The organism is Dyadobacter sp. CY312, assembly GCF_021390535.1.
GTDB lineage: Bacteria > Bacteroidota > Bacteroidia > Cytophagales > Spirosomataceae > Dyadobacter.
In genome coordinates, this window is sequence record NZ_JAJUXG010000004.1 from 1 (window position 1) to 221,562 (window position 221,562).

Annotated in this window: 164 protein-coding genes, 1 rRNA gene and 1 pseudogene; 92 read left to right on the plus strand and 74 right to left on the minus strand. The window is 43.3% G+C overall.

Translation table 11 applies throughout. From position 1 onward, the window contains the following. The first annotated feature begins 188 nt into the window (after positions 1 to 188). Positions 189 to 300: ribosomal RNA gene (gene rrf, locus LZG71_RS06850) — 5S ribosomal RNA — on the plus strand. A gap of 674 nt (positions 301 to 974) precedes the next feature. Continuing rightward, a complete protein-coding gene (locus LZG71_RS06855) occupies positions 975 to 1,400 on the plus strand; it encodes a response regulator (RefSeq protein WP_233818368.1) in 426 nt (141 codons plus the stop codon). Between the two features lie 127 nt (positions 1,401 to 1,527). Here LZG71_RS06855 and LZG71_RS06860 read toward each other — a convergent pair whose 3' ends face one another. Beyond that, positions 1,528 to 2,439 (minus strand): CPBP family intramembrane glutamic endopeptidase, encoded by a 912-nt coding sequence (locus LZG71_RS06860; RefSeq protein ID WP_233818370.1) that lies wholly within the window; start codon positions 2,437 to 2,439, stop codon positions 1,528 to 1,530. 494 nt (positions 2,440 to 2,933) lie between these two features. Between LZG71_RS06860 and LZG71_RS06865 the strand changes: the two genes are divergently transcribed. Both LZG71_RS06865 and LZG71_RS06870 read left to right on the plus strand, forming a co-directional pair. Continuing rightward, positions 2,934 to 3,977 carry an NAD(P)-dependent alcohol dehydrogenase gene (locus LZG71_RS06865; protein WP_233818372.1) on the plus strand — a complete coding sequence of 348 codons (1,044 nt, stop codon included), beginning with the start codon at positions 2,934 to 2,936 and terminating at the stop codon, positions 3,975 to 3,977. Between the two features lie 251 nt (positions 3,978 to 4,228). Continuing rightward, complete coding sequence (locus LZG71_RS06870) at positions 4,229 to 5,035, plus strand: TSUP family transporter (RefSeq protein WP_233818374.1); 807 nt, start codon at positions 4,229 to 4,231, stop codon at positions 5,033 to 5,035. Between the two features lie 177 nt (positions 5,036 to 5,212). On the opposite strand, the gene LZG71_RS06875 is transcribed toward LZG71_RS06870, so the two are convergent. From LZG71_RS06875 to LZG71_RS06890, 4 genes are all read right to left on the minus strand, one after another. Next, positions 5,213 to 6,805: a RagB/SusD family nutrient uptake outer membrane protein gene (locus LZG71_RS06875; RefSeq protein ID WP_233818376.1), complete on the minus strand. Its 1,593-nt coding sequence runs from the start codon at positions 6,803 to 6,805 to the stop codon at positions 5,213 to 5,215. 38 nt (positions 6,806 to 6,843) lie between these two features. Next, the gene (locus LZG71_RS06880) at positions 6,844 to 10,257 is read right to left on the minus strand and encodes a TonB-dependent receptor (protein WP_233818378.1); all 3,414 of its coding nucleotides are present in this window, start codon (positions 10,255 to 10,257) and stop codon (positions 6,844 to 6,846) included. 187 nt (positions 10,258 to 10,444) lie between these two features. Beyond that, positions 10,445 to 11,500: a FecR family protein gene (locus LZG71_RS06885; protein WP_233818381.1), complete on the minus strand. Its 1,056-nt coding sequence runs from the start codon at positions 11,498 to 11,500 to the stop codon at positions 10,445 to 10,447. 200 nt (positions 11,501 to 11,700) lie between these two features. Next, on the minus strand, positions 11,701 to 12,282 hold the full coding sequence (locus LZG71_RS06890; protein WP_233818383.1) for an RNA polymerase sigma factor: 582 nt from the start codon (positions 12,280 to 12,282) through the stop codon (positions 11,701 to 11,703). Between the two features lie 500 nt (positions 12,283 to 12,782). On the opposite strand from LZG71_RS06890, the gene LZG71_RS06895 reads away from it, so the two are divergent. Together LZG71_RS06895 and LZG71_RS06900 are read left to right on the plus strand one after the other, a co-directional pair. Beyond that, positions 12,783 to 13,076: an HU family DNA-binding protein gene (locus tag LZG71_RS06895; RefSeq protein WP_233818385.1), complete on the plus strand. Its 294-nt coding sequence runs from the start codon at positions 12,783 to 12,785 to the stop codon at positions 13,074 to 13,076. 33 nt (positions 13,077 to 13,109) lie between these two features. Then, positions 13,110 to 13,412: a hypothetical protein gene (locus tag LZG71_RS06900; protein ID WP_233818387.1), complete on the plus strand. Its 303-nt coding sequence runs from the start codon at positions 13,110 to 13,112 to the stop codon at positions 13,410 to 13,412. Between the two features lie 134 nt (positions 13,413 to 13,546). On the opposite strand, the gene LZG71_RS06905 is transcribed toward LZG71_RS06900, so the two are convergent. Then, entirely contained in the window at positions 13,547 to 14,920 is a 1,374-nt protein-coding gene (locus LZG71_RS06905) for a hypothetical protein (protein ID WP_233818389.1), read from the minus strand. Positions 14,921 to 15,309: 389 nt separating this feature from the next. Here LZG71_RS06905 and LZG71_RS06910 point away from each other — a divergent pair. Together LZG71_RS06910 and LZG71_RS06915 are read left to right on the plus strand one after the other, a co-directional pair. After that, positions 15,310 to 16,280 (plus strand): annotated as a pseudogene (locus LZG71_RS06910) (aldo/keto reductase). Between the two features lie 150 nt (positions 16,281 to 16,430). Further along, complete coding sequence (locus LZG71_RS06915) at positions 16,431 to 16,700, plus strand: helix-turn-helix transcriptional regulator (protein ID WP_233818391.1); 270 nt, start codon at positions 16,431 to 16,433, stop codon at positions 16,698 to 16,700. Between the two features lie 338 nt (positions 16,701 to 17,038). Here LZG71_RS06915 and LZG71_RS06920 read toward each other — a convergent pair whose 3' ends face one another. Further along, positions 17,039 to 18,382: a hypothetical protein gene (locus LZG71_RS06920; protein ID WP_233818393.1), complete on the minus strand. Its 1,344-nt coding sequence runs from the start codon at positions 18,380 to 18,382 to the stop codon at positions 17,039 to 17,041. A gap of 306 nt (positions 18,383 to 18,688) precedes the next feature. On the opposite strand from LZG71_RS06920, the gene LZG71_RS06925 reads away from it, so the two are divergent. Further along, positions 18,689 to 19,144 carry a (2Fe-2S)-binding protein gene (locus LZG71_RS06925; protein ID WP_233818394.1) on the plus strand — a complete coding sequence of 152 codons (456 nt, stop codon included), beginning with the start codon at positions 18,689 to 18,691 and terminating at the stop codon, positions 19,142 to 19,144. Positions 19,145 to 19,175: 31 nt separating this feature from the next. Then, positions 19,176 to 21,431 (plus strand): xanthine dehydrogenase family protein molybdopterin-binding subunit, encoded by a 2,256-nt coding sequence (locus LZG71_RS06930; protein WP_233818396.1) that lies wholly within the window; start codon positions 19,176 to 19,178, stop codon positions 21,429 to 21,431. Positions 21,432 to 21,538: 107 nt separating this feature from the next. Here LZG71_RS06930 and LZG71_RS06935 read toward each other — a convergent pair whose 3' ends face one another. The 3 genes from LZG71_RS06935 to LZG71_RS06945 all read right to left on the minus strand — a co-directional run bounded on the left by LZG71_RS06935 (position 21,539) and on the right by LZG71_RS06945 (position 28,367). After that, positions 21,539 to 22,789, minus strand: coding sequence for a PQQ-dependent sugar dehydrogenase (locus tag LZG71_RS06935; RefSeq protein WP_233818399.1), 1,251 nt, complete (start codon positions 22,787 to 22,789; stop codon positions 21,539 to 21,541). A gap of 349 nt (positions 22,790 to 23,138) precedes the next feature. Beyond that, positions 23,139 to 24,185, minus strand: coding sequence for a ScyD/ScyE family protein (locus LZG71_RS06940; protein ID WP_233818401.1), 1,047 nt, complete (start codon positions 24,183 to 24,185; stop codon positions 23,139 to 23,141). A 234-nt stretch (positions 24,186 to 24,419) separates the two neighbouring features. Further along, on the minus strand, positions 24,420 to 28,367 hold the full coding sequence (locus LZG71_RS06945) for a hybrid sensor histidine kinase/response regulator transcription factor (protein WP_233818402.1): 3,948 nt from the start codon (positions 28,365 to 28,367) through the stop codon (positions 24,420 to 24,422). Between the two features lie 1,041 nt (positions 28,368 to 29,408). Here LZG71_RS06945 and LZG71_RS06950 point away from each other — a divergent pair. The 20 genes from LZG71_RS06950 to LZG71_RS07045 all read left to right on the plus strand — a co-directional run bounded on the left by LZG71_RS06950 (position 29,409) and on the right by LZG71_RS07045 (position 55,158). Further along, positions 29,409 to 31,052, plus strand: a complete 1,644-nt coding sequence (locus LZG71_RS06950) for a TldD/PmbA family protein (protein WP_233818404.1) — start codon at positions 29,409 to 29,411, stop codon at positions 31,050 to 31,052. A gap of 51 nt (positions 31,053 to 31,103) precedes the next feature. Continuing rightward, positions 31,104 to 32,450 carry a TldD/PmbA family protein gene (locus tag LZG71_RS06955; RefSeq protein ID WP_233818406.1) on the plus strand — a complete coding sequence of 449 codons (1,347 nt, stop codon included), beginning with the start codon at positions 31,104 to 31,106 and terminating at the stop codon, positions 32,448 to 32,450. A gap of 55 nt (positions 32,451 to 32,505) precedes the next feature. Beyond that, the gene (locus LZG71_RS06960) at positions 32,506 to 34,143 is read left to right on the plus strand and encodes a TldD/PmbA family protein (protein ID WP_233818408.1); all 1,638 of its coding nucleotides are present in this window, start codon (positions 32,506 to 32,508) and stop codon (positions 34,141 to 34,143) included. A gap of 12 nt (positions 34,144 to 34,155) precedes the next feature. Continuing rightward, on the plus strand, positions 34,156 to 35,493 hold the full coding sequence (locus LZG71_RS06965; RefSeq protein ID WP_233818410.1) for a TldD/PmbA family protein: 1,338 nt from the start codon (positions 34,156 to 34,158) through the stop codon (positions 35,491 to 35,493). A 144-nt stretch (positions 35,494 to 35,637) separates the two neighbouring features. Next, entirely contained in the window at positions 35,638 to 36,255 is a 618-nt protein-coding gene (locus LZG71_RS06970) for a DUF4159 domain-containing protein (RefSeq protein WP_233818412.1), read from the plus strand. 160 nt (positions 36,256 to 36,415) lie between these two features. Continuing rightward, positions 36,416 to 37,408 (plus strand): MoxR family ATPase, encoded by a 993-nt coding sequence (locus tag LZG71_RS06975; protein WP_233818414.1) that lies wholly within the window; start codon positions 36,416 to 36,418, stop codon positions 37,406 to 37,408. A 341-nt stretch (positions 37,409 to 37,749) separates the two neighbouring features. Further along, on the plus strand, positions 37,750 to 38,646 hold the full coding sequence (locus LZG71_RS06980) for a DUF58 domain-containing protein (protein ID WP_233818416.1): 897 nt from the start codon (positions 37,750 to 37,752) through the stop codon (positions 38,644 to 38,646). Continuing rightward, positions 38,646 to 39,848 carry a BatA domain-containing protein gene (locus LZG71_RS06985; RefSeq protein WP_233818418.1) on the plus strand — a complete coding sequence of 401 codons (1,203 nt, stop codon included), beginning with the start codon at positions 38,646 to 38,648 and terminating at the stop codon, positions 39,846 to 39,848. The genes LZG71_RS06980 and LZG71_RS06985 overlap by 1 nt, the downstream gene beginning before the upstream one ends. Further along, positions 39,841 to 42,069: a DUF4175 family protein gene (locus LZG71_RS06990; RefSeq protein WP_233818420.1), complete on the plus strand. Its 2,229-nt coding sequence runs from the start codon at positions 39,841 to 39,843 to the stop codon at positions 42,067 to 42,069. Before LZG71_RS06985 ends, LZG71_RS06990 begins: the two co-directional genes overlap by 8 nt. 84 nt (positions 42,070 to 42,153) lie before the next feature. After that, complete coding sequence (locus LZG71_RS06995; RefSeq protein WP_233818422.1) at positions 42,154 to 43,821, plus strand: hypothetical protein; 1,668 nt, start codon at positions 42,154 to 42,156, stop codon at positions 43,819 to 43,821. Positions 43,822 to 44,057: 236 nt separating this feature from the next. Next, positions 44,058 to 44,672 (plus strand): TetR/AcrR family transcriptional regulator, encoded by a 615-nt coding sequence (locus tag LZG71_RS07000; protein ID WP_233818424.1) that lies wholly within the window; start codon positions 44,058 to 44,060, stop codon positions 44,670 to 44,672. 75 nt (positions 44,673 to 44,747) lie between these two features. After that, positions 44,748 to 45,779 (plus strand): efflux RND transporter periplasmic adaptor subunit, encoded by a 1,032-nt coding sequence (locus LZG71_RS07005; RefSeq protein WP_233818426.1) that lies wholly within the window; start codon positions 44,748 to 44,750, stop codon positions 45,777 to 45,779. A gap of 117 nt (positions 45,780 to 45,896) precedes the next feature. Next, positions 45,897 to 49,025 (plus strand): efflux RND transporter permease subunit, encoded by a 3,129-nt coding sequence (locus LZG71_RS07010; protein WP_233818428.1) that lies wholly within the window; start codon positions 45,897 to 45,899, stop codon positions 49,023 to 49,025. Between the two features lie 15 nt (positions 49,026 to 49,040). Beyond that, positions 49,041 to 50,318 carry a TolC family protein gene (locus LZG71_RS07015; protein WP_233818430.1) on the plus strand — a complete coding sequence of 426 codons (1,278 nt, stop codon included), beginning with the start codon at positions 49,041 to 49,043 and terminating at the stop codon, positions 50,316 to 50,318. A gap of 464 nt (positions 50,319 to 50,782) precedes the next feature. Next, entirely contained in the window at positions 50,783 to 51,022 is a 240-nt protein-coding gene (locus LZG71_RS07020) for a hypothetical protein (protein ID WP_233818432.1), read from the plus strand. Further along, the gene (locus LZG71_RS07025) at positions 51,006 to 51,617 is read left to right on the plus strand and encodes a TetR/AcrR family transcriptional regulator (RefSeq protein ID WP_233818434.1); all 612 of its coding nucleotides are present in this window, start codon (positions 51,006 to 51,008) and stop codon (positions 51,615 to 51,617) included. Before LZG71_RS07020 ends, LZG71_RS07025 begins: the two co-directional genes overlap by 17 nt. A gap of 124 nt (positions 51,618 to 51,741) precedes the next feature. Then, positions 51,742 to 52,134 carry an ester cyclase gene (locus LZG71_RS07030; RefSeq protein ID WP_233818436.1) on the plus strand — a complete coding sequence of 131 codons (393 nt, stop codon included), beginning with the start codon at positions 51,742 to 51,744 and terminating at the stop codon, positions 52,132 to 52,134. A gap of 708 nt (positions 52,135 to 52,842) precedes the next feature. Further along, positions 52,843 to 53,634: a glycosyltransferase family 2 protein gene (locus LZG71_RS07035; RefSeq protein WP_233818438.1), complete on the plus strand. Its 792-nt coding sequence runs from the start codon at positions 52,843 to 52,845 to the stop codon at positions 53,632 to 53,634. Further along, the gene (locus LZG71_RS07040) at positions 53,621 to 54,451 is read left to right on the plus strand and encodes a glycosyltransferase family 2 protein (protein ID WP_233818440.1); all 831 of its coding nucleotides are present in this window, start codon (positions 53,621 to 53,623) and stop codon (positions 54,449 to 54,451) included. Before LZG71_RS07035 ends, LZG71_RS07040 begins: the two co-directional genes overlap by 14 nt. Before the next feature lie 14 nt (positions 54,452 to 54,465). After that, on the plus strand, positions 54,466 to 55,158 hold the full coding sequence (locus LZG71_RS07045; protein ID WP_233818442.1) for a glycosyltransferase: 693 nt from the start codon (positions 54,466 to 54,468) through the stop codon (positions 55,156 to 55,158). A gap of 1 nt (position 55,159) precedes the next feature. Here the strand turns inward: LZG71_RS07045 and LZG71_RS07050 are convergent, their stop codons facing one another. The 9 genes from LZG71_RS07050 to LZG71_RS07090 form a co-directional block, all read right to left on the minus strand. After that, a complete protein-coding gene (locus tag LZG71_RS07050) occupies positions 55,160 to 56,029 on the minus strand; it encodes a glycosyltransferase family 2 protein (protein WP_233818444.1) in 870 nt (289 codons plus the stop codon). A 12-nt stretch (positions 56,030 to 56,041) separates the two neighbouring features. Next, a complete protein-coding gene (locus LZG71_RS07055; RefSeq protein WP_233818446.1) occupies positions 56,042 to 56,836 on the minus strand; it encodes a TIGR04325 family methyltransferase in 795 nt (264 codons plus the stop codon). 21 nt (positions 56,837 to 56,857) lie between these two features. Beyond that, positions 56,858 to 57,844, minus strand: coding sequence for a glycosyl transferase (locus tag LZG71_RS07060; protein WP_233818448.1), 987 nt, complete (start codon positions 57,842 to 57,844; stop codon positions 56,858 to 56,860). A gap of 114 nt (positions 57,845 to 57,958) precedes the next feature. Continuing rightward, positions 57,959 to 58,177 carry a hypothetical protein gene (locus LZG71_RS07065; protein ID WP_233818450.1) on the minus strand — a complete coding sequence of 73 codons (219 nt, stop codon included), beginning with the start codon at positions 58,175 to 58,177 and terminating at the stop codon, positions 57,959 to 57,961. 240 nt (positions 58,178 to 58,417) lie between these two features. Beyond that, positions 58,418 to 59,956, minus strand: coding sequence for a SusD/RagB family nutrient-binding outer membrane lipoprotein (locus LZG71_RS07070; RefSeq protein WP_233818452.1), 1,539 nt, complete (start codon positions 59,954 to 59,956; stop codon positions 58,418 to 58,420). Between the two features lie 32 nt (positions 59,957 to 59,988). Continuing rightward, positions 59,989 to 63,405 carry a SusC/RagA family TonB-linked outer membrane protein gene (locus LZG71_RS07075; RefSeq protein WP_233818454.1) on the minus strand — a complete coding sequence of 1,139 codons (3,417 nt, stop codon included), beginning with the start codon at positions 63,403 to 63,405 and terminating at the stop codon, positions 59,989 to 59,991. A 174-nt stretch (positions 63,406 to 63,579) separates the two neighbouring features. After that, a complete protein-coding gene (locus LZG71_RS07080; RefSeq protein ID WP_233818456.1) occupies positions 63,580 to 64,785 on the minus strand; it encodes a FecR family protein in 1,206 nt (401 codons plus the stop codon). Between the two features lie 100 nt (positions 64,786 to 64,885). Further along, positions 64,886 to 65,485, minus strand: coding sequence for an RNA polymerase sigma factor (locus tag LZG71_RS07085; protein ID WP_233818459.1), 600 nt, complete (start codon positions 65,483 to 65,485; stop codon positions 64,886 to 64,888). A gap of 504 nt (positions 65,486 to 65,989) precedes the next feature. Next, positions 65,990 to 67,108 carry a glycosyltransferase gene (locus LZG71_RS07090; protein ID WP_233818460.1) on the minus strand — a complete coding sequence of 373 codons (1,119 nt, stop codon included), beginning with the start codon at positions 67,106 to 67,108 and terminating at the stop codon, positions 65,990 to 65,992. 382 nt (positions 67,109 to 67,490) lie between these two features. On the opposite strand from LZG71_RS07090, the gene LZG71_RS07095 reads away from it, so the two are divergent. Next, positions 67,491 to 70,532 (plus strand): sensor histidine kinase, encoded by a 3,042-nt coding sequence (locus LZG71_RS07095; protein ID WP_233818462.1) that lies wholly within the window; start codon positions 67,491 to 67,493, stop codon positions 70,530 to 70,532. A gap of 106 nt (positions 70,533 to 70,638) precedes the next feature. Here the strand turns inward: LZG71_RS07095 and LZG71_RS07100 are convergent, their stop codons facing one another. Further along, positions 70,639 to 71,121: a DUF4199 domain-containing protein gene (locus tag LZG71_RS07100; RefSeq protein WP_233818464.1), complete on the minus strand. Its 483-nt coding sequence runs from the start codon at positions 71,119 to 71,121 to the stop codon at positions 70,639 to 70,641. 211 nt (positions 71,122 to 71,332) lie between these two features. On the opposite strand from LZG71_RS07100, the gene LZG71_RS07105 reads away from it, so the two are divergent. Next, positions 71,333 to 72,106, plus strand: a complete 774-nt coding sequence (locus tag LZG71_RS07105) for a carboxylesterase (RefSeq protein WP_233818466.1) — start codon at positions 71,333 to 71,335, stop codon at positions 72,104 to 72,106. Between the two features lie 158 nt (positions 72,107 to 72,264). Here LZG71_RS07105 and LZG71_RS07110 read toward each other — a convergent pair whose 3' ends face one another. The 13 genes from LZG71_RS07110 to LZG71_RS07170 all read right to left on the minus strand — a co-directional run bounded on the left by LZG71_RS07110 (position 72,265) and on the right by LZG71_RS07170 (position 82,714). After that, entirely contained in the window at positions 72,265 to 72,759 is a 495-nt protein-coding gene (locus LZG71_RS07110; RefSeq protein WP_233818468.1) for an SRPBCC domain-containing protein, read from the minus strand. Next, entirely contained in the window at positions 72,756 to 73,076 is a 321-nt protein-coding gene (locus LZG71_RS07115; protein WP_233818471.1) for a helix-turn-helix transcriptional regulator, read from the minus strand. Before LZG71_RS07115 ends, LZG71_RS07110 begins: the two co-directional genes overlap by 4 nt. 226 nt (positions 73,077 to 73,302) lie before the next feature. Then, a complete protein-coding gene (locus tag LZG71_RS07120; protein ID WP_233818473.1) occupies positions 73,303 to 73,956 on the minus strand; it encodes an NAD-dependent epimerase/dehydratase family protein in 654 nt (217 codons plus the stop codon). Between the two features lie 350 nt (positions 73,957 to 74,306). Further along, complete coding sequence (locus LZG71_RS07125; RefSeq protein WP_233818475.1) at positions 74,307 to 77,078, minus strand: hypothetical protein; 2,772 nt, start codon at positions 77,076 to 77,078, stop codon at positions 74,307 to 74,309. Between the two features lie 113 nt (positions 77,079 to 77,191). Next, a complete protein-coding gene (locus LZG71_RS07130) occupies positions 77,192 to 77,737 on the minus strand; it encodes a 2OG-Fe(II) oxygenase (protein ID WP_233818477.1) in 546 nt (181 codons plus the stop codon). 165 nt (positions 77,738 to 77,902) lie between these two features. Beyond that, positions 77,903 to 78,460: a hypothetical protein gene (locus LZG71_RS07135; protein WP_233818480.1), complete on the minus strand. Its 558-nt coding sequence runs from the start codon at positions 78,458 to 78,460 to the stop codon at positions 77,903 to 77,905. 76 nt (positions 78,461 to 78,536) lie between these two features. Then, positions 78,537 to 79,343 (minus strand): ankyrin repeat domain-containing protein, encoded by an 807-nt coding sequence (locus LZG71_RS07140; protein WP_233818482.1) that lies wholly within the window; start codon positions 79,341 to 79,343, stop codon positions 78,537 to 78,539. A 136-nt stretch (positions 79,344 to 79,479) separates the two neighbouring features. Continuing rightward, a complete protein-coding gene (locus LZG71_RS07145; RefSeq protein WP_233818485.1) occupies positions 79,480 to 79,977 on the minus strand; it encodes a hypothetical protein in 498 nt (165 codons plus the stop codon). A gap of 4 nt (positions 79,978 to 79,981) precedes the next feature. After that, positions 79,982 to 80,458: a hypothetical protein gene (locus LZG71_RS07150; protein ID WP_233818487.1), complete on the minus strand. Its 477-nt coding sequence runs from the start codon at positions 80,456 to 80,458 to the stop codon at positions 79,982 to 79,984. A 77-nt stretch (positions 80,459 to 80,535) separates the two neighbouring features. Beyond that, positions 80,536 to 81,024: a hypothetical protein gene (locus tag LZG71_RS07155; RefSeq protein WP_233818489.1), complete on the minus strand. Its 489-nt coding sequence runs from the start codon at positions 81,022 to 81,024 to the stop codon at positions 80,536 to 80,538. After that, positions 81,021 to 81,500, minus strand: a complete 480-nt coding sequence (locus LZG71_RS07160; RefSeq protein WP_233818491.1) for a hypothetical protein — start codon at positions 81,498 to 81,500, stop codon at positions 81,021 to 81,023. The genes LZG71_RS07155 and LZG71_RS07160 overlap by 4 nt, the downstream gene beginning before the upstream one ends. A 500-nt stretch (positions 81,501 to 82,000) precedes the next feature. After that, entirely contained in the window at positions 82,001 to 82,324 is a 324-nt protein-coding gene (locus tag LZG71_RS07165) for a hypothetical protein (protein WP_233818493.1), read from the minus strand. A gap of 54 nt (positions 82,325 to 82,378) precedes the next feature. Further along, the gene (locus tag LZG71_RS07170) at positions 82,379 to 82,714 is read right to left on the minus strand and encodes a zinc-ribbon domain-containing protein (protein WP_233818495.1); all 336 of its coding nucleotides are present in this window, start codon (positions 82,712 to 82,714) and stop codon (positions 82,379 to 82,381) included. A 273-nt stretch (positions 82,715 to 82,987) separates the two neighbouring features. On the opposite strand from LZG71_RS07170, the gene LZG71_RS07175 reads away from it, so the two are divergent. Both LZG71_RS07175 and LZG71_RS07180 read left to right on the plus strand, forming a co-directional pair. Beyond that, a complete protein-coding gene (locus LZG71_RS07175; protein WP_233818498.1) occupies positions 82,988 to 83,605 on the plus strand; it encodes a hypothetical protein in 618 nt (205 codons plus the stop codon). Between the two features lie 152 nt (positions 83,606 to 83,757). Next, on the plus strand, positions 83,758 to 85,614 hold the full coding sequence (locus tag LZG71_RS07180) for a hypothetical protein (RefSeq protein ID WP_233818500.1): 1,857 nt from the start codon (positions 83,758 to 83,760) through the stop codon (positions 85,612 to 85,614). A gap of 29 nt (positions 85,615 to 85,643) precedes the next feature. Here the strand turns inward: LZG71_RS07180 and LZG71_RS07185 are convergent, their stop codons facing one another. Beyond that, positions 85,644 to 85,988, minus strand: a complete 345-nt coding sequence (locus LZG71_RS07185; RefSeq protein WP_233818502.1) for a TfoX/Sxy family protein — start codon at positions 85,986 to 85,988, stop codon at positions 85,644 to 85,646. Between the two features lie 576 nt (positions 85,989 to 86,564). Between LZG71_RS07185 and LZG71_RS07190 the strand changes: the two genes are divergently transcribed. From LZG71_RS07190 to LZG71_RS07220, 7 genes are all read left to right on the plus strand, one after another. Further along, positions 86,565 to 90,017 (plus strand): TonB-dependent receptor, encoded by a 3,453-nt coding sequence (locus tag LZG71_RS07190; protein WP_233818504.1) that lies wholly within the window; start codon positions 86,565 to 86,567, stop codon positions 90,015 to 90,017. Between the two features lie 19 nt (positions 90,018 to 90,036). Beyond that, positions 90,037 to 92,292, plus strand: coding sequence for a RagB/SusD family nutrient uptake outer membrane protein (locus tag LZG71_RS07195; RefSeq protein WP_233818506.1), 2,256 nt, complete (start codon positions 90,037 to 90,039; stop codon positions 92,290 to 92,292). 174 nt (positions 92,293 to 92,466) lie between these two features. Continuing rightward, positions 92,467 to 93,834 (plus strand): arylsulfatase, encoded by a 1,368-nt coding sequence (locus LZG71_RS07200; RefSeq protein WP_233818508.1) that lies wholly within the window; start codon positions 92,467 to 92,469, stop codon positions 93,832 to 93,834. Positions 93,835 to 94,036: 202 nt separating this feature from the next. After that, positions 94,037 to 94,330 carry a type II toxin-antitoxin system HigB family toxin gene (locus LZG71_RS07205; protein WP_233818510.1) on the plus strand — a complete coding sequence of 98 codons (294 nt, stop codon included), beginning with the start codon at positions 94,037 to 94,039 and terminating at the stop codon, positions 94,328 to 94,330. Continuing rightward, positions 94,327 to 94,710 (plus strand): type II toxin-antitoxin system HigA family antitoxin, encoded by a 384-nt coding sequence (locus tag LZG71_RS07210; RefSeq protein ID WP_233818511.1) that lies wholly within the window; start codon positions 94,327 to 94,329, stop codon positions 94,708 to 94,710. The genes LZG71_RS07205 and LZG71_RS07210 overlap by 4 nt, the downstream gene beginning before the upstream one ends. A gap of 913 nt (positions 94,711 to 95,623) precedes the next feature. Next, positions 95,624 to 98,752 carry a TonB-dependent receptor gene (locus LZG71_RS07215; RefSeq protein WP_233818513.1) on the plus strand — a complete coding sequence of 1,043 codons (3,129 nt, stop codon included), beginning with the start codon at positions 95,624 to 95,626 and terminating at the stop codon, positions 98,750 to 98,752. 30 nt (positions 98,753 to 98,782) lie between these two features. Continuing rightward, positions 98,783 to 100,225, plus strand: coding sequence for a RagB/SusD family nutrient uptake outer membrane protein (locus LZG71_RS07220; protein ID WP_233818515.1), 1,443 nt, complete (start codon positions 98,783 to 98,785; stop codon positions 100,223 to 100,225). A 78-nt stretch (positions 100,226 to 100,303) separates the two neighbouring features. Here LZG71_RS07220 and LZG71_RS07225 read toward each other — a convergent pair whose 3' ends face one another. Both LZG71_RS07225 and LZG71_RS07230 read right to left on the minus strand, forming a co-directional pair. Then, positions 100,304 to 100,723: a VOC family protein gene (locus LZG71_RS07225; protein WP_233818517.1), complete on the minus strand. Its 420-nt coding sequence runs from the start codon at positions 100,721 to 100,723 to the stop codon at positions 100,304 to 100,306. A gap of 52 nt (positions 100,724 to 100,775) precedes the next feature. Further along, positions 100,776 to 101,195 carry a VOC family protein gene (locus tag LZG71_RS07230; protein ID WP_233818519.1) on the minus strand — a complete coding sequence of 140 codons (420 nt, stop codon included), beginning with the start codon at positions 101,193 to 101,195 and terminating at the stop codon, positions 100,776 to 100,778. 205 nt (positions 101,196 to 101,400) lie between these two features. Between LZG71_RS07230 and LZG71_RS07235 the strand changes: the two genes are divergently transcribed. From LZG71_RS07235 to LZG71_RS07250, 4 genes are all read left to right on the plus strand, one after another. Further along, positions 101,401 to 101,781, plus strand: a complete 381-nt coding sequence (locus tag LZG71_RS07235; RefSeq protein WP_233818521.1) for an AraC family transcriptional regulator — start codon at positions 101,401 to 101,403, stop codon at positions 101,779 to 101,781. 152 nt (positions 101,782 to 101,933) lie between these two features. Next, the gene (locus LZG71_RS07240; protein ID WP_233818523.1) at positions 101,934 to 102,464 is read left to right on the plus strand and encodes a trans-aconitate 2-methyltransferase; all 531 of its coding nucleotides are present in this window, start codon (positions 101,934 to 101,936) and stop codon (positions 102,462 to 102,464) included. Positions 102,465 to 102,484: 20 nt separating this feature from the next. Next, on the plus strand, positions 102,485 to 104,092 hold the full coding sequence (locus LZG71_RS07245) for a Na+/H+ antiporter (protein WP_233818525.1): 1,608 nt from the start codon (positions 102,485 to 102,487) through the stop codon (positions 104,090 to 104,092). A gap of 103 nt (positions 104,093 to 104,195) precedes the next feature. Next, entirely contained in the window at positions 104,196 to 105,200 is a 1,005-nt protein-coding gene (locus tag LZG71_RS07250) for a bestrophin family protein (protein ID WP_233818527.1), read from the plus strand. Between the two features lie 122 nt (positions 105,201 to 105,322). Here the strand turns inward: LZG71_RS07250 and LZG71_RS07255 are convergent, their stop codons facing one another. The 6 genes from LZG71_RS07255 to LZG71_RS07280 form a co-directional block, all read right to left on the minus strand. Then, positions 105,323 to 106,333 carry a DUF5627 domain-containing protein gene (locus tag LZG71_RS07255; RefSeq protein ID WP_233818529.1) on the minus strand — a complete coding sequence of 337 codons (1,011 nt, stop codon included), beginning with the start codon at positions 106,331 to 106,333 and terminating at the stop codon, positions 105,323 to 105,325. Positions 106,334 to 106,356: 23 nt separating this feature from the next. After that, positions 106,357 to 108,111 (minus strand): RagB/SusD family nutrient uptake outer membrane protein, encoded by a 1,755-nt coding sequence (locus LZG71_RS07260; protein ID WP_233818531.1) that lies wholly within the window; start codon positions 108,109 to 108,111, stop codon positions 106,357 to 106,359. Positions 108,112 to 108,123: 12 nt separating this feature from the next. Further along, a complete protein-coding gene (locus tag LZG71_RS07265) occupies positions 108,124 to 110,961 on the minus strand; it encodes a SusC/RagA family TonB-linked outer membrane protein (protein WP_233818533.1) in 2,838 nt (945 codons plus the stop codon). 30 nt (positions 110,962 to 110,991) lie between these two features. Then, entirely contained in the window at positions 110,992 to 112,800 is a 1,809-nt protein-coding gene (locus LZG71_RS07270) for a RagB/SusD family nutrient uptake outer membrane protein (protein WP_233818535.1), read from the minus strand. 13 nt (positions 112,801 to 112,813) lie between these two features. Further along, positions 112,814 to 116,197 carry a TonB-dependent receptor gene (locus tag LZG71_RS07275; protein WP_233818537.1) on the minus strand — a complete coding sequence of 1,128 codons (3,384 nt, stop codon included), beginning with the start codon at positions 116,195 to 116,197 and terminating at the stop codon, positions 112,814 to 112,816. A gap of 580 nt (positions 116,198 to 116,777) precedes the next feature. Continuing rightward, positions 116,778 to 117,317 carry a hypothetical protein gene (locus LZG71_RS07280; protein ID WP_233818539.1) on the minus strand — a complete coding sequence of 180 codons (540 nt, stop codon included), beginning with the start codon at positions 117,315 to 117,317 and terminating at the stop codon, positions 116,778 to 116,780. A 453-nt stretch (positions 117,318 to 117,770) separates the two neighbouring features. Between LZG71_RS07280 and LZG71_RS07285 the strand changes: the two genes are divergently transcribed. The 6 genes from LZG71_RS07285 (at position 117,771) to LZG71_RS07310 (ending at position 129,173) form a co-directional block, all read left to right on the plus strand. Further along, positions 117,771 to 118,988, plus strand: a complete 1,218-nt coding sequence (locus LZG71_RS07285) for an inositol-3-phosphate synthase (protein WP_233818541.1) — start codon at positions 117,771 to 117,773, stop codon at positions 118,986 to 118,988. 429 nt (positions 118,989 to 119,417) lie between these two features. Further along, positions 119,418 to 120,392, plus strand: a complete 975-nt coding sequence (locus LZG71_RS07290; RefSeq protein ID WP_233818543.1) for a ribonucleotide-diphosphate reductase subunit beta — start codon at positions 119,418 to 119,420, stop codon at positions 120,390 to 120,392. A gap of 57 nt (positions 120,393 to 120,449) precedes the next feature. Continuing rightward, positions 120,450 to 122,147, plus strand: coding sequence for a ribonucleoside-diphosphate reductase subunit alpha (locus tag LZG71_RS07295; RefSeq protein ID WP_233818545.1), 1,698 nt, complete (start codon positions 120,450 to 120,452; stop codon positions 122,145 to 122,147). Between the two features lie 718 nt (positions 122,148 to 122,865). Then, a complete protein-coding gene (locus LZG71_RS07300) occupies positions 122,866 to 126,057 on the plus strand; it encodes a SusC/RagA family TonB-linked outer membrane protein (RefSeq protein ID WP_233818547.1) in 3,192 nt (1,063 codons plus the stop codon). Positions 126,058 to 126,070: 13 nt separating this feature from the next. Beyond that, complete coding sequence (locus LZG71_RS07305) at positions 126,071 to 127,909, plus strand: RagB/SusD family nutrient uptake outer membrane protein (RefSeq protein ID WP_233818549.1); 1,839 nt, start codon at positions 126,071 to 126,073, stop codon at positions 127,907 to 127,909. A gap of 364 nt (positions 127,910 to 128,273) precedes the next feature. Beyond that, the gene (locus tag LZG71_RS07310) at positions 128,274 to 129,173 is read left to right on the plus strand and encodes a sugar phosphate isomerase/epimerase family protein (protein WP_409013604.1); all 900 of its coding nucleotides are present in this window, start codon (positions 128,274 to 128,276) and stop codon (positions 129,171 to 129,173) included. A gap of 62 nt (positions 129,174 to 129,235) precedes the next feature. On the opposite strand, the gene LZG71_RS07315 is transcribed toward LZG71_RS07310, so the two are convergent. Beyond that, on the minus strand, positions 129,236 to 129,571 hold the full coding sequence (locus LZG71_RS07315; protein ID WP_233818553.1) for a type II toxin-antitoxin system RelE/ParE family toxin: 336 nt from the start codon (positions 129,569 to 129,571) through the stop codon (positions 129,236 to 129,238). A 256-nt stretch (positions 129,572 to 129,827) separates the two neighbouring features. Here LZG71_RS07315 and LZG71_RS07320 point away from each other — a divergent pair, with 256 nt between their 5' ends. Further along, entirely contained in the window at positions 129,828 to 131,195 is a 1,368-nt protein-coding gene (locus tag LZG71_RS07320) for a DUF1080 domain-containing protein (RefSeq protein ID WP_233818555.1), read from the plus strand. On the opposite strand, the gene LZG71_RS07325 is transcribed toward LZG71_RS07320, so the two are convergent. After that, the gene (locus LZG71_RS07325; RefSeq protein WP_233818557.1) at positions 131,163 to 131,405 is read right to left on the minus strand and encodes a hypothetical protein; all 243 of its coding nucleotides are present in this window, start codon (positions 131,403 to 131,405) and stop codon (positions 131,163 to 131,165) included. The two genes, LZG71_RS07320 and LZG71_RS07325, sit on opposite strands and share 33 nt — an antisense overlap. A gap of 39 nt (positions 131,406 to 131,444) precedes the next feature. On the opposite strand from LZG71_RS07325, the gene LZG71_RS07330 reads away from it, so the two are divergent. The 11 genes from LZG71_RS07330 (at position 131,445) to LZG71_RS07380 (ending at position 152,146) form a co-directional block, all read left to right on the plus strand. Next, complete coding sequence (locus LZG71_RS07330) at positions 131,445 to 132,785, plus strand: Gfo/Idh/MocA family protein (protein ID WP_233818558.1); 1,341 nt, start codon at positions 131,445 to 131,447, stop codon at positions 132,783 to 132,785. A 148-nt stretch (positions 132,786 to 132,933) separates the two neighbouring features. Further along, positions 132,934 to 133,929 (plus strand): PmoA family protein, encoded by a 996-nt coding sequence (locus LZG71_RS07335; protein ID WP_233818694.1) that lies wholly within the window; start codon positions 132,934 to 132,936, stop codon positions 133,927 to 133,929. Between the two features lie 132 nt (positions 133,930 to 134,061). Further along, entirely contained in the window at positions 134,062 to 138,195 is a 4,134-nt protein-coding gene (locus tag LZG71_RS07340; RefSeq protein ID WP_233818560.1) for a two-component regulator propeller domain-containing protein, read from the plus strand. Between the two features lie 380 nt (positions 138,196 to 138,575). Further along, positions 138,576 to 141,737 (plus strand): TonB-dependent receptor, encoded by a 3,162-nt coding sequence (locus LZG71_RS07345; RefSeq protein ID WP_233818562.1) that lies wholly within the window; start codon positions 138,576 to 138,578, stop codon positions 141,735 to 141,737. Positions 141,738 to 141,786: 49 nt separating this feature from the next. Continuing rightward, positions 141,787 to 143,412 carry a RagB/SusD family nutrient uptake outer membrane protein gene (locus tag LZG71_RS07350; RefSeq protein ID WP_233818564.1) on the plus strand — a complete coding sequence of 542 codons (1,626 nt, stop codon included), beginning with the start codon at positions 141,787 to 141,789 and terminating at the stop codon, positions 143,410 to 143,412. A 19-nt stretch (positions 143,413 to 143,431) separates the two neighbouring features. Next, the gene (locus LZG71_RS07355) at positions 143,432 to 144,601 is read left to right on the plus strand and encodes a glycan-binding surface protein (protein WP_233818566.1); all 1,170 of its coding nucleotides are present in this window, start codon (positions 143,432 to 143,434) and stop codon (positions 144,599 to 144,601) included. Positions 144,602 to 144,718: 117 nt separating this feature from the next. Then, positions 144,719 to 146,626 (plus strand): glycoside hydrolase family 44 protein, encoded by a 1,908-nt coding sequence (locus LZG71_RS07360; RefSeq protein WP_233818568.1) that lies wholly within the window; start codon positions 144,719 to 144,721, stop codon positions 146,624 to 146,626. A 30-nt stretch (positions 146,627 to 146,656) separates the two neighbouring features. Further along, positions 146,657 to 149,041: an alpha-xylosidase gene (locus LZG71_RS07365; RefSeq protein ID WP_233818570.1), complete on the plus strand. Its 2,385-nt coding sequence runs from the start codon at positions 146,657 to 146,659 to the stop codon at positions 149,039 to 149,041. 78 nt (positions 149,042 to 149,119) lie between these two features. After that, a complete protein-coding gene (locus LZG71_RS07370) occupies positions 149,120 to 149,671 on the plus strand; it encodes a DUF1697 domain-containing protein (RefSeq protein ID WP_233818572.1) in 552 nt (183 codons plus the stop codon). A gap of 129 nt (positions 149,672 to 149,800) precedes the next feature. Then, positions 149,801 to 150,211, plus strand: a complete 411-nt coding sequence (locus tag LZG71_RS07375) for a Dabb family protein (protein WP_233818574.1) — start codon at positions 149,801 to 149,803, stop codon at positions 150,209 to 150,211. A gap of 189 nt (positions 150,212 to 150,400) precedes the next feature. After that, entirely contained in the window at positions 150,401 to 152,146 is a 1,746-nt protein-coding gene (locus LZG71_RS07380) for a glycoside hydrolase family 9 protein (RefSeq protein ID WP_233818576.1), read from the plus strand. 17 nt (positions 152,147 to 152,163) lie between these two features. Here LZG71_RS07380 and LZG71_RS07385 read toward each other — a convergent pair whose 3' ends face one another. Further along, positions 152,164 to 152,379 (minus strand): hypothetical protein, encoded by a 216-nt coding sequence (locus LZG71_RS07385; protein ID WP_233818578.1) that lies wholly within the window; start codon positions 152,377 to 152,379, stop codon positions 152,164 to 152,166. Between the two features lie 188 nt (positions 152,380 to 152,567). Between LZG71_RS07385 and LZG71_RS07390 the strand changes: the two genes are divergently transcribed. From LZG71_RS07390 to LZG71_RS07400, 3 genes are all read left to right on the plus strand, one after another. After that, entirely contained in the window at positions 152,568 to 153,053 is a 486-nt protein-coding gene (locus LZG71_RS07390; RefSeq protein WP_233818580.1) for a hypothetical protein, read from the plus strand. 242 nt (positions 153,054 to 153,295) lie between these two features. After that, the gene (locus LZG71_RS07395) at positions 153,296 to 153,952 is read left to right on the plus strand and encodes an NAD(P)H-binding protein (RefSeq protein WP_233818582.1); all 657 of its coding nucleotides are present in this window, start codon (positions 153,296 to 153,298) and stop codon (positions 153,950 to 153,952) included. Between the two features lie 4 nt (positions 153,953 to 153,956). Further along, a complete protein-coding gene (locus tag LZG71_RS07400) occupies positions 153,957 to 154,409 on the plus strand; it encodes a GNAT family N-acetyltransferase (RefSeq protein ID WP_233818584.1) in 453 nt (150 codons plus the stop codon). Positions 154,410 to 154,467: 58 nt separating this feature from the next. Here the strand turns inward: LZG71_RS07400 and LZG71_RS07405 are convergent, their stop codons facing one another. Beyond that, the gene (locus tag LZG71_RS07405; RefSeq protein WP_233818587.1) at positions 154,468 to 154,872 is read right to left on the minus strand and encodes a hypothetical protein; all 405 of its coding nucleotides are present in this window, start codon (positions 154,870 to 154,872) and stop codon (positions 154,468 to 154,470) included. 280 nt (positions 154,873 to 155,152) lie between these two features. Further along, a complete protein-coding gene (locus tag LZG71_RS07410) occupies positions 155,153 to 155,890 on the minus strand; it encodes a 1-acyl-sn-glycerol-3-phosphate acyltransferase (RefSeq protein ID WP_233818589.1) in 738 nt (245 codons plus the stop codon). 145 nt (positions 155,891 to 156,035) lie between these two features. Here LZG71_RS07410 and LZG71_RS07415 point away from each other — a divergent pair, with 145 nt between their 5' ends. Next, a complete protein-coding gene (locus LZG71_RS07415; RefSeq protein WP_233818591.1) occupies positions 156,036 to 157,019 on the plus strand; it encodes an acyl-ACP desaturase in 984 nt (327 codons plus the stop codon). A gap of 61 nt (positions 157,020 to 157,080) precedes the next feature. Here LZG71_RS07415 and LZG71_RS07420 read toward each other — a convergent pair whose 3' ends face one another. Then, positions 157,081 to 157,719, minus strand: a complete 639-nt coding sequence (locus tag LZG71_RS07420; RefSeq protein WP_233818593.1) for a carbonic anhydrase — start codon at positions 157,717 to 157,719, stop codon at positions 157,081 to 157,083. Between the two features lie 144 nt (positions 157,720 to 157,863). Then, positions 157,864 to 159,852, minus strand: a complete 1,989-nt coding sequence (locus tag LZG71_RS07425; RefSeq protein WP_233818595.1) for a gliding motility-associated C-terminal domain-containing protein — start codon at positions 159,850 to 159,852, stop codon at positions 157,864 to 157,866. 485 nt (positions 159,853 to 160,337) lie between these two features. Between LZG71_RS07425 and LZG71_RS07430 the strand changes: the two genes are divergently transcribed. The 3 genes from LZG71_RS07430 to LZG71_RS07440 are packed head-to-tail and all read left to right on the plus strand — an operon-like array spanning position 160,338 to position 165,581. Beyond that, positions 160,338 to 160,928, plus strand: coding sequence for a peptidylprolyl isomerase (locus LZG71_RS07430; RefSeq protein WP_233818597.1), 591 nt, complete (start codon positions 160,338 to 160,340; stop codon positions 160,926 to 160,928). A gap of 38 nt (positions 160,929 to 160,966) precedes the next feature. Further along, positions 160,967 to 164,131, plus strand: coding sequence for a SusC/RagA family TonB-linked outer membrane protein (locus tag LZG71_RS07435; protein ID WP_233818599.1), 3,165 nt, complete (start codon positions 160,967 to 160,969; stop codon positions 164,129 to 164,131). A gap of 37 nt (positions 164,132 to 164,168) precedes the next feature. Next, a complete protein-coding gene (locus LZG71_RS07440; protein WP_233818601.1) occupies positions 164,169 to 165,581 on the plus strand; it encodes a SusD/RagB family nutrient-binding outer membrane lipoprotein in 1,413 nt (470 codons plus the stop codon). Between the two features lie 57 nt (positions 165,582 to 165,638). On the opposite strand, the gene LZG71_RS07445 is transcribed toward LZG71_RS07440, so the two are convergent. Further along, positions 165,639 to 167,078, minus strand: a complete 1,440-nt coding sequence (locus LZG71_RS07445; protein ID WP_233818603.1) for a S41 family peptidase — start codon at positions 167,076 to 167,078, stop codon at positions 165,639 to 165,641. A 339-nt stretch (positions 167,079 to 167,417) separates the two neighbouring features. Between LZG71_RS07445 and LZG71_RS07450 the strand changes: the two genes are divergently transcribed. Then, on the plus strand, positions 167,418 to 167,702 hold the full coding sequence (locus tag LZG71_RS07450) for a hypothetical protein (RefSeq protein ID WP_233818605.1): 285 nt from the start codon (positions 167,418 to 167,420) through the stop codon (positions 167,700 to 167,702). A gap of 60 nt (positions 167,703 to 167,762) precedes the next feature. Here the strand turns inward: LZG71_RS07450 and iolE are convergent, their stop codons facing one another. From iolE to iolB, 8 genes are all read right to left on the minus strand, one after another. Beyond that, the gene (iolE, locus tag LZG71_RS07455; protein WP_233818607.1) at positions 167,763 to 168,665 is read right to left on the minus strand and encodes a myo-inosose-2 dehydratase; all 903 of its coding nucleotides are present in this window, start codon (positions 168,663 to 168,665) and stop codon (positions 167,763 to 167,765) included. A gap of 145 nt (positions 168,666 to 168,810) precedes the next feature. Further along, the gene (gene iolD / locus LZG71_RS07460; RefSeq protein ID WP_233818610.1) at positions 168,811 to 170,679 is read right to left on the minus strand and encodes a 3D-(3,5/4)-trihydroxycyclohexane-1,2-dione acylhydrolase (decyclizing); all 1,869 of its coding nucleotides are present in this window, start codon (positions 170,677 to 170,679) and stop codon (positions 168,811 to 168,813) included. Between the two features lie 144 nt (positions 170,680 to 170,823). After that, positions 170,824 to 171,768, minus strand: coding sequence for a class II fructose-bisphosphate aldolase (locus LZG71_RS07465; protein WP_233818612.1), 945 nt, complete (start codon positions 171,766 to 171,768; stop codon positions 170,824 to 170,826). 247 nt (positions 171,769 to 172,015) lie between these two features. Next, a complete protein-coding gene (locus tag LZG71_RS07470; protein WP_233818614.1) occupies positions 172,016 to 173,629 on the minus strand; it encodes a sodium/sugar symporter in 1,614 nt (537 codons plus the stop codon). 103 nt (positions 173,630 to 173,732) lie between these two features. Beyond that, the gene (gene iolG / locus LZG71_RS07475; protein WP_233818616.1) at positions 173,733 to 174,761 is read right to left on the minus strand and encodes an inositol 2-dehydrogenase; all 1,029 of its coding nucleotides are present in this window, start codon (positions 174,759 to 174,761) and stop codon (positions 173,733 to 173,735) included. 106 nt (positions 174,762 to 174,867) lie between these two features. Then, on the minus strand, positions 174,868 to 176,334 hold the full coding sequence (locus LZG71_RS07480; RefSeq protein WP_233818619.1) for a CoA-acylating methylmalonate-semialdehyde dehydrogenase: 1,467 nt from the start codon (positions 176,332 to 176,334) through the stop codon (positions 174,868 to 174,870). A 295-nt stretch (positions 176,335 to 176,629) separates the two neighbouring features. Beyond that, on the minus strand, positions 176,630 to 177,643 hold the full coding sequence (gene iolC / locus LZG71_RS07485; RefSeq protein WP_233818621.1) for a 5-dehydro-2-deoxygluconokinase: 1,014 nt from the start codon (positions 177,641 to 177,643) through the stop codon (positions 176,630 to 176,632). Positions 177,644 to 177,756: 113 nt separating this feature from the next. Then, the gene (gene iolB, locus LZG71_RS07490; RefSeq protein ID WP_233818623.1) at positions 177,757 to 178,623 is read right to left on the minus strand and encodes a 5-deoxy-glucuronate isomerase; all 867 of its coding nucleotides are present in this window, start codon (positions 178,621 to 178,623) and stop codon (positions 177,757 to 177,759) included. A 126-nt stretch (positions 178,624 to 178,749) separates the two neighbouring features. Here iolB and LZG71_RS07495 point away from each other — a divergent pair, with 126 nt between their 5' ends. From LZG71_RS07495 to LZG71_RS07520, 6 genes are all read left to right on the plus strand, one after another. Then, the gene (locus LZG71_RS07495; protein WP_233818625.1) at positions 178,750 to 179,781 is read left to right on the plus strand and encodes a LacI family DNA-binding transcriptional regulator; all 1,032 of its coding nucleotides are present in this window, start codon (positions 178,750 to 178,752) and stop codon (positions 179,779 to 179,781) included. Between the two features lie 88 nt (positions 179,782 to 179,869). Beyond that, complete coding sequence (locus LZG71_RS07500; RefSeq protein WP_233818627.1) at positions 179,870 to 180,760, plus strand: diiron oxygenase; 891 nt, start codon at positions 179,870 to 179,872, stop codon at positions 180,758 to 180,760. Next, on the plus strand, positions 180,757 to 181,749 hold the full coding sequence (locus LZG71_RS07505; RefSeq protein ID WP_233818629.1) for a 3-oxoacyl-ACP synthase III family protein: 993 nt from the start codon (positions 180,757 to 180,759) through the stop codon (positions 181,747 to 181,749). Before LZG71_RS07500 ends, LZG71_RS07505 begins: the two co-directional genes overlap by 4 nt. A gap of 1 nt (position 181,750) precedes the next feature. Then, a complete protein-coding gene (locus LZG71_RS07510) occupies positions 181,751 to 183,280 on the plus strand; it encodes a class I adenylate-forming enzyme family protein (RefSeq protein WP_233818630.1) in 1,530 nt (509 codons plus the stop codon). Continuing rightward, positions 183,277 to 184,200 carry an NAD(P)-dependent oxidoreductase gene (locus tag LZG71_RS07515; protein WP_233818632.1) on the plus strand — a complete coding sequence of 308 codons (924 nt, stop codon included), beginning with the start codon at positions 183,277 to 183,279 and terminating at the stop codon, positions 184,198 to 184,200. The genes LZG71_RS07510 and LZG71_RS07515 overlap by 4 nt, the downstream gene beginning before the upstream one ends. A gap of 99 nt (positions 184,201 to 184,299) precedes the next feature. Next, positions 184,300 to 184,878 (plus strand): O-methyltransferase, encoded by a 579-nt coding sequence (locus tag LZG71_RS07520; protein WP_233818634.1) that lies wholly within the window; start codon positions 184,300 to 184,302, stop codon positions 184,876 to 184,878. Between the two features lie 171 nt (positions 184,879 to 185,049). On the opposite strand, the gene LZG71_RS07525 is transcribed toward LZG71_RS07520, so the two are convergent. The 4 genes from LZG71_RS07525 to LZG71_RS07540 all read right to left on the minus strand — a co-directional run bounded on the left by LZG71_RS07525 (position 185,050) and on the right by LZG71_RS07540 (position 193,631). Further along, positions 185,050 to 186,744, minus strand: a complete 1,695-nt coding sequence (locus tag LZG71_RS07525; RefSeq protein WP_233818636.1) for a RagB/SusD family nutrient uptake outer membrane protein — start codon at positions 186,742 to 186,744, stop codon at positions 185,050 to 185,052. A 10-nt stretch (positions 186,745 to 186,754) separates the two neighbouring features. Continuing rightward, on the minus strand, positions 186,755 to 189,691 hold the full coding sequence (locus tag LZG71_RS07530) for a TonB-dependent receptor (protein WP_233818695.1): 2,937 nt from the start codon (positions 189,689 to 189,691) through the stop codon (positions 186,755 to 186,757). Between the two features lie 668 nt (positions 189,692 to 190,359). Further along, the gene (locus tag LZG71_RS07535) at positions 190,360 to 192,903 is read right to left on the minus strand and encodes an ABC transporter permease (RefSeq protein WP_233818638.1); all 2,544 of its coding nucleotides are present in this window, start codon (positions 192,901 to 192,903) and stop codon (positions 190,360 to 190,362) included. A gap of 32 nt (positions 192,904 to 192,935) precedes the next feature. Then, complete coding sequence (locus LZG71_RS07540; protein WP_233818640.1) at positions 192,936 to 193,631, minus strand: ABC transporter ATP-binding protein; 696 nt, start codon at positions 193,629 to 193,631, stop codon at positions 192,936 to 192,938. A gap of 207 nt (positions 193,632 to 193,838) precedes the next feature. Between LZG71_RS07540 and LZG71_RS07545 the strand changes: the two genes are divergently transcribed. Then, entirely contained in the window at positions 193,839 to 194,543 is a 705-nt protein-coding gene (locus LZG71_RS07545) for an arylesterase (RefSeq protein WP_233818642.1), read from the plus strand. A 192-nt stretch (positions 194,544 to 194,735) separates the two neighbouring features. On the opposite strand, the gene LZG71_RS07550 is transcribed toward LZG71_RS07545, so the two are convergent. Together LZG71_RS07550 and LZG71_RS07555 are read right to left on the minus strand one after the other, a co-directional pair. Then, positions 194,736 to 195,020 (minus strand): hypothetical protein, encoded by a 285-nt coding sequence (locus tag LZG71_RS07550; protein ID WP_233818644.1) that lies wholly within the window; start codon positions 195,018 to 195,020, stop codon positions 194,736 to 194,738. A gap of 68 nt (positions 195,021 to 195,088) precedes the next feature. Beyond that, positions 195,089 to 195,253, minus strand: a complete 165-nt coding sequence (locus LZG71_RS07555; RefSeq protein WP_233818646.1) for a lmo0937 family membrane protein — start codon at positions 195,251 to 195,253, stop codon at positions 195,089 to 195,091. Between the two features lie 290 nt (positions 195,254 to 195,543). Between LZG71_RS07555 and LZG71_RS07560 the strand changes: the two genes are divergently transcribed. The 10 genes from LZG71_RS07560 (at position 195,544) to LZG71_RS07605 (ending at position 207,735) form a co-directional block, all read left to right on the plus strand. Then, positions 195,544 to 196,371, plus strand: a complete 828-nt coding sequence (locus LZG71_RS07560) for an alpha/beta hydrolase family protein (RefSeq protein ID WP_233818648.1) — start codon at positions 195,544 to 195,546, stop codon at positions 196,369 to 196,371. Between the two features lie 24 nt (positions 196,372 to 196,395). Next, positions 196,396 to 197,154, plus strand: a complete 759-nt coding sequence (locus LZG71_RS07565; RefSeq protein ID WP_233818650.1) for an SGNH/GDSL hydrolase family protein — start codon at positions 196,396 to 196,398, stop codon at positions 197,152 to 197,154. A 114-nt stretch (positions 197,155 to 197,268) separates the two neighbouring features. Continuing rightward, on the plus strand, positions 197,269 to 199,068 hold the full coding sequence (locus LZG71_RS07570; RefSeq protein WP_233818652.1) for a hypothetical protein: 1,800 nt from the start codon (positions 197,269 to 197,271) through the stop codon (positions 199,066 to 199,068). 258 nt (positions 199,069 to 199,326) lie between these two features. Further along, on the plus strand, positions 199,327 to 200,577 hold the full coding sequence (fucP, locus tag LZG71_RS07575; RefSeq protein ID WP_233818654.1) for an L-fucose:H+ symporter permease: 1,251 nt from the start codon (positions 199,327 to 199,329) through the stop codon (positions 200,575 to 200,577). A 336-nt stretch (positions 200,578 to 200,913) separates the two neighbouring features. Beyond that, positions 200,914 to 201,813: an ROK family protein gene (locus LZG71_RS07580; RefSeq protein ID WP_233818656.1), complete on the plus strand. Its 900-nt coding sequence runs from the start codon at positions 200,914 to 200,916 to the stop codon at positions 201,811 to 201,813. A 162-nt stretch (positions 201,814 to 201,975) separates the two neighbouring features. Beyond that, positions 201,976 to 202,548, plus strand: a complete 573-nt coding sequence (locus LZG71_RS07585; protein ID WP_233818658.1) for a YceI family protein — start codon at positions 201,976 to 201,978, stop codon at positions 202,546 to 202,548. A gap of 243 nt (positions 202,549 to 202,791) precedes the next feature. Next, positions 202,792 to 203,361 (plus strand): NADPH-dependent FMN reductase, encoded by a 570-nt coding sequence (locus tag LZG71_RS07590; RefSeq protein ID WP_233818660.1) that lies wholly within the window; start codon positions 202,792 to 202,794, stop codon positions 203,359 to 203,361. A 278-nt stretch (positions 203,362 to 203,639) separates the two neighbouring features. Next, positions 203,640 to 205,124, plus strand: coding sequence for a hypothetical protein (locus LZG71_RS07595; protein WP_233818662.1), 1,485 nt, complete (start codon positions 203,640 to 203,642; stop codon positions 205,122 to 205,124). Positions 205,125 to 205,322: 198 nt separating this feature from the next. Beyond that, positions 205,323 to 206,516 carry a DUF1624 domain-containing protein gene (locus LZG71_RS07600; RefSeq protein WP_233818664.1) on the plus strand — a complete coding sequence of 398 codons (1,194 nt, stop codon included), beginning with the start codon at positions 205,323 to 205,325 and terminating at the stop codon, positions 206,514 to 206,516. Positions 206,517 to 206,598: 82 nt separating this feature from the next. Continuing rightward, positions 206,599 to 207,735 carry a BamA/TamA family outer membrane protein gene (locus LZG71_RS07605; protein WP_233818666.1) on the plus strand — a complete coding sequence of 379 codons (1,137 nt, stop codon included), beginning with the start codon at positions 206,599 to 206,601 and terminating at the stop codon, positions 207,733 to 207,735. A gap of 27 nt (positions 207,736 to 207,762) precedes the next feature. On the opposite strand, the gene LZG71_RS07610 is transcribed toward LZG71_RS07605, so the two are convergent. Continuing rightward, entirely contained in the window at positions 207,763 to 208,923 is a 1,161-nt protein-coding gene (locus LZG71_RS07610) for an MFS transporter (protein ID WP_233818668.1), read from the minus strand. A gap of 70 nt (positions 208,924 to 208,993) precedes the next feature. Here LZG71_RS07610 and LZG71_RS07615 point away from each other — a divergent pair, with 70 nt between their 5' ends. Continuing rightward, positions 208,994 to 209,743: a DeoR/GlpR family DNA-binding transcription regulator gene (locus LZG71_RS07615; protein ID WP_233818670.1), complete on the plus strand. Its 750-nt coding sequence runs from the start codon at positions 208,994 to 208,996 to the stop codon at positions 209,741 to 209,743. 148 nt (positions 209,744 to 209,891) lie between these two features. On the opposite strand, the gene LZG71_RS07620 is transcribed toward LZG71_RS07615, so the two are convergent. The 9 genes from LZG71_RS07620 to LZG71_RS07660 form a co-directional block, all read right to left on the minus strand. Next, positions 209,892 to 211,607, minus strand: a complete 1,716-nt coding sequence (locus LZG71_RS07620; RefSeq protein ID WP_233818672.1) for a GMC oxidoreductase — start codon at positions 211,605 to 211,607, stop codon at positions 209,892 to 209,894. Between the two features lie 53 nt (positions 211,608 to 211,660). Next, positions 211,661 to 212,191 (minus strand): gluconate 2-dehydrogenase subunit 3 family protein, encoded by a 531-nt coding sequence (locus LZG71_RS07625; RefSeq protein ID WP_233818674.1) that lies wholly within the window; start codon positions 212,189 to 212,191, stop codon positions 211,661 to 211,663. Positions 212,192 to 212,486: 295 nt separating this feature from the next. Further along, entirely contained in the window at positions 212,487 to 212,765 is a 279-nt protein-coding gene (locus tag LZG71_RS07630) for a hypothetical protein (RefSeq protein WP_233818677.1), read from the minus strand. Between the two features lie 40 nt (positions 212,766 to 212,805). Next, positions 212,806 to 213,183 (minus strand): DoxX family membrane protein, encoded by a 378-nt coding sequence (locus LZG71_RS07635; RefSeq protein ID WP_233818680.1) that lies wholly within the window; start codon positions 213,181 to 213,183, stop codon positions 212,806 to 212,808. Positions 213,184 to 213,240: 57 nt separating this feature from the next. After that, entirely contained in the window at positions 213,241 to 213,771 is a 531-nt protein-coding gene (locus LZG71_RS07640; RefSeq protein ID WP_233818682.1) for an SRPBCC family protein, read from the minus strand. Positions 213,772 to 213,889: 118 nt separating this feature from the next. Beyond that, positions 213,890 to 214,300, minus strand: coding sequence for a hypothetical protein (locus LZG71_RS07645; protein ID WP_233818684.1), 411 nt, complete (start codon positions 214,298 to 214,300; stop codon positions 213,890 to 213,892). Between the two features lie 219 nt (positions 214,301 to 214,519). Next, positions 214,520 to 215,380 carry an SRPBCC domain-containing protein gene (locus tag LZG71_RS07650; RefSeq protein WP_233818686.1) on the minus strand — a complete coding sequence of 287 codons (861 nt, stop codon included), beginning with the start codon at positions 215,378 to 215,380 and terminating at the stop codon, positions 214,520 to 214,522. A 53-nt stretch (positions 215,381 to 215,433) separates the two neighbouring features. Then, a complete protein-coding gene (locus tag LZG71_RS07655) occupies positions 215,434 to 215,853 on the minus strand; it encodes a DUF1801 domain-containing protein (protein ID WP_233818688.1) in 420 nt (139 codons plus the stop codon). A gap of 216 nt (positions 215,854 to 216,069) precedes the next feature. Then, positions 216,070 to 218,475: a TonB-dependent receptor domain-containing protein gene (locus LZG71_RS07660; protein ID WP_233818690.1), complete on the minus strand. Its 2,406-nt coding sequence runs from the start codon at positions 218,473 to 218,475 to the stop codon at positions 216,070 to 216,072. A gap of 282 nt (positions 218,476 to 218,757) precedes the next feature. On the opposite strand from LZG71_RS07660, the gene LZG71_RS07665 reads away from it, so the two are divergent. The 3 genes from LZG71_RS07665 (at position 218,758) to LZG71_RS07675 (ending at position 221,479) form a co-directional block, all read left to right on the plus strand. Beyond that, on the plus strand, positions 218,758 to 220,128 hold the full coding sequence (locus LZG71_RS07665; RefSeq protein ID WP_233818691.1) for a DUF6055 domain-containing protein: 1,371 nt from the start codon (positions 218,758 to 218,760) through the stop codon (positions 220,126 to 220,128). 173 nt (positions 220,129 to 220,301) lie between these two features. Beyond that, positions 220,302 to 220,649, plus strand: a complete 348-nt coding sequence (locus tag LZG71_RS07670; protein ID WP_233818692.1) for a YciI family protein — start codon at positions 220,302 to 220,304, stop codon at positions 220,647 to 220,649. A gap of 77 nt (positions 220,650 to 220,726) precedes the next feature. Next, positions 220,727 to 221,479: an SDR family oxidoreductase gene (locus tag LZG71_RS07675; protein ID WP_233818693.1), complete on the plus strand. Its 753-nt coding sequence runs from the start codon at positions 220,727 to 220,729 to the stop codon at positions 221,477 to 221,479. The last annotated feature ends 83 nt before the right edge of the window (positions 221,480 to 221,562 follow it).

Genomic DNA, 221,562 nt, shown 5'->3' on the forward strand with positions numbered 1-221,562 from the left:
TTACATAATATAAATTAACTCTTACTGATCTCTTCTACTTCCAATATGACATGAAATTCAATGTTGATCATTGAATAACTCAAAGATCTTGTTGGTGGCTATTGGCCTGGACGGTGCGACGATTCGCCGAGACGCGAAGTCTTCACCTGTTTCCATTCCAATGTCACAAATAAACCAACGAAAATCTTGTTGGTGGCTATTGGCCCGGTGTTCACCTCTTCCCATCCCGAACAGAGAAGTTAAGCCCGGAACCGCCGATGATACTTGGATCAAACCTGGTAAAGTAGGTAGCCGCCACAATACTATAATCAAAAGCCTCACAGAAATGTGAGGCTTTTTTGCGTTTAAGCCGCGCCACGTAGGCCGGACCGCGCAGGTCGGGCCGCGCAGGCTATTGGCCTGGATGTTCACCTCTTCCCAGGCTGCGCGCCCCGTCCCGGCTGCGCGCCGCGGAACAGAGAAGTTAAGCGGGGCTGCCCAAGCGCGGCTGGCCAAGCCGGGGGCGCCAAGCTTGAACGCAAGTCCGGCCGGAACCGCCGATGGTACCGCGCCGCGCAGGCTTGGCCTGCGCGGCCCCGGTCAAACCTGGGCGGTCCGACCTGGTAAAGTAGGGGGCACGCCTAGTGGCGGGACGCGCAGTCTAGTCGCCACAATACTATTACAAAAAAATCCCATCTTCACAAGAGATGGGATTTTTTGCGTTTTTGGTCTATTGGATGTTGCTAACGCTATCATCTAGCTGCCTTTAAACTACCGTCATTACTATATCATATTGTAAGTTTACCGCCTTGGTCGGAAAGTGGAATAAATACTTGTGCAAATTCATATTTTTTGAAGTATTTTATCATAAAATTCTAGATCACAAGGAATTACGCCATCCGAAAGATGGGCCTGTAAGGCTTATACTTCCCGAAAGTCCACCAGACATAATCGGATTTATTGCTGATATTTGTAGACAATAAATATGGAAACTTATGTCACTGACGGGTCCGATAATTCTGATTGATGATGATTTAGATGATCAATTCGTGATCAAATCTATGCTTGAAGATCTTGCTCTCCCCAATCCGCTGCGCCTTTTTCAAAACGGTCAGGAGGGGCATCAATATTTATTGACTACTATAGAAACGCCGTTCCTGATACTGTGTGATGTAAATATGCCGGTAATGAATGGTTTGGAACTTCGCAAGGAGATAGATGCTGATCCATATCTGAAAAATAAGGCAATTCCTTTTGTGTTCCTGAGCACATCCGCTAATAAAGAGACAGTTGAAAATGCTTATAAAGGTACAATACAAGGCTATTTCAAGAAGCGTGAAAGGTATGACGACGGAAAAGAAAACCTGGCTATGATTATTAAGTACTGGAAATCTTGTCTGCATCCCAATAGTTTTAAATAGCTGTGCTACTTGTGGGTTCATCCCTGATTGTTCTGTGAACGGCTTTTGTATCTGGCCGAAAAATGATCGCAACCTTTTCCGTACAGAGGTATAGTTACCGGTAACGGATTCTTATGTAGAAAGTACCTCAGTCAGTGGTGCCAGAGTGTTTTGCCTGACTTAAATTCTGTTTCCGAAAATGATACAGAAGTATCACAGAAAGTGCGAAAGAGATGATAAATGACATGCTGCTGTCAGTAATGACTTCGAGGTTTTTGTATGATGAGGGCCATTTTTGTTTTGTAAATGCAGTGAGTACGAAAAATGAGTTGTTAATAACGTGGGCTAAAATGGGCATCCAAATGTTGCCAGACCATAAAAAGAGATAGCCGAATAATGCCCCTAAAAGCAAACGGGGAAAAAAGCCGTAAAACTGGAAATGAATCAGACTGAAAACCGTTGCGGCAACCCAAATGCTTTTAACGGGAGTCAACCCCCAGTCATTTAGTTTTGTCTGAAGCACGCCACGGAAAAAAACTTCCTCTCCAACCGGACCAATGATGCCGAACACAAGCATGGCAACCAGTAGTTTGGAGCGTGATTCCATCTGCAAAAGGCCTTGCGTCAGTGAAATTTTCTCCTGTTCCTTAGCGCGCATCCAGTCTTCAACTGCTTTAAAAGCATCAGGGAGCTGTATATTTTGGTTCCAATCAATGATTTGGTGATTAACAGAGATCAAAGCAAACGCCACCACTATTGTTATCCATGCAGATGAAACCCGGCTTAGCTGCAATCGGGAAAAGCCTTTTCTTGTCTTATTTTCGAAAATGCGCCAAAAAACAATCGCAGGAATTAAAAAAGTGAAAGCATGTCCGAGTCCTTGTACCAACATGCTGAGATACCAATGCTCTACTTCTTTCGGAGGAAACTGCTGATTGATGTCATTGACCAAAGGTGTAAGCTCAAAAAAATGAGCAATAAGTAAACTAATGCCAATGCCAAGGGCCATGCTTATTAGTAAAGTTCCTAATAGGAGCAACACCGAACTACTTTTTTGCATCAGGAAGGTTATCGGAAAGTGCAAGAAAAGATTTCATTTGCCACAAAAGTCGCAATTTTGCGGGCAAAGTCAATTGGCAGAATGCGCTATTCCCGATCCGCTACATCAGATGGTTTTAATTCAGACTTTACATTAAAGAAATGCAAGACGGACGAGACTTAATATATCCAGTGACACGGTAGCCAGTCGGATCCAAAATCTGGAATGTTTTTTCTTTTCCATATTTGTAGTAATTTTTTCTGAAAAATATACAATAAACACTGTGCCACAAAGAGATATATGACGAGTGGTATACAGATCATTCTGCTGACTTGGTGTTTTACGATACAATTGGGAAGTCTTTTAGAAGCGCAGCAGAAGTAGCAATTATATACGCAAATAAGATCAATGGTGGATTAAGTTGATGTATTGGCTGTGATTAATTGTAATTAATTGCTGATTATTGCATTTCGAAATTTAAACCTCTTCCTGCCGAATTTTAACCAGTTTTAGAAATGATAAAAACAAAATCATACGCTGCCCAGAGCCCTAACGAAAACCTGGCACCCTGGACGTTTGAGCGCAGGGAAGTTGGCTCGCACGACGTTCAGTTTGATATTTTATACTGCGGTGTATGCCATTCGGACCTGCATCAGGTCAATAACGACTGGTTTCCGGGCATATTTCCGATGGTACCAGGACATGAAATCGTTGGCCGTGTGGTCAGAGTTGGCGATCATGTAAAGAAATTCAAAGTGGGTGACCTTGCAGGAACGGGCTGCATGGTTGATTCGTGCCAGGAGTGCGAAAATTGCAAAAAAGATCTGGAACAGTATTGTCTGGAAGGCAATACCCAAACTTACAACGGCCTGGAACGTGATGGAAAAACACCGACTTATGGAGGCTATTCGAACACGATTGTGGTCCGGGAGGAATTTGTACTGCATGTTTCAGAGAAACTGGATCTTGCTGCGGTATCGCCCTTGTTGTGCGCAGGTATTACCACCTACTCGCCCCTCAGACATTGGAAAGTAGGGAAGGGGCATAAGCTGGCGGTTCTGGGTCTTGGCGGCTTGGGCCACATGGGTGTTAAATTTGGTGTAGCTTTTGGTGCGGAAGTAACTGTATTAAGTACGTCACCCAAAAAAGAAGAAGATGCTAAAAGACTGGGTGCACATCATTTTGTTGTTACAAGCGATGAAGCGCAGGTAAAGGCAGCTTTGGGGACATTTGACTTTATTCTGGATACCGTTTCTGCCGAACATGACTTCAATATGTACCTTTCATTGTTGCGGACAGACGGCACGATGATCTGTGTAGGCGTCCCTCCCAAACCGGCCGAAATAGCGGCATTTAGTTTACTAGGCGGAAGAAAAAGTATTGCGGGTTCAGGCATAGGCGGTATTGCGGAGACGCAGGAAATGCTTGATTTCTGTGCTGAACACAACATCGTTTCTGACATTGAACTCATTGACATCAAGGATATTCAGACAGCCTATCAGCGAATGGAAAAAGGTGATGTTCGTTACAGGTTTGTGATCGATATGGCAACCTTATAATTGCTGATTTAACAGTAAAGGCTTGTCTGATTAGCATGTATATCGGTGGGGTTTTGTGTGAATTGTTTCGCACCAGCTAGGCTGTTCAATAAAGCATTATTGGAGATAGTCCGTCTTCAATAATGCTTTTCTGACATTCATATGTCGTACTGGCTTATTTGATGTTTCGTAGAGTTATACCAGTCAAATGAGGTGCCGTACGTATATCGAGCGATCAGCTCTGAATCGGTTTTTTAACATATGCATCCGGAATGGATTTTAGTTCTTTTAGTACAGATTATCCTCTGATCTTACTCTTATCGTTGAGTACGCTTGCTTTCATTGCGGGATTTATCGATGCCGTAGTAGGAGGTGGCGGCCTGATCCAAATACCTGCGTTGCTTATCGCATTTCCGGATAAGGCTGTGGCTACGCTTTTTGGCACAAATAAAATCGCCGCCATTTCCGGAACATCCGTGGCGGCATATCAGTATAGCAAACGCATCAAATTTGATTACCGGCTCCTCATTGCCGTAAGTGTGACGGCTTTTGTAGCATCGTTTTTAGGGGCGAAAGCGGTAAGTATGGTAAGGGCGGATATACTCAGACCCATTATCCTTGTTATCCTGATCTTTATGTTAGTTTATGTGTATACTAACAAAAATCTGGGAGCGGTTCAAGCCAGAATTTTACCGTTCGCGAGGCAGTTGCTGCTTGGGTCGCTGATAGGTTTGGTGGTTGGTTTCTACGATGGCTTTTTTGGACCGGGAACTGGTAGCTTTCTTATCCTGGGGTTTGTTGTTTTGCTCAGATTTGATTTTTTAACCGCTTCGGGTTATGCAAAACTGATTAACTGTGTTACAAACATCTCTGCGTTATCGGTTTTTATCCGGCATGGCAATTTCCTTTTGGGGATTGGCTTGATGATGGCGGCCTTTAACATTGCCGGCAACATCATCGGTAGCAGAATGGCCTTGCGGCAAGGAAATGGATTTGTCCGAAAGATATTTCTGGTCGTTGTTTCACTGATGATCCTGAGGTATGGTTATGATGTTTTTACAGGTTATTATACTTTTTAGATCGGCAGTATTACACATTTGCAGGCCTTTAAGGTGTAATAACTACAATGGCCTTGCTGATAACGAGATTGCCACACCGGAGAGAACCTGGTTGTCCTTTCTATCTCACACTACAAAACAAAACAGGGATCTCAGCATTGGTCTGACATCCCTGTTTCAATCAAATTCGCATTAAAATTAATAACCCGGATTCTGTGTTAAACCCCAGGTCTGTACTTCGTTCAGAGGAATTGGAAGCACAGGAACAGGATTCACACTTCCAGGAAACGAGTGTTGCTGAGCACGTGTTCTGATATCGCCCGAAAGTGAGTTCATATAAGTCCCTGTACGCACCTGATCCCAGAAACGGAGCTGCTCCATGCCAAGCTCCACGCGCCGTTCGTGCATGATCGCCTGTTTGAGCGCTGCACCAGTAACGGTCGTTGCAACGTCTGGCAGTGCTGTTGCCGGGATGTTGGTTGGGGCGTAAGTCATCGTTCCCAAAATAGAGCCCAGCGGCTGGGTAGAGGCTTTTGCTCTTCTGCGGATTGTGTTCAATGCTGTGCGTGCTTCGGCCTCGTTTCCTAGTTCAGCAGCTGCTTCTGCTCTCATCAACAGGATTTCAGCATAACGCATTTTGCGGATATTCTGTCCAGAAGCCGAAGCCTGTGCAGGCTGAACAATCGCGGCTTTACGGTTCAAAAATCCGGTCATGTTTTCGTCAGGAAAACTCACAACCTGTCTTACTCCGAACAAAATGTATCCGTTTCCATACAAGGTCATTGCCTTACGCGGATCGTTTTCTTCAAATTCTTCCGCCAGATCGGTGGTAGGATTGTTGAAGCCCCATCCCCATGTTGCGCGGTTGTTTTGAATGACATTGTTGGTCGTGCCGGTTTTAATTGGTCCCCAGGTTTGCCCTGATTCCGCTACCTGAATCTCGAAAAGTGACTCTGTGTTGTTTTCGCTAACCTCGTCAAAAATGGTGGCATAGTTAACGGTAAGTCCATATTGTCCCGACTGCGCAAGAGCAGTCGTCAGGTCAAATACCTCCTGCCAGGTGTGGTTGTTACCATTGTCTGTGCCAAGCTGATACATGATGGCACGGGCCAGATATCCGCGCGCTGCACCTTTGGTTGCACGTCCGAGGTCAGAAGTTGCATACCCGTTTTTCTCAGGAAGCAATGCAATGGCTTGGCGCAAATCAGCCTCTACAAATGCATAAGTTTCTGAAATTGAAGACCGCGCGGTGGTAGAATATTCAGTGGTTTTTACAGGCTCCGAAAATAAAGGCATACCACCAAAAAGACGTACAAGATAAAAGTAGTAGTAGGCACGCAGGAAGTGCGCTTCACCCTTAATACGGTTTTTCAGCGTTTCACTGATCGGCGCATTTTCGATATTCTGCAATACCCAGTTGGAGCGGTAGATCCCGATCCATTGATTACCCCAAACGCCGCTTATTGGTCCATTGACCGGTAAAGCGCGCCATTCTTTCAGGTGTTGAATATCAATAAAATCACTGGCCGTACTGCCTTTTTCGGCATCGTCTGACAACACATCACCAAACATCCACTCGTAGTTATGAGGCAGGTAATTGCCTAATCCGTCATTTCCTTCGTCATAAGATGCTGCATCGTAGACGGCATTAATGGCTAGTATGGTGTTGGTAGAATCCGAAAAGTAATTCGTATCCGTTTCACGACCGAGCGGCTCTTTCTCCAAAAAATCACTGCATCCCTGAGCAAGCATACCTGCTATTACAAGGCTTAATAAGCTATATTTTTTCATTTTTATCAATACAATTAAATTCTAAATGAACCCTGTCCTTAAAAGTTTACGCTCAATCCGATCCGGGCTACGCGTGGTTGCGGATATGCACCACGGTCCACTCCGAAGTTCAGCGGATTGCCATCAAACTCACCAATTTCCGGATCCATTCCTTTGTATTTGGTAAAGGTCAGCAGGTTGTCGGCTGCCACGTACACACGCAGGTTGCTCATCCCGATTTTGCCGGTTACGGTTGCAGGCAATGTATAGCCCAATGTCAGGTTGCGAAGGCGCATGTAGCTTCCGTTGCTCACAAAACGGTCGCTGAACTGATCGTTGTTGTTCGGATTAAGCTGCGTCATTCTTGGCTGATCCGTATCTGTGTTTTCGGGAGTCCAGCGGTCAAATCGTTCGGCTACGGAGTTGAACATCCCGTTGGCATTGTTCATCCAGTGTCCCAATCCGTTCACGAGCTCAACGCCGGTAACTCCCTGCAGGAAGAAACTCAGGTCAAAACCTTTGTAACCCAGGTTCGCGTTGAAACCAAAAGAAAGATTTGGAGTAGCACTTCCAAGATATGTCCGGTCATCGTTGTCGATCACACCGTCGTTGTTCAGGTCAACAAACTTCACGTCACCAACTTTAGCATTTGGCTGTATGGCAACACCTTCTCTTGTGTAAGCGTCCAGATCAGCCTGTGTTCTGAAAATACCGTTTGTTTTAAGTCCGTAATAATAAGCGATTTCACGGCCCACTTCTGTACGGGTAGTCTGCCCAAACCCGTTAATGTCACCACCTGCAATAGGTTCTCCGCCTCCGAGGTCGGTCACATTGTTCAGGATCTTGCTGCCATTGATGCCGATCTCATAGTTGAAATCCCTGATCGAATTTCTGTATGTCAAAGCAAGTTCTATACCCTTGTTGCTCATGCTTCCGGCGTTTACATACGGAGGGCCTACACCTGCAAATACCGGAATAGGGACGCGGACGATCATATCCGATGTATTTTTAATAAAATAATCAGCAGTTAAAGAAAGACTGTTTCCGAAAAATCCTGCATCAATACCAAAGTTGGAGCTCGTCGTTGTTTCCCATTTCAGGTTCGGGTTACTCGCTACAGTAGGGGCGAAGCCTTGCACAGCGGTGTTGCCAAAAACGTACATGTTGTTACCCGAAACGGTGGTTACATAACCATAATTGGCAGCACTGTTCTGATTACCAACCTGTCCCCAGCCTGCACGCAGTTTCAACTGGCTTATGGCAGGAATTGATTTGATAAAGGATTCCTCTGCGAGGTTGTAACCCACAGCGAATGACGGGAAGGTTCCCCAACGGTTGTCAGCAAGGAACCTGGAAGAACCATCGCGGCGTAAGGTTGCTGTCAGCAATAGCTTTTCGTTAAAATTGTAGTTCAAACGACCAAAGAAGGATTGTAACGACTCGTCAGACTGACCCGTTTCCAGTAAGTAATCTGTGCTTTTTGTTGCCGACAAATACCATTGTGACTGATCGTTGGGTACATCCAAAACCGTCAGCCTCATATCACTGAAAGTAGTCCGCTGATTTTCGATACCAGCCATTGCCGTAAAGTTGTGTTTACCTATTTCCTTCGTGTAAGTCAGGTAATTGGTCCAAACCCAGCCTAAGGTTTCTCCTCTGCCTTCACGCAGACTGCTTTGCTGGCGCTGGTCGTCATTGGCAAGAAAATATTGAGGTAAATAGCGCTTGTCCTGTGCATTCAGCCAGTTTACACCAAATTGGGTGCGGAAACTCAATCCTTTTGCAATCTTGGCATCTGCGAAGAAATTCGCGTTGATTAGTTTCTGATATACCTTGTTGTTTTTGTAATCGTCCACAATGCGTGCAGGATTGGCGGCATTACCCTCAGCCACAGGACGTCTGCCCCAGAAATTGGTCGCCGGGTCCCAGGCTTTAGCCAGCGGAGAAACGGAAAGCGCGCTGGTAAGGATCCCACCGTATTGATCCCCGAAATACTGTGTTTTGTCCGTATCGGCGTAAGCAGCAGAAATTCCCGCATCCAGCCATTTTGTTACGTAAAAATCATTGTTGAAACGCAGGAAAAGCTTTTTTACAGGCGAGTTTTTTACAATTCCTTCCTGATCAAAATACGTTCCCGTGAGGCTGTAACGGTGTTTTTCATTGCCACCCATTACGTTCAGACTGTAATTTTGCATAATACCTGTCTGCATTACCTCATCCTGCCAGTTGGTGCCCGGATCAGTGCTGTGACGGAAAGCATTCAGTGTTTGATAAAGCGCTCCGTCAGGAGGAAGTACCGTGCCATCGTTTGTATATGATTCCAGTCTCAATGTAGCATACTGGCTCGCGTTGAGCATATCCACTTTGTTGCCGGCTTTCTGTACACCCGCGTAAGCATCGAATGAAATTTTCGGTGCGCCACTTTTTCCTCTTTTTGTTGAGATCAAAATAACGCCGTTTGCACCGCGTGAACCGTAAATTGCGGTTGCAGATGCATCTTTCAAAATTTCCATGGAGGCAATGTCGCCGGGAGCCAGAAAGCTGATGTCATTGGTCTGAAAACCATCTACCACATACAGCGGATCGCTGTTGTTGATCGTACCTACACCACGGATCCGCACCCGTACAGGAGCACCTGGCTCGCCCGACTGACTTACAATATTGACACCCGGAACACGGCCCTGAATTCCCTGCAACGGGTTGACGGTAGCGATCTTGGTGATCTGCTCAGCCTTCACCGATGCTACCGCACCAGTAATGTCGCTTTTTCTGGTAGTTCCATAACCTACCACCACCACTTCATCCAGTGCTTTTGTATCTTGTTTTAACGTAACCTGAAGAGAGGTTTGCGATCCGGGTACAATTTCCTGTGCGTTGTAGCCGACAAAGGAAAAAACGAGTGTTACCTCATCGTTTGGAATGGACAACGAAAATCGTCCTTCCACATCGGTGGAAGTACCGGATGTGGTTCCTTTGATTGCGATGTTGACCCCCGGCAGAGCCCCGCCAGTTTCATCCTGCACAGTGCCATTTATAGTCCGTTCAGCCAGCTCTCCGGTCGATGTCAGATTGTTGTTTAGCTCCCCGGCGCTGGTCTCCTTATTATCAGGGCTAACCTTTTTTATAATGACTTTATTTCTGATGAGCTTGTATGAAATATTGTCTGGTGAAAACATGGTTTCCAGAACATCATCCAATCTCTTGTTATCAATTTTAAGCGTTACTTTACGGTTTACAGGTAGTAACTGTAAGCTATATACGAACTTTAAATTGGTGCTGGATTCGAGCGAAGATAAAACTTCTCTAATCTCTTTTTGGTGTACCTGAATGGATACCCGTTGCGTCAATAACTCCTGGGCGTTGGAATTATGCGCATATCCATAGGCAGTTGCTATGCATAATAACAATAATTGTACAGTTGACACCTTCATAATTGTCCATACCGGATTTATGATTTTAAGTCTTTTTTTCATTGATTTGTAATTGTTAGATCTCTTAACATGATGATTTACAACTCCCACCGCCGATTTTCCAGAGAGGCGGCCAACATGAAACATGCTGGGTGGGGAAAGGTCGAAGCATGTTTCCAGCATCTTCGGCCTTTTTTAGCATTTGAATGATAGTTTATAGCATATACGGGAACGGGTTAAAGGGTAAAAATTATTTTGATATATCGCATCCTTTTCCGGACAACATGACGGAATCATTGATTAACAGATATTTTGCATCAATACTTTCACAAAGAATTTCAAGTTGAGTGAAGAGCGTGTTTTCCTGAGATAAATCTGCGGTAATAATGCAGTTCCGAAGTCTGTCATTGGACAAGTTGATCTTAACTCCGTATGCTTCTTCCAAAATTGGCACAATGTCGGCAAGTGGTTTTTCCAGATAATTAAAATTCAGCTTGGCAACTCCGGATATTTGTGTTGTTATGATCTTGGGTTGTTCAACAATACCGGTAACCAGTTTTTCATCCTGTGGATAAAATGTCACTTTCTTATTTTGGGTAAGAACCACCTTTTTATCTGCAGGTTCCGGTTTGTCATCTTCATCAGACTGCTGCACTTCTACGACTCCTGTCAGCACGGCCACCTCAATACTGTTCTTTTGCTTATTTTCTCTGATCGTAAAACTGGTGCCCAAAACCTTTGTAACGATGTTGTTGGCATGAACGTAAAATGGACGTGAAGTGTCGTGGGCTATTTCAAAAAAAACATCTCCTGACAAATACACCCTGCGCTCACGATCCGCGAATACTTCTGGATAGAACAATTTGGCACCGGGTTCAAGAGTTACCTTGCTTCCATCCGGCAGATCGAAGATTTTCTGTTCCGATGTTTCATTGGTAATTTGATTCATATTTTCAACAACCTCATTCTTAACTCCTGCAATAATTGAGGTGTTATTCAACGTATACTGGTATCCGATAAAAACACCAAGAAAGAGTACACAGGCAGCTGCGAGTCTCAGATAAAAATTTCGCTTCCAAAACGGGAGAGGCAAGGTGATGCCATCGGCAGCATCCGGTTCCATTCCCTTGTTGATTGCCGTCCACATCAGCTTACCGGCCTGCTCATCGTCCAGATGATCTTTTTTGGTTTCAGTATGGTCAATGGAATCATACCATATGTCCAATACCTTGGTCTCCTCCTGATTCAGGCGCCTTTTCTGATAGCGATCCAGCAGTCGCAAAAAAGCTTTAAGATTCTTTATCATTATTTAAACGTTTTTGTCAGCGCTCCACCTTCATGGCCTTTGAATAAGCTTGCTTCTAAGCGCTGTTTACATCGGTGATATGTCCCACCATATAGTAAGTAGATCATATCCTGATTCACCGCAAATCATTTCATAAATTCTTTGAAAATTTACAAAAAATGGGCTCTTTTGATAGGAAAATATTGGAATTGTTATTTCTGTCAGAGCAGATGTGTGACGCTGAGGAGCAACGCAATTATGTAGTCTTTAAGATTTGTCCGCAAGGATTTCAGACCCTGGGTAATATGATATTCAACCGTGCGCAAAGGGATATCCAGCATCTGAGAAATCTCATCGGCTGTCTGACATTGTATTCTGTTCAGCTCAAATATGACCCTGGTTTTTTCGGGAAGTTTTTCAATGCAGGAAAAGATGGATTGCGAAAGCTCATTGTATGCCAGCACTTCTTCCGTATCTGATGATTCGTCCAGGCTGTTTAATTTGACTGATTCAGCATACAGTTTTCTCTGCACCTCTTTTTTGTAAAAATCAAGAACTTTATACTTCACAGCCGTGTAGAGATAGCGTTCCAGGTCCTCAATTTGCACTAACTCGCGACGTTGCCACAGGTCCAGGAAAATTTCCTGCACAATCTCCATCGCGTTCTCGTCGGTTCTTACTTTGCTTAGCGCTGTCCGGTATAACCTGGACCGAAACTGATGGTAAATTTCTTCAAACGCAGCCTTGTCCCCCTGTCGCAAAAGTTGCAGTAGTTCGGCTTCATTTGTTAAAATCCCCTCCATAATTACTTATAGCTGTAAGCTTTTGTACGTAGATATCTGAACAAATATCTGTTTTTTTTTACTATATACACAAATACTACCATTTTAAATATGGTTTAGTAAGCCTTTGAAATATGTTGTAGATGGCAGGTTTTAGAGGTGTAATCTGAGGGATTTCCGGGAGCTCCTGAGCAGCAAAATACGTTCGTAATGAAAGTCTCAGCGGGTTATATGCGCAAAGAAATATTCCAAATGAAAAACATTCTGGTTGGGAGTAACTTCGATCACAGTCCGTTATGGTGTTGTGCAGTTAGTAGGTTGGAAATATTTGGTTGTCGATCAGGAACGACCAGATCCATTCATATCTGCCTCACCAGGTCGTCAATTATTATGTCACGCAGGCAGTCTAAAACGGTTACATATGAGCATTGACTTCAAAAAATATCGACATCTTCTTTAATTTAATCCTTGATAATTAGCTCATTACTGCTAAATTTGCGTTTCAAATTACCGTGCAGAATATGACAAAGGCAGACGTAGTATCAAAAATTATCAGTAAAACAGGAGTCAGCAAAGAAGATGCTGAAAAAGTGCTTGAATCTTTTTACGTTACAATAAAGGATTCACTGGCAGAAGGCGAAAATGTTTATTTTCGGGGTTTTGGAAGTTTTATAACCAAACAAAGAGCAGCAAAAACGGCACGAAATATTTCAACCAATACCAGTGTTATTGTGCCTGCGCACACGATACCTTTTTTCAAACCATCTCCGGAATTTTCCACTCAGGTAAAAGAATCGCAGCTGGCGGAAGCATAAGTAAACAGTAAAGATATTTTAATCCCTGGCTGAATGGCCGGGGATTTTTATTTACAACACATTGAGCTGTGGTCTGAGAAAATCAAAGTTATGGAACAAGAGTTTGAACTGCCGGTTGAATACAGAGGACAAGAGCTGAACTTCGCAGGACGTATTGTTACCGTTGGTTATGTTTATAAATTATACATCCTGATCCATGATGAGGAGTTTGTTTTTGAGAGGGATGATGATGGTAAATACCGGGTATTAACCGAAGGCGTGACCTATGAAACACCCGTCGACAGGGGGTTACTGGAAGCTGTGATAGCGGTGCTGGATGAATTGTCGGAAGCTTAAGCAACGGATTTAAAAAAAGGTTGTAAACTCCCGACATCCGGGATGTTACAACCTTTTTTAATACTTGTTTCGGCGCAATTGTCACATGCGGAATTTGGCTGTGAAGCCGTTACGCAGTCATTATAATACCTTTTTTACAGAGTGCCTGCTTTCATTTTTGTCAATGCGGATTCGATATCGGGGGATAGTTGTTTGGCGGCTTTACCTGCTTCAACGGCTTTGGTTTGCCATTCAATCGCTTCTTCTTTTCGCCCAAGCTTATACAATAAATGTGCATAGGTGTCCAAAAACGCCGGATTCCCAAGCCGCATCGGGTGGTTTCGGCCTTTATTTAACTCATCAAACCATTCCAATGATCGTTTGGACCAGATGAGCGCTCTTTCAAGTTCTCCCTTTTTATCAGACATTTCATAAACATGCCAGGCATGTTCGTTGAGCTCTACGTTGAAATAATGAGAAGGAGGAGGGAAACCAACACCATTTGGTACGATTTTCTCGTTTGAAGAATCGTTTACCTTACTCATTTTTTTGAAATAAGCTTCGTCCATTCGTCTCAGCGAGTCGGAGGAAATCACAAGATGGTTGTAATTGAGCAATGAGCTGGCTTGTTGTATGTAGGACATTGTGTCTTTAACGGCATAGTTATACTGAAGCATTTTCCTCTGCTGTGCAAGATTAGCCATTTCATGGTCTGGCAAGTGGCTTCGGTAAGTGAAATTACTCACCAGGTATGCCAGTTTCTGATCTTTTGTCTGAACCGCTTTGTGAAATGAGTTACTAATAATTCCATTATTGATTGCCATCGCTTCGCGGTAGGAAACAGACTTGTACAAGCTGTCGATCATTTTCGCCGGTGCAACGACCTGCACCGCCTTGTAAATTCTGCTATCTAGCGTAGGACCGGACTCGTATATGAACTTGATCGTCTCATAATTAGTCAGAGAATCAATGCTCAGCTTGCCCGCATATTCATCCAGCAGCTTGTCAACCGGATTACCTAACTCACGACGCCTTTGTATATAGTTCCTCAAAAATTTGGCTGATCTTTCTCCGGATTCGTATTCTTTATCGAGCGTTTCAAGTGGCTTCCTGCTCATCCTGTTAAGCGCCAGGTCCGCATTCTGCAAATAGATCTCGCTGTTGCTCGTAGAACCATTAAACCTGTTTAAAACGTTGCCGTCGGCGGTCAGGAAGAGGGAGACGAGCGGATGAGAAAGACCGAATTTGTTTGCCAGATTCGCTCCGTTTTTGGACTCGATGCGCACCTTGGATGATACAAAACTTTTATCAAATCGCTCCTTCAAAATCGGCGAGCTGAAACCTTTTGCTGCAACCTCATTACATTGCTCACAGCCCTCTCCTTCAATGTGTAAAAAAATAAGTTTTTTCTCTTTTTTGGCTTGCCTGGAAAGCTGCTCCCAGGTCAGGGAAGAGTCAACAAAGGTGATTTGAGCGAGGCATTGTGCCGATATTAACAACGGTAATGCGAATAAAAGACGTTTTAGCATTGATATCATGGATAGGTTTGTTCAAAGCTAGAATATTTTTTGTGTCCGTTTGTTTCCTAAACATGATTTTTGCTTTCAGGCAGTTGGGATCACAATCAATCAAAGCTTGAATCGGTCTGAATGCACCTGATACAAACTTTTTCATATCAAATCTGAACAGTACCAAACATAGAATTTGCTCAGCCGGGAAAGAACGTACAGGTAATATTGGTAGCAAAAACGGGAATCTGTATACCACTTGTGCCATTGAAAGAATGGACCTTTGCATTGTCGATTGTTTTCATGAAATAGTCAAAAGAGCAACCGGGTTGAAGCCCGCTTTGAATATGTTTTTAGAAAAACAGTCAGACAATGAGAGGGTATAATTAACCACTTCGAATTTTAAAACAATGGAAAAAAGACAATTAGGAAATACTGGGCTGGAAGTATCAGCACTTGGTCTGGGTTGTATGGGACTGAGCTTTGGATATGGTCCGGCGACAGATAAAACCGCAGGAATTGCGTTGATAAGAGCAGCCTTTGAACGTGGTGTTACATTTTTCGATACCGCCGAAGCATACGGCCCGTTTGTAAACGAAGAGCTGTTGGGCGAAGCACTTGAACCATTTCGTGATCAGGTCGTGATCGCTACAAAATTTGGTTTTGATGGCGGCGATTCCAAGGCCGGACTGAACAGCAAACCAGACAACATTAAAGCGTTTGTGGAAGCGTCGCTGAAACGATTGAGAACGGATCGTATTGACCTTTTGTACCAACACCGCGTTGATCCTCAGGTACCGATCGAAGAAGTTGCGGGAACAGTAAAAGAGTTGATCGAGGCAGGAAAAGTCAAACACTTTGGTTTATCAGAAGCGGGTGCACAAACCATCCGAAGGGCACACGCCGTCCAACCGGTTGCGGCACTGCAAAGTGAATATTCCTTATGGTGGCGGGAGCCAGAAATTGAGATCATATCAACGCTGGAAGAACTGGGGATTGGTTTTGTGCCGTTCAGTCCGCTGGGTAAGGGCTTTCTGACAGGCAAGATTGACGAGAACACAACATTTGATAAAACCGATTTCCGGAATATCGTGCCACGTTTCACGGCGGAAACCAGGCGATGGTGGATTTACTCGGCCGAATTGCTACGGAAAAAAATGCTTCGGCTGCCCAAATTGCACTTGCCTGGTTGCTGGCACAAAAGCCATGGATTGTCCCTATTCCGGGCACAACCAAACTGCACCGTCTGGAAGAAAACCTGGGTGGAGCCGCCATTGAGCTAACCGCTCAGGATTTAAGCGAAATCCATGCTGCTGCGTCTGAAATCACAGTCGAAGGAGCCCGTTATCCGGAAGCTTTGCAGAAGCGAGTTGGAAATTGATTTGCTGATATTTGTTGGCCCGGATGCAGGTGTAGAGCTGTGTCCGGGATTTTTTGGGTTTTGAATTTTCTCAAAATGTAAGATTTTATGGGTTTGGCAACAACGTTTTGGTAGTATGGAATATTATACTGATTTTGTGATGCATAGATTTTGAAAAACCATGCAGACAAGAGAAGATATATTGCAGAAATTAGAATCAGTCACTGTACTGATTCCAGTAAATGGAAAGAGCGGGTTGCCAGAAAATCCGACAATACGAAAGCCCTGGAAAAGTCAAGGGTTATTGCAATCAATATATTGAGCCAGTTGCGAAAACTTGGGATGAGCCAAAAGGATTTGGTAGAGAAATTGCAGGTAACCCCACAAACCGTAAATTCCTGGGTCAAAGGAAATAGCAATTTCACAATTGAGACGATGTAAGAATTGAGGAAGTATTAGGGGTTGAGTTGATTGGGGTTAGTGTGGGTTAAATTTGGTATAGCGGTTGACCTTTAATTTTACGTTCACAAAATTAGAAGTTTAGTAAAAACCTACATGATTCCCCGCTTCAAGAACAATTGGACCCGAGAAGACGACAAAAGGTCTTAGCGGATCCTCTGGTCAACCTACCGAATCTGTTAAGGATTAATTTGGTGTTTTTCCGACTGCCAGAGTTTCGAGGTTTTTATGAGGCGTTTCGTAACAGTCCTGTGAAGACACATGCCAGGGTTGCGGGTTGCAGTTATCATAACCGTTTTTATTCTTATTAACCGTAAAAGTCACTTGGTGACTTTTACGGTAGATTTTGTTACTCCATGATCGACGACAATGGAGTAAGTATAATTTTCGGGAAGCAATAATTTTTGTTGTTTGATATCATTTAGAGGATATTGTAAAAAAGGAACAGCCTGATTACTATACTTTTCCACCTCATTTTTGATATACACCTGTAACAAATCACCCACTTTACAGCTGGTTTTAGTTAGGTTTACTTTAATTTCTTTTTTGTAACCTTCTGAAAGCCAGTCAGAATATCCATTAGTGTATTTTGTTCTCGGAAAAACAATTTGCAAGTCTATTTGTTCTTGACTGTAATTCCTTAGAAATACCTCCTTGGTTTCGTTGTTGAGTATTACGGATGGTACTATGATGTTATATTTTTCCATAGCAGCTTTGTAAAACTTGTTTTCATATTCTGCAGAGGATCTTTCAGCCATACCTACAAGGTCGATCGATAATGGGTTAATACCTGAAATATTTTTGAATTGTTCTGCCATTTTGATCCATCCATCATCAGACTTTTTAATGATATGTGCATATCCAGCTGCTACCAGTATCTTAGCATTAGGATTTGTTTTAATAAAATTGAAAATATTTTCTGCTGCAACCTTTTCTCTTTGATTGTTGCAAACAAATGGCTCGGTAGAATTGCAGGTAGTAGTGTCATTGTCATAAGAAGCAATTGTAAAACCAAGATTTTTTGCTTCTCTAAGCATTTGCCCAAAAGCGGGTTCTTTTGTATAGGAACCTGTTTTTTGGAGTGGATAACCTCTATCATTTAATAAGGAATCTTCATTTTCAAAATAAGCTTCAACAAGTAATGTGCGAAAACCTAAACTGTAAAAGTCCTTTAATAAACTACGTATGAAGGCTCGGTGTTGTGGACGATGGTGCGCTTCATTGAACATGACTACCTGTTTATTTGCACTTAGGTTCATTATTACGGTACTCGCTGGTGTAGCCATAAAATTTTCAGGAAATGAGTAATCTTCCGTTTGTTTGTTAGGGCTTAGCTGTGATTCATATTTTAGGGCTGCTTTTGTATCTCCCTTATATGATTGATAAGTCATCATGACCTGGTTAAACATGCCTTTTTCCATTGGGTCACTGTAATACTTTTCATAATTCGTAAGAAATTCAACAGCTTTCTTATACCCATGCATCTTGATTAGAGAGTCCGCAATAGTAAATAATTCGTAAGCCTTTGGCACACGGACTGAGTCGTTATGGATCTGATAATTTGAGTTATTTTTTTCAAATGGAAAATTATGTTTTGCAAGAGAACAATGGCTAAACATAGCAAAGAGAATAACTGCCAGATAAAATTTTATTGATATATACATGTAATTGATATATTTAAGTAAAACTTAAATATACGCTATTTACAAAAACTAACTATTGTCATAGTTGAAATTATCAATACTTGTCTAAAGTCAAAGATTTACTTTCTCAGTCAATAATTCTCTAACATCAGGAATATTGGTAGCAAAATCAGGAATCTGTATACACGTCATCTGTGCTAAAAACCAGAACTTCGCGATTGCCGGAACTTCGGCGGGTGTGGGTTTGAAATTGCAATTCGCTCTTTTATACTGCTTTTAGATTTGTTATCTTGGCTTTTGTCTATTCATTATCAAAATACTACCATCGTGACTGCATTTAGTTTAAAGATCAATGGGAAGATCAAAAAGGTGGATGTTGATCCATCTACACCTGTCCTGTGGGTTTTGCGTGATCACCTGGATTTGCGTGGGACCAAATTTGGCTGTGGTGTTGCCGCCTGTGGTGCCTGTACGGTTCATCTGGATGGTAATGCAGTCCGTTCCTGCCAGCTGCCCGTGTCGGCGGTAGGCAAGTCGGCAGTTACCACGATTGAAGGGTTGTCTGAAAAAGGGGAGCACCCGGTTCAGAAAGCCTGGCTGGAACATGACGTGGCGCAATGCGGCTACTGCCAGTCGGGACAGATTATGAGTGCGGCTGCATTGCTGAAAGCGAATCCAAACCCTTCGGATCAGGATATTGAAGCACACATGAGCGGAAATATTTGCCGGTGCGGCACTTACTTGCGTATCAAGGAAGCTGTCAAATCGGCGGCGAAGAAATAAGACTTTTCAACAGGAAACCAGAAACTTCACCATGGACAATAGTAAAACGACATATAACAGGCGGTCATTTCTGAAAGCTTCCGCACTTTCGGGAGGTGGCATGCTGCTTACAGTAAGCTGGTTATCCAGCTTTAAGTCCGCCGATAAAATGCAGGAGCTGCCCGAGCAATGGGCCACGCTGAATGGTTACATCCACATCCTGCCCGACAATAAGGTTAAACTCATTTGTCCCAACCCCGAATTTGGACAAAACGTAATGACTTCTTTGCCCATGATGCTGGCCGAGGAGCTGGACGTGGACTGGAAGAATGTAACGGTTGAGATGGGACCGCATGACAATGCCAAATTGGGTGCACAATTTACAGGCGGGAGCAATTCGGTGCGCATGTACTGGAAACCACTGCGTGAAGCCGGAGCAGCCGCAAGGCAAATGCTGCGTGAGGCTACTGCCCAAACCTGGAATGTGCCAGTGAACGAGGTGACCACAAAGGCAGGTGTGCTGTCCCATTCAAGTGGAAAATCGGCAAAATATGGCGATATGGCCAGCAAAGCGGCCGTAGTGCCGGTACCAAAAGATTTGAAGCTGAAATCACCGAAAGATTTTACGATTGTAAGAAAACCTACAAAAAATGTAGAAGGGCATAAGATTGTGACAGGCAAGCCATTATTCGGGCTGGATTATCACATGGACGGTATGCTGATCGCCATGATTCAGCATCCGCCGGCATTTGGAATGAAACTCAAATCCTTCGATGCAGTCCAGACGCTGAAAATGCCGGGAATCAAAGATGTATTTAGCATTAAATTGTATGAAGACGGCTTTGAACAAGGCGGTTTCGATACCCGTACTTTCAACGAGTTACTGGTGGTAGTTGGCAAAACGACCTGGGAAGTAATGAATGCCCGTAAAAAGCTGATCGCCAATTGGGAGCCTGCCGGTGATGTGAAAGACACGATGTCGGGTAGGGGAGGAAAACGGGAGGTGATCGTTCCCAGTGAACTCGAAACGACAAGTAAACAATTGGAAAAAATGCAGGAATATGCCAAAAAACCTGCGCAACAATTGAGGAAAGACGGCGATCCTGAAACGGCTTTTAAGAATGCCGCGCAGGTTATCGAGCGGACATACAATGCGCCGTTTTTGGCACACAACTGTATGGAACCGATGAATTTCTTCGCCCATGTTACCGACGAAAAGGCGGTTTTGGCAGGACCGTTGCAGGCACCGGGCTGGACGGAACCTACGCTCATGAAATTACTGAATCTGCCTGCGGACAAAATTGAAATACAAATGACCCGGATGGGCGGTGGCTTTGGTCGCAGGGCTTACGGACATTATCTGTCAGAAGCTGCCTTGATTTCCAGGAAGGTTAAAGCGCCTGTAAAACTGATGTATACCCGTGAGGATGATATGACTTATGGAATTTACCGTCCGATGTATACAGCCACTTACAGGGCGGCGCTGGATGCAGACAAAAACCTGATTGCTTTTCACGTAAAAGGTGGGGGAATACCCGAGCATGCGATTCATGCGAACCGTTTTCCTGCCGGAGCCGTGGATAATTACCTGGCCGAAGGCTGGCAAATTGCTTCCAATATCACCATCGGTGCTTTCAGGGCACCACGTTCCAATTTCAACGCCGCTGCCGAACAGTCGTTTCTGGATGAAGTAGCTGAGGCCGCTGGCAAAGATCCGATCGAATTCAGGCTTGAACTTTTGAAAAAGGCAAAGGAAAATCCGGTGGGCAAAAACAACGAGTATGATGCCGACCGCTATGCCGGCGTGCTGAAACTGCTCCGTGAAAAATCCAATTGGGGTAAGCCGGGCAATGAGAAGTATAACCGTGGTGTGGCAGCTTATTTCTGTCACAATTCCTATGCAGCGCATGTGGTCGATATCGTTACACGTGACGGAGAACCTTATGTGGAGCGTGTGTTCAGTGCGATGGATTGCGGTATTGTTGTGAATCCCGATGCTGCCACCAATATGGTGCAGGGAGCAGTGGTGGATGGAATTGGTAATGCTTTTTACGGACAGCTGACACATAAGGATGGCGTGGCGCAGCAAAACAATTTCAGTAATTACCGCATGATCCGCATCAACGAAGCGCCCAAAAGTATTGAAGTGCACTTTGTAGAAAACGATCTGGATCCGACCGGACTTGGAGAACCTCCGTTCCCGCCGGTATTTGGCGCGGTAGCTAACGCGTTGTACAAAAACAAAGGAAGAAGATTTTATAACCAGCCTTTTCAACCGGATTTCAAGAATAGTCCGAGAGAGTCTTAGACTGTTTGGTTGAGAGCTGTACGCCCAATTCCCGTCATATTCAGAAATCAAAACCCCTGCCAGAGCGTTCGTTCGGGCAGGGGTTATTTATTTTAGCTACTTGATAACTAACGTTTGAAGATCCGGTAGAGCCTGCCTGCGTCTGTTACAGCATACAATGCTCCGTCATTTCCTTGTGTGATATCTCTGAAACGTTGGTTCTCAGAAGCAAGCAAACGTTCTTCGCCAGTAACTTTGTTATCCGTGATAACGAGCCTTACGATATGCTGGCCACTCAAACTTCCGATAAACAGGTTGTTTTTCCATTCGGGAATGCTGTCACTGCTGTAAAAGGTAATCCCGCTGGGAGACACGACCGGATCCCAATAATAGGCGGGCTGTTCCATACCGTCACGGCGTTGTATGGCTGTTCCCACAGCCGCTCCGGAATATTCCAGCCCGTAGGTAATTGTTGGCCAGCCATAATTTTTTCCTGCTTCAACCCGATTTAATTCGTCACCTCCTCTGGGTCCGTGCTCGGTTTGCCACAAATCACCAGTTACGGGGTGGATGGCCAGCCCTTGCGGATTTCTGTGCCCGAGAGAATATACTTCCGGTCGCGCATCCGCTTGTCCGGCGAACGGGTTTCCTGCTACTGGCTGCCCTTCTTTGCTGATCCGCACAATTTTACCTAGTCCCGAATTTAATGACTGCGCCTGTGTCCTGACTGCATTGTCGGACCGCTCTCCCGTACTCACCAGGAGGTTCCCGTTCCGGTCGAATAAGATCCGGCCTCCATAATGCAACGTTCCTCTGTAAGCAGGCAGTGCACGGTAGATTACAATGGCGTTTTCAATGCGGGTCTCGTCTTCAGTTAATCTTCCTTTGGCCACAGACGTTAAATTACCGTCAGCTGTTGACTCCGAAAATATCCAGTAAATCATCCTGTTCGCTGAAAAAGAAGGATCCACCCGTACGCCAAGCAAACCACCCTGCCCGGCAGAATTCACAGCTGGCAGACCTGTGATCGGCTGACTCAGGGCACCGGCAGTTGTAGCAATACGCATCGTTCCGCCCTTTTGTGTAATGAGCAGCCGTCCATCTGGTAATGTCGTTATTCCCCATGGACTGCTGAGGTTGCTTGTTAATATACGTCCTTCGAAAGCAGTCGCCGATTTAACGCCGGCGATTCTGGTTTGTCCTGCAAATGAAGGTGTGTACGAACTATTGGCACGGTTGGTTTCAACCGGAAGAATCGAGCCCGGGATGGTTGTTGTGTCCACAGCGACCGGGTCCGTGCCAGTGTCTGAGTCATTGTTTTTGCATGATATAACAGCAAAGGCAGAAACTACCAGGAATGTCAAAATTTTTGTCGTCATAATTCCTCGTTTGTTAGTTGAAGTCAGGAACTTTCACCAGCGGTCTATTTCCGTACCAGACGTTTAATTTGGGTACGCAAATCAGCCTCGTTTTGTGAAACGAACATCACTTTTCTATACAAACGACCGGGAATCTGCATTGTTTCCTTTTTTTCGGTCGAATTTATTGCAGCAGAAAGGCGCCCACTGGTTGATTTCAGAGGACGCCTTTCTGCTTTCTTAATGCATTTGGTGTTTAAGCAAATTCCCGTAAATGATTTTGCCGTCTTTTAATTTGCCATAAGCACGGCAATGTAAATTGTGTTCGTTAAAATAATAAAGGAGGATTACGTGATGTCCGTATGGGTTTTTATTTACTTGCAGTCAGCTTCATGATCAGTCCGGGACCGTAATAAAGCGCGTAATAAGTGTCGGCAGAGCTGGTACTCAACAATAGGTCAACCGGTGTGATGGCTGGTGCAAGCAGGCTGATCGTGGCGTCTTCTCCACTGGCGATTCGTCCGCCGGCTGGTGAAAATCCAAACTCAGTCACGATTAGCTTGCCATTCGGTGAAAAGATAATGTCAGTAATTTCTGAAAACCCGGACTTGTAAACCTCAGGTTTAACAGGCGTTTTTTTGGTGTCAATCTTATAGATATTGGAAAGGCCAGCCGGAAAAGGAAAACCTACGAGCGTGGTAACGAAAAGATTGGTTCCGTCAAATACAATTCCGGTGGGAACGGCATCAATGGTTGGAGGACCTGCCAGCGGTTTTGTCGGATTGGGCACATCAGGCAGCACGGCATATATGCTCAGCTCCCTGGAATTCTTGTTACGACGTACCACGGCATTTCCTCCCGCATCAACTATAAACAGGTCTCCATCCGGTCCGAATGTCATGTTATAGGGATTGGAATCCTTATCATCCGGTGCGTTTGGGTGTTCATCTCTTACAAACTTGCCTATATCTTCACCCGTCAGACTGCTCGCTTTCATGGGCTCTGTTACACCGGGAACAAATTTGGATACGTCAGCGATGTAAAGCATATCATCCACGCCATGCAGGATGTATAAACTTCCATCATGATAAAGAAGGTGATTAAGTCCTTCGGGAGAATTCTCAGGGCTCATTTTAGACAGGAATCCGGTAATTACAGGATATTTTTTTCCATCGGGTGTGATGAGTGTAACCTGTCCGTCGTTGCCTTCGCCACTTCCCGCCTCAGTAACCCATATGTTCCCTTTTGTGTCATCTGCCAGTCCAAGAGGCGATTTAAGGCCTGTTACAAATGGAGCGGCATCCGGAACGAAACCTTCCGGTCCTCCGATTTTGTGATCCTGCATGCAGCTTGTTACACTAAATAGAAAGCCGCAAATAATGAGGACTGCGTTAAGTAAAGTCTGTTTCTTCATCATAGTAGTTTGAAAGGGTTGGTTTGTAACCAGATTTAATCTTGAAGTTTTTCGTAAATAATCGGGTACTTTTTTGTCAGGACAAAAGTAGGCAGGTCTTGCTTCGGTACGCTGCGAAAATTTGGACAAAAACTATCAATTTTAAGACAAGCGGTTCTATTTTGGGCCGTGAGGGCACATTTACTGAACGCTCATTTTCAAAAAGCCAAAACGCAAGGGTGCCAGATTTTAGATATTTCAGATCGTATTGTCCTGTGCTCTGGTTGCAAATGCACTCGGTGTAATGCCATATTGTTCTTTAAAACATTGTGAAAAATATGAGGGACTTTCGAAACCAATCTGGTATGCAACTTGTGTTACGGGATCCCCCTGTGAGAGAAGAACGGCCGCTTTTTGCAGACGATATCTCCGTATAAGCTCTCCCGGTGTAATGTCAAGCAAAGCTTTAAGTTTTCTGCTAAGCGAGCGGGGGCTCAGATTGACCGAGTCTGCAAGGATTTGAACGTCTGCATTGGAATCATATATGAGCTTATCGAGCTGCATGTAGAGATTACTGATAAAAGGATCGCCCGGTTTAGTGGATTGAACGGAAGGAACCGCAGGCAATATTTCAAGTTGCAGATGTTTCCTGATCCGGTCACGTTGTGAAAGTCGTGTAGTGATTGTTTGTTCGAGTTCCGCCAAATGAAATGGTTTGGAAAGATAGTCATCTGCACCGGCAAGCAAGCCGTCTAAACGGCTGTTCTGAGAAGCTTTGGCTGTAAGCAGTAAAATAGGAATGTGGTTGATCCGCTCATCTGACTTTATTTTTTCACACAATTCATAACCACTGATTCCCGGCATCATCACGTCACTGACGATCATATCCGGCATTTCTTCAAAAATCATCTGCATCGCTTCTTTGCCATCGGATGCCGCAATGATGCGCCAGTTGTCATGGAGACTTTCAATCAGAAACTGTCTTAGTTCCTCATTGTCTTCCACCAACAGCAGCAGGGGAGCTTCATTAACCAAAGTGGTATTGTGCGTTTTGAATCCGGCTTCGTTTGTGTTTTTACCCGGACTGTCAGCGGTAATTTCAGTTATGCTGCCAGCAACTGTTAACGGAATTGTTACCTTAAATTCTGAGCCTTTATCAACTTCGCTGCTGACCTCTACCTGACCATACATCAACTCCACGAGTTCTTTAACTAACGATAAACCGATGCCAGTTCCGGGCTGCGTTCCGCTATCGTTGGCCATGTAGAACCGCTCGAAAATGTGTGGTAAGTTTTCCGGGCTGATGCCCATACCCGTATCCCTGACAAGCAGATTGATTTGCTCTGTATTTTCGTCTAAGATTCTTGAACTTACCAACACTTGTACCGTACCACCGGCAGGTGTGAACTTGATCGCATTTCCCAGCAAATTAAAAATGATCTTCCCCCATTTGTCCGAATCGAAATGGTATAGCTTCGGCTCTTGCAGGACGTTGATTTCTAATCGGATACCCTTTCGCTCAGCCTCCTGATCAAAAGCTTCTACACACTGTAAACTGTATTCGAAAAGGTTGCCCACAGCCAGGTTGGTCTGCATCTTGCCCGATTCAATTTTCGAAACATCCAGCATCTGGTTAATGGCATCCAGCAATCGGTTGGCATTTTCCCGGATTCGACCAATGTTTTTTAAACTCGCCGGCGATAGCTCCGGTTGTTTGATAAGCCTGTCAAGAGGAGTGAGAATGAGTGTGAGCGGTGTACGCAACTCGTGGGTTATGTTATCGAAAAAGCGTGTTTTTACAGAATTGAGCTCTTGTAAATGATGCGCTTTGGCCTGTTCAACAATGACTTCGTTGCGCAGTCGCAGCTGATTTTCTCTGAATTTCCAATAGATCCTTAAAACTGCCAAAAATAGCAGGACATAGAGCACGTAAGCCCACCAGGTTGCCCAGAAGGGAGGGGTTATTCGTATTATAACCTTTTTTATAAGCGGACTCCATTTTCCCGAGGTATTGGCAGTATTCACAGCGAATGTGTAGGTTCCGGGAGGTAATCCGGTATAAGTAGCAGTGGTAGCATTGCCATTGAAATTCCACTCTTTATCATAACCTTCCAGCATGTAGCGATAGGTGAGCTTGCCCGGATTGCCAAACGCAATGCCGGCATAGGAAAGCGATAGGTAATTTTGGTCGTAGGGTAAGGTTATGGATTTCAGTTCGTTGAGCGGTAACGCTATCCAGGGAGACTTGCCAAAAAGCTGTGGTTTGTTCTTTATGGAGAGCCCTGTCAGGGCAGTTTTTGGACTGCTGTTATCGGGGGAAAAAAGCTTTGGATTAAAGACCACATAGCCTTCGACGCCCCCAAATGCAATTCTTCCGTCACCGAACCCAAATACGTGGTAACGGTTGAATTCGTCGCCAGGCAATCCGTCGGGTTTTTGAAAAGAGTATACCTTCCTTTGGTCCGGACTGATCATGGAAAGCCCTTTGTTGGTACCAATCCAGACACGTTTGTCCTGATCGGTTGTCATGGTGTAAATGACAGCACTTGGTAAGCCATCTTTTTCGTTCAATACCTTTTGAAAGCCCTTGTCGATGTGCCAGTCGATGAGTCCGTCTCCCATGGTACCCACCCAGAAACGCTTTTTGTCGGTCGCATTAGGAGTTATGCCGGTGAAATAACGCACAATAAAAGGCATGGTACTTTTATCAGGATCGTTGGCTTTGTACCACTTTTCCAACACCTGATTACGGAATTTGAAAATACCTTCGCGTTGCGTCAGCACCAGTAGTGTGTTTCCATCAGTGGCCAAACCAATGACTGCGGGCATGGCAATCTGTTTGTTTAGTTGTACAAATTTGGGTAGTTGGTCCGGTTTTTCCCAGGTCCATAAGCCTCCTGCATAATCAACTGCGTAAATGCTTTCTCCTACGCTGGTCAGGCCCGTAATGTCGGCGAATTTACCGGCAGGTAAAGGCAAGGTGGTCCATTTTCCGTGTTCGTATTTAAGTATGACGGGATTGAGATTGTCCTCAGGTCCTTTTCCCAAGGTGCATATCAGCGCCCCGCTTTGGGTGTAATGGTAGCGGAAGCCATAAGACCATTTTTCATTCAGCCATCGCGCCGGTACTACGCCCGAAAACCCTGGCAGGAGGCGTAATACATCGCTGTGGAAATTATGGTGGTAGGCGGAAGCGAAGAGGGGCAGGGTTTCAAGATTAATTTTGTAGACACCATTTGCGTTGGTGCCGACCCATAGAACGTTGGTGCTGTCTATAAAAAAACTAACGACTTCCTTTGACTCTCCGAAGCTGTCCGGGACTTTCCATACCAGTTCGAATGCACCGGAAACCTGCCAACGGTACACACTGCCGCCGGCTACAAAGTATAATTTCCCGTCGGGACCCACTGCCAGCATGGGTTTTTTTGTTGAGATGTTCTCGGAACCAGGAATTATTGTTGCGGAAATTTTTTTTGATTCCGGGTCGAAAACAATCAGTCTGTTCCGATCAGTTGTCACCAGGCGTCCGTCGGGTAAAGCACAAGCTTTAAAGGTGTTCGATCCGTCGACGGAAAAAGGAAAATGGATTGGCTCCGTGGCAAAACGATGGCGAACAGAGTCATATTTAGATATCCCTTTGTGATTGAAGGCCCAAATGTCTCCATTTTTATCTTCTACTAAATTTTTGATATTCTCTTCGGGTAAATTATTTAGCGCCCTGCTGAAACGGATGATCCTTTTGCTTTCCGGAAGAGCCAGTGCCCAATTTGCGTACATATCCTGAGTCCATAGCCGTCCGTGCCTGTCGGTCATTTCGAGGCGCAGCTTTTCTGATTTTAACCATCTGATCACATCCCTGGAAACCACACGCTGCCCGAGCGGATCGAAGATTTCTCTGTCCCAATTTTCATAACCAATAAAAAAATTTTTGCCGGGTCCTTCTCTTACGGACACAATCACGCTGGATAATACGCTGTTGGAATCTGCCGCGTTGGGCAGGAAGTAGAGGAAGTTTTTGCCGTCGTATCGGGCAAGTCCGCCCAGGGTACCAAACCATACAAACCCATCTACATCCTGAATGATGCTGCTTACATAGCTTTGCGGTAAGCCATCATCTACTTTGTAGTGAACCTGGCTGTTGAATAATGGGATCTGCGCCTGCAACCGGACGCAAGCCAGTAGGAGCAATAATGTAAGAATTTTCAAAACGTGAGGGAGGTGTTATCTGGTAAAAATGTCAGTCAGGATTTCTGGGCGTTGTATAAAACAAACGATCGCAGAAACGAACCGGCATCGTATCAAATATACGTGAAATGTCTAAAAAATTGATAGTTTTTGTCCAAATTTGGCGACTGTGACATGTGAACTATTCCTATAATTATAGTATGAGTATCAACTTGTTCTACCCGGTAATGGATACTACAATTCTACAAATAACCTTCCTTGTTATAACATCCCTGACGGGATTCAGGTTTATCATTGACCGCGATGTTTTTACCAATGTTACATCGCTACGCGATTTTCTTTTGAACCTTGTAGTCGGTTTCAAGTGCTGTTAAATTCTTCCTTACATCACGCTGAATATCTTTGGGCAATAAACATCGGTAGCCCATGTTCAGGTTGTTTTCTTTAAAATGCCTCTTGGCATGTAACTTATCCTGGTTGGAACTGACTTTGAAATCTTGGATGCGGCTACATGATTAAAGTCAGATTGGAATACGTTTGAATCGCAGTTGCCAACGGCATGAAACAACAGCGGCTGCGGCGCAGAACAGTGCTTTTTGTAGTAATCTTCTTTTTGTATCACTTATAAATACAATATTAATATTTATTGAAAAATCTAAATAAATATTAATAATTGCTAAATCTAAACTAATATATGGCAACACAATTGAACTCCGGTTTATTATATTTATAACTTACAAATAATCGAAATAATCTTCTTTGGAGATTAACTTGAAGGATTGACTGGTTATCCTATGTTACTGTCGTTGACAAATTGTTGATAATCATCGGATTGATCAGGAAGACGCAAGGTAATTGATATTTGGATTATATGGAGATGTGTAAAATTAGTTAGCTGTAAATCGAACTAATACATGGTTTAAATTTTGGAAGAATTGCCATACTAATATTTGTTGATTACATTGTGACGGAAATCAGGCTTGATATTGGAAACATACAAATCCTGATTTTAAAACAACTTAACCTTCATCCTTCACTCGTTTAAGGACTAAACTAAAACAAATGAAAAGAAGAGATTTTATGCAAATGTCGGGTATGGGGCTGGGTGCTTTAATGTTTCCGTCTGTGCCTCTGATAGGTAACCCGGTATCTGCCGAACATTTAATGGAGCCCTGGCTGGATGCCGCCGCCAAAAAGCAATTATCGGAAACCGCGCTGAACGCGGCAAAAAGTAAGGGTGCTACTTACACGGATGTGCGCATTGGCAGGTATTTGCAACAGTACGTTTTCACAAGAGAAAAGCAGGTACAGAACATTGTAAATGCAGAGTCTTACGGAATCGGCATTCGAGTGATAGTGAATGGCACTTGGGGTTTTTCTGCAACGAGCGATGTGACGCCCGACGGAATTGCAAAATGCGCAGCAACAGCGGCAGCTATTGCGAAAGCAAACTCAAAATTTCAGAAAGAACCGGTTGTACTTGCAGAACAAAAGGGTGTAGGAGATAAAACCTGGAAAACACCCACTGTTAAGAATGCTTTTGAAATACCGGTAAAGGAAAAAATAGATTTGTTGATGAACGTCAACGGTGCGGCCATGGATAATGGTGCAGGTTTCGTAACATCAAACTTGTTTTTCGTTAATGAACAAAAATACTTCGCTTCATCCGACGGGTCATTTATAGATCAGGATATTCACCGCATATGGCCGACTTTTACCGTAACGGTGATTGATAAGGCGGCGGGAAAATTTAAAACCCGGGATGCCATCAGCTCTCCGATGGGGATGGGTTTTGAATACCTGGATGGCGTAACTTCTGAAAAAATTCCCGGCCCGAATGGTCTGGTTGGTTATCGTAATTCATACGATATGGTTGAAGATGCCATTGCAGCGGCAAAGCAGGCCAAAGAGAAGATAACTGCGAAATCGGTGATGGCGGGTAAATATGACCTTGTTCTGGATCCGAACCACCTTGGGCTGACGATTCACGAATCTGTGGGACACCCGACGGAACTGGATCGTGTGCTGGGTTATGAAGCCAACTATGCCGGAACCAGCTTTGCAACATTGGATAAATGGGAGTCTAAAAACTTCAATTATGGAAGTAAGCTGGTCAACATTGTTGCCGATAAAACACAGCCGCATTCGCTTGGAGCAGTAGGTTATGATGATGAAGGTGTGCCCTGCAAAGAGTGGGATATCATCAAGGATGGCGTTTTGGTTAATTACCAGGCTACACGTGATCAGGTGAGTATATTGGGTGAAAAAGAATCGCACGGCTGCTGTTATGCCGACAACTGGAACTCTGTTCAGTTTCAGCGTATGCCGAATATTTCGCTCAAACCAGGCACTGAAAAAAGAAGCGTACTGGATATGATCAAAGGTGTAGAGAAAGGTATTTACATCATTGGTCGTGGTTCGTATTCTATTGATCAGCAGCGATATAATTTCCAGTTTGGCGGTCAGGTTTTCTACGAAATTAAAAATGGACAGCTTGCCGGTATGCTCGACGACGTCGCCTACCAATCCAATACCCAGGAATTCTGGAACTCTTGTTCTCAGATTTGCGACAAGGATGATTACCGTACTTTCGGTTCTTTCTTTGACGGAAAGGGACAGCCGTCGCAGGTGAGTGCAGTTTCTCATGGCAGTGCAACCACCCGCTTTGATGGCGTGAACGTGATCAATACCGGAAGAAAGATCTGATCCAACGGAAATATCTAACAGTTAAAAATTAAACGCATTAACCTTTTTCAAATGGCAATTTTAACTAAAGAAGAAGCTAAAAAAATTATAGATAAAGTGTTGGCTTATTCGAAGGCTGACGAAATGAGTGTTGGATTGTCCGGATCGCGCACAGGAAATATCCGCTATGCAAGAAATTCGGTATCAACCAGCGGTGAAACGACCAATTTGTCCCTGGCCGTTACAGCGGTTTTTGGTAAAAAATCAGGAACATCTACCATTAATGAATTTGATGACGCTTCGCTTGAAAAAACAGTAAGGCGGGCTGAGGAAATAGCCAAACTGGCACCGGACAATCCGGAATATGTACCGATGCTTGGGCCTCAAAAATACCTCGATATCAATTCTTTTTCAGAAAGCACAGCAGGAATTACCCCGGATTACCGCGCTCAGGCGGCTTTCGACAGCATCGATCCTTGTGTGAAAAAGAACCTTACAGCAGCTGGATATCTGGAAGATACGACCGGGTTTTCTGCAATTGGAAACAGTAAAGGTTTGTTCGGATATAATAAATCGACTTCTATTGATTTTTCTATAACTGTTCGTACCGCGGATGGAAAAGGATCAGGATATGCAGCCCGTGATTTCAACGACGCATCTAAACTTAGTGCCAAGTCGGCCACGGAAGTAGCCATGCAAAAAGCACTGGCATCTTCGGAAGCGAAGGCATTGGAGCCTGGGAAGTACACCGTCATTCTGGAACCAACAGCTGCGGTGGATTTGCTACAAAATATGATGGGTAGTATGGATGCCCGTAATGCCGAAGAAGGCAGGAGTTTTCTTGGCAAAAAAGGAGGTGGAACAAGATTGGGCGAAAAACTTTTCGATGAGCGTGTAACCATCTATTCCGATCCTCAGAATCTTGAAATACCAGGCTCACCTTTTGGTGGCGGCGGTGGCCGTTTTGGTGGTGGAGGCAGTGATGGCCGTCCGCAGGAAAAAGTAGTTTGGGTGGAAAAGGGTGTTGTTAAAAACATGTATTACTCCCGCTACTGGGCTGAGAAAAAAGGGGTGAAAGCAATAGCGCCACCTTCCGGTTTTATTTTCGAAGGCGGAACGCAGTCTCTTGCAGACCTTATCAAAGGCACCGAAAAGGGAATTCTGGTAACAAGGTTGTGGTACATCCGTGCGGTAGATCCACAGACATTGTTATACACAGGATTAACACGTGATGGTACTTTTTACATCGAAAATGGCAAGATCAAACACCCTGTTAAAAACTTCCGCTTTAACGAAAGTCCGGTGATTATGCTCAATAACCTGGAAGCAATGGGCAAGCCGATGCGTGCCAGCGGAAACCTGGTACCGCCATTGAAAATCAGAGACTTTACATTCACCAGCTTGTCTGATGCTGTATAGAATTGTTTAATATTTTTAGGATAATCATTCATCGTACTAAGCAAACAGAATTATTTTGAAACGTAGAGATTTTATACAATTAGCCGGACTTGGAACAGGAGCGTTCATGTTACCGGGACTGGCAATGGGAAGAAACGTAGCACCGGAAGCTCTTTTGGCGCCGGGATTGGATGTGGCAGTTAAAAAACGACTTGCTGATGCAGCCCTGAATGCAGCGAAAGCGAAGGGTGCTTCTTATGCCGATGTTCGCATTGGCCGCTACCTTAATCAGTTTGTAGTAACCCGTGAAAATAAAGTTCAGAATATCGTTAATACCGAATCATATGGTGTAGGTGTACGTGTAATCGCGAATGGATGCTGGGGATTTGCAGCAGTTGTAGATGCCAAAAATGAAGCGCAAATGGCAAAAGCAGCAGAAGACGCAGTGGCTATTGCCAAAGCGAATTCCAAACTGATGAAAGAACCGGTTCAACTGGCTCCGCAAAAAGGATTTGGCGAGGTAAGCTGGAAAGCACCTATCAAGAAAAATGCTTTTGAGGTTCCGATTCAGGAAAAAGTTGATTTGCTATTGGCAGTAAACAACGCAGCCATGACCAACGGCGCCAATTATGTAAACTCGGTCATGTTCCAGGTGAATGAGCAGAAATACTTTGCTTCAACGGACGGATCTTACATTGATCAGGATATTCATAGAATTTTCCCTCAGTTCAACGTTACGGCGATTGATCCTAAATCAGGAAAATTCCAAACCAGAAATGCGCTGAGCGCACCTATGGGAATGGGTTATGATTATTTGCAGACCAATCCTTCGGATAAAGTAACAGGTATTACAACACGTTATAACAAAGGTTATGACATGTTGGAAGATGCTACTTCGGCAGCTCAACAGGCGAAAGAAAAGCTGACTGCAAAATCGGTTGAAGCAGGTAAATATGACCTGATCCTTGATCCTTCTCACCTTTGGCTGACGATTCACGAATCGGTGGGTCACCCGTTGGAGCTTGACCGTGTACTTGGATATGAGGCCAACTTTGCAGGAACCTCTTTCGCTACTCTGGACAAATGGCAATCGAAAAATTTCCAATACGGAAGCAAAGAAGTAAACCTTGTTGCAGACAAATTGCAGGTAGGGTCACTTGGTGCTGTCGGTTGGGATGACGAAGGAGTGAATACCAAGAAATGGGATCTGGTGAAAGACGGCGTACTGGTAAATTACCAGGCAACACGTGATCAGGCGCATATCATTGGCGAAAAGGAATCACACGGATGTAGCTATGCAGATAGCTGGAGTTCTGTTCAGTTCCAGCGCATGCCGAACGTTTCTCTGGCAGCAGGTAAAACGCCTTTGTCGGTAGAAGATATGATCAAAGATGTGAAAAAAGGTATTTACATCATTGGCGATGGTTCGTTCTCAATTGATCAGCAGCGTTACAATTTCCAGTTTGGCGGACAATTGTTTTATGAAGTAAAAGACGGAAAAATTGTTGGTATGCTGAACGACGTAGCATATCAGTCCAATACACAGGAGTTCTGGAATTCCTGCTCACAGGTTTGTGATGATCGCGATTACCGTTTGGGAGGTTCGTTCTTCGATGGAAAAGGCCAGCCTTCACAATCCAGTGCCGTTTCACACGGTAGTTCTACCACCCGTTTCAACGGTGTTAATGTCATCAACACAGCTAGAAAAATATAAAGAAACAGAGCCATGTCAGTCATATTAACCGAATCAGAAGCGAAAGCACTTTTGCAAAAAGTACTAAGCTATTCAAAGGCGGACGAATGCGAGATCAATCTTTCCGGTGAGCTCAGGGGAAACCTGCGCTACGCACGGAATGAAGTGTCAACAAGCGGGTCTTTGATCAATCAGAATTTACAGGTTCAATCCGCATTTGGTAAAAAGGTAGGGGTTGCAACCATCGACGAATTCAGTGAGGAATCTCTTGAAAAAGTAGTGAGAAGAGCAGAGGAACTGGCGCGACTTGCTCCGGAAAACCCAGAATATGTAGGTGTTCTGGAACCTCAGAAATATGTCACTACCAAAGGTTTTTTTGAATCGACTTCCAATGCAAGTCCGGAAACACGTGCTACGGCAGTACTGAAAAGTCTGGAATTGACACGAACTCAAAAGCTTACCGCAGCAGGTTTTTTGGAGAATCAAAGTGGTTATTCTGCCATGATGAACTCAAAAGGTTTGTTTGCCTATTACCCGAGCACAAGCGTCAATTTTTCTCTGACCGTCAGAACCGAAGATGGTACCGGTTCAGGATATGTAGCAAAAGGATACAGCGACATCAGCAAGCTGGATACAGCTGCTGCAACCAAAATCGCCATTCAGAAATCGCTTGGTTCGGTAGGAGCAAAGGCGTTGGAACCAGGTAAATACACCGTGATCCTTGAACCGACTGCTGCGGCTGTTTTACTGGAAAATATCTTCTTCCGCATGGATGCCCGAAGTGCTGATGAAGGCCGATCGTTCCTGAGCAAACAAGGTGGAAAAACGAAAATGGGTGAGAAAATCATGGATGAAAGGGTTAACTTTTATTCTGATCCAACCAACCCTGATTTGCCATCTTCTCCCTGGTCTGGTGACGGACAACCTCAGGAAAAGCGCTATTGGATTGAAAAAGGTTCTGTGAAGAACATGCACTATTCAAGATACTGGGCTCAAAAAAACAATGTTAAACCTGTTCCATTCCCGGGCAATATGATCATGGATGGTGGCACGGCTACTTTGGATGAAATGATCAAATCCACCAAACAGGGGATTTTGGTTACCAAACTTTGGTACATCCGTACAGTGGATCCGCAAACATTGTTACTCACAGGCTTAACCCGTGACGGTACTTTTTACATCGAAAACGGAAAAATAAAACATCCGATTAAAAACTTCCGTTTTAACGAAAGTCCCGTGATCATGCTTAATAACCTGGAAACGCTGGGTAAGCCGGAACGTGTTGTAAGTACTGAATCGGATCAGAACTATCTTATACCTCCGATGAAGATCAGAGAATTTACTTTTTCATCTCTATCCGACGCAGTATAGGGGTGTTTCAAACGCAGGGTATCATGGAGTAGAATGAGAGCTAATGGTTTACAGATTCTGTTTAAATAGAGTCTTGGACTTCTGATGACAAAATCTCCGTGAATCTCTTGTTAGCTCTGTGATTCTCTGTGTAACAAAATTTTAATGAAACCATTCTTTTTTACACGTATTCAATACACTTCCGGCAATTGGGATACCGATCAGCGCATGCCATCCAACTTGCTGCATTCACTGGTTGAATACACCACAATTCCGGTTGATGAAAAAGAGAAGGTGGTTCAGCTCAACAGTAACGAAATATTCAAAAGTCCGTTTTGTTATTTGAGTGGACATAAGCTAGTTGAATTTTCAAGTCAGGAGCGGGATCATTTTCGCAGATATGTGCAGAACGGTGGTTTCGTTTTTGTGGACGATTGTAATCATGATATTGACGGACTTTTTGCCAAATCCTTTGAACAGGAAATGGAGCGGACTTTCGGAGCGAAAGCCTTACAGAAGATTCCCAACAACCACCCGATTTATAGTAGCTTCTTCAAGTTTGAAGACGGTCCGCCTACCACATCGTTCGAACTGAATGGCTGGGGTGATGACCTCGTGCACGACTATTTAAAAGCAGTTACGATAAACGGTCGGATCGGCGTTTTGTACAGCAATAAAGATTACGGTTGCGAATGGGATTACGACTTCCGCAATAAGAGATTTTTGGCAGTCGATAATACGCGTTTCGGTGTCAATATCGTGATGTATGCTTTAACCGCATAAGCCAGAACACCCGGTCTGAACGGATAAATACTACACTGTTCAAAGCGCTTTTCTGCGGTCTGAATAATAAACAGAATACAGGGCCTTGCCTAAAACAATCCTCGTTCAGTCCGCCACGGCGTACAGACCGGAGTATTTAGAAAACATAAAATCTTAACGATTGGAGACTCAGGATTTAACCCATTATAAGGCATTGGTGGCCAAGCTGCCACTTCTTAAAAAGGAAATTGCAAAAGTCATTGTCGGTCAGCAGGAAGCAATTGATGAGATATTAATTTCCTTGCTTGCTGGTGGACATTGTTTGTTGGAAGGGGTGCCTGGTTTGGCAAAAACGCTGATGGTAAAAACCATGTCGGAAGCTTTGCACATGAGTTTTAAACGGGTACAGTTTACGCCGGATCTGATGCCCGGTGATATTATTGGAACTGAAATTCTGGAAGAGGATCACGAAACCGGGAAGAAGTTTTTCAAGTTTAATCAGGGACCTATTTTTGCAAACGTGGTGCTGGCCGATGAGATTAACCGGACGCCACCCAAAACCCAGGCTGCGTTGCTGGAAGCGATGCAGGAAAAGAGTGTAACCTACGGTGGTGAAAATTACGCTTTGCCAGCCCCATTTCTGATTATAGCAACCCAAAATCCAATTGAACAGGCGGGAACATATCCTTTACCCGAGGCTCAGCTTGACAGGTTTTTGTTGTACATCAAATTGAACTACCCCAGTGAGCAGGAAGAACTGGATGTACTGAAAGGAACAACTGGTTCATTCAAACCACAGATCAATCGGATATTGAGCGATGTGGATATTATCGAATTGCAAAAATTGACCAGACAGGTTCACATCAGTGAAGAACTTATTGTGTGGATTAATAAACTGGTGCGTTCAACGCGCCCTGACGGTACCCCTTCTGAGTTCGTAAAAGAATGGTGCGACTGGGGAGCTGGTCCGCGTGCAGGTCAGGCGTTGGTATTGTGTGCAAAAGCGAGGGCTGTTCTCAACGAAAGATTTTCAGTAATTCCGGAAGATATTCAAACACTTGCTTACCCCATTTTTCGTCACCGAATCGCCATGAATTTCAGGGCGGAGGCGGAGAATATTACCTCTGACGCTGCGATTAGTGAATTGCTTAAAACAGTAAAACCGGCGAAATAAAAGAACCAGGCATTGTTGTTACATCCCTACGGGATTTCACAATTGTGCGGATATTTTGGCTACCGATATTGCATCGCTATGCGATTTATCATTGGAATGCGTTGTCGAAGAGGCCGGAGAAATTGAATTAACCAAGGCTGTTAGGTATAAAAAATTGGTAGAAAGAAGTTGGAGGGATACGAAATGGCATCACGTATAAAATAATGGCGCGAAGGTTAACTTACGAGATATTTTTTAAATGCCTTTAGGCATGAAATATTGGTAGAAAGAAAATGTTGCAGAACATAAAATGCCGTCAGGCATGAAACAACGATTAAAATCGTTTTTGAATACATTAAAAAATGGTAAAAAGTACCGGTTTACTGGCTTCCGATCTCATCAAGCTCAAAAATCTGCAACTGACGGGCAAACTCGTCAGTGAAGAATTGATGCTGGGAATTCATGCCAGTAAAAGATCCGGAATTGGAACAGAATTTGAACAATACCGACACTATGAACCGGGAGATGATCCGAAAAGAATAGACTGGAAACTGTTCGCCCGAACCGATAAACATCTTGTTAGGGAGTCATCAACAGAAAGCGACCACCAGGTGCGTTTTGTTCTGGATCTTTCAGGATCAATGAATTACGAAGAAAATGGCATAAGCAGATTGAACTATGGGCGCATTTTACTGGCTTCGCTGGCTTACCTGTGCTACATACAAAACGACCAGATGAGCCTGTATACTTTGCAAAATGGTGCTGTTCAAACCATTACGGCAAACGGAGCATCTGCATCGGGAAAACAGGCTTTTCAAAAAATATTGGTCGGGCTTGAAAAGACAGAAGCCGGTGGCGAATGGCCAAAAGAACATGTACTCAAATTTCCGGAGTTTCAGCAAAGGGGCAAGGAGCAGCTCATATTTGTCACAGACTTTTTGCAGGCAGGTGAAGAGTGGATGAGATTGATCAAATCGCTGGCGAATCCGAGACGGGAAATTGTGATTTTTCAAATTCTGGGTGATCAGGAAATGGATTTTAATCTAAAAGGATTTTATCGGTTTAAGGATCTGGAAACTGGCAAAGAAATAGAACTGGACGCGGAATCGGTACGGGAGAAATTTGTAGAATCTGCAACTGCTTATTTACAAAAAGTGAAGGCTGAATTACAAATTCCATACGTGCACCTCGTTCGGACAAAACTCAGCGATCCGATTGGCATGGTGTTGAAGGCATTTTTAACTAAAAGAAAAGGATAATGGCATTTTTGCAACCAGTCATGTTTTGGGGCGCATTGGCCATCGTGATACCCATCGTCATCCATTTCTGGTATCAGAAAAAGGGAAAAACAATTGCCTGGGCTGCAACACAATGGCTTACCGATAAAACTAATCTGCAACACAGAGGCATTCGTCTGGACGAAATACCGTTGCTGCTCATTCGCTGCTTACTCATCATTCTGCTTGCTTTGCTGCTTGCTAAACCTGTTGCCGACTGGTTGAAAGGAAATGAGGCAAATGCGGTTACACATGTTGTTGAAACAAATAGCCAGGTGGTTGGTAATTACCGGTTTGAAATTGAAGAAGCTCTGAGAAAAGGAGAGAAGGTATACTGGATTTCTCCTGGAACAGAGGAATTAAAAGACGTTTCTATTATTCCTGATTACGGTGCCCAGGTTTTAAATTTGCAGGAAAGCGTGTCACAGGCTGCCAAAAACGGAGCAAGAATTCATGTATATATCCGGAATAAGGCCGGTTTGGCAAGATTACCAAAAATCGTCATTCCTACCCCTTTTAAGATTTTTTCCACTATTGATTCTACAAAAAGAGCAACGCAACCTTTCATAAACGGAACCGAAGGTAAAGTAATTTCTGCTGATGCTCGTACTGGTTTGCTTACAACCGACACAGATAAAAACAACCTTGCTTCGGAGCCTGTTAATAAAGGAGATATTAAGGTTTTGCTTGATTATAAGAACGCCAATGAAATGCAAACTGTACAGGCCGCTTTGCTGGCTTTGCAGGATGTCTATTCCATTCCTTTTGTAATTGATAAAGAAAAAAAGGCGGTTTCAAATTACGATTGGGTATTTACCGACCAACAGATTGTAAATCCTGAACCTTATATTTTTTACATTACGTCAGGGAAAACTACGAGTGGGTTTTTGCCAGAAAACGTAATTGAAGTTCCGGACTCCATGCGTCTGGCGACATCTGATCTTGTGAAAAATGGCCGATTGCCCGAATGGTTGGGAAATAAATTGGTGGATTTTTACGGATTGAAGAAAAACGAAAATCCATTGAGTCAATCGCAGTTGAATGCTTTGTTTGTGCAATCTGACGTTACGTCCGGACAGAAGTCGGACTTGCTCTACCAATGGTTATTACTTGCTTTTGTGTTGACCTTATTATTGGAACGCTGGATTGCGATCAACAAAAACGTTAGCAGGAATTATGCTTGAATTAAAGAAACTGATCAATTCTGTCACCAATCAGCTCTACGCCAGCGCCGTGCTTCGTTGCATTTTGCTTGCACTTACCGGATGGCTTTTGATGTCCGCCGTTGAAAGTGCGCCGATTGCTTTGCGCTTTTTGGCAGCGGTTGTCGGGCTTGGTATCGGGATCTGGCAAACAGGAATTTATAAAAGCAAAAGGTCAAAAGCAGTCACACTGATTCATTCGCATGTTGGAGAAGCGGAATATAGTCTTCATTTGCTTGAAAAAGAGGAACTGAATCTGGCTGAACAATTGCAGCTCGAACGCCTGGGTGAGATTGCCCGTGACCTGCGTTTTCCATTTTCCAAGCTTTATTCCGGATTAGGCCTGTACATTGGGTTGCTGATGTTTTCGCTCGTGTTCTATTTCATTTACCCCAAAATAAACAGCTCAGCAGATGAAACGGAATCTGTGATTTCATCTGTCAATAATAAGCCTTCCAAGCAGAATGTGCTTGTAGCGCCTGTTTTCGAGAAAGCCAGTGTAACGGTAAATCCACCGGCTTACACGCAGCTTCCGGAGAAAACGGGTTCGGATATGAACATCAGTGCTATTGCTGGATCGGTGGTGCGCTGGAACATTCATTTCAGTCATAGCGATCAGTTATCTGTGAAGTTGGCAAACAGTCGGGGAGAAGAGGTTGCTTTTAAAAACAATGGCACTTCATTTCAGTATAGCGATCGCCTGACCGGCTCGGGATTATATGCTTTTAAGGCCTATTGGAAAGATTCTGTTGTATATCAGTCCGACTTTTACAGGTTGGAAGCACTTCCTGATTTTGCACCAAAAATTGAGCCGGTATCCAAAGAGCTATATAAATACCATTTTTTGAAGGAAGCAAAAACGCTTAAAGTCTCGGCAAAGATGTCCGATGATTTTAGGGTTAAGCAGGCTTTCATTGTTGCAACTGTGGCACGTGGAAGTGGTGAAAATGTCAAGTTCAGGGAAATGAAATTTCCACTGAGCCCTTCGGATTTTAAGGAAGCCAATCTTCAAAAAACGATTGATCTTAATGCGCTCAATTTTACGCCCGGTGATGAATTGTATTACTATTGGGCGGCGGTTGATAACAAACAGCCGGAGGCGAATTTTACCAAATCGGATACTTATTTTTTGGTCTATAAAGACACAGCCCAGGTGGAAGAAGCAGAGCTGGCAACGATGGCAGTTAACATTATGCCGGAATATTTCCGAAGCCAGCGGCAGATTATCATTGATACTGAAAAGCTGATTGCGAGAAAGAAAAAGCTGGATAAGAAGGAGTTTAATTCTATATCGAACGAAATAGGTTTTGACCAAAAAGTGCTGCGGTTGAGGTACGGACAATATTTGGGGGAAGAGTTTGAAACGAGTCTGGGCGGAGATGGTGGACCTCCTCATGGTGGAGAAGAGCCAGCATCAGGCAATATTCTGGATGCGTTTACACACAAGTCAGATGGAGAAGGCGAGGCTGCTGAAAGGCGCGCTTCCGAACCAGATCACAAACATGAACACGATCACGGCGGAGGAACAGATGCAGGTGAGCCCAAAGATGCACTTGCAGCCCTGATGGAGCAGTATGTACATACGCATGACGATGCAGAAACCAATACCTTTTACGAGCAATCGACCCGTAGTTTGCTGAAAATGGCGCTGGAAAATATGTGGCAATCGGAGTTACATCTGCGCATGTACGAACCTGAAAAAGCAATACCATTTGAAAACAAAGCACTGGAATTTCTAAAATCAGCGCAGCATAAAGCGCGCACTTTCGTGAAAAAAAGTGGTTATGATCCACCTCCGATTAAAGAAAAGGAAAAGCGGCTCACAGGTGAATTGAAGGATATGAGTACGGATTTTTCTTCGGAAAAAATTTACGATCAGAAACGTACCGGAGCATTGGCATCGCAGGTGCTGGGTTATCTGGATTACGGGAGGCTGAACAAATCACAGCAGGCCAAACTTCAAATGGCGGGTTCAGCATTATCCGACCGACTGATTAACAGCGGGCCGTTGAATGGCGGATTGCAGAATTGGGCAGGTATTGCTTCATTACAGAAACTCGTGAGTGGTAAATCACTAACAGAAAAGGAGAAACAGCAGTTAAAAGATGCGCTGTATAAGATTGCAGATCAGACGATATTGAACAGTAGAAGTTATTCCAGCGATAAAAAACTGGAAGAGGTTTTCTGGAAAAAAATGAGGTAGGTCTCAATGTGGAAATCAAATAAGAAAAATTAAAAGCGCTCGCACTTTTGTGAGGGAAGTGGGTTTTGGAAAGGCAATAGAAATATGATCCAATTTAGTTTCGACTGGGGAAGTGTATTAAATCAGATTATACTTGCATTTGCTGTTTTGCTTTTGCCGGTGCAGCTTTGGCTACTGGTGTTTCGCGGCAAGCCGGGCTTTTCAGGAAGACTTGCAGTCCGTACAGGACTTAATTTAATCTTGTGGATGGCGGTTCTTGCATTTATACTGCAACCATTCATCAGAAGGGAGCAAGCTTCAGGTGTTGGTCTTTTGGTAGGAGATGATGTGTCTTCTTCATTTAAAGAAAAACTTACAGACAGTCTGGCTAAGGCTGAAATGCTGGATTTGTCAGAAACGAATGATGTCGAAAATCTGTCGGTGATTGATACATTTTTGATTGCAGGGCAGGATTTTAAACCAGGTGTATTTCAGTCCTTGCTGACCTCGGAACATCGTCCTGTTTTGAAATGGATTCCCTTTTACAATGAAAACAAGGCCAGGAGTTTATCCTGGAAGGGCATTTTGAGAAAAGGTGAAATGCAGGTTTTACGTGGCGAAATCAGCTCTCGAAAAGATCAGATTTTGAGTGTTCGTTATGGCGCGCAGGTATTGGATAGTATCAAACTGAGTACTGGCGGGAATTCTTTTAAATTCTCTTTCCCTGTATTTACAGAAGGACGAGCTGCAATAACTCTGAATCTTGCTGGCACCACACTGGACACAATCCGTTATTTTTCACGCCCGGCAGAGTCGCTTACCTTCCGGTTTATTCAGGATAATCCTGATTTTGAAAGTAGAAATCTCGCTACCTGGCTCGGCAAAAATGGACATTCGGTATTGTATACCACCACACTGTCAAAAGATATTCAAAGCCAGCAGCTGATAAACAAAGCCAAAGATCCGGACATAGTGGTGACCGACCCTGGTAATGCTTCACACGCTGTTGTGAAAAAAGCACAGGCCGCGGGTAAGAGTGTTCTTTTTATAAATCTCACCAATCCGGTTACCGAAATTTCCAGAATTAATATGGCTATGGGCACCAAACTGGCGGTTCGTAAAACGTCTTCGCAAGAGACAGTTTCGGTTCTGCCAGGGTTAAGTGCATTGCCATATCAGTTTGCGGAATCAGGTCAATACATGTCGGTTGACAAATATCCGGTGGCGGTGGAACGCATGAAGGGAAGTATAGGTGTAAGTATGCTGAGTGAAACTTTTCCGCTGATGCTCGCAGGTGATAGTGTGACGTATCAGAACGTATGGAGTCGCATAATCGCAGCAGTTCGCCCGGCTTCGGGAGATAATCTGGAAGTGGTATCACCAATATATCAGGATGTTCAAAGCGAACTTAAACTGAATAATTTTTCCAAAAAACCGGAGATAATGTTAATGGGAGGGGACACCATTTTTCTGAACCATTCGGCCTTGAATGCGTCCTCATCCGTAGCGAATTTCCGGGCCACACAGGTAGGTTGGCTTACGCTCTCCGATTCTCTGAACAGCGAAATGTATATAGAAAAGGCATCTTCCGGTCTGAATGCTGCCAGAATGAAAGACTTCGTTCGGTCGTACACATTTGCACAGGATCAATCACGCCACTCCGTAACGGACACAGTTGTAAGTCAGGGTGTGAAAAAAAAGTTGCCAGATTGGGCATGGCTGGTCATTTTGGTATTTTGTTTTACAGCGGTCTGGATTGAGAACAAGCTGTAAAGTCAATTTTAATACAAAGAAATATTGAGCTTCTGATTTGCGAATCAGGAGCTTTTTTGTTTCGCTCCGCGAAGAAACGTGAAGCGGGCGGGTTTGGGTCATGACAATCGATAATTTGTCACCTTTCCAATAAATACTATGAAAAGGTCGGTATTGAAAATTTAAAATTCTCATTTCTGTTGTTTTAAAATATTTACTCCCTTACTTTTGGACTATATTATATAATTGGTCGAAAAATGAGAGTTAAAGCGAAGGATGAAATATTGAGAGAAAGAATATTGTCAGGGGCCGATAAGCTTTTTCAAAAGTATGGACTTGCGAAAACGACCATGGAAGATATAGCCAGGGAAGCTGGCAAGGGAAAGAGCACACTCTATTACTATTTCAAAAGCAAGGAGGAAATTGTGGATGCCATTATATACGATGAATCCGACAGGCTTTTTGCTGCAATACAAAGTGCTGTTGCAGAGGCGCCCACAGCAAAGGACAAAATGAAAGCATTAATTGTGACCCGGTTCAACCGGCTCAGGAATCTGACAAATCTGTACAATGCGCTGGTACAGGAAGTGAGGGAGGCTTTGGCTGAGCAATGTGTGAATGAGTTTTCAATCAGATACCGGAAACAATATGACTTAAAGGAGGCCGGTATTATCAAAAGTATACTGCAATACGGTATTGTAACAGGTGAGTTCCGGATTTTTTCCGAGAAGGAGCTTGAAATGATGTCTTTCATTTTTATGAGTTCTCAGCGGGGCCTGGAACTTGACCTGATCATTCATAACAAACTTGATGAAATACTACTTCGCCTGAATTTTCTGATTGAGATCATGCTTAGCGGAATCAGGAAGTAGTTATTTTTTTTGTCATTTGTTAGACTATAATACACAAATGTTCTATAATTCTATATATTTTACACCAACCGAAAAATGAAAATGTTTTTAAGAAGAGGTACTCTGGTACTGCTCGTATCCGGAGCATTGGTAGCTTGTAGCAAAAAAGAAGAGGATAAACCTCAGGCCCCAGTTCCAACAAAGGTTACCGTGCAGGAAATAACATCGGGCAACCAGGCCGAGGTTTTGCGCTATTCAGGTACGGTGGAGGCTGAAAATACGGTTCAGATAGGTTTTTCTGTTCCGGGCACAGTGTCGTCTGTATTGGTAAATGAAGGTCAGATTGTGCATGCTGGCCAGTTGCTGGCCAGTATTGATCCTACCGAGTACGACAATGCGTTGCTCATCGCAGGTGCGGGGCTGGAACAGGCGGAAGATATGTATACCCGGTTGAACGGTTTGTACGAGAAGGGAAGCCTTCCGGCAAAGGATTACATCGACATCAAGTCGAAACTTGCTCAGGCGAAGGCTAACAAGAACATGGCTGCAAAGCGTGTGAAAGATACGAAGTTATACGCTCCAATGTCTGGAATCATAACCGCGAAGCTTGTTGAAAAAGGGGCAATGGCAGCTCCCGGCGCACCGTCGTTTGCCATCATCAATACTTCGAAAGTATATGCGAGGGTGTCTGTGCCTGAAAGTGAAATCGGTAAAATAAGTAAAGGTCAAACTGCAAATGTTTCGATTTCAACGATTAACCAGCAGTTGACTGGCAAAATAGCGATCATCAATCCGATGGCCGACGCTGCTACAAAATCGTATAGCGTGAAGATACAACTTGCCAATGGTCAGGGGAAAATACTTCCGGGTATGATCGCTGACGCGGAGATTTCTACCGGCCAGAGCGTTGGCGCCATCACCGTTCCAACCAAAGCGGTTATCCGCGATGCAGACGACATCACTTACGTTTACGTGGCAAGTGGTGATAATAAAGTGGTTCGTAAAAGAATTACAGCCAGTGGACTGAAAGGCGATGACGTGGTGATCAGCGGTGGCCTTCAAAGTGGCGACCGTGTAGTGATCACCGGTCAGACAAAACTGAAAGACGGCGCGGCGATCAGCCTGTAAGCTACTTCTGTTTACAGGATTATAATAATTTGATAATCAATATAAATGATGGTAATGGCTCGCCCTTTTCCCGGAGAGAGCTCATGCCCAGTAGCTAACAGCTAATCGCTTCTTAAAATGAAAAAACGTACATTAAACTTTATAGAAGCCGCTATGAAGTATAAGCAGGTGACTCTTGTGGTAACCGGTCTGCTTGTGCTTTTAGGGGTGAACGCCTTGCTGACTATGCCGCGCAGCGAGGATCCGAAAATAGACATGCCGGTGGGGCTGGTGATGGCTTTTTATCCTGGTACAGATGAGGTTCAGATGGAGAAACAGGTAACCAACAAGATTGAGCAATATCTGTTTTCTTTTGAAGAGGTTCGTAAAGACAAAACCAAATCGGAAACGAAAGACGGTCAGGTTTTTATCACCGTAGAACTGCACACCACAGTAAAAGACCGGAAAAAATTCTGGAGTTCTTTGCAGCATGGTCTGAACATGAACATGGCCGGTGTGCTTCCAAAAGGCGTAATCGGGCCGATTGTGAACAGCAACTTCGGTGATGTGGTAGCACAAATGATCACCGTTTCTTCACCAAAAAGAAGTTATGCGGAGATTGAAAAGTATCTTGATAATCTGGAAGACGGTCTTAAAACGATTCCGACAGTTTCCAAAATCAATCGCTCCGGTGGGCAAAAACAGCAGATTTACGTAACCGTTGACGATCAGAAAATGCGTCAGTATGGTTTTGATATTTCCGCTATTGTAGGTGCACTGCAAACACAGAATGTGACGGGTTATACAGGCGAACTCACCGTTGCAAATAACAATGTGCCGGTATTTGCCAGTACAAGATATAATACGGAGGCTGACGTTGCCAACCAGATTATATACACCAATCCGAACGGTACGGTGGTGAGATTAAAAGACGTGGCGAACATAGAAAGACGCTATGAGGAAACATCGTCGTATATACGGGTAGGTGACGACAAAGTGATGATGCTTACCGTTGAAATGCAGCCTGGAAATAACATCGTAGAGTTTGGCCAGGAAGTGGAAGCCAAAATGGCGCAGGTGCAAAACACTTTTCCAGACGATGTGAAAGTAGAAGCGATCGTGAACCAGCCTGAAGTTGTAGGAAAAAGTATCAGTCATTTCATGGTTGAATTTGGCATCGCCATTGCTACGGTACTGGTTGTGATTATGTTGCTGATGCCATTCCGTATCGCCGCAATTGCTTCGCTTGCAGCGCCTATTTCCATTGCGATCACTTTTGGTATCATCAATCTGATGGGGATTGAACTACATCAGGTAACGCTCGTAGCGCTTATCATCGTGATGGGTATGGTGGTTGATAATGCAATTGTTGTTGTTGATAATTACATTGAAAAACTGGATGAAGGCATTACGCCATGGACAGCGGCATGGCAGGCGGCAACCCAGCTTTCGTTACCGATTTTCACTGCTACATTGGCAATTATTTTCGCTTTTGCTCCCCTGGCATTTTTCATGAATGGCATCGCCAAAGACTTTATCGCCGCATTGCCTGTCACGGTTGCGGTAGCCTTGGTCGCATCCATGGCGGTGGCATTGCTGGTGACACCGTACACTTGTTATTTGTTCATCAAGAACGGGTTGAAACACAAAGTATCTGATCGTCCTCCGAAACTGACAATTCTTGACAGGCTTCAAAATGGCTTTAATAAGGTGGTTGAGTTATGTTTCCGCCGCCCTAAATCCACCATTGCTGTGGCGGTTGTATCGGTCGTGATGGCATTGATTGTGGCAGGAAATGTAGATCAGGAGTTCTTCCCGACAGCGGAGCGGAACCAGTTTAACATGGAAGTGTGGCTGCCGAGCGGAACTTCATTACCAGTTACCGAAGATGCGGTTAAAAGGCTTGAAAAAATGCTGAAAGAAGACAAACGCGTGGTAAGCGTCGCCAGCTTTGTGGGAGGAAGTTCACCTCGTTTCCACATTACCTATGCACCGGAAGTGCCAAGAAGAAATTTTGCCCAGATATTCATTACCACCGTTGACGATGACGCGACCAACGAAATGGCAAAAGATTATCTCAAAAAACTGGATGGCTTTTTGCCGGATGGGGAAATAAAGATCAGGCAGCTGAGTATGCAGGCTACTTCTCCGATTGAGGTGCGCGTGATTGGTGATAACCTGCACGATCAGAAAAGGGTAGCTGCGCAGGTGGAAGAAATATTGAAAGGAGAGCCGGGTGCCAATTTCATTCGCAATGATTACGATACGGATAATTTCGGTGTAACTGTTAAAATAAAAGATGATGTAGCCAGCCGTTTAGGCGTTTCCAAACAGGCAATTACGCAAACATTGGGCGCTCAGCTGAAAGGTTTCAGCGCATCTACATTGTGGGAGGGCGACAAACCGGTTGACATATTCCTGAGATTGGATGCAAACAGCCGGAAGGATTTCAATGATCTTTCTGATCTGTACATCAGCACGCAATTTGGTGGAAAAGTACCTTTGAAAGAAGTTGCTGAACTGGTACCGGGATGGCACACGGGTAAAATAGCGCACCGAAACGGACTTCGTACACTTACGATCACTTCTGAAGCACAGAACGGAATTCGGGCCTCGAAAGTACAAGCCAACATCGAACCTAAAATTGCGGCATTGGATCTTCCCGACGGAATCCGGATCCAATATGGCGGTGAGCTTGAAAACAGTGGTGAAAATGCGCCGGGAATGGGCACATCGCTGGGTGTAAGTTTGATCCTCATATTCCTAACGCTTTTGTTTCAGTTTAAGAATTTCAAGAAAACACTCATCATTCTTGCCACTTTCCCGCTGAGTTTGCTGGGAGCATTTCTTGGTCTGTATCTGACAGGTAACCCAATGGGAATGACCGCGTTCATGGGGATTATTTCGCTGATCGGGATTGTAGTACGGAACGGTATTATCCTGGTCGACTATGCGGACGAGCTGGTACATGACCATGGTTATACGATCAAAGCAGCTGCATTGGCGGCGGCAAAACGCAGGATGCGTCCGATCTTCCTCACTTCATCTGCGGCAGCGGTGGGCGTAATCCCGATGATCATTGGTAAATCTCCAATGTGGGGACCATTGGCCAGCGTGCTTGCATTCGGACTCATGGTTTCGATGGTGTTGACGCTGTTTGTGGTGCCTGTTCTGTATTACATGTTTGTGAAACCAGAACCGGAAGAAGAGGAACTGGTACAGCCGGACGCCGACGAACACATCCAATACCGACCATCTCACGCATAAAAAAGGAAATTAATCATGAAGGCATATATAAAATACAGCTTTGCGGCGGCAGTGATCCTGCTTTCGCAGAGCACCATGGCACAACAAGTGCTTACGCTCGAAGAGGCCAGAAAGATGGCTCTTGAACAAAACAAGAAGATAAAACATGCGCAGTATAACATCGATGCTGCAAGGGCTGTGCAGGATGGAACGGAAGGACTCAACAAGCCAGCCATTGATGGTTCCGTTGCTGCTTTTCATGTCGGCAAGCCGCTCAGCAATCTCTTGCCCTCGGTAGGCGTAAGTCCATCTCTGACGGTAACGCAGCCTATTTATGCCGGAGGGAAAATAAGGCTCGGGCAGTCTGCGGCGGCGAAGGGTGTGGAGATTCAGGAAAAACAAAAAGCGCTGACGGAAACCGAAGTTTTGCTGAATGTGGACAAAGCCTATTGGCAGATTGTGAATGTGAATGAGAAGATCAAACTGGCGAACAAGTTCAAGGCGTTGTTGGAGTCGCTTGATAAAGAGCTCACCAATTCTTTTGACGCAGGTATGATCTACAAAAATGACCTGTTACGGGTTCAGGTTCAACGCAATGAAACAGAATTGAATATTGTAAAGGCCAGCGACGGGTTATTTCTTGCCAAAATGAATCTGGCTCAGATCATCGGCGCGCCAGCTGATTCGGACCTGACGCCAGGTGATTCGGTTATCGGTTCTTTCGAATCGCTTCCTTCGCAATCTTTTGAATCTGCTGTTGAAACACGTCCTGAGATTGAGCTGTTGAAAAACGTACTTCAAGCACAGGAGTTACAGAAGAAAATGCTTCAGGCAGATTTCAAACCAACCGTTGGTGTGCTTGCAGGTGGATTTGTTGGTTTTGGTAAAAAAATGAACATCGAAACTGGTGGCAATACCATGGCATCTTATTTTGGGATGCTGAGTGTGAACATTCCGATCTGGGACTGGGGACAAAAAGCGAGCAAGGTAAAGGAGCAGGGTTTTAAAATCCGTGCGCAGCAGGTTCAGATGGAAGAAACGAAAGAATTGCTTTCGCTTGAAATCCGGAATGCCTATCTGCAACTGAATCAGGCGGCAAAAAGAATTCAGCTGTCGGGTGCATCACTGCAACAGGCTGAGGAGAATCTTCGTTTGAGCAACGACCGTTTCAAGGCCGGAACTGTTACAGGTCAGGATGTACTGGAAGCGCAAACCCTCTGGGCTCAGGCGAATAGTAACATCATCGACGCGCAGATCGAATACAAAGTGAGTGAAGCGGTTTATAAAAAAGCGATTGGCGAGAATAAGCGTTGATAGGAGAAGAACGCAGCGCTTGTTTAATGCTAAGTGAAAGTGTCAATTTAATTGTCACCCTGAGCCTGTCGAAGGGCGCATTTCGAGGCTTCAACACGTGGTTATTGAGAAATTTCAACTGATTGATTGGTCGCAATTTGCACTTGGTTTCTCGGACTTCGACCGCATCGGCGGTTCGATCTGCTGCCATTGACACATTTGTAAAGTATTGATTGTCAATGATGAAAATTGGTTGCCCGCACTTCGACAGGGCTCAGTGTGACACACATTTTAGATAATTCAAGTCGGGTCGCCGGTGCGATAGTATTCATGTCATTTTCAACCGGGTCGCCGGAGCGACAGCTTGTTGCTCCAAAATAGTTACTCAGCATGACAACCACTTTGAGCGTCACCTATTGTTTTGATACAGCATATTAACATTGGGTTTCGGAGAAAGCGATTTTTCCGAACCCAATCATCAACAAATGAATGATAAATTAGTAGAACTGATGTTTTATACTTCGGGCCTGCCTGCTTCTGCAATGGTTGCGCATGCCTGCCTGGAAGAAGATCTTGGATTTGATAAGGCGAAAATGTCCGGGCTCGCAGACAAAATAAATGCGGAATTTAAGGTAAGCATTCCCGAGCAGGTTTGGTCGGTTTTCGAGAGAGTTGGTGATATAGATGATTATTTGAAAAAAGTAAAAAATGGCCATAACAACTGATGAGCGGATCGTGAGGAAGTCGTTGGAATTGTTCACCCGCTTTGGTATCAATTCTGTACGGACAGACGACATTTCCATGGAATTGGGTATATCCAAGAAGACTTTTTACAAGCATTTTATTAGTAAGGAGGAGTTAGTCGTATCTGTCACTGAGCGGCTGATTACTGATGCGCTGACAGAGATTGACAAACCTGTAAAAACATGTTCCAATTCTATTGTTCAGGCAAGTGAAATTTGGGACACTCTGATTGGTTTCCGGAAGAAAAATAATCCCAATTTCCTGATGGACATGAAGCGTTATTATGCACGGGCATGGAATCTGGTCGAAACGTTCAGAACCGAATATCTCACATCGGTACTTACCCGTAACCTGGAACGTGGTGTACGCCAAAGTTTGTACAGGGCAGATATGAACGAAAAGGTAATGGCACTGTTGTGGTTGGATTTAAGCCAGATGCAGTACAATGAAGATCCTTCGGACGTTGAAATAAAACACCATTTCATAAGGGGTTTGCTCACGCTCGAAGGGTTTAAAAATTACACGCAGACCTTCTGTAACAAATCGGATAAGCGTGACCTGCAAACAGTTGAATAGGTTTCTTGGGCTGATTAGCGTCTAACAATTGTTTCTTATGTCAAAATATTTTCTGATTTTTAATAGAAGTATATAAATGGATTGTTTCAGGAAGGGCTGAAATAACCGCGTTGACTCTTAGATTATGGAACAGATAAACAGAGCATGTGCCATTGGTTTTATTGAAAATATATGGAATCAGAGCCGGTTCGATATGCTTTCTGATTTTCTGCATCCGGGTTTCCGCGATTTCTCCCAGCCGTTTTTTGCTGTTCAGAACATCTCCGGTTTACGGCTCTATCTCAAAGAAATTGGTAAGGTTTTCATTCACAAAACAACGATTCAGGATTTGACCTGTGAGGGAGAAATGGTCCGCCTGAAAATAAAAATCGATTTTGCCCTTATTGAGATCCCGGATTTAATTGAAGCAGGTCAGCATGTTACTTCTCTGGCAGGATACCGTTACTTCAAAATGTCGGAAGGTAAAATTCTGGATCACTGGGAAGATCTGAAAGTGCCGGACCACGTTCTATCCTGATTTTTTTTCTAAATTTTCAGTAACCTCCCGGTTCATTTTTTTAGATCTGAGTTAGCCTTTGGCAACCAAACCAGGACCACTGGATTTTGGTCTGCTGGTGGTAGTAAACCTTCTACACGAGCAATGGTAATAAGCGATCTGCTTCATTATCAGGATGCCCGCCCATTCTTACCATCATCTCATATTTATTTGTTTGCATCCCCAAAAATTGTAACTACCGGGTAATTGAATTCTGTTTTTGTTAACCATTTTTTAACGCCTGAGGTTTAGATAATTAAGCGTGTTTCAAAAAAAAATTGTGCGATGTACAACATTGCTAAAAAATGCTATATTTGTCCAAATTAATGAAAACGGACACATACTTTACATAGCTTAAAGGTACTGGTTGAAACTAACTTAAATTCTATAACAGAACGACCTGATGCGGATGGGGAACGTTTGATTTCCCGCACAAATTCCAAGCGGATTTAGCAAGGTCAAAGCCACAACGGCGACTCACCCAACGTAAACGTCCAGTTTGCAAACCTTCCCAAGATCCTTAGGCTATATGCCTGTTTTACATTAACTTTTAAATCCCCTCTAAATGTACGTATACCTTATTTCGTACCTTTTGATCGACTCGTGAAATTCCCGAAAGACCGAAAGTGCACCCGGCATATACTGTATGCTGAGTAATAACCTGTATTTGATTTATTAGAATACAAAGCAATGTCATCCCCTAACACATCATTAATAATATCTACGTATAACTGGCCGGAGGCCCTTTATACTTGTCTGCTAAGCGTAGCAAGGCAGAAAGTTCTACCGGACGAAATCATCATTGCCGACGATGGTTCCCGGGAAGAAACGAGCGCTCTTATAAAAGCTATGAAGAGTGTCATCTCTGTTCCGATCGTTCATGTCTGGCATGAGGATCTTGGATTCAGAAAGGCTGAAATTTTGAATAAAGCTGTTCAGAAAAGTGCTGGTAAATACCTGATCCAGATCGATGGGGACGTGATCCTGCATCCATGTTTCGTTAAGGACCATTTGCTCGCTGCTGAGCAAGGTGCTTTTGTTCGGGGAACCAGAGCCCGGCTAACGCCTTCAAAAACTTCCGAATTGCTGGTAAGTGGTGATCTTGATCTTCATTTTTATTCTCTTGGAGTTTACAACCGGCTGAATGCGCTTAGGCTGCCATTGCTGAAATCATTCGGTGAACGTAAGGAAATGAAAAGCCGGAATGTGAGAGGAAGCAATCTTGCTTTCTGGAAGGCAGATTTCGTTCGTGTGAATGGTTACAATAATGACTTGCAAGGTTGGGGTCACGAAGACGAAGAACTTGCGGCCCGTTTTGTCAATAACGCTATTATCAAGAAAATTGTCAAGCTGAGCGCGGTTCAGTATCATTTGCATCACGACGAGTTGAAAAGGGAAAACGAGCCTTTTCATGCAAGCGCGGTACAAGATGCCATTATCAACAACCTTAAAACCTGTTACAATGGATATGGCCGCAGCTAGTTTGAACAGTAAACCAAAAACCAGCCTCATCATATCCACATACAATTGGCCCGAAGCGCTCAATCTTTGCTTGCAGAGCGTATGTAGTCAATCGGTATTGCCAGATGAGGTAATCATCGCGGACGATGGGTCGACGATCGAAACTTTCGATATGATTGAGGAAATGAAACGCAGGTTTCCCGTTCCGCTCGTTCATGTATGGCAGGAAGATGATGGATTTCAATTGGCTAAAATCCGGAACAAGGCAATCGCACGTGCCTCTCATGAGTATATCGTTCAGGTGGATGGAGATCTGATCCTTCATGAGAATTTCATAGAAGATCATCTGGAACTCAGCAAGCCGGGTACCTTCATAGCAGGTAGCAGGGTGATCATGAGCAAGGAATTGTCTGAAAAACTGCTGTTTTCAAAAGAGACCAGAATGGGATTTTTTGTTTCAGGTATGAGCAATATCATGAACCGGTTTTGGATCAAATCGCTCAGGAATTACTTCGCCGATCACTATAAACCACATGATATCAGAAAACTGCGGGGTTGCAACATGGCTTTTTGGCGGCAAGATCTGATACGTGTGAATGGATACAACGAAGATTTTTTCGGGTGGGGGAGAGAGGACAATGAAATTGCGGCGAGGCTGATAAATATTGGTGTTTATAAAAGAGCCATGAAGTTTGGCGGCATCGTTTTTCACTTGTACCATCCTGAAAAATGCAGGGAACGTTGCATCGAAAATGAACAACGTCTGGCTCAAACCGTTACTAATAAAATTATTTACTGCAACAGAGGCGTAAATCAATATGAATACGTAACTGTTTAATGGATCGGTCCGGATTGATATCGATCATATTGGTTACCCGCAATGCTGAAAAATACTTACAGAAATGTCTGGACAGTATTTTTCAGCAACGGTATCCATATATTGAAATTATTGTGATGGATGGATTAAGTACAGATGGAACCGCCGCCATTTTACAGTTCAATTCTGCCAAAATCGGTTTTTGGAAAAGCGAAGCGGATCACGGTATTTACGATGCTATGAACAAAGCCCTGGATCAGGTGAAGGGGCAATGGGTTTATTTTATTGGTGCGGACGATGAACTCACTCCTGAGTTTTCGGATCTGGCAGTTGAACTGGACAATCCGCAAAATATCTACTACGGAAGTGTTTGGAAAGAGAACAAAAAGTATCTGGGAAGAGTCTCGCCTTACAGGCATGCCAAAACTGGGATTAATCACCAGGCCATGATTTATCCGGCGAGTGTGTTTAATAAATATAGATTCGATCTCACTTACAAAATTTCTGCCGATCACATCCTGAACATGTGGTGCTGGAAAGACCCCAGCTACCATTTTGAATTCCGGGATTATGTCATAGCTACCTTCAGTCACACAGGAATTTCATCCGTGCAAAAGGACCGGTTGTTTGAGGAAAACAAGGCTAATTTTATCCTTAAAAATTATGGAATGATTATCTGGCTTAGATTCTTGTTCAAAAGACTTAAAGCAGGAAAAGCTGATTTCTAAGTTATCGTTTGCTGAATATCATTCCTTTGTGTCGATCGAATATGATCTTTTTCGGTAGTTTCAAAAGCTTGATTCTGATTCTGTCTCGCCATTTTTTTATAGGAATCAAACTGCTCAGTTTTAGTGCTGATTTGCAATACAGAAGATAGGCTTTACCTTCTTCCAATTTCAATTCGCGGTTAAGCACCGTTTTCATTTCCTGTATGTATTGATTCCGCAGATCAAGGCTCTTCTGGTTTTCAGTACGTAAGCGAAAACCTCCAAGGATGTATGATGTTGTATATAGTTCATCTTTTCTGAAAAAACGGGACCAGAGTTCAAAATCAGCTGCCAGCGCATAGTTTTTATCGATATAGCTGCCTGTTTCAATCCATAGATCACGCTTCCAAAAAACAGACTCCTGCTGAATGTAATTTCCGTCATTTAAATACATCCGCCACTTTGAACAGCGTTGCTGGTACGCATCATTTTCATACAAAAAAGAATTTCCTTGTTCATCATAAAAAGTATTACTTCCCATTAGCCAGCGCACCTTGCTGAAACGTTCGAAAATATCAGCTACCAGAAATAGAGACTTTCTATGATACATATCATCAGAATTGATCCAGGCCATAATTTCTCCCGTCGACTTTTCAAAGCCCTTTTGCAGAGCATCGTATAGGCCGGCGTCTCTCTCACTCACCCAGAATGCTATTTTGGATTCGTATTTTTTGATAATGTCGACTGAGCCGTCAGTACTGCCGCCGTCAATTATAATGTATTCAAGATTTGGATAACCCTGACTAATTACCGACAGTATGGTGCTTTCAAGATATGCCGCCTGGTTGAATGAAGGCGTAACGATAGAGATTTTAGGAAAATAGGGAGGCATAAGTAACCTTGATTAAGAGTTTTTTAGCAGGAAAAAACCTTTTTCATAACCTACTGGCTGATGATCAATTTCCATAATTGCCTCACCTTCCACGTAGGTCCCAAATTCACCTTTAACCTCATAATTTTCTTCGAAGTGGCTGAGAAATCCTGATTCGCTGAAAAACCAGGCTGGATAAGACGCTTCATAGATGTTGGGCCAAACTTTTTGTATGGTTATCCTGTCTTTTGTATCCCTTACAAAAGCCGTCCGGTCAAAAAGAATGGCTTTGAACCCGTAAGAAGCCAGTTTTTTCAGGAAGATATGCGGGTCGGGCAGGTACTGTACAACACTTGAAAGTATGACTAAATTGATAGGGTAGTGTGACTGACATTCTTCAATGGAATGAAAAAAATGGAGCACATCGTCTTCGAAAAACTGCTTTCCGCAATCGTTGTAATGAGCTTGTTCAACAATGTTCCAACTGGAACAAACGCCTGGCGTGAGAAACTCTTTTACCTGAAAATAAGTGCTGCCCAGCGACCCGCCAAAATCAAGAATATGCAATGGAGATTTATTGCTCAAAGCGGTATGTAGCAGAAATGAAATCAGTGGGAAAGGGTATTCTTTTTTATCAAACAGTACCGAATCTCTTTCATACACAGCCCCTCCATTTTTCACTTTGAGCAACGCTTCTTTGGTTATTTCAAGAATGTTGGCTTGGTCGTACCCCTGAGTAACCGCAGACGCTTCCTCCCAGGAGTTATAATTGCCAAACCAGCCATAATCTGGTTTTTTATTCTTGGTTTTAAATAGACGATTTAGCATAGAGAATTGAGGGACAGCGGGCTAGCGAAATTTGGACTGCTTATAATAGTTTTTGTAAAAGCCTTTGATTGAAAAAGTTAACTTCCGTCCAAAATTGGTTTTTACCCAGCTTAAAGAATGTAATGGTTCATGAAAAACGATCTTCTGATCCACACGCTTTATGGTGCTTTCAGCCTGGGATAAAGCCTGAACATATGGTTTGTAAACCAGTGAAACCGCATCTGAATTCAATTTGTATTGCTCATCGGTGAGGCGGAAAACCTGATCCAAGCAATATCGGAAGTCGTGAAAATGGAAGAAAACAAGTGATTGTTCCTGTATGGATGTTTTTACAATTACCTGATTTCCTGATTTTTGGAATGAATACTGTGTGCTGTTCCATGGCGCAACACCTCCACCGGTATGTTGGAGCACATGTATAGATTCAAAGCGCGTTGTCCAGTCATCCAGATATTTCTGGTCGCCAAATTTCCCATCTTCAAATCGTCGGTAGCACCATTCTATGCATGCTTTTCTCCACCAATCCAGCGCGAGAAGTCCGGCAGTTGTGTTTTTAAAAGTAATAAACTGAACGCAGTAGATTCCGCTCAATGCAGATTGATCATATTCCGGACTGTACCGATGTTCGGTGATTAGCACGGAGTTTTCTCCCATTTCATCCGTTAAAACCTTCGGATCCGAAAAAAATAACAGATCGGCGTCCACGTAAGTGCAGTGATCCAAGCCAAAAGTATGAATGCAATACCAGATACTTGAAGAGGTGCAGGTCCAGCAATATTCTCCTGCGGTACGATCTTTTTTGACACGCAGCAGTTCTTCATCTTCAAAATTTTCAAGAGAAATAATTGTTGCGTGTTTCAGGTTTAATTGTCGCAGAACTGACTGGGAGCTGTCGTCAAACGAAATGACATAAAGGTGGAAATCGGTACAGTGTTTTTCCAGAGAATAGTACATCGCCAAGCCACGGGAAAGGTAATTGGAATCAAACAAAGTACAGAAATACTGCATTATGTAAACGTAAAAAAATGTTCAGGTTGAGAGACATTCCAAGGTAGTGTATAAAATCATTACTTGGAATTAATCGCTAAAAATAATGGGTTTGGAATCGCCGGCTATGTTGAATTAATGTTTTCTTAATTTCTTCAAAACATCATTTACAACCACCCGAAAGTCATTTTGGCTTTTTATCTGCTCAAAACCCGGGAATTTCATTGCTTCCGGTATATCATCAGCAAGATCAAGAAGCGTTTGGTTTTGGCAAAACAGTAATCCTTTGTCAAGCAGTCTTTTTCCCAGATATTCCTGCTCGGTTTGTCCGGCACAGAACAGAGCGAGTTTCAAAATTCATATGCATAGCTATCTCGTCGTAAATGCAGGAAAGTGGTTAATCTCTTCCGGATTTCTTTCTTTTGATTTTCGATGCATCTCACTACTTTTCAGTGTATGGGAGTCTGGATGAGAAAATCTGGAGGAAAAGGAGTACGAAAAACTGCTGCGAGGAGAAGGATAAATACTCAATATATAGAAAATGCCTGCAAGACTTTCGTCCGGCAGGCATTTTGCTTTTAAAAAACCATCAGATTATTCTTTTAGTAGCCACATCACACCATTGGTGTTGTCATTTCCTGCAAACTGGCTTGTGACCGCCGCCGACATATTTTCTCCGTTATAGTTGATTTCGTTTGATGGATACAGCCAGCGAACCGGAAATTGCGTATTTGGTGTGTTCAGGTTGGTTGATGAATTAAGAATGAATTTGGGATAACCGGTCCGGCGATTGTCAAACCAAGCACTATAATTTGTACTGTGCATAAATCCTGCAATGTACTTCTGGCTCAAAATCTGTTGAATCCTTGCTTCATCTGTACCTTTCAATGCCACAGTTGGAAGATAAGCCGCTATGTAGCTATCTGTAATCGGCATCTCGTGATTGTATTTCGGATTGTTCGGTGTTTTTGTTGCAATAAAATTCATAGAAGAACTGATACCAGCCTCGTAGAATGTTTTTGCAGATTCACTGATCCAGCCTCTTACAGCAGCTTCCGCCATTGTAAATTGCAGATCCCAAAATGTATAAAGGCCAACTGGCTCGGCATTGAAAAGGTCCGCGTACCGATCATTCAAATCCGTGAAGTCCTTGGACGCGCGCATGGCTTGCAAGGAAGCAAAAGCTGCGGAAGCCTCTGCAGCAGGATAGGCATCCCAATCTGAAACCTTTTTACCTGCTGTGATTTGAACTGATGAGGGCTTGGCGAAATAAAACAGGCGCCGGTCCTTCATGTCCTTTAATGGATTTAGCAGATTGGCTGTCAGCATAGGGTAAATAACCGATGGGTTAGAACTGTTGATGTTAACCCAAGGGTATTTTTGTCCATCTAAATCCGAAAATGTAAGGGCAAAGTTGTCATTTGCATCCCGCATCAAAGGCCGTGTTGCAACAATTTTGAATTTTTCGATGATATTCAAATCCTTATCAGCGCTTTTCTTAGACAGGTTGATAAGTACATACAACTGAAAACTATTTGCAAGCCTTTGCCATTGATCGATATCCCCATTATAAATCGGATCGCCACCAAAATCATTTCCTTTTGCAAAAAGCTCATTGGCGAGGTCTAGCTCATTCAATATCCCCTGAAAGACTTGTTTTTGCGTGTTATATTTTGGTTTGATGACTCCTTCGGTTTCTCCCAATATTGCCTCTGAATAAGGGATATCTCCAAGTTGCATCGTTGTCAGGAAAAATTGCCATGCACGTATAAAGTGTCCCAATGCAGTGTAAGAATTTGCTAATTTCTCGGTTTCTGCATATCCGATCATTGGTTTGATATTGCTAAGAAGTTCCAGTCTTTCAAAACTTGCACGCGGGAGACGGTTATATTGAAAAGACTCCTGCCCCCCTTCCTGCCATGTAATGTATTTGCCCAGGATGAATGGCTGTAAGAAAGTCTTCTGATTCGAAATCGAACTCCTGGTGATTGCCAGGATCATATTGGATGCCAGCATTTGAGAGGTAACCTGAGTCGTTGCATTCGGATTCGTATTGATTTCGTCGAAGTCAGAACAGCTGGTGCCAGTCAGAATCAGAATCGCAATAATGTATTTCAAAATATGTCTTTTCATGTCAATTAACTTTAAGGTAAATTGTTGGTTTGTCAAAATCCAAGTCTAATATTCATCCCAACCATACGTTGAGACGGTGCATTCAGATTTTCTGAGAATACGTCAGGATCTGAAAACTTAAATTTGGTTATCAGCAACACATTTTGAGCGGTAAGCGAGATAGAAGCATTTTTTATTCCTTTTCCAAGAATGCCAGATGGAATTTTATAGCCCACGGAAATCTCACGTATTTTAAAAAAGCCTTGTTTTTGAACGGATTGTTCACCACCACTCATCCACTGTGTATAATCCTGGTATCCAACTTCAACATTATTTACAGAATATTCTCGGGAGTCGCTTGTAATGGTACCGTATTTATCAAATTCGACGGTTCCTCCCTCCAAATTCACGCCTTTTCCAACATAGTTTGTCAAACCATTTACGACCTGGTCATAACGATATTGGTTGTCGGTTTCAGGATTTGAGCCTGTGTCGAACATTTTGTCCCAAATGTTATTGAACATCAAGCCACCAAAGCGACCGTCCATGGCGAGATTAAATGAGAAGTTTTTATAGGTAAGTGAATTAATGAAACCTAGTGAAAAATTGTAGTCTCCGTATCCAATTTTGGACTTATAGTCACTTTGCATGGGCAACCCGTTATTATGAATGATATTTCCCTCTTTATCGCGAAGCCATTGATAGACCGTGTAATAATCGGTTCTTTCGCCTTTTTTTGTCCATGGGTTGTCCGAAGAATACACGGGATCAAGGTCAACATAATATCTGTGGCTAAATGAATAATTGATTGCAGAGTGCCATTCTAAGTCGTTATTTTTAACAACGGATCCATCCAGTGTGATTTCAAGACCGCGTCTGGCAATCGTTTCTTTCGTATTCACCAGCGTAGTAGCGAAGCCGGATGCACTTGATATGGATTGTTTAACTTGCTGGTTGAAGAAATATTTATTAAAGTAAGCCACATCCAGATGAACTCTTTTTCCAAATGCAAATACTCCGGTGCCAATTTCCCAGGTTCTTTGTGAATTTGGCAACAAATTTGTACCCAGCAGCGAATTTGGATAGCTTGCTGAATTAAGCGTTCCCCATACCGCAGGACTAACTCCGTAAGTACGGTTGCTTTCGTACACGCCCAAAGGGGACTTGTCTACGGCAAAAGAGGCCCGGACTTTCCATAGATCTACCGCATTAGGCATTTTTAAAAATTCTGACAGGAGCACACTTGTAGCAACTGATGGATAAAAGTAAGACCTCGTTGCAGCAGGCTGCGTTGAGCTCCAATCGTTTCTACCAGTGATGTCAACGAATATAGCATCTCGCCAGGAAATGGAAGCTTTCCCGAAAACACTGTTGATTTGCCTTTTTTTAAATGATTCAGAAGCGATTACATTTCCCAAAGAAGCACCCAATGAATACCAGCCCGGAACACTCAATCCGTTTTGTGTGCCAGCTCCCAAATTTCTATCCTGATAATAGTAGACTGTTCCACCTACCAGTCCATCAAATCCCCAGTCTTTGACTTTCTTGTTGTACATGAGCAGGAGGTCATTATTTGTACTCAGCCCCCAGTTTTTGTTAATTCCGTATGTTCCAAGGGAGTTGAATGGCAGATTCTTGCTTCCTATGTAAAAGCCACTTCGGGTTGAGTTGATTCCGATCGGGTTTCTCATGGTCTCAATGTCACTGTAAAAGTCATATCCTGATCTGAAAAGTAGTTTCAAATCCTTGGTAAAGTTGTAGGTGGCGGACAAACTCGCGTTAAGCTTATTCTGATTGATACCGTTCAGCTTTTCGTGAGCGATCAGATATGGATTGTCGTACCAGCTATCGTAAAGCCAGTTTTGGCTCTCATTTGGGGTGACCCAATAATCCTTGTATTGACGAATGTCATAATCAACACCGGTCCACATCAATATTTGATACAAATATCCCTGGTTCCCATACCCACTTCCCCAGATCTGCGGGGCAGTTTTACGGGTGTAGCCCGTGTGTGCTTCTATGGTGAATTTATCACCAACACGTAACTCACCAGCTGTTGTAAAGCTGGTCATGTTCAGTTTTGAATTCGGGAACTGACCTTTGTTGAAAATGTGATTGACTCCAACCCTGAAAAACCCGTTTTCGCCTGATTGCGTCACGTTGATGTTGTTGTTGGAGATCATACCTGTTTGCAAAAAATTTTTCAGGTTATTTTTCCCACTTGATACAAGCGGCATTTCTTCATATTGCTTGGTTATCGGATTCCATTGTTCAGCAGTCTGACCTATGTCAAGCTTTGGTCCCCAAACATAGTCATTTGCAATTTTTCCGTTAATCCCATGCCCGTAAGAAGTCTGAACTTTTGGAATTGCTATATAACCGAGAGTTGCCATAGTATTGACATTCACATCAACAGACAAACCCTTCCCCTTTCCTTTTTTTGTAGTAATGATCACCGCTCCACTTCCACCACGTGAGCCGTACAATGCCGACGCAGTTGCACCTTTCAAAATATCCATGGTTTCAATGTCATCAGTGGGAACGTCACGCAGTGTCATATTTCCATAGGGAACACCATCGATCACCAGAAGTGGATTTTCTCCCCGAAGTTCGATGGTTGGTCTTGTGTTAAATTCCGTCGAGTTTAATATCACCATACCTGCGACACGACCAGTAAGGGAAGTTGCAATGTCTACACCCTTCACAGTTTGCAGTTCCTTACCTGCAACTTTTTGAACCGCGTAACCAAGTGATTTTTCCTCCCTTTTGATACCTAAGGCAGTGACAACAACCTCGTCCAAAACTCTGGAATCCGGGGTCATTGAAATTGTAAACTCTGATTTAGTACCGACTGGTATTTCCTGAGAATCGTATCCAATATACGACAGGATCAGAACTGAGCGTTCGTCCGCCACGGTTAGGCGGAACTTGCCATCAATGTCTGTTGATGTTCCGTTTGAGGTACCTTTTTCAAGCACATTCACACCGGGAAGCCCGTGTCCCTTTTCATCTGTGATTGTACCACCAATCTGTGTTTGGATTTCCCGGGACTTATCGGAATTTGCAGGGGAAAACACTCCCTTTTTTATTTCCTTTGCTTTAACAACCACAGTCTTACCCACAATCGTATAGGTAAGGTCTTGATTTGCAAAACATTTCTCCAAAGCGTCTTCCAGGCTAACATTCTTCACATTGAGGTCAACAGGCTTGGAAGATCTTAATTGTGCCTCATCGAAGAAGAAGGTATATCCTGACTGCTTTTTAAGTGATTTGAAAACTTTTTCCAACGAGGCATTCTTTTCGCTAACCGAAACTTTTTGGGAATAGCCAAATCCAGAAGCACATAGGTTGACGGAAACAAAGAAGATCATCGTCAGCCTTAAAATTCTTGAGATACGGATAGGCGATAAGCCAGAATGATGCCTGATATGCCGAAGGCTAGCGGGCGGGGCTGGTACATTTCGAGTCATAGTTTGAATTGATTGAGTGTGAATTATAGGGAACTGAATTAAGTTTGCTGAAAATGTGCTCGTACACGAATTGTACTTCTTGGAAAGAAATTTATGCTGCTCGACTGGTTTACATGTCTTACAGAGTTATGATTTAGGAATAGTCAGCCTTCTTCAATCAAGTCATTGGAATAATCACGGCAGTACCACTATTTTTCTTCCCTCCAGTCGAAAATGTATTTTACTGATTTCCAGTATTTTCAAAACATCTTTGAGGTCCGAGTCTCGGGAAATTTCGCCACCGAACTGTCTCGGCAGTATTTTGCCCTCGTAGGTGACGTCAATATCATACCAGCGCATGATTTGGCGCATTACCTCAGGAAGAGGCGTGCCGCTGAATTGAAAAGATCCGTTTTTCCATGCTATGGCTTTTTCTAAATCGGCCTTTTGTATACGTACAGGCTCATTGCTTGTGATAACAGCCTCTTCGCCAGGTTTTATCAAGGAGGATTCCTTCCCTGAACTTATTTTTACTGACCCCTCAAGCAAAGTTGTTTTTAATGATGGCTCATCCGAATATGCGTTTATATTGAAATTTGTTCCTAAAACCTCTATTTCAGATCCATTAGATTTTACTTTGAAGGTTAAGCGGGAATGTTTGGCGACCTCAAAATAGCCCTCTCCGGTAAGTTCGACGACACGTTCCGAGCCGTCGAATCGGGTAGGGTATCTCAATGACGATGCGGCGTTAAGCCATACTTGTGTACCATCGGCCAGCTTTATTTGATATTGTCCGCCGCGCGGAACTGAAATGGTGTTGAATGTAGCAGCCAGTTCATCGCCTTTGTTGGCTTTATAAATCAATTGTCCATCTTCGGGCTTCTCGATTTTCGTATCTCCGTACGTTGATATGTGTCCGTTTTGGATTTGGTCAAGATTTATTATCGAACCATCACCTAATGTCAAAGTCGCCTTGTTGCTGCCCGGTCTTATTTCAGTTTGTTGATTTTGAACGACTTGCTGCTGAGCTGGCACCTGCATGTTTTTACCAAAAAAGTAATAAATGCTCAATCCCAGCGTAATGAAAACTGTGGCAGCAACGCTCCACCAGTTTTGCGACCACCAGTTTGGTGCTATAATGTGATCATCTCTCTCAAGTTCTACCTCGGAAATCTCACCTTGTGGCCTGTCAAAAACGTTAGTTAAAATTTTGCTGCTAACCTCTTTCGAAAAAACTTCCTGATCTGCTGAAAAAGTCGTCCACGCTTCCTCCATGAGTGTTTGTATCTGCTCCCTGCTTTCTTCAAGGGAGAGTAAGCGAGTTAATTCCTGCTGATCTTCGTGGGAAGCAGTACCGTCAAAGTATCTATAAAATAGAAATGTAATTCTTGAATCAGACATAAGGCAAAACTGAAAACACAGGAGAAATGGAATTGTAACCCGGATCTGGTACTAAAGACACAGCTGGGTATTTTGAGGGTCAACGGATTTATAAAAATTTTTAAGATTTTATTAAAAAAAAGATCAGTGCAACGCCCATTCTTTCTGCATTTGTACGGACGTATTTTGTTATTGAGCTTAATGACAGGCTAATATGGCGCTTTACAGTTTCTCTCGACAACTGCATGTTTTCGGCGATCTGCTCATGTTTCAGACCATCCTTTCTGCTCAGAAGATATGCCTTTTGCTGCTGTGGAGGCAATAGTGCAACTGCTTGCTCAATGAGAACGTAATATTGTTCCATTTCTGGCTGTGATGCGGAATCTTCATGATGGTTTGTGAGCTTTTCGGGGTCAAGTTCCGTGTGCAGACCGTGAATTCGTGCCTCGTTTCTGAGTACATTGTAGGTATGGTTCCTGGCCATAATAAACAGGTAGGAATTGAAGTCATTTATCTCGTTCAGGTTTTCGCGTCTGAGCCAAATTTTTACAAAAACATCCTGTACAATTTCTTCTGCATGACGGTTTGACTTTGTCAATTTCAAAATATACGCTCCAAGTTCCTGATGGTAGGCATAGAATATCTCCGTAAAAGCCTTTTCGTCGCCTTCCGAAACCCTCAATAGCAGGTCTTGTTCATTATGGAGTTTCTTTAATTTCAAATTTGCGTTTCATCGGGTGGTTTAGTCAAATGTATCTATTTTGCCATTAAATAGAAATTATGTTTGGTTGTAATATCTAATGGTAATATAAAATATGGTTACTAGTTGAAGCGATAGAGCAAATTAAATATTTGTACTACGATACCTTTACTCGGAGTGATTCCTGCTGGTTGGAACGGATATCTTAATTGTTGGCATTATCAAATCCACAAATTAACTCAAATATGGAAAAGGATCCGCAACATATAATTGTCGCAGAACTGACAGGGAGCTGTCGTCAAATGAAATGACATAAAGGTGGAAATCGGTACAGTGTTTTTCCAGAGAATAGTACATTGCCAAGCCTCGGGAAAGGTAATTGGAATCAAACAAAGTACAGAAATACTGCATTATGTAAACGTAAAAAAAAGTTCGGGTTGAGAGACATTCCAAGGTAGTGTATAAAATCATTACTTGGAATTAATCGCTAAAAATAATGGGCTTGGAATCACCGGCTGTGGTGGATTAATGTATTCTTAGTTGATTCAAAACATCATTTACAACCACCCGAAAGTTATTTTGACTTTCTATCTGCTTAAAACCCGGGAATTTCAATGCTTCCGGTATATCATCAGCAAGGTTAAGAAGCGTTTGGTTTTGGCAAAACAGCAACCCTTTATCAAGCAGTCTTTTTCCTAGATATTCCTGTTCGGTTTGTCCCGGAGTTGGTATAACTAATGCCTTTTTGTTCATCATCACCAAATCCATCAGCGTGGAATAACCACTTCTGCAAATCACCAGCGATGCTTTTTGCATGAGCTCGTTGATCTTCTCTGCATTCAAATGAGTATAGTAAGTGACATGATCCGGGAGTTTGTCGGGTACTGAACCTGTTGGATTCCCTGCCACAAGATTGAAATGATATTCTGTGGCTGTTTTTAGTTGTGTAAGAATTTGTTGCTCCAAAATACTACGCATCGGTTCAGGGCCGGAAAGCAATACCAGTATCTCTTTTTGATCAGATTTATTTGCAGTACTCATTTGATCCAGCTGCGAGAGTAAACCAATGTACTTCGCGTTTGAAGGGATTTCAGCTGGATGAGACAAACTGCCTCCGAGGTTATTAATGCCTTCGTTATCAACGACCCAGCATGCGTCAAACTTTTCAAGAATACGATAATGCAGCCATTTCAGCATCTGGTCGGAGAGCGTTCCGGTTCCTGACTGTATTTGAAGCTGGTGCGTCATTATTACGGACGGTAATCTCTTGATTTTTAAGCCGTAGCGGTTGTCGGATATGACAAGATCGAAGTGATGCTGTGTCTGAATCTGTTTCAGCCATCGCTTTTCTGCTTTTATGGCCCGAATAATTTTGGGGATCTGAACCAGAATTTTAGGCACAAAACCAGAAGCAGTATTGCTGTAACTGATGCGATAGCCTGGTAAAGGCAGTATTTCAAGGTCCGGGAAATTGCTTTTTAAAAGCTGCGCAACTGCACCTTCACCTGCAAGTACCACTTTACAATTACTTTGGATAAGATGCCTGATAACGGGAATACAACGCGTGGCATGCCCCAAGCCCCAGTCAAGCGGTGCTATAAGTATTTTCAAATCAGCTTTGGGATCAATCTGATCAGTTTGCACAGGGTTGGGTTTAAAATAGCTGCTTATTGGTAATCAATTTGAACGGTCATAGAGTAGCCGGGTCATGTTATTTGAAAGCAACGAATTTACAGATTTCTTACTGCTGGTTATCGACAAATCATTATCTGACCAAAACTCAATACTAACCTTCAAAGTTACACCTCATATGTCTTTGAACACATCCAAAACTCACCTTTTTAAGTTTAAGTATGCGCACTTGCTGACGATTTTCTTTTCACAATCATGCGGAGCAAACAGGTTAATTATTGATTAAACGGTGCAAGTTGCTACTTTCCAATTGTTTATATTGTCTTTTCAGTATAATGGAGATCAATCGCGATTTTAATCATCAGGGACAGCTGTTTTTAATTCATCAACAAATATGAATCGTTTCATTTGGATTGTCTTAAACCTGTTGCCCTTTTTTAGTTTCGGTCAGCAGGCTCATCAAACGGTGGGATCTTCAACAAGCCAACTCGTTTTCGAACATTATTCCCAGGGAGACGGATTGTCTCAGGGAAGCGGCTATGCATCTGCACATTTCGACGGATTCATGTGGCTCGGAACCCAGGATGGGCTTAATCGTTTTGATCAGAATGAATTCAAAGTGTATAAGGATGGAGCCTTGAATTCTAACTACATCCAAACGCTTTTGAATGACCAGCAGGGGCACCTGTGGATAGGCACCAGTCGGGGACTTGCAATTTGCAATCAGTCTACTTTCAGGATTCAGAAGTTTAGTGATTTTTTTGGTAAAACAAGTCCGCTTGACTACGCATCAGTGAGGCAGCTATATCGTTGCAGGGATGGTTCTGTATGGATTCTTACCGATGGAAATGGCCTTCATCGATACAATCCGAAGGGAAAAAGTACTGAATCTTTTCCTCATTTCTCAAATAAGTTAAGTGACATCACCGAGGGTAAGGGTGGGGAAATTTACATAGCAACAGATGACGATGTGTTTAGATTTGAGTCGAAGACAAGGAGGTTTTCGTCTTTACATATCAAATCAACCAGCTGGTTTCCGGAGTCTTCGACCATACGTGCTGTTCTGGCGACAGAAGGAAACAGGCTGTGGGTAGGAACCTATGAGCATGGTTTGTATTTGTGTACACAGGTTGCAGGTTCGCTCAGTTTGGTCAGCCATTTCCAGGAAGGATCAGCAGAAACCGATATCAGCAGCAACGAGATCACACGGCTGATGCAAGATTCGAAAGGGAAGGTTTGGGTTGGTACAAGGACAGGCGGAGTGTCTTTGTATAGCCCTGTCAACAAGGGATTTCTGCATTTAACACATACGGGAGAAAATCCTAATAGTCTTGCAGAAAACTATGTGCTCTCATTTGCAGAGGATGTTCAAAACAACATTTGGGTCGGGCTGAGTGGTGGTGGTTTCGATAAGTTCGATCCGGGTAGATATCAGTTTGGACTTATCAGGAAAAACGATGCCAAACCGACTGCATCGTTGTCGGACAATATGGTTTTTAAAATATATGGATTTGGTAATTACCTTTATTTTGGAACTCAGACGGGCGGACTTACAAGATATGACCCGGTTAGTAAAGTTTTCAAGGTTTACAAAAATGAGCCTGGGAACCCGGGAAGTTTGCCGCATAACGAGGTGTATGACATAACCTCCGATGAAAGTGGAAAGCTATGGCTGGCGCTAGGCAAAGGGCTTTGTCGTTTTGATCCGGTAACGCAACGATTTGAATCATTTTTTCAGTCCAGGGAATCGGGGTCGGTTTACCTCTATGCCTCGCAAGTGATCAAGAGCAGAAACGAGGTGTGGGCAGGTGGACAAAGGGGATTGAACCGATTCGATATTCAGACAAAAAAGTGGCTTTCCTGGGACGATCTGCCCGCAATGAAGCCTATCTCGAAATATGTGATCCGGTTAATTTACGAAGATTCGGAATCCAACATATGGCTCGGAACGACCGGACAGGGGCTCTTCAGATACTCATTCAAAACAGGAATACTTACGCACGTAAACAAAGCTTTTGGCCTTGATTGTGCAAATATTCGCAGCATTTTTGAGGATGATAGCTCTTTCTGGATCGGGACGGATTGCGGCGTGTATGTTTTTGATCAAAAGTTAAAATTGAAAGATCGGCTCGACAGCAGAGACGGGTTGCCTAACAATGTGGTGTATGGAATCTTAAAAAGCGCGGACGGGCATTATTGGTTATCAACCAATGAAGGTATTACTTACTGGAGTTCGAGCGAAAGAATATGCAAAACCTTTCGGATTTCTGACGGCTTGCAGAGTAATGAATTTAATACCAATTGCATGTACAAGGCGCAGGATGGTACCATGTATTTCGGTGGAGTAAATGGAATTTCCTATTTTAAACCCAGGGCATTGCAACCCAATACTTTTGTGCCTCCTGTGCGTATAACCAAAATCACTGTACAAGACAGCGTTTTCGCTCCCGAGGTCCGGGAAATGAATCTTTTTCACCATCAGAATTTTATAAACTTTGAGTTTGTTGCGCTCAATTTTTCCGATCATCAGAAAAATGAATACCGTTACAGAATGGAAGGGATTGATGCGAAATGGATAAATGCAGGTACAAAACGTGCTGCAAACTATACGAATCTGCCACCCGGCAACTATGTTTTCAGGGTTACAGGCAGTAACAACGACGGACTTTGGAATAAAGAAGGAGCCATGGTGAAAATCTACATTCAGCCACCATGGTGGGGTACGGGGTGGTTTCGTCTGTCGCTTATTTTGTTATTGATAAGCGGTATTTATGGCTTGCTCAGATATCGACTGACAATCAGGTTGCGGCAACGGGAGGCAGAAATTAAGGCATCGTTGATGACTCAGGAAGCTGAGCGGCAGCGTTTTTCAAGAGAACTCCACGATGGCGTTGGTGCAAATCTGTCGCTTTTGAAGATGTACCTGTCATCCTTTGGCAATGAGCAAATTCCCATGACCGAGCTCAAAGAGCGTTCGCAAAAACTTCTTGCTACATCCATGGATGAGATACGCCGGCTGATTCAGGATATGCATCCACAAAATCTTAAACAGCTTGGCCTGGAATGTGCGATAGATGACATGGTGACTGTCCTTAATCTGGGCGTGAGATTTACTGTTACTTTTAAGCCGGTAAATATTCCTGCAAGGTTACCCGAAACGGTTGAAATTAATGTTTTCCGGATTATTCAGGAACTCCTGCACAATGCTGTGAAACACGCTAACGCCCTTCATGTCGTGTTGGATCTGAGATATCATCAGCAGCGACTCACTTTAATTTATACTGACGATGGAACCGGATTTGATACCACTAAATTTGCCGGTGGTAATGGGTTACTGAATATCCGTAACCGAGCGGCACTTCTGAAAGGAGATGTTCAGGTACGGTCGGTTCCGGGAACAGGTACTACCATAAGGGTTGATGTCGGGCTTGGTTGACAAGTGAGAAGAAAGTAGAAAGAAGTGAAATGTAAAAAGTAAAATGACCGGGAGGCTGTATGACATATATGGGCCGTTCATTTCACTTCTCACTTTTACTAAAAAATCACCTTTTACTCTTCACAAAAAAGGCTACAACGAGCGACGTAACGATGCCCATTCCAATTGCTCCGACGAGTCCTTGTTTAGCGTAATTTTCAAAATTGAAAAAAGCTTCGGCTTCTGCACGGGTTTTATGATATCCGGTTTTTAGCGAATATTCGATCACATTAGGGAAAAACTCAGGTGTGATCACATACGTAGTGATCCACTGTGTAAGCGGACTGAATAGGGCCACAATCACGGAGATGATGAGGCCCGAAATAAAACCCTGTTTAAAAGTCATTCTGCCGCGGTAGTCTTTCTTCTTTTTGTCTTTCAGAGCCAGAACATAAATCCAGATTGCAGGCACCATAAATCCCATGGTGAGGTATTGCTGCTTGTCAATGTGGTTGGAATGCAGACCAGTTACTTTTTCGAGTACCATCCATAGTAACGATGTCACAATGAAAATGAAAGCCCATTTGATTTCAGTGTAGTATTTTTCCATGTTCCGCTATGGTTAGAGGTGAGTTGCTTTTGATGCTAATATTGGTATGAATTTACGGATATATTCCCGTATTGAGATAACACTATACGTTATTTTAATATACCTCTGTAATTAAAAAAATATCTTTCAGGAAATTCGATTTTAACCCAGGTTAAACTTATTGATGGAATGGCTATGCACCTTTGTATCATCAATTTAAAACAACAAGAAAATGAAAAATTCAAAAACCATCGTCCTTATTCATGGCCTGTTTGTAAATAACAAAAGCTGGGCTGCCTGGAAACAATATTTTGAAGCAAAAGGATATACCGTACACACACCTGCCAATCCTGGTCACGAAGGAAATCCATCGGATTTAAGAACAAATATTCACCCACAATTAACCCAAACAGGCTTTGAAGATGTGGTAAACAACATTGTGAAACTGATCGATACTTTGCCTGAAAAACCAATTGTGGTTGGTCATTCGCTGGCTGGACTGGTGGTTTTGAAATTAATTGAAATGGGCAAAGCTGTTGCCGGAGTTAGTATAGATGGTGCTCCTCCAAAAAATGTGCTGGCTCCATTCTCCACTGTCAAAATCGTGTATCCGGTTGTAGATTTTTTCAAAGGGAATTCGCCATTTTTGGGAAGCAGGGATTGGTACAAAAGAGCATTTTTTAATAACATGAGCCAGGCCGATGCCGACAAAGCATATGACGAAGTAGCTGTACCGGAAAGCAGAAAAATTGCGAGAGACACGCTATTGAAATCTTTTGCCAAAGTGGATTTTAGCAAACCGCATCAACCGTTGCTATTCATCGCTGGAGAGCAGGATACCATTTTTTCTCCCGAGCTTATCAGAAAAATCGCCGGTCGCTATAAAGACGCCAACAGTGTTGTTGATTACAAGGAGTTTGAGGGCAGAAGTCATTTCATAGCTGGTCAGAAGGGCTGGGAGGAAGTAGCAGAGTATGTTGCGAATTGGATTGAAGAACGGAATTAGAATAGTTGGTCGGTGCGGTTAAAAATGAATTAAAATTGGTGTATGGGGAATTGGCACTGTAAAAGAAAGACGCCGATGTTTGTTGGGATACATACATCGGCGTTGTTTTATGGTTCGGTTCTAAAACCTGTCAAAACATTATTCAGTTTTCGAACTACTTAGGATGCAAAAATTTCGTCGAGACCTTCCATAGCAGATGTGAAGCCTTCTTTAAAGCCCATTTCGATAATTGCTTCCAAATCTGAAAGATTTTGGTGACTGATGGAGATATTGACAATCGTATTTTCTCCTGCCTCCGTAAAATCCAGATTCCAGTCAGAGCTGGGGAATTCCTGATTTACGTTGCCGTCACTGTCGCAAAAGGCGTCGTGGTATTTAAAATTGCTTTCTGGGGTAATGGCGGTGTAGTTGGCCTTAGCCCAATGTTCTTCTCCTTCCGGTCCCACCATGGCGTACATCCAGCTGCCGCCTACTTTAAAATCCATAGATTTTGTCCGAGCTTTCCATGGGCGTGGCGCCCACCATTTATCCAGCAATTCCGACTGTGTCCATGCCGCCCAAACGTCGGAGCGTGACGCTGCAAATTCTCTTTTTACCTTTACAGTACTGGTTTCCTTGTCTACGGAAAAATCCATTAATAGGTTGGTTCTCATTTTTTCTCAGCTTTAATGGTTGATAATAAATTGTCTAACTCACTGAAACGATCCTCCCAGATTTGTCTGAACTGGTCGAGCCATTTGTCAACTTCCTTCATTTTCTTTAATTCTAACTGATAATAAATTTCTCTGCCAAGCTGCTGCTGGGTAACCAGTTCACATTCGGTTAAAATTTTCAGGTGCTTGGAAACTGCTTGTCTTGAAGTGTCAAAATGTTCAGCAATAGCATTTGGTGTCAATGCCTGAAGTGCGATCAGGCCAATTATCGCTCTGCGAGTCGGATCCGCAATTGCCTGAAATACATCTCTTCTCATCACATAAAAATTTATTATGAAACTATATGGTTGCAAATATATGTGCAACTGTTCGGTTTCGCAAATTTTCAGAAAAAAAAGTTTGATGGAATTTCTAAAATATATCCCGTGCGATTGTTGCGATTTGAGATTCTTCTGCTGAATTGTTTTGCCGGGATAGCTTGGAGTCCCAAAAGTATTGGGATTTTGTGTGCTGATTACTGGGGATAAGTAACCAGCACCTTCTTTAATATTTTCCTTTCGCTACCTCCCTGATATCTGCAATTTCCAGAACCTGTTTGGGATAAGGTTTTGATACCAGATTAATCATAGCCTGCCCAACCTCGTTTAATGTTAATGATTGCTTTGGGAAAAATATAGGATAAATGGCAATGACCGGCTTGGAAAACCACTTTACATTTTTTTGCCCTTTTACAGGTTCCATAAAGCCCGGACGGAAATTATATTGTCCCCGAAACCCCAGTTTCATCAGATCATTTTCTGTTTTTCCTTTAACCCGGGCCCACATTACCTTGCCTTGCTCAGTACTGTCGCTGCTGGCACCTGTAACAAAGGTGAATACCATCTCCCTGTTGATACCGGCTAAAACTTTGGCAAAGTGAAGGGTGGTATCGTAAGTGATTCTTGTGTAGTCATCTTCATTCATTCCTACCGAACTCACGCCCGCACAGAAGAAACAGGCATCATAACTCTTCAAGCTTTCGGCAAAAGTTTCGATTTTCAAAAAGTCCGGGGCAAGTAATTCTTTTAGTTTAGGATGGCTGATATCCACATGTTTTCGGTTGACAATCAATACTTCCGACACAGCGGAATTTTGAAGACATTCCAGCAACACGCCTTCACCAACCATTCCCGTAGCGCCTGTAATGATGATTTTCATAGTGGTAATGTTGTTGATATTTGTTTAACAAATGTAGCTAATTAAACGAGTATCAACCTGGTAGGGAAGGTGGCGGCAGGCAAATTTCACACAAAGGTTTGAAGTTTGAGGAAAGAGCATAAAAGTCTTCTTCCCGTCTTTGGGCATTTAACTTACCTGCTTTGCGTGAAGCGTTAGCAGTTTAAAGGTTTCACGCAAAAGTTTGAAGTTTCAGCAAAGAGCGCAAAAAGAGTCTTAGCGTCCTTTGCTGATTTACTTTTTGCTTTGCGTGAAATGTAGCAGTTCAAAAAGAGTCTTGGCGTTCTTTGCCATTTTACTTTTCTGCTTTGCGTGAGACCTATTAGATATGATTATTCCACCAATCGCTCCAACGCCTTCCGTATTCCAAACTTCACGATCGCCACCTCTATATTTTCGTCGTTTATTGCATTAGTCCAGGCGAATTTGGGCGTCATGTCGTTGTTGAAATATTCCAGATTCAGATCGTAATCCCTGGTGCCCTCAGCGCAGAGTATTGTTGCTGAAATGTACTTATCGCCGTAAATCATCCGGCCTGTTTGCTGGTACCAGACACCGTCGTATTCGTAGCGTTTTATCCAACAGCATTCCAACGCATTTTCATCCCGCCATTCCAGGTAATTATTGGCGGTAAAGGAAGGATGTACCATGAGTTGTTCTACCGAAGACTCGAAAATCTCCTGAAAATCGACGTGTGTAAAGCTTGCTTTTTTACTTTCGTCGATAAAGGATTTCCCTTCGAGCAAATAATCCAAAGCACTGTCTTCATCTTTTTCTTCATATAATTCCTGCTGGCCGTAAGGTGTTCTGAAATACAGATTGTCATACACTATATCCGAAAGCTGGCAGGTGGGAAGTACATATTCCTCTGAAAAAACGGGTGTCTCGTCTTCGTCTGTCAGCGAACAATAAAGCTTAATTTGATCGCCTACGATGCCCGCTACGTTCCCGAAACCGCCGAAATGGAGCATCATGTCGTTTTCGTAGATGAGAGCAGCATAAGCGTTGCCTTTCACAAATAATTCACCGTGGTTGTATTCTCCCCATATCACTTCGCTGTGAACATCGCCGCCAATAAAGTGCACATTTCCAAAAAGGTGCAAATGACTGGCTTTCAAATCTCCAAGGACGATAAGTGCTGGCGAATTGTCGGTATCATAGGCCATGATATACTTTTCGGCAGTCAGGTTTTTTAGGAAAATAAAGCCAAGAATGAAGATATCGGGATGCTCCCCGGTACTGTATTCCAATTCCAGTTTTTCGACCTTCACATCTTCTTCGGCCAAAAGGAAAAAACTGTTTGGCTCTTCCGGAAACCGCCAGGTGTTCTCATAAACATCATAGATTTTCTCGCCCTGAAAATCGGTCAGATTGCCGATGATCTCCTGAGCCTGATTTCGACTAATAAGCTTGAATGCTGTACCAGCAAACTGTATTTCTGGAAAGGGAACAGTTTCAGGTGTTGCCTTTTGTAAAGCCTTTTTTTTCTGGCGTTCTGTTTCTTCTAGCTTTTCTTCGAGGTAACTTTTGTTTTCCTGCTCAAATGCAGGCTCTACTTTGGCATACCATTCCAACGCCTCTCTGTACAATTTCCAATCGTAAAGATATACCTTGTAAATATCACCGTAGCCCGAGTACCTGTCAGTGGTGTTGTCTTCCTGGCTTGGAGAATAGTATAACTCGGAAAACGTCGGGTTTTCGAGGCGGTCGGGACGAAAGAAATACTTACGCATGTCAAACTCGTCACCTTTTATTTCTTTGCCCACATCAACGCTACCTTCCAGCCCTTGTACACCATGTATCCTTGCAGAAATACTGTAATTGCCATACCAGAAGCCTTTTTTGTCCGAGTCCCAATAGTCGTTGTATTTTTCCTGCACCACGGGCAACGATAAATACCGGAGCAAATCAGCGGGTTTTACTTTTGCCAGAAACTGGTTGTGGACGTAAAAACCGATTTCTGCTCTGGTGAGCAAATCCGTCCAGAAATGCTGAAAGGTCTCGAAATTTTGCGAAGAAATTTCCTGTCTGAAAATACCCTTGAAATCTTCACTGGTATTATTCCGGGACATGGCATATAGCTCTTCGACTTGCACGCTCTTGCCAAATATTTTTTTTAAGCCGGTCGCAGGCTCTTCCCATTCATTGATCTGTACATAAAACTGCAGACCCGATGGGTGTTTTGCCATTACATAGTCATTCTTTTCCGGTGATTTGTAATGGACGCGCACTGCAAATCCGTTCCACTCGTAAAACTGATCACATTCGGCATGGGATCTGGCAATGTCCATCAGCTTTTTAAAATTGCCTATCTGGCTGATAAATCCTGCTTCGTCTGCGAAAAACTTGTTTTCAAACTGGCGGGGAATTGATTTTTGAAATTCGATTTCCTTTTCTGCCGGGGAAAGTATCTTAATTTCTTTCAGGACGATGGGTTCATTTGCAGCCAGTCGCTCAACGGCTGCATATCGTAGCAGCCAGCTTGCCCAGGAAAAAACATCATCCGGTTCCACTTCACTTTCGTCTTCCAATAGCTCGGGCACAAAAATGGATTCAACCACGGATCTATCAAAGGTGCCATCCTCGTCATCATCATCGCACAGAAAATGTTGCGCACGGGTTCGCTCTTTGTTGTAATCGTAGTGATACTCTTCGGTAGCCACAAAAACGCGTGCGTCCGTTTGCCCTTCCACGATCAGATCGCCGTGATTGTAATGTCCCCAGAAACAGTCCGTCACTTTGAGGTCGCCCGTGATATACACATCCTGTCCGCCCACGACCATGTTTTGCACAAGCACGTCACCGAGCACTACTAGCCCGGTGGAGCCGTCGGTTTCATCATTGTAAATATTTTGAGCCCTGAGATTTCCTTCAATCAGGATGGTCATGCAAGTCTCCTGTTGAAGATAGGTTTCGTAATTGCCGAAACGGTCTTTGAACGAAACAAATGGTGCATCCAGATCCAGGTTTTCTGTTTCAAAGTCACCTTCCAGATAAAGTATATTTTCTTCCTCAAACTCCCCATTGTTGCTTTCGTTTCGTGAATACATCCAGCTTTTCTCTGGGAACTTGTGTTTGATGTCTTTGAATTTCAGGTATTTCATGCTGATGAATTTTGTAATTTTATTTCAGGGCCAGTTGTCGACTTTCTAAATTTCATGCAAAAGTTAGAAGGTATACACCAGGAACGCAATAGTCGAGTGCCTTTTCATATCAGCTACTTTATTCGATACATCACATCCGATCGCAGCGCATATTTTATACCACTCGTTACTGGGCAGCCCTCATGTTTTTGCTCATGTATAAAACACAGGGCATCACCGGTTGCGGGCACGATGGTAACGTTATCAAAAGCAGTTTCACCACCCTCAAACTCGTCATTCAGATATATCATAAAAGTAATGCGGCTTTCTTCCTGATCGTTTCGTTTGTACCGACCATCCACATGTCTTTTAAATCGTTGGTCCAGTTCGTATTTGTAAAACCGGAACTGCTCATTCAGCCCAACTGCGTGATAATCGTCCATTTCCGAGGGGCAAAATTCCCTGAGCTTATCCCAAAGTCTATTGGCAAGCCTTTCATCTTCATGTAACACCCGGTAATTGTTACGGATGTTTTTAGCCATTCTGGCTCCGGACGAGAAGCCGACCTCAGCTTCATTGTAGCCTATGTTTTCACTCAACAAGATTAACTCCTCACATTGGTGGGCGGAAAGGAAATTTTTAATTGTCCAGATTGTTTCACTGTGATATATCGCTTCCATATTTTTTTCTTGTGATATGTTTTTCTGTAAGTGTTGTTTTCTTATCCCCCTGCGTCTTTGTATGTTTTCGAGGTTTCTGTCTTCTTTATAATTTAAGTGTCACCTTTTTTGTGATTGATTCCGGACGAAGTAAACACAGAAGGAAGTAAATTTCAGGGTACTCCATCACGGCATATTAATCGTCTTGTATTCCACACCATGTTTTTCGGCATAGGGAATCAGCAGATCCATCATTTCAGTATACAGCTTGCCCAGTTCAGCGCCTTTTGTCGTATCCAGTTGCTCAATAGCAGCGTCTATTTCCTGGTCGGTCTTACCGTCGTCTATCATTTTAGCAATGATTGGAAAGTCTTTTTTGTAGACTTCGTCGGCATATTCAAATGTCTTTAATCCGGCAGCGACAATAGGTTTAGCTTCATCGGTAACTTTCAGTTTTTTAATATTTTCAATGTCGGCATCAAACGTCTGTTTGTAGGCAAAATCCATGTATTCTACACAGGTTGCATTCTTCATGGTTTTGTTGTCTTCGGCCACAATTTGCAGTACACCATTGGCTTTTCGCTGCCGTATCTCTCTGAAATGTCTTTGAAAATCGTGGGGGATTTTGTTGCCATTCAACCCAATGGTTTCAAATATTTTTGCCGGACTGTCATACATCAAATCGCAGGATGTCAGAATTGTTAATGCGCAGATTAATAGGTAGATGGTTGATTTTGTTTTCATGTTTTGTTTGTTGGGTTAAAAATATTTCACGTAAAGGTTTGAAAATGAGAGTAATGGAATGCTTTCGGTCGAAATTTTAGCCAGCATTTATAAGTTTTTCAATTTCCGTTTGATTTGTCGCAATAGCTCTGTCTAATGGGCTTCCATCGTAAGCCATCATTTTCCCTTTGAATTTTACTTTTGTTTTAAAGTCCACATTTAGCCCCAACAAAAGTTTTACTATTTCTTTGTGTCCCAATCCACAAATCCAAAATAGCAATTCGGATTTTGGTGTTGTCTCACTTTTATAGTCAGTTCCGCAATCCAATAAATACGTTGCTATCTCTGGGTTGTTTCGCCAACAAGCCCACTTAAAAGCCGTTGAGAAATATTTTTTGTCGATGCCGTTTTCAACCAGTGTTTTAGTGGCTTCTATATTTCCTCCGTGCAGATTTGTAGTAAAGTCAAGCAACGAACTTCTAAGACTGTCAACTATGTTAATATCAATGCCTTTTGATAATAATAGTTCTATAATTTTCCTACTCCCGCTTACACAAGCAAAATGAATTGGCTGTAAATTATTTGGACCTTTGGAATGGATGTCAGCGCCAATGTCTATTAAATATTTAGCAATGTCGTGCTGGTTGTTTGAAACAGCAATTGATAAAGGCGATTGTCGGCCAACATCTTTAATTTCTTTGTCCGCACCTGCTTCAATTAAAAGTTTTACGATTTCAAGATTACCATGCTTACATGCAATTTGCAAGGGTGTCCCTTGAATTGGGCTTGAATAGTCTGCAAGCTTCTTATTGAGTATGGTCGGCTTGATGTCAGCCAAAAACTGTTGCACCAACTTGATGTCTTGGTTGTAACAAGCTGAATGTAAGCCTTCTTTTTCGGTCATTTTATTAAATGTTAGTGGCTGACGTTTGGTGAATTTGTGTTCGAACGTGCGTCGAATCGGTCGAAACCGTATAAAAGAACCCTCTCTGTACCTTTAACTTTCCCTGCTTTGCGTGAAACCGGAGCAGGAAGATATATTACACACCCTTCCCCACGAATTCCAGTATAGGGTTCAATATTTGCTCCACATATTCCTCTTCCCGTTGCTGACTTTTCTTGCCATTGTCGAAAGAATCGCTGATGGAATAATTCCGGACGAATTGGTTCTTCTTTTTCCCGATGGCGTATTCTATGTCACCGCATTCCGAAGTATTAATTATCGTCATTTCATCGAAAGACATCAGTCGCTTTTTGAAAAAAGGAGGGGTGATCCGGTAAATAGCACTGGTCTTTCTGTCGAAAAGGAATTTTACATTGAGTTTAAACAAAAATTCATAAATCCCGACAAGTACAATTACAGCACCGATGGCATAGGCCGTGGAGCGAACTTCGTAACTCAATGCTCTTAAAAAAGGCACAATGCAGAAGATCAAAAAAGCCAGTAATGCGTAGATCAAGAGTTTGCCTTTGTAAGCAAAATAGGGTTTGATCGTAAGATTTTCGGCTGTTATGGTCAGTTTGTATTTGTCTTTCATAAGCTTACAGACCCGATTCTACTCCCATAATTTCACTGGCCTCATTAATGGCTCGCTGTGCAGGTTTGGCTGTAAACATGGTGGTCACCAGCGTGACATGTTGCTCTTTCCCATTTTTATCAAAAATGATGGAGCCCATACAATTGCTTTTAATGAAACTTACATAATAGGTAGCCATGTAAAAGCGCTGAAAATCATCGAAGCTGTACGTTTTTTCACTGGTAAAAGCATTGTGTTTGTCTGTAACAGTACGTGAAGATGTGTCAATAGTGAGCTTTTTCGTTGTTTTCAATAGCATGAGAAGCCCTAGAATAATGAAAAAGATAGCGAAGTAAAGTCCAAATTTGTCTTCTTTGGTAGTGAAATAAAGAAAAAATAACGCAATGGCAAACCAGGTGCCGACTCCTGAATACAGCGCAATTTTATCGGTTTTAAATTGGAACTGACTCCCTTGCTGTTCAAAATATTTGTATTGTGCCATTGTTTGTGATTGAAGTATTTGGTAGAATTAAAATGTAAGTAGTAAAAAGTGAAGTATAAATGTATCGGCGATGTGATTCAAAGCCGGGGGGCCGGTTGTTTCAAAAAACACTCAATTACCGGCAATGTGTCCTGTTCGTAAAACACTTGTTTCCGCTTGTTTGCGTAAAACGGGCTGATTGCGTAACCATCTCCATAAGGGTTATTCCTGTCTACAAGAGCATAGTAAGTCCTGCCATTCCGGGATCTTGCAGCAATGAGTACATCATCAAAAGGTAGACTCTTTCTTTCAATCAGCCCGCTCATCAGGTAATGTACCTTTCTTGTTTCACGAGAAAAAGTAGCTTTTGTGGACGCCTGAAAATGCATGAATACCGCAAAAAAGAGTAGCCCAAGTGCGATTGCAAGCGGCAATTGCCAGAAATCGCCCATTTTTAACCAACAGAAAACAGCCAGCAGCAAAAAGGGTATACCTGAAATACTTAAAATTAGACTCAATCTTTTCTGATGCACATAAGGTTTGACGATCAGAGTGCCACCTTCCAGAGCATAAATGGGTTCGTTCATGCAGCGGTATTTTGAGCCGGGTGAAATCCTATGATCTCTTCTGTTTCCAACAGTAGCTTCTCCATCGGTTTTGGAGTCATCAGGCTCTGGCCGATCCGGAGGTGATGCTCTTTGGAGCCATCATGAATAACGATAAAGGCTCGTGCGTTGAGCACCAGTGCATATATACGCGTAGATAAAAACAGATTGGATACCTGGCTGAGCGGGAATGTTTTCTGTTCTGAGAAAAGTGATGGCTTGTACAAAATCACCTTCCGGTCCAGGTCCACGCTTACTTTACTGAACATCCGTGGCAGATAACTTAACCCGATAACCAAACAAACCCCGGCACAGGCGTAACCGAAATTATCCGGTCTGCGATAGGCGATAATCGCTCCCGCCAGCACAAAAAGCAGGCATATCAGCGCGTACAGGCCTTTTTGCGGAATTCTGTGGTAATTGTTTTTGTCTGTGGTGTAATGGAGGTATGACGTCATAGCCATCGTTTGTGATTGAAGTGGATGTTTTAGGATATTTGGTACAAAGTAAAATATAAATGTGAAAAATAAAGAGTAAAAAATAAAATGTATCGGTGATGTGATTCAGTGCCAGGATTCCGGTTGTTTCAAAAAAGGTATAATTACTGGTAATACTTCCTTTTAGTAAAACACTTTTTTTCCTATTTCTTGAAAATGGACTGATTGCGTAATCATCGCCATAAGAACTAGTCCTGTCTACAAGAGCATAGTAAATCCTGCCATTCCGGGATCTTGCAGGGCGGATGCCTGAAAGTGAATAAAGAGTGGCAACGGCCAGAAATCGCCCAATTTTAACAAACAGAAACCTGCAAACAACAGAAACGACACAGGGAATACCTAATATCCAACTCAATCTTTTCTGGTGCATATAGGGTCTGATCGTCAGTGTTGTCCGTTATTCAAATTGGGTTGTAATTATGGCTTCGCACCTAAGCGTAACAATATGCAAAAGGCGCTCATTAGCCGATAAAAGGGAACTGATTTTCAAATGTTTTACCGATAATGGGTAGAGGTTTTTTTATCTCATTCGAGGCGTTAATGGCGCCCAATATCAGGAGAATGAGAATTCCGAAACTTGCAAAGCTGAGGAATGATAATGCCGGTGCAATCGCAATAACGATGTTTAGGGCAATGCCCAATACGAATCCGATAATGAGTAAACCGAGTGATTGTCTAAGGTGATATTTAAGCAGATCATCGGCTTTTTCTTTTCCGGAAAAATAAGCAACAAGCCAACCGATAAGGGTAATGTAAGAGACGATGGAAAGTGTTTTGTTAGTCATAATTGTGTTTTGTTAAAATGAATTATTGATTGGAAAAGTAAAGGCTAATAGCTATCAGCTATTTAAAAGACTAGAAATGGTTAAGAGTGCGACAATGGCAGCACCTACCAGCAACCAGGAAAATGTCCAGATGGGTGTTTTTGCGATTTTGACAGCTTCTGTTTTGGCCTGTTTCAGCTCATCGTCAAATTCATTGTTAGTCAATACCTGTTTACAATGGGTACATTGAGAAGCAGCTGATTTCCAAAGTGGAAAGGCGGGAATCCAGAAAATATGAAAATAATGGCGATAGATGTAAAGCCAAACCGACTCATTGGTATGGCAGTGCCTGCATTGGAGCTGAGAATTTAACGAGGCGATCGTAGTGGAGCGTAAACCGAAAATAACCATGGGTGCTTGGTTTGGATGTTTGAAAAATTGATGACACAAAATTCAGTCACAGGTTTTTCCAATGCTAAATTTTGCAGTCTACAAACCAACTACTATGATTTTTCGCAGCGTCTACAAAGTGTCTACAAGAGTAGTTAACATTTTGATTATCAGTATTTAATTTGAATTGTATAAAGCGAATTACTTGCTTATGCACAGTTATGATTCCGGAACTTTGACCTATTTTTACGAAAGAGAATTGATTTGGAATGCAAAAAGAAACGGATTTTTAGAATGAGCTTGATACAGGATTATAATGATGATATCTGGACCAGGGGCTGGCGAATGTTTACCACTTCGAAAAAGGAATTGGAGAATATGTTTGTTGGAACCGGAACGATGCAGATTATTGAAAACAATATCGTCATTCGTGATTACCCATTCGAACCGTCCAGAGCATATCACGAGCAAATATTTAAGTTATCGGACATCAATAACATATCCGTTACGTCTAGGCCATTTAGCATACAAGTTCAGGGTGAACTGATATTTGTATCCACTGAAAACAAAAGTGAGCTTTTGACTTTCGCCCACAAGAACCATATTCCATTGGTTGGCAGGTCTTATGTGTGGAGTTGGATATTGGAGCCGTTTTTGGATACTGACTACAGCACTGAAACAGATGAGCGACTGACGCTCTTGCTCGCCAAAGCGGGTTTGTCGGAAGAGAGGATTTTTGAATTGAGGCAGGAAGTGAAGACTCAAATGTTGAAATACAATTTTGACACCATGCTTTGGGAATGGGTGAATCTTGATGTTTTCGATGTATTGCGTGCGATGCGCACCAATTACGATAAGGAGCAATTCTCTGATTTTTACAAAAGAGCCATGGCTATAGCTTTGATGGATTAGCAACATGAACTTAATCAGGTGCGCTTCCAGATTACTTAAAATTTCTACCGTATATATGTAAACGAGTAATACGGTTGTGTCTTGGTTGCGAAAGCGTTTGACTAAGGGACGCAATCATTTAGTGGTCATCAACAATAATGAATTTTCAATATATGAAGCGTTTGATATTTCTTTCGCTGGGTTTGCTTTTATTGCTTACTACAACCTCATCCGCTCAAAACCGCTATATCGATGGTCTGGAACAAAGGCTTAGGACGAAAAACATCGCGGTAGACGAAGTAGTGGCACTTCACCAGCAACTTGCTGACTGGTACCGTACCAACGAGCAATATCCTTTGGCGACGCAACACGCTGAAAACAGCCTGAAACTCACTAAATCCGGCAAGAATATGGAGCTTTCGAAAACGAAGGCTTATGTCCTTTTGTCGAACATCGCTGTGAATCAGGAAGAGTACGAGCAGGCGCGTAACCACATCGATACTGCGTTTACCGTGGCACGTACAGGGCATGATTCGCGGGCGTTGGGATATGCATTTTATGCAGAAGCGACTCTGAATGAGACACTTTACGAGAACGAAAAAACGGTTAAAAATTTACAGGCTGCATTAAGGCAAATAAAGGATCTTAAAGCGGAAGCGTTACTTGTTTCCCGAATCTATTACCGTCTCTATTCGATATACAGCGAGCAAAACGACCTGAAAAACTCTTCCAATTATGCCAACAAGGCAGTTGAGTATGCAATTATTTCTGGCAATAAAAATCAGCTGAGTAATTGCTATCTGGCTCAGGCAGTTGTATATACCTATAGATACGACACTTCGAAACATAAGGCCGATCTGGATTCGGTGATCAATCTTGCGGAAAAAGCTGCTGCGGTATATCACAAATATCCGGAGCAGGTAGCGTTCAATACCTATTGTATAGCTCGGGTGAACAAGGCGAATTATTACCTCAAGTATTATCCGGCCACGGATCTTAAAATAAAGCAGGCGATCAGAGACAACCTTAATGAAGCACTTGCAGTAGCCAAACATGTATCGAGCAGTCCGCCGGTGGTTGCGAGCTGTTACGGGATTTTGAGCGAGCTGGCTCTGCGAGACAACGATCTGAAAGGTGCCGAAAAATACCTTTTACAAGCCTACACGCTCATGCAGGTGCAGAAAGTGCCATATTATCATACACTGATTAATGTAGTAAACGGTCTGGCCAGTGTGTATGCCGAAAGTGGCGATTATAAAAAAGCATTTTCTTTTCAGCAAAAAGTGAATGAATACAGCGGTCTGCTTTTTGACGAGAGCCAGGCGCAGCATACCAAGCGGCTGGAAGCGCAATACCAGGCCGATAAGAGAAGTCGGGAACTGGTGGTGCTAACCGAAAATGCAAAATCGCTTCAAAGAGAGAAATGGTTGTATATCGGGTTGGGTATCATCGCGCTTGTCGGTGCTTTTTTTATGTTTCGGTCTTACGACTACCGGCTCAAATATTCACTCGCCAGGGAAGGTAAACTCAAAATAGAAAAGCAGGAAGCTGAGTTGCAGACAAAACTTCACAAGGAAGAACAGGAGCGATTGAAGGCCGAACAACAGTTGCTTACCTTTCAGCAACAGCAACTGCAAAAAGAAGCTATGGCTGGTGCATTACATATCGAACACAAAAACGAGGTGCTGCAAAACTTAAAGAATAGGCTGGCAGAAAATGAAACCGTAAATATCCATAAGATCCTGCGAGAGGAAAACCTGCTGGATGCAGACTTTGAAAAAGCGATTTACAGGATCAAGGAAATTAACCCCGGTTTCTTTAAAACACTCAATGAAAAAGCACAGCAAAAACTAACTCCGCTGGATCTGAAATACTGTACCTACATACATCTGGACATGGATACAAAACAAATTGCAACGCTTCTTAGTGTAGAGCCCAAAAGCGTGCGCATGACCAAATATCGTTTGAAACAAAAACTGAATCTGGATAAAGATGAGGAGTTGGGAGATTATTTGCGGAGGATGGGGTAAGTGGGATACAGGTTTATCGAAATCAGTTTCTATTTTTTCTTTGACACTTTCGCCCTATCATTAAACGCCAGACATATATCCACCCAAAATCTGAAATCTTTTCTTGATTTGAAGCCATCGGCGTTTACATAACAGTATCCTTTCAATTCCCGTCCTTTCATGATCATCGTTTCGTAGCCGTTTCGCTCGGCTACTTCTTCCTGTAAATCCGGATCGAAGCGGCACATGAGACCATCATCCGTTACATTCACGCACATTTTCCCGTTCACCATAAAGGCGAGGCCGCTGAACATCTTCTTTTCTTCAATTTTTAGGTTGGTAAACTCAGCAAGATATTCCCGGACCCGTTCAGCAAGTTTGGTATCGTATGGCATGATAGGTAGTGTCTGTATGAGAATGGGAAATTAGGAAATAATCGTAAATGTTGCCGTCACTTTTACTTGGCAATGCATTATTTAATACTTCGGAGTTTTAGTATCTATTTTGTCTTATGCCAAGAATTAAAAGTCTGATTTGCTAAGACAACCATGAAGCCAATTATGTGATTTCTAGCTGCACAAAGCCAATTTCTGCCCAATTGCTTGTCTAGATAGTACATTTTTAATAATAAGTGTGAAGAATACATTTAATATTAATTTTATATAGTCTATCGGATTTGTAGCCTAAATAAAAAATATATCTTTGCCGGAAGTGAAGTCAGCGCGCAGAGCAAGTAGAGCCTTGTCTGATACCGAACGAAGTGTTGAATACGTCCGGTAGATAAGGGTGTTTTAATTAAAATAATAAGATTTTTAACCTCAATAACATGAGACTTCAGATGTGTTGTTAATGCAAAAATGAAAAGCCTCCCTGCTGGTGACAAGGAGGCCGATTAAATGTTTCACAACGGCGCCAACCGCTGTGAAACGTGTTTCAAACAATTTCGGATATCACTCAAAACTTTTAAAATTATGACTTTTTCTTCATTTTATGTAGAAAATAAGAGGCTTTGTGCCAAATGGGATCTCAAACAGAAACGAAAGGTTTTTTATTCCCATCTCAAAACCATCTCTCCTGGTATCGCAATGGCAGCTCTTGCACTTGCTCCCTCCACTGCTTTTTCCGGCTCGTTTTATGAAAGTGGATCGAGAGCAAAATCTAAAACAGCACAATTTTCTGTTTTGGGCCAACCCAAAAACCTTTCAGGACCTGAAACTTATTTCAAACTGAATGAGCGCCGCATTCGTGGTGTGGTGGCAGATGAGGCAGGAGAGGGGCTTCCGGGCGTTAACGTCGTGATCAAAGGGACAAACACGGGAACAAGTACCGATGTAAGTGGAAAATTTGACCTACTTATTCCTGATAATCAGAGTGTGCTGGTGTTCAGTTTTGTGGGTTATGTTACACAGGAAGTTCAGATAACAAGTCAGTCAGAATTGGCGGTAACACTTCCGGCAGACAATCGCTCACTGAATGAGGTGATGGTGGTAGGTTACGGGACCCAAAAGAAAAGCGATATAACAGGTGCTATTTCCAGGCTTGGTGAAGAGCAGATCCGGGAACGACCGGTTCAGAACGTGGTGCAGGCTTTGCAGGGGAAAGCTTCCGGTGTGGATATCACTACCAACCAGCGTCCCGGCGAAGTGGGGCGGATCAGGATCAGGGGTAACCGTTCTATAAATGCTTCAAACGAACCACTTTATGTAATCGACGGAATTCCGCTATCGGCAAGTGAAGTGACGGCGATCAATCCGAACGACATTGCATCCATCGAAGTTTTAAAAGACGCATCTGCAACGGCAATTTACGGTTCACGAGGTGCGAACGGGGTAATTCTGATCACTTATAAAGAAGGGAAAAAAGGAAAGACATCTATTAATTACGACGTTAGTTACGCGTCAGGGAAGATACATTCTACCACCGATTGGATGAATGCGGGTGAGCTGCTGAATTGGCAGAGACAGTCGCACATCAACGGCGGAACTTACACAGGGAATTACGGCACGGCCCCGGATCCCAACTTTGACGTACAGACTTTCGGAGGCGGAGAGGAGTATGGCATCAACAGTATCAGAAGAGCTTACGAATGGAATGAAGACGGAACAGTGAGAATGCGGAATGCAACGGCTGAGGAAATAGCCGGCGGCTACGCAGCGAGCGTTCCTGTATACAGTGCAGCGAATGTATTCGACCAGAAATGGGGCGATTTGGTTACCCGCACAGGCCGGACACAGAATCACCAGTTGTCGCTTTCATCCGGATCTGAAACGTCTCGGTTGTATCTGTCGCTGGGTTATCTTAATCAGGAAGGGACCATGGTTGATCAGGATTTTAACCGTTATTCGCTCAACCTGAAAGGAGATGTCACTCCAAGAAAATGGCTGACCGTTGGGCTGGCGCTGAATGGTGCTTATTCCTTACAAAATTATGGGACTTCGGAAAACTCATCGAACAGCGGTGCCAAAGATTCGTACGGACAAGCGCTCGCACTGATGCCTTACGCTCCTGCTTATGATGAAAACGGTGCTATCCTGAATACGAATAAAGTTGGTCTCTCAACGCATAACGTTTTGTTAAACATTGACAATTCGACCAACGAACATAAACTGGCCTCGATATTGTCGAACATCACCACCGAAATCCGGTTTGCCCCCTGGCTGAAATACAATCTTAAATTCGGGGCGCAGTACAGTGACAATGAGTATGGTTCGTTTTTTGGACCAAACTATACCAATCCTTTTAGTGCGGTGGGAACTGCTCCGCTTATTGGTTTTAACCGGCATGGCAAACGTTTCGGCTGGACAATGGAAAACCTTTTGTTTTTTGATAAACAATTTGGCGTTCACATTTTGGGAGTTACGGCGTTGCAGTCTATGCAACAGAATACCAACAATGGTATCAATATCCGTGCTCAGGGAATTACTTTCCCTTCTTCGCAATGGTACAACCTTTCTGCAAACGATTTTGGATTGCCAATGTCGTACGGTACATCATACTCCCGGTCGGCATTGATGTCTTACATGGGTCGCGTGAATTATTCGTTGCTGGATAAGTTTCTGGTGACTTTAACTGGTCGCTGGGATGGAGCATCAGTTTTGGCTGATGGTTATAAATGGGAATTTTTCCCTTCCGCGGCAGTTGGCTACAAACTGGAAGAAGAGGATTTTGTAAAACAAATAGACTGGATCAGCCAGCTGAAACTGAGATACAGCTGGGGGCGCACAGGGAACTCCTCCGTGAGTGCTTATTCAACAGGAGGTTCTATCACCGGTGCAGCTTATGTTTTTAATGAAACACAATTTTCGGGGTACAAGTCGGAATCCATGCCGAACAGAAATCTGAGATGGGAAAAAACAGTTCAGCAAAACTTAGGTATTGATTTCGCATTATTCAGAAACCTAATAACCGGTTCGGCGGAGGTGTATCAGGCACGAACCAGCGATCTGCTGATGTCGAGGTCCATTCCACCGGTTTTAGGATTTACCAGTATTCTGAGCAACGTAGGTCTTACGCAAAATCGCGGAGTAGAAATTACGGTTTCCTCGGTCAATGTTGACAACAAAAATTTTACCTGGAAAACCGATTTCAACTGGTCGGCAAACAGAGAAAAAATACTGGAACTTACAGACGGGAAAGTGGATGATACCGGAAACGGCTGGTACATCGGTCAGCCGATATCGGTTTTCAGAGATTACAAGTATGAAAGATTGTGGCAGAATACGGAGGAAGACGCCCGTCTTATTGAGTTGTACCGAAAAATCGGAAACATTACTGCGATTCCGGGTCAGGTGAAGGTTAGAGATCAGGATCTGGTATTGGTGAGTGAAAGCACGGAAAACGCCAAATCGGTAACGTTGAACAGTGGTGAAACTGTAACCTACCTTGACAACGGATTTGGAACGATCAACGACGACGACAGGGTAATTCTTGGAAGCAACCGTCCCGACTGGGTTGCTGGTCTTACGAACACATTAAGCTACCGCAATTTCGATTTTAGTTTCTTCTTGCAGGCGAGGGTAAACAACCTGTATTACGGTGGTTTGCAAACTTTGGGACGCCGAGTGGAAAACGACACATGGAGCCCAACCAACCCGGGTGCGGAATATCCACAGCCTACTACTGCAACTTTTACCAACTACAATGCTGCCCGCAATTACATAAACGGGACACTTGTCGCTTTGAGAAGCGTGTCGCTTACTTACAATCTGGATAAGCGCTTTTTGAAAAAACTGAACATTGGCAATGCCCAAATCTACACCCAGGTTCTGAACCCATTTATTTGGGGTGGAGAGGCTGTTAGAATTGGTTTGAATACGGAGGATACCACCGGTTGGGACACAGCCTCATCGGCTCAGTCGGGCGGCCAAACGAACAATACAATCCTGAACCGAAGCCTTGTTTTCGGTCTTAGAATTACGCTATAAATTACAAATACGATTTGCAATGAAAAAATATCTTACACTTATCCTGTTGGCGTTACCCCTGGTTTCGTGCGAGGATTTTCTTGAAGAAAAAATGGTCTCCACCATTACGCAGGACTATTTTGAATCTGAAAAAGGACTTGAAGAACTTGTCGTTGGAACATACAATACGTTGCGCTGGAAATATGGTTTTATGGAAGGGCCGTATATGTTTGAAACGGGAAACGACATTGCCGAGCCTACCGACAACAACTGGGCGACGATCAGCCCCGCTACATGGGCGCCTTCGGGCGAAGCGGGCAGTTATGCCAACAACCTCATGGGTTATTACGCGACGCAGCTACTTGGTGGTTATCCCATCATCAACGACTGCAACAAGGCAATTGAAATTATAAAAGAAAAAGCACCTGGGAAGTTTGGTGCCAATGCGGCTTATTCGAATACCCGTCTTTCGGAGGTGTATTTCCTGCGTGCCTGGACGTACTACATGCTGGTAACACAGTTGGGCGACGTACCCATGCCTCTGAAAAGCAACAATTCGCTGCCCGCAGCATTCAACTTTCCAAAGTCGACCTCGGCACAAATTTATTCGCAGATTATTTCTGATCTGAGATTTGCACACGATCATTTGCCTTTGCCGGGAACAACCGAAAGAGGGCGTATTACCAAATATGCAGCTGCGCATTTTTTGTCAAAATTATATCTTCAAAGAGAACAGGGTAAGGCATTTCAGACGCACCGCAATGAGGACGGAACCATAAACCCAAACAATCCGGACGCTTACCTTGGATTACTTTACAAAGGAAGAGGAGCCAATGACCTGGATTCTGCAAGAATATTCTCAACCGAAGTGATTGATGCCTATGCTTCAAAAAACGGCGGTGCTTATCAGGGCCTTGCAAATGACTTTTGGGATCTTTTCAAAACTGCAAGAGGTGACTGGAGTAATGAGGAAAACGCTGAAATAATTTTGCAGGCCTCTTACGGTAACAACCTGGCCAATGGACGTTACGGAATGCGTACCACGGCAGCTTTCACCAATGATTATACCAATGCCGCCTGGAATATTCCTTCCAAGACCTGGGCTTACGGGCTAAGAAAGGGAACGGGATTTCTTCCGACGGACTGGGGATATGACGTTTTTACAGATAAAATAAATGACTCCCGTTTCGAGAAAAGTTTTCAGATTGAATACGAAAGTGCTTCTTTTGACAACACTTCATTGACAGACGGACCTGGCTTGCCATACAACCACGTCAGCAACAGATCCCTTACCTGGACGGCAGATGAGGCTGCGTATTTTAACGCAAACATCCAGCCGGAATATGACCGCGCTTCGTGGGCAGGGCGCAAGGCTGTAACCGGCCAGCGGAAAATAGGGCAGGGAGATTTGGGACTTGTGTTCCTGGAAAATACCAAAGAAACTGCGATTGATATACAGGAAGCATTGGCTCAGCCTTACGTACTGTATCCAAGGTGGGTGAAAAAAGGAAGTGAGTACTATTACAGAAAAACTGGTGCAGACAGACTTGTTTCCAATACCGGTTTGCTTTTGGGTCGTACGCTGAGACCGTCTTCACGCAAGTTTGTAGATCCGAACCGTAGTACCGTTGACAACCATTTTGGAACAAGAGACGTCGCTATTTTCAGACTGGCCGAAACCTATTTGATACGGGCTGAGGTATACGGCAGACAGGGCGATTATGGTAAAGCAATCGCTGATATCAACGTGTTGCGGGCTCGTGCTGCTTATAAAGTTGGCGAAAAACGTGCCGAAGTTTTGGCAAGAATTTATCCTGGTTCGGATAAATTGCTCAAAACGGAACGCAGTTATCCGTATAGCTCGGCTGAAAATACCTACGATAAAATCCGTGTGGATGCATCGTATTGGGATGGCGGTTCTAAAAAATCACTGGCTGAAAATTACCCACCGGAAGCGAATACGACAGAGAAACGTTTTGTACATTTCATTTACAATGAGTTGTCTCGTGAGTTCAATTTTGAGCAGATTGTGTACGAAGGCATTCACCACGCCGGTATTCAGTTGGAGCGGGTATTGCACCACAATCAATTGGCATCTTCCAAAGTTGGAAACTGGCCGACGTCAGATAATCCTGTTGGTAACAACGGACAGAATGGTAATGGCAAAGGCGTTTTCTCTGCAAGAAATACCTTTAAACCTTTCCCACAATCCTTCATGAATATGCTGACGGACGAAAAGGGTGTACCACTGACGTCCGGAGACCAGATCAGGAATTACCAGAATCCGGGGTATTGATGGGTAGGAAATAAGAAGTTAAGAAGTTAGCCGGGGTCGCGGGCGACAATTAGGAGTTAAGAATGGGAGACACATGAATTAACCATTAACACTTAACATTCAAAAATTAAAAACAGGTAGGGAAGGAGATGTTCAGCCTTACAGGGAAATGTTGAATGTGTAATTTGATAAAATATGAATAAAATAAAATTATTAATTGGTGCGCTTTTGATTTCGGCAACTGCCTGGGCTCAGCAGACACCTAATATTGTTTTTATCCTGGCTGATGATCTTGGTTATGGCGATTTGGGAGTTTACGGACAGAAATTGATACGTACACCAAACATTGATCAGCTCGCAAAAGAAGGCGTGAAGTTTACCGATTTTTATGCCGGTGCACCTGTCTGCTCTCCTTCACGGAGCGTGTTGATGACCGGGCAGCATACAGGGCATACGACCATTCGGGGAAACATGACCAAACAGGGTGGCAAGCCTGGAAATAAGGGAAATAAAACCATTTACAGGGCTAATCTGGCTGTGAACGATTTTACGATTGGAAACTTGCTCAGAGAGTCTGGCTATACAACAGCAATGGCTGGTAAATGGCATTTGGACGGTTATGACAGCCTGGCAACGCCTATTCACCGGGGTTTCGATTATTTCTCTGGTTGGTTGATCAGTTATCCAGAAACTTATGCAAACGGCTATTGGCCTACGCAACGTTATGTGAATGGAACGACTGTGAGTATTGATAAGAACAAAAACGAAGCAAAGGGCTATTATGCTGATGCCATCACAACGGACGAAGCTCTGGACTTTTTAACAAAACAGAAAAATACAAAAAAGCCATTTATGCTGATGGTCAATTACAACAATCCGCACTCACCGCTGGATGCTCCCGACAACTCAGCTTACGCAGATAAAGAATGGCCGGAAAGCATGAAAACATACGCTTCGATGGTGCACAATCTGGATCAGAATGTAGGAAAAATTAAAAAGTACCTGGTTGATCATGATCTGAAAAATACCATAGTTTTCTTCTGTTCAGACAATGGAGCAAGATCCGAAGGAACGAAAAAGTTGACTGAGGTGGCGGAATTTTTCAACTCCGGCGGAGAACTAAAAGGTTACAAACGTGACATGTACGACGGCGGAATTCGGATCCCTATGATCGTCTGGGCGCCTGGATTACTGCCAGCAGGAAAAGTGGATCACATACCGGGTTACTTTGCCGACATCATGCCCACCTTCGCCGGTATTGCAAAATCCAAAGTGAAATACCAATCCGATGGAACCAACATTCTGTCTTTTGCGGGAGCCAAAAAGGAGCCGGCAAAACCAAGATTTTTGTATTGGGAATTTTTTGAAAACGGTTTCGAACAAGCCGTTCGATATGGAGACTGGAAAGCAGTGAAACGAGCTGGCAAACTGGAACTTTACAATATTTCGAAAGATATAGGTGAAAAGAATGATGTTGCTGCCCAAAATCCAGCGGTGGTTAAAACCATAGAAACCTACCTGACAACAAGCCGGACCGAATCACCGTTCTGGCCATTGAATTAGCGAGGGGTATTTGGTCCTGGTAACATTATTGAAGCGCCTGTCAACTTTAGTTGGCGGGTGTTTTTTTGTGGTACGCCTGTATAAATATGTAGAAGTCGCGTTCCAACTTGTATAAGACTTATAATTGAAATTTAGATTTTAATAATTTAATTAAGAAATTCTGAATTTAATTGTTAATTTTATTCGTTCATCAACAAATATCATGATTATATTCAGTTACAAAACGATCAGAGATTTCTGTGACATATATGCTGAAACCTCTGATGCTCTGAACAATTGGTACACCATTGTTTCAAAGGCTAATTTTTCGAATTTTAATGATTTGCGACTTATGTTTAACTCTGTTGATGCCGTGGGAAATGATTTATATGTTTTTAATATTAAGGGAAACCATTATCGCCTAATAGCAAGAATTCATTTCAATGTCAGGACAGTATACATCAAATTCGTAGGAACTCACAAACAATATGACAAACTTGATTTGACTAAATTATGAAAATGAATAAAACCAAATACGTGATTACTTCCGAAGAACAGCATGCAGAAATGCTTTTAAAAATTGATGCATTGATGAGGAAAGGAGAAAAGAATGTGACAGAGGAGGAGTCAGAAGAAATAAGAGCCATCGGAACCGCGTTGCAAAAATACGAACAGGGAATTTACACAATCCCTACTCCTGCAACGTTGGAAGGAATGATTGAGCTACGTATGTATGAAATGCGCCTCAAACAAAAGGATCTTGCAGAAACTCTTGGGGTGTCTCCCGTGAAATTATCTATGATTCTCCGTGGCAAGCAAAAACCCGATATTCCTTTTATCAAAGCCCTTCATACCAAATTGAAGGTGCCCGCTGATTTTATATTGGAGCACATCTGAAATACATTCCAACACGTGAGCCTTTTCATTTAGTCTTAGTGCCGTAGTTGCATGAGCTTACATGCCTACGGCACTTATTTTTAGCGTCAATATTCCGGTTGATTCTAATCTAACAAATCCGTTTTGTCATTATAGTTGTTGGTAAGCCAAATCTGTTCATTACAACGTACTACAACTTATTTATGGAAACGTGACATTCCGGCACCGACTTTTCCTTGCTCTAAGTCTTCTTTTTCAGAATTATGTATTGTTGCCTCTCTATGCTCGAATACTTATATTGGTAAATGTGAAAAATCTGATATTTTATTCTACACTATTTCGGAATAGTAATATATATGCTTGTTATTGTTAATTGTTGCCGAATAATACTTTATTGTTGTTAAAATTGCTTGGGTTTAGGTTAATATCGGTAAAGAATCCATATTGTAATGTCCTTAATATTGTGATAGCGAATCCGGAAGCGCCTTTTGCAGAGTCATTTAATCAAGAGGTTTGTGCTCTTCATAATTTTAGTTTAGTGTAGGATAAAAATTGTTTAAAGTATCTATGTAGCCAGGAAACAAAGTTTCGGTTCACATTGCTTCGTTGCGTATATACCTGTACGATCAGCGTTTGCTGCAATGTATTTTTACTGCGAAAGGATAACGTCATGCGGAATGGCTGGATGTTGTTCATTGATCATTTAGATTGATTCGTTTGCAAAACATGGGTTTGCTTCGGGGATGGCTGGTGTCTTCCTGACGAAGTCCTCATGTCCGTGAATAGCTGTTTACCTTGAATTATTAAGAATTTTTGTTTGCCACTTATCAAAGGGAAACGGGACGCTGGCTTTGCGTGCCCTGTTCGCGGTTGTGTATTGCGTCTATTGCTTGCCAAAAAGTTTAAATGTTGAGTCTTAACCTATAAATACAGTATGAGAAAGTATCTTTATCTGATGTGCTGTTTGCTGCTGACACAGGTCGCGCTGGCACAAACAAAATCGATCACGGGAACGGTGATCGGCAAAAATGACAATAAGCCCATTCCGGGAGCTACCATTCGGGTGGAAGGAACTTCGTCGGGAACACAAACAAACGCGGAAGGGGTATTTAGTTTACAGGTGCCGGAGAAAAGTGTGCTTACAATATCTTTTATAGGTTATGTAAAAGAGACGGTTCAGACAGACAATAGAAAAGACTATCAGATTTCCTTAGCCGAGGATGCCACAGCTTTGCAGGAGGTTGTGATTAATGCCGCCTATGGAACCTCCGATAAAAAAGCATTTACAGGTTCTGCCACTGTGGTAGGCAGCGAACGGATCATGTCCACGCAGCCAACAAACCTGTCTCAGTCGTTACAGGGAACGAGTCCGGGTGTGCAGGTGCTTAACACAAACGGTGCTCCTGGTAGCGATGCAACCATCGTGATTCGTGGTTTAAGTTCTGTTGGAGGTGGAAACAGTCCGCTTTACATACTGGACGGTATGCCTTACGATGGTAACCTGAACTCGATCAACCCGAATGATATTGCCAGCATGACCGTGTTGAAAGATGCGGCTGCAACTACGCTTTACGGTTCACGTGCTGCTAATGGTGTTTTGGTGATCACAACCAAAAAAGGAACATCTTCCAAACCCACAATTAATGTGAGAAGCAACTGGGGCTATTCTGATATGGCCGTTGCCTATCCGGATAAATTACAACCACAGCAGCTTCTTGAAATTGCCTGGGAAGCGCTGCGAAATGGTAGAATGGACAGGGGAATCGCTGCCGATGTAGCGGCTCAATATGCTACGGACAATGTGGTGCAGGAGTATTTTCAAAACCGTGAAAGAAACGTTTACAACACGGCAACGCCGATCGGCCTGGATGGAAAATTGAAAGCGGATGCAGTACAACTTTATTCGGGCGACTGGCTGAGCGAGTATTTCAAGCCGCGATTGAGACAGGAATACAGCCTCGATATCAGTGGAGCTACGGGTGAAAACAATAAGACATCCTACTTTATTTCCGGTTCGTATCTGAATGATAAAGGTAGTTTTAAAGTGCAGGAATTCAGTCGTTTCTCCGGTCGTGCCAATGTCAATTCGCAGGTGAATAAATGGCTGAATCTTGGAACGAATATTTCTTACGGTCATTCGAAACAACAAAATCCAAATGTACAGGCTCGATTTACACGTGTGATGCCGTCGGTGTATCCGGTGTACGAATGGGATTACACCAACGGAGGCTATAAGCGCGATCCTTACGGAAACCTGATGCCAGATTATGGCGATGCAACCCGTACCGAATGGAGAGGCTGGAACCCGGGTTTTGTGGGTGATTATAAAAACCCTTATGACTGGAATTTCGATTACAACCAAACGGACAACCTTTCTACAAGAAACTTTGCAGAAGTACAGATACTTCCAAGTCTTAAATTCAGAAGTGGAATCAGTACCGATTTTCAGCTGTATTCTGCTCACGCATATCAGTCGTCAACGCTTACTTCTACTGCTGGTTACGGTGGTTGGGGATCAAGGTCTTCCGATCGCAGGTTTTCCTATACCTTCAATAACCTGATGACTTACGATAAGGATTTCGGTCTACACAATGTAAACCTTTTGGCAGGACAGGAAATATACCGTGCCCGTTACAATTACCTGAATGCCGGTAAACAGCGTTTTGCTTTGGGTGGTTTATATGAATTGGGTGCAGCAGCTGAAATGTCCTCATCAAGTTCTTCGGAAGACAATTATCGTTTGATGAGCTATTTGTCCCGTTTTGAGTACAACTACAATCAAAAATATTATCTATCGGCCAGTTTCCGTAAGGATGGTTCTTCAAGATTTTCGCCAGACAATCGATGGGGTAACTTCTGGTCCGTTGGTGGAGCCTGGATCATTTCAGCAGAAAACTTCCTGAAAGGTGCAGGATGGATCGATAATCTGAAAATTCGTGCCAGCCATGGTGTGGTTGGTAACGACCGGGTTGCAGCAGGATATTATGCATACCAGGGACTTTACGCAACCGGAAGTAACGACTACAACGATCCGGGAGTAATTCTTTCAAAATTGCCAACGCCAAATCTGGTTTGGGAAAGTAATGAGCAAACTGACCTTGGTGTTGATTTTCAGCTGTTCGGTCGCAGGTTACACGGAACATTGGATTTGTTCAGTCGTAAATCGAAGGATTTGATTTTCAACAGACCATTGGCTCCGTCTGTTGGTTTGAGCAGCATTTCAGAAAACATTGGTGATATTAAAAATGATGGTATCGAATTGGAATTGGGTACGTACATTTTCAAGAATAAAGATTTCGCCTGGAATATTGATCTGAATGCATCTCACTACAAAAATGTAATTACCCGCTTGCCACAGAAAGAGATCATCGACGGTCGTTTTAAAATGATGGAAGGCAAATCCCGCTATGAGTTTTTCCTGGTAGACTGGGCTGGTGTAAATCCTGAAACCGGAAACAATACCTGGTACAAATACAACGCCGACGGAAGCCGTACAGTTACGGAACTGTATACCGAAGTGAATAACAACGATCAGAAAAGATTTCAGGGTAGCTCATTGCCGGATCTGTTCGGTGCACTTACCAACTCATTCAATTACAAAGGTTTTGATCTTTCCGTAATGCTTTATTACAGTGTTGGTGGCAAACTTTATGATGCTGATTATGCAGAAGGTGTAAGGTACAGAAGAGGTTTCAATATGAGTACAGATATTCTGGATCGCTGGACACCGGAAAATACCGACACACGCATTCCACGTATTTCAGAATTTACACAAACAAACGTAGGTTCAGCCTCATCCCAGTACTTGTTTGACAACAGCTTCCTGAGACTTCGCAACGTTTCTCTTGGTTATTCATTGCCAAAAAATGTGGTTCAGAAACTGAGAGTTGGTAACATCAAATTGTTCGCTCAGGGCACCAACCTATTCACCTGGGGTGAAGCTGCAAAAAGAGGTACTGATCCTGAAACCGGTCTGAACGGAACGGTTGCCAACGGAACAAATGGCGATGGTGCCGGTTCAATCAGAAAAAGCTGGTCATTCGGCTTACAGGCTACTTTGTAATCAAGTCATCAAAGCAAAATCATCAAAGACATGAAGTTTAAAAAGATATTAATATACAGTTTGACCGCCCTGCTGGCTTTTTCATCCACAGGATGTGAAAAAGATTTCCTGGAAACCGGTCCTTCCACCGCCATTTCGGATGAACTTTTGTTCAAAACAGTAAGCGGTGCACAGAATGCAATGAACGGCGTTTACAATTACATGCGTCTGCGTAGTCAGGATATTGAATTTGGAACCATCATGCAGTTTAACAACGGATTCGACATCATGGGGCAAGACCTGATCGTGAGAAATTCAATGGGGCAAATGCAGGTTTACTATGCGCATAACACCAATCCTACCAGAGCCGATGGTGCGATGAGCTTTCAGGTTTGGACGTACTTCTACACGATCATCAACAATGTCAATATCATTCTTGACAACATCGACAGATCGGAAGGAAATGCGGCACAGAAAAGTGCAATCAAAGGACAGGCCATGGCGATCCGGGGCTGGGCATATTTTTATCTGGTTCGTTTTTATCAGCAATCCTACAACGTAGCCAAGGATATGCCCGGTGTTCCATATTACGACAAAGGTGCAACTACCGAAGGCAAGCCGCGCGAAAAGGTTTCAGTTATTTACGCCAATGTGGTTAATGACCTGAAAGGTGCGATTGACTTGTTGGGACCTTACAGCAGAGCCTACAAAAGTCAGATCAACCAACCGGTAGCGCAGGGAATATTGGCAGAGGTATATTTGACAATGGAGGATTGGGCTAATGCAGAGGCAATGGCAAAAGCTGCCAAGACCAACTTCCCGCTTATGAGTGGGACAGAGTTCCAGGCAGGTTTCAACGACTGGGCCAATGCGGAATGGATGTGGGGTGTACACCAGTCTTCGACCCAGAATTTCGGAAACGGATCACCTTTTACACTTTGGGCAAACCAGACGAGGGGAACACGCTGGACATTTGATTTTCTTTATGTAAATGACAAGTTTAAGGATCTGTTTGAGAAAGATGATGTACGTAACCAGTTTTGGTTCAGAACCGACCACGGGCATTGGACGTCCAACAAATTCAGAGAAGCGCAGGACGATTTTTATGGTGATGTGGTACTGATGCGTTCTGCGGAAATGTATCTGATCGAAGCCGAATCGCTGGCACGACAAGGTAAAGACGTGGAAGCAAAGGACGTATTGTGGATGTTGCAGGATATAAGAAAAGCAACCCGCTCTGTTACAACAGGAAACGCGCTGATCGAAGACATTTTGCTGGAACGCAGAAAAGAACTGTATTCGGAAGGTGTAGCCTGGTTCGATCTGATCAGAACGGGAAAACCAGTGAAACGCAGCGGCGACCATCCTGCTATGGTTGAAATTCCTGCCCGGTCATGGAGATTTATTTTACAATTGCCGGTGAACGAATTCAATAGTAACAATAGCCTGGTTAGCAGCGACCAGAATCCCTACGACGGCGTATATCAACCCTGATTATTCCTGAATTCTTAATATGAAAACGGCTTCATGATCAGTTCACGAAGCCGTTTTCTTTAAATATTAAACAGCTTTTCAGTGCGAGGCAGTGTTGTAATTGATCATCCAGAGAATACCGAATTTATCTTTCAGTGAGCCAAAATAATCGCCCCAGAACATGTCATCCATTGGCATTTCAATTTCTCCGCCATCGGCCAATGCATTAAAAATACGGTCTGCTTCTTCTCTGGAATCAGGGCTCAGAGAAATGTAAGAATAGTTGCCGGGGATGAGCTTGTGACCCATTGATTCCACACAGTCGGATGCCATCAGTATGTCGTTTCCAATGGGCAGCGAAACGTGCATGGCCAGGTTTTTCTCTGATTCCGAAAAATTCTCCGATCCCGGTGCGTTTCCCATTTTCTGTATAGATATTTCACCGCCAAATATGGATTGGTAAAAATTGAATGCAGCTTCTGCGGTTCCGTTGAAGTTTAAATAGGTGTTAATTTTCATTGTTGTTAATTGTTTAGTTTTAAGATGGTTATTTAATATTGATTTGGCTAAATTACTGTTGAGGCATCTTGCTCATGTCCATGTGCAGCATGGCCCAGCGATGTCCGTCCAGGTCTTCAAAACCCATTACATACATCCAGCCTTCTGCTTCACCTGGTTCCGCAAAAATTTTTCCGCCTGCATTTCTTGCCGTTTCAGCCATGGCGTCCACTTCTTCCCGGCTTTCAGCGTCGATGTTGATCAGCATTTCTTTTCCCTTTGCCGTATCCGATAAAGGATTGTGAACGATGTGAGCAAATGCGGCTTCCGGAAATAACATCAGTACAAAGTCTTTTTCGCCAATGAAAAAACTTCCCACATGCGGATTTTGCTCATGCATTGGGTTGCTCCGGAATCCGATGGCTTTAAAGAACTCCTTTGACTTTTGCAGATCCTTCACCGGAATATTCAGCCACGCCTGTTTAACGCTCATGATGTATATCGTTTTAATTGTGATGTAAAAGTCCTTTACTGTTAACCATTTGAATAGCACAAATATCAGAATATCTTGTGTTTAAAAAACGGTGGGAAAGCGACAATTAAGGGGGGCGAATGTGACAAACCGTGAGGAGGGGTTTTGCATGCACCTACCCAAACTTTTAAATAATTTCAGATATTTGTAGTTTGAAATTGACAAGATGCCGGATAACAAAAAACACACTATAAAACGAAGCGAAGAAATTACCTCAACGTATTTTGCATTTCTGGACAACCACCTGAGCGACATCGTTGCCGGGGATGTGACCAGAATGTTGGAATTGAATGAGATTGCGGATGAAATGAATATTTCGCACACACATCTTACCGATACCGTACAGCAGACCACCGGCAATCACCCCTGTTATTTTTACGATCATAAAATCTTGAATATTGCCAAGGTATTGCTGAAAGACCAGACACTGTCTATTGCCGAAATAGCTCGTATACTGACTTACGATCCGTCTAATTTTTCTAAGTTTTTTAAGAAGTTCGTTTCCATGACACCGGGAGAGTTTCGGAAAACCTTACAGGAAGTTTAAAGCCGCTATTATCGGTAAGTATATCTGATCGGGAAAATGAATTTCCGAAAAGTTCACCATACTGTATTTCTCATATTATGCGAATTTTACGGAATGCTATATTGTATAGCAATTGGTGAGGATCTATTAAAAGGGTAAGTTAAGAGAGATAAATGAAGATTCAAGAAGCAACAGCACTGCTGAGCAAAGCAGGTTTTAATACTTCTGCTCCACAAACATGGCTGGATCTTGGTTGTGGAAGCGGCACTTTTACCTACGCGCTGGGCAATTTGCTGCCAGATGGAAGTAAAATATACGGCATGGATCAACACCCCCAGAAGCTGGAATCACTTGCAGGAAATCATGTGCGTATTGAGTTCAAATTGTCAGACTTTGAGACAGTGGAGTTTGCTGTAAATGAAAAGCCGAACGGAGTTATGATGGGTAATTCCCTTCATTATGTCAGAGATAAAAAAGCATTTCTTGACAGGCTAATGAATCGATTTTCATCAATCAGTCAAATGATTATCATCGAATATGATACGCAAAGAGCAAATCAATGGGTTCCGTATCCGATTACTTTTTTACAGTTGCAACGTTTGCTGCGAGATACAGGATTTACACAAATACAAAAGATCGCCGAAAGGCCTTCAATTTACGGGCAGGGTAATATGTATGTAGCTGATATCCAGAACACAAAATGATTTTACACTAAAATAACTATATGCACCACACTTTACTTCTGATTCTTGGTTTGCTCTTTCTCATGTTTCTGCTTGTGATGCTGGCGCAGCGGATCCGTATTGCCTATCCCATTTTTTTAGTCATAGCCGGTCTGGCCATGAGTTTTATTCCGGGCGTTCCGCAATTGCATCTGGATCCCGAATTAATATTCCTGATTTTCCTGCCGCCACTTTTGTACGAAGCCGCCTGGTATACTTCCTGGAACGATTTCTGGAAATGGAAAAGACCTATTGCCCTGCTTGCTTTCGGACTGGTATTTTTCACTTCGATGGTTGTCGCTTATACTTCTGTCGCCATCATTCCTGGTTTCACACTAGCATTGGGCTTTTTGCTTGGAGGAATTGTTTCGCCTCCCGACGCTGTTGCTGCGGCCACGGTTCTGAAAGGAATAAAAGTTCCTAAAAGGCTGATCACGATTCTGGAAGGTGAAAGTCTTGTCAACGACGCATCTTCACTGATTGTATTCAAATTTGCCCTTGCGGCAGTTTTAACAGGAGCTTTTTCAATGCAGGAAGCCACAGGTCAGTTTTTTCTGGTTGCCAGTATGGGTATCGTTGTCGGACTTGCAGGGGCGCACATCATGTATGTCGTTCACCGGTTTTTACCCACAACGCCTGCTATTGATGCCGCGCTCACGGTAATGACACCCTACATTCTGTTTCTGGCTGCCGAGCATTTTCACTTTTCGGGTGTGATGGCTGTTGTAAGCGGCGGTTTGTTTATGTCGTATCGTTCGCATGAAGTGTTCCAAACCGGAAGCACAAGGCTGAATATGCTTGGCGTATGGATCACCATGATTTTCGTAATGAACGCACTGGTATTCATCTTAATCGGCTTGTCACTTCCTGAAATTGTGCAGGGGTTAGGTGAATATTCTATTGCAGATGGCATCAGGTATGGCGTCATCGTCAGCGCTATTATTATTGTGCTTAGATTTCTTTGGGTGTATCCGGCAGCACACGTACCGCGATGGCTGAGTGCGAAAGTCAGGCAGGATCCTTCGCCGGGTTGGAAGGGACCCGTAATCATTAGTTGGGCAGGGATGAGAGGAGTGGTTTCCCTGGCAACGGCTTTGTCTATTCCATTAATGATGGGTGATGGCGTGGCTTTTCCACAGCGTAATCTTATCATTTTTATCACATTCGTAGTTATTTTCATTACTCTTGTATTCCAGGGACTTACGTTACCCATTGTGATCAGGCTGATTAAATTGGAAGAAATAGACAAAATGATGCCCGAAGATGAGCAACGTGCCGGAATACAGTTGCGTTTGGATTCCATTGCCCTGCAATTATTGACGGACAAGTACAGCAGCGAGGTTTCGGGAAATGAGCTGGTTGGTCAGATGAAAAACTATGTTGAAAGCGAAATCGACGCATTGCAGGAAAGGCTTTCTTCTTTGGAAAGCATTCACATGAAGCACGCGGAAATAGCAGAATATCACCATGTATTGCTCGGTATTTACGCAGCACAACGCAAGGAGTTATTTCAGCTAAGAAAGGAGAAATTTTTCAGCGACGAGGAGATCCGGAAGGCTGAACTTCAACTGGACCTCAATGAGCTTAAAGTAACAGGCGGAGGGCATTAGCAGGAGTTTTCTGTCGACTGCTGATAGCCGAAAACAAAATTGTCATACACTATAATTCGTGATAAGGTATAATTTGTAAAAAACGTAATTAACAAACGCAACGATGTATATAGGAATTAGGTATAAACTTGTTCATTTCATCCCGTGGACCAGGAAGAAAATTTATAAAATGCTGTTGATCAGTGTCATTCCAACACTGCTGTTTTATTTTTTTGGCTGGACCTGGTTGGCTATTCCGTGGGTTCCGGTTGCTTTGCTGGGAACGGCCACAGCTTTTATATCAGGCTTTAACAATACACAGACATACAACAGACTGTGGGAAGCCAGGCAAATTTACGGCGCGATTATCAACACGAGCCGGGCGCTTGGTATGATGGTAAAGGACTTCGTGAGAACGGACGACAAGTCGCAGGAAAGATTATTACATAAAGAGATTTTTTACCGGCATTTTGCCTGGCTTACTGCCCTTCGTTTTCAGCTAAGGGAGAGCAAAGCCTGGGAGAATGTGAAGACCAAAAGTTATAACCGCGAATATCTTCAATATTACACCGTACCAGAGTGGGAGAGCAGCCTGGACGAAGAGCTGAAACTATACCTTGCTGAGGACGAGCGGCAGTTTATCTTATCTAAAAAAAACAAGGCGGTTCAGATCATCGCTGCGCAGACAGATCAGTTGCGGAAGCTCAATGAAGCCGGTGCCATTTCCGATTTCAATTATGTTGCCTTGGAAAATCAGTTTAAAGACCTGTATGACCAGCAGGGTAAATGTGAGCGTATTAAAAACTTCCCGTATCCAAGGCAGTTCGCGACCATCAATATATTTTTTACCAATGCTTTTGTAATGCTTTTGCCGTTCGGTTTTTTAAATGAATTTTCCAAAATCGGAGAAAACTACATCTGGTTCACGATTCCTTTCAGCGTGCTTACAGGCTGGGTGTTTCTGGTGTTGCAGCAAATCGGGGAGAGTACCGAAAATCCGTTCGAGGGAAATGCAAACGATGTATCCATCACACAGATCAGCCGGAATATAGAAATAGACCTGCGCGACATGTTGGGAGAAAAAGACCTGCCGGCTCCTATGGCGCCAGTGAATGATATTTTGATGTAAGAGAGTTTTTTTCTTACAGCATCCTTTTTAAGCATGCTTTGTGATAAAGCCAAGCCGGTAGGCTAAACCAGCCTCTGACCAACTGGTCAGAGGCTGGTTTAGCAATGCGAAGCATAGTTTTTTTAAAATACCCTCGGAGCATAAACTTCCATCACCACACCGCGGTCACGGGCAACCAGGGTTTCTTTGGCCTGATAGGTATTTTTTCCTTTTACAACGGTATAATTCAGCTCAATGCCGTTTCTGGCTTTGTTTCCCCACTCAAAAGCACCAGTTTTGAATTCGCCGGTTCCGGTGACTGTATAATCCGGACTGGCTGATGTTACTGTACATTTTCCATTGGTGAAGTTGAGCAGGAGCCTGAGTTGTCCGCTTAGTTTGTCGGATTGAAAAGAGGTGTTATAGGCAACCTGATTTCTTCCGCTGGTGGTGAGCAGGATCACACCATTTTGTTCAACATATTGCGCTTTGTAAACCTTCTGTTCAATGAGGGCACCCGTTGAATCTGTTACGCTGGTTTCACCATGGAAAAAGTAATTTCCATGAAACTCATTGATGTATTTGATGGCAAACATGGTAAAGTTTTTTGGAGCTACTGTCCAGTTTCCGGCAACGCGTGGATCGGCATTCGGGTTGGTAGTTCTTCCGGATACGATGGAATCCACATCGGGTGAGCCTACGAGTTTTAAAGGAACTACATAGCCCAGTTTAATTGCCTTTGGGTCATTGAAAAATGCGTCCGTCAACTGTACCTCAATTCCACCGTTGAATTTCCCTTTCGGAATTACGAGGGAATTGGTCGAGCTCAGTGTGTAGTAATTACGGGGTAGCGGCCGAATGGTATCTCCGTTTGCATTAAATAAAATATTCCGGCAAAGCGTTTCATCTACCGCAATTTCGAAGTTGCGATCTTTCCCATTTTCATACACGCCACCCATGGCTGCCGATATGACAAACTTATGTGCGTTGTCATTGGAGTTGTCATAAATATCGTCTCCCAAAATGAGCGTCCTGACAGGATACTGATAAGGAAAATATCCTGCTGTGTAGTCGAAGTCAGGATGTACTATATCGGCATTTTTGCAGGAAAACATGCCGGTAAGCAACGCAAGGTATAAACAGATCCTTTTCATGGATTTATAGTTAATGTTTTTTATTAATTCCAACCCTGGTTTTGAACAAAACCAAACTTGATGATCTCTCTCTCCGGAATAGGTCCGTAATGCATGTAGGCGTTGTCGTATACCCGGTTTTCAACATTAAAATAATTGAACTCCCCGGAGTTGCTGATACGCACTCCCTTCGCAGGTTCGGCCAGATTCTCTTTCCAGCGACGCATATCCCAGAAGCGGAAACCTTCAAAACACAATTCCAGTCTGCGTTCATTTCTGATGAGCGTTCGCATGGCTTCCTTGCTGGTCACAGACACCAGGTAAGAATCCGGCTGAACAATTCCTGCACGTTTTCTGATCAGCCCGATAATATCTTTTGCTGAATAGGCGTTAGGTCCTGTTCCTTCCGGTCCCCAGGCTTCATTTGCAGCTTCGGCATAATTCAGGTACAATTCCGTGTACCTGATATGTGTGTTGAAATGCTTCTGGTTAGAAGCAGAGGCGGGGTTTACGTTTACGTCTTCACGCAGCAGTTTTTTTAGATAATACCCTGTTCGCGTGGAGTTGGGAACTGCTTCAATGGCGTTGTCACCTCCGCCTTCGGCTGTTGTGATCACCGTGTTTCTCAGCCTGCTGCCGTTGTAAACGATATACAATGAAAGACGCGGGTCGCGGTTTTCGTATGGTTTGGCAGGATTGTATAGCGACTTTGGATCTGAAATGGGGTAGCCATTTGCAGCCGGAAAAGCGTCGACCAGGTTCTGGGTTGGGTTTATCCTTCCCGTGCCGTATAGTGATGGAGGAAAGTTACTGGTTTCCCGTACCCGGTCGGTGTAAATCGGGCGTCTCCACATAATTTCCTTGCTGTCAAGCTTATCACCTGTCGTGATGTCTGCCTCATCCACCTGTTCTTTCAGATAAAAAATATGACCTTTTGGATCAATACCCGCAATCCCCCCGATGTCATTAAGCAACTGAGCTGTATTGTTGGCAGCCGTTTGCCACAATGTGGTGTTGTTGGTTAGGTTAAAAGCCGGGCTGGCTGCCAGGAGCGCTGCACGTGCTTTTATGGCAAGGGCATGTCTGCCACTCATTCTTTGCTGGCTGTAATCACCAAAAACCTCATTGTAGTCAGCTACATCGACGGACTCGAAACCAACCGGAACTGCTGCACGGTTGCCATAGTCCATAGGGACGTATTTTAAAGCCTCTGCAATATCCGCATTGATACTTGCCATTGACTCTTCAAAAGTGGGACGTGGAGCCGCAAAATCTTCTTGAGTTTCCAGGAATTTGTCGTAAACAGGCGTTCCAAGAAGTGTCCCGTTAGCACCGACACCGCCATGGTTGCGAAGCAAAAAATATTTGAGCATAGCTCTCAGGGCGTAGGATTCTCCTTTGAATTTACGGATATACAAATCCTTCACTTTGAGGTTGGTCCATTTCCAGGGCACATTGTCAACCACGGTTAAAAACTGGTTGATATACAGAATCCCTCTGTTGGCTGTCGTCCACAATTCCTGCGGATTGAGCCTTGGAGACCATTCCCCGTTCGCGATCCGGAGGTATTCGCTCAGGCGGTCGTTGGTAACTGCGTCGTCTGTCGCTACCTCGTCGTAACGATAATCGTTTGTGGGGATCTGTGTATATGCGGTTATGAGTAATCCTTCTGCAAAAGCCGGGTCGCGGTATACACGGTCCAGCGTGTTGTGGTTGTCGTCTTCCGGTTCCAGCATGGTGCATGATGGATTCAGGAAAAGGACAAACAATGTCAGTAAAAAACAAGTATATGATTTCATACAATTATCATTTTAAAAGTTAGCTCTCACACCCAGAGAAAAGGTCCGGTACAAAGGTTCACTTCCTGCTCGCACATATTTTTCTCTTGGATTTTTTGCCATTTGAAAAAGATCAGAAGCATTCGCGAAAATATCTGTCCCGCTCATCAGCAGCTTTTTAGAGAGTACTTCGGGAAGGCTGTATGTAAGCTGCACTCTACGGATCTGGAAGTAATCCTGCTTAAACTGCCAGAAGTCGGAACGGCGGAAATTGTTTGTGCTGGTTTGTGAACTCAGGCGGGGGTACGTAGCAGTTCCGGCTGTTTCAGGCGTCCAGCTGCCCAGCACCACTTCCGAATATTTCCTGTTTCCATCGATACGAAAATAGTTACTTTCTGTAAAACCGGTAGATCCTGCACTTCCTTCTCCAAGTACATAAAGACTTAGATTTTTATAACCGACTCTTGCCTGAATCCCGCCTGAGAAAGGAGATTGCCACCGACCCAGATAGACTTCATCATTTGCGTTGATGATACCATCGTTGTTCTGATCCTGGTATTTAAGATCTCCGGGCCGTACAGTTCCAAATGAGTGAATGGGTGAGTTGTCTACATCCGCCTGATCTTTAAAATAACCCAGAGATTTAAGGCCAAAATAGGCATCACGTGGTCGCCCCGCCCGGTTTTGGTAATCATTATCCCAGATCTCATTCACGACATCACGTTTAGAGGTGATGTAAAGCGCATTAACACCGGCCATGAAAGTCCAGTTGCCGATACTTTTGTTGTAGGTGATACCCAACTCAGCACCGGTATACTTGTCGGCTTCAAAGTTTTCATATCCAACAAAATTGTCGTAAAAGCTTGGATACTCTACATTTGGCCTCACAACCAGATTGTTGTAATAATTGTAAAATACATTTGCCTGCACTTCAATCGTCTTGTTGAAAAAAAGTCCGTCCAGTCCGAGATTGATCTCGTTTCGGCGTGCAAAATCCAGCTGATCATTGTTACTCCAGCCGGATACTACGCCGCTGCGGCTTCTTGTACCTTCATACCAGTTGTATGAACCGGAAGTATTGTAACGATTGTCGTAAAGGAAGAAATTGCTGATCGGAATATCTGATTTCAGAATTCCGGCAGAAACACGCAGTTTCAGATAATCAATGGCAGAAACCGAGGAAAGGAAGGCTTCTTTGTTCAGCATCCACGACAAACCTACTGACGGCGAAAAACCTCTGCGGTTATTTTCCGAAAGCTTCACTGAATTGGCATAATTGGCGCTGAAATCAATAATGTATTTGCTGGCATAAGTGTAGGCAGCCTGGAAGCCCAGATGCGTATTTTTTACACCCTGAAAAACAGATATGTCGCCACTTTCTTTAAAGGAGCTTCCAAAACCGATCAGGCTTGCTGTGACCCGGTGATTGTTGGCAAAGGTACGATCGTACTTAAACTGACCGTAGAAACCCACTCTCCTTCGGTAGGCAGAACCACCCACAACCTGTGTGCCCGGACGTGTGTCACGGCCATGTTGCGTAAGCGAGATGATTTTGTCTTCTGTAGCTGACCATGTTGGTGCATACACCGAGTATTCATTCGCAACAGTCTGCGTATAGCCGGTCAGGTAGTCGAAACTGATGTTGGAGTGAGCCGACAATCCTGGTGTAACGGAAGCAAGGTCGAAATCAATCCGGTTGTTAAATGTGAATTTTCTGTAAATGGTCTGTATGTTTCCGGCGGCATAAGAATCTCCGAAAGGCGTGGTTACAAAGCTGGTATTTCCTCCCAAAAGATATTCACCATTCACGTCGTTTTTACGCGATCCTAACAAGGGGTTTTCGGGATCAATCAGACTGATCGGTAATAGAGGTGTATATTCATGTGGCCTGATAACCAGTGCCCGTTCCCAGTAATTGCCTCTTTGTGACTGATTACTACCGTAAAACGCAGCAGCATCTATCGACGTTTTGATCATTCTGTTCACTTTCAGATCCACATTCCCACGTACATTGAACTGGTTGTTTCTGGCGTTTTTACCTTCCCCAAAATTTAGCAGTCCACCTGTGGAATTCCAGCCTACGTTGGTGTAGAATTTAGCGTTGTCGTCGCCTCCCGAAAATTCCGTTACGATGTCATGATATGTTTTGAAAGGTCTCAGGAATTCATCAGAATAGTAATCCGTGCTTGGGTAGCGGTATGGGTTTCCTGATCTGTGGTTTTCAATTACCGCATCTGTGAATTGAGGGGTAAGGCCGTCGTTCACACGTGCTCTGTTGAAGTAAGTCATATAGTCTGCCGAGTTCAGGAATTTTGGCAGTTCTCTCGGCTTCGACAAACCATAGTTGAGGATCACATTGGATGTTGGCCGGTTGGCTTTACCCCGTTTGGTCGTAATCAGTACCACACCATTTACGGCTGCGCTTCCATACAAAATGGCTGAATTGATGTCTTTCAAAATGGTGATTGACTCAACTTCCGACAGGCGTAACCCTTCAATATCCCGCGGCAAACCATCTACAACGAACATGGCATTTCCTGAAAACAAACCGCTTCCGGTAATATCTCCCACTTCGATTCCAATCCCTACACCCCTGATACTGTTATTGCCAATCATACCGAGGGTACGTCCGGCAAGTGCGTTACTGACCCAGATGTTGTTATCGTATTTATTGATCGAAACCGCGTCCAGTACTGTAATCGCACCGGTGATGTTTTCGATCTGTGTTTTTTTGAAAGCTACGTTAACACCTTCGGATGGATTGTTGAGTACAACCACATTGTTCAGTGTCGTATCGGTCTGCGCTTTCAATTTTGCTGGGCTTATTAGCAGGAAGCCGCAGCAGAATAGTAAAACGAGTATGTTTCTCATTTGATAAGTTTTTTTAGATAAGTAAGGTGACTACCAACCCGGGTTTTGAGGGAAGTCTTTATACATCCTCGTGAATGACACCTGTATGGGAAGCCAGTTGTGCTTCTTTTCAACACTTCTGCGCACCACAAGCCTCTCGACAATGTTGATGGGTTTTCCATTGGCACCACGATTGAAGTCCAGGGCCGTTTTGTCGAGATAACGTGGATCTCCATTGCGATTCCAGCGGCGCAGGTCACAAAAACGGGCACCTTCGAAAGCAAGCTCAACGGCCCTTTCCCGAACTATTTCCTCAAAAAAAACATCTTTAGAAGTTGCGAATTTAGGATCCAGGTCAGGAAGCTGTGCTCGGTTGCGAACGGTATTCAGCGCTTTTTCGGCAGTCATCGTATAGTTGGATGAGGTTGCTTTCGGACCTCCGCCGGTTGCGAAGTTTACCGCTTCCGCATACATGAGGTATATATCCGCCATTCTCAGGTAGGGCTGATACGCCTGCAAGGCGTTAGCAAGTGTTGCCGTAAAAGCAGGACCGATGGGAGAGTAACGTTTGTAGTAATAACCGGTAACACTGGGCGGGTTGATCTGATTTCTGTGGAAACCGCCATTGTAAAGCTGGGCGAATTTGTCCGAACCGGCAGCACTGTGAATCTGGTCACCATCCACAACGATGTCCTTGTAGAAACGTGGCTCTCTTCCCGTCCATGGATCGTTTGGATTAAATCCCGATTTCGGATCGTCAATGGGCAGACCGTTTGCCATACCATAGTTTTTAGTGAAACTGTGTGCGGGTACGTCGGCATCTGAACCACTGTTCATGGCAAAAGAAGAGGGAACCGTAGCACCCATGGCCGACCAGCGTACACGGTCTCTCTGGAAAATGGTAGGCATCATAATCGCCTCAGTTCCGCCGGGACGCTCCCAGTTCCAGCGCCAGAAAATGTCTGTCCATGAGGCCCATGGCTGCAATTTGTATTGCCCTGTTTCATCTGCCAGTTTCAGGAACTCACCAAAAGCATCCGCAGCCTGCTTGGCTAGTACAGGGTCAAAAGCATTCACACCCTGTGCTTCTTCATTGATCATCGGGCTTGCCGCATACAACAGCGATTTACCCAGATAACCCAGCGCATGAAACTTGTTGATACGGTCGCGGTTTTGCCCCAATGTTGCTTGTCCGGGTTGTGATTTATCCCAATGTACGGGAAGCAAGTCCGCAGCAGCACGAAAATCGGCAGCCATTTTCTTTGCAGTTTCCTGAAAATTCAGTCTTTTGAACTCCTCGGTTGTCATCTCTTCCGAAGGGTTCAGGGCACGGTTGATGTAGGGCATTCCACCCCAGTAGCGGCATATCTCGAAATAAAACCAGCCACGAAAGAACAAGGCCTGGCCTCGCAGGTGGTCTTTTTCTTCCTGAGTTCCCTGAAACAAACCTTCCTGATCCAGCTTTTCAAGGGCTATATTTGCTTTGCGGATTCCGTACCAGGCATATTCCCACACCCTTTTTGTACGTGAATTGTTGTCGGTGGTATTAACCGTTTGTCCATAAAAGTAGGCTTCGTTACCCCAATAGTTACCGTTGTCGAATGCATAAGGGTAGTTATTGAGCGTTTCGTCGGCGAACAGGTACTTGTTCCATGCACCACCTTTGTTGGGATCCATGATACAGTTGTACATTTCCTCAATAAATCCCTGGAAGCTTATAAAGTTACCAAAAGCAACTTTTTCGGTAATGTCTGCCTCGGGAGCCTTGTCCAGATAACTCTCACAGGAAACCAGAAGGAGAGCTGAAAGCAACACCTTTGCCGACAGCATTTTGGTATATCTAAATGTAATATTTTTCATAATTTAAGAATAGCTAGAAAGAAAAATCAATGCCCAGGTTAAACCTTCTCATGGTTGGGTAAGCACCTTGGGTAGCACTTCCGCCCTCGTAGGTCGACTCCCTGTCGTCTGGTAATTTCGACCACAAAAACAGGTTGGTGCCGTTGGCAAAAATTCTCATGTTGCTCAGGCCTATTCTTTTCACCAAATTGCTCTTGTCGAAGTTATAGGCGATTTCAGCTGTTCTCAGTCTCAGGAAGGAGGCATCATAGAGATAATAATTGCCAATATTTTCGGCCTGTGTTTTCCAGCGTGGGAGAAAAGAAGTGGCGTTCTGATTGTCCTTCGACCAATAATCCCGAACGTGGCCAAATACGATATCGACGTCACTGAGGTAGTTGTTGAAATCGATACGTCTATTCACATTGTTAGCTCCATAGAATTGAACCATAACTGTAAAACCTTTGTAATCGCCACCTAAACCGAGAGTTCCTGTATTTTGAGGAACACCCGTATAGCCGACCGGAGGAGTATCTTCATTATTTTTGATGACGCCATCCGCGTTGAAATCTACCAGGTTGTAGTACCCGGGCAGTTTTTGCAGATCATTGGTTTCTGTCGGAACGCTGGCGTATACCTCATCCCAGTTGTTATAGAATCCGGCACTGAGCAAACTTCTGTTTTGTCCGATTGAATAACCAGCCTGTTTAAGATAATCCAATTGCAACGGAGCATCGTCGCGCGCAATGATCTTATTCTGGTTGTGGGAGTAGGAGAGGTTGGCCCACACGCTCAGGTTTGGATTCACCCTTTTGTTGAACTTAAGCTCCACTTCATAACCATGTGATTTTACCTGACCCAAATTCGCACTCGGCGGTGTCGTTCCAAAAAACGGTGGTACATTTCGGCTCCCTCCACTCATTAAGATGTTGGTCCGGTTTTCGTTGAAAATGTCCACATTGAGACCAATCATGCTTTCGAAAAAGCCCATTTCGACTCCGAAGTTGGATTTCACTGCCGTTTCCCAGTGAATATTCGGATTCCCTACCACGGTTTCACGGTAGAATGTATATGGACTCGCTGCTGCACTGTTTTCATTCAAGCGGGCAGCGCCACCGAAACCTAGCTGAGAAGCATATAACCATCGACTTCCGCTGATATTGTCATCACCAACTTTTCCGACACTGTATCGGAATTTGAGCAGATCCATGAACTTATTCTTGAAAAACTTCTCATTGGAAACCACATATCCAAGTCCGATAGATGGGAAGAAATCGAATCGATAAGCCGGACCAAACTGCTCAGAGCCATTGTAAGCACCATTCACCTCAAACAGGTAGGTTGTATTATAGTCGTAAGTTGCACGGAAAACCCAGTCTTCACGATAATTTTTAAACATGCTTCCCTTTGCAAATTCTTCCCTTTTCACCAAACCCATAGCCGTTACATTGTGCTTTTTGAACTCCCGGGCGTAATTAAGCTGGAACTGGTACATGAGCCTCCTCTCAATAGGAATGGTATTGTCCCAGTTGGCAGCCTGGATAGCTTCCGGACGAATGCTCCATGGGCGAACGATCCAGTCGTACTCTTCATCGCTGATCGGTAGGTAAGCGGTGTATTCGCTTGGATCCTGGTCAGAGCCTTTATATAAGAGCGGGTAAATCTGCTTGTAGATAACGTTGGTTCCGGCTTCGGCGGGTCTCACGTGGTTATTTACATCATAAATTCCACCTTCTGAACGAACATTATTATCGTAAAACAAAGACCCTGTGGCTTTGAGCCCCTTGGTTAGGAAGCTCAGATCCTGTTCTATTGTGAAGTCGGAGTTTAGCTGGGTGGCGCGCGTTTGGCGAATACCCATGTTGTAAACTACAGCAAGTGGGTTCACGGTGTTGTTACCGCCTTCCTGATAAGCTCCCCAACGTCCGTCGCTGTAACGCGGTAGAAATAAATTCGGAGCCATAAAATAAGCAGCTCCCCACATCCACTGATCTGCCCTGCCTGTACTTCCCTCGTTATTATAATTGGTGTTTTTCTGACTGTAATAACCTGCGAAATTCAGTTTCAGCTTGGTGGTTTTAGTCAGCCTTACATCAATGTTGTTTCGAAAATTGAAACGGTTAAAGTTATAGTTGGGCTTATAACCTTTGTCGTTGTCATAGTCGCGGAACATATCACCTTCGTTCAGATAGGCGAGAGACCCAAAATACTGAACCGCCTTGCTTCCTCCGCTTGCACTCAGCGTTGCCCTATGCGAAAAACCTACATCCTTGAACATTGCCTTGGCCCAATCTACATCAGGATAAATTTCAGCATATTCTGCTGACTGCGGCCCTCTGTATCTTTGAACAATGTCATAAGGTACGTAGGCATTCCAGGAAGGCTGGTTAAGTACGCCTTCTCTTTCAATGATCTCATTTTTTGCCATCATGGCATCATAGGAGTTCAACTTATCTGGCTGGCGTGAGACTGCCTTTGCAGTTGTTGTATAGTTAAAGTTAAGCTTGGTTTTTCCCTGTTCACCTCGTTTGGTAGTGATCAGTATGACCCCGTTTGCACCTTTTACTCCAAAAACGGCCGTTGCCGAGGCATCTTTAAGAACCGATATGCTGGCAACTTCATTTGGGTCGATGTTACTCATACTTCGCTCCACGTTGTCAACAAGAACGAGTGGTTGTCCGCCGTTCCAGGTATTTTGTCCGCGAATAAATATATTCGTTGCGCTTTCCCCGGTTGTGATCCCACCTGGCTCTCCTGATGATGTAAGTGAAACAATACCAGGAAGTTGTCCTGCCAGTGCTTCCTTTAAATCGGTTACATTACCATTTCGTTTTATCACTTCGTCGGACATCTGTACAATAGACCCGACAACACTTTGCTTTTTCTGCTGCCCAAATCCGACCACAACCACCTCGTCCAGTACCTGGTAATCTTCTTCCATTACAATTGAAATAACAGCTTTGCCGGCAACCGGTACACTTTGGGCCTTGTATCCGATAAATGAAACTTTCAGCGTGGAGTTCATTCCCACATTTTCGAGTGAGAAATTTCCGCCTACGTCCGTCACAGTTCCTTTTGAGGTGCCTGCCACCATCACGGTTACACCGATAAGCTCATCAGACTTGATGTCGACAATCCGCCCTTTGATGTTCAGGGTTGTGTCTTTGGCGGAAATCCTCTTTCCCGTGGTTTCCAGACCAGCGGCACTTACACCAGCTTTACGCGATAAGTCGGTTGCGCGGGCTAATAAAAGATAAGGATTTGTTGTTTTTGAATCATCCTTTTCGGATACCCGCGGGAGATTCTGACTTTGTTCAGGAGGGTCGGGAAGCCGCTGAAAGGAGGCTTGCCTTGCCAGTGCGGAGAGTTCCGGGAACGTTGCCAGAAAGAGCAAAACTACCGTAAATCTTTTTTTCATAAATTAAGGAATTTAGGTGAATTGGTAAAAGGACTTGAATGGATGCATCAGGCAGGTATTATATCAAAACATGACATGCAGAATAACAAATCGGAGCGGAAATGACACCTTTCGCTGATTCTGATTTATACTATAAAAATTCTGAGAATATCTATGACTTAATACATGCATTTTCTTGACGCACAAAGCCGTATTTCACACTTACAGGAAATTTTGAAAAAAATGGCGGGGAGACAGCGTTAACAGAAACACAGTCTGATGGTTATATAATTTTTAATCTTATTTTAATCTGATAATTTATTCATTATCAGTGGGTTAATTTTTTATAGAATTGGATAAAAATAATGTGTAGATAATGTAGAATTAGTATAAAAAAATTCAATTTTCTGCACTAATTCTACAAATAAATTCTTGGGAGGAGTGCATGTAAGCGTCAGAAGCTTGTGTGTATCTGCCTGAAACAGGTCAAGTTAATGGTCTCTAATGCTCGAAAGAACATCTATTTGGCAAAAATTAGGGCCAAGATGGGGCGACTCATAATCTTTTCGGGTTGAGAGGAAGCGCATTTTATAACGGCTGTCTATGGCCGCCAATCCACTTCCTGATCTTCCGGGCTTTTCCGCAGGGTTTTCATTTGTTCAATGTAATTGTCTGTGACCTTGATCGTCTTGTAAGCTGAGCCATTTTCAAGGATGACGTAAAAGCTGGTTTTATTCGGCAGTCGTAGTTCCTTGGCACTGATGATCTTATACTTTTTATAGGTTTGGTAAATGTTTCTCAATACTTCCTCAGGTAGCTGTTTGGCGGTGTAATTGGTCAGGGAATAAGAAAACGTGCTGTCAGGCATGTAAAAGGCTTTTGTGGTTAATCCATCCAGGGTAAAAACCGCCTTGCGGGAATTTTCTGTGGTAGTCCATTTCACATTCCGGGCCATCGGGAATTCTCTGAGCAGGCCCGAAGGTTTTTCTCTGTTTACATGTTTAATCGCACCAGTGGCGGGGAAAGCTATACGCGTGTTTGCTACACCTGAATAATAGGCAGAGCGGTCGGATTGCTGCCCGAGGGCTGGGAGGGAGGTCATCAAAAGCAAAGCTTTTGTGATATAATGTGAAGTTTTCATAACGAATTTTTGAGGGTTGGTCGGTATCAAATTGTGGTCATAAAGCTAGTAGAGGGCTGTGTAACGGACTATCAATTTTGGGACAAAGACTATCACATTTATGACGTTTTTATTAAGCGGTCAGAAGAAACAGGTGACCCATTTGCTTTTTTGTCTTCGTTTTGATCTTCGCGTTTGCTTGGACGGGACCTATTTTTCTGATGGTAATCTTTTACAGGATTGCTATTCCTCAGAGGTAGGAACAGGGATCTGTCCGGCTCAAAATAATTGCTACTTAATTTGCATAAATCTAATATTTGTAACGAATTTTGGAGTATTGCAAACGTTTGCATTAAATTTGGCGTTGGATTAAACGTATAACAGACTTTCTGCTGATTTTTAATAAAAAGATCAGTCTGGAGGTGTCTGAATGATCCATTTACAAGCCACAATATTTCAAATTCAGTATTATCCATGTATAATCAACGGGGAAAAATTAAGGTTGCCATTTTAGGCGTAGGGAACTGTGCGAGTTCGCTGGTTCAGGGTGTAGAATATTACACTGCATTTTCTGATAAAACTTCCGGCCTGATGGCGGATGACATTGGCGGTTACAAGGCCGAAAGTATTGAGTTCGTTTGCGGGTTCGATGTGGATGAAAGAAAAATTGGTCTGCCATTAAGGGAGGCCATTTTTGCCAAACCAAATTGCACCATTGTCTTAAATGACAACATCACTTCTAACGCGCCGGTTTATCGTTCGCCGGTGATTGACGGTGTATCTCCTCAAATGGCGGCTTACCCGGAAGTAAACAGGTTTGTTGTAAAAAATGAACTTGCGGAAACCGATCTGTTAGCCAATCCGGCTGCCTATAATCCGAAGCTCGTTGCAGCGCTTCGGGAGGAGATTGTAGGTCATTTGCAGGAACATAAGGCGGAGGTTCTGATCAATTATTTGCCGGTTGGTTCGCAGCTGGCAACGGAATTTTATGCCGAAATATGCCTTGAACTGGGTATTTCCCTGGTTAATTGTATCCCGGTATTTATAGCTTCCGATCCGGTTTGGGAACAGAAGTTCATTGATGCAGGTATTCCAATCATCGGTGACGATATGCGCAGCCAGTTTGGTGCCAGCATCCTTTCTCAGATGTTGCAGGAGCTTGCATTTGAACGCGGTCACCATGTAAAAGCGCACATTCAGCGGAATGTGGGTGGTAATACCGACTTCCTGAACATGGAAGATAAAAACCGTTTGAAATCCAAAAAGATCTCCAAGGAAAATGTGATCCGTGCGCAGAACGATATTCGCGGGATTTCAACGACCGACAGTTTTTTACATGCCGGTCCGTCGGAGTACATTGCTTTTTATGGGGATAATAAGGTTGCCAATTTTAGGCTGGAGCTGGAAGGTTTTATGGGTGCGCCTGTGATATTGGACGCGCAGCTTTCTGTTCAGGATTCTCCAAATTCGGCCGGCGTTGTGATTGATGCGATCAGATATGTATATGTTGCCCGCGAGCTGGGATTGGTTGGTGCTTTAAGAGGGCCATCCGCTTCAACTCAAAAAACGCCTCCACAGCAAATGATGTTCAGTGATGCGATTTACGAATGCCATGCCTTGGCAAAGCGTCAGCTTACGGAGTCGACCAGAAAACAGCTGAGAAAAGTTGAAATGATTTCGGAAACGGAGTAGGATTTTAGGAATTTTTGCAACCATCCGGATTTAGTCCAATCCGCAGAAGCAACAGGAGATATTCCAGTGTTTCTGCGGATTTTTATTTGGTCAAATTTTCTTCATAAGTCATTGTGGTTAATTATCAAATAAAAATTTTATATTTTTCATTGGAGAAAAAATGTTTACAAATATTTATGGTTAACTAATTGATAATAAAATATTTAATGTTTTTATAAAATTAAAAAGTTAACAAATAAATAATATAGTTTGTAGATTTGTCGTCACGAAACAGTCAGAAAATTTAGAGGTTAGCTCGGGAAAATCGCAGTGGACTGTATATCAATCAGTAACGAGATTGAAACAAAATATTGAATGGTGGAGACCGAAACGATCCCTTATCTAATCGAGAAAAATAGAAATTAAAATATATAATTACCGCTATACGACATGAGCATTTTTGATAAACGTCTGCAATACAAGCCTTTCGAATACCCTGAAATTTTACAGTTTACCGAAGCGATCAACAAAGCATATTGGGTGCATTCAGAGGTTGACTTTACAGCCGATACACAGGATTTTCATTCTCATTTGAATCATGCGGAAAGAAATGCGGTAAAAAACAGCCTGCTTGCCATTGCGCAGATTGAAGTAGCCGTGAAATCGTTTTGGGGGAATTTGTTTCATCACCTCCCAAAACCTGAGTTTAACGGTTTGGGAAGTACGTTTGCTGAATGCGAATTCCGTCACTCGGAAGCATATTCCCGTTTGCTGGAAGTACTGGGCTACACCAATCAATTTGAGTCGCTGGTTGAAATTCCTGTGATTCGGGAGCGGATCAATTATTTGTCGGAAGCACTCGGAAACGCCAAATCAACGGACAGAAAAGAGTACGCTTTTTCACTGATCTTGTTTTCGATTCTGATCGAAAACGTGAGTTTATTCAGCCAGTTCGCCATCATTTTGTCATTTGCCCGTTTTAAAGGATTGATGAAAAATGTGAGCAATATCATCGCCTGGACGTCTATTGACGAGCAGATTCACGCGAATGCTGGCATCTATCTGGTTAACAAAATGAAGGAAGAATTTCCGGACATGTTCGACGATGCGACCGTTGCTGAAATTGCAAGACTGGTACGTTCATCCATCGAAGTTGAGTCCCGTATCATCGACTGGATTTTCAGCGAAGGAGAAATTGACAGCATCAATAAGGAAGATCTGATCAACTTTATGAAATACCGTGCAGACGATTCGCTTCAAAAAATCGGAATGCCACGTCAGTACAACCTGCCACTTTCTGAGATTAAACTTCTGCAATGGTTCGAGGAAGAAGTGTTTGCAAATAGCTTGGACGATTTCTTCGCAAAACGCCCGGTTGACTACACCAAACACGACAAGAGTATCTCGGCTTTCGATCTTTTCTGACCGGAGGTTTTAGAAAGTCATTTATAAAATATCAACGAAATTTAATTATAAAGTCAAATGAATACTCCCGAACTTGATTTGTTGGATGGCGTAGGTGTGCGCTACGAAATGGAAAAACTTTGGTGGAAAAACACTGAAAGTGAGCAGGTACTGAACCGGGGATACCTGTTGAAAGGTGAGACGGTTGAAGGAGCAATAGAGCGCGTTTGTGCTGCGGCAGCGAAACGCTTGTACCGTCCGGAATTGAAAGAGGCTTTCATGGAAATGGTGGAGCGCGGCTGGATGAGCCTCAGTTCTCCCATTTGGGCCAACATGGGAACCGAGCGCGGATTACCGATTTCCTGTTTCAATGTACACGTTCCCGACAACATCGAGGGCATCACGCACAAGCTCGGTGAGGTGATTATGCAAACCAAAATAGGAGGCGGGACTTCTGCTTACTTTGGTGATTTGCGTGCCCGTGGAAGTGCTGTTACCGACAATGGAAAAAGCAGCGGTGCAGTGAGCTTCATGCGGTTGTTCGATACTGCGATGGATACCATTTCACAAGGCGGCGTTCGTCGTGGTGCTTTTGCAGCCTACATGGATATCGACCACGAGGATATCGAAGAGTTCTTGCAGATTAAAGACATAGGTCATCCGATCCAGAATCTGTTTTCGGGTGTTTGCGTGCCCGACTACTGGATGCAGGAAATGATTGATGGCGATATGGATAAACGTGAGATTTGGGCCAAAATCCTTCAAAGTCGTCAACAAAAGGGGTTGCCTTACATCTTCTTCTCCGACAATGTGAACCAGAACAAACCTCAGGTTTACAAGGACAAAAATCTGAGAATCAACGCAAGTAATTTGTGTTCGGAGATTATGCTGCCATCATCAGAGGACGAGTCGTTTATCTGTTGTCTGTCGTCGATGAACCTCGAACTTTATGACGAATGGAAAGACACAGATGCGGTACGTCTGGCGATTTTCTTCCTTGATGCCGTATTGCAGGAATTTATTGAGAAAACAGAAGGAAATCACTTCCTGGCAAGCGCGAACCGTTTTGCAAAACGCCACAGAGCACTTGGACTTGGTGTGTTGGGATGGCATTCGTATTTGCAACGCAATATGATCCCGTTTGAAGGATTGCAGGCAAAGCAGCTGACGGTGAAAATTTTCCAGGAAATTCAGAATAAATCAGAAAAAGCAACGCAGGAACTTGCATTGATATACGGTGAACCTGAATTGCTGAAAGGATACGGACGCCGCAATACCACATTACTTGCAATTGCGCCAACGACTTCTTCATCGGCAATTTTGGGACAAACCTCACCAGGAATTGAGCCGTTTAGCAGCAACTATTACAAAGCCGGACTTGCGAAAGGAAATTTCATGCGCAAGAATAAATACCTGAAAGACCTGCTGGCTGTGAAGGGAATAGACAATGAGGAAACCTGGCGCACGATCATGCTTAACCACGGCAGCGTGCAACATCTCGACATCCTGACCAGCGAAGAAAAAGATGTGTTTAAAACATTTAAAGAGATTAGTCAGCTGGAAATTATTCAGCAGGCTTCCATCCGTCAAAAATACGTGGATCAGTCCCAAAGCCTGAACCTGAATATTCCTTCCAACCTGCCGGTGAAGGAAGTGAACAAACTGTTGATCGAAGCATGGAAGCTGGGTGTGAAAACTTTATACTACCAACGCAGTCAAAGCGTATCGAAAGAGCTGGTGACAAGTCTTGTAAGTTGCCAATCCTGTGAGTCGTAAGAAGTAATATTGATAAACTAAAAAACGGTCTGTCCGGCATTTGCCAGGCAGACCGTTTTTTAGTTTGGCGCTAGATGTAATTGCAGTAATAAGGATAGGGTTCAGTCATGTCAGTATCTCCCGAGTGGTTTTATTACAGTGCGCTGCACCTGATGGGAAATCTTTGTTGATGGCTTTTCCTACAAACATTACGCTGCACCTCAAAGTCTCTTTGTGACCTTTGTTTCTATTGTGGTAAAAATAAAACCCTGAATTTGTGATTAAAACGTTGACTGGGAGAAAGCGGAAGAGGTGCGGAGCACCGCAATAATTGTAGAGAAGAATGTCGTCCAACGAAATCGGGAAGGTGCAGCGCACCGAAATAACAACACTTTCAGAGGAACTGCCATCCAAAATATGCTCCAATTCATTTAAGTTTTTATTCTTCAAAAAAATATAACTTAACTTTTCAACATTGGTTGTCGCATCATTTGCATTTGTAATGATATACGTGATAGTCTGCGCTACGAGATATTAATAAATTTTCACAGAATATTTTTATAGTTATAATCATATAGATGTCACTGTATGAGCACATTCATCTTTATTTTTGATATTTCAATATAATTCTGAATTATTCTTTGTAGGGGGAGCTGTCGTAACGATTCGTCGGGATGAGTAATGTAATCGATTGCAATGTGATTCGATTGCAGATTTTCAACCTAAATCCTATAAAAAAATGAACAAAGGATCTACTCCTTTTGCCAGGCAACTGATTAAAGGCTGTATGCTCACAGCCCTTTTTTTGCCCGTGTCACTAGCAAAGGCACATGTTCCCGAACCACTTAATGTTCCCGGAGCACTTGTTAACATTGACAGAACCGTAACAGGGAAGGTTTTAGCAAGAGAAGACAACACACCAATACCAGGTGTAACCGTGGTGGTTAAAGGTACCACAACCGGTACGACAACGGATGTGGATGGGAAATACCAGATTGAGATTAAAGGGAATAGCGATGTTCTGGTGTTCTCAGCTGTTGGTTTTTTAACGCAGGAAAAGGAAGTTGGTAACGCTAGTAACATGGACATTGTCCTGAATACAGATCAGAAAACGCTGGATGAAGTAGTTGTTGTTGGTTATGGTACCTTGAAAAAAAGGGATTTAACGGGAGCTGTGTCACAAATTAGTGCTACCAAACTAGAAAATGAAAACCCGCAAAACGTACAGGACGTTTTAAGAGGCAATATTCCGGGTATGAATGTAGGTTTTTCAGCTTCGGCTAAGGGCGGAGGAAACCTGGCAGTTCGGGGAACGAATTCTCTGGCCGCTGGCACGAGTCCCTTAGTAGTGTTGGATGGCACAATCTATTACGGAGGACTTGAAGATATCAACCCCAACGACATTGAGACAATTGACGTATTGAAGGATGCCAGTTCTGCGGCGGTGTTTGGTGCCAAAGCGGCGAGTGGCGTCATTCTTGTTACTACCAAGAAGGGTAAGGAGGGGAAGACGATCATAAACCTGAATACTAACTTTGGTATGGCAGAGGTTGCCAAAAATCAGCCAGTGTTAGGACCGTACGAGTTTATTGGTTGGAGGCAAGAAGTAATGCGTAATATCAATGCTTCTGCACAGCAGTATCGGTTTACAGATCCATCAAAATTACCTTCGAATATATCACTAAGTGATTGGTTAGCATACGATAACTCAACCGGAGATCCGACAACGGTTTGGTTACAGCGTTTAAATATGCAATCGGTGGAAATTCAAAATTATAAAGATGGAAGGTCTGTTGACTGGTATTCAAAAATATTCCAGCGGGCTTTTCGTCAGGATCATACATTAAGCTTATCTGGAAAGAGTGATAAGGTTTCTTATTACATGTCTCTGGGCTATTTGAGCAATGAGGGGATTGTTGTTGGAGATAAATTTAGTACGGTGAGGGCAAGACTTAATCTGGAAGGAAAAGTGAATAAATTCCTTTCCGTGGGAATGAATACCCAATTTGCAAATAGGGACGAAAGTCAAATTCCGGTGGATTATCGTCTTGCGCCTAATTTGTCGCCATGGGGTTCAGAATTTAATGCGGATGGAACCTACAAATGGAGACCAAACGAAGAGGCCAGCGGAGGAAATCATCCATACTATGCTCCCAGTTTTACAACCAGGGATAAAGGATCTATTACTCTCAATTCAGTAATATTTGCCAAAGTGAACCTGCCTTTTGGTATTACTTATCAGGCAAATTTTACACCCCGTTATGAATTTTACCATCGTTATAATGCGGAATCTTCAAAACATGCGGAGTGGGCTGCTGAAGGAGGACGTGCCTCAAGAAGGGAAAATACATTCCTGAACTGGCAGATTGATAACATTCTGAAATGGAACAAGACTTTTGCTGAAAAACACAACTTTGATGTCACTTTACTGGTGAATGCAGAAAAATACAGAAGTTGGGAAGACAGTACCTCTAACAAAGGCTTTGCACCAAATGATAACTTAGGTTATCACAATATGCAGGCAGGTAGCGCACCTATCATGTGGAGCAGAGATGAAGTGAGTAGTGGTGATGCATTAATGACTCGCTTGTTCTATTCGTTTAAAGACCGATACATGGTTACGTTGTCGGCGCGTAGGGATGGATATTCTGCATTCGGTCAGAAAAATCCCCGTGCAGTGTTTACCTCGGCAGCATTGGGATGGGTGTTTACCGATGAGCCATTTTTTAAAGTGAACTGGTTAACCTACGGGAAATTGAGGGTATCCTATGGGAACAATGGTAACCGGGATATAGGAAGATATGATGCACTTTCAAATCTGGCTACAGGCAAATACCTTCATGTGAATTCCGGGGGAACAGTATATCAGGTAAGTCAACTATATGTGGATCGAATGGCTAATCCTAACCTTAAATGGGAAATTACTAATTCTCTCAATTTTGGGTTAGACTTCTCTTTGCTAAACGGTATTGTTGATGGTAGCTTGGAATTGTACAAATCCTCAACTAAGGACTTGCTCGTAAAACGCGCACTGCCAAATGTTTTAGGTTTCGATTTTGTACTTGATAATCTGGGACAGGTAGATAATAAGGGATTGGAATTGAGCCTGAACTCTAATAACATGAAAAGAGAAAATTTTTCATGGAGAACCACTTTTAACCTTCAGATGAACAGGAATAAAATCGTGAGTCTATATGGCAATATGATCCCTGAAACGGATGCCGCAGGAAATGTAATCGGGCAACGCGAGGCGGATGATATAACCAACAAATGGTTTATCGGGCACGCAATTGATGAGCTATGGAATTATAAAGTATTGGGGGTGTGGCAGAAAGAGGAAGTGGAAGAAGCGAAGAAATATGGCGTCAAACCGGGGGACCATAAGATATTGGATGTTAATGGTGATGGCAAGTTTACTAATGAGGATAAAGTGTTCCAAGGATACAAAACTCCTCGTGCGAGACTGACTCTCAGGAATGAGTTTAAACTATTCAAAAATTTCGATGTAGCATTTATGCTGTATTCTTATCTGGGGCAGAAGAATGAGTTTAATGAGATGAAAAACAGGCCTGGATTCCCTGATCGTAGTAGTTCCTATGTATTCCCATACTGGACAGAGGAAAATCGCAACAACGAATGGGCACGTCTTTATTCAAGCGAAGGATCTGCAACAGGTTATGCAGTTTACAGAAGCAAGTCATTTGTCCGTTTCGAAAGCCTTTCTTTAGCATATACCATACCTAAAACGTTGGTGCAGAAAATTAATATACAGAATCTTCGCGTTTACGGAAATGTTCGCAACATAGGTTATATTTCTAAATGGAAATTCTGGGATCCGGAAAGCGGTACGAATGGTGACACCAATCAAGATCTGAATGTTTCGGTGCCGAGTCCGCGAATTATCACTGTTGGTCTGGATATCACTTTATAACATTTTCAATTACATGGAATCGATATTTAATAAATTCAAATATATAATGATCCTTTCGCCGCTTATCGCCGGCGTGATGCTAACAAGTTGCAAGGAGAGTTGGCTTAGTCCTGAACCCTTGTCTTTTTATGATCCTGACAAGACGTTTAACGACGTGGGTGGGTTGAAAGCTGCGATAATTGCATGTGAGAGGAACCTGAGATTGGAATGGTATGGAGATGCAGCTCCTATGATTACCGAATCCATTTTTTCTGATATTGCTGTGGATGGTACAACGGATAAGTCGGGACCTGCTCAAGACTTGAATCTGTTGATTACACCGGATGCTCAGTTGAACCACACCGACTATAATAAAATTGGATGGTACTGGCTGGAAGGCTTTAAGGGTATTAAATATGCTAATGTGGTCGTTTCTCGAATTGATCAGCCCCAGAATTATAAGGATGAAGCCGAGAAGAATTCGATTCTTGGCGCAGCTTATTTTCATAGAGCTGCAAGATATTACCGGTTAACTCAACAATTTGGCGATGTACCCCTGATTTTAGACGAGGTAATCGGGCCAAAACTTGATTTTAGTACCACAAAACGTGAGGTTATTCTTGCCAAAATGAAGCAAGACCTAGAATTTGCTGAGCAATGGGTTCCAGCAATAACAGACAAGGGATCAGTTAATAAAGGTTCCGTAAGTCATTTGCTTACCAAAGTAAATCTGGCTCTTGGACTATTCGATGACGCAATTAAGTCAGCAAGTAATGTAATTAACGGAAGTCCTCACCGGCTCATGACAGCCCGTTTCGGTGTCGATGCAAGTAATGCTTCTAGAAATGTAATCTGGGATCTTCATCGTCCTGCAAATAAAGCTGTGTCCACAAATACAGAAGGACTGATGTTGGTGATTGACAGGTTAAATGTTGAAGGAAATGTTGTCGATGGTATTCAGTTGATGCGTAACGCCGTACCTTTCTGGCACAACAATATCAATACACCAGCAGGCAATCGCGGAACTATTGATACATACAACATCGAGATTGATCAAATTACTAAGATTGGACGAGGAATTGGTCGGTTGCGTCCAACTTACTATTCTCAGGAAGGCGTTTGGGATGACACGAAGGACTTGAGACATGCCCCGGGTAACTGGATGCGGATGGAAGATTTGGTTTATAATAATCCATCCATCAAGGCCACTGATCCTTACTACGGAAAGAATCTTCAGTTTCGTAATGCGGCTGGGGGATTGCTAACGATTGATACGATTCGTTGCTGGTTTGATTGGCCGGCGTATAAGTTATTTGTTGAGGACCCTCAAAGAGTGCAGCCGGCGGGTGGAAATACGGATTGGTATGTGTTCAGATTGGCGGAAACGTATCTGTTGCGAGCGGAGGCATACGCCTGGAAAGGTGATTTAGTCAATGCCGCCGCAGATATCAATGCTGTCAGAACAAGAGCGAACTGTAGTCCTGTCACGCCTGCTAGCGTCAACATCGGAACCATACTAGATGAGCGTGCTCGTGAGCTATATTTTGAGGAGCCTCGCAAGACGGAACTAACCAGAGTTGCTTATATTTTTGCCATGACGGGAAAGCCCGCCCCCAATGGAAAAACATATAGCCTGGATCGATTTTCTGACGAAAACTATTTTTATGATCGTGTGATGCAAAAAAGTGACTTTTATAACAAAGGTGTACGAACCCGCCATGCGGATGAATACACCATGAGTCCTTATCATGTGCTATGGCCTGTTCCTCAGTCTGCAATTGATGGTAATGTGCAGGGGGTAATCAATCAAAATAAAGGTTATAATGGATATGAGCGCAATATTCCGCCGCTAACGGAAATTCCTGCGAAATAAAAGTAGGTTGGGAATTTGTTAGGTGGTGAAAGGTAATTAGTGAATTCGACGGTCTGTCCGGCATTTGCCAGGCAGACCGTTTTCTAGTTTGGCGTTAGATGTAATAGTCTTTTATTACGGTGCGCTGCACCTGATGGGAAATCTTTGTTGATGGCTTTTCTACAAATATTATCGGTGCGCTGCACCTTGGAGTTTGTTTGTGAACTTTGTGTCTTTTTTGTGGTGAAAACAATGCGGCAGAAATTTCTATTGTTTCCATCCGTCCAAAGCCCAACTTGTTTTACGGGGAGGTTGGTGCTTTTATTCGTCTTGTCATAAATAAGTTACCACATTCCTGACCTTAATTCAAAACAAGATGAACAACATGGACCGTAGGATCTTTCTGCGTAATATTTCCCTTGCTTCCGGGGCACTGCTCACATCTGTTGCCTGGGCAGAAACATTTGCAAAAAAGGGAGCTTTTAAAATTGGCTATTCTTCAATTACCTGGGGAGGTAAAGATTTGCAGGCCATAGAAGATTTGGCTTCGCTAGGGTATAAGGGTATTCAATTAAGGGCCAACACGTTTGCTCCATACCGTACCAAAGTTTCAGAATTGAAGGATGCATTGGTGAAACATGATTTGCAGCTGGCTATGTTTTCAAGCGGGAATGTGGAGGTGGATCCCGCAAAGTTTCAAAGTACGGTAGACACCCATGTTGCGCATGCCAGTTTTGTAAAAGCACTTGGCGGAAATGCTTTGCAGGTCACAAACAGTCTGCGAAAAAATAACCAGGCGCCTACCACAGAAGAGCTCAAAAAACTTACCGAAGTGATGAATGAGATTGGGAAGCAAACTGCCGACCTCGGTGTACAGACGGTTTATCACAACCACATGAACCAATGGGGAGAGACACCGGAAGAAGTGGATGTGATTGTTCAGGCTATGAACCCGAAATATGTGAAGTTGTTGCTGGACATTGCACATTACAAGCAGGGTGGAGGCGAGCCGCAGGAAGCTGTTGTCAAATACAAGGACATCATTCATGCCTTGCACCTCAAAGATACCAAAGCGGTTGAATCGAAAAGCGGATATAAATTCGTGGAGCTTGGTCAGGGAAGGGTGGACGTACCGGCTGTGTTTGCGGCATTAAATAAGGTAAAGTTCAAAGGCTGGGCAGTTGTGGAGCTCGACGGTGTTCCTGATCCTGACAAAACGCCGATCCAGTGTGCGGAGATAAATAAAAAATATATTACGGAGACTTTGAAGTGTTCGCTAAGTTGAAAAGAAGTGATTCAACGAAGTGTGCTGTATAATGTTTACTTCGTTGGATCACCTATCCAATGTTATAGTAAATGATGATCTTTCAGAAGCTGAGTCAAGATTTTGTCAGCAATATCGCTCTGTACGGATTTGTCATATATTGACACAAGTGTAATGCGATCATCACTAATTTTGATACATGCAATTACCCTGGCACCTCCGGATTTGCCTCGGTTTTTTGAAGAGATAGCCATTCTGATTTTGTAGCAATCCTTTCCAAGACTATCTCCCTGGAACGAGTTGTCAACAAGATTTTTCAGAAAAAGCCGAAAATCTGAGCCAATTGAAGGATACTTTTTGATATTGTAGACATAAGCAGGTCCACAGTCATCGCCCTGGCTATGAATCTGAGTCGACAATCCTGCACTTGGGTAGCACACTGCCTGGGGTTGATCATTTTATCAATTTCAGCCTTCACCGCATCAATGGAACTGGAAAGGTTTGTAACCGTTTTGTGGCATTTATAACTTAAAATTTCATTAGTTAAATACCTTCTCTGTACTTTGTAAGGGTATATACCCGTTATTTTCGTTTATAGCTATTGAAGGATAATTCGAGCCTCAGTGCTAAATTATATTTGTTAATTACCAACAACCCCGCTTGCCGTTTTCTAATATGAAGAGATCAAGGATCTACGCCGCAGTATTACTCACAATACTTGTTGTATCAACCACATATGCCCAGAAATCCAAAGACGGATGGCAGAGCTTGTTTAATGGAAAAGACCTTTCTGGCTGGAAACAGCTGAATGGAAAAGCCACTTACGAAGTAAAGGACGGAGCCATCGTGGGCACATCTGTCATGGATACGCCCAATTCTTTCCTGACAACAGAGAAAGATTATGGCGATTTTATATTTGAGTGTGAACTGAAAGTTGACAACAAACTGAATTCCGGAATTCAGATCCGCAGCCTTTCCAAGCCGGATTATATGAATGGTCGTGTACATGGCTATCAGGTGGAGATAGACCCGAGTGACCGTGCCTATTCCGGTGGGATTTATGATGAAGCCCGTCGAGGCTGGCTTTACCCTTTGGATATTAATCCGGCAGGTAAAAAAGCATTTAAGAAAGATCAGTGGAACAAATACCGCATTGAAGCAATCGGAAACACAATCCGCACATTCGTAAATGATGTGCCTGTTGCCTATCTGGTTGATGACGTTACGCCAGTCGGATTTATTTGTTTGCAGGTACATTCGATCGGAAAGGATCAGAGCCGTGAGGGAACTCAGGTGAGCTGGAAAAATATCCGCATTAAAACTACTAACCTGAAACCAAGTCCTGCAAGTGACATTCGTATCGTGAATATGATTCCGAATTCGATCACGGATACAGAGAAAAAAGCGGGCTGGAAACAGCTTTATGATGGTAAAACAGTAGATCAGTGGAGAGCATACGGCGGCACTGAATTTCCATCTAAAAGATGGAGCTACAACGACGGTACCATTACGATCTCAAAATCGGACGGATCAGAAACCGGGAATGACATCGTAACCAAGCAGCTTTACGGTCCTGCATTTGAGTTTCAATTTGAATTTAAACTGACAGAAGGAGCAAACAGCGGAGTCAAATACTTTGTTGATCAGAAGTTCAATTCAAAAGGGAAATCCGGAATAGGTTGTGAGTTCCAGGTACTAGACGATGCCAAACATCCGGATGCTAAAATGGGCAAAAATGGAAACCGTACCATCGCTTCATTATATGATGTGATCACTTCTGAAAAACCAGCTAATGCCATCAAGAAGATCGGAGAGTGGAACCAGGGACGAATTGTGGTTAAAAAGGATGGAACCGTTCAGCATTTCTTAAATAATTATAAAGTTGTTGAGTATGTTAGAGGATCCCAGGCTTTTAAGGACTTGGTAGCCGGCTCGAAGTTTAAAGACTTTGACGGATTCGGGATGTCAGAAAAAGGAAATCTTCTTCTTCAGGATCACGGGGATAATGTTTCATTCCGGAGTTTGAAGATTAAGGAGCAGTAGGGAAGTGAGAAGTAAAAAGTGAAAAGTCCGGTCTGAATGATTCTTGTCGGGCCGCGCAGGTCGGTCTGAACGGAAGTTAGGTGCAGTAAGGAAGTAAGAAGTGAAAAGTCCTGTCTGAACGATTTTTATCGGGTCGCGCAGTTCGGTCTGAACGGAAGTTAGGAGCAGAACGGAGGTTATTGTCACCCATGCCCCAAGCTCCTTGCCCATTAACAATTAACTATTAAAAATTAACAATTAAAATATATCATGACAACCAGAAGAGATTTCATAAAAAGTGCGGCTCTCGCTTCTGCCGGAGTAGCTGTTGGTACAAGCGCTTTCAGTGCTTCCAGTTACCGTCGTATTTTAGGTGCAAATGACAGAGTTCGTGTGGGGATTATCGGTTTTTCTGATCGTTTCCGCAGCTCATTGGCGCCAAGTTTTGCTGACCATGCCAAGGAATTGAACTTCGAGTTTATGGGTGTTTCCGATATATGGAACCGCCGCCGCGATGAAGCTGAAAAGTTTATGAAAGACAAAGGCTGGGCAACGAATGACTTTGTAAAGGCTCGTAATAACGAAGAATTGTTAGGTCGTAAAGACGTTGATGCGGTAATTATCAGTACTGCCGATTTCCAGCACGCATTACATTGCGCAGAAGCTGTGAAGTCCGGACGTGATGTATATGTTGAAAAACCTTTTGCTGAATCTTTGGAAGATGCAAGAGCGGTAATGAAAGCGGTTGATGCTTCCAAGCAGATCGTTCAGGTTGGATCGCAGCGCCGCAGTGCACCCAACTACCATGCTGCCCACGACTATATCAAATCAGGTAAATTCGGAGACATCACTACGGTAGAAATGACCTGGAATGTAAACCAGCCCGGACGTTGGAGAAGGAAAGAGCTTGTAGAGCAGATCAGAAAAGAGGATACAGACTGGGATCGCTTCCTGATGAACCGTCCGAAAGTTGCCTGGAATCCTCGTTTCTACCTTGAATTCCGTTTGTTCTATCCATATTCATCCGGTATTCCGGGACAATGGATGGCTCACCAGATTGACACCGTTCACTGGTTCTCAGGACTGGATGCTCCGCGTAACGTAGTTGCCAATGGTGGTATTTACACATGGAAAGACGGAAGAACCAATGCTGATACGTTCAGCGCCACATTCGAGTACGGTCCGGAAGATGACAAGTCGAAAGGTTTTCAGGTAATTTATTCATCACGTTTCAACAACGAAGCGGGTGGGGTTAAAGAATACTATTTCTCAAATGGAGGGATGATCAATCTGGACACCAACAAGATCACTTCCGAGGGTGGTTTGAAAGAGAAAGATGCGAAAGGCATGGGACTCAAAGCAAACCTGCTGACTGAAACTTCGCTTAAAGCGGGAGACAAAATTGCAACGGATGCCAATACAGGAGGAGACCCGATGACATCGCTTCACATGCGTAACTGGATGGAGTGTATCCGTAGCCGCAAGGAAACGAATGCACCTGCAAGAGTTGGGTTCAACCACTCGGTAGCAAACATCATGGCAACTCAGGCGCTTCATACTGGCAAAAGAGTTACGTGGGATACCAAGAAAAAGGATATCGTGTTAAGCTAAGAAATTCATTTACCCGGAGTTATCAGGACGTTATGCAGTATTCGCTGTGAATCAATCTGATAACTCTGTGTTTTTATAACCATAAATTGATAATCAGGTGAATCTCAAAAATACGAGTTTGGCATTGGCAACACTTTCACTGGCAGCAATGACCGGTTTGGCACAAGCCCAAAAGGTGGATTTGGTTAATAATGAAAAAGACAAAAAAGTAGAGGTAAGTATTGATGGAAAACCTTTTACTTCTTATTTCTACCCGGGAGAGGACGTTTTGAAAAAAGCGGTTTTGTATCCGGTAAGAACGGCGAAGGGAACGTTGGTTACGCGCGGCTGGCCGCTGGACCCGCGTAGCAGTGAGCGTGTTGACCACCCACATCATGTTGGGGTCTGGCTCAATTACGAAGATGTGAACGGTAATGATTACTGGAACAACTCTGATGCCGTAAATCATGAGAAACGCGCCTACGGAACCATTAAACACACTGGAATTACTTCAATAAAAAGTGGCAAGGATAAGGGTGAACTCATCGTTACTGCCGACTGGGTCGATAAGGATGGAAAGCTTACATTAAAAGAAGTTACGACTTATACTTTCAGTGGCAAAGGAGATACCAGAGTGGTTGACCGCGCAACGAAACTGACGGCGGTAAATGGAGATGTGGCGATGCCTGATATCAAAGACGGGATGTTTGCAATTCGCGTGGCGCGTGAGCTGGAATTGCCTTCCAACAAGCCGGAGATATTTACCGATGCTGCCGGAATTGCCACAAAGGTTCCTGTAATGAACAATGAAGGAATTACAGGTAACTACCGAAACAGCAATGGTATTGAAGGTGAAGAGGTTTGGGGAAAACGTGCGATCTGGTGTAACCTTACCGGTAAAATCAAAGATGAAAACATTTCCATCGCGATTATTGACCATCCTAAAAATGTGGGCTATCCTGCATATTGGCATGCAAGAGGTTACGGTTTGTTTGCTGTGAATCCTTTGGGACAAAAACAGTTGAGTAACGGGAAAGATGTATTGAATTTTAAAATCAAAAACGGTGAATCGACTACATTCCGCTATCGGATGGTGGTTGCTTCGGAGCACCTGAAAGATGCTGCACTGAACGCTATGGCGGCAGACTATGCGAAGGTGAAATAAGAAGAATTTTATTGCAGTTTTGAAACCACGGCGTCGTCCGTGGTTTTTTGCATTTAATTCCCTGATAAGTAAAATTATTTTGTCGCCGTACAGTTATTCTGTAAATTCAAAAAAAGGAATATATTTCATTCAATGCAAAATTGGTTTTTCAGCCTTTGTTTAGTTTTAAGCTTCCTGCTCGGAAATAGCAAAAATGGTGCTGCCCAGTCGGCCGAGTACCAGTTTGCCCGATACAGCACGGAAAAAGGGTTGTCCCACAATCAGGTTAATTGTTTTCTCAAAGATCGTCAGGGTTTTATTTGGGTTGGTACTGCCGATGGTCTCAATCGGTTTGATGGTTATTCTTTCAAGATATTCAAGCATGATCCTGCCGACTCAACCACCATTGTCGACCATCACATCAACGAGCTCTTCGAAGACCCTGAAGGCTTCATTTGGATAAAAACCCCGAAGGGTTATAATGTTTATGATCCGAGGACGGAAAGTGTGGATCGTAATGCTAATAAGGCTGCAATGCGTCTGGGAATTCCGGACGCAGATTTTACCAAAATCATCAAATCCGAAACCGGCGATTACTGGATAAGCCATAACCGGCTTGGCCTTTTAAAATATCTGGGAAAAAGTAAAAAAGTGTTGCGTATCAGGTATAATCCAAAGGACAAAGCCGGAAAATCATTCGTCATTTCCGATTTGAACGAGGATCCTGATGGCAATATCTGGATCGTGTATACCAACGGATTTCTTGCCGGGGTTGATGGTAAAAAGTACTCGGTGTTGTATCAGAGCGAGTTGTTAAGTGCTCGAAATCAAGGAAATTCTGTTAACCACCGCGTTTTTGTGGATCAGGATGGGGAACCCTGGGTGTATACGGTTAAGGCTGTTCGGGGCATTTCGTATTTCGATATTAGAAACAATCGGTTGGTAGAAGGAAGCACAACTTCATCTGCCCTCAGGCTAAGCAACAACATTGTGAGTGCGGTAACCAGTGGTCCTGATGGGCGCCCATGGATTGGCACGGACCATGGGGGAATTAATATTGTAGACAAAAAAACAGGCGTGGTTTCTGTTTTGAGCTACAATCCGAACGATTCCAAAACCATTAGCCAGAACAGTGTAATGGCGCTTTACAAAGACAATACCGGCATGATCTGGGCAGGGACGTTCAAAAAGGGCTTTTGTAATTATCATAAAAATATTTTCAAATTCTCATTTATCCGTCACCTTCCAACAGTTGGCAGCAGTTTGCCTTTTGATGATGTTAGTGTATTTGCAGAAGATAAAAAAGGAAACGTGTGGGTCGGTTCAAATGGGGGCGGTCTGATCTATTATGACCGGGCCAGAAACAGTTTTAAACAGTACCAGAATATACCTGGCGATCCGACAAGTTTGAGTAACAATGTGATTGTCAGTCTTTTTCTAGATTCCAATGATGTCCTTTGGATCGGGACCTATTTCGGCGGACTTAATAGTTTCGATGGAAAAGGCTTTAAGAGATACCTTCACAATCCTGCCGATTCCACCAGTCTTATCGATGACAGGGTGTGGGAAATTTTTGAAGATTCTCAAAAGCGGCTTTGGATAGGAACACTGGGCGACGGACTGGATCTTTTTGACAGGCAAAAAAATGTATTTAAACATTTCAGACCCAATACACCCAATTCCATCAGCTCCGATTACATCGCTGCCATTATGGAAGACAGGGAAGGGAATATCTGGATCGGTACAGCTTTTGGAATGGACGTCCTGATGAAAGCGACCGGTAAATTTGTTCATTATCAGCACGATCCGAATAAGGAGGGAAGTCTGAGCAGTGATGCTGTTACGGCCATCATGCAGGACGGTCTGGGAAATATATGGATAGGTTCGCTGGAAGGGCTCAACCTGTTCGATAAAAAAACGGATCAGTTTAAACATTATAACATAAAAGATGGCCTGCCCGATAATTCGGTATTGAGCCTGGTGGCCGATAACCAGCAAAATCTCTGGATAGGTACACCTAAGGGGCTGGTTAATTTCAGGGTAACCACAAGAAAAGGAATAGTGCCCGAAATGATCAGCGTGCGCACCTATAATGAAGTAGACGGCTTGCAGGGAAGAAGTTTTAATGAAAATGCAGGTCTTCGGCTGCGGTCCGGCGAGCTTATTTTTGGAGGTGCAAGCGGATTTACTATTTTTTCTCCTCAAAAAATAGAGGACGAAAGCGGAAGTGCGCATGTGGAACTAACAGATTTTCAAATATTTAACAAAAGTATCAAGCCTGGTGAGCTGCTGGACGGCAAACCGGTATTGGAAGCGTCCATTTCTCATACAGATAAAATTAAGCTGAAACACAGCCAGAACGCTTTTACGATTGAATTTGCAGCACTTAACTTTTTGCATGCAGATAAAAATCACTACATGTACACATTGGAAGGTTTCAACGATCAATGGTTTGAGGCAGACAACAATACCCGAAAAGTAACTTACACCAATCTTGATCCGGGAGAATACACTTTTAAGGTAACAATGCGTAATGGCAATCTCATGTCAAAGGAGCGTGTTTTAAAAATTGAAATTCTGCCTCCGTTCTGGAAAACGCCGCTTGCCTATATCCTGTATTTTATAGCCATTATTGGAGCATTGGCTGCTTCACGCTGGATTTTGCTGGAACGTGAAAGAATGAATTTCCGTCTGGAACAGGAGCGCAGAGAAGCGCAGCAGCTGCACGAACTGGATCTGATGAAAATCAAGTTTTTTACCAATGTTAGCCACGAATTCCGGACACCGCTGACACTCATGCTCACGCCACTCGAAGGGTTGCTGAATAACATGCAGTCCGATTCAGGGATCAAGAACCAGATCTCTTTAATTCACCGGAATGCCAAACGGTTGCTTAATCTGGTAACTCAGCTCCTTGATTTCAAAAAAATGGAGGTTGAGGAAACGGAGTACACACCTGAGCGAGGTGATATAGTCCAGTTTATCAGGGAGATTACGCATACTTTTTCAGACTTGTCGGAACGGAAACACATCGCTTTTTCTTTCAGGTCCGACGTGGAAACCCGCTATACACTTTTTGATCAGGAAAAATTATCGCGGATCATGTATAATCTCCTTTCAAATGCTTTCAAGTTTACGCCAGAGCAGGGCAGGATCGGGGTCGAGTTAAAAGTTGTTATGGAGGATGATAAGCCATTGCTGGAAATTCGGGTATCGGACTCGGGTATTGGCATACCGGCAGAAGACCAGCCGAAAGTATTCGACAGGTTTTTTCAGCACAACTTACCAACCCACATTGTGAACGGTGGCAGCGGAATAGGTCTTTCCATTACGAAAGAGTTTGTGAAATTGCACAAGGGAACCATTCATCTCGAAAGTGAGGTTGGCGTTGGCAGCACTTTTATTATTCTGATGCCATTGCTGGAGACACAAGGCGGTTTGGATACACAGGAAGTAGCCACAACCTATTTCCCTGGCGCAGAAGAGGAAAAGCAGACCGAACCGATCAGTGAAGACAGAAACAAACCTGTGCTGCTGCTTGTGGAGGACAATGACGAGTTCAGGGAATACATGCGGGAAATGCTTCAAAAGGACTACCAGGTACATGAAGCACCAAATGGAAGAATCGGGCTGGAAATAACGCTGGAAATAATTCCGGACCTGATTGTGAGTGATGTTATGATGCCTGAAATGGACGGAATGGAACTTTGCAGGATTGTGAAAACCGACAACCGTATTTCTCACATTCCGGTAATATTGCTGACAGCCCGCGCTGAGGACGAGCAGCAGCTGCAAGGCTACGAAACAGGAGCGGATGCCTACGTTACCAAGCCGTTCCGGCTGGACATACTTTTGGTGCGGATACGTAATCTGATCAAAAGAAGGGAGCTTGGACAAAAACAGTTCCAGCAGCATATCAAGGTGCAACCCAGTGAGATTGTGATACGGTCTATGGATGAAGAGTTCATCACCAAAGCTGTGAAAGTGGTCGAGGATCACATTGCCAACCCGGATTTCACAGTGGAAGAACTGAGTTCCGAAATGGCCATGAGCCGGATGTATCTGTATAAAAAGTTATTGTCGCTGACGGGTAAAACGCCGGTTGAATTTATCCGCATCATACGGATGAGAAGGGCTGCTTCCCTATTGGGCAAAAGCCAGCTTACCGTTTCTGAAATCGCTTATCAGGTTGGGTTCAACAATCCCAAATATTTTGCCAGACTCTTCAAAGAAGAATTCAAAGTGCTGCCTACTGAATACCGTAAAAAGGAAATTGTGAATGATTGACCGATTGTTGTGCTATTGAAATAGTACAACAATTAGGTTTTATATTCAAAATACGGAACCCCTTCTTCTGCTCTTCAAATTTCCATCGTTCTACGCCAGAGTTACTCCAAAACAGGAATAAAAGTAGAAATTACAAGTATTTTTTGTCATTTGTATACATCTGAATCCCTATTTGTAAACATTTGATACCCTTCCACTCCCTTTTAATCAATCACATTTGTCCAAGAATAAATTCGATTTATACTAAAACGTATCTGCACTGACATAGATATTGGAAATGTATAATACGGATATATTTTATGACGCATTTTTTAAACCACAACAACATGCAAAAAAACATGTACGCAAAAAAACGGGCACATCAAAGCTTGTTATCTTTTATGAAGTTACTTCAGGTTCCGCTTCTGGTGCTTGCCATGTTGGTATCTCACGCAGGAGCATTTGCGCAGGAAGCAAGGAAAACAGTAACAGGTTCTGTACTGGCAGAATCGGGCAACGACGGGATCCCGGGAGTGAGTGTTGTCGAAAAAGGAACTTCTCACGGAACAACCACCAACACCGAAGGTTTCTTTACTTTGGATGTAGCAGCAGGAAGTACACTGGTGTTTTCTTTCATTGGATTTGAAACCAAGGAATTGAATGTAGGAAATAAAACGAAAGTTGAAGTAAGACTTAAGGAAAGCATTTCCAACCTGAGCGAAGTAGTTGTTGTTGGATATGGTGAAATGAAAAAAACGGACGTTTCAAGTTCGCAGGTTACCGTATCTGGTAAAGACCTTAGCAAAACCATCAATACCTCTCTGGAGCAGGGTTTGCAGGGGCGTGCGGCTAACGTAATGGTGCAACAAAACTCAGGGCAGCCAGGTGCGGCTCCATCCGTTTTAATTCGCGGATTGAGTTCTCTTACCGGTACTACTCAGCCTCTATATGTAATTGACGGGGTACAGATCAAACCTGATAACATGAAAGATGATCCGAACAACCGTCCGACTGGTTTTTCCAATATTCTTTCCAGCATTAACCCGGACGATATCGAAACGATCAACGTTTTGCAGGGACCTTCCGCTACTGCAATTTACGGTGCTGTGGGTGCAAACGGCGTTGTAATGATCACGACTAAAAGAGGAAAAGCAGGTGAAGCGAAAATATCTTTCAACTCACTTGTAACGATTCAGTCGGAGCCGAAACACATTGATGTAATGAATCTGAGCCAGTATGCCCAATTCAGAAATGAAATGGCAGCAGTGGGCGGTACAGCAACGGAGCCTGAATTCGCCGATCCTTCGGTACTTGGAAACGGAACTGATTGGCAGGGAGCACTTTTCCGTCCTACAACCTTGCAAAAATACTCTCTTGGACTGAGCGGTGGTACAGAAAAAACGACTTACTATCTTTCAGGTGAGTATTTTAACCAGAAAGGTATTGTCGAAGGATCCGGATTTAAGCGTTACAACGGACGTTTGAACCTTGAAAATCAGACACGCAGCTGGCTTAAAGTTGGTGCGAACATGAACGTAGGTCTTACCGAAGAGAAGGTAAACACCAACAACGGAGGTATCATTCAGCTTGCTCTGGATCAAAACCCATCCGTACCTGTTACCAATCCTGACGGAAGCTGGGGCGGACCTGCAACTACGCAGTTCCAGTTTACCAACCCGGTTATGATTTCTAAAATCTACAACGATTACAACCGCAGAACTTCTATTTTGGGAAGCTTATTTGCAGACGTAAAATTGCATAAAAACCTTACCTGGCACACAGAGGTGAACGGTAGTTCTGAGTTTTTGAAATACTACTCTTTCCATCCTTCTTACACCATTGGTGGTTATGTAGTATCTCAGGATGCAGCAACTTCGACTCGTTCGGTGAACACTAACACGTGGTGGAGTTTGCACAGCCGTATGACTTACGATCTGAAACTGAACAAACATGGTATTAATATCATGGCAGGTCATGAAGCGCAGCAGTTTACCTACGAGTCTTTGACAGGTACACGTAAGAAATTCATTACCAATACCATCGAAGAACTTTCTGGTGGTGACGGATCGGTTATTTCCAACGTAATCAACAACAGCGGAAAAGGAGCAGGTTCTCGTGAATCGTATTTTGCCCGTGTAAATTATAGCTATAACGATCGTTATTTCTTACAAGGAACGTACAGAATGGATGGTTCGTCTGCATTCCGTGAAGGCCGTCGCTGGGGAAATTTCCCTGCCGTATCTGTTGCATGGCGTGCATCTGAGGAAGAATTCCTGAAAGGTGTAAATGCGATCAACGACCTGAAATTCAGATTTGAAATTGGTCGTTCAGGAAACCAGGGGAGTGGTGGTAACGCCATTTACTCTACACTGCAAACCGTACCAACAGGATGGGGAACAGGATTTTTGGCTTCCAACTTTGCCAACGAATTCCTGACATGGGAAAAAGATGACGTGATTAACGCTGGTATGGACCTTCACATGTTCGGAAACCGCGTAGAATTGATCGTAGACGCTTATGTTAAAAACATTACCAGTCTGATCACCGTTAACTCATATCCATTTACTTACGGAGGAGATATTGCATGGTCGTCGGGTTACCTGAGCTGGCCATCTGTGAACGCAGGTTCGATGAAAAACAAGGGTATTGGTTTCACTTTAAACACTGTTAACATTGATAAAGGTGGTGTTTACTGGAAAACAGGTATCAACCTTTCTTTCGACCGCAACAAAGTTACTTCATTGTTGAACCCGATAACGCCGATCTGGAATGCAACTTCGGTAGGTTTCAGAACCGAGGTAGGACAGCCTGCAAGTATGATCACAGGTTACGTTGCTGACGGACTTTTTCAGGATGCTGCTGATATCAGAGGACATGCGATTCAGACTTCTAACAACACTATGACAGTGAATCCGCAGACGGGTAGCTGGGTAGGTGATACCAAATTCCGTGACCTGAATGGCGATGGCGTAATCGATGCAGGAGATCGCACCGTAATCGGAAATCCATGGCCGAAGTTTACACTTGGTTTGAACAACAACGTAAGTTATAACAACTTTGAATTGAACGCATTCCTTACCGGAAGCTTTAAAAATGATGTATTGAACTACCCTCGCTACCGTGCAGAAACGCCGGGTGTTGGAGGAACTTTTGGAAACCAGTGGTCATCTGTTGCCAATTATGCACGCCCAAGCAGCTACAATGTTGCGGATGCAGAAAACGTAACACTGACGAATCCTGGATACAACATTCCAAGAATCTCTCCGGGAGATCCTAACGGAAACAACCGTATGAACACCAACTTCATTGAGGACGGATCTTACGTTCGTTTGAAAAACATCACGATCAGCTACAACTTCCCAAAAACACTACTTAAAGACACTTTCATTAAAGGTCTGAAAGCATCTGTTGGAGCGCAAAACCTGTTCACAATCACCAAATACAAAGGATATGATCCTGAGATTGGTATGGTTAACTACGGCGGAACTGTAATGGCTGGTATTGACACAGGACGTTATCCGTCGGTTCGGATGTATTCTTTCGGTCTGCTGGCCGACTTCTAAGATCTTAAAGCAAACGCTGATATCTTATTCAATTTCAAAAATATTCTTTATGCAATTCAAGATAAAACTCATAGCAGCCATCGGAGGGTTAATGCTCACACAAGGATGCAGCGAAGATTTCCTGGACCGTCCGCCGCTGGATGCGCTTACATCAGGTAATTTTTACAAAACTGACGAAGAGATTTTGGCAGGTACTGCACCGCTTTACAACATTGTTTGGTTTGACTTTAATGACAAAGCCAACATGGCGTTTCAGGAAGGTCGCGCAGGAAACCTGAATTCAAATGACCGCACGGCTTACATCAAACATGCCGTGGCATCCACTGATGCAGGTACGTTGTTGCCAGGTTATAAGTCGTTTTACAAAATCATTGCTCAAAGTAACAATGCCTACAAAGCCATCAAAACTGCGGCAGGTAGTACAGCTTCGGCGGCTGTAAAAGGACAGGGATTGGGTGAGTGCCGTTTCATGCGTGCAACTGCCTACTACTACCTTGTAACCAATTGGGGAGCTGTTCCAATTGTATACGATAACGTTGCACAGCTCAATGAGCCGCCGGTTCGTAACACAATTGAAGATGTGTGGAAACTGGTTATTCAGGATTACCGCTTTGCAGCAGCCAATTTGCCTGCAACAGCTGTTCAGGGTCGTCTGACAAAATATTCGGCAGAAGGAATGTTGGCTCGTATGTATCTGATGCGTGCAGGACTGAACCAAAACGGTACACGTAACCAGTCGGATCTTGACAGCGCGAAATACTATGCTGAAAGTGTGATCACCAAAAGCGGACTGACTTTGGCACCAACTTATGCGGAGCTTTTTGTTAGTGCAAATCACAACAGTTCGAAAAACAATCCTGAAAGTTTGTTCTCGTTGCAATGGATGCCGATCAGTAATCCATGGGGTATCAACAACTCATTCCAGGCATATTTCGCTTACGAATCTGCCATCACCGGAACAGGTGACGGATGGGGAGCCGCACAGGGAGTATCTGCGGATCTTGTAAAATACTTTACCGAAAACCCTGCTGACTCACTTCGCAGAAAGGCAATAGGAATGTTTGACGGTGATGTGTATTCTGAAATTAACAAAGCAGGCGGTGGTTTGAAATACAACAGACCCGGCGCTTTGTCTGCAATCAAAAAGTACATCATTGGTTCGCCTGCTGATAATGGCGGCTTGGGTGGATTTATGTCGGCCAATATCAATTCTTACATGTTGCGTTTGGCGGAGGTTTACCTGATCTATGCCGATGCAGTGTTGGGAAATAACGCAACAACCTCAGATGCGAAAGCGCTGGAAGTGTTTAATGCGGTTCGTAAAAGAGCAGGATTGGCGGCCAAAACGTCTCTGACTTTTGATGATATTTTCAAAGAAAGAAGGATCGAAACTGTGTTCGAGGGTAATTCATGGAACGAAATTGTAAGGTTGTATTACTTCAACCCTGCCAAAGCAATAGCTTACACTGCTGCACAGCATAAGGAAAATTACACCATGACTTATGTAGCGGGATCAACCAATCCTAAAAAGTACACAGTTACTTATTCGCCGGCTGAATTTTATCCGTTAGCAGCGAATACACTTTACCTGCCATTCCCGGAAGCAGAGATTATCAATGCACCTTCTTTAAAGAATGAGCCGGTTGCTTTTGATTTCAGCAAAATAGTTGACTAACCTCTAACTGATCAAGAACATGAATTTCAAAAATATATGCAAAACAGGTCTGGGATTATTGGTAGCGGCAGGTATGCTGCTATCATTCCAGAGCTGCGATAACAATGATGATGTGGATGGTGCTCCGATGATCAGCAATGTTCGTCTGCTTGATCCTACAAAAGCAGATAGTTCACTTAATGGCGCTTTGCCGGGAAGCCTGATCGTAATCCAGGGTCAAAATCTGGGAAGTGTTTTAAAAGTGTATTTCAATGATTTTGAAGCTACTTTTAATGCATCTTTGGGAAGTAACAGTAATATTATTGTAACTATTCCGGGTGAAGCACCCACCAAAGCGGTGGATCCAAATGTTACGAACAAGATCAAAGTTTTGACGAGAGGTGGAGAAGCACTTTACGATTTTAGTCTTACGGCACCAACTCCTGTCATGTCAGGTCTTTACTCTGAGTTTGTAAAACCAAACGGAACGGTGATCATTAACGGAGATTATTTATATAATATTAAATCCGTGAAACTGGGTGCTGCCAATCTGCAAATCCTGACAAGTTCGGAAAAGCAGATTACCGCTAAAATGCCTGCCACAGGCATGATCGATTACCTTACAGTTGAAGGTGAGTTTGGAACGGTAAAAACCAAATTTAAGATGAACGATACAACTGTGTACATGATGAATCTTGATGTGCCTGCAACCACCTGGGGATCTACGGTTTGTTATGGTGCCATGGCAATAATTCCAGGTACGGATGCAGGTGCTATATCAGGCAAATATGCCCGTATTAAACAAACTAAACTTCCAAAGACTGGCTATGACGATGCCTGGGTACTCTCTACCTGTGGCTTCGATTTTAAATTACCGGCGGGTGCAGCTGCCGACAGACAATTCAAGTTTGAACACAACATTGCTGAGCCCTGGAAAGCGGGTAAATATGATATTACTCTTAAAGCTGGTGACGTTGAATATATCTATTCATTCCAGCCATGGAATTCAACAGCTTACGCAGCAACAGGTTACCAAACAACCGGATGGAAAACTGCGGTGATTGAACTGTCAGAATTCAAAAGTGCTTCTGGCGCCACAATTGCCGATGTATCTAAAATTGCTGATCTGAAAGTGTCATTCGGCACGCCGGACGAAGCAATAGCTTCTTTCAATGGCAGCGTTGATAACTTCCGTATCGTAGCTAAATAAGTTAAGAACGTTCACGCAAAGAAGGTGAGGAATGCACAATGAGTTTCTCATCTGCTTTGCGTGATTTATCCTTTCTTTCTTTGCGTAAAAAAACTTTGCGTGAAAAAAATATTTAAAATGCACCAACATTTACTTCGAATTATACAGTTAAGTGCATTATCGATTATTTCGATACAAATTTTCCTTACCAATGCTTCTGCTCAGGTTACAATCAAAATTGATGCGAACGCAGATCTGAAAAAAGTTTCACCATATCTGTATGGTCGCAACAATTCTTTTTCATCAACCAATCCGAACTGGACGTTGCCCGACGAAGATCTCGTACGGTTACGCGATGCGGGAGTAACGTTTTTCAGAGAAAGCGGAGGTAACAATAGTTCAAAATACAACTGGCGACGAAAACTGAGCAGCCATCCTGACTGGTATAACAATGTGTACAACAACAACTGGGATCAGGCTGCACAAACATTGCAGAAAAATTTTCCGGATGCGCAAGGGATGTGGGCATTCCAGCTTCTTGGATATGCAGCCAAAACGAATGCTGCCAATTTTGCTGACTGGGATTATAATAAGTCGCAATGGTGGGAAGGTGTGAACCAGAACCTTGCAGGAAAAGGGGAGCCCAACGCCACCGGGACCAAAGCGAAAAAGGAAGGGGATGTAAATTTATACCTTGAAAAGTGGAATGCTGACTCCACTGCCGCGATTCTGGATCATTGGTTCGGAGCGGACGGAATAGGTTTGAAAAAATCTGGTGTCCAGTATTGGAACATGGATAATGAGCCGGAAATATGGGTGGGCACGCATGATGATGTGATGCCGGTTCAAGTATCGGCTCAGGAATTTATGAAACGATATATAGACGTTGCCAAAAAAGTAAGACAAAAATTCCCTGAAATTAAACTCGTTGGGCCGGTAACAGCGAATGAATGGCAATGGTACAACTGGACCAACGGTACAATTACAGAAAACGGGAAAAGCTATCCCTGGCTGGAATATTTTATAAAATCCATCGCGGAAGAAGAAAAAAAGAGTGGAGTGAAATTACTGGATGTACTTGACATTCACTTTTACCCATCCACTAAAAAAGCGGAAGAAGTTGTGCAGCTGCACCGCGTTTACTTTGACCGCAGCTTCAATTTCCCGGAAGCAAATGGTGTAAAGGTTGTTAGCGGGAGTTACGATAATAACCAGAACAAAGAATACATTTTTGGCCGTTGTAACGACTGGCTAACCCAATACCTAGGGGCAAATCATGGTGTAACGCTCGGAGTAACTGAAACGGGAATTGATGACAGTATAGAGCCTACCGTTACCTCAGTTTGGTATGCGTCGACGTTGGGGGAATTTATGAAAAATGGTGTGGAAATATTCACACCCTGGTCCTGGAAAACAGGCATGTGGGAAACATTACATCTTTTTACCCGATACAATCAGGAATTCTCAGTGGGTGGTATATCCGGAAACGAAACGCTGGTTTCTGCTTATCCTACTATAAACGCAGCCAAAGATTCGATGACCATTGTTTTGATTAATCGTTCACCGAATCAGAGTCAGACTGTCAATATCCAGTTTGATAACTTTTTTCCTGTTCAGGAAAAGGCTCCGATGTACACATTGGCGCAACTTCCGGTAGCGGAAACGTTTAAATCGAATACTCAAAACGCTTTGAAAAAATCAGAAGTATCTGCGTCGGGTAAAGTGCTAGCTGTGACACTTCCTGCCATGTCGGTGAGCACAGTTGTGTTGCGGGGTGGTGAGGCAGTACTTGCCACAGAACCCGTTTCTGAACTTTCTATGAATGTTTTTCCGAACCCGAGCTGGGATACCGTGACCGTGAAATGGGGCAATAAGGATTTTGAAAAAATTGAAATTCTGGATCAGAGTGGGAAAGTTGTTTTCTCAAAACCAGTTAAAAAATCACAGCGCGAGATTGAGCTTCATCCGAAACTTCCGGGAGGGGTGCATGTGATAAAACTCATAGGCAAGGATAAAACAGTAGTAAAGAAAATTATAGCCAATTGATTTCGGGCAAACACTTTTGAATTTAATAAAATGAATCAGACTAAACTCCTAAGGAAACCTCTGCTCATTCCTCTTTTGCTTGTATTGTGCTTTTTGAGCATGAGGATTTCCGCGCAGCATAGCAAACTTGTAAATGAACCAGTCGATGTCAGTGTCGATTTTAAGGATTTTTCAAACACTATATTTTTCGCCGACAGCCTCGCGTCATTTGATCCGCAAACAGGTTCAGGGAAGCTGAAATGGAAAAGACATGAAGCCTTTTCGGCTCATAATTTCGATAATTCGATGCTGAGCTACAAGCGATCGTATAGCAACGAATTTCCTGCAATTGAATACGCACAAGATCCCGTTTTGCCTTTTTCTGTGGAATTCACCTCTCCAAGAACCATTCGTATTCGTGCCAATACAAGTTCGCAAAAACCAGGTGCCGAGCAGTCGCTCATGCTTGTTAAAGAACCTGTAAAAGACAACTCCTGGAAATACAGCAAGGTTAACGGAGGGCATCAATACACTGGCTCTTATGGTTCGGTAACGATTTATGAGAATCCGTGGAAAATACTGGTGCGTGACGCGAACGGCAAAGTTTTAACACAGACCAGAGGTCAGCAGGATGGTAAGGCCTCTTATACACCTACATTGCCGTTTTCTTTTGTTCGGCGCGCTTCCGATTACTCGCGGAGTGTGGCAGCGGTGTTCTCGATTTCACCGGATGAAAAAATATTTGGTTGCGGCGAATCATTTACCAAACTGGATAAAAACGGGCAGAAAGTGGTACTTTGGACACACGATCCCAATGGCGTGGAAACGCAGACTATGTACAAGCCCATTCCATTTTACCTGAGCTCGCGCGGTTACGGCATGTTCATGCACACCACTTCTCCTATTACCTGTGATTTTGGAGCAACTTATGGGGAGTCGAATGCAATGCAGATTGGAGACGAAAATCTTGATCTGTTCATTTTTTTGGGAGAACCAAAAGAAATTCTGGACGCTTACACCGATTTGACCGGAAAAGCATCTATGCCTCCGTTGTGGTCATTTGGTTTGTGGATGAGCCGCATAACTTATTTTTCAGAACAGGATGGCAGAAATGTGGCGGAGAAATTACGTAAAAACCGGATTCCTTCGGATGTAATTCACTTCGATACAGGCTGGTTTGAAACCGACTGGCGTTGTGATTATAAATTTGCCCCAACACGTTTTAAAGATCCAAAGGGAATGATCGCTGACCTTAAAAAACAAGGTTTCCGAACATCACTTTGGCAGCTGCCATATTTCGTTCCAAAAAATGATCTGTATCCCGAAATCGTTTCCAAAGGTTTAGCAGTTAAAAATGCCAATGGGAGTATTCCATATGAGGATGCTGTGCTTGATTTTTCGAATTCCAATACCATTAAATGGTACGAAGATAAAATTGCCGGGTTGCTGAACCTGGGTGTATCAGCGATCAAGGTTGATTTTGGTGAAGCTGCTCCGTTGTCAGGTATATATGCTTCCGGACGTACAGGTTTTTACGAACACAACCTCTACCCATTGCGTTACAACAAAATCGTTTCGGAGCTGACCAAGAAGCTCACTGGTGACAATATCATTTGGGCAAGAAGTACCTGGGCTGGGAGCCAGCGTTATCCGATACACTGGGGCGGAGATGCTGAAACGACTAATAAAGGAATGGAGGCGCAACTCCGCGGCGGGTTGTCGCTTGGCTTGTCAGGATTTACCTTTTGGAGTCATGACATAGGTGGTTTCACCATGAAAACGCCGGAGGATCTTTACCGCCGCTGGCTGCCAATGGGACTGCTGAGTTCTCACACGCGTACCCACGGACAGGCGCCAAAAGAGCCCTGGGAATATGGTGAAGGATTTCAGGATTACTTCCGTAAAGCAGTTGAAATGAAGTATAAACTGATGCCTTACATTTACACGCAATCTAAAATCGCTTCGGAAAAAGGTCTTGCGATGGTGCGCGCACTTTTTGTGGAGTTTCCAAATGATCCGGGAGCATGGCAGGTTGATAACCAGTACATGTTGGGCTCTGATATATTGGTCGCACCGTTTTTTGAAACCACAAAAACACGTCAGGTGTATTTACCAAAGGGGAAATGGGTTGATTTCCAGACCGGAAAATCATTCAATGGAGGATGGCATGAAATCGCTTCGGGAGAAATTGAAGTGGTTATGATGGTGCGCGAAGGTGCTGTATTACCCCAGGTTAAACTGGCGCAGTCAACAGGTGATATTGATTGGGGAAACATTGAGCTTGTGACTTATGCAAACACGCCGGTCAATGTGGTTGTGAAGGTTTGTCTGCCATCAGAAAACGAGGTGAAAGAAGTGGTTTTAACCAAAAAAGGAAACTGGTTTGTAGTTAGCAAGGATCCTTTTGGTGGGAAGATTAAATGGGCTGTCAGGTAAAAAAGGCGGATCTGCAATTGATAGATGTATCATTTCGTATGCTTTTGTAACTTGCATTAGAACACATAATCTATTTCGATGAGCAAAACTGAAACATACATCGCCATGCTGAGAGGCATTAATGTGAGCGGGAAAAACATGATTAAAATGCCTGCTCTCATCGCTTCTATTGAGAAACTCGGTTTAAAAAATATAAGAAGTTATCTCCAAAGCGGAAACCTGGTATTTGAAAGTGAAGTGCGTGAATTGGCAGAGTTTGAAGAAAAAATAAAAGCTGAAATAGCACAAAGTTTTGGGTTGGAAGTTCCTGTACTTGTTTTGAGTAGTAAAGAGGTTTTGAGAATACGGAACGAGAATCCGTTTATTAAAACAGAAGCAATTGACGAAACAAAACTTCATGTTACATTTCTGGCTGATATTCCAGCGAAGTCGAATATTGATAAAATAGATGCTGGAAAGTATGCCCCGGATGAATTCATTGTAGATGGAAAAGTGATTTACCTGATTTGCCCCGGAGGTTACGGGAATACCAAACTGACCAACAATTTTTTTGAAAGCAAATTGAAAATGACGGCAACCACCCGTAATTGGAACACGGTTAATAAACTGGTTGAGATGGGAGAGAGGTAGGTTTTGATTACAATCGGAGGATGCAAAAAAGGTTTAGAAAGGTATAATTTCGATATTTACGGCAGACGATTTTTTACAAAGGAATTGTTCCGTTCAGTTGTACCAAAATAGAAACTGCAAGATTCAATTATGGAAGATAATTCAAGAAGGAAATTTTTACAAAATGCTGGTCTCGCGACATTGGCCTCGGTTTCATCACTTGCTGCTGAGCCAGAAAGGGTCAAGGAGCTTTTTATTCACCACGTTTTCTTTTATCTAAAAAATAAGAATAATGCTCAGGATGAAGCGAAGCTTTTAGAAGGGCTGAAAAAGCTTGCCAAGGTGCCGACAATCCAATACGTCCACATAGGAACGCCCGCCCATACCAGCCGCGACGTTATAGTTAAAGATTACACCTTTTCCTGGATGTGTTTTTTTAAAAATATCATTGAAGAAGAAATCTATCAAACACATCCGATTCACCTGGAATTCATAGAAAACTATTCTCATTTGTGGGAAAAAGTAGTCGTATATGATTCTATTGGTCCGAAAAAGGTTTAGCAGTATTTGGCTACAAATTCTTACCCGGGTCAGTGTGATCTGTTAAGTTATATTTCCCTCCTTATTAGTTCTTTGCTCTGGTACACAGAGTTTACGTTTTAATGCTCTGTGTACCTCTTTTTTTACTCTGTGGTTCTCTGTGTCCCATTTGTACACAAGGATGTAATTACATTATATCATTTCAACCTTATGAAACTGCTCCCTTTAACTACCTTTTTTTTATCCCTTCTATGTCATCAAGTCTTTTCGCAGAAAGTTACAGATGTCCGGTTAAACCAGGTGGGCTTTTATCCTGGTTCTCCCAAACTTGCCGTCGTTGTTGGTGAAGAGAAAGGTCCCTTTGTGATTAAGGATTTGAAAAATAATAAGGTTGTTTACAAAGGAGAACTGGGTGCGAAAAGAACAAGTCAACACTCCGGGAAAACAACCAGAATTGCAGATTTTTCCGAATTTACAAAAACAGGTAAATACAAAATTGAAGTACCGTCTCTGGGGCAATCCGGAACTTTTGAGATTAAGGGAAACATACTCAAACCTGTTGCGATCGCCGCTTTAAAGGGATTTTATTACCAAAGGGCATCGACAGCACTACCGGAAAAATACGCAGGGAAATGGGCGAGAGAAGCGGGGCATGCAGACAATAAAGTGCTGATACACGCCTCTGCTGTTTCAGAAGCAAGACCTGAGAATCATGCAATCAGTTCTACCAAAGGTTGGTACGATGCGGGCGATTATAATAAGTATATCGTGAATTCGGGTATCACCATGGGGACTTTGTTGTCACTTTATGAAGATTATCCGGCATATTTTGAAACCTTTAATGCTGACATTCCGGAAAGTAATGATGCCATCCCGGATTTGCTGGACGAAGTAATATGGAACCTTCGCTGGATGCTTACCATGCAGGATCCGTCAGATGGGGGCGTTTACCACAAACTTACCAATCCTCAATTTGACGGAATGGTAATGCCCGACAAAGCTACGAAGCCAAGGTATGTTGTACAGAAAAGTACGGCTGCAACCCTGGATTTTGTCTCAGTGATGGCTCAATCGGCACGTGTTTTCAAAGCCTTTGAAAACAAATTACCGGGACTTGCGGATTCCTGCGCTACTGCGGCAGTGAAAGCCTGGCAATGGTCAAAAAAAAATCCGGAGCTGATTTACGATCAGGATGCCATGAATAAAGAATTTGAACCAAAAATTGTCACCGGAACATATGGAGATAAAAATGTAGCTGATGAGTGGATCTGGGCAGGGTCGGAAATGTATGCACTTACAGGCAAGAAAGACTATCTGGATGGGGTTGATCTGCAGTTGGACAAACCATTAGCACTTCCAGGATGGAATCAGGTGAAAACGCTTGGCTACTATACAATACTCAGAGCCAGTGGCAAGCTTAAACCGGAAGGTAATCTTGCAGAAAAGATCACGGAAATTTTATTGTCTTATACGAATGGTTTGGTAACAGATCTCGAAAAGCAGCCTTACCACACTGCTATGGGCAAATCTGCCCGTGATTATGCATGGGGAAGTAGTTCCGTAGCTGCAAATCAGGGAATAGCGCTGCTGTATGCTTACCGTATTACGAAGCGTCCGGAATTCCTTCATGCAGCAATGGGCAATCTTGACTATTTGTTGGGAAGAAATGCAACCGGTTACAGTTTCCTCACGGGATTTGGAACAAAACAGGTGATGCACCCACACCACCGTATTTCTATTGCTGACGGTGTGGCTGAACCAATTCCGGGCTTGCTTTCAGGTGGTCCCAACCCGGGTCAGCAAGATAAGTGTACAACCTATCCCAACAAATTTGCTGACGAATCCTTTACAGACCACGACTGTTCCTACGCATCCAACGAAATTGCTATCAACTGGAATGCACCGATGGTCTACCTTGCGGCGGTTGTCGATGCGCTAATGAGTGAAACCAAGTAGACTTATGTAGACAACGGTTAGTTTGCCTTTCTGTCAACCGATTTTACAGGTACATCCTGAGGTATTTCGTAATAACCTTTCTGGCCGTTCATATTATCTTTTTCAGAATTATTGATGGCATCATCTTTCACTTTTTTTGGAGACTTTTTACTGTCGTCCTCATGCCTTTGGTCATGATCCGGGCCTGATTTAACCGGCGTACCACCCTCTACGTTCTCTTTTTTATTTTTCATGATACAATTTATTATGTAGACCAATGGATGTTCAAATATTGTGCCGAGGGTCCCAATTAAATCGTACCTAAGGCGTTGATGGTTGTATTCGCACGCTGTTGCACTAAGTCTACACTTTCACAAATGGCTTTTAGTAAAAATCGAATTTTTTCTGGTACTTCGTATTACACAACAAAACGACTCATAAAATGAGCTTTGATGAAGATGATCCGGACTGGTTCAACGAATACGGCGAACCGGAAGACGACGATGAGCTGACCAATGAAATGGACAAGGAAAACGAACGCGTGGAGAATCTTCCGGTGATGGTCAAAGCCAAAGAAATTTTTGACATTGTGAGCTCTCTTGTTGATACCATTCCCGAGGACAACGACCTGTATTTTTTACGGGAGCAGATGTTAACGGATGCGGCAATCATTCCGGCCAAAGTTGCCGGTGCGGAAGGTGGCGACGTGTACACTTTGAGAATGGAAAATGCAGTGCTCATTAAATTGGCTGCCCGCGCTCTGGTAACCCATACTTATACCTGCCGAATGTTCAATATCTCTGATGAACGTTATCTTAATCTGCTCAGAAGTGCCGTTGATGAGTTTCGGGTTTTGTTTGTTGATTGGGTCAACACATTCGACAAATCCAATGATATCTCAGACGATTGGGGAGAGCTGTTTCGATAATACAAATCCGGCTTATTTGCCTTACTGCAACGTCAATTAGCTTCATTATGTTTTTGTGCTTAAATATTTGAAATACACAAAGTTTGCTGCTCTTCACTTTCTCTTAAATTCTACTGCAAGTGTCTGATCGGGCACGCTGGGGAGATTTAATTCGCCAATCCGTTTGCTAAAAATTGCCTGTTATCTTCTGAAAAGTAAAGGGGAATGCGTATCTTTTTGGTGTTAATCAATACAATCACGTTATGACATCAACATCAAGAACCGCCCTTCTGGTGGGTGCTACCGGACTTATCGGAAGCCAGTTGCTGACCAAACTTTTGCACGTACCATACTATGATAAAGTAGTCGTACTCACAAGGCGTTCCCTGGAAATTACCCATACAAAACTCACCGAAGTTATATTTGATTTTGAAAACCCTGATGCATCTGTTGTGCAAGCCGATGACGTATTTTGTTGCCTGGGTACAACCATTAAAAAGGCAGGATCGAAGGAGGCTTTCAAAAAGGTTGATCTGGAGTATCCCCTTACGGTAGCCGCCTTGGCTCAGAAAAACGGAGCAGAAAAATTCCTGATCGTGACCGCAATGGGTGCAGATGAAGCCTCGGGTATTTTCTACAATCAGGTGAAGGGGCAGGTAGAGCAGGGGCTTACCTCAATGAAGTATTCAGTTTTGCATATTTTCAGACCGTCGCTGCTTTTGGGGGCAAGAGAAGAAATGCGTTTGGGAGAGAAAGTTGGAGAGATTTTGTCGACCATATTGAGACCGGTTATGTTTGGTTCATTAAAAAAATACCGGGCTATTGATTCGGGTAAAGTTGCGAACGCCATGCTTGCTTTTGCAAAAAAATCAGAGAAGGGCGTGTTTGTTCATGATTCAGGATCTTTGCAGGCTTTTTGAACCCATGCCAAACCAGGGACTAATTATACGTGAAGCCATGTCTGGGGATGAGGGAATTGTGTATCGGATGATATGTGAACTGGAAAACCAGGAATTGAACAGGACATCTTTCCAAAGGATATTCGAAGTGAATCTGTCGTCCGACCATGTTGCCTGTTTCATCGCAGAGCTGGAAGACATTGCAGTTGGAATGGTAACTTGTCACATTCAGCCGTTGTTACATCACGCCGCGTTGGTGGCCGAAATTCAGGAGATGTTTGTTTATCCTGAATTTCGATCGCAACAGATTGGTCATGCTTTGATGAATCATGCGGTTGAATTTGCCAAAAGTAAGGGCGCTATTCAGTTGGAAGTTACTTCCAGAGCTACGCGGGAGAGCGCACACAAATTTTACCAGCGCGAAGGTTTCGAAAAATCACATGTGAAACTAGTCCGTTACTTCGGAGATAAGCAATAAAAAAGCATCCCGTCAGAAACAGGATGCTTTCCAAAATTACCCTAAACCTTCAACTGTCTTAATATCTGTCGTCACGAGCCCAGCCATCATCCCGGCGGCTCAGGCGATGCGTGTCCGCCATGAGTCTGCGCAAATCGTCACGGATTATACGTGTTTCACGTGCAGACAAACGGCCGCGACGGCTGAATGCCCTTTCCTTTGCCTCTATTCTCTGATATTCGTTCATGAGCACGTTGGCCTCACGGCGTGAAAGCCGGCGGGTGCGAATTCCGGCAGAAATTTTCTCGCGGGCTTCTCTTTGCATGTAATTGACTTCTGAATTACGTCCGCCATTATTGTCTCTATCCTGATAACCATATTCGCGGTCATTATACCGGTCACGGTCATCGCGGGGACCATATTGAGCATTTGCACTTGTAAAGCCTAAAACCAGAATTGCTGCTACAAAAAGTATCTTTTTCATGACCTGTTTTTTTTTAAAGTTCATCGGTTAGAGATGAAGATGTAGGTCAGGTTTAAAGGGTATTTGTTAAGGATTGTTAAGCGGGGAAAGATCAAAAGAAATGGTAAATCAGAAGAATTTCAGATGCTTTGATTTACAGTGTATTATGGTATTTTATGAAGTTTAAATATTAAGTGTTAATGATTTGTTAATTGAAATTGGAAGGAGAATGTACGAATTTGAATCACCACTGTAAGGTGAATTGGAAGTAAGATTTCAAACCAAACTACAACTGATCTATCTATTTGCGATCAAGTTCTATTTGTATAGCAGCCTGTGCTTCGGCTAATATTTCTTCAATTTTTTTACCTGCGGGTTCAATGCCCGGGAGTACAGTCCAGGAAAGTTTTGAGAAGGATCGCAAAGGAAAAATACCTTTTGGGTTTAGCCGGCCCGTTCCGTTAATAGCCACGGGAACGATGAGTGCACCAGGGGCTCTTTTCAATAATGTGGCTACGCCACCTGCCACAAACGGTTTCATTTTTCCACTTGCCGTACGTGTGCCTTCGGGAAAAATAATGGCAGACGTTTTTTCGTCATGAATGAGCTTTCCCAATCTCGCGATTTCGACAATCGCCTGTTTTCCGTCTTTTCGGTCAATAAGTGCTGCCCCACTTTTTCGAAGGTTATAAGAAATGCTGGGAACTCCGGTAGAGAGCTCAATTTTGGCAACAAACCGGGGATAATATTTTCGCAGGAACCAGATGATGGCAGGAATGTCGAAAGTACTTTGGTGATTTACTACAAATATGATGGTGCGATCATCCGGTAGCGTGGCACGGTTTATGAGGGAAATACTTGAACCTGTGAGGTACAAACCATAGGTAAGAAAAAAATTGAGGCAGTCAACCGTTACCTTGTGTACTTTTTTTCCAAAAACATTTAAAGCAACAACCTGAATGACGTGGAATATCAGGAGACTTAACCCAAAATGAATCAGATAAATAACACTCAGGACATAATCGACTATTTTTTTCATTCCTCTTTTTTTTTGCAAAAATAGGTTAAAACTGCTTTGGTTCGTAAAATTTGTAGGTTAGTAAATGAGAATTATCATACAAAACTTACATTAAATTACCGTACTTTGTAAAACTGTAAATTTGAGTTTTAAAATCACATTAACAATGGAAACCGCACTTTCAGCAGAAAGATTAGAAGTCATGCAGCATGTAGGGAAGGATTTGGACGGACTTATCTCCGAATACCTTAAGCCGATTGAAGAGAATTGGCAGCCTACTGATTTTTTGCCGGATTCCAGCAAGGAGAGTTTTTTCAATGAAGTAAAGCTCTTGCAGGAAAGCTGCCGGGACTTACCATACGATTACATCGCCGTTTTGATTGGTGACACGATAACGGAAGAAGCTTTGCCGACTTACGAATCATGGTTGATGGACGTAATTGGAGTGGATCAGGTTGAGAACCCTTCGGGCTGGTCGAGATGGGTACGTGCCTGGACGGCAGAGGAAAACCGTCATGGGGATCTTTTGAACAAATATCTGTATCTCTCTGGTCGTGTCAACATGCGCGCGATGGAGGTATCGACGCAGTTCCTCATTGCCGATGGTTTCGACATTGGAACGGATCGTGATCCATACCGGAATTTCATCTACACATCGTTCCAGGAACTTGCTACGAACGTTTCACACCGAAGGACGGCGACGCTTGCCAAGAAATTTGGCAATCCACATCTTTCCAAGATATGTGGTGTGATTGCATCTGACGAAATGAGGCATGCAAAAGCTTACAAGGAATTTGTGAGACGCATCCTGGTCGTAGATCCATCGGAACTGATTCTTGCTTTGGAAGATATGATGAGGAAGAAAATCGTAATGCCTGCCCATTTTCTGAGGGAGACTGGTGTTAAGATGGGAGATACTTTCGCACATTTTTCGGATGCCGCCCAGAGATTGGGTGTGTACACGACCAACGACTACATCGAGATCCTTGAATCTTTGCTGGTTGAATGGGAGATAGGAGCTGTGCGTGACATAAATGAGAAAGCCGAAAAGGCACGCGATTATTTGATGGCATTGCCGGCCCGTCTGAAACGTATTGCTGACAGGACGAAAATACCTGAACTGGCTTACGAATTCAGCTGGATAAAATAACTGTAAATGAAAAAAGCCGGATTAATGTCCGGCTTCTTTTATTTTGTAGCACCAAGGATGTTTATTCTGCTGCCGGATACAGGTTGTATATCTCAACGATATCCTTAAGTATTTTGTCAAAATCAATTTTAAGGTCGATCAGTTTACCGGTGTGAATATCAAAAACCCAGCCATGTACTTTCAGGCCGCGTTCTTTGTTAGCCTCCTGAACTGCCGCAGTTTTGATCAGGTTCACACATTGCTCCTGCACATTGAGCTCTACCAGCCGCTCATATCTTTTTTCTTCATCCTTGATCGCATTCAGTTCGTCACGGTGAAGTCTGTAAACGTCTCTGATATTTCGTAGCCATGGATTTAGAATCCCCATATCAGCAGGTTGCATGGCCGCTTTAACCCCGCCACAATTGTAATGTCCGCAAACAACAATGTGGTTCACTTTCAAGTGTCGCACAGAATAATTCAGAACCGACATCACGTTGAGATCCACGTTATTTACAAGGTTGGCAATGTTCCTGTGAACGAATGCTTCACCTGGTTGAATTCCCATCAGATCTTCCGCTGTTACGCGGCTATCCGAACATCCAATGTAAAGAAATTCAGGCTTTTGCCCGGAAGCAAGCTTTTCAAAATAATGCTTGTCAGTAGCCAATTTTGAAGCAATCCATTTTTCGTTATTTGCAAAAACGCTTTTAATATCCATATTCTTGTTTAGTTAGAAAATTCTATTGATTATCTGTTGTATCTAACAAATGTCAATCCCAAATTTATGATAAAAATCAAAGGGAACAAGAGTTTGCACGGCTGGATTTTGTAACTTTTCTTTCATTAATGTTAATAAAGGATATTAACGCAGTAGCAATACACTGCCTTCTTTTTTTATAATTTTTCCTTTTGAAGTGGTTCCCATAAGCTCGTAAGTATAGACGCCGCTCACGGGTTCCGCACCCTTAAAACGCCCATCCCAACCTACTTCAATCTGCGTGGTATGGAACACGAGCTGTCCCCAGCGATTGTAAATTTTGAAATAGTGGAAATCACTGATTCCCTTCGTATATAAGTTTAAAATGTCGTTTTTCCCATCGCCGTTGGGAGAAAAAGCTGTCGGGATATTGATCCAGTCGGGTGGTATCACCGTCAGCTTTACCCGAGCCTCTGCAAAACAGCCGTCAACGGAGGTGCCACGAACGGTATAGGTTTGATTTGAAAGCAGCGTGGCAACAGGATTTTGAATGAGTTGATCGTTAAGTCCAGTTGGCGGGGACCATCGATAACTCAGGACGGAATTGCCATCCGTTGGGTTGGCGTGTGCTTCCAGTTGAAAAGGAACCTCCGATTCTATTTCTGTATCGGGAGTAACAATGAGGTTAATTGTTGGAATCACTGTAATACGTACCGTATCTTTTACTACACAGCCATCCTTATCGGCAGTTATAATGTATTCGGTAGTGGTGTTTGGTGTTGCAATTGGATCCTTCACAGAGGCGTCGTCAAGATCCGTAGCTGGTAGCCAGCTAAATGAGGTTGCGTTGCTGCTTGTGAACAACGGTACAGACTGCCCTTCACAAACGGTAGTGTCGCCAACTGTTTGAACAGTAATGGTTTCGACCGGGAATATCACAACGTCTCTGGCAGAAATACAACCAATCGCATCTTTTACAAAAACACGGTATCTATCAGCCGGAACCCTGAAACTAGCTGTGTTGTAATAGTTAACGGAATCAATGGAATATTGAAAAGGTGTTTTGCCATCAATGGCTGTAATGGCAATGGTGCCGAGGTCGTCGGTGCAAGTCGGATTGGTCACCTGAGCTGACAGATCCAGCGAACTAATGGTTGCTATTTTACTATTCGTGATTAGATTGTTACATTTCAGGTTGGTGACCGTCAGCGACACATTTTTTGGACCGGGAGTTGCCCAATTCACTACAAAAGGTCCCATGTCTTTACCAGAAACGACGGTTGCTCCACCCCAGTCCCATTCGAATTTGTGGTCAGTACCGGGTTTGGTCACACTTCCGGTGTAGGTTACAGTAATGTTTTCAGGGAAACCGCAACTTGGGTTGGGGTCGATGGAGTAATCGGCGGCGGAGTTGATGTTAGCCGTAAAGCAGATCTGTCCGTAGTTACTGCTCACTTCCTGTTCCGTGGTGTATTTGTTGTTGAAAGCGAGGTATGCAAAGTTGGCTCTGCCAGTTTCACAGGATTGGATATTATCATCCGTGAAAATGTTTATGGGCACACCCGCCTTTCCTGTATACTTCCCGGCGGCGTCGTTATGCCTTATAAAAAGTTTATCATTTACATATACATTCAGCTTATTGTCCAGACCATTTCTCGTGAATGTGAGCAGGTAATAATTGTTTGCATTAAAAAACGGGCATTCTCCTGTGACACCAGCTGGTGCCAAATTTAAACACCGTTCGTCGCTATTGGATGCCTTTGTAAAGTATATACCCTCATCGTCCGTGCCATTAGAGAAATCAAGGATCCTTGATCTTGCCGGTCCCCAGTCAGTGATTTTCAGGTACATTTGAATGGTATAAGTGTCACCAACAATACCTTCTGAATTAGAATAAGCAAGTCCCCAGTTGGCTGCATTGTGGTAAACTTTTCTCTGAACACGGCACGGGGGAGAATCGTCGGGATAATCTCCTCCTGTTGCGCCCGCACTGCAACTTCCGGGATTATTAACAGGAACCAGGTCGGGGCCGCATTCAGGAGCGGAAACTTTCAGATCCTCATAAAACCGATAGGTATTTTGGACAGTTTGTCCGTACAGCTCTTGTAGTGAAAACCAGGTTATCAGTAATGACAGTAAAACTCCTGATTTCATATTGGGAAAATATCACTTGGGTTAAATTAAAAAGAGTCGCCCCAGGTCTGAATTGAGGAGCTAGTCAATTTTAGCTGACTTAAAAAACGAACAAGCCGGCTCGGTAAATATACAATGTGATTTAACCCAAAAAGATGTTGTAAAAACCATACTTCGGAGGCATATAATCTTGATGATCAAAATAAAGAAAAGAAAACCTTAAAACGGAATGAATGTTTTTTTAAAAATAACCGCACCAGCAGTTTTTTTCAATTTGCGAAAATATAACCGAAGACGCAGGTGATGATTGTGATCTGTTTAACTTAGTGACTATGAGTTACTTCGATTGTTGTGATCAGTTATTTCATCAAATTTTTATTAATGAAATAAGGAAATATAGGAATGGATTGATAATTGAGTCCTTTTCGAATTTCGTCGTTGTCAATGATATGTAAAATTTACATATTGGGTAAAAATCTGCATTCATCTGACCCAATTTCCTGACCATGGCTAAACTTTATAGTCTCCTGCTTTGTGCATTTTTTGCACTCATCATTTTCTGCTCTAAAATTCATGCACAAACCGTCCTCATTGAGACAACAGAAGGTAACATCGTGGTTGAGCTTTATCCGGACAAAGCGCCAGTTTCGGTTGCTAACTTCCTGAAATATGTGGATGAGAAGCGTTTTGATGCCGCGAAATTCTATCGTGTGGTCAGATTGAATAATCAGCCGAACAATAAGGTTAAAATAGAGGTAATTCAGGGTGGGTTGGAAAATGATTCCACCAAACGTTTACAGCCTATCGTGCACGAGATTACTACGAAAAGTGGAGTTAAACACCTTGATGGGACACTGTCCATGGCCCGTACAGTCCCAGGCTCAGCCAGTTCCGAATTTTTCATCTGTATAAATGCGCAACCGGAGCTGGACTTCGGAGGCTCGCGAAATCCTGACGGACAGGGCTTTGCTGCTTTTGGCAGGGTGATCAAGGGTATGGATGTTGTCCGCAAAATACAGCTTGGAGCAACCGGAGAAAATGAACTGATCCAAACCTTAAAAAAACCGGTAAAAATAACCGCTGTGAAGAGAATGTAACCTGCTTAATTATATCTGATACCTTAAACTATTCGTTCATGAAAAAAAATCTATTTTGTTTATTATTGTTTATGTTGCCGGTGTGGGTACAGGCTCAGAGCAAGATCGTTACGGGCAAAGTGACCTCGCCTGAAAAGGAGGCCATACCCGGTGTTAACGTGTTGGTGAAGGGCACGAGCACGGGCACGACCACCAATGCCAACGGTGAGTATAGCATTAGTGTAGGAAGTAAGGAAAATGTAATTGTGTTTTCATTTATTGGTTTTAAAACCGAACAAATTGAAATTGGCGATCGTACGAAGCTGGATGTGCAAATGAGTGCGGATCTGGTCAATTTAAATGAGGTTGTCGTAACGGCGAATGCCATTGTAAGGGAAAAAAAGGAACTAGGTTACGCTGTTTCGACCGTAGGAGGTGCCGAGCTCATTAAGGCACGTGACCCGAACCTGCTCAATTCCATGGCGGGCCGGATCGCTGGTGTGCGAATTTCTCAGCAGTCGGGTACGGTTGGAGGTTCTACGAAAGTGATGATCAGAGGTGCCAACTCTATTTCAAGTGCCAGTGAGCCATTGTTTGTTGTGGACGGTATACCCATTTCCAATTCGTCGTTCAACAATTCTGAAACCGATGCAGTAACGGGAGGTGTGGATGTTGGAAACCGTGCTGGTGATATCAATCCTGACGATGTGGAAAGTATGACTGTATTGAAAGGTGCGGCTGCATCAGCGCTATATGGTTCCAGAGCGCGTAATGGTGTAATTGTAATCACTACAAAAAGAGGGAAGCCGGGTTCTAAAAAAACGAATGTGTCAGTCAATTCCTCGTTTCGGTCCGACAAAGTTTTGCGCACTCCCAAAATGCAGGATACCTACGCTCAGGGCGTTTTGGGTGTTTACAACAATCAGTTGGGTAACGGATGGGGACCTAAAATAAGTGAGATTCAAGGCCAGGTTGTGGATTACAAGGGCGACCTTTCGACGCCCAGAGGTTATTCAGATAATTGGGGTAAATTTTTTGTGACGGGACATACATTGATCAACAGCATTGCAATAGATGGTGCAACCGAAACAAGTGATTACCGTGTAGGTTACACCAATTTAAAGCAAGTCGGAACAGTTCCTGGATCAGAACTGGGAAGACATACAATCGCACTGAATGGCGGTACCAAAATCGGTTCTAAAATTACATCGCGGGCATGGGCAAATTATGTGAGGACTACGAGTGATGGTCGTCCGGCACAAGGTTCAAATACTGAAAATATTCTGGCAACGATTCTTACAGGTGTGCCTGCAACTGTTGATATCAATGAACTGAAAAACAATCTGTACGCAACACCAAATCAGGCTGTTCCGGATGGTTGGACCGGCGACCTGGCACGATCTATTGATTTGAATGGAGTTCAGAACAATCCTTACTGGGTCACAACTTTTAATAGATTTTCTAATTCTGTCGACAGGATTTTTGGAGGAACAAGTTTAAGCTATGATCCAACTTCCTGGCTTAATTTTACGGGTAGGGTAGGTACTGATTTTTTTACGGAAAATCGACGTAATGTAACCAGAAAGGGAACAAGAGGCCGGTTGAATGGTCAATTTGAAACGAACGATATTTTTGAACGTGAGTTACAAACGGATTTGATGGCGAGTGTAACGCATCAGATTACCCAAGACTGGGGTTTCAAAGGAATTATCGGACATCAGTTCAATCAACGTACGGTGCGCCGTTCAAGGATTTTGTCGCAAGGACTTAACATCGACCAGCTTTATACATTCGCCAACGCACAGTCCAACGTAGCTTCCAATTTTTACAGCAGAAAAGAAATCTTTGGAACCTATGCGGATCTTAGCTTCGATTACCGTAATTATTTGTTCGTGAATCTCACGGGCCGAAACGACTGGAGTTCAACGTTGCCGGTTGAGAACAATTCTTATTTTTACCCTTCTGCAAGTGTTTCGTTTGTACTCACAGAAGCTTTCCCTAACCTGAATATCGTTAAAAATGATATTTTGAGTTATGCGAAACTTCGCGCAAACTATGCCAATGTAGGAAGTGACGAAGATCCTTATCAGCTGGCTTTCACCTACAATCCACTCATTCAGGCTACGGATATTTACACCTTCAATATTTTATATCCGATTGGAGGTGCATCTGCATTTGGAGCAACCAATGTTTTGCCACCAACGAACCTGAAACCGCAGCGTCAGACATCTTATGAGTTGGGCGCGGAATTGAAATTTTTAAAAGGCCGCGTGGGATTGGATTTTACCTGGTATAAAAGCTTGAATTATGACCAGATCATATCTATTGCCGTTCCGCAGTCCACAGGTTATTCCAGCAAAAGACTAAACATTGGAGAAATTTCAAACAATGGGATAGAGGCGATGTTGACTGTAACACCCATCAAAACGACCTCGGGTTTCCGCTGGGATGCAGCATTTAACTTCAACAAAAACAAAAACAAGGTGGAATCGCTTGCACCAGGTTTGGAAGAGTTGATTTTAACCTCCGGCGATGGTTTCGGAATATTTGTTGTGGCTCGCCCGGGAGAGACCTTCAATATCCAGGGAGTGGGCTGGCTGCGTGATCCTGATGGAAATATTGTTATTAATGAAACCACTGGTTTACGTACACCGGGTGCAAGAAAATTGCTGGGAAACATTTATCCTGACTGGACGCTGGGGATCAACAACTCGTTTTCATACAAAGGATTTGACCTGAATTTCCTTGTTGATATTCGTAAAGGAGGTGTGATCAATTCACAGACTGTGAGCATTATCAGAGAAGCAGGAATGGCTGCTGAAACTGCGGTGAATAATCGCACACCTATTGTCGATCCGGGTGTGATTAAAAATGCGGATGGTACGTACCGTCCTAACGACGTACCTGTTGCCAGCATGGAGCAGTATTGGTCACAACTGGATAACACAAACAGTCCCGAAGGCAATACCTTTGACGCTTCCTATGCCAAACTTCGCGAAGTGCGCCTTGCTTACAACCTGCCTAAAAGCCTGGTAACCAAAACACCATTTGGAAATATTTCCGTGGGTGTTGAGGGACGTAATTTATGGATTATCAAATCGCACGTACCACATATTGATCCGGAATCAAACGTATTGGGAACGGGCCTGATCGGAGAAGGGCTGGAACGTGGTAGCATTCCAAGCACGCGATCCATCGGTGCCAACCTTCGTTTTACTTTCTGATTTTATTCCTGATTTCATTCATAAAAGTTAATAGATTATGAAAAAGATATTTGTTTTTTTACTTCTGCTATGCTGTTCTACGTCTTGTTTTAAAGACAGCGATATCAATATTGATCCGAACAGATCTGTTTCTGTTGATCCGGCATTGCTGTTCAGTGGTGCAGCAACGCAATTGTCGCTATTGCGAGTTGGTGAACTCACATGGCCCATTGCATTGGGTAGCCAAATGTGGGCTTCGGGTGCACGGTGGGGTTTGGCGCAGGCTCAGTACGATCAGACACGTATCCGCAGTGCATGGGGCAAAACCTATACCGACGTTTTAAAAAACCTGGGTGTTGCAGTGAAACTTGCTGAAACTACAACTCCGGTTCCTCGTAATGCAGTGGCTCAATGTAAAATATTACAGGCGTTCACATATTCTCAAACGAGCTTTTTGTGGGGTGATATTCCCTTTTCAGAAGCGGCAAATGGAGAAGTAAACTGGCCCAAATTTGACAAACAGCAAGATGTCCTGAATGGCTGCCTGGCCTTGCTTGATGAAGCATTGGGAATGATTGATACCAATTCGAAAGGAATAATTGCTCCAAATGACCTGTATTACGGAGGTGATATGGTAAAATGGAAAAAATTTGCCAATTCGCTTAAACTGAGAATTCTGTTTGCCATGGTCGACTCTGATGGAACCAAAGCAGCGGCAATTGGGAAAATCGTTACAGATGGATCGGGTATTACTTCCGTTGCGGATGCGATGCAGTTCAAATATTTTAACGAACCTGGACGTCAAAATCCCCGCTTTTCATTTACAGCTATTTTTCGTGGCGGAGTTCAATCCGACTGGTATTGTTCAAAACCGGTTTACGACTTACTGGTTTCCTTGAAAGATCCCCGGATTCCGTACTTTTTCCAGCCAGGACCAGAGGCAGGAGCCAATGAATATATTGCATTGAATAGTGTGGAATCGTACACGACCAAATCTGCCTTGGTCAGTCTCAACTTGTTAAAGGCTGACTTGCCCGAGGTTTCTTTTTCTTATTCCGAGCAGCTTTTGTTTGAAGCAGAAGCTTACGCAAGAGGTTTTGCTTCCGGTGGATTTGAGATTGCCACGACCAAACTTCGTGCAGGTGTAAGTGCTTCGCTAATCTCATTTGGTGTTCCTGCTGCTCAGGCAGAGGCTTATGCTACCAGCTTGCCTGCGCTTACTGCGGCTAACTATAAAGACGTACTTGCGAAACAACAATATCTGGATCTTTTTATGCGACCTGTTGAAGGTTGGACTCAGCACAGAAGGTCGGGTGTTACAGGGCAGGAAATCCCGGTTATGACTCCTCCGGTTGGCTCTCCTGTTACTGGTTTAATGCGTCGTTTGTTGTATCGCAATGAGGAACTGAATTCCAATCCAAATACACCAAGCGGAATTGCACTTGATGTGCCGCAATGGTTTGATAAGTAGTTTTATCGAAAAGGCCCGGATTTTGCCGGGCCTTTTCACTGTTAAACGAACTATATTTTACTTACCGATTGGATTCAGACCAGTCGTTTTGATCATGAGTTTTTCCCGCAATCGAAGATCATCCCGATAGGTTTCCGTCGCAAAGGTACTTACTGTTTTCGTTGCAGCAAGCCTTCCGTTTGTGCTTGCAGGAACGCCCATCACATCCAGTGCCTTTCTGAAAAGTGTCTCGTTCTCATCTGCAAATGCTCTGTAAGGAACCGTTAGATCATCCACCTGATAAGTCGGTGTCATTCCATTAATTGTACCATAGTCTGATTCCCCGTTAACGTTGGCTGTTTGTCCAAGCATTAGATACACACCCCACTTCCATCGTTCCTGATCGTCGGGGATCAGGGAACCGAATAAATTTTTTCCCGCCGTGTGGCTTCCGATTGTAATTACTTCCATATATGGTTTCAATCCATTGATCACCAGCTCGCTGGCCGAAGCAGTACTTTCGGATGTGAGAACAAACAAACGGTTCAGGTTATTGCCGATATTGTTCGTTTCATTCCGAAAATTGTAATTGAGTGCATTAGCACCTTTTTGCTTTTGCCAATAGGCGATGTATTTATCGTTCCATTGTTCTTTGTAAAACACTTTGCTGCTTCCGATATTTTTCCCGATCAATGAGGCCAGTGTATTGGCTGAGCTGATGTAACCACCAGAATTGAAGCGAAGATCAAGTACGAGCTCATTAACCCCGCTGCTTTTAAAATTGGCAAAAATCTGACGCAGTTCATTGTCGTATTTTGATGTGTCGTTACTTATCCCCGGTACAAATTGCGTGTAGACTACGTAACCAATTTTTTTGCCGCTTGCAGATTTATCAAGGATGGTAGAAAACGCAACCGGATCCTCGGAGACCACCGCGCGGGTAAGTGTTATGCCAGAGCTATTAGCTGTAAAAACAGTACCATTCAGCGTTCCCAGGGTAAATGTGGCAGTTTCGCTTCCTGAAAGCAGCGTAGCATAGTTGTCTTTCGTGAGCTGTGTACCATTGACTTTAAGCACTACATCGCCTCTTTTTAATCCTGCAAGGTCAGCCGGACTTCCTTTAACTACATAGTTGAGAAACAGACCTATGTTGGTGTTGGCATTGTCCGCGAAAGACAATGAGTAACTGATACCGAAGATTTTGCTAATACCATTGAATGAATTTTGAAGCGCGTCAATATCGTCCGTAACCATTGAAAACCTGTCTACCGATGTGCGCTGGTAAACCAATTTTTCAAAGTAATCATTTGGATCCGCTTTTGCGTCCAGTGTGCTCTCTGCCGGAAGTTGTTTATACCAGAAGTAGGCATCATCCATCACTTCGTAAAGCCAGCTGTTAATTGCCTGATAGTTCGTATTGTTATCTGTCCCCGGTTCGACCTCCTTGTCTTTGCAGCTCACAAATGCTGTAAGGAGAAAGATATAGATCAGTGTATTGATTTTTCTAAAATGTCTCATAATTGGTTACTTGTAAAGTGTCCTAAACCAATGGTTTTGAGGTGCAGTTGGTTCTGGTTCGAATAACGTATTTAAAACTTATTACGTATTCTGACTTTAAAGTGTGGCAGATTTTATGTGTGACGCACAAAAAAAGACCCGAGAAAATCCCAGGTCAATTTATTCTAATAACATCCTTTTTATTTCAATCTTAGAGTCCATCGGAAATCTTTTTCGGTACGCAACGGACCGTGTAAATCCCCCGATTTGTAACGCACTTTTCCGTTTACTCAGTAGCGTAATTCTACTATATTTTGTCTTTGCCAGCCTGTTTAATTTTACAAGAAAAACAAAAAAGCTATGCAAAAGATATTCAGAACAATAGTTACAGCAGGCGCTTTTTTTGCAGTAACGTTATCCCTGTCATGTAGTGACAAAGACAATTCCCCCAGTCCCGTCAATTGTAGCAAAAATGCTGAAAAGGTGACAGCAGCCAGTCAGGTTTGGACAGACGATCTGACTAATAAGGCAAAGTGCGAAGCATACAAGACAGCGGTCAGGGATTTTTACAAAAGTTGCGAAACGTACTATACGGGTGCTGCGAAAAAGGCTATTGACGACTTTCTGGCTACACCCTGTCCCTAAGATCGCATGACTGATTTCAAGTTAAAAGCTGTCCTGCAATATCAAACGGGACAGCTCTCGTTAAATTCCGGTCAGGTGGTTAAAGAATTTACGGGCAATGATCGCATATTCCAGCGGATTGGCTTTTGCGGGATCCTGTTCGGCTTCCAGCACGATCCAGCCATTGTAATCGCTTCCCTTTATTACTTCAAATAATGAAGGAAAATCAATACAACCTTCCGGATCTCCCGGAACAGTGAAAACGCCTTCTTTTACTGCTGTAAGAAAGCTCAGTTTCTCGTCATGGACTCTTTGTAAAATATTAGGACGCACATCTTTCAGGTGTATGTGAGCTGTTCTTCCAATGTATTTTTTCAATGCCGTTACCGGATTTTCTCCTGCAAAGTAGAAGTGTCCGCAATCGTAGTTCAGATATACATTCTCAGGATCAGTTTCGTTCAGGAGGCGATCTGTTTCTTCAATGGTCTGAATACAGGTTCCCATGTGGTGGTGAAAAGCCAGCTTCATACCCCGATCCCGGGCGATTTTACCTAATTCATTCAAGCCATAAGTGAAGCTTTTCCATTCGTCATTGGTTTTAAGCAACCCTTTTCCTTCGAATACAGGTACATTCATTTGGCCCTGACAACTGTTACCAGTCTCGCCGCCACCAATCAGTTTTGCTCCCATGGTTTCCAGGAAATCGAGCAGCCGTGTAAAGCTTTCGCGGTTTTCAGCCAGCGATTTGGTGGTGAGTTCATAGCTGTTCCACTGGTTGCAAATTTGCAGTCCGCGTAGTTCCAAAGCTTTACGAAGCACATTGGTATCTCGTGGAAATTTATTTCCAACTTCGCAACCCGTGAATCCTGCCAGAGCCATTTCACTCACGCACTGTTCAAAGGTATTTTCTCCGCCCAGTTCAGGCATATCATCGTTGGTCCAGTTGATAGGAGCAACCCCTAGTTTTATATTTTCGAAATTCATAAATTAATGAAAAGTTAAGAATGAAGACCGGGACGCCGGTGCGATTAAAAATGAAGTGTTGAAAGTGTTTAGTACGAGGTTGATTAATAGCTGATTAACTGCTAGCTTCTTAACTCCTTCCTCTTTAACTTCTCTAACTACTTCTTTACAAAAATATCCTCTGTTCCTTTTTATTCTCCTTGTAAGTCTCAAAAGCCTTTTGAACCGATGGCGAAGTGGATACTTCAGCAACGGGCACTTCCCACCAGGCGTGATAACCTTTTACGGTTCGGTACAAGTTGGTTTCTATGTAAATTACCGTGGTTCGGTCATTCAATTTGGATTGTGCTAATGCTTCATCCAGCGACTTTTTATCGGTTGCTTTGATGACAATGGCGCCCAAACTTTCAGCATTTTTGGCAAGATCAACCGGCAGGAATTCACCCGACAACTGCCCGGAATTTTCATCACGATATTGATATCTGGTTCCAAATCGTTCACTTCCAATGCTTTCAGAAAGTCCGCCGATGCTGGCATATCCGTTGTTGTTCAGCAGTAAAATGGTAAACCGAACGCCTTCCTGAATCGCCGTAACGATTTCGTGGTTGTTCATCAGATAACCTCCATCGCCACAGATCACATAAATTTCTCGTGAAGGATCCGCCATTTTTGCGCCCAATCCGGCAGCGATTTCGTAGCCCATACAGGAGAAACCATATTCCAAGTGGAAATTTTTGGGGTCTGTAGCACGCCACAATTTGTGCAAATCGCCCGGAGCGCTTCCGGATGCATTGATCATCACATCACGGTCATCCATAAAACTGTTGAGCGCACCAATTACGACCGCCTGATCAATAGGAGCAACGGTTCCGTTTCCTTCCGCATATATTTTGGTCACCTCATCATCCCAGGCTTTGTTTATGTCAGCGATTTTTTGACGATAATCGGCGGCAACTTCAAAATCTGCGAGCAAACCGGAAAGTTCTTCTAAAACTGCTTTCGCATCGCCCACAACGGGTAGGGCAGCATGTTTGAAAGCATCGAATTCGCTGATATTGATATTGATAAATTTTACATCAGGATTTTTGAATATGGATTTGGAAGCGGTGGTGAAATCGCTGTAACGTGTACCAATTCCGATCACAACATCGGCTTCATTAGCCACTTCTATTGCGTATTTTGTGCCCGTAGCGCCAAGCCCGCCAATGCTGTAAGGCTGATCAAAACGAACAGCACCTTTTCCTGCAAAAGTCTCTCCAACAGGTATTCCGGTAGCAGTAGCAAATTGGTGCAATACCTCGCAAGCATCACTGTAAATGGCTCCACCACCTGCAACGATCACCGGATTTTTAGACTTCCTGATCCAACCTGCCGCCTCTTTAATCAGATTCAGATCCGGGCGTGGACGGCCTATTTTCCAAACTCTCTTTTTGAACAGATCCTCCGGATAGTCGTATGCAAAAGTTTGCACGTCTTGCGGCATGGACAGCGTGACGGCACCCATTTCAGCTTGTGAGGTAAGCACCCGCATTACCTCTGGCAACGAGTAAATCAGCTGCTCCGGACGGTTGATCCTGTCCCAATATTTAGAAACGGGTTTGAAGCAATCGTTTACGGAAATGTCTTGTGTTCCCGCGCTTTCCAGTTGTTGTAAAACCGGATTGGGTTCACGGGTGGCGAAAATATCTCCTGGCAAAAGCAAAACGGGTAAGCGGTTGATGGTTGCCAAAGCCGCGCCGGTAATCATATTGGTTGCTCCCGGTCCGATTGAGGTCGTACAAACGAAGGCACCAAGCCGGTTTTTGACCTTGGTGTATGCAACCGCGGCATGTACCATCGACTGTTCGTTGCGGCTTTGGTAGTATCTGAAATCCGGATTTTCCTGCAAAGCCTGTCCTAGTCCTGCCACATTACCATGCCCGAAAATTCCGAAACATCCTCCGAAATAAGGTGCTTCTACACCGTCACGTTCAATGTATTGGTTTTTTAAAAATGTTATGGTAGCCTGAGCTACAGTTAATCGTCTGGTCTTCATAATTCGTTTCGCTTCTTATTTGTAATGAAAGCCTGTTTTTGATAAAATTTTGTCAGGGATTGTCAGGGAATGGTCATTTTTTGTTGCTGAATCGTCGCCTTTGGTTCTGAAAGTTCTTGCTTTATTGGGCTGGAAAATCGTATCTCACTGGTTTTGAAACTCTACCGCTTTACCCGTACACCCGAAAAGTTCAAATTTCCCGATCATAAATTTTTTATACTCTTCCATAAATGTTTTGCCGGGCGTTGTGGGAGCAAATTCATCCGGCTTATCCCGAAAAAATTCCCGATTCACCATCGTCCACAGCAAACGCATGTCCGTTGCAATGTTGATCTTACAAATGCCTAGCGGAATCGCTTTTTTGATTTCAGCCTCCTGAACTCCCTTGGCATCTTTTTTGATTTTCCCACTTGCGGCATTAATCCTCGCAACCACTTCGTTGCTCACATTGGAACCTCCGTGAAGCACCAGTGGAAAACCTGGCAACCGCGCCTGAATCTCTTCCAGGATATGGAGCTGTAAACCTTGTCCGCCGGAAAACTTGTATGCGCCATGGCTTGTTCCTACGGCAATTGCCAGACTATCACATTCCGTTGCTTTCACAAAATCCTCGACTTCCTGTGGATTGGTGTAAAAAGAATGGGCAGCATCTACCGTCAGATCATCTTCCACTCCGGCCAGAACGCCGAGTTCTGCTTCCACGCTAATTCCCTTTTCATGCGCTTTTTCCACCACAGATTTGGTTCGCTGGACGTTCTGTTCAAATGAGTCGTGGGACGCATCAATCATCACAGAGGTGTAGCCACCCTTTTCAATGGCATCAAAAATGTGTGATTCGTAACCATGATCCATGTGAATGGCAAACACCGTTTTCGGGTATATTCTGGCGGCGGACTCTATCATCGATAACAGCATATCCGCGTGGGCGTAATCCCTTGCAAAAGGTGTTGTCTGCACAATAAATGGTGCATTCGCCTCCTGAGCCGCAGCAAAAAGTCCGTGTAGTTCTTCCATAAAAAAAACATTCACAGCCGGAATCGCATACCGGCCGTAGCATTTTTGGAAGAGTTGTTTTGTAGTTACTAGCATATTGTTTTAAAAATTTTCACGCAAAGCAGGAAAGGAAAGAGCAAAGACCGCATAAGACTTTGCGCTCTCTGCCATTCTCTTTTTTTTACTTTGAGTGAAACCTCGTTTAGCCTATGTAATCATTTTAAAAAATTTCACGCAAAGCATATAAGTGAAAAGAGGTAAGAAGGCCGAGAACCGATAAAACTTCGCGCTCTCTGCCCTCGTCTTTTTTACTTTGCGTGAAACCTTCCTTACCAAACCTTCCCTACCAGAACACCGTATACAAAGCAGCCAGAACCCCGCATAGCACGATCGAGGCCACCACAAAACCTCTTCCGGGACTGAACATGGAGCTGTCAATATCGAGTCCTTTCGGGTTTGATTTGCTTTTTGGATCAGCCAGAGTCATGATGATAATGACAGCACTCAGCACCAGAAATATGATTCCCATTCTATCCAGAAAAGGGATATCAGGCCATAAGAATTTACCGGCGGTCGAAAGCGGAATTGTTAACAATGCTGCTGTTAATGCTGCGGCCGAAGTTGTTCTTTTCCAGAACATACCGAAAATAAAGATCGCGAAAACACCTGGCGTAATAAAGCTGCTGTATTCCTGAATGAACTGATAGGCTTGTTCCAACACGCGAAGCTGCGGTGCAATGATGACGCCAATCGCCATAGCTACCCAGATTGTGATGCGGCCAATTTTAACCAGTTTCACCTCGCTTGCCTGCGGGTTGATGTACTGTTTGTAAATATCCAGGGTGAAAATCGTAGATATACTATTTGCTTTGCCAGCCAGTGAAGCAACAATCGCAGCAGTCAGAGCAGCAAACGCCATTCCTTTTAGTCCCGAAGGAAGCAAATTGAGCAATACCGGATACGCATGATCTGGCTTAACAGCTCCTGCCGGATCCAGCATTTCTTGTTGGAACATGCCGTTTTGGTGTAAAACATAAGCTGCAATTCCGGGAATAACGACAATGATCGGAATAAGCAGCTTTAATACAGCAGCAAATAAAATTCCCTTTCTCGCAGTGGAAAGATCCGCCCCAAGGCTACGCTGAATGATGTATTGGTTACAGCCAAAATAAGCCAGGTTGTTGATCCACATGGCGCCAATAATCACAGAAAGTCCCGGGAGATCTTTGTAGAAGGGATTTTCTTTTGGCAATATCATGTGGAAATGGCTGTCGCCCTGTTCTTTTAATAGAGCCAATGCATTGAATATTCCAGGTCTGTTGAAATGCTGAGAAACCAGATCCAACGCAAGATAAGTTGTTGCCAGACCACCCAAAATGAGCACAATCACCTGTACCACATCGGTATAACCGATTACCTTCATGCCACCAATGGTGATGATGACCGCAAAAATTCCCAAACCAATAATCCCGTAAGTGAAGTCGAGCCCGGCTGTAACTTCCAGAGCAAGAGCTCCCAAATAGAGTATTGACGTAAGATTTACAAACACATAAAGTAACAGCCAGAACACGGCCATGATTGTCGCCACAGTTGGATTATACCGTTGCCGTAGAAATTGCGGCATGGTGTAAATTTTGTTTTTGAGGTACACCGGCAGAATAAAAACAGCAACCACAATAAGCGATGCGGCAGCCATCCACTCATAAGAAGAAATAGCCAAACCGATCGCAAAACCGGAACCCGACATACCTATGAAATGCTCAGCCGAAATGTTGGAAGCAATGATAGATGCCCCAATAGCCCAGAAAGTGAGCGAACCCTCAGCCAAAAAGTAGTCGGTCGAACTTACCTCTTTTGATTTCTTCTTGTTATAGATCCAGTAACCGTAAGCAGATACACCAACGAGATAGGTGAAAAAGACAATATAATCCAGCGTTTGTAAACCAGTGTTCGACATGCAGGGTTTTATATAATGAAAGTGAATATTAATTGTACTTTACGAATTGCAAACGTTTGCAATTCGTAAAGTGTGCAATGTAATACATAAGAGATGAAAGATGTTAAGCGTGAGTTAACTCCAGTATCTCATTTATTTGTACAACCCGTCCTTCCGTCAATGATTTCATGGCTGCAATACCGATCGCGGTTGCCATCAAGCCATCGTGCGCATCTACCGGTGAAGGATGGTCATGAAGAACACAATCAATAAACGATTTCAGGCAAACGCGGTAGGCTGTCTCGTATCTTTCAAGGAAAAAGTGAAGCGGTAATGCACTGTGGCCTCCGTTGCTGTCGAAGTGAATCAAAGAATCCGTCGTATTATTCTCGGCCTTGGCCATGCCTTTTGAGCCGAAAATTTCCAGGCGCTGGTCGTAGCCGTACACAGCCTTGCGGCTATTATCAATCACACCAATGGCACCGTTTTCGAAAGTCAGAACAATTACAGCCGTGTCGATATCGCCGAATTCTTTTATTTCCGGATGTATCAGTGCATCTCCTTTTACAAAAACTTCTTTTACCTCACTACCTACGATATACCTTGCCATGTCAAAATCGTGAATAGACATGTCGAGGAAGATTCCTCCTGAAATTTTCAGGTATTCGACCGGCGGTGGTGCAGGGTCACGACTTGTGATGCGAAGTATGTGCGGATCGCCGATTTTATCTTTTTCTACCAAACTCCGAACATTGCTAAAATTGGCATCGAAGCGTCGGTTAAAGCCTAACATCAATTTAACTCCATTATCGGCGACAGCTTTTTCTGCTGCAAGAATTGCCTCTATGGTAACGTCAAGCGGTTTTTCGCAAAATACATGCTTTTTCTGCTGAGCCGCCGCCACCGTATACGGAACGTGAAATGGAGTAGGGGAACAGATGATGATTGCCTCAACTTCCGGGTGATTGATCACTTCGTAAGCATCCGTGGTAACGTTTTTAACACCAAGATTGTATGCAAATGCATGAGACTCTTCTGATACGTCAGAAGCGATAATTACTTCTGCATCAGGCATGTGGTGTACCAGATTGCTCAGGTGGATCTGTCCGATCCGACCCAGACCGATCACACCGGTTTTAAGTTTTTTTGTCATAGGTATAAGTTGGTTTAGGTGATGTGAGCATGCGGCTTTGGGTGGAGGGCAGGGGGAGAAGGGTATGGAGGCTAACCCTTTGCCTTTTTCCACATGCCCATCGCCCTCAAAACTTGCGGTTCCATTCTTTGAGCCAGCGTTCGATTACTACTTTTGTCTGAGTGAAAAATTCTACTGCATGTTTGCCTTGTCCATGGAGATCGCCATAGAAACTGTCTTTCCAGCCTGAGAATGGGAATTGAGCTACGGGAGCGGCCACACCAATGTTGATTCCAATATTACCCGCTTCTGCTTCGTGGCGGAATTTACGCGCATTGAGTCCGCTGCTTGTGAATACGCAAGCCATATTTCCGTATCTGCCGGAATTGATAAATTGAATGGCTTCGTCGATGGTATTGATGTGTACCAAACTTAGTACCGGACCGAATATTTCGGTGGATGCCAATTCCCCATCGAGTGGAATATCCTCGATGATCGTCGGGGCAATAAAGTTGCCGTTTTCAAATCCTTCAATTTTTGCATTTCTACCGTCCACAAGCACACGACCTCCTTCCTGTACACCTTTTTCAATCAGATTATTAACCCTGTTTTTACTTTCAGTCGTGATAACCGGACCCATTTGTACGTCATCGTCCAATCCGAATCCAGTCTTACGGGTTTTGGTGGATTCGACAAGACTTTCCGTAATTTCTTTGTGTTCACCAACAGTGATAATCGTTGATGCCGCCAGACAACGCTGACCAGCACAGCCATAAACGCTGTCAATAACGATTTGGGTGGTCATGTCAATGTCGGCATCCGGCAGTACAATCACTGGATTTTTTGCGCCGCCCTGTGCCTGAACACGTTTGCCATTTGCAGCGCCTTTTGAATACACATATTTGGCAACATTGGACGATCCGACAAAACTGATTCCTTTAATAACCGGATGTTCCAGCAGCGCGTCTACAACTTCACGTCCACCCTGAACAATGCTCAGAACACCTTTTGGCAAATCGAGCTGTTCCATCAAGCCTACGATTTTGGTCATGGTGAGAGGCACTTTTTCTGACGGTTTGATAATGTAGCTGTTACCGCAGGCAAGTGCATAGGGCAGGAACCAGAAGGTGATCATGCCCGGAAAATTGAACGGAGCAATACATGCGCAAACACCCAGTGGCTGCCTGATCATGTATTCATCAATACCCTTTGCGATATCTTCCGAAAATTCACCCTGCATCATTGCCGGCATTCCGCAGGCATTTTCCACATTCTCAATGGCGCGAATCATCTCGGCTTTCGCTTCCAGAAAAGTTTTGCCTGATTCGAGCGTGATGGTGCGTGCTATGTCATCCAGATTGTCTTCCAGAATGGTTTTTAGTTTGAAAAGGTATTGCACACGTTTTGAAACGGGCGTTCTTCTCCATTCCTGAAAACCTTTTTCAGCCGCTTCGGCCGCATCAGCTACGTCCTGAGCATTTCCCGCCGGAACTTGCGCCAATATTTCCTGGTTCGCAGGATTGACCACGTTCAAAAACTGATCCGAACGGCTATCAACCCACTGTCCGCCGATATAATTTTTTAATTTTTCCATTCCTATTGTTATTTAAACGCAGAGTTCACGGAGTTATCCGCTGAGTTGCGCTGTAATTATTTGATATTTTTTTATCAACGTTTGTGTCACCGGGCGCCAGCGTTTGTGTCTTCACAAACGATTTTTTCCGCCGTCGTTTGTGTCCTCACAAACGATTTTTTTGGCTCACATAAAAGTTTTGTGAGGACACAAACCTCGGCTTCTGAGGACACAAACCTCGGCTTCTGAATACACAATCCTGGTATTAGTCCGATGCTCTAACTTCTTAACTCCTCTAACTACTTAACTTCTCCCTTCAAAATCCTCCCCGACTTTCCACAAACGCCATCACCTCCGCATTGGTCGGCATGAAGTTGGCACAGCCTTCCCTAGTTACGATGATCGCTCCGCAGGCATTTCCCATTCTCACTGATTTATAAAAATCCCAATCGTTCAGTAAACCGTAGGAAAATCCGGCGCAAAAGGCGTCTCCGGCACCCAACACATTTAATACTTCCACCGGAAAACCTGGAACTTTCACTTCTTCTTTTCCTGGCTGGAAAATGGAGGCGCCTTCTTTCCCTCTTTTTACAACCAGTGTTTCCACACCAGATTTCATGATTTCTTCAATCGCATTATTGATATTTCCTCTGATCTCGGGAGCTGATATCTGCTGATGTTTAATCAGTAGCTGCTCTTTGTCTGTCAGATACGTTGCCAGTATTTCCTCTTCCGTACCCACCACAATATTGAAACTGCTCAGAGCAGCGCGAAGCGTCACACCGAATGATCTTGGATCGTCCCACTGATCGGCGCGGAAGTCGATGTCCAATAAGGTTTTTACGTTATTCTTTTTGGCAATTTCCAAAGCGTAGAACATGGCAGTCCGGCTTGGATCTTTACTGAAAGCCGTTCCTGAAAATGCTGCTGCTTTAAAATCAGCAAACGGAATAGCGGCTACGTGATCAATGTTTAGGTTAATGTCCGCACAGTTTTCACGGTAATAAACCAGCGGAAACTTATCCGGAGGTTCGATGCCAAGCACCACTGCCGAACTTCTGGTACCTTCAATGGTTGGAACCCATTCCGTAGATATCCCTTCCTGATCCAGAAAATGTTTGATAAAGTTTCCCACCTGATCATTTCCTATACCTGTCAGAATAGCTGTTTTAAGTCCCAGACGTTGTCCGCCTGTGGCAATATTCAGCGGGCAGCCTCCAACGAATGCATTAAACGCAGAAATTTTTTCGAATGGACTTCCAACATTGGCTGAGTACAAATCAATGGACGAGCGGCCAAGGGTTAGGAGATCGTAATTTTTGTCAGGCATAATTAAGAGCTATAGGCTGATACGGTCTGCACGCTTTTTAGCGGTCTGAACGTTTAGTTTTTTTTAGTTACTTTCTTTGGATTCAGCCCACATAAAAATGTGTGCAGACTCCTTTACACGCCATTCATCTCCGCAGTCACAAGCGGTAATCTTGGGTCAGAGCCTTTCCAGGAATTGTAAATCCAGTCGTGATCCGGATCCGATGTATTGGCAAGAGACTGATCGCTTCCGGCAAGGAAATTGAGATAATAAACATTGTAACCATGCCCGGCTACAACAGGATGGTAACCTTTGGGAACCAATACAGCCTCATTGTTTTTCACCCTGATAATCTCATCCAAAGACCTGTCTTCCGTATACACCTGCTGAATCGCGTAGCCTTGTGGTTTATCAATTTTGTAAAAATATATTTCTTCCAGATTGGCCTCTATCAGGTTTCCGTCAGCGTCTACTTTTCGTTCATCGTGTTTGTGAGCGGGGAAAGAACTCCAATTACCGGAAGGTGTATATACTTCTACGCAGACAATTTTATGACAGTCGAAACCAGGTTCGAGCAAACTGTTAATTTGTCGGTTTGCATTGTCTCCGCCACGGTATTCTATTGCCGCTTCCTCAGGGCGTTTCATTCTGGGTGGGTGATCTTCGTCCGTTGCCACGCGACATATTGCTATATCCGTACTTGCAGATTGAGCAGTTAAGACGAAATCAGTGTTTCTTGATAAATACATGGCATGACCTATTCCACTGAACACATCCTTCCTGCCATTTACAGTCTCCCACGTCTGGCCTTTTGCTTCCACTTTGAAATTTCCACCGAGCAACGCAATACAATATTCGTATTCGCCGGTGTTACCCGTTATTTGTTCGTTGAGATCAAGTATTTTAGCTTCGAAGTTTAAATAGGTCCATCCGGCTTGCTCACTGGTGAGGTGATGATAGGTTTTTGAGTCGCGCTGCGGTCTTATCAGTAAATCACTCATTCGTTATTTTCGATTACATTTGCACAATAATAGTGTTGTATTAATGAAGTACAAAATGTAAATATGTCTATATTGAATGCAAACGTTTGAAAAAATTTATAATTTTTAATTGCCAAAATCCTACTAATGAATTCATCTCGCCCCGTTACCATTAAAGACATTGCCAAACGCTTTCGCTGTTCACCTTCGACGGTTTCCAGGGCGCTAAACGACCATCCGGCTATCAATGAGGATACCCGAAAAAATATACAGGAATATGCTCGTGAAGTAGGTTATCAGCGTAATGAAGTTTCACTTAGTTTGCTCAATAAAAAAACCGCCACATTGGGTGTTGTGGTACCTACAATCAGCAATTATTATGAAACTGCTGTGATAGAGGGGCTTCACAACGTGTTGCAGCCAATGGGTTACACCCTCAATATCTGTGTTACCAATGAGAGTTATTTACTGGAAAAGGAGTATTTATCAAAACTTCTTTCCAACCGGACGGAGGGAATATTCTTATCCGTTTCTCAGGAAACGTACGATTCAGGCTATTATGAACATTTAGAACAGGTCATCCAGCGTAAAACTCCGTTGATTTTCATAGATCGGGAATATGAAGATTTTGAGACAAGTCGCGCAACCGTTGATGACTACCACGGTGCGTTCGCTGCTGTTGAACATCTGATCAATATGGGCTACAAGCAGATCGCACATTTAAAGGGACCAAATGGACTTACTGTTTCAGAGCAGCGTTTTAAAGGTTATAAAGATTGTCTGACTAAATATGGCTTTCCCGTACGTGAAGAGTTGATTATCAATACCAATTTCAGAGTTGAAAGTGCGATTTTGCCGGCCAGAAGATTACTGGAAATGGATTCACCGCCCGACGCGATTTTTGGCGTAAACGATCAGGTTGCAATCGGAGCTATGCGCGTGGCAAAAGATAAAGGACTGCGTATTCCGCAAGACATTGGTTTGGTTGGTTTTGACAATTCACCCATCTCGGCATACACATTCCCCTCACTCACAACTGTAAACAGACCTGGAAGAAAGATCGGCATGGAAGCATCCAGGTTGTTTCTGAGCCAGCTCAATGCATCCGGAGATTTTAGCCATGAAAGCATTGTGTTGCCTTCGGAGCTGATTATCAGGGAGTCGTCGTTGCGAGTTTGAGAATAATAATGTTTTCTACTAAAAAGCGTTAGGTTGGATAGAAGCGTTTATCAGGTAAGCAAAGCCAAACCTTTTAAATATCAATGAGATGGATTCTGTCAACTTTGAGGTTCATGTTGAACGGATGATTCAACTTAGTAAGGATAAACCTTTACTACCCGAAACATACATTCCCTGGGATGATGAGCCCAATGAAGATACTTTGTTTATGCCTGAAAAGCTGGTCTCGCTGGAAGGACATGAATTATGGGCAACACTAACCAGATCGCAACAAATTGAATTGGGCAGACTCGAAGTGGTTCAGGTGATGTATTCCTACGCCTGGTCAGAAACACTAGCCTGTTATTTTTTCAACCGTCACCTGTTAAAGTTAAATCCTGATTCGATAGAGTATCGTTTTTTGATTCGTGAGATCATTGAAGAATTCAGGCATCAGGAAATGTTTGGCATGGCTATCCGCAAGCTGGACAGAAAGCCCATACTGCCCACACGACTACATCATTTTTTTGGAAATTTTACCGTGAAATGGCTTCCGTCTTCCTTGGTGTTTATGTCTGTATTATCTGTTGAGCTAATGGCAGATATTTACGCCAAACACATCAGGAAAGACGATAAGGTGTTTTCCGTCATGCGCAAGTCGTCGGAACTGCATCATATTGAAGAGGGCAGACATATATTCTACACAGAAGCGTGGTTGAAGAAGTTTACTCATAATGCAGGTTTTTTCAAAGCCAGCTCATACAGCATTATCGTCATGCTGAATGTCTATTTTATGCGTACACTTTATGTACAAAAGCGATTTTTTGAGCAAATGGGAGTTAGTGACCCCGACTTGTATTACCGGGAAGCGAATCAGAATTACAACAAAAAATTCGTTGAGCATGCGCTTGGAGCAACGGTTGAGTTTGTGAAGAGTTTCAATGGGTTTAACTGGCTCACAAAACCGTTATGGAATTGGATCTTAAAGGTAAAATTATGAGCAAGGCAACAATAAAGTCCGTAGCCACATATTTACCCGAAAACGTGGTTCATAATCTGGAAATTGAGGGTAAGGTAAAGTTAGAAGGAGGAGGTATTGGTGAGGGTATTCTTGAAAAGCTTTTTGGGAGCCAGACACGAAGAGTTGCCTCGGACGAGGTGCAGGTAAGCGACATCGCCAGCGAGGCAGGCAGGAAGATTATTCAGGCAAACAGGGATACAAACATCGATCTTCTAATTTTTGCAGCAGCTTCTTCTGATCTCATTGAGCCGGCGACTGCAAATATCATCCAAACCAAACTAGGGCTTAAATGTCCGGTGATGGATATTAAGAATGCATGCAACAGTTTTGTTACGGCAATCCAGGCCGCATCGGCATTTATCGAATCCGGAATGTACAGGAATGTCCTTATTGTTTGTGGAGAAAAACTAAGTGAAGTAATCAATTATTCCCCTCGGGATAGCGAGCATTTAAAAAGATGTATTCCGGGATATACATTGGGTGATGCCGGTGCTGCCATGTTGATTGGTAAAAATGGTGGTAGTGAAATTGTTTATCAGAAATTCAGGTCATGGGGTGAGCATTGGCAACTTTGCACAGTAGAGGGAGGAGGATCTCTGGCTTACCGTGATTACGATAAATATTATTTTCAAAGTGATTCCAGAGCGCTGTATAAAATATTCGAGAGCGAGGGGCCAAAATTTGTGAATGAATGCCTGACTGAGGCTGGTTGGAGGCGGGAAGATATAAATTGTGTGGTGTGTCATCAGATTTCGTCAGCAACAACAAGCCAGATTTCAAAAAACATGGGCATCGAAGAATCGAGGTTTGTAAATACTTTTTCCAAATACGGAAACACCGCGGCGGCAACAATTCCGCTGGCTCTTCATGAGGCCATTGTGGAAGGTAAATTAAGGAAGGGAGATAAGTTAATGCTGATGGGGCTTGCTGCGGGTGTAAGTTTATCGGTACAACTAGTGGAATGGTAGTATGACTCATTATACCAATTACTTTATTCAATCACTTAGGGCTCTCCATGCGTCGGACATTATTTTGTACGATGGGAAAAAGTCTGTAACAGCTGGTTACCTGCTAGAATCCGCTTATGCGCTGGCTTCCGGTTTACAAGCCAATGGTGTGAAAAAGGGTGACAGAATTGTGATGGCGGTAAAGCCAGGGATTGAGTTTTTACAAATCATGTATGCCAATATGATGGTAGGAACCACCGTTGCCATTATAGATCCGGAAATGGGAAGAGAAAATTATCTGCAAAAATTGAAGCAGTTTGCTCCGAATCACGCTTTCGTAGACAGCATGCTTGTGTTGCTAAATGAGCATCCGCTACTGAAATTTGTTGTTCTGAAATTGAGTAAAACCGTTCCATCTTTTCCTCGAATCAAAAATTGCCAGTTGTTTACATCAGGTACAAGGCTACCATTGTTTCAAAAGCACACGGTTGTTTCCCGGTTGGTTAAAGAAAAAAGCGGTATAATGAACTTTGTCTCAATAGATGAGAAAAGCGATTTTTTGGTAACATATACAAGTGGTACATTAAGTGAGCCGAAAGGTGTGGTTCACCATTATTTGGGCCTGTCCAACAGTATCAGGCATTTGACTAAATTATTGCTTGATAACAAAGATGAAATTTTGGCCACACACTTGCCGCATTATGCACTGTTGGGAATTAACGCTGGGATAAAGGTTTATTTGTGGGATAATAAAATGGATGCCGCAGCAAAAGTTGCCTTTATAACGGAACGAAATATTACAACCTTGTTTGGCCCGCCCAGTGACTTTGTACCCATCATTAACTATTTGAGCAATAAGGGAGCTCACTTTCCTGATTGTGTCAAAAATCTGTATCTGGGATCTGCTCCAATTTATAACTCATTTTTGTCGCGTCTCGTCCAGCTGTCTGATTCGTTGAAAGTAACCTGCATGTATGGAATGACCGAGAATTTAATGGTTACAATCCAGGATGGGCGTGAAAAACTGGCTGACCTCACGCAGGGCGACCTGGTTGGAAAACCTTTGCCTGATGTTGAGATAACCATTGCCGACGATGGCGAAATCTGCCTGCAATCGGATCAGATGTATTCGCATTACTGGCAGCAGGAAAAAACGCAAAAGGTCCATTTAACTGGTGATATGGGTAAAATGGATGATCAGGGGCGACTTGTTCTTCTTGGCAGAAAAAAGGATATGATCATACGGGGCAATTTTAATATTTATCCCGGTTTGTATGAGCCCACCATACATAAAATAGAAGGTGTAAAAGAGGCTGTTATGATGGGTGTTTACAACAGTGATATTGCGGACGAGGAAATTATTTTGGTAATAGACGGTGAAGAGGGGCTTGATGTACGAAACATCATGAAACAATTGGTTGCAGGGCCGTATTCGATTGATAAGGAAGCCCTACCAGATAAAATCTTATTTATGCCTATACCACATTCTGGTCGACAGGCAAAGATAGACAGGAAGCTACTCTTGAGTCAGTTAAGTACGAAAAATCAATGAAGATACTGGTTACAGGTGCATCGGGATTTATCGGAAGTAATATTGTGGAATCTCTTGCCGCTTATGAAACCAACGATATTTGGGCAACCGGAAGGTCGTTTACCCTGAAATTTGACCATTTCGAAAATGTAACATATTTTCAGCTGGATTTGAGTGAAGGGCTTCCGGATCTAATCTTTGATGTTTGTATACATTGTGCCGGTTTGGCTGATGATAAGGCGACACGAGAACAATTCAACAAGCACAATGTAAAAGCAACCGAAAATTTGTTACGGGCTCTTCGTGGTTGTAAAACATTCATTTTCATCTCTTCTGCCTCGGTTTATGATTATGCCGATGGTAAAGTAAAGTATGAAGAAGATGCTCATTTGGATAATGACCTTTCTCTGTACGGTCATAGTAAGCTGCTTGCAGAAGATTTAGTACGTGCTTCGGGAATCTGTTCAGTGTACATTTTAAGACCAAGAGCAGTCTATGGACGTGGGGACAGAGTTTTGTTGCCTCGCATTCTTGGCCTGATCCGCAGAGGGAGAATGATTTTGCCGGCAAATGTTACTGGCAAAGCGAGCATGACACATGTTCAAAACCTCGCTGAGGTGGTACAAAAGTGTATTGGTCAGTCAGCTGCCGGAATACATGTGTTTAATGTAGCTGATAAGAGAATTTACGATCTGAGGGAGATATTCGGAGCGATTTTGCAGCGGAAGTTCGGAAAGAAACGATTCTTTTATATACCGGGATCGGTTGTGGTATTTTTTGTTTTTTTAGGATCTTATCTGAGAGGGGCAGGGAGACTAAGCAGGCAATCACTAAAATATATCACAGAAGATTCAGTAATTGATGTGGGCAAAGTGGAAAAATTAGTAGGATACAAAGGGCAACATGAATTTTTTAACAGTGTAGCGGACTTGGATATTTGAAACCTAAGAAGTTGCATTGAAATATACTTGACACAGCAATTTTCAAGATCAGTATAACCCGAATTGCCATCTGTAATAATTTCTAAAACAATAAAATAAATGACCGAAGAAATCAATCAACCTTATCCTCAATTCTACAACGAAATTGATGCTGCCACAAAAGAGTCCGGTTTTACAATGGCTTCTGATGTGCTTACATGTTCACTACTAAGAACATTGGCTGCTACCAAGCCGGGAGGGAAGTTTCTGGAACTGGGAACCGGAACAGGATTGTCGACAGCCTGGATTCTGGAAGGAATGGATCAGAGTTCTACTCTTGTTTCTATTGACAATGAAGCTAAATTTCTTGAAATAGCCGATCAGTTTCTCGGTGCGGATAAACGTTTGACTTTGGTGGAAACCGATGGAGCTGCGTGGGTGGAAGCAAACATTAATGAGAAGTACGACTACATTTTCGCCGATACCTGGCATGGAAAATACCTGCTTCTGGATGAAGTTTTGGACATGTTAAATCCTGGCGGGCTGTACATTATTGATGATATGCTTCCTCAACCCAACTGGCCCGAAGGTCATGATCAAAAGGCGATAAATCTGGTCAAGTATCTCGATTCCAGAGCGGATTTATTCCTGACCAAACAGGTTTGGGCGACTGGTATTATAGTGGGAGTGAAGCGGTAAAGAAATGGGGCTTTTCCAAATTTGGTTTTATTAAGATCTCCTCAGTTAATGACATTAAATAAACCAGAGTTTGTCTAACAGTTTTGGTAGCCAATCAATATTGTGATAAAAACAAAAACGAGCCAATCCTTTCAGATTGACTCGTTTTGCATTATTCAGCTTAGGTTAAAATCAATATCCGTCATTTTGTTTCATATAACCTGGCAGGTTAGATGCACCGTCAATGGCGTTTTGCGGAATTGGAAAGATTCTTTTCTTCACATCAGCATTGGTTTTCTCTGTCCATTTTCCTTCGTATTTTCCAAAACGGATCATATCCGGGCGACGAACCATTTCCCAATAAAATTCAAATCCACGCTCGCGGAAGAGCAGATCAAGTGACATGGAAGTAAGTGCTGGTGGAGGGGTTGTGGCTGTTCTTGCTGCACGAACGGTGTTTACATCTGCCAATGCACCGGCTGCGTCGTTGCCTTTACGCAATTTCGCTTCGGCACGCATCAGGTAAATATCTGCAAGGCGCAGAATAACGATGTCTGCATCACCTCTGTTACGACCTGTGTTTGACTTCTTACCAAACTCATATTTCGAAACCCGGTAACCTGAATTGTAATTACTTCCTGCGGTTGTGAAATCAATCGTTTGTGAAAAACTAACCGGAAGATCCGCTCTGTTTCTGGTGAGGTAAGCCAATTTGCCCACTTTTAGTTTGCCATCCGGACATCTTAAAAACGCACCATTAATCCGAATTGCACCATACTGCTGGTCACGTAGAATTCCACGGTTGATTTTGTAATCTGCATCGTTCACACAGGTATCCGCTTTGTTGGAATAAATTGACATGTTTTCCTGATAAAAACGCGGATCGCGTTTTGGATCAACTGCTCCGTAAGCCTCTACCCAGGTCTGGTAAAAATCGCTGGTGATACCTGGTCCGTCTGTTCCGTTGGCAGCAGGGAATTCAGCAAGCGGGAACTGATCTCCGGAAATAGAGAAATATGCCATACGGTTGTGTCCGTTTAAGTCTGCCCGCTGATCAACTGCGAAAATAAGCTCTTCGTTAGAGTGATTGTCATCGTTGAAAAGCTTAAAGTAATCCGGCGATAATTTAGCTTGTCCGGAAGCAATGATTTTATCCGTATACAAAATCACCTTATCCATATCCGCAGCCGGGAAGTCGAATGTGGCTCCGTAAATGTTACGATAAACCGCCGAGTTCAAATAAAGTCTCGATAACATTCCCCAAACAGCAGCCTGGTTTATTCTACCCGGTCCAACGATTGCTTTGGACTGCACCAAAGGCTCCACAGCAAGCAATTCACTTTCGATGTATTTCACAGCTTCGTCTCCTCTCAGAATGACAGAGGTTGTTCCCGGATCTTCTTTCAGGAATGCAATCCCGAAAAGATCGAGCATGAGCATGTTATAATACGCACGCATCCCGCGGGCTTCCGCCAGATATTGTGCAGCATTAGGATAAGTAGCGCCTTTAAAACTACTGATTGCTGTGATCGATCTCGAAAGAGATTGAACAATAGCATTCCATGTACCATTCACGTTCGGGTCTGTACTGGTGGTGTTGTGCTGATGCAGCGCAAGGTAAATCCCATTATCGCCCCAGTCGGTTCCTCCACGGTAGGGCAGGATGGCCTCATCGGTTGATATTTCCTGTAACGCAAAGTATCTCGTATGCAGGAAGAGGTCCGGCAGAAGTGCGTACACCGGAGCAATAAGCCCGTTGGCTGCTTCTTCGTCCGTAAGCTTTACACTAAGGCTTTCATCAAGAACCTGTTCTTTAAGATCGGTACAGGCGTTTGTCATGAACAAAAGACTCGCCGCTGTAAATATGATTGATAGTTTCTTTTTCATTGTTTTTTAATTAAAAGCCAAGATTAAGACCAAAAATTACTGTTTTAGCCTTCGGATAGCTTAGGTAGTCAACTCCATAAGATGTAATTCCGTTGATCTGACGATCATTGTTCACCTCCGGATCATAACCATTGTATTTGGTCCAAAGGAAGAGATTCTGTCCTGTCACAGATACGCGTGCTGTTTGAATCCATCTGTTGATACCAATTTTGGTGGTGTTCAGGTTGTACCCCAACGAAAGGTTGTTAAGTCGCAGGTAAGCAGCATCTTTCAGGAATCTTGTTGATACAGGAGCGGAGTTGTTGACAGACTCAGCAGACTGGCTCAAAGCTTCCGGTGTTACGTTCAAACCTTTGGAAAGACGTAATTTGTAGAAGTTTGAGTTTGCAGTGTTGTCATATACTTTATTGCCGCCAACACCATTGAAGTTTGCTGTAAGATCAAATCCTTTGTAGCTCACGTTACCACTGAAATTGTACATTCTGGTTGGCAATGCAGTTCCGGCAACAATACGGTCGTTGTCTGTAACAATTCCGTCTCCGTTCACGTCTCTGTAAGTACTAATTCCTTTGTCGTCAAATCCTGTAAATTCTTTCAGGAAAAATGCGCCGATTGGTTGGTTGTTGATGTAACCATTGATGGTTGCAGATGTCAAACCAGAACCTTGTGCCGCACCTGATGGAATGACCGAGTATGGTGAGTTTTCAACTTTATTTTTGATAAAGGTCATGTTACCGCCAACCGAGAAACGAAGTCCGTTTTCAAGTGATTTTCTCAAATTCAGGTCAAATTCAACCCCTTTGTTAATAATACGCATATCAGGAACATTGGTCCAGAAGGAACCCGCTGGTTGAACAGGGTCAGCTGGAATTACTTCTAAAAGCATTTTTTCAGATACTTTGTTGAAGTAGTCAATCTCACCAGTTAACAGTCCCCTAAACAAGCCGAAATCTAAACCGATATCTGTCTGTGTTGATACTTCCCACTGAATGTCCGGATTGGCTAAACGGGTGTAAGTAGTACCGCCTGGATATGGACCTGTTGGAGTAAGCGGATAACTTGTAAGTGCAGAAACGGATGACGTGAATCGCGCCTGAGTAATTTTAGAAGGGATTTCTTGGTTACCAGTTCTTCCCCAGCCAGCTCTCAGTTTCAGGTCAGAGAACGGACCCGACTTCATGAAATCTTCCTCGGATATTCTCCATCCAAGCGAGAAAGAAGGGAAAGCCCCGTACTTGTTGTTATCTCCGAATTTGGAAGAACCATCTACACGTAAAGTGGCTGTTACCAGGTATTTATCCCTAAAACCATAATTTACACGTCCAAAATAGGATTGCAGTTCGTTCACGGTTGCAAAGCCACCTGGTTTGTTCAAAACCATACTCAAATCCTGACCCAAGCCTGGGTTGTAAATAGGCTCAATGTCTGAAATCGGGAATTTCTCAATACTGTAATTGCTTCCCTGAAGTGATATTTTTTGGTATGAATGACCCACCAACGCTGAAAAACTGTGGATTTTGCTATTGAACGTATACGTCAGGTAGTTTTCGATCAATCGGTTTGTATTAGTCTTGCGGTGATCTTCGAGACGTCCAATTTCGTACGGAACAGCATTAGGTCTCCACTGTTTGTTCTCGACAGATGTAGCATTATCTATCCCGAAATTAAGCTTGTACACCAAACCTTTGAAGATCGTAACAGAAGGAGATATGCTGGCGAGCACACGATTCACTACGAGTTTTTCTCTATACAACTTTTGAATAATCAATGGGTTTGTTCCATCCTGATACTGATAAGGTTCGCCATTGTCATCATAGATTTTATACGTAGGGTTAGCCGAAACTGCCGCTCCAATAAGGCTTTGATTATTTGGACGAAGGGTGGTCGTATTGTTCGCATTCAGATTCACGTCAATGGTTACTCTGTCTTCAAACAGCTTCTGAGACAAGTTTATTCTTCCAGTGTAGCGATCCTGCTGGCTGCCTTTTAGAATTCCCTGTTGTTTTTGCACACCAAATGAACCGTAGTAGGTCAGTTTGTCTGTTCCTCCGCCAAGAGAAATGTTGTGGTTATGCGTGGTTGCCGTGCGGGAAATTTCTTTCTGCCAGTCGGTGTCCGCGCCACCATCAATTACAGTGCTTCCCAGTTTGGCTGCTTCTGCCAAAAACTCAGGCCCTGAAAGTACATCCAAGGGACGAGCCATTTTGGAAATGCCAAGGCTTCCGGAATAAGTTACACTTCCCTGACCCGATTTTCCTTTTTTCGTAGTGATGATGATTACACCATTTGCACCACGTGCTCCGTAAATAGCCGTTGCAGATGCATCTTTCAAAACATCCATAGACTCAATATCCTGTGGATTCAGGAAGTTGAGCGGGTTGGCGTCACCACCTGTTCCGCTGTTGTCAAGTGCCATTCCGTCCACAACAAAAAGAGGCGAACTTCCTGTACGTACACCACCCGGACCACGAACGGTAATACTGGTTTTACCACCCGGCTCTCCTGTTGCAGAAGTGATGTTCACCCCGGATACTTTTCCTTGCAAAAGTTGTTCAGGCGAATTGATAATCCCTGAGTTGAATTCTGCGCTTTTAAGTGACTTTACAGAACCTGTAATGTCCTTCTTGGATGTCGTTCCGTATCCGACAACCACCACTTCACCCAGGTTAGAAGCCGATTCTTTCAGGTTGACAACCAGGGAAGTTGCGTTGGATTCTGTGAGCAGGTAGCCAGTCACAGATTGTTTTTCATATCCTATATAGCTCAGTTGCAGGTTGTATTTTGAACCCGTCTGAAGTCTGGCAAACGAAAATTTTCCGGATTCGTCCGTAGTTGCACCTTGTTGACCGGAGCCGTCTTCATTGGTAAGTAATACAGTCACACCAGGAAGACCTTCGCTGGTTCCGTCTGTCACAACTTTACCTGAAAGGGTAATTTCCTGGGCCATAACGATACCAGATGGATTGCCGATGGGCGATGTTCCTGCAAAAGAGGTTGTACACAGGCCGCAAATTGCGGTTAGCTGAAACAGCCTATTCCGAAGTAATCGCCTTTCGATAGAAAAGGTCGATGTTTTTTTCATAAACTCAACTGATTAGTAAATGTTTAATGTGAATAAGTTAGCTCTCTGGCTACAATTAGGGTTGCAAATATGCTACAAGGTAGTAATTGTATTATTGATATAAATAATGTAAAATACCGAATGTTAAATGCAAACGTTTGTAATTTTTTGTAATGTGTAAAAAAAGTTAAGTTCGGTCACAAAGAGCGGGAAGATGACCCTTAATTGGAGTGTAATAGAATTAATAAGAAGAATTTTGGGACTATTTCATTGTTTTGTTTGAAGTTATAATTCGTTTTATGAGGTAGCGAATTAAGGTCACCAATGTTACTTTACTGTTAATTGCCGGTTAAGATTATGTTATAAAGAAGCGCGAACAGACAAATGAAAATATAATGATAAAAGCTATAACGTATCAGTGCAAACGTTTGCAGAATTGGAAGTGTAGCTGCGATGCTAAAAGTTTAGTTGACCAGTTTTACCAAAAAAAATAGCTGCCAACCTTTTTAGGGCTGACAGCTATTTTTGAACTATAGTATTCTTACAAAAATCAGTTATGTGTCCTGGCGCAAAACTTCCAGGGGTGGCTGTGATAATATTCCGCGACTATTGATGAGCCCAATGATTACAGTGAGAATTGATACAAAAAAGAACAGTGCGGCAACCGGTAAAAAATCGGGTTTGAATTCTGCTTCAAAACTGAATTTGGCCAGAGCCCAGCTTCCTGCAAATGCGAGGAGTATTCCGGTGAACGCAGCCAGGGCTCCCAAGAAGAAGTATTCCAAAGCGGTTATCGTGAAAATCTGTTTACGACTTGCTCCCAATGTTCGAAGCAAAACACTTTCCTGCAAACGCTGATACTTGCTGATCATGACAGAAGCGATGAGTACAATTAGGCCGGTTAGAATGCTGAACCCTGCCATGAAACGAATCACAAAACCGATTTTATTGAAAATGTCGTCCAGTACTTTTAGTACGAGAGCAAGGTCAATAATGGAGATGTTGGGAAATTGTTGCACAATAGCCTGCTGGAATTTGGCCGATGCTGCCGGATTAGGCACATGTGTGAGCATTACATGAAACTGTGGTGCTTCTTCCAAAACACCTGTCGGAAACACAACCAGAAAATTCGTTTGCACTTCGCCCCAGTTCACTTCCCTCATGCTTGAAACGTAAGTCTGCATCATGGTTCCCTGTACGTTGAAGGTCATGGTATCGCCCAATGCCAGTCCACTTCGTTTTGCAAACCCCTGTTCCATAGATATCGGAATGAGGGAGCCGTTATTTTTATAAACTCCTTCCCATTTACCTTCTACCAGTTTCTCTGATTTTGTCAGCGAATCCTGAAAAGTAACGCGGTATTCTCTTCCAAATATTCTACCCGATTGTTTGTCGGTGGTGTCTTGTTTGAAATCGGCAGCCGTTTTTCCATTCACTTCTTCCAGTCTCATATTGACAATAGAAACGCTTTGATTCACCGGGACGTTTTGCGATTTAGCCAATGCAAGTACTTCTTCCTTCTGCCCAGGCTGAATATCAAAAAGCACAATGTTAGGTTGGTTTCCACTGGTAGATAAATTCACTCTTGTTAAAAGGATGGTCTGAGTGAAAAACAGCGTACATATCAGCGAAGTACCAAGTCCGATTGAAACAATGAGAATGGCGGTCTGGTTATTAGGACGAAACAAATTTGCCAATCCCTGCCGCCAGAGATAACTCCAGGATGTCGGGAAGAAGCGACGGGTGAGCCACATCAGCAGCAGTGCAGTTAGGTACAGCACAATGAATGATGCTAAAATACCCGCCGTGAAAACGAGCGCCTCAACCCAGGTACGCATTTGCAAAAATGAAAAGCCAAAAATGAACAGAATGATAAGTCCGTAAAGCAGCCAGGTCACAGGATCGCGTTCCGGTTTAGAATCGTTAGAAGTTGCTCTTAAAACATTGAGTGGAGAAACCTTTCTGATTGATAAAAGTGGTGGCAAAGAAAACAGTATCGATATCAACGTTCCAATCGCGAGACCTTGACCGATAGATAGCCAGGAAATATCTGTCGTCAATTCAAATGGTAAAAAATCCTTGATGACAATGGGTAAAAATTGCTGGATTGCAGTTCCGAGAATGGCTCCTAAAATTGATCCGAGAATTCCTATTCCGACTATTTGAATGAGGTATATCAACACAGCCTGATATGCTTTCACGCCCAAACAACGCAGGATAGCGATTGAACTTAGTTTTTCCCTGATGTAAATGTGAATCGCACTTGCAACGCCAATGCAACCTAAAAGTAGTGCAACAAAACCAACGAGTGCCAGAAAGCGAGTAAGATCCTGAAAGGATCTGCCTGTATCTTCTTTTTGGCTTTGCACCGTTTTGTAATCAAGATCAGCATCTTCAAACCGTGGTTCAAGCACTTTTGTCAATGCCTCTACATCCGTTTTGGGTGCGTATTTTATATAGTATCGGTAAGCAACGCGACTCCCTTTTTGCATCAAACCAGTTTCATCAAGATACTGCATCGGAATATAAACCGAAGGAGCCACAGTACTGGTAAGTCCGGTCTGACCCGGTGCTTTCTGTAATATACCGGCAATGGCAAAAGTTACTTCTCCTACCTTGATGGAATCGCCCACTTTGGCCTCGTATTGCAGCATGAGGGTTTGGTCTACCAAAGCCTCTTTTTTATTCCTGAAATCCTTACCAGCCTGAACGGGAATTGTTTCCAATTCGCCGTAGTAGGGATAATTTCCTTGCAGTGCTTTCACCTGAGCCAATCTGTTGCCCCCGCTTTTGGTGAACAAGACCATGGAGGCAAAACTTCTTTCCTCCGATCTTTCGGTTCCAAGAGAGTCAACCATTGTCTTCACTTTCCCTTCCACTGCCTTATTGCCTGAAAGCGCCAGATCTGCCCCAATGAGTGTGGCGGCCTGGTTGTCTATGTTTTGCCTGAGGTTATCTCCAAGAGAATAAATCGCCACCAGTGCGGCTATGCCGAGCACAATAGAGGAAATAAAGAGTAGCAAACGGGAACGATTCTTCCTGCTATCGCGCCAAGCCATTTGTAACAGCCACGAAAAATTTAATCCTTCCTGATTCATTTGAAATACTTTGAATGATAAATTTTTTGTGGTTACTGATTTTGAACGGACGATGGTGCATCGGAAATGATCTTTCCTCCTTTTACTCTGATGATCCGTTGTGTTTTGGCTGCCAAATCCAGGTCGTGCGTTACAACCACCAATGTTGTCCCTGCTTCTCTATTCAATTCAAAAAGAAGTTTGACTACCTTTTCGCTTGTTTCTGCATCCAGATTTCCTGTGGGTTCGTCGGCAAAAAGAATTTTCGGACGGTTGGAAAAAGCCCTTGCAAGAGACACACGTTGCTGCTCGCCACCGCTGAGCTGAGTAGGGTAGTGATGGCTTCTTTCAGCCAGACCTACTTTGTCGAGCAAATCCAATGCACGTGGTTTTACATTTTTTTCGCCGCGCAGCTCCAAAGGAACCATCACGTTTTCCAGTGCGGTAAGTGTCGGCATCAGTTGGAAATTCTGAAATATAAAACCGATATACTGGTTACGTACAGCGGCCAGCTGGTCTTCCGACAACCCATTCAATTTGGTGCCGTGCAGTTCCACAATACCGGAACTCGCACGATCTAAACCGGCACAGAGACCAAGTAATGTTGTTTTACCACTTCCCGAAGGTCCTACAATGGAAACCGTCGAGCCGGTATCGATAGAGAAATTTACGTTGTCAAGAACAGTGAGTGAGCGGTTGCCGCTTTGGTATATTTTACCTACATCTTGCAGGCTGAGTATGGTATCCATCAATGATTTATCTTTTTTAAGTTTACTGTGGTGCTAAGCTTTGGCAACCGTGTTTAAAAACTTTTGGTTCTTACAACGGCGACCTTGTATATAATTATGGTTTGAGCGGCGTTTTACGGTAAATGAACGGCGGTAATGTGAGGGCAATTGTACATTCCGTACTTTTATGTTTTGGTATCAATAAATCTTTAAATTAATATGCCTGATATGCTTATCCAGTCTCGTTTTATCAAATATAAACAATCATTTTTTGTCCTGCTTTTATCGGCAGCACTAATGTTTTCCTGCAATTCGGAAAAAAATAGTGAAGAAAACGGCAAAGATTCTGCACAAGGATCGGCTAAAACACCTGCGGCAGCAAAAAAGACAATCGTATTTTTTGGAAATAGCCTTACCGCTGGTTACGGTCTTGATGATCCATCTCAGGCGTTTTCAGGGTTAATTCAGAAAAAAATTGACTCACTCGGATTGGCCTACAAGGTAATTAATGCAGGAGTTAGCGGTGAAACTACCGCAGGCGGAAACAGTAGGATTGACTGGTTATTGAAACAGCCACTGGATATTTTTGTTTTGGAACTTGGCGGCAACGACGGTCTGCGCGGTATTCCTGTTACGGAAACCCGTAAAAATCTTCAATCAATACTGGATAAGGTAAAAGCGAAATATCCGAATGCGCAGCTTGTGCTTGCCGGAATGCAAATTCCACCGAACATGGGGAAGACTTATTCCAACGAATTCAAGGCGGTTTACAAAGAACTTGCAGACAAGAATAGTATCAAACTGATTCCTTTTCTGCTTGAAGGTGTAGGTGGAGAAGCTAAATTGAACCAGACTGACGGCATACATCCAACAGCGGAAGGACACCGGATTCTGGCTGATAATGTGTGGGTAATTTTGAAGGATATACTTTGAGTTTTCTCGTAGTACACAGTTTTTAGTTAACAGTTCACAGAACGACCGAGCAGGTGTTAAGTAATTGTAAATCTAAGGGTAACAACTTTACTACGAGTCCGTAGTTGAGGTACTGTTAACTGTTAACTTCTGAATTATGGGTCCTGAGTTTAACTACTGTTAACTCCTGACTCCTTTAACTCCTGACTTGCACTAGTTCGGTTTAATTTTCTGCCATAATTCAAGTTTTGCTGCACGAATTTCGTCGGCAGATACATAGTTGTCGAAGGTGTCCATTTTTAGGCCATCTATAAACTTGGGCTTCATTACTCGGGCGAGGTAATCGCGGTCGCTGAAAGGATCCAGCCACCGATCAGAATTGGCTTCACGCAGGAAAATGAGATAGCCCCAGTTCGACTTGTTTTCATGTACATAAAGCCAGACTGAAATCTTGACCTGACTGCCGTCTTTCCTTTTGTAAATTTTGTCGTGGTTCATTGCGTTTGCTTTGGCACAAAAAACTCCGGAAATCTAAGGATTCCCGGAGTTTTTTGCTAGTCAATATTTTAAACCACCCTGTCTCCTCTGATCACACGAAGTATAACGGCCACGATTGCGATAACTAATAGAATGTGGATGATGTTACCAAGTCCGAAGCTTGCAAATCCGAAATAACCGATTAACCAAAGAATAACCAGGATAACGGCTATTGTATAAAGAAGATTTCCCATTGTAGTGATATTTAGGTTAGTAAGATGATATGTTGTTATAACCTTCTTATCCAATTTAAATGCCAGGCATATTTAGCCCCAATCTTTCCCCGCATTCTACATAATTGGTATGTAACAAGTTGCGATAAGAGCTTTCAGTTGTAGAAAATTATCTCAAATGAAAACCTACAACATTATGCATTGTTACTAATTTGTTGATGCGTGGGATTTAGGTGGAAGTAAATATACGGTTTTCATATCTTTGGAATTGATTCTCATTCATAAACTGGTTTCCTATTGTGTGTTCAAAAATGAAAAAATACTTTTTCCTTCTACTAGTTGCCTTCTCAACGTATTCTTCGATAGCCAACGCCTCCATTATCGACACTGTCGAAACATACAGCAATGCGATGAAGAAGAAAATCAAAGCGGTGGTGGTGCGTCCCGATAATTATGAATCATTGAAAGAAATGCCTGTGGTGTATTTGCTGCATGGTTACAGCGATGGGTATAACGGGTGGTTGAAAAAAGGAGATGGTTTTCAGAAAACCGCTGATTTGTATAACATCATGATTGTGTGCCCGGATGGAGGTTACAGCAGCTGGTATTGGGATAGCCCGGTTGATGATAAATTCAAATATGAAACTTATGTTTCCAAAGAACTGGTCGGTTTTATTGACAGCAAATACAAAACGATCAAGGATAGAAAAGGGCGAGCCATCACAGGTTTGAGCATGGGAGGCCATGGTGGATTGTATCTTGGAATTAAACATCAGGATGTATTTGGAGCGGCCGGAAGCATGAGCGGAGGAGTAGATATTCGTCCTTTTCCAAACAACTGGGATATGGCGAAGCGTCTTGGAAGTTATGCCGAAAAACCAGAAAACTGGGAGAAAAATACAGTGATTAATCTGTTGCATTTACTAACACCAAATTCACTCGCACTCATCATCGACTGCGGTACAGACGATTTCTTTTATAAAGTAAATGAAAACCTGCATCAGGAATTGGTATACAGGAACATTCCCCACGATTACATCTCCCGCCCAGGCGGACACAGCTGGCCCTACTGGAAAAATGCTGTACAGTATCAAATGCTGTTTATGAGTAATTTTTTCAATAAGGTTTCTGAAAAATAGTCGATCAACTTTCGGAATACAACAATGCCCTTACGCCGAACTTTCCTGAAAAATATATTGGCTGCAACCGCCATAACGAGTTTATCGGTAAGAGCTACAAGTGCGAAATCGCTGAGTGCTGGTCGCAGTGAGACTTCACAGAACGGCTTGACAATACTTTTTCAGGGAGATTCAATCACGGACGGAAATCGAACCCGAAACAATGACTGGAACCATGTGATGGGACACGGTTATGCGTACACTATTTCAAGCAAACTCTGGTATGAACATCCGGACAAAGGATTTCATTTCCTGAACAGAGGCGTCAGCGGAAATCAGGTTATGGATCTGGCGCAACGCTGGCAAGCCGATGCCATTGACCTCGAACCGGATTGGCTAAGTATTTTGGTTGGCATAAATGATACAGAAGCTTTCATTAAAGGCGATACGCAACGTACGGTAGAACATTTTGAAACCAACTATCGGGCTTTGCTGAAAGAAACCAAAGAGAAGCTTCCAAATGTCAGACTTGTACTTGGAGAGCCGTTCATTTTGCCAGTCGGAAGGGTAAAAGACAAATGGGAATTGTATCAGTTGGAAGTCGGAAAAAGACAGGAAGTGGTAAAACGACTGGCAACGGAGTTCAAAGCTATTCATGTTCCTTTCCAGTCTGCTTTCAACGAAGCTCTTGCCAAAGCGCCTGCGGAATACTGGATTTGGGATGGCATTCATCCCATGCCGGCAGGTCATGAATTGATGGCAAGACTCTGGCTTGAAAAAACAGGTGCTGAACTGGGCATTTAGATATTCTATAATGCTTCCCTGATTTTTATCAGCCTTGTGCCTAACGCAGGTCAATTTTTCTGAACCTGCGGTGTTATAGTTTTGGATCTTCAAATTTATTGCTCCCGGCAAATCATGATCCAGACAAACAAAACGCATACTTTTCATATTCCGGTTCTCGGATTGGGCTATTCTGTTGATACGCCCATCAAAGTTTCTCCATTCGGAATTTCGTCCGTGGCCTCCATTGTCGACGACGAAATGATTGAGCGGATGAGAAAACATCATACCATTCAGCACAATGAAGTTTTTGTACCGATTTCCAAGAGTGACACCGATTTTCGTAGTAAACGGATCACTGCTTATCTGGATTTGATGGACAGGATCATCGACAACCATTTCAAGCGTTTGCAAAACGAACCTTTCGAACCTGGGACTGATATTACCAGATATTTTGAATTACTCCCGGATAGCTCTCCACTAAAAACAGATTATCTGCAAATGCTTGAAATGCCAGATGGCGAAGCAAAAAATGCTTTTCAGTCGGAGCTCAGAAAGCAGATTTCAAAAGGAGCGATTGACGTGAACATCATGTCGAAGGTAGATAAGTTGAATACGGATGTATATGGTGAACCGCTCGACGATAAATTTTCCGATGCTTCCGCTGCCTTGCGCGGATTTGCCAACAGTACTTTAACTTCCTCTTTGGTATTATCGGCAGGAATGAACCCTAGATTATATAATTATCTCGAAAACTTTCCTGATTTTTTTCCTGACGAAAATGGTCATTTGATCAAAAAAATCATTCTTAAAGTAAGCGATTTCCGCTCTGCGTTTATCCAGGCAAAGTTTTTGGCGAAAAAAGGAATCTGGGTTTCAGAGTTTCGTATTGAATCTGGTCTCAATTGCGGAGGGCACGCATTTGCGACAGAAGGCTATTTGTTAGGGCCTATTCTGGAAGAGTTTAAAATCCGTAAGCATGAAATGCTGACTGAGCTTTATGGTTTATACTGTGTGGCGTTATCGACAAAAGAAATTGAAATACATGCAGCTCCACAGCAGCGCATTACGGTACAAGGCGGAATTGGGACAGCCGAAGAAGATCGTTTCTTAATGGATCATTACGAAGTAGACGCAACCGGTTGGGGCAGTCCGTTTTTGCTGGTGCCGGAAGTAACCAATGTAGATGATGAAACACTGAAAGACCTTGTCAGCGCTAAAAGTGAGGATTATTATGTAAGCAATTCTTCGCCACTCGGTGTTCTCTTTAATAATTTCAAAAAAAGCAGTGCTGAAAAACAACGGTTGGAAAGAATTACAAAAGGCAAACCGGGCAGTCCGTGTAAGAAAAAATACCTGGTATCGAATACCGAGTTTACTAAGGAACCGATCTGTACAGCTTCAAGAGAATATCAGAATCTGAAAATCAAACAGTTGCAGTCCATTGAGCCAAAACCAGCGGATTACGATCAGCAGTTCAACAACATTACCGAAAAGCTGTGTTTGTGTGAAGGATTGAGCACGTCAACTTTGCTGAAAAACAAACTGTTGACACCTCGTGAAAATCATGCAGTTTCGATTTGCCCCGGTCCAAATCTGGCCTGGTTTTCTAAAGTTTATTCGTTGGATGAAATGGTGAAACACATTTACGGTAAACTGGATTTGCTCTGCGACGTGAACCGTCCGAACATGTTTATCAATGAGCTAAATCTCTACATGGAGCATTATCGGAAAGATATTGAAACACAAGCTCAGGTCATCAACGAGAAAAAGAAAAAGTACCTGCAAAAGTTTAAGGATCAGCTTTTAGTAGGAATAGAGTATTACAAAGAACTCATTCCGCAGCTGACCAACCAGACGAATGTATACCGTGAGGAGATGTTTTTACAGCTCAGTGCTATTGAGTTGCAGTTGAAAACTTATGCGGTGATGTAATTTATTGATTTTCTGTTGCAATCGTCCTGTTATAAGCTGCCAATGCTGGTGGTTTGCGGCAGGACGATTGGTGTATTAGAAGAATTTACAAACCTCACTTCGGAATTGATTTCAGGCAGAATGTCGACTCGAATGGGATGTAGGCGTACTTATTTAGCAATTGCCCAAAAATTTAAACCCTGGGTAGTTTTTAACTTTCTGTGACTTACATTTGTGAAAATAGAACCTACCTTACATTTAATTTTACTTTTCAGCTAAATGAGTAACTTTTCTTCGCCTGCTGATTCGGCGGCGCCACCCAAGTTCACAGATCAGAAATACCTCATCACACTCATCTTTGTTACGTCCCTTTTCATGTTCTGGGGTATTGCCATTACCATGGGCGACGTTTTGAACAAACACTTTCAGCATACTTTAAGTCTTACCAAAACACAGTCGGCATTTGTGCAGTTCGCTATTTTCGGGGCGTATGGTGTAATGGGTATTCCAGCCGGATTATTCATGAAACGGTTCGGTTATAAAAACGGCGTATTATTTGGTCTTACGCTTTTTGCCGCCGGTTCTTTTCTGTTCGTACCAGCTGCTGCGGCTGCTTCATTCCCATTTTTTGGTATAGCGCTGTTTATTCTCGGATGCGGTATTTCTACACTTGAAACGGTAGCACACCCATTTGTAGCCTCGCTTGGAGACCAACGCACAAGTGATTTGCGGATCAATTTTGCGCAGGCTTTTAATGCTCTTGGGACGATCATCGGACCGGCTGTCGGATCTTATTTCTTGTTGAGAAACAACGTGGAAGGTAGTTCAGATCTTACTTCGGTCAAAACACTATACATCGTTATAGGAAGCGTAATCGCATCCATCGCTGTGCTTTTTTCTTTCGTTAAAGTACCTGCACTTACCGATCCGCATGCTACAACAGATACGCCGGGAGCTAATGTGGACACTGCACCTGGGAAAACACTTTTCCAACACAAACATTTTAAATGGGCTGTGTTAGCACAGTTTTTCAATGTGGCAGCGCAAGCTGGTACATGGGCGTTTTTTATCAATTACGGTCATGAGAAAATGGGCTTTACCGATGCGGTAGCAGGAAATTACATGATCTTGTTTTTTGTGCTGATGTTGATTGGTCGTTTTGTCGGCACATTTCTGATGCGCTTCATTGCGCCTCCTTCGCTACTAGCCATTTTTGCCGCGTGCAACATCGTGATGTGCTTAATTATTGCGCAGAGCTGGGGATGGCCTTCGTTTATAGCGTTGATGATGCTGAACTTCTTTTTCAGTATTATGTTCCCAACCATTTTTAGTTTGGGATTAAAAAACCTCGGAGCTCATACGCAACAAGCATCTTCATTCATTTCTATGGGTGTTGTAGGTGGTGCGTTTTTCCCGTTTGCGATGGGCGCAGTTGCCGAGCATGATGTGGCAGTAGCTTATTACTTGCCAATCATTTGCTATACTGTAATTTTCTTTTTCGGGTATAAGTTTTATAAGGTGCAGAAGTAGGAGGGAGAGGAGTTAAGGGAAGTTAGGTAGTTAAGATGTTACCGGCGTGGTATATGTTTGGACTGCTAATACCTCTGTCTTGATCGCCAAGGTTTGTTTCTTAGTCGCCAAGGTTTGTGTCCGCACTGCCGAGGTTTGTGTCCTCACAAACCTTGAAGCGCAGGCTTTTTCGGCAAGTTCAGGGCGAAAAGAGAGTCGTTTGTGGAGACACAAACGATGGTAAAATAGAAAAGAAACTCGTTGGTGAGAACACAAACGAGGGCATATCAAAAAATATAATTGGTAAATTAATAGAAGGCTGACAGCCATTGGGCAAAAGCCAAACAGTCAAGAAATATGAAACTCTGGGGAATAGATTTAGGAGGCACTAAGATCGAATGTGCCGTTTTGGATTCAGCTAATAATCTGGAAGTAGTTGTACGGATGCGTTTGCCTACGGAATCGGCAAAGGGATATGAGCACATTTTGTCTCAGATAAAAAAGTTGATTGACATGGTAGCAGAGCAGGTGGGAGAGCGCCCTTCAAAAATTGGGTTTGCAACTCCTGGTGTACTTGAGCCGGATTCTCAGTTAATGAAGAACTCGAACACAATCTGTCTAAACGGGAAACCGATGAAGAAGGACCTGGAAGAGATTCTTGGAATCCCTTGTCAGCTGGCTAACGACGCCAATTGTTTTGCGTTGGCCGAGGCACTTATCGGAGCTGGTAAAGACTACCCGAGAGCAGAGGTGGTTTTTGGTGTAATAATGGGTACCGGTGTAGGTGGCGGACTGGTAGTGAATAATAAGATCATTGGCGGGCATCATGGTATTGGCGGAGAATGGGGTCATAACATTCTGGAAGAAAACGGGGATTCATGCTATTGTGGAAAAGCGGGTTGTGTGGAACAGGTAATCGCCGGTCCTGCTTTGGAGCGTTACTATGAGAAAATCAGTGGCCAAAAATTATCTCTGAAGACCATCCTGGAAGAATATCAGACAGGAAAAAATGAACACGCGAGTGCAACCATTGAGCGTTTGTTGGAATTCTACGGTCGTGCCATTTCAACGCTTATCAATGTACTGGATCCTGGGCTGATCGTGATTGGCGGTGGAGTCGGCAATATTGATCTGCTGTATACGGCTGGTTATGAGCGCATAAAAAAGTATATATTTAACAAGGGGATGATTACAACACCAATTTTAAAACCCCGGCTTGGCGATAGTGCAGGGGTGTTTGGTGCTGCATTGTTGTAACAAAACGACTGATATTGGATGAATCCCGGATTGGCTGAAAGTCAGTCCGGGATTTGTTTTTTTAGCGGGCGCACTTTTTTAGTCGTAGCTATAAACAACAAAAATGTTTACCTTAACTGTGGTAAATATTTTCAAATCACTCGGTTTAAACAGCAAGGATTTATGAAAAAAGTATTTTTTATTATTCAGTTCGTAGCCATTTCAATGGGAGCTTACGCTCAGCAGGCATGGCAGAATGACAAAGCGCATTCTCAGTTGAAATTTGATATCACCCACCTTGGCGTTTCCACCATTAGTGGCGCATTCAAAGATTTTGACGCGACCATTTCCGCTACGAAGCCGGATTTCAGTGACGCGGTTTTTGAGCTTACGGCCAAGACCGGGAGCATTAATACCGGGATTGAAAAACGTGACGATCACCTCAAATCACCTGATTTTTTCGATGCAGTTACCAATCCCGAGATCAAGTTTAAAAGTACAGGTTTGAAAAGCGCCGGGAAAGACAAATATCAGTTAACTGGCAACCTGACTATGCACGGAGTGACCAAGCCGGTGACAATGGAGCTGTGGTACAGAGGAACAATTACAAATGATATGTCTAAAAAACAGGTGGCAGGATTTCGTGCTACCGGAACTGTAAAACGTGCTGACTTTAGCATCGGACCAAAATTCGCCCCGCCTATGTTAAGCGAAGAAGTGACGATCATTGCAGATGGTGAATTCGGACCGAAGTAACCGCTTTAAACAATTAACCATCCACCAGAAGGTGTAACAAGGCAATAAGTTTCAAAAAAATGACGACCGTAAGACGATTATCTATCGTTTCGGTCGTCATTTTTTTTAAAGGCATTGTGGTTGGATCTGGCTGATTGGCGTAAAATCTTTGAAAATGAGCGGATCAGGCATAAATATTGTGTACGACTAAGCTTATAGACTAACGCGGTGTACGTCGACTGGTTTGAATTTAAAAATATATGTATGTATAAATTAAAAATAATTTCCTCGACTGTGAGGCCAGGAAGAAAAGGACCCGTTGTTGCGGCATGGATATTAGAAGTCGCCAGAGCATACGGACATTTTGATGTCGAGCTGCTGGATTTGGGTGAGATCAATCTGCCGATGATGAATGAGCCCAGGCATCCCTCTTTGCAGCAGTATGAACATGAACATACCAAGCAATGGAGCGCTGTGATTGATGAAGCAGATGCTTTTATCTTCGTTGCTGCTGAGTATGATTACAATTACCCGGCACCGCTGAGAAACGCACTGGAATATCTGGTGAAAGAATGGGGGTACAAGCCTGCCGGAATTGTTAGTTATGGGGGCGTGTCAGCCGGAACGCGCGCCGCAAGTTGTCTGAAGGGTGATCTTGCCGTATTTAAAACTGTGGCGTTACCAGAGGCGGTCAACCTTCCATTTTTTACTGAAAACATCAATGAGCAAAATGAACTGGTGGTGAATGAGATATCCCAAGACGCCGCTGCAAAGATGCTCGATGAACTATTGAAGTGGACAAAAGCACTCAAACCTATGCGGGAGAAATCTTAGGGATTGACAGAAAGATTGGAAAGTAGAGATTGATTTAAAATATGTGCGATCTCAGATAAGACTGCCGGAATGATCCCGTATCATTCCGGCATTTTTTTACGTGTGATCCTGTCAGGAATAAATGGGTACAAAATCAGGATTGAAAAGAATATTGTTCAGCTAGTGAGGAATTCTTTATTGACTCTTCCCATATCGGAATTGGATTTTTATCGGAAACCGTAAATTTGTTATGAGAGATAATTTACTATTTTTGGCGTCGATTTGTACATAGATACGTTATGATTAAACTTAGGCACCTCTTAATATTCTTGTTTATCTGTTTGCTATACAGTGTCGGTGCTTATGTAATTGCTGGTTGCATTCATCACGATGAGCACTTCCAGATCCTGGAATTTGCGAACTATAAGAGAGGTTTGCTTGACGCGAAGTATCTTCCCTGGGAATTTGAAGCCAGATTACGACCCACACTCCAGCCCACATTGGCACTGATGTTGCTCAATTTTTTTGATCTTGCCGGTATTTCGGATCCGTTCGATCAAGCGTTTTTGACCAGACTAATCAGCTCAATGCTTTTTGTCTTTTCTGCATTCCGGCTGTACCGTGTGCTTGAAAAAGAATTTACTTCGCCATTTTTCAAATGGGTGTATATTTTGCTTTCGTTCTTTCTCTATATTTTTCCGCTTACAGCCACGCGTTTCTCCTCAGAAAACTGGAGTTCGTGTTTTTACGTTTTGGCTTTTTCTTACTTGTATCCTTTTGTAAGAAGAGGTGACTCTTCTCCGATATCATTTAAACAGTCTTTTATTGCGGGGGCCTTGTTTGGTCTTTCCTTCCTGTTCAGGTATCAAACTGCCATCATGATTTTCGGGCTTGCCTTATGGCTTTTGATATTTCACTTCAAATTATTTAAATATTGGCTATCCATGTTTATGGGGTTTGCTTTTGTGCTGGTTATTGGATTTTTTCTGGATCACTGGTTTTATGGCGAATGGGTGTCCTCTGCATGGAATTACTTCTACGTAAATTTGATGGAAGGAAAAGCGGCGAGTTTTGGTGTGGAGCCCTGGTGGTGGTATCTCAGTAAGATAGATTTCAGTAAGTACATGATCATTTTGAATGGGGCGCTGCTACTGATGATTTCGTTTTTTGCATTCGTTAAGTTCAGGCATCCTGTTACCTGGGTCTTTTTTCCATTTCTGATTGCCCATTTTCTGATCGGGCACAAAGAGACCCGGTTCCTGTATCCGCTTCTGGTATTTGTTCCGTTTATGGTGTCAGCAACCCTGCAGTATCTTGCCAGAATAACAAAAAGTGAGCGTGCAATTGCTGGGGTGGTGATTCCGCTGCTTGTGATTAATGCATTTGCTGTGGTTGCTACATCTGTCACACCTGCTGACAATTCAACGGAAATATGGAAGTTTATCCGAACACTTCCCGATAAGCCCATTCTTATTTATCAGAATAATCCGCGTTTTTACTACGCCCTTAACGACGGTAAACATGCCATAACGCTTTGGTTTTACAAAGATGATCATTCGGTAACTGTCCGGAATAAAAATTCAGGCTCAGGTAATGAGGCAGGCGAGGACACATTAACTTATGCGGTGATGTATTCAGGAGAGGAGGCAAAATGGGGCAGGGAATTAAAACCTGTTTTCGATCCTCAGCCGCGTTTTGTGAAAGCGCTCAACTACCGTAACTGGATGCGATTAAGTAACAGTGAATGGAAAGTGTATTCCTATAACAAACATTATTTTAACTGATTGGCCGGAGACTTTTTTTTGATTGAGGCAACTGGAATGGAGAACGGTTGCGGGAGAAATGGGAGGCTGCGTTTTCAATAGGTTGGTAAGCTGGGATTAAACGACAGTGGCATTTTTAAAAATTGTTCATGGTTTTGCATTAAACATTGGATAGCAGGTACTTTTGAATTCAGAAAACCTGAACTTGCCTGTCTGCTCATGTCTCAAATCGAATCGCGATCTCGTATAACCTCCATCGATACAGTTAGAGGAATCATCATGATCATCATGGCTCTGGATCATGTGCGTGATTTTTTCCACATAGAAGCCTTCACCGGAAATCCGGTGGATCCGGTCACGAGTACACCAATTCTCTTTTTTACGAGGTGGATCACCCATTATTGCGCACCTTCGTTTTTGCTGCTTTCGGGTATATCAGCGTACTTGTCGGGTAGAAAAAAAACACTTGCCGAAGCCGGGAATTTTCTTGCAAAACGGGGATTGTGGTTGGTTTTTGTTGAAGTTGTGTTTGTTACTTTTGCCTTGTCTTTCGACATAACTTATAAGGTTTTTTTCCTGCAGGTCATATGGGCGCTGGGCATGAGTATGCTCATTTTATCTTTGCTGGTAAGGTTTATTCCTGCAAAAGGTATCCTGGCAATAGGTCTGGTTTTGATATTCGGACACAATTTGCTGGATGATATCAGCCTTTCTCCCAATTCTCCTGCTGACGTTTTAATGAATGTGTTTTTTACGGCAGCAGGGAAGTTTTATCCGATCGGAGGGGGGAAAACGGTAGCGGTTTTATACGTGATTTTGCCATGGACTGGCCTTATGCTAGCCGGATACGGCTTAGGTAGTTTGTTTCACAAAGATTATGATCCGGCCAGGCGAAAAAAAATCTTACTATCCGTTGGGATGGCAGGTACTGCAATGTTCTTTCTGCTGAGGGGCATCAATGGCTACGGAGATCCTGCACCCTGGTCTGTTCAAAGTGAAAGCTGGCGCACCGTCTTGTCTTTCTTCAACGTATCCAAGTATCCGCCATCTCTGATGTTCACTTTAATGACGCAGGGGCCGTTATTAATCCTGCTGGCATTTACAGATCATGCCGAAAACCGGATCACCAAATTCGTTTCAGTTTATGGAAGAGTGCCCTTTTTCTATTTTATCATTCATTTTTACCTTATTCATACACTTAGCGCCCTTGCTGTTTTGGCATCCGGTTACACCTGGCGTCAGGCAACAGATCCAAAATTATTTTTCCAGTTCCGTCCTTTCGATTTTGGTTTTGCACTCGGATATGTATACCTGATATGGTTGGGAATCGTTTTGATTCTTTATCTGCCATGCAAATGGTTCTGGAAATACAAAATGCATAACAAGAAGAAATGGTGGCTGAGTTATTTGTGAAATGTCAATCAGATTTGGTCTGGCGTGATTTTTATATGAAATTTCCAGACCGTGGTCCGGGCTCATCTAATTACACGTTAAATTGAAGTTTAAATACGCTTGCATTTTCTTACTGTCATTTGTTGCAGTCGAAGATGCTTTTGGACAGGATAAAAACGGCTGGCTCAGGCGGTTTATCAACAAAACCATATCCGACACCACGGCTCCTGGTAAACCCAGTTTCCGCGTTTACCCAACGCTGGCTTATTCACCTGAGACAAGTTTTGAGTTCGGATTTTCCTCGCTTCTGCTTTTTCAGGCAAAGAATGACACCCTCAATCGTTTGAGCGAGGTGAATGCTTTCACTTTCATTACGCTCGAAGGGCAATATGGTATATGGCTGGACAACGCCATTTACGGCGACCATGACAATTGGTTTTTCCTGGGTAAAACAAAGTTTCAGAGGTTTCCACTGTTGTATTATGGCATTGGCCCTGAAACAGATGGTCATGAGCCCGCTCTCATCGATGCCAATTATTTGCTTTTACGTCAAAGGATACTTCGGAAGATCGTACCAAATATGTTTATCGGGCCGGAGTTCGATTACCAGCAGTTGTACAACACGCAGTTCAATCAACCAGAAAATCACCATGTTTATGATCCACCTTTAGGCAGTAATGGTGGCAGGAACCTCGGACTTGGTGCCGCGATGGTTTATGACAACAGGCATAATGTGCTCAACGTACGTAAGGGCTTGTTTGCTGAGTTGTCCTTTCTTACCTACCGGAAGGCACTTGCCAGTGACAATAACTTTTACGGTTTCAATCTGGATGTTCGATCTTCACATCCTACCAATGCGAGAAACGTTTTTGCATGGCAGGTTTATGGGAACTTCATGTCGGGAAATGTCCCGTTTAATCAGTTGGCGCTTATGGGTGGCGAGATGATCATGCGCGGGTACTATTCGGGAAGATACCGGGATAAAAATATGATCGCAGCCCAGGCGGAGCATCGCTGGCTTCCTTTTAAATTCAGCCGTCGCTTCGGAGGTACTATTTTTGGTGCGGCCGCTGTGGTAGCTCCAAAAGTGAATGAATTTTCTTGGAAACACATTCGACCTTCCGGCGGAGTGGGTTTACGTTACCTATTGTTTGCCAAAAAAGACATTTACCTGCGACTGGATGTTGGCTTCACAAAAGAAGGGCCTGGTTTCTACCTATTTACGGGTGAAGCGTTCTAGCTGCTACATTCTCTTTTCTTATCGGGATCACTTGTCTTTCTCCGTATAAGTAGCCGCGACCAAAAGTAGCAGTGCGCCAACCAACCCCAAAGCCAATGGAAGGGAGGTGAGCTCAGCAATAAAGCCGATAAATGCAGGCCCCGCCAGCTGTCCTGAATAGCCAAGTGTGGTTACCGCAGCAATAGAAACAGAAGTAGCAACTCCCGGAATATTGCCTGCGGCTGTAAAAAAAACCGGCACTGCGTTGGCTGCTCCAAGGCCAACAAGCACAAATCCAATGAGTGCCGCTCCCGGCCACGGTATTGAAACTGCTATCAGGTAACCCGCTGCGGCGAGCAATGCACCATAAACAACTACTTTGCGGGAACCCATTTTGTGCACCATTTTGTCTCCGGTTAGCCGCATTGCGGCCATTGCAATAGAAAATGCGGCATAACCGAGTCCTGCCATTGTAGCATCGAAACCGCGGTTGAATTGTAAAAAGACGCCGCTCCAATCCAAAATAGCACCTTCTGCCAAAAAGAATACGAAGCACATCAAACCCAGTACTAACACCGGTCCTCTTGGAACAACAAAACTGAACGACTCAACTGAGTTTTCTTCTGAATGAGGTAGCAAATATTTGTATTGACTTACTGCTATTAAAAGTAACAATACAGAGATGCTCACGGCTGCAACAGTAGGCGAAACACCGGCATACCTGATGAGTAAGCCGAGCCCAATGGAGCCAAAAAGTCCTCCAACACTAAATAATCCGTGAAAGGAAGACATGATGTGGCGTCCATAACGCTCCTGCACCAAAACAGCGTGCGCATTCATAGCCACGTCAATAGAGCCAATTGCAGCCCCGAATACAAACAATGCACCGGCGAGCTGCACACCGGAAGATGCCAGCAAAAGGAGAGGAAGAATGATCGCAATAACAATAGCTGCGGTAAGCATCACTTTCCTGCTGCCGTATTTATTAATAAGCATCCCGGCCATGGGCATGGTGAGAATGGCACCGGCTCCGAGTGAAAGCAGGATAACTCCCAGGGTTGCATCGTCAAGTGCCAGATTGGTTTTGGCAAACGGAACCATTGGTGCCCAACTGGATAAACCTACACCACATACAAGAAATATCAAAAGGGTGGCTCTCCGCGCGGAAAGCGTTTTTTTGTCCGTACCAATTGATTGTGAGCTAGCCATTTTGATTCGTTTAAACTGATTTTGCAAAAATATGCAAATTTGCATATTTTTGCAAAATGTTAATTTTATCATGGCAAGGGAAATAAGATTCAATTACATTCTTGAAGAATTACAGGACAAAAATGAGGTCGGCTTCGCTGAACTAAGCAGCGCGCTTAAAGTCTCCGAAGATACGATCAGGAGAGATATCGAGACCCTGGCCAATAACGGCTTACTGTTAAAAGTACGTGGCGGGGCGATTCCCCGTACTCACAATCCGCTCACTTTTAAGGAACGTATCGGACAACTCCGGGATGATAAGGAAATCATTGCGTTAAAAGCCCAAACATTGATTAAATCGGGACAAACGATTTTTATGGATGGTGGAACTTCGGTCTACACGCTGGTATCTCTTTTGTCTACTGACATTAAGCTCACGGTGGTTACCAATAATGTTGCGATTGTTCCCTTGCTATCTGCTTTTTCGGGTGTAGAATTGATCGTTTTAGGAGGTAAATATTTGAAAGAATCGGAGACCGTTGTTGGAATGCGGGCTATAAAAATGGCTGAGAATTTCCAGGCGGATCTCTATTTTATGGGGATTTGTGCACTGGATTCTGAAAAAGGTGTTACTGCGAGTTTTATGGAAGAAGCAGAATTGAAACAGACGATGTTACAGCATTCCCAGGTGTCAATCGCATTGAGTACGTTTGATAAATTGAACACTTTTGAGTCATATAGGGTCTGCCCGATTGAGGATCTGGATTACATCATTACAGAGATGGAAATCGCTAATGAGAAATTTAGCAGCTTTAAAGAGGCGGGTGTAAAAATTTTATAGAGAACGTTCTGGACTTTCCAAATCTTTAAAATTGGCTATAAACGGTTAAAGCCGGTCACATTGCTGCAACCGGCTTTCATATTTGGGTCAGAAAAGATTTGATTTCTTAACTCCTCTAACTTCCTATATCTTCTATAACTCCTCACAATTATAAATTCTTCTTTTTCGACTCTTTCACCGCAAAGTCAACGGCTCTTGCTGTAAGTGCCATGTAGGTGAGCGATGGGTTCACGCAGGATGCAGAGGTCATTGCTGCTCCGTCGGTCACAAACACATTTTTAACAGCGTGCAACTGGTTGTTGCCATTCAGTACAGACGTTTTCGGATCACGCCCCATTCTTGCTGTACCCATTTCATGAATAGCCATTCCCAGGTATGAACCATTATCATAAGTTTTGACATTTTTTAACCCTGATTTTTCCAGCATTTCAGCCGCATCAGTGGCCATGTCTTTTCTCATTTTATGCTCGTTCTCCCTCAAATCGGCGTCGAAGACCACAGTTGGCATGCCAAATTTGTCTTTTCTTTCCTTGTTGAGATACATGTAGTTTTCATGGTACGGCAGCGTTTCTCCGAAGCCACCAAAGCCCATTGTCCAGTTGCCCGGAGTCGTCAGTTCTTCTTTAAAATCGGCACCAAAAGCAAGTTCGGCAATGTTACGCTGCCATCCCTGGCGACCACCGCCACCCTGATATCCGAATCCGCGGAGGTAATCACGTTTATCGGAACCGACATTCCTGTAACGTGGAATGTATATCCCGTTAGCACGACGTCCGAAATAGTACTTGTCCAGGTCACCCTCCCAAGTGCCGCTCGCACCCGTACGGAAATGGTGATCCATTAGGTTGTGACCCAGCTCACCGGAGTCATTACCAAGTCCGTTTGGAAAACGATCTGAGGTGGAATTTAGCAATACCAGGGTAGAGCCTATTGCGCTGGCGCAAACGAAGATGATTTTTGCATTGTATTCTCTTTCCTGCAAAGTAACCGAATCGACCACGCGTACGCCGGTTGCTTTTTGCGTTTTGTTGTCGTAAACAATTTCCCGTACAACGGAATCAGGGCGAAGTGTAAGTAAGCCAGTTTTTACAGCAGGAGGCAAAGTACTCGATTGCGTGCTGAAATACGCTCCATAGGGACAGCCCAGCGAACATTTATTGCGATACTGACATGGCCCACGTCCGCCTTCGAGCTGTATTTTGGTTGGCTGCGACAAGTTGGCAACCCGCCCGATAGTCATGTGACGGCCCGGAAATTGTTTTTCAAGTCTTTTTCTTACTTCTTTCTCCACAAAATACATATCCATCGGCGGAATGAAATCGCTGTCGGGCAATTGTGGTAAGCCAAGTTTCTCTCCCGATATTCCAACGTGTTTTTCCACATACGAATACCAGGGAGCAATATCTTTATATCTGATCGGCCAGTCAACTGCGATGCCATCTTTCAGGTTTGCTTCAAAATCAAGATCGCTGAGGCGATACGATTGCCTGCCCCACATGATGGATTTTCCACCTACGATATCCGGACGGAACCAGTCAAACCGCTTCTTTTCCTCATAAGGAGAATCCGAATCCTTCATCCAGTATTTCTCCGTCATTTCATTGTACGGGTAATCCCGGGAAAGGAATGGATGCGTTTCTTTCTGTTTTACGGTCAGCCTTCCGTTGTATTCCGACTCCCAGGGAGCCTTTAAGGCATTTTCGTAGCCAGTTACATGTTCCAGATTCTTACCTTTTTCAAGCATCAGCACTTTAAGTCCCTTAGCTGTAAGTTCTTTTGCGGCCCAACCGCCAGATACCCCCGAGCCAATGATGATGGCATCGTAGGAAATGTCTTTAACTGCGTCTATATTTAAATTCGCCATTTTTTAATGTTATTCATGATGGATTTGAGGAATGAAAGAGTGCCGGTGCAGCTTTAAATTGCCCAGCTTTTTTGTCCTTTAGGAAGCGGCCACGACCCATCAAACCGGCCTGGTATTGGCAGGTAGTCGAGTGCTTGTGTAGCTCCTATTTCTGATGTGAAATATCCTGTAACAGTCAGTCCTTTCATTTGAATAAAAAATGGCTTGTCAGATTTTGTAGCTCTTGTTACCATGTCTTTTTTCTGTGTAGCATCCAGTGTTACAAAGCTTTTCTGATAAACCTCCTGGCTGTCTTTATCCAGCTTACTCACGCCATCATAGAATTTTTTCTGCTCATCAAGCTGGTAACAATCGCGAACTACACGCACTATAAATTTCTCTACACCAGCAGCTTTTGCGCCAGGAGTTCCGGTTGTCGGGATAATCACGTCAGCAATTTCGGCAAGCAAAGCTTCCTGATCAGCGGATACATTCAGGGACGGGCCAAAATTTAGTCTTTCGCCCATTGCACCCGCCATAAGGGGCGCTGCGATAACGCCACCCAGCATGAGGGTTATTTTTTCAATCGCTTCTCTACGGTTCATCGTGTTTGAAATGGTTAATAACTTTAGGTTTTTTGCTTAACTCCGTCGGAGTGAGTGGCTACAAGAACATTTGAATAAATCAAGATTAAATATTCCTAAAACTACTATTTCCTGTTGAGAAAATTGAGTCAATTTAAGTAAGTTATTGATTAAAAATATTCCTGTTAACGAAATTAACACTTCAGAAATAAAAACGGGGTTTGAAGCTGAACGGCAGCTGTCAAAAAAATGGCCGGCCTGCGTGAGTTCGCTCAGCAGGCCGACCATTTTGTGTTCATTTGTTCAACACACACTCCTATTCAAGAACCGGATAATACTTCATCTCATGAAGCATCATTTGAACCGCCGAAGGTCCTTCATCCAATAGTATCTCCGCGCAAAATCCCATTCCCTGCAACAACTTAATGATCGCCTGCGATGGAACAAATTCGCTACCGGACTGTACCCGGAGCACTCTGTCGCAATCTTCCAGGTCGAAACTAGCCGAGTATCCTGCAAAATGCAGACAGATCAGCTCTGATATTTTGATTGCTATGGAATGATCGGTTACGTTGGTCTTAAAAATCTCGATCATTAAAAATAAGTTTTAAAAATCAGCTAACTTATAACAAGCGTCATCTGGCCCGGAATAGGGGCTCATAACTTTTGCGATAGTGCCAGGCAAGAAACAAATTCGCCGCCAGAATCACGATCGAAATAACAAGGCCTTCCGGTGCCAGTACAGCATGATAGGCAAAGATGTGAACCGATATCGGGAACAGCACAACCAGCGCCAGCGGGACAAAAAAGCCCGACAGTAAGGCGATTCCACAAATGAGTTCGATCACTTTCAGCATCGGAATAAAGTAACCTGTTGCCATAAGCCCCTCATTGAAAATCTTGACATTGCCCGTGAGCGGAGGAGCCTGAACAAGATTAAACAGTACAACCACAGCCGAGGCAAGAAAGATAAAGCCAAGCAGACTACGTATGATTATTACAGCGATTTTCATAAAAATAATGAAGGTTAAATTGTTGAATGCATGTTTAAAAATGCTTGACTTCTCGTACTACTTTTCGAGAACGGCTTTAAGATTCTCCAGACTTTTAGTCATTTCTTTACCCAGCATACCTTCATTGAACAAGTTCATGAAGTTCATAGGATATTTGCTTTCGCCTTTCATTCCCCAAGTCACTTTGGTTTGGTTGGCACCTGCTGCTTCGGTGAGCAAATACTGCTGAGCTAGGGCTTCAAACGGTTCGATAAAATGGATTTCGGTTTCCAGACGTTCTCCCTCTACAATGTTTTTAATCTGCTGTTCACCTTTTCCTACCTGATCATTTCCGTCCCAGGAGTAAATAAATCCTACGGTACCGTCTGTCCCTTTTGATTCTATTTTTGCGTTGGGATCGGCCATTAGCCAGGTATTATAGTTCTTCTGGTTTTCCAGGTATTTTGCGTAGTCGAAAACCTCCGATTTAGGCTTATTGATGACAATTTCACGATGTACGTCATAGTCGTTTTTTACAAAAAGCGCAGCAACCAATGCCAGTCCGATCAGGGAGGCGATAACGGCGAGAATTCTTACGATAATTTTCATTTTTCAGGTGTTAATAAGTTAAATTTTAGATAGCTGTTGGCTGTCAGCGATTAACTATGGATGGAGCCATTTTACTTTTCACAAAGGATCATTACAAATCAGCCGAAAGGCTTTTCGCTTATTTTTCATCCGTAATTCTCACAAGACAAAGTACATCGTCGTTCGTGTGATACCATTCTACGCAAGGGAAGGTATAGTCGAGACGGGGATCGACAAGCATCTTTTTGAATGCTTCGCCAATCAACGTCGGATCTTTCATCCAGTCAGTGATGTTTTCGGACAGATATGTGCCTTTTTTAATTGTAAAACTTTCAAATTCATGTTGTTCATCCTCTTTTAGTTTGTTGACCGCCGCTTTGTATACAATTTCTCCTTTTTCGTTCATATATGAGATGCCATACCAGTCTCGTTTTTCGCAATCCGAAACATTTTGTTGTACGGTATCAAAAGCCTCTTGTATACCCTCAGGAAAACTTTTGGCAGTGTAACAGAAAAGATGAACATCCTCCTTCCATTCATATTTTTCCATGGTTATTTTTGGTTTAGTTTTTTCAAAAGTTGCTTTTACATTTAACAAAGCTGGCGTTAACTTTCTAACCACCCACTGTTTCCGGTTTGTGTTCCAGGTAGTCCAGTTACAAGCGATAACAGCCTTTTTGTCACACTACAAACTAACTACTCTTGGAGGGATTTTCGGGATGTAATTCAGGACAACGTGAGGGGGGAGACAGGACATTGGGATTAATACTTATGCTTCTGCAATCCTTTTTAAGTCCCGTAATGCCAATGGGAATTTCTTGTTCATTTCATCGTGGAATTCTTTTTGGTTGTCGAGTTCCAGCCTCAAATGTGTTCCTGAGGGTGTTTCGGTAAGCTCATAACCTTCCTGGCTTCCTGTCCACGCTTCCATGTCTTTATCCAGTGGCAGTTCTTTTTTATCTTTCAAATACCCGATGTGGCTAAAAATCAATTGTTCATTTTCTTTTAAGACAACAACGTCGCTGTACATTCCTTCGCCCGATGGTGACAACAAATGCACGCGTTTGCCTTGTTCAATTTCACCTTCGAAATACGATCCGTCTATGAATGCTTTGGTCCATTCTCCATAGGTTTCTTTTCCCCAAAGCACTTGCCAAACCTTTTCTCTTGGAGCATTAATATCAATTTCAAAAACAAGCTTTTCGATACCATGTAAGTAATTTCTCAGAGAAACTTTTAAGATGTGGTTCCAACCCATCAGGAAGTTTTCTGGTAGAAATGCAGGACCTGCGTCAGCAAAATTTTCTATACCGGTATGTGTGAGAGTAACGGTGGTTTCCTCTTCATTTTTTGCGGAAATTTCCCATTTCACCACGGATTTGCCTTTGCTGTGAGACGGATGCTCCCACGTATGTTCGAAAATTTGCAGAGGAACTATGTTCAATATTTTGCAGCTGTGGAGAAAAGAGCCTCCCGTTTCAACTTCATAAAAAGTAAAAACGGCCTTTTCTTCCAATACAAAGTTCTGAACAGAAAAGTACCAGATTTTCATCTCGGCGGGCTTTGTTAAAGCATCCCAGACCTTATCGGGCGAGGTTTGATACGTGTGTGATACTACGAGTGGTTCCATTTTTTTCCTTTGTTTGAAAATATAGTGGCGAATTTTCGAGGTCAATTTTACAATCAGGCAGGGTATTTCTCATTGACCCATTCAATGGATTTTTTCATGATGGCGATCATGCTTTTTTCATTGATATCGGCTAATTTTTTGACGTAGATACAGGCTTTGCCAATTTTATATTTCCCAAGATCTTCCAGCAAATATTGATGCTCTTCGAGGCCTGTATAGATATAAAGTGAAATGGCAGCCTTTCGTGGTGAAAATCCCAGAATCGGAGCGTCGCCTTCGTGCCCACTTTCGTAGCGATAATGATATGTGCCAAATCCGATAATACTTGGTCCCCACATTTTAGGTTCATGACCCGAAACCTCCTGCATCAACTCAATAAGACTATAACTGTCCTTGCGTTTCTGTTCGTCATCAACCAAGTTAATAAAGTCGTATACATCTACACTGGTTTCGGCGGTTTTGTTCTTTGCCATTGCATGAATCAAAGATTTTGTTAGTAAATAGGTGAAGGTAAATCTACACTTATCCTCTGGCTCAAATTTATAGAATTTTTTGCAAGAAAAATGCAGGTTTTTCGGACCTTTAAAAATGTCATTAATACACAAAACACCTGCGATCCGGAGCGGACAGCAGGTGTTTCTGTAATTTAAAGGTTGTGATAAAATTCGATTTTGTTCAGGTCAGTTATTTCAATTTCCCTCACCAGATTTTTTGTCGTCGTTATTGATTTTTTTCTTCTGGCGCTGATTGTTATTCATTTTGCCAAATTCATATTTCAGATTGATTCGCCAGCCCCGTCTGAACATGGATACATCCTGCATTTGTTGAAAATTATCTCCGTAAAACTCGTTGCGCCAGCTGATCTTCCGGTTAAAGGGATTATCATAACCAACACCGATACTGCCTTTTTTATTCAGGATCTCCTTTTGTATTACCATGTTGTAAAACCCGAAAGCACCGTAAGTTCCCTGCAAATTGACTTTGGCTGAATTGTAAAAACCGAAGAGCTGCGCTTTGAATCCCTTACCCAGATCAATCGTTGAATTCAGATTGATGCGGTACATCCAGTCTTCATTTCTGGTTTTAAGTTCTGCACTTTCAAGTACATTGTAAAACAGATTGAGCGAACCATTTACCGACCATTGTTTAGTGATTTTCGTATTCGCACTCAGATTTACTCCATAAGCTGAATTCTGAGCTACGTTTTTGAACAACTGCAACATAACGCCAGACGTATCTACCGAGTTTACACCCTCAATCGCGTTGTTGGTTTGGCGTAGAAAGAACGATGCATTAAGGCTTGTTTGTTTGATAGAAACACTGTAATTGGCTTCAAGAGAATGGGTGAGTTCCGGTTTTAAATAGGGATTTCCGCCATACTGGTTTTTGGAATCTGCCTGATTGATATAGGGATTAAGGTAAAAAAACTGAGGACGTTGAATACGCTGTGAGTAGCTGAAACGCACTTGTTGTTCCTTTTTAAAGCTGCGCGACAAACTTATATTCGGAATGAAATTGCCATAGGTATTTGAAAAAGCCGTGGTTTGGTTCAGGAAATTGGCCTGAATGAAAGTATGCTCATAACGGGCTCCCAGGTTGATTCCCCATTTGTTTTTAGGTGTCCGACTGTATACAATATACGCCGACGCAACCTGTTGTGAATAGTCAAAGATATCGGCCAATGAAGGAATATCTATGAAATTGCTAGAACCATCCGCAGCACTGGAAATCCGGTAATCGCTTGAAATGCCTCTAAAAATGGCTTTGCTTCCCATTTCCAGTGTATTGATGCTGTCCAGCGGATTGGTGAAGTCCAGCTGAATTGTTCCTTCCTTGTTGCCGCTGAGATTGTAACTTTTTTCCCGGTAGTAAATTGAGTTGCCTTCGTTCATCAAATTGGACCAGTAATCGCTGTCTTCATCTTCAAAGGAATACATCATCAATAAAGTGAGCTCTTTTTTTGGTTTTTTAAATAGCCGGGTATAATCCAGATTAATTGTCGACCCGTTCCAATCATAGGTTCGTTTCATGTCTCTTTGAAAAAACTGGTTGGTATTTCCCAGGCTGGTTTCTCTAAAATTGATGTCGAACGCATTGGTATTGATGCCATTGTAGTAATTTAAACCCGCGCCAATTCTGTTCAAAGAATCTATGTCCCAGTCTACATTTAAGTTGCCGTAGAAATTTTTCCCTTTACCGTTTATCCATTGTGTTTGTTTCTGATCACTGGTCACGTTTTCATTTTCAAATGATCTCAAAAGGGTCATGTTTCTTTTGTTTTTCCAATCACTGAAACCACCGTTTGCGGATATGGAAACGCTTTTCATCCGGTGGTTGATCGCCGCATTTTGCCAATTGTTCCACTGACCAAAATTCGGACTTATTGATCCGTTGGTTCCTTGCAGGCTATTTTTCTTGGTAATAATGTTGATAATTCCGGCTGTGCCTTCCGCATCATACTTTGCTGATGGAGAAGTGATTACTTCTACCTGTTTGATGATATCAGCAGGAATTTGCTTCAATGCGTCTGAGACACTGCGCGCCACAATGCTGGATGGTTTGTTGTTGATCAACACCTTAATGTTGGAACTTCCCCGAAGCTGGACATTGCCCTCAATATCAACGGCTATGGATGGAATTTTTTTCAAAACATCTGTTGCATCGCCACCTTTTATACTGATGTCTTTTTCGGCATTGTAGACCATTCTGTCGGATCGCTCCTCGAACAGTGATTTTTGCTCGGTTACCGTTACTTCGTCCAGCTTGCGTTCATTGAGTGAAAGCGCAATTGAGCCAACATCTGTATTTCTGTCCTTTGAAACGTCTATGTTTTCAACGGTTTTGGTGGTGTAACCCAGCACCGATATCTGAAGAGAATACTTGCCGATTTCGATATTGGCAAATGAAAATTTTCCATTGGTGTCGGAGGTAGTACCCTCGATGATCTTACCGCCTTTGAGCAGCCCCACAGTGGCAAATTCAATGGATTTTTTTGAAACCGAATCCATCACGGCTCCGGCAATTTTAATTTGCTGAGCTGACGAATAGCTGGTTGCAGCCATGACAGCAACCATAAGGAGAAGTAAAATTCTCATACGATGTGTTGGTTTGTGAAACCGTTTTTGTTAGGAGGTAAATACAGTTGTGTACAATTTTTGAGCTAAGGACACATGCGATTCTCAAATGTTGCATTCGAGGAAAATAAATGGGATATTTTTGAGACGGCAGGTTGTATATGGTTGGAAGAATTCCTTCTAATTTGCTGAGATTAACCAATATAATTCCGATTTTAACCTATACGAGAAGAGGCTGGTTGCTGATCAGAAGTTGCTGTTATATTTAGTGGATAAAAACCTTTATTTCTCTATATAGCACAAATGAAAAGTAAAATACTATTAAAAACCCTGATCGCAGTATTCTCCACCGGGGCAATGTGCACGTCCGCTAATCTCTTAGCCGGTGGCCGATCTGAGGTTTCGAGGAAAGTCTCCACTGAAAAGGAATTGTATATTCCGGCCAAGGTAATGAACGTGCCGGACAGTAACGATTACGCCAATAACGACAGCGAATATAGTTTTGAAAGAATGGTGCAGTCGGACAATATTGCCATTTTTTGGAATAAGGAATTTGGCAATGATCCACTCAAAAATCCCAATGAAACCAAACGTTTTGATGTGCAGGCCGCATTGAAGGAATGTGAGCGGTTTTATGATTACTATGTTAATGATTTAAAGATCGTACAAAAGGGGAAATCGCTTACCGACAAGTATAAAGTGATCCTTTACGTGATCGGCGGCGACGAGCAAACTGCCTATGGTGGTGGCGTTGAAAATAAAGTAGGGATTTTGTGGACACCGGCAGTCCGTATGGCAAAAGCTCCATATGGCGCGCTGGCTCATGAGCTAGGTCATGCTTTTCAATACCTGGCAAGTTCAGATAGTAAAACCGGACCGCGTGGACCAATTATGGAAATGTCGGCGCAATATATGCTTTGGCAGGTTTATCCAGAGTGGATGACTTTTGAGAATTACCATTTGGTGAGTTTCATGCAAAAAACACATTTCGCTTTCCTGCATCCTACAAATATGTATCATTCGCCCTATGTTCTGGAATACTGGTCTGACAAACACGGGAAGGAGTTTTTTGGCAAACTTTGTCGGGAAACGCTTGCCGGCGAAGATCCCGTAACAACTTACAAGCGCATTACAGGAATTGATCAGAATGCATTTAACGAAGAGATTTTCGATGCCTCACGCAGGTTCATTACCTGGGATATCAAGCGGGTTGAAGGTGTTGCAGGCAAATATGCCAATCAGCATAAAACCAAACTTGACAGCGTAGGAGAGGGTTGGTATAAAGTAGCCGTTTCCAATGCACCTCAAAACTATGGATACAATGGAATTGAACTGACTGTACCAAGAGTTGGTAAAGAAGTGGTGCTGAACTTCAAGGGAATTGCCGGGACAGAAGGATACAGCCAGGTGAAGACTGACAAAGCAGGATGGCGATACGGTTTTGTGGCGCACCAAAAAGACGGAAAACGGGTGTACAGTGAAACATTTAGCAAAGCAGAAGGGACAGCGAAATTTAAGGTTCCGAAAGATACAGAGCATTTGTGGCTGGTTGTGAGCGGTGCGCCAACCGAACACTGGCCTATTGTTTTCGGTCGTCAGAAGGCGGCTGCACCGGAGGAGCAGTGGCCCTATCAGATCAAACTGAAAGGAACATCGCTTTTGGTTAAAAAATAGTCGGCAGAAGACTTAGAAAATTAGTTAAAGCCCGTGTTGATGCAAAAACTGCGTTAATACGGGCTTTTCTGTTGGTTTTTGAAATAGATAAAAATAATTTCTCTGTATTTGTCCAATATCTGAAACCCGATTGTCATTGATTTTTAACATAGATTCTTAAAACCGATAACAACATGAACGAATTTCTCATTGCCATTCACAGGGACATTACGAGCAAAGATGCGAGTCCATCTCCCGCTCAGATGCAGGCTGCTATCAAACCATTTCAGGATTGGATCGGCAGTATTGCGGCGCAAAACAAATTGGTAACTCCTCCGAAACGCTGGGATCTGGACGGAAGGGTGATTAAAAATAATACCGTTCTCAACGGACCTTATGCGGAAATTAAAGAATCCATTGGCGGACTGGTTTTGATCAGAGCCAATGATTACGATGAAGCAGTGGAGATTGCGAAAGGCTGCCCGATTATTGAATGGGGAGCGGTGGTGGAGGTGCGTATGGCTATTCAGCCTCCTCAGTGAAAGGGTTGATTATCAGTTGTGTTTAAAAAATATCTTATCAGAATTAAATCCGTTCTGACGAACATAAATATAAAATCATGAAAATTGTAGTAATAGGAGGAAGCGGACTCATTGGCTCAAAACTGGTAGCAATACTGAATTCACTTGGACATGAAGTAATAGCTGCTTCACCTGCTTCGGGAATAAACACAATCACAGGAGAAGGTCTTGCCGAAGCGTTGGCAGGTGCGCAGATTGTGGTTGATGTCGCCAATTCTCCTTCATTTGAGGATAAAGCGGTTTTGGAATTCTTTGAAACTTCGGGTCGGAATTTGCTTGCAGCGGAAGCAGCCGCAGGTGTTTCTCATCACATTGCGCTGTCCGTTGTGGGTACCGATCGTCTTGCTGAAAGCGGTTATTTCCGAGGTAAAATAGCCCAGGAAAAACTGATCAGAGAATCGCCAATTCCCTATACAATCGTTCATTCCACTCAGTTTTTTGAGTTTTTGGGAGGTATAGCCAATTCTGGTTTCGATGGAGAAACGGTTCATTTGTCCCCCGCATTTGTGCAACCGATTGCTTCGGGTGATGTTGCAGAAGCGATGGCAAAAGCAACATTAGGTACACCACAAAATGACATTGTGGAAATTGCGGGTCCTGAACGTATCCGTCTTTCGGAGCTGGTTGAACGTTATCTGGCTGCGTCAAATGATCCAAGAAAAGTAACAGCCGATGTAAATGCCCGTTATTTTGGAGCGCTATTGTCCGATCTGACGCTTGTTCCTGCTGACGGTGCCGAGCTTGGTAGTATTGATTTTCAAACGTGGTTCGATGGGCAGGTGAAGAAGTGAGACGTGCAGTCCCGAGTAAATAGTTTACAGTAAGAAGTAAGAAGTAAGAAGTGCTGGGTCAATATCCAAAGTGGATATTGACC

Excerpts from the sequence above, each read along its gene's own strand:
- LZG71_RS07015 (WP_233818430.1), top strand. The coding sequence starts at position 49,041 with ATGAAGGCATATATAAAATACAGCTTTGCGGCGGCAGTGATCCTGCTT.
- LZG71_RS07535 (WP_233818638.1), bottom strand. The coding sequence starts at position 192,903 with ATGAATCAGGAAGGATTAAATTTTTCGTGGCTGTTACAAATGGCTTGG.
- LZG71_RS06860 (WP_233818370.1), bottom strand. The coding sequence starts at position 2,439 with ATGCAAAAAAGTAGTTCGGTGTTGCTCCTATTAGGAACTTTACTAATA.
- LZG71_RS06965 (WP_233818410.1), top strand. The coding sequence starts at position 34,156 with ATGTCAGTCATATTAACCGAATCAGAAGCGAAAGCACTTTTGCAAAAA.
- LZG71_RS07635 (WP_233818680.1), bottom strand. The coding sequence starts at position 213,183 with ATGAAAATCGCTGTAATAATCATACGTAGTCTGCTTGGCTTTATCTTT.
- LZG71_RS07095 (WP_233818462.1), top strand. The coding sequence starts at position 67,491 with ATGAATCGTTTCATTTGGATTGTCTTAAACCTGTTGCCCTTTTTTAGT.
- LZG71_RS07155 (WP_233818489.1), bottom strand. The coding sequence starts at position 81,024 with ATGAACGAACCCATTTATGCTCTGGAAGGTGGCACTCTGATCGTCAAA.
- LZG71_RS06980 (WP_233818416.1), top strand. The coding sequence starts at position 37,750 with ATGGTAAAAAGTACCGGTTTACTGGCTTCCGATCTCATCAAGCTCAAA.
- LZG71_RS07275 (WP_233818537.1), bottom strand. The coding sequence starts at position 116,197 with ATGAAAAAAAGATTTACGGTAGTTTTGCTCTTTCTGGCAACGTTCCCG.
- LZG71_RS07410 (WP_233818589.1), bottom strand. The coding sequence starts at position 155,890 with ATGAAAAAAATAGTCGATTATGTCCTGAGTGTTATTTATCTGATTCAT.
- LZG71_RS07320 (WP_233818555.1), top strand. The coding sequence starts at position 129,828 with ATGAAGAGATCAAGGATCTACGCCGCAGTATTACTCACAATACTTGTT.
- LZG71_RS06895 (WP_233818385.1), top strand. The coding sequence starts at position 12,783 with ATGACAAAGGCAGACGTAGTATCAAAAATTATCAGTAAAACAGGAGTC.
- LZG71_RS07630 (WP_233818677.1), bottom strand. The coding sequence starts at position 212,765 with ATGATCGAGATTTTTAAGACCAACGTAACCGATCATTCCATAGCAATC.
- LZG71_RS07075 (WP_233818454.1), bottom strand. The coding sequence starts at position 63,405 with ATGACTCGAAATGTACCAGCCCCGCCCGCTAGCCTTCGGCATATCAGG.
- LZG71_RS06905 (WP_233818389.1), bottom strand. The coding sequence starts at position 14,920 with ATGCTAAAACGTCTTTTATTCGCATTACCGTTGTTAATATCGGCACAA.
- LZG71_RS07105 (WP_233818466.1), top strand. The coding sequence starts at position 71,333 with ATGAAAAATTCAAAAACCATCGTCCTTATTCATGGCCTGTTTGTAAAT.
- LZG71_RS07360 (WP_233818568.1), top strand. The coding sequence starts at position 144,719 with ATGCACCAACATTTACTTCGAATTATACAGTTAAGTGCATTATCGATT.
- LZG71_RS07510 (WP_233818630.1), top strand. The coding sequence starts at position 181,751 with ATGACTCATTATACCAATTACTTTATTCAATCACTTAGGGCTCTCCAT.
- LZG71_RS07655 (WP_233818688.1), bottom strand. The coding sequence starts at position 215,853 with ATGGCAAAGAACAAAACCGCCGAAACCAGTGTAGATGTATACGACTTT.
- LZG71_RS07400 (WP_233818584.1), top strand. The coding sequence starts at position 153,957 with ATGCCAAACCAGGGACTAATTATACGTGAAGCCATGTCTGGGGATGAG.
- LZG71_RS07145 (WP_233818485.1), bottom strand. The coding sequence starts at position 79,977 with ATGAAAGACAAATACAAACTGACCATAACAGCCGAAAATCTTACGATC.
- LZG71_RS06990 (WP_233818420.1), top strand. The coding sequence starts at position 39,841 with ATGCTTGAATTAAAGAAACTGATCAATTCTGTCACCAATCAGCTCTAC.
- LZG71_RS07325 (WP_233818557.1), bottom strand. The coding sequence starts at position 131,405 with ATGGGCAAGGAGCTTGGGGCATGGGTGACAATAACCTCCGTTCTGCTC.
- LZG71_RS07160 (WP_233818491.1), bottom strand. The coding sequence starts at position 81,500 with ATGACGTCATACCTCCATTACACCACAGACAAAAACAATTACCACAGA.
- LZG71_RS07480 (WP_233818619.1), bottom strand. The coding sequence starts at position 176,334 with ATGGAAAAATTAAAAAATTATATCGGCGGACAGTGGGTTGATAGCCGT.
- LZG71_RS07140 (WP_233818482.1), bottom strand. The coding sequence starts at position 79,343 with ATGACCGAAAAAGAAGGCTTACATTCAGCTTGTTACAACCAAGACATC.
- LZG71_RS07035 (WP_233818438.1), top strand. The coding sequence starts at position 52,843 with ATGTCATCCCCTAACACATCATTAATAATATCTACGTATAACTGGCCG.
- LZG71_RS07380 (WP_233818576.1), top strand. The coding sequence starts at position 150,401 with ATGAAACTGCTCCCTTTAACTACCTTTTTTTTATCCCTTCTATGTCAT.
- LZG71_RS07290 (WP_233818543.1), top strand. The coding sequence starts at position 119,418 with ATGAGCATTTTTGATAAACGTCTGCAATACAAGCCTTTCGAATACCCT.
- LZG71_RS07080 (WP_233818456.1), bottom strand. The coding sequence starts at position 64,785 with ATGTCTGATTCAAGAATTACATTTCTATTTTATAGATACTTTGACGGT.
- LZG71_RS07185 (WP_233818502.1), bottom strand. The coding sequence starts at position 85,988 with ATGCCATACGATACCAAACTTGCTGAACGGGTCCGGGAATATCTTGCT.
- LZG71_RS07110 (WP_233818468.1), bottom strand. The coding sequence starts at position 72,759 with ATGAGAACCAACCTATTAATGGATTTTTCCGTAGACAAGGAAACCAGT.
- LZG71_RS07560 (WP_233818648.1), top strand. The coding sequence starts at position 195,544 with ATGAAAAAATACTTTTTCCTTCTACTAGTTGCCTTCTCAACGTATTCT.
- LZG71_RS06865 (WP_233818372.1), top strand. The coding sequence starts at position 2,934 with ATGATAAAAACAAAATCATACGCTGCCCAGAGCCCTAACGAAAACCTG.
- LZG71_RS07220 (WP_233818515.1), top strand. The coding sequence starts at position 98,783 with ATGAAGTTTAAAAAGATATTAATATACAGTTTGACCGCCCTGCTGGCT.
- iolE (WP_233818607.1), bottom strand. The coding sequence starts at position 168,665 with ATGAATTTCGAAAATATAAAACTAGGGGTTGCTCCTATCAACTGGACC.
- LZG71_RS06920 (WP_233818393.1), bottom strand. The coding sequence starts at position 18,382 with ATGTATATATCAATAAAATTTTATCTGGCAGTTATTCTCTTTGCTATG.
- LZG71_RS07390 (WP_233818580.1), top strand. The coding sequence starts at position 152,568 with ATGAGCTTTGATGAAGATGATCCGGACTGGTTCAACGAATACGGCGAA.
- LZG71_RS07120 (WP_233818473.1), bottom strand. The coding sequence starts at position 73,956 with ATGAAAATCATCATTACAGGCGCTACGGGAATGGTTGGTGAAGGCGTG.
- LZG71_RS07040 (WP_233818440.1), top strand. The coding sequence starts at position 53,621 with ATGGCCGCAGCTAGTTTGAACAGTAAACCAAAAACCAGCCTCATCATA.
- LZG71_RS07330 (WP_233818558.1), top strand. The coding sequence starts at position 131,445 with ATGACAACCAGAAGAGATTTCATAAAAAGTGCGGCTCTCGCTTCTGCC.
- LZG71_RS06995 (WP_233818422.1), top strand. The coding sequence starts at position 42,154 with ATGATCCAATTTAGTTTCGACTGGGGAAGTGTATTAAATCAGATTATA.
- LZG71_RS06890 (WP_233818383.1), bottom strand. The coding sequence starts at position 12,282 with ATGGAGGGGATTTTAACAAATGAAGCCGAACTACTGCAACTTTTGCGA.
- LZG71_RS07610 (WP_233818668.1), bottom strand. The coding sequence starts at position 208,923 with ATGGCTAGCTCACAATCAATTGGTACGGACAAAAAAACGCTTTCCGCG.
- LZG71_RS07365 (WP_233818570.1), top strand. The coding sequence starts at position 146,657 with ATGAATCAGACTAAACTCCTAAGGAAACCTCTGCTCATTCCTCTTTTG.
- LZG71_RS06930 (WP_233818396.1), top strand. The coding sequence starts at position 19,176 with ATGGACAATAGTAAAACGACATATAACAGGCGGTCATTTCTGAAAGCT.
- LZG71_RS07175 (WP_233818498.1), top strand. The coding sequence starts at position 82,988 with ATGAGCTTGATACAGGATTATAATGATGATATCTGGACCAGGGGCTGG.
- LZG71_RS07265 (WP_233818533.1), bottom strand. The coding sequence starts at position 110,961 with ATGAGAAACATACTCGTTTTACTATTCTGCTGCGGCTTCCTGCTAATA.
- LZG71_RS07135 (WP_233818480.1), bottom strand. The coding sequence starts at position 78,460 with ATGAAAACAAAATCAACCATCTACCTATTAATCTGCGCATTAACAATT.
- LZG71_RS06880 (WP_233818378.1), bottom strand. The coding sequence starts at position 10,257 with ATGAAAAAAAGACTTAAAATCATAAATCCGGTATGGACAATTATGAAG.
- LZG71_RS07625 (WP_233818674.1), bottom strand. The coding sequence starts at position 212,191 with ATGAACCGTAGAGAAGCGATTGAAAAAATAACCCTCATGCTGGGTGGC.
- LZG71_RS06855 (WP_233818368.1), top strand. The coding sequence starts at position 975 with ATGTCACTGACGGGTCCGATAATTCTGATTGATGATGATTTAGATGAT.
- LZG71_RS07440 (WP_233818601.1), top strand. The coding sequence starts at position 164,169 with ATGAAAAAGATATTTGTTTTTTTACTTCTGCTATGCTGTTCTACGTCT.
- LZG71_RS07555 (WP_233818646.1), bottom strand. The coding sequence starts at position 195,253 with ATGGGAAATCTTCTTTATACAATAGCCGTTATCCTGGTTATTCTTTGG.
- LZG71_RS07300 (WP_233818547.1), top strand. The coding sequence starts at position 122,866 with ATGAACAAAGGATCTACTCCTTTTGCCAGGCAACTGATTAAAGGCTGT.
- LZG71_RS07500 (WP_233818627.1), top strand. The coding sequence starts at position 179,870 with ATGGATTCTGTCAACTTTGAGGTTCATGTTGAACGGATGATTCAACTT.
- LZG71_RS07505 (WP_233818629.1), top strand. The coding sequence starts at position 180,757 with ATGAGCAAGGCAACAATAAAGTCCGTAGCCACATATTTACCCGAAAAC.
- LZG71_RS07210 (WP_233818511.1), top strand. The coding sequence starts at position 94,327 with ATGAAAATGAATAAAACCAAATACGTGATTACTTCCGAAGAACAGCAT.
- iolD (WP_233818610.1), bottom strand. The coding sequence starts at position 170,679 with ATGAAGACCAGACGATTAACTGTAGCTCAGGCTACCATAACATTTTTA.
- LZG71_RS06950 (WP_233818404.1), top strand. The coding sequence starts at position 29,409 with ATGAAAAGAAGAGATTTTATGCAAATGTCGGGTATGGGGCTGGGTGCT.
- LZG71_RS07020 (WP_233818432.1), top strand. The coding sequence starts at position 50,783 with ATGAATGATAAATTAGTAGAACTGATGTTTTATACTTCGGGCCTGCCT.
- LZG71_RS07645 (WP_233818684.1), bottom strand. The coding sequence starts at position 214,300 with ATGGAAAAATATGAATGGAAGGAGGATGTTCATCTTTTCTGTTACACT.
- iolC (WP_233818621.1), bottom strand. The coding sequence starts at position 177,643 with ATGCCTGACAAAAATTACGATCTCCTAACCCTTGGCCGCTCGTCCATT.
- LZG71_RS07520 (WP_233818634.1), top strand. The coding sequence starts at position 184,300 with ATGACCGAAGAAATCAATCAACCTTATCCTCAATTCTACAACGAAATT.
- LZG71_RS07515 (WP_233818632.1), top strand. The coding sequence starts at position 183,277 with ATGAAGATACTGGTTACAGGTGCATCGGGATTTATCGGAAGTAATATT.
- LZG71_RS07165 (WP_233818493.1), bottom strand. The coding sequence starts at position 82,324 with ATGACTAACAAAACACTTTCCATCGTCTCTTACATTACCCTTATCGGT.
- LZG71_RS07240 (WP_233818523.1), top strand. The coding sequence starts at position 101,934 with ATGAAGATTCAAGAAGCAACAGCACTGCTGAGCAAAGCAGGTTTTAAT.
- LZG71_RS07030 (WP_233818436.1), top strand. The coding sequence starts at position 51,742 with ATGGAACAGATAAACAGAGCATGTGCCATTGGTTTTATTGAAAATATA.
- LZG71_RS07295 (WP_233818545.1), top strand. The coding sequence starts at position 120,450 with ATGAATACTCCCGAACTTGATTTGTTGGATGGCGTAGGTGTGCGCTAC.
- LZG71_RS06935 (WP_233818399.1), bottom strand. The coding sequence starts at position 22,789 with ATGACGACAAAAATTTTGACATTCCTGGTAGTTTCTGCCTTTGCTGTT.
- LZG71_RS07215 (WP_233818513.1), top strand. The coding sequence starts at position 95,624 with ATGAGAAAGTATCTTTATCTGATGTGCTGTTTGCTGCTGACACAGGTC.
- LZG71_RS07150 (WP_233818487.1), bottom strand. The coding sequence starts at position 80,458 with ATGGCACAATACAAATATTTTGAACAGCAAGGGAGTCAGTTCCAATTT.
- LZG71_RS07615 (WP_233818670.1), top strand. The coding sequence starts at position 208,994 with ATGGCAAGGGAAATAAGATTCAATTACATTCTTGAAGAATTACAGGAC.
- LZG71_RS07250 (WP_233818527.1), top strand. The coding sequence starts at position 104,196 with ATGTATATAGGAATTAGGTATAAACTTGTTCATTTCATCCCGTGGACC.
- LZG71_RS07285 (WP_233818541.1), top strand. The coding sequence starts at position 117,771 with ATGTATAATCAACGGGGAAAAATTAAGGTTGCCATTTTAGGCGTAGGG.
- LZG71_RS07590 (WP_233818660.1), top strand. The coding sequence starts at position 202,792 with ATGTATAAATTAAAAATAATTTCCTCGACTGTGAGGCCAGGAAGAAAA.
- LZG71_RS07580 (WP_233818656.1), top strand. The coding sequence starts at position 200,914 with ATGAAACTCTGGGGAATAGATTTAGGAGGCACTAAGATCGAATGTGCC.
- LZG71_RS06970 (WP_233818412.1), top strand. The coding sequence starts at position 35,638 with ATGAAACCATTCTTTTTTACACGTATTCAATACACTTCCGGCAATTGG.
- LZG71_RS07245 (WP_233818525.1), top strand. The coding sequence starts at position 102,485 with ATGCACCACACTTTACTTCTGATTCTTGGTTTGCTCTTTCTCATGTTT.
- LZG71_RS07055 (WP_233818446.1), bottom strand. The coding sequence starts at position 56,836 with ATGCTAAATCGTCTATTTAAAACCAAGAATAAAAAACCAGATTATGGC.
- LZG71_RS07180 (WP_233818500.1), top strand. The coding sequence starts at position 83,758 with ATGAAGCGTTTGATATTTCTTTCGCTGGGTTTGCTTTTATTGCTTACT.
- LZG71_RS07115 (WP_233818471.1), bottom strand. The coding sequence starts at position 73,076 with ATGAGAAGAGATGTATTTCAGGCAATTGCGGATCCGACTCGCAGAGCG.
- LZG71_RS07100 (WP_233818464.1), bottom strand. The coding sequence starts at position 71,121 with ATGGAAAAATACTACACTGAAATCAAATGGGCTTTCATTTTCATTGTG.
- LZG71_RS07435 (WP_233818599.1), top strand. The coding sequence starts at position 160,967 with ATGAAAAAAAATCTATTTTGTTTATTATTGTTTATGTTGCCGGTGTGG.
- LZG71_RS07340 (WP_233818560.1), top strand. The coding sequence starts at position 134,062 with ATGCAAAATTGGTTTTTCAGCCTTTGTTTAGTTTTAAGCTTCCTGCTC.
- LZG71_RS07235 (WP_233818521.1), top strand. The coding sequence starts at position 101,401 with ATGCCGGATAACAAAAAACACACTATAAAACGAAGCGAAGAAATTACC.
- iolB (WP_233818623.1), bottom strand. The coding sequence starts at position 178,623 with ATGAGTGATTTACTGATAAGACCGCAGCGCGACTCAAAAACCTATCAT.
- LZG71_RS07415 (WP_233818591.1), top strand. The coding sequence starts at position 156,036 with ATGGAAACCGCACTTTCAGCAGAAAGATTAGAAGTCATGCAGCATGTA.
- LZG71_RS07600 (WP_233818664.1), top strand. The coding sequence starts at position 205,323 with ATGTCTCAAATCGAATCGCGATCTCGTATAACCTCCATCGATACAGTT.
- LZG71_RS07395 (WP_233818582.1), top strand. The coding sequence starts at position 153,296 with ATGACATCAACATCAAGAACCGCCCTTCTGGTGGGTGCTACCGGACTT.
- LZG71_RS07010 (WP_233818428.1), top strand. The coding sequence starts at position 45,897 with ATGAAAAAACGTACATTAAACTTTATAGAAGCCGCTATGAAGTATAAG.
- LZG71_RS07565 (WP_233818650.1), top strand. The coding sequence starts at position 196,396 with ATGCCCTTACGCCGAACTTTCCTGAAAAATATATTGGCTGCAACCGCC.
- LZG71_RS07005 (WP_233818426.1), top strand. The coding sequence starts at position 44,748 with ATGAAAATGTTTTTAAGAAGAGGTACTCTGGTACTGCTCGTATCCGGA.
- LZG71_RS07650 (WP_233818686.1), bottom strand. The coding sequence starts at position 215,380 with ATGGAACCACTCGTAGTATCACACACGTATCAAACCTCGCCCGATAAG.
- LZG71_RS07640 (WP_233818682.1), bottom strand. The coding sequence starts at position 213,771 with ATGAAAATTATCGTAAGAATTCTCGCCGTTATCGCCTCCCTGATCGGA.
- LZG71_RS07370 (WP_233818572.1), top strand. The coding sequence starts at position 149,120 with ATGAGCAAAACTGAAACATACATCGCCATGCTGAGAGGCATTAATGTG.
- LZG71_RS07525 (WP_233818636.1), bottom strand. The coding sequence starts at position 186,744 with ATGAAAAAGAAACTATCAATCATATTTACAGCGGCGAGTCTTTTGTTC.
- LZG71_RS06870 (WP_233818374.1), top strand. The coding sequence starts at position 4,229 with ATGGATTTTAGTTCTTTTAGTACAGATTATCCTCTGATCTTACTCTTA.
- LZG71_RS07125 (WP_233818475.1), bottom strand. The coding sequence starts at position 77,078 with ATGAAATACCTGAAATTCAAAGACATCAAACACAAGTTCCCAGAGAAA.
- LZG71_RS07675 (WP_233818693.1), top strand. The coding sequence starts at position 220,727 with ATGAAAATTGTAGTAATAGGAGGAAGCGGACTCATTGGCTCAAAACTG.
- LZG71_RS06885 (WP_233818381.1), bottom strand. The coding sequence starts at position 11,500 with ATGATAAAGAATCTTAAAGCTTTTTTGCGACTGCTGGATCGCTATCAG.
- LZG71_RS07280 (WP_233818539.1), bottom strand. The coding sequence starts at position 117,317 with ATGAAAACTTCACATTATATCACAAAAGCTTTGCTTTTGATGACCTCC.
- LZG71_RS07270 (WP_233818535.1), bottom strand. The coding sequence starts at position 112,800 with ATGAAAAATATTACATTTAGATATACCAAAATGCTGTCGGCAAAGGTG.
- LZG71_RS06900 (WP_233818387.1), top strand. The coding sequence starts at position 13,110 with ATGGCCGGGGATTTTTATTTACAACACATTGAGCTGTGGTCTGAGAAA.
- LZG71_RS07310 (WP_409013604.1), top strand. The coding sequence starts at position 128,274 with ATGGACCGTAGGATCTTTCTGCGTAATATTTCCCTTGCTTCCGGGGCA.
- LZG71_RS07430 (WP_233818597.1), top strand. The coding sequence starts at position 160,338 with ATGGCTAAACTTTATAGTCTCCTGCTTTGTGCATTTTTTGCACTCATC.
- LZG71_RS07260 (WP_233818531.1), bottom strand. The coding sequence starts at position 108,111 with ATGAAATCATATACTTGTTTTTTACTGACATTGTTTGTCCTTTTCCTG.
- iolG (WP_233818616.1), bottom strand. The coding sequence starts at position 174,761 with ATGACAAAAAAACTTAAAACCGGTGTGATCGGTCTGGGTCGGATCGGA.
- LZG71_RS07050 (WP_233818444.1), bottom strand. The coding sequence starts at position 56,029 with ATGCCTCCCTATTTTCCTAAAATCTCTATCGTTACGCCTTCATTCAAC.
- LZG71_RS07420 (WP_233818593.1), bottom strand. The coding sequence starts at position 157,719 with ATGGATATTAAAAGCGTTTTTGCAAATAACGAAAAATGGATTGCTTCA.
- LZG71_RS07170 (WP_233818495.1), bottom strand. The coding sequence starts at position 82,714 with ATGGTTATTTTCGGTTTACGCTCCACTACGATCGCCTCGTTAAATTCT.
- LZG71_RS07230 (WP_233818519.1), bottom strand. The coding sequence starts at position 101,195 with ATGAGCGTTAAACAGGCGTGGCTGAATATTCCGGTGAAGGATCTGCAA.
- LZG71_RS06940 (WP_233818401.1), bottom strand. The coding sequence starts at position 24,185 with ATGATGAAGAAACAGACTTTACTTAACGCAGTCCTCATTATTTGCGGC.
- LZG71_RS07405 (WP_233818587.1), bottom strand. The coding sequence starts at position 154,872 with ATGAAAAAGATACTTTTTGTAGCAGCAATTCTGGTTTTAGGCTTTACA.
- LZG71_RS07000 (WP_233818424.1), top strand. The coding sequence starts at position 44,058 with ATGAGAGTTAAAGCGAAGGATGAAATATTGAGAGAAAGAATATTGTCA.
- LZG71_RS07570 (WP_233818652.1), top strand. The coding sequence starts at position 197,269 with ATGATCCAGACAAACAAAACGCATACTTTTCATATTCCGGTTCTCGGA.
- LZG71_RS07375 (WP_233818574.1), top strand. The coding sequence starts at position 149,801 with ATGGAAGATAATTCAAGAAGGAAATTTTTACAAAATGCTGGTCTCGCG.
- LZG71_RS07255 (WP_233818529.1), bottom strand. The coding sequence starts at position 106,333 with ATGAAAAGGATCTGTTTATACCTTGCGTTGCTTACCGGCATGTTTTCC.
- LZG71_RS06955 (WP_233818406.1), top strand. The coding sequence starts at position 31,104 with ATGGCAATTTTAACTAAAGAAGAAGCTAAAAAAATTATAGATAAAGTG.
- LZG71_RS07450 (WP_233818605.1), top strand. The coding sequence starts at position 167,418 with ATGCAAAAGATATTCAGAACAATAGTTACAGCAGGCGCTTTTTTTGCA.
- LZG71_RS07585 (WP_233818658.1), top strand. The coding sequence starts at position 201,976 with ATGAAAAAAGTATTTTTTATTATTCAGTTCGTAGCCATTTCAATGGGA.
- LZG71_RS07445 (WP_233818603.1), bottom strand. The coding sequence starts at position 167,078 with ATGAGACATTTTAGAAAAATCAATACACTGATCTATATCTTTCTCCTT.
- LZG71_RS07495 (WP_233818625.1), top strand. The coding sequence starts at position 178,750 with ATGAATTCATCTCGCCCCGTTACCATTAAAGACATTGCCAAACGCTTT.
- LZG71_RS07205 (WP_233818510.1), top strand. The coding sequence starts at position 94,037 with ATGATTATATTCAGTTACAAAACGATCAGAGATTTCTGTGACATATAT.
- fucP (WP_233818654.1), top strand. The coding sequence starts at position 199,327 with ATGAGTAACTTTTCTTCGCCTGCTGATTCGGCGGCGCCACCCAAGTTC.
- LZG71_RS07335 (WP_233818694.1), top strand. The coding sequence starts at position 132,934 with ATGACCGGTTTGGCACAAGCCCAAAAGGTGGATTTGGTTAATAATGAA.
- LZG71_RS07425 (WP_233818595.1), bottom strand. The coding sequence starts at position 159,852 with ATGAAATCAGGAGTTTTACTGTCATTACTGATAACCTGGTTTTCACTA.
- LZG71_RS07545 (WP_233818642.1), top strand. The coding sequence starts at position 193,839 with ATGCTTATCCAGTCTCGTTTTATCAAATATAAACAATCATTTTTTGTC.
- LZG71_RS07465 (WP_233818612.1), bottom strand. The coding sequence starts at position 171,768 with ATGCTAGTAACTACAAAACAACTCTTCCAAAAATGCTACGGCCGGTAT.
- LZG71_RS07190 (WP_233818504.1), top strand. The coding sequence starts at position 86,565 with ATGACTTTTTCTTCATTTTATGTAGAAAATAAGAGGCTTTGTGCCAAA.
- LZG71_RS07130 (WP_233818477.1), bottom strand. The coding sequence starts at position 77,737 with ATGGAAGCGATATATCACAGTGAAACAATCTGGACAATTAAAAATTTC.
- LZG71_RS07665 (WP_233818691.1), top strand. The coding sequence starts at position 218,758 with ATGAAAAGTAAAATACTATTAAAAACCCTGATCGCAGTATTCTCCACC.
- LZG71_RS07350 (WP_233818564.1), top strand. The coding sequence starts at position 141,787 with ATGCAATTCAAGATAAAACTCATAGCAGCCATCGGAGGGTTAATGCTC.
- LZG71_RS07225 (WP_233818517.1), bottom strand. The coding sequence starts at position 100,723 with ATGAAAATTAACACCTATTTAAACTTCAACGGAACCGCAGAAGCTGCA.
- LZG71_RS07620 (WP_233818672.1), bottom strand. The coding sequence starts at position 211,607 with ATGGCGAATTTAAATATAGACGCAGTTAAAGACATTTCCTACGATGCC.
- LZG71_RS07060 (WP_233818448.1), bottom strand. The coding sequence starts at position 57,844 with ATGCAGTATTTCTGTACTTTGTTTGATTCCAATTACCTTTCCCGTGGC.
- LZG71_RS07660 (WP_233818690.1), bottom strand. The coding sequence starts at position 218,475 with ATGAGAATTTTACTTCTCCTTATGGTTGCTGTCATGGCTGCAACCAGC.
- LZG71_RS06875 (WP_233818376.1), bottom strand. The coding sequence starts at position 6,805 with ATGAAAAAATATAGCTTATTAAGCCTTGTAATAGCAGGTATGCTTGCT.
- LZG71_RS07470 (WP_233818614.1), bottom strand. The coding sequence starts at position 173,629 with ATGTCGAACACTGGTTTACAAACGCTGGATTATATTGTCTTTTTCACC.
- LZG71_RS07195 (WP_233818506.1), top strand. The coding sequence starts at position 90,037 with ATGAAAAAATATCTTACACTTATCCTGTTGGCGTTACCCCTGGTTTCG.
- LZG71_RS07530 (WP_233818695.1), bottom strand. The coding sequence starts at position 189,691 with ATGGCCCAGGAAATTACCCTTTCAGGTAAAGTTGTGACAGACGGAACC.
- LZG71_RS07355 (WP_233818566.1), top strand. The coding sequence starts at position 143,432 with ATGAATTTCAAAAATATATGCAAAACAGGTCTGGGATTATTGGTAGCG.
- LZG71_RS07595 (WP_233818662.1), top strand. The coding sequence starts at position 203,640 with ATGATTAAACTTAGGCACCTCTTAATATTCTTGTTTATCTGTTTGCTA.
- LZG71_RS07550 (WP_233818644.1), bottom strand. The coding sequence starts at position 195,020 with ATGAACCACGACAAAATTTACAAAAGGAAAGACGGCAGTCAGGTCAAG.
- LZG71_RS07540 (WP_233818640.1), bottom strand. The coding sequence starts at position 193,631 with ATGGATACCATACTCAGCCTGCAAGATGTAGGTAAAATATACCAAAGC.
- LZG71_RS07305 (WP_233818549.1), top strand. The coding sequence starts at position 126,071 with ATGGAATCGATATTTAATAAATTCAAATATATAATGATCCTTTCGCCG.
- LZG71_RS06985 (WP_233818418.1), top strand. The coding sequence starts at position 38,646 with ATGGCATTTTTGCAACCAGTCATGTTTTGGGGCGCATTGGCCATCGTG.
- LZG71_RS07345 (WP_233818562.1), top strand. The coding sequence starts at position 138,576 with ATGAAGTTACTTCAGGTTCCGCTTCTGGTGCTTGCCATGTTGGTATCT.
- LZG71_RS07200 (WP_233818508.1), top strand. The coding sequence starts at position 92,467 with ATGAATAAAATAAAATTATTAATTGGTGCGCTTTTGATTTCGGCAACT.
- LZG71_RS07385 (WP_233818578.1), bottom strand. The coding sequence starts at position 152,379 with ATGAAAAATAAAAAAGAGAACGTAGAGGGTGGTACGCCGGTTAAATCA.
- LZG71_RS07025 (WP_233818434.1), top strand. The coding sequence starts at position 51,006 with ATGGCCATAACAACTGATGAGCGGATCGTGAGGAAGTCGTTGGAATTG.
- LZG71_RS07670 (WP_233818692.1), top strand. The coding sequence starts at position 220,302 with ATGAACGAATTTCTCATTGCCATTCACAGGGACATTACGAGCAAAGAT.
- LZG71_RS07070 (WP_233818452.1), bottom strand. The coding sequence starts at position 59,956 with ATGAAAAGACATATTTTGAAATACATTATTGCGATTCTGATTCTGACT.